Consider the following 187,500-nt stretch of genomic DNA (forward strand, 5'->3'; position numbering starts at 1 on the left):
GGTTTACCTACGGCTTTCTTCACAGGTAAATTCAAAATCCGCGCTGCTGCCGGATTGTATTGTGCAATAAGGCCATCAGGATTAACAGATAAAATACCATCATGCACAGATGTTAATATTGCATCAAGCTGCTCAGCTCGTTCTTTGGAGGGCATGGCAGATATCTCGTTAATTCTTTGAATGCCAGTAATACAAGATAATTCTGCAATGCACTCCTTGCATTGCTGCTCAGATACGCTTTGGCATTCCAAATAAATTTTATTTTTCTCAACTTCCATCGATACGATATTAATTCTGCGTTTTGCTAGGATAGCGGTAATATCATGAACAACTCCGATACGATCGATGTATAGTATTCGCAAATACATCTTTTACACGCTCCTCTTATCCATATCAGGATTTCTTCATCCAAATAAGGTCAACAAAATCAGCTGGCGTTAAAAAACCAACTGAATCTTGTTGACCTCATTGTACAACTTTGTATAGTATTTCTTCAAACTAAATTTATTTTCCTGCTGCGACCAATGATTCTAGAGAAAAATCATCCTAAATTCCTATCCTTTAAATCCCACTGGCTTTATTGGTGAATTTCCTAACATTTTCGCTAACACGTCTTTAAATTCTTCCTGCTGTTTCTTTTTCATTCCGTCCCTGGATTGCGGGTTGTCATGCTTTTGGAAATCAATTGGATAAACCCTTGATACCTTAGTAATCATTCAAACCGCCTCCTTATTTCTTCTATATTAAATATATCGAAATATAACAGGCTTTTCTTAATTGTTTTTGTTAATTATTTCCATTTTTTTATATTTAGCAGCCAGTTGCAATAAAAAAAGTAAAGATTAATATAAATAGTATTTCTTAGACATCGCCTTAAACTGATCCGTGTCTTTTTCCCATAAGCTATATAACTCATGTAAAGAATATGTACCTTTTCTAATACTGTCGTCCCCTGTAACCAAATCAATGGAGCTTTCATTTTTTCCATTACGCGTAAAAGAAAATTTATCACCGCTCATTTCTTGTATCGTATATAGCAAGCTCATAGCTGTTTTTACAGGCAGGAATGTTTTTTTATCAATTACATGCAGCTGAACGCCTGCACATGGCTCATTTTGATATAATCCAAAGGTTGGAGTAAAGAAAGCTGGACGAAAAATCACTCCAGGCAGCTGTAATGCTGTCATTTTTTCTGCCAGATCATATGCATCAAGCCACGGTGCGCCAACGAACTCAAAAGGTCTTGTTGTTCCCACACCTTCTGAAATATTAGTACCACCAAAAATACCCGTTCCAGGATAGACAAGGGCTGTATCGGGAGTAGGGATATTAGGTGATGTCATCACCCAGGGCAAATGGGTTTCTTCAAAATTCATGGTTCTTTGCCAGCCTGTCATTTCAATAACCACCAAGTCACAGCCGATACCAAACTCCGCATTAAATAGTCTAGCCAGCTCTCCTACCGTCATGCCATGCCTTGTTGGGATCGGATACATTCCAATAAAGGATTCAAATCCAGGCTTGATAAGATTCCCTTCAACCATAGTGCCGCCAATCGGATTGGGTCTATCCAGGATCACCATGGTTTTTCCCAATTCCTTGCAAGCCTGCATCGCATAAGCCATCGTATAAATATAGGTATAGGAACGAGCACCTACATCCTGTATATCAAAAGCCAATACATCAATATCAGCCAACATTTCGGGGGTAGGTTTTTTCGTTGCACCATATAAACTGTAAACGGGCAATCCTGTCTTTTCATCAACACTGGTATTCACAGAGTCTCCAGCTTTGGCAGCACCGCGGATGCCATGTTCTGGAGAAAATAAGGCGACTAAATTCGTTTTTTCATGCAGCACATCCACCGAACTCTGAAAAGAGCTATTCATCCCTGTAGAGTTGGTAATTAAACCAACTCGTTTTCCTGCAAAGATCTGTGAATAGGCATCAATCCTGTCAATACCTAATCGCACTGTCACAGATTGCTTGATTTGCGGATTCTTTTTTGGCGTTGCTTGCTTTTTTGTTTCACCAATGCTTATCAGATTTGCCATTCCTATAATAAGTACCATAAATAACAGCATTACCCTCGCGGTATTACGATTCATCCCTTTTACCTCCATTTCAAAGAAAGAGCCCGCGAGCTGCAGCTGCTCGAAGGCTATCTCATTTTACTTATGTGCTTGCGCCTGTAATTAATTCTCTTTTTGTATGTTTTTCTGCTACTGCAGCTGTTTCTTCAATACCCGTAATAATATGCTGCATTGACATTTCAATATTTCCTAAGATATCATTAATTTTTTTGGTTGCCTCTACACTATCTTCCGATAACTTGCGGACTTCAGTGGCAACGACTGCAAAGCCTCTGCCATGTTCACCCGCCCGAGCTGCCTCAATCGCTGCATTTAAACCAAGTAAATTCGTCTGCTGGGATACCTTATTAATAAAATCAATCACTTCGTGAGTATTATTAATATGACTTTTAGCTTCACTTACGGATTGTGATAATACAGCAACCTTCTCATTCAATTCTTCGCTCATTAAAACCTGAGATTTAATTAAATGATACAACATACTCGTAATAAAATCATCTACCACTTTGATATTCGGCGATTTATGTTCTTCAATTAATTGATTTACTTTCTGATTGCCGGTAATATTTAGCACTACATTAACTGTTGGCATTTTAAGACCGTCACGAACATCTGCAAAGGTACGAATTCCCAATCTTTGTGCCAGTTGTATTGCTACAGCATCTGATTTTACATCCACAACCCCGACAATTTCTATGTCCGGTACTTGACTCACCATTTCTATAATCCCAACGCCACCTCTACCGCCACCAACTAACAAAATATTAATCACATATTCGCCTCCCAATATTGCTACAAAGCCAAACATTCTCTTATGATATATTATACTATAAATCTCCATTATCCACATCAGCATATTTTCATTGTTTTTCTTCTTAAAATAGATAAACCAAAAAGGATTTTCCCCTTACTTCTTAGAATATTCATTAGTCTAAGAAGCATATGACTATAATTTAATATCGAAAGGAATGAAGTGATGACCTATCTCCTACTCCTTATTTTTTTACTCTCTTTACCCAATATTGTACAGGCTCAGCAACTGATTATGGAGGGGAAAACAACTGTCAAATACGAATCACGCCAATACAAACATCCCAATCTTGCCGATGTGGACTTTGTCGAACGGACGATACGTCTGACTGGAACAGCTCCCCTCTCTGCACAAACCTCACTTTTTCTGCGTTTAGGTCATCAGTCTTATAGCGGTGATGCGGTGGATTCAGCTAAAACAGCGATTGATCAATATGGCCTGCGATGGAAAAATGCCCGTACAACGGTTACAATCGGCAGCCAAGAGACTTATATAGGTGCATCTGGAGCTATATTCGATAATAGCTTGAACGTTGGTGAAGGAATGTTACATGGCATTGATATTCGTGATAAAAGAGGCCGCAATGCTTACCATCTATCTGGCGGCCGCCTCGATTCAGCTCTTTTTGACGATAATCAATCCCGCAGCTTTTTGGGAATGGAATGGGCTCGTTACTCCGGCAATATTCGATTATTAGTTAGCTACTTACGCATACCAGATCTACCTACACAAGCTGATGATTTTACAGGATTCAGCATCAGTTCACCCATAGGCAAAGCAGAATGGCTTACTGAGGTGATTCATTCTTCGGCTCCCACTGAAAATCAAGCTATTCTTCTGGGCATGAAATACTACCCGACTAAGCAGCAAACGATTAAATTAATTATTGGAAAATTACCTGATAACTCTGTTCCAAAAGGAAAATCCAGCCTAGGAGGTTACGATAATGGGATCCGCGGCTTCCAGCTATCTGCTATGCATGCGCTAACTCCGTCCAATCGAATAGCTGTGAAATATAGTCACGTAAAAACCATTACAGGCAATATCCCCATTCGAAAAACGGAAATAGAATATACGCAATTATTTTAAAAACCATCTGCCTAATAAAAAGGGCTACATTATAATGATTATACAAATTGCCGCCCCTTGAAGGAGCGGCAATTTGATTTGCTATTTGATCTTATCTATTTTCCCGTATTTTACGGAATTCTATTTCATGGCGTTCTCTTTCACCTTTCTGCCTTTGGTGCCATTGATTTTCTGTTTCATGAGGACGTCGCTTCATTTCTTGTTCATGTCGTTTCTTCTCAGCACGTTCCCGGTCTTGTCGATCCTTTTCACCACGTTCTGGTTGATTTGGTTTTTGTTCTTGCCGGTCATATTGCTGCTGCATGGGAATTGAATCCCGATGTTGAGGTGAAGCTTCTATTACTGATGCACCTATCCCTAGCTGCATGACGCCTAACATTGAGTAAATAGCTATTTTTTTAAATATACTTTTCAATTATATATGCCTCCTTCATTAGATTAACCTCATTATAATTTAGAGATATGACAAGGAAGTGACAATTAGTTTTTTCAATCACCTTTTATCGATTTAATAATTTCAATATAATAATAAAATCGCCCTAGCAAGAAGAGGTTCTCCTTACTAAGGCGGTTATTATGATCCCTATTTCCTCATCTCATACCCACACCACGTGTTCATCTTGCTCATATGTTCCTGCACATCATTGAGACATTCACCAAATCTCTGAAAATGCACCACTTCTCTTTGCCATAAGAATCGCAGTGTATCTTTTACACAAGGATCATCAGTTAAATCAATAAGATGCTCATAAGTGGTACGGGCTTTTTGCTCTGCTGCCATATTCTCAGCTAAATCGGTAATAGGATCGCCAAGACAAGCAATGTATTTTGCTGACCAAGGAACGCCATTAGCATCCGTCCAAAATAGTCCATGATTGTGCTGAGCATATTGGCCACCCCATCCGGCTGCTTCCATATCTTTAGGATCGGCGCCCTCAATTAATTTATATACTAGAGCAGCAATCATTTCCATATGAGCCAATTCCTCTGTACCTACGTCTGTCAGTAAAGCTTTTGCTTTATCCGTCGGCATTGAGTAGCGTTGGTTCAAATACCGTAGTGAGGCTGACAACTCACCGTCCGGTCCACCATACTGAGTAATAACCAGCTTGGCAAATGCCGGGTCAGGTCTACTAATTTTTACAGGACGTTCTAAACTTTTTTCATATATCCACATAAAGCGATTCCTCCATCTACATTTCCCATGGCCATGGCCCCATAGCCCATTGCCATGGTTCTTTAGAATATCCGCCAAATCCAAAATTAAAAAGAGGTCCAAATTCATCTTGATACGCTTTTTTACGTTTTTCCAGCATTTGAACGGCACAGTTGAAATCATTAATCGCATCTACATCACAAGGATGAGTATCTAAATATAAATTCAGTTCAACAGCAACAAATTGCATTTCTTGAATTTTCCTTAGCATACTCATTTGCTTTTCACAATTCACTGCTTTCACCTCCCAATGTTACCTTGGTATCGGATATACACCATATAAGCTCGGGAATAAGGTTCCCTTCCTTAACGCCTCTTGAGGACTAAAAGCTTCATCATAGCACTGCCATGGAACGTATGCATGAGCTAACATCATCTTTGCGCTTGTCTTTTGACAACTACATGTATCATTCGTATTCCACATATTCATACTATCCCTTTCCAGCTCTTCTTGTTCATCATTTTCTTCGACCCGTTCATCCTTTTCTTCAAGTTGTTCGTCCTTTTCTTCAACCTGTGCATTATCCACATTCCTTTTCACTGATCCATCCTCCCCTCATACTACTTATTACATTTTATGTAATTGTGTCACTGTATGTGACTTAAAATAAGGAAATATACTAGAACATAGTCGTTTTAAAGCATAAAACACAAAATCGCTTACTAAGACACAAAGAACACAGAGTGGGAAGAAGAACTACTTCTCCGCTCTGTGTCCTCTGGCGTTAAAACAGATTAGTTAATGGATGGCATAATCAGAAAGGCAAGTATGTATAATACGATACCTGCCCCGCGGTATAAGGCCAACAACGCCCAAGCTAATCGAATGAGACTGACATCAATGCCAGTATAGTCACTAACCCCGGCACATACACCAAAAAGCATGCCGCGAGCTGGATCAAGAGCCAGCTGCTTGTGTAATGAATTGATTCCATCTGCGTCACCTTGGAAAAACTGCCATGCTGTTAATCCACTGACTAGATAAACTCCTATACGAATAAGACCAAACATAGCATTCTCACCTCCCTAGTATGTTATCCCACATCCTCCATGAATTTATACTTTGTCAGACCATAGTGAATAGAGACGGCTGGGCAGCCGTCTCTATTCACTATGGATATTGTATTTTTTAGAATAGGATTATCAGATTCTGTACTATCAGAAAAAAACGCTGACGCGTTATATATTTTCACCCTTTAAACTTATAAATTTTGATATTACAAGTAAAACTTTATCAGATAAACAAACACATACAAAAGCATTTTCAGTAATATATTGCATAGTGATAGACAATATTTAATAGTTCGTAAGCTTGTGCCTTTTTAACATTCTCACATTACTTAACTCTGTTTAGATTTCTGGCTTGTCTTGCTAATTTTAAACGAGTGCTGCGGCTGGCATCTGGCTCTGGCGCAGTATCTTGAAGTACAGCATCATCAGCCTGACGCCCTACATTCAGAATCAGACCAATTGCCATTAGATTCACAATTAATGATGTGCCTCCGAAACTAATAAAAGGCAGCGGCACACCTACTACTGGAAATATACTTGAAACCATAGAGATGTTAATAATCGCTTGTCCTACGATTAAAAAAATGCTGCCCATCGTCAATAATTTACCTAATCCATCCGGAGCCTTTAAGGCAATGCGCACACCGTAATAAGCTAATAAGCCCATAAGGCATAATACCCCTAGAGCGCCGACAAATCCCATTTCCTGACATAATACAGCAAAAGCAAAATCGGTATGAGCTTCCGGCAAATAGTTGAACTTACTTGATCCCATACCAAGGCCTGTTCCCCAAAATCCGCCAGAACCAATTGCCAGCAGCCCTTGTACCGTCTGATAACCGATACCCAATTGGTAATCCCAAGGATTGATCCATGCGGCAATACGCTCTGCCCGATAGCTGGCTGCAAAGGTTGCATATATAAATAAGGCAATACCGCCGCCCACTAAAGTTAACAACTGCTGTTTTGGCAATCCAGCAATGATGTACAACATAAGGCTTATACCAACGATAATGACTGCTGTCCCCATATCTGGCTGCTTTAATACGATCATTCCTAATATTGCTGCAATATAAAAAGGTGTAGAAAGCAGCGAAATTCTGCGTTTACGGTCAATTAGCGGACCTAAGAATCCCGCAGTAATCATAAGGCCGGTCAGTTTTGCCAATTCGGAAGGCTGGAATTGAAAACCAATATTCAACCAACGCCGTGCACCATTTACTTCAATACCAATAAAATGTACCGCAATTAGTAAGCCGACCGTTAATAACACGAATGGGAAAAGAAAACGATTGAATCGATGATAATCGATTCTGCTGATAATCAGCATCGCCATAATTCCAATACTAAAGGAAATCAAATGCCTTTTTAAATAATAATAACCATCTCCCATTTGTTGCCCAGCCTCTACAAAACTAGCACTGAAAATATTTACTGTACCGATCATAAATAACAGCATGGAAATGCATATAACAGCTTCAGCGTTGCTCCGCCATAATTGAGATAACTTCATTTTGTTTCTCCTTCACTACCCAATATCCCTATTATACAAAATTAATCCCCCAGACCCAATAACCAAATTGAGATTTTAGAATATTATATAAGGAAATCGGCATTTATAAATTGGGATAACCGAGGTGATTACATGGAAATCCAACCCTATCAACTCGTTGTAATTGATGATACGACTCATGCTTTACTGCTCGTTGATGGTCAACAAGGAGAAATCATCGCTGAAATGTCCTATCCGCCAGAATACACCCCAACCGAGCTGCTGCTATCATCTGACCAGAGTAAAGTCTATATGCCCGTAGTAAAAACAAATGGCAAAGGCGCACTCTTCGTAGGAAATTTAGAACAAAAATCTGTCTACCGCTTACCGATAGAGCTGCCTCCTCCTACACAATTTACACTCGCGCCAAAAGGCAATTGTGCCTATATAGCAGATCCAAATGGCGGATTATATTCTCTGACCATACCGAGTATGTCTCTAACAGCCTGGGGAAATCCAGCAGAAGCTGCCTGTGTTGGTCTCGCTGCTGATCATGATGCGATCTACAGCGTCTGGGAGCATGACAATCAAGGTACGCTGGCAGTTTTTAGCCCTGCCGGACAATTACTCCAGGAATACTCCTTACCGGGAATTCCCACGAATGTAATTCTTCATGGAGATGAACATATTCTAGTACCTTTTACTAGTACAACATTTACCCTGGAAGGCATTATGATTTTCACAATCATAAAGGCAACGGAAACAACTCCTGCATCCATGACATCGCAAAGCTGCTTATACCCCAAGAATAAAACCTCATGTCCTTCCTATCCTTCCCACATTGCAGCTTGTCCTAATGAGCAAACTGCCTATGTTGTCAATGAAGAAAGTGCCTCTATTACAGTGATTGACCTTACCACAGCATCTATTTCCCGCCTCATTGAGCTGAATCGTTCTATATCCTGCCTACATATTGTACCTGGCAGTCAGTTAGCGATCGCTACCAGCCATATTTTTGCTGACCTTAGCATGATTGATTTAGCGAATGGCCGCCTGTTATCTGTTACAGATACAAAGCGTGAATTGTTGGGCTATATCGCGATTGTACCACATCTTCCTGCGGATCCCGCTACTATCCAGTTAACGAATAAAGACTTGGCATAACGCCAAGTCTTTATTTGTTAACTATAAGTATTTAATCCTTTTTCTTCCCTAATTGACGGGGCCACTTGCCACTCCACTTATATTTAGAATCACTATTCTTAGTATCAATCACCTGTGCTGTCGAAGAGGTATCTTCCCCTTCTTCAATCAGGATATCTTCTAGAACCAGTTTCTCTTCCACAGCTTTTCCTTTGCTCTCGAAATGACTATGCTTTTTTTCCCTATTTCCTTTTCCTTTACTACTAATTTTCTCTTGTGGTACTTCCTCTACTTTCGGCTCTCTTTCTTTTGGCTCTGGTAAAACTTCTTCTTCCCGCTCCGACTTCATCATACCTAGTATGGAACCTGTATCCAGATCTGCGATTGTGGATAATGTAGAAGGTTCATCGCAGTATTCCAAAGATGCTGCCGTTGTGTTCTTCATAATTCCTTTTTCCATCATTGTCAGAATCAAAAGGAAATGATCCGCTTCCCGTCTTACATGATCGGCTAATAAAGCTGGGATCAGACCGACTAACCGACAATCTCTGATCATCTCTTCAGCAGCACGTTTAAAATCCCTAATGCGCAAAACAGCAGCGCGAACATCTTGCAGGAAACGTTTGAAGGAAGCTACTTCCGGATAGCCCTGCAGCATACTAGAGAAATCCCGGCCTTGCAGATAAAGATCATCAAATTCTTGAGAAAAGCTATTGGCTGTTTGAATCAAATTGCGCTCTGATGGATCTAACAAATGACTAATAAATTTAGCATGGTCTGCCAAAATCCGCAGCCAAAATACATTTTCCTGGGCCTTTGCTCCCCCAGATAAAGCTACTTTCCCATTCTTAATTTTGTCTAACAGGCGCATAAAGTACTCGGCTTCGCGAGCCATATGATCAAGAAATAACGGAAAGTTATAGCCACCCAGCTTGCACTCTAACATGCGATGTAATAAATCACGCTTAAACGTATAAAACTCTTTCAATAATGCCTGGGTGTCAGTCACGAGCTCCATGAATTTCTTGTCATTTTGTAATCGCTCTGCCCGTACGCGCAAAGACTCAAACTCCTGGTAAAAAGCTTGGGCATCATCAATTAAATCTTCACACTCACAAGGCAGCCCCGACTTAATAAATAATGCATGCTCTTCCATAATCCGTATCCAAAATTTTACCTCTTCTAAGTTAAGTGGTTCCAAGGGCTCAGGAACCATATATGACATGAGTTGACGCGACGACATAGCAACACTCTCCCTTTTTGATCCCACTACACATTTATTACATTCTATGCCGAAACTTTAAATTCTGTCATAAAAAAATGGAACCTAGCACTTTTATTTTTATGGATGACTAAACCCTCTAAAGCTCCCATCATATTTCAGAGGGAGCTAAGAGAGGCTCAGTCGCACTTAGCTTTGAATTGCATCCAGGTTCAAGTATGCGATTGCAGCATTTTAGTATGGAGATTAATGCGAAGATTGACCGACTGTGCCTGCCAGAAACTTCCGGTGTAGGACAGCACTGTTTCTACATTGGCAAGGCCATCAGCATTGTAAGCGCCGGAGATGCGCTGTATACCTTTTAATTCATAAATGCCGTCATGGTTCGCATCAACTGCTTCCAGCCTGCCGAAAGGTGTCACCATGAGTTTTGTTTGTTTTTGAAGCTTTCCTTCTTCATTATAAAGACCCAAACGAAGATAATCGGCTGTACGATCATGAACATCTATCGTCACCCCTGAGCCAGCACCGCCATTGATCTCCACTTTAAATCCATCAAGGAATTGACCGGATATAGAACCTCCATTATTCTCTTGCTCGCCGAAAAGAATGGATGGTTTCTCGCCCAATGCAACAACCTGATTATAATACCAGCCGCCGCTGCCGCCGGACGCAGCAGTGACTAAGGCATCAACAGTCTTATCACCAGTAAAATCTCTTAATAATAATTCAGCCTGATAGCCACCCATTTTATCCAAAACTACGTCGGTCCGCTTTTGATCAGCCCCATTCTCGACAATCAGCTTCATGGAATCCACATAGGACGAAGAGTCCTCCTGCTTATGTCCAATCAGATATACCGTATCAGAGACTCCATCACCATTGACATCTCCTTCCTGCATATCCAAGACCTGATAGCCTTCTGGCAGCCATTGCCTCGCAATTACAGGGTCTACGCCGCGAGTGGAACCGATAATTTCTCCATTATAATTATAGACAGATTTTGCTGCATAATCGATTTGATTTGCTTCTGCCAGACCAGCCAAGGGAGCCACCATCAAGCCTAAAGCCAAAACCGCCGTAAGCTGATAGTTCTTATACATAACCAAAGTCCTCCTCTTAAATTCTACTTCTAACCTTATTAACGTCACAGCAGCAAAAAAGTAACTATATGTCTATTCGAAGTACATTCTAAGTTTATCCAGCCATAAACGTAACCGCCTAAAAACATATGGATGTCATATTCCTTTTTCTAAAGACACAGCAAGAAACCTTCTGAGATAGCATATCTTCGACTATTCCAGAAGGTTTCTTCATCTGCCATTCCTATACTGTTATGGGAATTTTACTTCACACCGATTAATCGGTGTGCCCATACCGCTAAATTTCTTTTCATATTCAGTCATAACATTACCTTGATAATCACTGTTATGCAAATCAAATGTTACATTCGTGACCTGCAGATTGCAAGCCTCGAATTGTTCCAAAGAAAATTCAAATAAAGGCCTGTTGTCTGTTTTAAAAAATATTTCACCACCGGCAGGCAAAAGAATCCGATACTTGTTTAAAAAATTTGCATGGGTTAACCGTCGCTTCGCATGTCTAACCTTAGGCCATGGATCGCAAAAATTAATATACAGCCGATCAACTTCCCCTGGAGCAAAAATATCCAATATGTGATTAATATCAAAAACCAGCAGACGAACATTGGTCAGCCCCTTTTCTCTCACTTTTTGGGCTGCATAATATAAGACATCCTGCTGCGCTTCAATGCCAATAAAATTAATCCTTGGATTTTGCTCAGCCAATTCACTAATAAACTGTCCCTTGCCTGTACCCAATTCAACGTAAAGAGGTGCTTTGCGACCAAAGACTTCATGCCACTGCCCCTTCCGATGCTCATGTGCATTTCGTTTTTCCAGGCTAGAACCTGGCTGCTCAGGCACACCAAAAGGTATCTCTTTTATAACTACAATATCACTATATTCTTCCAATGCCGCATCCACCCACGGCTTTCTTCTCAGTCGCATTCCATTCCCACCTGTACCTTTATTATTCTTTGTCTAAACCAAACTTTTTCAAATATCGATATAGCGTAACACGGCTGACATCCAGCATATTTGCTAAGCGGCTAATATTACCGCCCGCCACTTTCCAAGCCTCAACAAAAATATCCTTATCTTCTTTCCATGCCGTGCTGATACCCGTCTCACCTAATAAACTTATGTCTTTTAGAGCAATTGTATTGCCCTCTGTATTAAAGAAGGCTTGTTCCGCGACCCCCTGGAGCTGTTTAATATTCCCAGGCCATTCATAAGACATTAAGAGCTCTTTTGCTTCACTCTGCAACTCTTTCACTGGCATATTATGTTGTTCCGCTAATTCACAAATAATATGTTCAGCGAGCAGAGGAATATCTTCCCGCCTCGCCCGCAATGGAGGAATGCGAATCATGCTTTTTGAGATGATCTCGTGCAGGGGAGAGAAAAATGCGCCCTTCTCCGTGAGCCGCTTTAAATCACTATCACAAGCAGCAATAATCCGAATATCAAAACCACGCTCCACCTTTTCACCTAAACGGCATACCTTACACTTTTTTAGAGCATCCGCCAAACGAGCTGCCACATGCATGGGTATCTTTTCGATCTCATCTAAAAATAAAGTCCCGCCATTTGCCAATTCCAATTTTCCGGGACGGCTTTCATCCCGATATTCACCACTGCCAAATAATTCTTCTTCCAGCACCTCCGGCAATATATCACCGCACTTTAAAGAAATAAGAGGTCCAGCAGCCCTGCCGCTTGCCTGATGAATCGCATGAGCCATACGCTGTTTACCGGTACCCGATTCCCCCTGCAGCAACAGATGATTATTATTCCGGGCCACCCTGCCTGCTTTTTCCTGCATGGTAATAAAGACAGGAGTTTCTCCCACCATACTGGTCAGACTATACCTGGCCTTATATCCAACAGCATGAGCAACAAGAGTCCTTAAATCTTCAATTGGCAATGATACGGCCACTACGCTTGTTACCGCTTTATCCTGTTCTAAAGGCACTACTGTTGTTATATCTTCATATGTTTTTCGCTGGGTAATCCATGTGACTTCCTTGTTATAGGATGGTATCCCTTTGAACCCTTTATACAAGGGTGTATGTCGATAATTTAAAACCACATCATTTAAATTCGCCACATCATCCTTCGTCCCTACGGCATCAATACCCGCTAAGCGGCTTTTCCCCAATTTATTGCTATATACAACATCGCCGCCTGGTATAATATGATACACCGCAAAAGGCACAGAATCTAAAATAACATGACGAGCCTCCAGCTGTGCCAGCATTGTCAAATGCTGTTCCATAGCATATCGAATACTAAGCAGCAATGACACAACTGCGCTATGAGGCAGCTCTTCCTGCTCTACAGAAACAATGGTCACAATATATACAAGTTGTCCATCTATCATAATAGGAACAGAGCAGGCATCACCGTCTTGGCACTCTTTAATCCACATTTCCGGACCAAATAATAAAAAGGGAGATTTGTGCTCATGTACAATACTGATACTTGACGTTCCGATATCTTCCTCAGCAAGCCTGGCTCCCTCTAATTGACCAGGGCTCTTTTGGAAAAAAGGCAGGGCATAATTTTTCATTACATAACAATCTTGATCGAGTAACAGCAAGCTTAAGTTGTATACATTAAAATGTTCTCGTGTCTCGTTATATAATCCATTCAAATAGTCCATAGCAGGCTGATGCAAATGCTGCCGCCGAGCCAGCTCGTCCTTGGAGAGCTTCACTAATTTCGGCATGACTTGGGAAGTAATCCCCAGTTCTTTACTTTGTTCCCAGGACTCGGCCACCCATGGATGCACGTTAGGATCCACGACGCCTTCATCAATAAATTTTTTATAATAGTTCATTAGTTTCTCTTTACTGCGCCGCTCCCGTATCATACAAATCCTCCATATATTCATATTCTCTACTACCAGTATACAAATGATCCACCCTTGGAAGATCTTTCTATTAAAATTGTAAGAAAAGACAAGGCAATTTCTGTTCATTATTATCCATTCTTATCGATTTAGTGTTTACCTAGAAAAATAATATCACATATTGAATAAAATCCATAGTTCTCTTGTTTATTATTCTTTCCAATTTATGCATTTTGTCAATCATTTGCTTTTCGCAAAAAAATTGAGCAGGTAGGCGTATTCCTGCCTAACCCACTCAATAAAGACAACTGGCTCTATCAAGTACGATACTGATTGATATCTTGCCCAAAATGCTGGATTACAACCTTAAATTCACCAATTTTCTCCATCATATCTACAAGCTTGTCATTATAAATCTGAACTGACGCACTGACTTCCTGACTCGCTGCCGAATTCTCCTGGGAAATTGCTGCCAAGGACTCAATTTTACCATACACCTGTCCAAGTCCAGTCATCTCATACTCCAATTTCCCAATCATCTCTACAATATTCGTAGCGACATTCTGTACATTACCTACATGGCGGCTATTACTAGCTACTACCTCATTGAGCTGATGACTTTCCACTGCCAGTACATCATATTCTTCCTCAATCATCGATACCACACCACTAATAATCTCCATTAAAATCTTAAGATCACTGGTAATACTATCCGAATGATGATGAGACTGCTCTGCTAATTTGCGTACTTCTTCTGCTACAACGGCAAAACCTCTGCCCTGCTCACCGGCCCGCGCTGCTTCAATCGCAGCATTGAGGGCCAATAGGTTGGTCTGTCCTGCAATGGCTGCCACCATTCCTGTAATTTCCGTAATTTTAGCAGCTTGGGACTGCAGGTTATTAGCCGACTCTTTCACCTCAGCGAATTTCTCCAGACTATGCTGCAATTTAGATCCCGATGTCTCTACCTCTCGAAAACCTTGATTAATTTCCGATACGGCGGCTTCCAGTTGTATTTTGTTGTGATTCTGCTCTACGACAAAGGTTTTTAACGTCTCTAAATTACCACTTAAAATACCAACTGCCTCAGTAGTCTCAATCGCCTGATTGCCAGCAGCAGTTGCTACATCATACACCACACCGGAAATACCCCGTGAAGTATCCTTCATTTCATCAGCTAACACATTAAAGGTATCCGCATATTTATTCATTTCATCGCCAGTACCTTTGAATCCTACAAACTCACGCTTTAATCGTTTTTTATACAAAGACAGGCCTTGCATAATACCTTCGAACTCATCACCAGTATAAAGATTGGTTTCATGAAAATACTCGCGCTCCTGCATATTTTGGAGTTCTTCATGGATCGCAGCAAAAGGTGTTAACAAAAGGGAAGATACAATCCCTGCAATCCCCCCGCTAACCACTGCTGACCATAAGGGAACGGAAAAGCCAAGCAAAGCTAATATCCCATCTGCTGCTGCAGTCATGAGAGCAACCGCTACGCCGATCTTAACGGGCAATTTTTTGATAAAACCAAAAGATAGCAGCTGATTCATACGATATTTTTTATTATATGTAATAGGTTTGGAGAACCGAATTTTTAGTTTTACATGCTCAGAGGACTTTTCCAAGACTTCTGCCTTAATCTCTTCCTTAAAATGCTCTGCACCACCGAGAAGAAGACCATTGAGATAACCGAACATCCCTCGTTTGGACTTATAACTAAAAATTGCCTCATATTCTGAAATGGGTTCAATTAAAATCTCTGGCGGATTAGCACCAGGAATTCGTTGTACAACTACTACATGCACATCATACATGGATCTAAGAAAAGAATACAAGGTTTCCTGTTGAAAAAAAGCTGGATAAACAGCTAAGAAAGCTCTAACGTTATCTTTCCCAATGGTTAGCCAAATGTCATCCTCTGATTTGCCTAAGGAAGTCGCCAAAGAGGTTATAAACTTTTTGACCCCATTGTCCTCAACGTCTTCTGTTGGACCAACAATACGATCCTTCGCCCATCCTGCACTCTCCATTGCTTTGTTGACCAAGTCCTGCCCCCACGCATTACGGGCAGTACTGACCCAAGTCGCAACAACTGTTCCCTTCATTCCTATCACTCCAATTTAAATGTGTAACAATATTTTTTCTACATTGTATCGTGATGTTGTATATAGCATTTCGCCATATTTTTACAAAATCCTGCCAGTTTAAAATGATTATCCATACCAGCTAGGATAGAGGATTGCTATCTTTTAATAAATAGATGGTTAAACTGTGATATTCGTCACAGACTGTGACAAACATCCACTTATAATAAAAGTAAAACACCATTACCATCTAAGGAGGATCTTTCATGACAATACCATTAGCAAGCATACCCTTTCTCAACAAAAAAATTAAATTCCCCGTAACACCCCACATACCTGGCGGATTAACTACCGCTGCTCAACTTAGGCAAATTGCCGATATCGCTGATAAATATAATGGATCATTAAAGATCGTGGGAAATACGATTACAATTATAGGACTTAACCTTGCAGATGGAGAAAAAGCCATAGACGAACTTGGCTGCCAAGGTGAATCCTTCATTGCAAAACAAGTACGTGCCGTTGCTTTCTGTCCTGGAAAACCTGACTGTCCTAGAGCGCTGCAAGATAGTACAGGCTTAGGTCTTACCTTAGACAAAGAATTCTTCGGTCAAGAATTGCCCAGTAAACTGCGCATTGGTGTCAGCGGCTGCCCAAATTGCTGCATTGAACCATTTGTGAAAGATATTGGCATGTATGGCACAGCCAAAGGATATACGTTAGTAGTTGGCGGCAACTCAGGCTTTTCTGCGCAAATTGCAACCCCTGTCGCCGAAAAGGTACCTGCTGATGAGATTGCGTCTATCGTGAACAGCATATTGACTTACTTCCGCCAGCATGGAAAAAGCAAAGAACGCTTAGGACAGGCTATTGAAAGGCTCGGCTGGGATCACTTTTTACAAGAAACAATACCAGAGAATTATCGGAAATAATAAAAACATGAACCGCGAAGATGCGAAGAAATGCAAAGAACACGAAGAAGGGATATCCTCCAATCTTCGTGTTCTTCATTACCTTCGCGATGCATTATTCAAATTATATAATAAGAAAAAACACTGATGCTTCTTTAAAAATATATAAAACAATCGAACCACAAAGACGCAAAGGACACAAAGGGTTCTATTTCTAATTTATTTTGTGTACTCCTTTGTGTGCCGCATCAGCGGCATTGTGCCTTTGTGGTTCATAATTACTTATATTTTTTCACTTACAAAACTTTTAAATTCTTATATAACAAAAAAATCCCGCTTTCGCGAGAATACCTGTAGTACTATATAAAAATTCGGGGCAACGGAGTTCCCCCAAGATTATCTCAGCATCCACCCCAACACTAAGTAATCATTAACTCCGCTGCTTCATTATCTATTCTACCACAGTTTTCATAACTATAAAAGTGGGAATAGCCAATCTTTTAGAAAAACTTTATCTTTTTTAAGCATGAATCTTTATTTCCACCATATTATATACACATTCCAGATTATCAAATAAGTTTTTCACAATTCTTTTATCAATTTTATTGTGCTTCACCATAGTATACATAATCCTTTTCACTTCACTGGACGACAATAAACTGCGATACGAACGCTCTTCTGTTAACGCTGAAAAGATATCTGCTACCGCAACAATGCGTGACCCCATTTTAAGATGATCTTCTTGCACGCGAAAAGGGTAGCCCACACCGTCTAATGTCTCATGATGATAAGCCGCCCATTCAGCGATGACTTCAAATTCATCGATTTGTTCTAATATCCGATAGGTGTAATATGCATGCTGCTTAATGATTTCAAATTCTCCAGGAACTAAATTCTCTGATTTCTCCAATATTTTCTTGGGTACAGCTAACTTTCCTAAATCATGAAGTAAACCTGCAATTTGCATGGCCTTGCATTCATCTTTGCTATAGCCTTCCAGGGCTGCTAAATAAGACGAAACCATCGCTACATTTCGTGAATGGGCACCTGTAAAGGAACTCGTCTGATCAATGATCTTAGCAAAAATTTCTGCAATATCAAGTATATCATCCACATTAAAACGTATCTGACCATATTGATTCATATGATCAAAAAAGCGCTGAGCATAGGCTGCATCTGCCAGATCCAGCCAAAAACTTTCTTGCTGCGAGCAAGTCTGAAGAGCCGCTATTACCTCAGGATCAAAATAAATCCCGGTTAAACTTTCCAGTCTGGATAAAACACTATCTTTTTGGCCCAAAATATATTTATCATCATCAATCAATACATCCAAACGATCCGCTACGTTTATAATCCGGCTGATCAAAGGTATCTGGCTCCCTGATAATCCCGAGGGACTGGAGCCATCATAAAAATCATGATGATGGCGAATGGGTACCGCTAACATACCTAAGATTGGTGAATCTTTTAATAAACGATATCCAATTTCAGCATGATCATAAATGGTGTCCTCTACTTCAAAAGTACGCAGCTTCACTCGTTCATCCCAATTTGCTGCTGCCCCTAAATCATGAAGCAAGGCTGTATATACTAAAATCTGATGCTGCCAGTCCTTCATATTCATAGCCCTGCCAATCCGGCTGCTGATCATCGCCGTGCGCCAGTGATGATGGGATAATCCTCCGTTGGACAATTCTAAGGCTAAGGATAGGGCACGAAATAAATTAATGGGATGGATATTATATACCATCTCCATCCCTCCCTTTCTATGATGTTTTATCCTGGTGATCTATAATGAATGTAAAAACCATGTCACAGCCAATAAATCTGCAACACCACCAGGACTGACATTTTCTTGAATAAATTTTTGATCTAAAGCCTCACACCTATGCCGTCCATCACCAGCTTCCATACCGCCTGCCTCAATTATCATTTGCGCCTGTTCCCGAACCCATACTCTCATCTTATCAGGATGATGGCGGTGCATGACGGTCGTATCATCTACGCAAGTCATAAGCACCAACAACGTATGTACTAAAGCGTCATTGATTGACAGCCCTTTATCCAAGGCTTCCCGCAAAGCCGGCAAAGCCTTATATCGTACCGATGGCAAACCTTCTGCTAATTCTCCGCGAATACCAGTAATGCCATAGGTAACATATAAACGTTCTCCAGCAGTCAGCTCTTGCACACTCTTATGAATAGCCCCTGCCAATTCTTTTTCTACAATCCCCTTTACCATTTGTGAAGCATGTTCCAGTACAGTACTTTGCGTTACAGGTAATGAACGTCCATGAAGCCATCCAGCAATCCCGGTCATAATTCCGAGTAAAAATATTAATCCCTTTTGCGTGTTAACACCCCCAGTGGACGCCAGCATCGCTTGTTCCGCTTCCAAACCGATAATTCTTAGTACTGGCAGCAAAGCATCTACAGCTCCGTCATGAAGAATCCCGGCCTGAGCACAGCGATTCATATAACTGCCGAGAGAAGCTGAGCTTGCCATGAAACTGTAAAAATCCATATCCCGATGAGCACCACTATTGATTCGGTCCACCAAACCCGGCGAGGGGGTACATGTGACTTCATACAACATGGCCTCAACTGCCAATGCTCCGATTCTTTCAGCAGCGGGACTAATACACCTGGTTTCATAGGCTCTAAATTGCTGCAGCAGTTTTTCCACTACATGCAATAAATCCTGCATACTATGCCGTCCTTCTCGCCGGCACACTACAAATTCTCCGCCGCAAACAAAGCAGCTCCGCCCTTTCCCCTCATCCCGACGGGATAAGAGTATACCGGCTTGATCAAATACATCAATATCCAATAGACGCGAAAAAGCAAAGGCCTCCTCAATCTTCTCGGCTGCTTTCTTGACTAACCACCCCTCAGTGTCAATTGCAAGCAAGGCTTCCGGACCTGTTATTAGATTGATCTGTTCCTCACCTAGGATTTCAAATTGTTTTTTCACTTCCTGCGCGGCATAATCCCTGAGACGTCGTAAGACAGGAGTGTCTTTTACTGCCCCTGGCACATTTAAGGTTATACTGACGATTGTCTTCCGATACTTTTCTTTAAACACTTGCTGCCTATTATACCTAGCTTCTTTTGCTGCTAAGACATCTTCTAATGTAACGGGCTTAGTTTTCATTGTAACACTCCATTTTTTCCAGCTACTTCTTCTGCAAGGAAGAAAGGATTTCTACGACTTTATGAATTAAGGTTTTATTCAAATATTGACGATTTTTGCAGGTCAGAATATAATGACTCAATTGATTATCATGAACCAAAACGGGTACACTACTATTATGAGCCTTTACATGGACTGCTTCATTCGTGAATAGAACAATCCCCTCAACCCATACATTAATCCCTTGTTCCTTTAAAAATTTAGACAGTTTATACACTTGCCCTTTTACCTGTTTTACAGGGTTGACCATTTTCTTAGAATATTTTCCGCCGCCCCGCCCAACTTTATGCTGCGTCCATTCCGTATCTTGTGCATCTCCCACAATGTATCCGTTGTGATTTTTAACCTCTACTACATATACCCCTTTCATGCCTACTATAATCAAATCCGTTTCTTGACTATAATTCTGATACGAAATACTCACATTGGTAAAGACATGATAATCTTCAGGAAGGTGCAGTGCTTCTACTAAGCCTATCGTTTCCCCTTTTGCGCCAAAACGAAATATAACGCCGCGTCTAATATAATAACTGGATAAAACAATGGCAATGATCAGCGGTGCTAGATAATACCACTGATTTACCTGCAACTTATGCACAAAGATTAGATAAAAGGACATACACACAAGCACTAAAAGAATGATTCCTGCAAATAGACTTCGATTGGCCTTTCCGCTTAAATTATTTCTCCCCTTATGAAATTGAGCCATACCTTTTACTCCCTTATGTTCTCTAGACTTTATTTCGTGACTCAAGTCACCAGATACGTTCACCTCTGACTCTAGATGCCTTAACACTTCACCTCAAGTCAACTTTTTCTCGTCCGTACAATCTATACGTTTACTTATTCTGTTTAAACCTAAAAAAACCTCCACGTCATCGGAGGTTTTATTCTTTGGTATTCTTTTTAACAAAAACATAACGTCTATTATCTTATCATTGGATAGTATACATCACTGGAGGCTGCAACATGTATGAAGATACTGCATTAAAAACATATAAACGCAAAATTCATTGGCAAGTGCTGTTAGTATTTATCATTGTTCTCATCGTTGTCATAAATGTAGCTGGTCTATTCGCTGGTGCGGTTTTTTATAAAGAATTCTGCGTATTAAATACCCGCACCAGCTTAGAGAGATTCAATCCACTCAAATCCCGCCTGCAAAGAGGTCTTCAAACAAAGCATTGGTACTCCACCAATATTCAATCGCCTTTTGGCTACTACTTAAAAGGAACCTACTTACCTTATGCAGATCCTTCTAATAAGACGGTCATTATCGTACACGGTATTGCTTCCAACCGCTTAATGAGCTTATGGTATGTGAATATCTACCTGGATCAGGGCTACAATGTGTTAATCTATGACTCAAGAGCCCATGGCGAAAGCGGCGGAACCTCCACAACATGGGGATTCTATGAAAAATACGATCTTGAGGCATGGGTGAAATGGGTGGCCAGCGAGCATCCAAAGGGAGTCATTGGCGTACATGGAATCTCCATGGGAGCAGCGACAGCACTTATGCAAGCCGAGCTCAATGAATCCTCTAAACAAGTAGATTTTTATATTATCGACAGCGCTTATAGCAACTTAGAAGACTTGCTAACCAAACAAATTGGTGCTGCCGTAAATTCTCATAATCCCCTATGGATCAAAACCTTATTAAAATATTCCAGTGCAGTAGCCTATATCCAAAATCGTTTTTTTTATGAAGATGTATCTCCTATCCACGCGGTTGAAACCGTTACCACACCCATCTTGTATCTACATGGTGAGACAGATCCTCTTGTTCCTGTGAGTATGTCCCATCAGTTATATGCCGCTACCAAAGGTTATCGCCAAATCCATACCTTCCCTGACACAGGGCATGCCATGGCCATTTTTGACAGCAAAGCCGAATACCGGGATGTCATTACCCATTTTATTAAAACAGCGACAAAATAAGAAAGACGCTGCGCGTCCTTTAAATAAAACATAGAGAAAAAGCACGTTGAAACACGAAGACGCGAAGAGTGCGAAGAATTATGAAGTTTTTTATAACGATTCTTCTTTGTGTCCTTCGTGTCCGCGCTAGCGGTTTCGTATCTTCGCGATTACAATGTTTTATCTAAAAACTTATACTTTCTGATATAGTAAAAAAGAAGCCTCTACTAGCTGAGGCTTCTTTTTATTGTTTATCTAAGTGGTTTGCAATGCGTCTTAATGACTTTGATATATGGTATAGCAGATAGAAAAAGCCTCCCGCTGCAACAACATGGGCTATGCCAAAAGCAATGCCAATTGCAGGATTTCCATGCATCATATTTTCACCTCCAGTCTTACGATATTCTCATTATCACACAAACCTATGACAACAATATGACAATACTATCCCTTATAAGAAAATATTAACATGTTCTTATAAAATTCTTCGAAGCTTCATTATCCATTTATTAACATTTATAGAATTTAAAGTATATTGTTTGACTAACTGACAACTTAATGTTATTATAAGGTTGTTAGTATATTACATGGGGGGCGAATAAGGTGAAAATCGCATTAGTAGGATTGGGTAGAACAGGGAAAGTTGTGGCAGAATATCTTCTTTCGCAGAATGTGCTTAGCATGGTATTGTGTAGACCAAATAGTACTAATGCTAATAAGGATCTTGGGGAGATATTGGATCGTAATGATACAGGAATTATGATCGAAACCAGCGACCATTTAGAAAGAAAGCTATTTCAATATAAACCAGATATTCTTATTGATTTTTCACGCGCAAACTTTTTAACCGATAACATTCACATCTTAGAAAAATGCGGCGTAAGCGTAGTTACAGCAGTAACTGACTATGATTCTGCAGAAATAGAAAAAATAAAAAATGTAGCACAAAAAGGTAATATTGGTGTTGTCTTGGCACCGAATATTACATATGGCGTTAATGTATTAATGTTGATGACTGAAATAGCAGCGGAGTTAATGAACTCCTATGATTTTGAAATTTACGAAGAGCACCATAAGCAGAAAAAAGACAGTCCATCAGGAACTGCTAAGAAAATTGCTCTGAAAATACAAGAGGTTCTGGATCGTAATGATGAGATCCCCACTCATGCCGTTCGGGCAGGCGGTATTATTGGGAAGCATAAAGTTATCATCTGCGGAGAATATGACTCTATTGAAATCTCTCATCAATCCTACTCCAAAAAAGCCTTTGCCCAAGGCGCTTACAAAGTATCTCAATTTCTGATGGGAAAAACAGGCTTTTATGAAATGAGCGATGTTTTTGAACAAGAAAGAGAACAGAAAAGACAAATCATAGCCCTGCGCAAAATGATGGAAGATATGAATATTTTGAATTTAGCATAGAAAATCTGCTATACTATCGTAGTAGATTGATTCTATGGAGGTGATTGTATGGGAAAGGTATCCCCTAAAAGCAGCTATAAGAACATTAAAACCGCAGAGAAAAGTACAAAGTTTTTTATTGACAAACAGGCACCTAGAAAGCCAGTAAAAAAATAATACGATCACAGAACCTACCTTTAGGTCAGGTATTGCTCAAAAAACTCCTATAAAAATTCGTACACGAATTTTTATAGGAGTTTTTTGCAATCTTACCGGTATGCTAGTTCTTATCCATGATACAATTGATTACTTCTATATTATATATCGTAGAAATCTTACATATCATAAATAATGAGGATCAAACTAGTAATGACATATTCCATATCGGAAAAGAAGGGATTGACAGTAAAATACAACTATTTTATAATTCAGTTAACGAACGTTAACTTTGTGGAGTGATTGAGATGAATACACTGTTTTCCCACGACGGCAAAAAAAAAGATCTTATAAAATCAGCATTGGATTTATTTGCAGCTAAAGGATATGATGGTGTTTCCGTAAGAGATATTGCCAAAACAGCAGGAGTCTCTGAAGCTGCCTTGTATAAGCACTTTAAAGGCAAAGAAGATTTAGCTTTATATATTTTTAACGCCATTATCAAAAATTACTCTGAGCGTCTGCTTGTCTTAAAAGCTCAGCCTCTTAGTTCCATTGATAAGCTTTGTAAAATAGTGGAGTATACCTATGATCTATACGAGATGTATCCTGCTGAAATTCGTTTTGCTTTGTTATCCCAATATTATTTCTGGGATTCTTTAAGTAACGAAATTAAGCCTCATTTCATCATGAAATGTATCGTAGAAGAAGGAATCTCCGCTGGAGAGATTCACAGACAAGAAGTTTACTTGTGGATCGCAGTCTATTCAGGAGTCATGTTACAGCCCTTAGCTCAATATCCCTATTTTCATGAAAATCTGCCGGATATACAGACACTGAAAAAGAACGTCATTGAAATCGTGCGTAATTTGTTTTCAAGAGAGTAAAAAATGAGCCATGGCTATTCATAATATAAAGAATAAATGACAGGGAGCAAAAACAATGCTGAGATATTTATTGAGAATTCTACTTCGCTTACTCTTTAAAGCAAAAGTAATCGGCTTTAAGGAGATGCGCTTTGACGGTCCTACGATTGTACTACCCAATCATGTATCTTTTTTAGATGCAGTATTCTTATATGCTTATTTGCCCAGTACTATTTGCTACGTAATTAATACAGATATTGCAGAAAAGCTGCGCTTTTATCTCCAATTTATTAATCATATTAAAATTGATCCTTTAAACCCTTACTCTTTAAAGAAAATCCTGGCCGTATTAAAAGCAGGAAAGCCTTTAGTCATCTTTCCTGAAGGACGTATTACCCGTACAGGAAGTTTAATGAAGATCTATAGCGGCATCGGATTTATCGCCTTTCGGACCAATGCAGCAATTTATCCGGTGATCTTCTCAGGGTTAGAGTATTCCAAATTCTCACGAATTCAGGATAAAGTACGCTCAAAATGGTTCCCAGAAGTATTGATGTATGCTGACAAAGTCATTCATCTGGAATCCGGCGGGAGTAAAAGCATCCGACTGCAGAAACGGGAAATTGGTGACAAAATTCGTACAATTTTGGAAAATACCATGTTCAAAGCTAAAGAATATACGCAGATTGAAATCAATTTATTTAATGAATTATTGCTGGCAGGCAAGACTCACGGCATGAATAAGATGATGGCAGAGGATAGCAGCGGAAAGATTACCTATCGTAAAACGATTATCAGCAGCTATGTATTGGCAAGTGCATTTCGTACAGCTCTTGCATCAGACGAAAGAGTTGGAGTTTTATTACCCAATTCGATCGGTCATGTCGTTACACTGTTTGCCTTATGTTACGCAAATAAAACGCCTGCAATTCTAAACTTTAGCGCAGGTATACAAAACAATTTAGACTGTGGAGAAACAGCGGGAATCAAAACCATACTTACCTCTCGTACCTTTGTGGAAAAAGCTAATTTTCAATCCTATGTCAGTCAATTGGCTGCTAAATTTACTATCCTTTATCTCGAGGATTTGAAAAGTACCCTATCAGGTACTGATAAACTATCAGGCTTGTTCAGCTACTTTGTAAGAAAAAAAGCATCTCCCATTGGCAATAGAGAGATCATACTCTTTACCAGCGGCAGTGAAAGCAAGCCCAAAGGGGTTGTATTGGCCCATTCCAGTATCCGGGCTAACATTCATCAGATTTCTTGCGTAATTGATTATACCCACCGAGATAAAATGCTGAATGCGCTGCCCATGTTTCACTCTTTTGGCCTGACGGCAGGAACGCTGCTGCCCATTATGGAAGGAATGGAAGTATTCTTGTATCCCAGTCCCCTCCACTATAAAATTATTCCTGAAATTGCCTATGACCGAAATGTTACTATCTTATTAGGAACGCCGACTTTTCTGATGGGATATGGAAGATATGCTCATAACTATGACTTTTATAATGTACGATTTGTTTTGGCCGGCGGCGAAAAATTAAAAGATGATGTGCGCAATCTGTGGAATGAAAAGTTTGGCATACGTATTTTTGAAGGCTACGGAACCACAGAAATGTCCCCAGTGCTTAGTTTCAATACGCCTATGTTTAATCGCCGCGGAACTGTCGGTAAAATTCTTCCAGGCATTGAATGGCGATTGGAAGCCGTAGAAGGCATCGAAGAAGGTGGAAACCTCTTCGTAAAAGGACCGAATGCCATGAAAGGCTACCTATTGCATGGCAAAGGCTTTGTACCTTCAGAAGAATGGTATAATTGCGGCGATGTCGTTGCCATTGATAAGGAAGGTTTTATAACCATAAAATCACGCTTAAAACGCTTCGCGAAAATTTCCGGCGAAATGATTAGCTTGGATGCTGTTGAAAAAGTTGCCGAAAGCTGCTTTGCTACTGATAAAAATGCAGCAATCAATATTTCAGATACAAAAAAAGGTGAAAAGATCATTTTGTACACACTCCATAAAGATGCAACTAAACAGCTGCTGCGGGAATACATCAGTCAGAGCGGACAAAGCATGCTCGTTATGCCAACCGCATTGCGAGTCGTCGATACCTTACCCTTGCTGGGAAGCGGCAAGATTGACTATGTAGCCCTAAAAGAAATAGCCGCAAAGGAGCTGGAAAACGGTGCGTCTTAAGCTTTCGCCCCTCAACGCCTTATTCTTAGCTCAATTTATATCTGCCTTTGTTGATAACATGATCTTATTCATTGCCTTGGGAATTATCCATAGAGACGGCTATCCTGGCTATTATCTGCCTCTCGTACAAAGCACTTTTTTATTATCTTATATTGTTTTATCTCCCTGGGTTGGCAGGTTTGCGGATAAGAAAGCAAAATCTCAAGTATTAATGGTGGGCAATGTCATAAAGACATTGGGAATACTCCTTCTCCTTGCAAAATGCGATCCCGCATTGAGCTACGGCGTGGTAGGTATCGGTGCTGTCATTTATAGTCCCGCGAAATATGGTATCCTGCCCTTTCTGGCAAGAGGAGAGGATGCCCTCCTGCGGGCAAACTCCAGCTTAGAAAGCTATACTATAGTAGCCATTCTTACAGGCTCTGTTGCAGGGGGGTATTTATCCGATATCTCCATTGTGCTGTCATTGATAACCTGTATCGCGCTTTATCTACTATCCATTGGCGTAAATACACTCATACCAAAAGATCCCGGCAACAGAAGCATTCAATATCGTAACGCGATTACCGAATTTGCTGGCGATGCAATAGCCTTGTTTCGTGATAAACAAAGCCATTTTTCCCTGATTGGTACCGGCTCATTCTGGATGGCATCAGCGGTCTTACGGATGATTATCTTTGCATGGGTGCCCCTTATCCTTGGCATTCGCAGCGGGATAAATATTAGTATGATTATTGCCGTTACCGGCATTGGCATAGCCATAGGAGCAGTAATTACCCCTTATCTCGTTACCGTGAAAGAGTATCAGCGCACTGCATGGTATGGTTTGGGTATGGGACTTTGCATTCTAGCATTCTTATGGGTTACGACCTTACCCATCGCCATTATCTTTTTACTCTTAATCGGCTGTATGGGAGGCATCTTTATCGTTCCTATGAATGCGTGTCTGCAGCATGTCGGTCATCAAACCATAGGAGCAGGCAAGACTATCGCCATCCAAAATTTCGTGGAAAATAGTTTTATGTTTCTCGGGGTAGGGGCCTATACTCTTGCTTTAAAATTAGGCGTATCCATTCATACTTCACTGGCTGCTGCCGGCATCGTCTTACTGGCTTTTGTTGCCTACTTGATTGTACTAACCTATAAAAAAGCTGATGCTGACTAAAAAGATTCCCTCCGTATACTAGTACCTTATCAGCCCTAAATCAGTGAATACTGACGGTCTATTTTCCGCACCCCTTCGTTGTCGTCGGTCGGCATACTCCCGGTATGCTTCCCTCCTCCGCCTTGTGCTGCGAAAAATAGCCTCGCCATAATCCTACCGTTTTAAAGCTGACAAGGTACTAGATACGGAGGGAATCTTTTAATACTACATGAGAAAAACGACTATCACGCAATTAAAGAATTATTCTTGGGCATACTAAAATGTGCCAGCAGTCTAAAGCCCCCCTCTACTTCATTAAATTTGAAAAGCAGGAGATCTCTATGATAAAAGATAAATCAACCTTACTGAAAGTAAGCATACTGTTCTTAGCCATTCAACTTGTACTCATTTTTCAATTGAATAATCTAGGCCAATCCAGCTATGCGCGAAGCATTATGACAACTACATCGTTTTGGATGTTATATACCTTTCTAGAAGCTAGATACGGTTTTTATATGAATACCTATGTGAGAGGTATCGCCATTCTCTCCCTACTGTGCGATAGTTTTTTCGGCAGTTATTTAGATTTTTATCAAACGTCCTTCACTTTCGATAAACTCCTGCATATATTTGGCTCCTATTCCGTCTCCCTATTTGCCTATATCTTAGCAGTTCAATTACTTCGGCATCCCCTAAGCCGCCCATTTAAATTCATCTTTATTCTGTCCCTGGGACTTAGTCTTGGAGCTTTCTATGAGATTCTAGAATTTCTTACCGATACCATCTCACATCCAACTCCCGTTAGCCAGCCCAGTCTGCTGGACACGAACCTGGATTTGATCGGCGATTTAATCGGAGCAATGATCGCTGCCATCCATGGAACGTATCGGACTTTTATGAATCATAACTTTTAAAATTATCTAAATACTAGTCTATGCAGCCAATGTTTTTTTATAGTAACGGCTCTCTTGGGGCATAATTCGTGGCAGCAAAAACAACTTATACATTGATTGAGATCTAATATTGGCTTACCAGAACTCATATCAATGATCTTGGCAGGACATCCCCTAGCACACTCACCACAGGAAATGCAACGATTATAGTTAAATACGGGTTGTGCCCGCAATGCATTGATTAAGAACTCTTCAACAAATCGGGGAACCTTTCCGCTTACCAAGCTTTTACCTAAAGAGCCAGGCAATTTAAAAGGAGGTATGTGTATATCTTCTAACTGCAGCCCTCTAACTGACAGTTCTTTAAGCTCTCCGCTGAAAAGGCCTCTTTCCTTTGCAACTTTTACAGTCGGAACTTGCAAGGGCCGCATTCCCATGATATGAGCTCCTACTGTATCCAATGCATAAGGATTCTCAGACGCCAGAAGCAATCCAACCTGTCTTTTTTCCCCTGCAGAAGGCCCATCCCCTTCCATGCCTTCGATTGCGTCAATGATTGTAAAAACAGGTTTAATATACTCACATATATCAATGAGATGATGAGCAAAATTTTCCGCATTATTCATTTTAAAATGATATTCAGCTTTTGTTAGCCCGGGGATAACGCCAAATAAATTTTTTACCCCTCCAGTATAAAGCATCATTCCATGTGTCTTAAATTTGGCTGCCGATACAATGAAATCAACCTCTTCCGCAATTTTTATGATTTGCATTTGCTTCAATTTCTGTGCCTTTTCATTCAGAATAGCAACAGCTGACGTATCATAATTTAATTCACAGCCGGTATTTTCTGAGACTTTCGTCATCCCAGTAGCTTTATAAATGCTGATCAATCGTTTTACATTATAGGGGCCGCCCGGGCTATCCCCTATAATGACGCTGCACCCTAATCCTTGAAGATACCTGACGATCGCCTCGACAACTGCCGGATGAGTGGTCACCGCATCTACTGGAGCATTTTTCTTTAATAAGTTGACCTTAACCAAAACCCTGGCTCCGTTTTTTAGCCTGCCTTTAATTCCAGGAATTCCATCCAGGCAATCATAAACCGCCTTTTCTACTTCTTCCTGCTTGTAGCTTTTCGATTGGGCAATACTGACTATTTCCATTTTCCTCTCCAATCATAATGTATAAACATTTCTCACTAAATAATTTCAAATTCCTCTCAGTACTCTATCATCAATCCAACTTTTACATAATTTAGTTCACCTATTTTAAATTTAACTAGATTATACAGTTTTTTACAAATTAGATCAAATATTTATTCATGATTTATGTCCCATCCCCGTTGTCTATTTTGGTAAAAAGATTACCAATATCAATACTTCTATATCATACCATTTATTATATAGTGAAAATAATTCGTTTATATGATAAAATATCTATTATGTAAACTAGAAGATATTATAGAAAGGATTTGGGATTATGCGTCCAGTATGCAAAATTCTGATGCTCCTGGCGGTTCCTGTAAGGCTAATGAAAGCTATTTATTCCAGGAATATTAGTGTTTGTCAGCAACGAAACAGCATCGAGGTTAAATCGGATGAAGCCGTGAATACATTTCAAGTATCACAGGTTTATAACGATTCCATCGAACGATATGAAAGCTGTTAAAGAATGTCTTCTTATCCTTACTATTAAAATGACGCAAAATCTGCGACCAGTAGCTATAGATCATAGCCGTCGCATATTTTGCGTCATTTTAGTTCTCTTAGTCTAGAACCTTTTGAATACGTTAAAAAACAATTCCTATTACTGGAATCCTATATTATACCTTTTCCCAAGCTAGATTTAGAACTCTCTTAGCATTAGCGACCACAAGATCAGGATCTTCATCACCGAAAGGTTTTACTTCAAAGCTAACGATTGGTCGTTTTTCTTTGCTGATAAAACCAATATCCATCAGCACTCTTAGATATTCTACCAGCTCATCAACATCATTCTCACCGCCTGGAAAACCGAAACGAGGATGAGCATCGCCGTAAGCAGGCAATGATGAATCTTTTACCACACAATTACCCATATGAGCGTGGAAGATATACTCTTTAATTGGAATCAGGGATTCTTGAGCAGATTCATGAAGCAACGGTAAATGACTTAAATCTACCATCAAGCCAAAATTATCATATTCGGCTCTCATATCTTCAGCATATCTTTTAGCCAAAGCTACAGGTCCAATCAGTGATTTTTTATCAACATCATAGTCAAATACTTCTAGTACCACTGACATACTGCCCTTTTCTTTGGCATAACGGCATAATTCTTTTGTGGATGCAAGAAGAGCTTGGTAAGCTTCCTCTTTTTTCTCTTCTGTATAATTACCACTCAAGAAAGCAAAACCTTTTGCCCCCATTTCATAAGCTTCATCAATGCCTTCCTTAAGAGAAGCCAAGGCTGCTAAACGTCCAGCTTCATCAATATTATTAATATTAAGACCAGTGGTAAGAAGGCGCGGCTGACCACCATATGTGACAATCATATGAGAAGTTTCAATCATTTTTTTGACATTTTTCCTAACTTCTTTATCTTTCATCCAAGTAATTTCCGCAACCTCAAAGTAATCATCAATGGCAATTTTTTTAAAGGTTTCCTCAATAGGACCTTCCCCTTTTATTACAGCAGGATAAGCCATAAAGTGGATTAGACCGATTCTCATATATTGACGTATTGATTCATTCATGGATAAATACCTCCTTAATCCTATTATTTCTTAGCAATTACACGACGTACAGCTTCCACTATGGATGGAGTATCCAGTCCGTGTTTCGCCAGCAATTCATTATAATCACCTGACTCACCAAATACATCCTTAACGCCTACCAATTCCATAGGTACAGGTTTATTTTCTACTAGTACCTCTGCTACTGCTGAGCCAAGACCACCAATGACAGTAGCTTCTTCCACACTAACTACTGCGCCAGTTTTTGCCGCCGATTGAATCACTAGTTCGCTATCAATGGGCTTAATAGTGTGCATATCAATTACTTCAGCGACAATTCCCTCTGATAGCAGTATTTTTCTAGCTTCCATTGCCCGATGAACCATATAGCCGTTAGCAATAATGGTCACATTTTTCCCCTCTGCCAAGACATTGCCTTTACCAATAGAAAAAGGACAATGAGCTGCGTTATACACTGGGGGGACTTCTGCTCTGCTTAATCGTAAATATACGGGGCCAATATATTCCGCAACCGCCGTAACTGAGGCTCTAGCTGCATACTCATCCGCTGGCACAATTACCTTAAGATTAGGAAGAGAGCGCATGATGGCTACGTCTTCTATTGCCTGGTGGCTGCCACCATCGTAGGAATCTGAAAAACCGCCATACGCACCAACCACTTTAACGTTGAGCTTATTATAAGCAATAAGACTGCGAATAGGGTCTGTGGCTCTCACTGCCATTAAAAAGGCAAAGGTGTTGATAAAGGGTATTTTATCTGCCAAAGCAAAGCCTGCAGCCATTGCTGCCATATTGCCTTCGGCAATTCCCACGTTGAAAAACCGATCAGGAAAGGCTTGACCAAACAAGGCTGAACGGGTAGAACCAGATACATCCGCATCTAAAGTTACCACTTGAGGATTGATTTTTCCCAATTCTGCTAAAGCTTCGCCGTATGCTTCTCTCATTGCTTTCATTATATGCTACCTCCCAATTCTGCAATGGCTGTTTCATATTCTTGCTTGCCAATGGCTTTGCCATGCCATGTATTTTTGCCTTCCATGAAGGAAACCCCTTTACCTTTGATGGTTTTCGCAATAATCACTGATGGCATGCCGGCCTCTTGTTTTGCAGCAGTAAAAGCTTTATCTAAAGCTACTAAGTCATGACCATCACACTCAATAACATGCCAGTCAAAAGCTTCAAATTTCTTGCGTAGATTTCCTAACGGCATGACATCATCCACTGTACCATCGAGCTGAACACCATTATAATCAACAATGGCAATCAAGTTATTTAATTTATATTTAGCACCTGCCATGAACGCTTCCCAGTTTTGCCCTTCCTGCAGTTCACCATCGCCTAAGAGTACATAGGTATTATAGTCCTTTTTGTCCAATTTAGCCGCTGAGGCCAAACCAACACCAACAGAAAGACCTAATCCCAAGGAACCAGTTGATAAGTCAACTCCCGGTATCCGTTTCATATCAGGATGTCCCTGCAGCATACAACCTAGCTGGCGCAGACTGCCAAGTTCTTCTTCTGGAAAATACCCTTTACAAGCAAGCGTCGTATAAACAACCGGTGCACAATGTCCTTTGGAGGCAATGAACCGATCTCTGTCAGGACAACCTGGTGTAGTGCAATCCACCCGCATATGATTAAAATAAAGTGTTGTCATGATTTCAACAGCTGACAATGATCCACCAGGGTGACCTGTTTGCACCTTATACAATGTCTCAATAATATCAATACGCATTTTCTTAGTAATTTCTTCTAATTGACTGACTTTTTCCGCAGTTAATGCCATCTTTAATACCCCCCTATATGTATGTGAATTTATTCTTGGTTAGAAGTCAATAGCGTTCTATCAATCACCACCTTTATTAGCACCTTCATTACTTTGGCCATATTTTCATCAATGTACTGATATGCCTCATTGTAGTCCTTAATATCAAAATAAGTGGAGATCAGCGGATCTACTTTCATATCTCCCCTAGCAATAAAGCGAATGGTATCCTCATAATCTTCCGCCAGATAATTCATGACACCCACTAAATTAATTTCCCGCCGCTGTACCAGCCCCAATTCTACTGGCACTTTGTCATAATAATTTCCTGTTAATACAATGTTGGTTCCACGACGAGCTGCGTGCACCATTTGCTCTACCAGCACAGGAGCACCAGCGCAATCTAGAATCACATCCGCACCGTCGGAACCAAAATGTTCTGCAATAATGTCGGCTAAACTTCGGTCCCTGGAATTAACACAGATGTCAACTCCGCACTTTTTAGCAAGTTCCAGACGTTCTTGGCTAATATCAACAATGATTACTTTTTCTGCCCCTAAAGCTTTTGCTGCCTGAGCAACAAGATTCCCCACAGGACCCGCCCCTACGACTAGCGTTTTATTACCGACAGGTGCCGCACCTAGTTTAACGGAATGAACAGCAACCGCCGCCGGTTCTACCATGGCCCCCTGATCCAGAGTTATTCCCTGAGGAAGTTTATGAACTAAGGATGCTTTAATTAGGAAATACTCAGAGGCCATCCCGGTAGTACTGCCAAGTACACCAATCACTTTATAATCTAAGCAAAGATTATATCGGCCCTTCCGGCACATAATACACTCTTTGCAAAAAAGCTGCGGACGAATCGTAACTTTTTCACCAATCATCAATCCTGAAACCTCAGAACCTGCCTTGGCAATAACTCCGGAACCTTCATGTCCTTGCACAACCGGCAATGTAGCATATTTATGCTTACCGTGATATACATGAATATCGGAACCGCAAATCCCAATTCGGCTTACTTTTAGCAGCACCTCATCCTTGCCAGGTTCGGGAATGGGTATTTCATGGAATACTATGGTCTTTGGCTTTTCTAAGACCGCCTGTAACATGTTTTACTCTCCTTTACGAAACAATTAGTCAAGGATTATTGTTTCAATATAAACTTTTCCTTTTGTCATCTCTCCAAAATAAGGCTCCTTGAGTACTTCCCTAATCTTTTTCAGCCCCGCCAGCCGGCCATTTTTGCAGCAATGATAATTGCCTGCTCTGTTGCATCTGTTTTCGCTATCCCTTTGCCGGCAATATCAAACGCTGTCCCATGTTCCGGTGTAGTAATAGGGTAAGGCAGTCCGGCAGCAACAGTGACCCCGATATCAAAACCGATCAATTTCGTAGCAATTTGTCCTTGATCATGGTACATCGTAAGAACAGCATCATAATCTCCCTTAAATGCAGCGATAAAGATGGTATCTGCTGAAAAAGGTCCCAATGCCTCAATGCCCTCAGCACGCGCCGCTGCGATGGCCGGCTGAATAATAGTCACCTCTTCGCTGCCGCATAATCCACCTTCACCAGCATGAGGATTTAATGCCGCCACACCAATTCGTGGAAGTTCATATCCGGCAAGCCGCAACGTAGCATCCGCTAACTGAATTGCGCTCAATATATTTTCTTTATTCAAACTACATGCTACTTCACTGATCGGTATATGGCAGGTAACTCGAAATGTCCATAGCTTGTCCAGCACATTCATAATCCCGGCAGGCTTCTCCCATTTGAAAAATTCACGAAACAAGGCATGCTCATCTTCGTAATCATACCCTCCCAAAATGAACGCCTGCTTATTCAGCGGCGCGAACACCATGCCTTGAATCTCTCTCTTATCCAGCAAATGAAGAGCCGTCACCAACGTATCGCCAGTCACTTTTCCAGAAGGCACATTAATCTTTCCCATTTCCAAATAAGTCGGATCAAAGTTCTTTTGATCCAGAATGGAAATAGGTCCGTCCCAGTCAATTGCTGATACATTCTCAACAATAGCCACTGGAAACTTCACATTTGCAATTTTTTTCCCCAACTCCAAGACTCGCGCATCCCCGATAAGTACAGGGCGGCAATAAGGCCTCAATCGATCATTAGCAGCCAGCTTTGCAATAAGTTCAGGGCCAATTCCTGCAGCCTCTCCGAGTGTTATCCCTAATATGGGCTTCATCATGTATCCCCCTTGTTCTTTAACCTCTGACAAATATACATTGCAATAAACATGCCAAGGTTTTTTCTTGTTTTCAACAGCTTATTTGCCCCTGCATCCTGCCCTAAATTCCGCACATTATGCCTATTTTATATGAATGATAATTTCAACGATAGGAATATAAATTTCACTTTATTTCATATTTTTGCGAAGTATTTCATTTTCTTTCAATTATTAGAACTTCATCCATTTTCTTCAATCGTACATTTGCAACCCTATTCATCTTTTGAAATAAAAACATCCTAGGGGGAAAAAGCGTATATCTTCACTTTCCCCTAGGAATCTGATACTTATAAAAAATTTCATATTTTGGCGAAAGTTTCTTTTTGCCTCCGCCATAATGTCGTTCGACTAATCCCCAGTAACTGCGCCGCTTTATCAAGATCAAAATTTGTTTCTTGAAGAACTTTCTCAATCTTTTCGGCCTGTGCAGCTCGTTTTCGCTGACTAAATGTACCACTATTCCTGATGGATTGATTCGGGCATTTAATCGTATCTTCACTTGGCAATGACAATATGTCTCTCATATTTCTTTCATCTATACATTCACTATCTTGTATACGCAATACAATGAGCCGCTCTGCAATATTCTTCAATTCCCGCACATTTCCCGGCCACTCATATTGTTTTAGCAATTCACAAGCTGCTTGGGTTAACTTTTTCGTTGGTCTTTGAAAACGTTGAGCATAATCAGCCATAAAACAATTTAATAGTTTCAATATATCTTCTGGTCGATGACGTAACGGAGGGATTTCCAACTTTAAAACATTCAAACGATAGAATAAATCCGGCCGGAAGCCACCATCCTGCATTGCTTTCTTTAAATTTCGATTGGTTGCCGCCACTACCCTAACATCTACAGGTATTACCCGGTCGTCTCCAATTCTCATAACTTCACGTTCTTGAAGCACACGCAGTAGCCGAGCCTGAATATTAGGAGATATTTCACCAACCTCATCCAAAAAAATAGTACCTTGATGGGCCTGCTCAAATAAGCCCATCTTTCCTGTTCGAGACGCTCCCGTAAATGCACCATCCACATAGCCGAAAAGCTCGCTTTCCAACAAATTTTCTGGAAGGGCTGCACAATTCACAGCAACAAATGGTCCATATTGCCTCTTACTCGCATTATGTATGCTCTGGGCAAACACTTCTTTCCCCACGCCTGTATCTCCCAGAATGAGTACATTTGAATCAACTCCGCTAAACTCTTGAGCAAGATGGATCGTTTCTGTCATCAGAGAATTATCCGTAATAATATCTGAAAAACTCAACTTGGCAACCAAACCTTTTCGGTGCAGTTTTGTGCGGAATCTGCCCTCAAGTTCTTGTATGGCACTTAAAGGCCGGAATGTTGCCACAGCACCAACCATTTCTTCCTTTATAACAATGGGAACACAATTAATAGCAACTTGCTTACCTCCCACCTTTTTAAAGATCCCAAGTTCAGCCTTTCCACTCTTTAATACTCTTTCCATCTGAAATTGAGGCACTAATTTTTCAGCCATCTGACCTATATTAGAAATTTCAACACCTGTCATTTCAGCAGCTGACTGATTGATCACGCTGATCTTACCTGCCGCATCAACAGCAATAATTCCTTCTATAGAATACTCTAAAATCATTCGGAACTGTTCTGCCCGCTCTTGCTCCTGATGCCGGACAAGGGCAACTCGTATTGCCTCCCGCAGCGCTTGGTATATGCCTTCTTCACCAGAATTTATCATCATCGTATGAAGTCCAAATGATTCAGCGATAGAAGTGGCTGTGCCTCCGCCGATAACTGTCGTAACGCCACGCAGCCTAGCTTCAGAGATTTTGCGTTCCCCGTCCGCCTCATCTTCAATCAGAAGAATCTCTATTTCCATACCACTAATCTCTTTGATTGTATTCACATTACAGACCATATCAGGTGAACCGACAATGGCAATTTTCTGTACTCCAAACGCTTTGCGACAGTCTATTACAGCTCTTAAAATATCATACGCGGTAATCGGCAGCTCAATAACTGGTGTATCATGCAATAACCGCTTGGCAGCATAGCCAGTAAGACCTCTGGCAATAACGACATCAGCCTGAATCTTTCTCTGGGAAATTTGACGAACGCCTTTGGCAAAACAAACTTCTAACGTCCACTTACTATTGTTTTCTTTATTAAAAATTTCTTCTACCAATGCTGCATCCTGAAGCCTAGGAATAAAAAAGATGATTTTCCCCATACTGCACCACCCCTTATATTTATCATTGAAAGAAACTCCTACACCCCTATAAAATTCTCACAGCAGAGTAATTATCCTATATTTTCATATTATTGTTGAAATATTCGGCAAATTTCAACATTACACCTGCACATTTAATCTCGGTATGAGCAATCTCAAATGTCAGTCCCGAAAATAATGAAATTCTCAAGAGCAAATACTTAAAAGTGAATGCTAATGACATTCACTTTTAAGTATTTGCTCTTGTAATGAATAGGGCGTAAAGTCGCCTACTGGGCTTTAGCCTGTTTTTCTTCTTCAAGCTTATCCAAGCCTAGTTCTTCAACTATAGAAAGTTCCGGGTTAACCTTCAGCCAAAGCAGGGCACCAATGACCAAAATTGTACTAGCAACAAGAAACGGATATACCCACAAACCAGTAAATTGAAGAATCGCACCAAACACTAGGGGCGATAAAGCAGATCCAACATTGCCTATGGTATTCATCATCCCCGATACCGTCCCTGCGTACTCATGTCCTACATCCAGGCATACAGCCCAGTAAACACCTACTGCCATTTCTAAACCAAATAGTGAACAGGCCAGATAAAATACCGCCATATTCGCATTATCAGCCATTGCACCAGGTATCATAAAGGCCGCTGCTATTAACATACCCGACATAGCCACTACCCGACGAGCAAATTTACCATTTCCAGTTTTCTTCCAGATTTTATCGGACAGCCAACCTCCCAGAGTATCGCCAACCGTTCCCGCTAGCAACGGCAAACTAGCGAAAATACCCATTTTAATAATACTAAACCCCTTTGCTTCCACGAGAAAAGCAGGCAGCCAAGTCATAAAGATCCAGACAGTATAACAATAGGTAGGATAACTTAAGCTAAGAAACCACATATTCTTACTTTTCAAAAGAGTTCTAAATGGCAGTTTCGGAGGAGCCTTCTTAGCAGATTTTCCTCCATCAATAAGATCCATCTCAGCTTGATTAATAGAGCCCCATCTTTCTTTATATTCGCTAGGTTTGTCACGATACCAAAAATACCAAAATCCAGCCCATGCTAAACCAATAGCCGCAAAGATATAAAATACGGACTGCCAACCCCAAGCATTCATAATTATAGCAACAATTAGAGGGGTAATCGCACCGCCAAATCTTGCTGCACCATGAGTAAATCCTTGGGCAAAACCACGTTCGGTAGAAGGCATCCAATGAGCAAATGCTCTAGTTGCGGTAGGGAATGCCCCTGCTTCCCCTACACCAAACAATAGTCTTACTACTACCAGCGACGTGAAATTCCATACCATGGCTGTAGCCACCGTCATTAGCGACCAAAAACATACGATTGCCGCAAGAACCTTTCGAGCGCCCAGTTTGTCGCCAAGGAGTCCAATCGGAATCTGAAAGGATGCATACGTCCATGAAAATACGGATAATACAAGACCCCACTCAAGTTTATTGATGCCAAAATCTTTCATCATTAATGGTGCCGCAACCGAAATTGCCACACGATCAAGATATGTAATTAAATATACTAAACATACTACAAAAAGGACAATATATCTTACTTTCGTTGGTTTTTCTGACATTTTAAAATCTCCTCCTCCTACCATAGTAGCTCCATTCGGTCTTCTTGCAAACCGCCATCACAAACATTGCTGTAAGCTCTTTTAGGAACTAGTTGCTTATGCTATCAACAATGAATCCCTCCTTATCAACCTCAGTTGATTTCTGTCCCGCCCATAAATTTTGCAGCATTTTACACTGTAGGATTTCACTCCTTGTAATTTTTTTTCTTTACCGTCTCAAAAAAGATTAATTGCAATTCTTATGCCAGAATTGCAATTAATCTTTTATTTCCTCAGGGGGCTGACTCATAAACATAAGCACTGTGCAGTAAAAATATTTTTATATTTGGGGAAAATTTACTGCAAAGTTTCATTCATTCGTTTTTTTTAACCGCTCACTTTTCTGTTTGTCTCATTTCATTTCATTTTATTGCATTTCGTTCCATACCATTTTCGTCCATACGAATTAAGACTCGTACAGCTATTTGCAGCAACTACGTTTTGCTCATAGAAAAGGACAAGGAGTACCATCATCAGTACTCCTTGTCCTTTTCATTCCTGCACAATCTATCTGTCAATCAAAAGTATTTTCATTTCCGTAAAGAAGTCAACAGCCACACCAGCCATTACCTTATATCCAGCTGCATTTGGATGTATACCGTCAGAATGCAGCCCTTCTTTTATCCTGCCGCTGCCCTCATCTACCATTGCTCCATAAAAATCAATGATCCCAATAGTATTCGCCCCAGCATATTGACGTATTTGCTCTCGATACTGCCCAAGCAGGCTTTCTGCATCCACATCATTACAAGGAATGGGCAGACCAAAGATTGGAGTTATCGTATTATCTACCGCCAGTTCTGCCATAGTTTGAAGATTGTTTATCACTTCGTCAACAGCTATCCCAGCGTAAGCATCATTCGTACCGCCCATAATGATAACATGGGACAGCTTTTGACGTAAAACATCCTTATAAAAGCGCTCCAGCATGCCATCGGTGGTATCACCATTGATTCCTTTATTCATATGCTCTATGTTTAGCTGCTTTGCTGCCAGGTTAAACCAGGAACCTTCCGATGTATAGGGGAAACCATAGGTTATGGAGTCACCAATGGCAACTATTTTACTCTCTATATGTTCCATGTGATTTCATCCCATCCTATCTATGTTCGTTCATACTACTATATTTAACGAAACAAGATAATGTTCCTCTTTATCCGGCTAAGTAATTCACTATTTCTCACCACTCTGCCCAGTCTCTTAAAGATCTTTACAACAGTGTTGGCACAATACGATAAATAATATCATGGATTACATCATCATCATTACTTACAGCAACACAATCTGCAATCTTTTTTACATCTTCTTGGGCGTTAGCGGGCGCAACTCCACAATCAGCACGCCGCAGCATTTCAACATCATTTTCAAAATCGCCCACAGCAATTACTTTTTTAAAACGATATGCTTCCATATTCAGCAATTCACCAAGCATATTTCCTTTCGAAACATGCTTACCAACAATCTCTAAATAAGTAACAGCAGAAAAAAACTGATTCGTTTTATTTTCCAAATGAAATTCGGCTAATAAATTCCGACAAGCGAGTAAATGTTCATGGCTGTCACAAAGGATAATCTTAATCCATGATTGTTCCAAAATATCATCAATTTGGGCATAAACAAACTCCTGTTTCTCTCGTTTCATATGCTCATCAATATTGACAGGATCAGTAACCACATAGAGTTGCTCTTCAGTAAAAACTTCAATGCACATTTGTGGAAATGACAGTATACAACATCTTAGGAAATCGCTTACATCATTGCTTTTCATCTGCATTGTTTTTATAAAGCGCTGCTCCTGCCAGGAAAAAAGTGCCCCGCCATTATAAAGAATACATGGTGCATTGATAATAAGATCTGTCATGTAAGGTACTAAATTTTTTTGCGTGCGTCCTGTTGCTATAGAAAAGTGTCCGCCTTGCTCTACAAAATAGGCAATGGCTTTCTTGTTTTTTTCTGAAACCTTGTGTTCACTGTTGGCAAGGGTTCCATCCAAATCTGAAATAAGAATAAAATCCCGATATAGTTTCAAAATTTCAGCTCCTTCCACTATTTATGAATAATACAGCCACTATGCTTAACAAATTCTGTAGGAGTGGTTTTTGTATATTTCTTAAATACTGCGCAAAAATGCTTATAATCACTAAAGCCTGTCAAATTAGAAACTTCATATACCCGATGAGTCCCTTTTTTTAATAGACCGATCGCCTTTTGAATACGATAACGTGTCAATAATTCTAAAAAAGTCTGTGATGTTGCTTCTTTAAACTTACGACTTAAATAACTGGCACTTACATCTAATTCATCGGCAATCGAATCAATACTGATCTTCTCATGATAATGATCACGAATTTTATAAAGAGCCTGTGCAACATAACTGTTTTTAAGGGTATCTCCATTTAGATATACATCCCAATCTACAAGTTTACTAATATCCCGTTTCTTGGTAAGCGCAATAATATTAGAATAAGCTTTGGCTTCTTCCATACTGTCCTTGATTCTCTTGATTGTATTTTTCAGTTCATCTTCATCTACAGGTTTAAGCAAATAATCTGATACCTGCAGATGTACTGACTTACGCGCATAATCAAAATTGGCATAGCTTGTCAAAATGATACTTTTAAATGGCTTAATCTCCATACTTTTGGCCTTTTCCAACATTTCGATGCCATTCATGTGGGGCATAATGATGTCTGCAATGACCAGATCGATTTCATATTGCTCTAACATAGCAAGTCCTTCTTTACCATTCTCTGCTGCGCCCACCACCATACAATCCATGCTCAGCCAGTCAATTGTGTAAACAAGTCCTCGGCGTATAATTTCTTCATCCTCGACAATCAATACCTTGAGCATATGAGTTTACCTCCTTTTATTTCAGCCAAAAAAAGCGGTAACCGTCATTTATTGTTTTTTATGAATGGGCAAAACAATTTTTACGATCGTTCCTTCACAATAACTGCTGACAATTTCCAACCCATAAGAATCACCATACATCAACTGAATCCGCCGATTGACATTATATAGTCCTGAATGCTGCGAAACATTTGCAGGTGATATCAGCATCGCTCGAATCTCATTAAGAGACTGTTCATCAATTGCAGTACCATTATTAGTAATCGTAAGCACAAGTGTGTTCTCAATCATCTTTATTTCAATTTCCACCAGCATATGCTGGCAATCGTGAAAACCATATTTTATTGCATTTTCGATAATAGGTTGAATCAGCAATTTAGGAACGCTGCAATGATTTAGCTCTTCTGGTATATGGAGAATATAATTCAGCCGATTGCCAAATCGATATTTCTGAATATCAAGATAACTTTGAGTATATTCCATATCTTCCTGAATGGTTACCTCGCTGCTGCTGGTACTAATGCTGTAGCGCAATATATTCGACAAGGCAATAATCATTTTATTCGCGGCAGCAGGGTCTAACTTAATCATAAATTTGATATTTTCTAATGTATTAAATAAAAAATGAGGATTAAATTGTGACTCAAGCTGTTTAATTTCAGAAATAACCGTTGCTCGTGCCTTTTCATGATTGGTTTGCATAAGCTCTTTGAGACTGAAAAGCATTCGATTATAAGCCTCACCGATAATTTCAAATTCATTATTCGTATTGATAGAAAGCCGCATATCCAGATTCCCCTGTTTCACTGCCGAAAATGCTTCCACAAGCTGATCTATCATTTTTGTCTTTTCTTCCACTTGCTTTTTTACACTGATAACAATGGACAGGGATAATATAATTAATACCCCAATGAGAATCATCACTGCATTCACCAGCTGACTGACGATACCGCCGATAGAAGTAAACGCATACACCGTTAATTCTCCGTCTAGAATTGCTTTTTTGCTGCTATAATACTTTGTATCTGCAAAAGAAAAATATCCATTGGCGTGCTGAAATTCAGGTTTCATTTTGTTCATAGCAGCACCAAAAAAATCATCTGTACAAATTGGCATATAGTCATAACGATCCTTTACAACAATATGCACGTCAGGATTCGTCATCGCACTTAGAATTTGTGCGGCCGGCACAACAAAGAGAACATAGCCAGTGATCTTGCCTTCTTCCAGTATGGCTTTACCAATGATAAGATCCATCTGGGAGTCAAAACGGTGAATTGAATTCGCAAAAGTAAAGATTGGTTCCATTGGCTTTCTCTTGATCTGCCCTATAACGCCCCAATCTGCAGTCCTTGCCAACTCGGCAAATTCCGGATCTTGTATTTGATTTGAAACTAATCGATTCATCTGTGTATCAAAAATATAAAAATCCGTGTGTACACCTATCATACTGGTATATTGATATAATTTTTCATACATTTCTGCCTTTGCAGTTTTGTTATCACGCAGCACATTCATATCACAAAGACCGGCAATGTCATTGGCGTTATCTAAATAATTAGAAATCATTGTACTCATCATATCACAAATAGCATTCAATCGATTGTGATTGCGTTCCAGCACATTGGTATTCCAATACGCAAAAGCAAGTATAAATACGATAATCGAAATAATAAAAATCGGGATTAGTGCATAAATGGTAAAAGTTCGCCGTAATTCATCCTTCAAGTGGTTCACTTTTCTACTCATGTTTCACCCCGATCCTCTATATCAACTACGACCATACAAGTGTTTACATTTTCTATTATAAACTAATATCTCTGCTGCCGGAAACTTTAAAGAATAAAAGCAGCCCAATGACTGTAGTCAGCGTTAGAATGGTAGACAGTGCTGCTGCCGTACCATAACTTGCACGAATCACTTCTGTATAAATAGCCACGGACATTGTCTTCGTTCCGCCGGTATACAAGATGACTGATGAACTTAATTCATTAATACAGGTAATCCAACTTAAAATCGCCCCGGATAACACTCCTGGTATCATCATTACCGCAGTAATTTTGAAGAAAGTCTTTAATGGTGATGCACCAAGACTAATGGATGCTTCCTCCACACTTGGACTGATTTGATACAAAATGGCTGAGCTTGAACGCAAGGTATAAGGCAGGCGCCTAATGACCAAAGAAACAATGATAATCGTTGCCGTTCCTGATAAGATGAGGGGGGCCTCATTAAATGCCAGGAGCAAAGTGATGCCCAGTACCGATCCAGGAATAATATAAGGAAACATGGTAAGAGTATCGATAATATCAGTAAGCCAGCTCTTCCGTCGTGTCGTGATGTAAGCAACAAGCATACCGAAGAAAACAATCAGCGAAATGGCAACAAAGGAATACACATAGGTATTGGTAATTGCTAAAGCCAGATTGTCAAAAACGATACGATAACTATCCAGAGAAAAGCCCGATACAAATATTTGACCCTTTGTTTTTAGAAAAGAAGTGTATATCACTGTAACTTGCGGGATGATGGATACCAATACCAGACCATAAATAGCGATATGCATAACTATATTCTTTAATCCTGACAATCCTTTCGCCTGCATAGGCCTAAGGGAACTCATGGTAAAGGATTTCCTATTTACCACGTATTTTTGCAATAAGAAAATCGTTGTCGTAAGAATAACCATTAAGGTTGCCATGGCTGCGGCAAAATTGGCTTGCCCACCCACTTCATTAATAAACTCAGAATAAATCATAACTGGCATAACGTTAAAACCTTCCCCAATGAGCATGGGTGTGCCAAAATCAGCTAATGCATTCATAAAAACCATCAAAGCACCCGCAAGCATTGTAGGCATCACCAACGGCATAATCACCGTTGCTACCTTTTTTATGCCGCTGCAGCCGAGGCTTTCTGCCGCCTCAATCAGGGATGCATCAATCTTTTTCAGCGCCCCGGATACATACAAATAAATAAAGGGATACAGCTTTAATGTAAGCACTAAGAGTATGCCGCTAAAACCATAAATAGACGGCCATTCCATCTGGAATAAGTCAGAAAGAAACTGCGTTATTATACCGCTTCGCCCGCCTAACAATACCCAAGAGTAAGCACCGATAAAGGGGGGCGATAGCATGGAGATAATCACAAGTACCTCGACTGCCCCCTTGCCTTTTACCTTAAATGCCGTCATGAAATAGGCTAATGCCGTACCAATCATGATGGATAGAATGGTTACACAAGTAGTAACCCACATGCTATTGATCAACGATTGATAGTAGTATTTTCTACTAAAAAACTTTCTGAAATTTTCCAATGTAAAAACCCCTGTAGCCGGATCCAGGAAACTGCTGATAAACAATGAAAATAAGGGATACATCAAAAACAGTCCAAATACAGCAACAGATGCGATCGTAACGAATGTCCAGAAATCCCAGGTAAGCAGCTTCTTATTCATACTGCTTCACATCCCTGATTAAATTCATCCTTTGGTCCGCAGTAAAAATATTGATTTTTGCTTTGTTAGGCCGAAGAATCATTGTCTCACCAATTTCGAACACTTTTTCTGCATGGCCTAAGTCTTGCGAAAATTCAGTTGCAGATTGATTTTCCATCACCATACCAGGAGCAAAAGCAAGTGTATAATTTACATATTTACCAAGAAATACTCGGTTATGAATTGTGCATTGTATGCCATCTTCTTGTACTGAAAATTCTTCCGGTCTAACAGAAATAATAACCTCTTGCCCATCTGCTACTGTACTAAGATTATCCATTTCCAGCTGATAACCGTCCTGAAACAAAACAAAGGTCTTATGATCTTCGACTTTTACTTTGCCGGCAAATAGATTAGAATGGCCGATGAAAGTTGAAACAAATACATTATAAGGCCTTGTATAAATGGACTGGGGTTTTCCAATCTGCTCAATTACGCCAGTTTGCATAACTGCAATTCTATCGGAAATAGCCAAGGCTTCCTCCTGGTCATGAGTTACATAAACAGTGGTAATTCCTACTTGATTTTGTACTTCACGAATAGCACTGCGCATTTCTACGCGAAGTTTTGCGTCTAAATTGGAAAGGGGTTCATCCATAAGCAGTACATTGGGATGGATCACAATGGCTCTTGCTAAAGCAACCCGCTGCTGCTGCCCCCCAGACAGTCGTTCCGGCAAGCGATCTTGATATTCTTCGATCTTTACTGCTTTTAAAATAGCATCCACTTTGGTTTTAATCTCTGCCTTGTTGAATCGGCGCAGTTTTAGACCATATTCTATATTTTCCCGTACTGTTAAATGAGGAAATATGGCATAACTTTGAAATACCATACCAATATTACGTTTATGAGTCGGAATCTCATTGATCACCAAATCATCAAATTTGATTTCTCCTCCCTCAATACTATTAAATCCTGCAATCATTCTCAGTAACGTCGTTTTACCACAGCCTGAAGGTCCCAATAACGTAAAAAACTCACCATTTTTGATATGGGCTGATAAATTGGGGATAATCGTTACTTGATCGTATCTTTTGATTACATGGTCAATATGAATTGCAACACTCATAGATAAAACCTCCGTTTAAAACTTCGGACATTTTGATAGAATGACAGCCCACAACAAATAACTTGTGTGGGCTGTATAACAACCATGATCGGATCAATTAACGGCTCAACACCAAAATATCCACTTGACAATATTGTCAAGTGCGAGGAGGCGACAGCCGACGTGGCAATCTCTACTGCCGCCCAGCTTGCTCTTGGAGATTGCCGCGCTCCGCTCGCAATGACAGAACGTCAAGCGTACTTTCTGGTGAAGACCCTAATTAACGCTGGTAAATATGTCTTTAAATTTATCTAGCCATTGCCTTTGATTGGCTACAACCACTTTTTCATCATCATTGATAATGTTGATTTTTGACTTTTCAATCAAACCTTTTGGCGGTTCGACGTCATCACGGACAGAACGTCTGTGTAATTGTTGTACAATAATAGTCTGGGCATCTTTACTGGTGATAAAATCAATAAATTTCTTTGCATTTATCATATTTTTCGCATTTTTTATGACGTAAACACCATCTGGCTTAGAAATAACCCCTTCTTTCATATAAACCAATTTTACGGGAGCGCCGTCAGCAACGTATTTTGCACCGCCTTCTTCGAAAGTGCAGCCTACAGCGTATTCACCATCAGCCACTCCTTTGTAAACAGCTGAAGAACCACTAAGCAGCTTACCATCTAGATTCGCACAGAGTGCTTTTACATAATCCCAGCCTTTTTCCGGATCACCTTTTCCCATGGCGTAGAGCATGTTAATTAAATGTTCATAAGAAGAAGACGATTTTGATGGATCCGAAAAGGCAATTTTGCCTTTTAATTTTGGATTTAATAAGTCTTCATACCCTTCCATTTTGATATCGCCAATTAAATTTGTATTGACCATAATTACACTTGGAATATCGGTAAATCGAGTCAAAGAACCTTCTGTATTCTTAAATGCCTGCTGAATCTTATCTTCATTAGCTGAAGTGTAATTTTCAAATAAATTGGCCTTCGGCTTCATCGTACCAAGTGATCCGCCCCAGAAAATATCCCCCAGCGGATTTGCTTTTTCGGATTCCACCCGCTTTAGCAATTCACCACTGCCAGCCGCGACAACCTCTACTTTTATACCACTTTGTTTTTCAAATTCACTTACTAATGGATTGATAAACGTCAACGGATGGGGACAATAAATAACCAGTTTGTCTGTTTTTTCTGTCCCAGATTTTTCTGTCGTCGCTTTCGTATTTCCACCACCACAACCGACAAGGAGTAAAGAGGGAAAAAGTAAAATGAGCATCAAAGACATAAGCTTTTTCATTAATTTTCCTCCATTCAAGTGTTCTCTACCCAAATTATATATAAACCATTTCTGCTGAACAATCCCAGAAATATCTATAACTATCTGAATTAATGAACTTTTATCATTTTTTATTTCAATATTTCAATTATTCAAAATATTAATCTTAGAAGCGAAAAGACCTCCGATGTATGATTGACTCCTGAGCCCATTCGCAGTAATTTTCTATTTTATTTTCGATACACCATCTTGCAGGCACCAAACCTGATGTAATAGCTTAACACCCTGATCAATTTCATTGCTGCTCATACTACCAAATCCAAGCATGACTTGAAAGTTGGCAGCACTATGATGCAGATACGTACTGGAGAGAGGGAACAGTCTCACCTCTCTTTCCTGAGCGCGATGAATCAGTTCCTCTTCACTGAGGGAATTGCCGATCAGCTCTAAAATAATATGAAGTCCCGCCCCCTGTCCAATGATATGAGCTTGAGAGGCAAAATGCTGCTGGATCGATTGAATGATTGCATCATGCTTCTTTTTATATACATTTCGCATTTTGCGCAAGTGTCGTTCCCAATACCCTTGTTCCATAAACCTATGGAGTGTTCTCTGATCTAATAAAGAAACATTCGCAGCATAATCTCTAAACAATTCACGATAAACATCAAGTAATCGATAAGGCAATACCATATAACTGACCCGAAGAGCAGGCGATAATACCTTAGAAAACGTACCTACATAAACGATATTTCCTTGGGGATGCAATCCCTGCAGGGCAGGAATGGGTTTGCCCAGGTATCGCAGTTCACTGTCATAGTCGTCTTCAATAATGACCCCTCCGACAGTTTCTGCCCAATCAATTAATCGCAGTCTGTTTGCCACAGGCATAACATGCCCTAAAGGAAACTGATGGGAAGGTGTGACATACACAATGGTACTGTCGGTCTTTTGCAGATACCCTATATCAAGGCCTTCGGAATTGACTGGTATCGGGGTAAGAGAAAAGGAATGATTCCGAAAAACAGCTCTTGGAATAAAGTGTCCGGGGTCTTCCATGGCAAAAATAGAATGATTTTTTCTCAATATGGGTGCCAGAATCGAAAAACTGTCTTGAAGCCCCGAGCAAATGATGATTTGCTCGGGATCACAAGAAATCCCCCGTGAACGAGACAGATATCGCTGTATCTCATAGCGCAATGCAAAATCCCCCTGCTGATTGCTATAAAAAGCAAGCTGCCTCGACTCTTCCTTTAAACACTCCATATACAATTTGCGCCATAGATTGACAGGGAAACTTTCTGGCGAAAGACACGCAGGGTGAAAATCAAAGGAATATGTTTTTTTATCTTTAGAGACTTTTCTCACTGATGCGCCGATATTGCCCTGAGAGGCTGGAAAAACGTCTGGTTCTATAAAGGAAACATAGTATCCACTTCTCGGTTTGCTGTGTATATACCCTTCAGCACATAACTGCTGATAGGCATACTCTACCGTATTGCGGCTTACAGATAATTCAATAGACAAATTCTTAACTGATAGAAGCTTTGCAGCCGGGAGCAATTCCCCTGATAAGATTTGCTTTTTTATGTAGCTGTAGATTTTTTTGTGCAACGGCTGACGATCCTGACTGTCCAATATAAACACGGCTTCTCACCCTAATCCTTTATTTTCAAGGCTCTTAACTATCGCCATTATATCCAGGGTGATCTAGAGTGTCAAGGCGCTGGAGATCCTTCCTCAGAAAAAACTGACCCCATATTTTATTTGAGAATTGCCCCTATAATTGGGGGTAGTTTTATCTTATACTATGAATATTGAATCCAGGGCACAATAATGCGGATAACCTTATCCGCTGACAAACTTCTTACTTTAAACAGAAAGGATGTATTTTATGCTTAACGAAAAATTATTGGACGTACTTTCCCACCCCGCAGATGGAGCAATCTCAATTGTTACCAATGGCAACGATGGTCCTCATGTAGTGAATACCTGGAATAGCTATATAACGGTTACACCGGCTGACAAACTATTGGTTCCCGCTTCCGGCTTTGTTAAAACAGAGAGAAACCTTAGCACCCATAACGATGTGACTCTTTCTATCGCCAGCAGGGAAATCGAAGGTTACAGAGGAAAAGGAACTGGTTTCATTGTGAAAGGAACCACCCGTTTTATAAAATCCGGTGAGGATTTCGAGTTCATGAAAGAAAAATTTTCATGGATTCGTGCAGTATTAGAAATCACAGTAACTTCTGCAAAACAAATGCTTTAAAATCTCAAGCCACCGACATCATAAAAAGGTGCTTGCCATCATCAAGTAATACTGCGTTCACTAAAAAATCATCCTGCTATAGATTAGGCCTTAGTCAGCAATTGACTAAGGCCTAATACTATACGCTAGCTGTTGAATACTGCCTTTCTACTCACATTTTTAACTCCACACCGCTTTTTTTCTCGCGAATTAATAATTCTACTAGATTTACAAGCTGTGCACCAGCTTCTACCGGCGGGACACCTTTGCGGTGAATGTTGGAAATCACGGTTCTTTGTGATTCCGGCTTTAAGGTGCTGGATTCATAAGCCATATAGGAACTCATGCTTTCATCCGTTGCCAAACCTGGTCTTTCACCTACCAGCAAAATCGTCACTTTCGCCTGTATTGCTTCACTAATTTGATCCATGGTCGCAACCCTGCCGTATTTTACAAAGATAGGCGTACCGATTGTATACCCTTTGGCGGTTAGCCCATCCATTAGAATCGGATAAATATCTGCTAAATTGGCATTAATAGCACAGGCACTTAATCCATCAGTTGCTATGATTTGCACATCAGGACTCTCAATACAATTATCCTTAATTCCATCGAGAGTTTCCTGTGAGAATATTCTTCCTAAATCGGGTCTTTTGATATACTGCTCTTTATCTTCTACCAGAGTCTGTACTTTGAAAAATCCCAGCTGATCAACAATCGTTTCATCGACTTCCGACCAAACTGCATCCATTGCTACCCCATGATCCGCTCTAAATTTCAGTAAGGTCTCGGTTTTACACCGATCCCCTGCTCTGCCTAAACAAATTCTTGCATTGGTTGTCTTTTTTAGCCTGATACAACTTTCCGTATCCCGAGGATTATCGATGGTCACCCGTTCATAGTAATCGACCAGGGATATATCTTTTATCATTTCACTCATAATGCGCTCCACTCCTAAGCTGTAAAGATGGAAGGATCTCCAGCCTTTCTAGTTAATTTCCCATTTTCTAATATGCCAAGCTCTTCCATCCTTTGATTAAATTCCTTAATCGGTTTTTTACCCGTAATGTCTCGCAGGCTGGCAATATCGTGATAGCTGGTCGTTTGGTACATTAACATCACATCATCGCCTCCAGGAATACCCATGAAATAGGTGCAATCACATGCTGCAAGCAGCAAAGCTAAATTTTCTACATCGTTCTGGTCGGCTTTCATGTGGTTGGTATAGCACACATCCACTCCCATAGGCAAACCCGTTAATTTCCCCATAAAATGATCTTCCAAGCCTGCCCGAATCATTTGCCGGCCGTCATACAAATATTCCGGACCGATAAAACCAACTACTGTATTCACTAAAAAAGGATGATACCGTTTCGCCAGACCATAACATCTTGCTTCCATCGTCAACTGATCGGCGCCATGATGTCCTTCTGAAGACAGCTCTGAGCCTTGCCCGGTTTCAAAATACATAAAATTTGGACCTCGGGAACTCTTCTTTTCCCTCATGACTTCATAGGCTTCATCCATGAGTTTTACCGTTATACCAAAGGCTTCATTGGATTTTTGGGAGCCCGCCAGGCTTTGAAACATCAGATCCATCGGAACACCTTTCTGCAAAGCAGCCATTTGGCTCGTAACATGGGCTAATACACAATTTTGGGTAGGAATATCCCATTTCACCATAAAATCTTTAAAACTATGTAAAACAGCCGATATGCTGCTTATCGTATCCACTACAGGATTTAAACCAATAACCGCATCACCAATACCGTAACTAATCCCTTCCATAGTAGAAGCCATAATGCCGGCTAAACCGTCCGTAGGATGATTGGGCTGCAACCGTGAAGACAACGTACCCCCTTCACCAATTGTCGTATTGCAAGTAGCAAGGTTATGTATTTTCTTAGCAGTATATACTAAGTCCATATTACTCATTAACTTCGTAACGCCAGCAATCATCTCCGAAGTTAAGCCATCATGGATATTTTTGATCTCATCCTCACTTGATTTTAATAAAAATTCTCTAAAGGCTCCCACCGTCATTGATTTGATCATGCTGAAAGCGTTTGGATCAACGCCATCTTGAATGGCTCTTGTAACTTCGTCATCTTCATAAGGAACTACGGGATTATTTCGCAGATCCTCAAGGGTCATTTCCGATAAAACAACCTTTGCTGCTACTCTCTCTGCTGTATCCCGGGCTGCAATGCCTGCCAGAATATCACCTGATTTTTCCTCATTGGCTTTAGCAAGTACTTCCTTTATATCTTTAAACTCATAACTTTTCCCAAATAGCCTTGTCTTTAGTATCATTTTCTTCACCTGTTCTTTTTCATTTCTTCACTGCTTAAAAATTAACGTTTTTACAACCGTGGGCACTACATTGGCAATGGATTTGCCGATATCAATATAATCACCATTATCAACCTTAATTTGATCAATACAAATTACCCTCGTACCTGTATTCAGCATATTCATTACCGTTTGCCCCAATGCTTTGGCAAAATCATTTTCAACAATTACAATCACAGGATGGGAACCCACCGCATTGGCGGCAATGGCTTTTGCCATCTCTTTTATTTGCCCATAGGATGGTGACTTCGGGCCTTTGAACGCAAGGGCTACGGGAATATCGCCATATCGTTTGATTTTCTCACCAATTCCGTTGAACATATGATTGATATCCTCATTCTCTGCAAGCTTAATAATAGGAATATTTTTAAGAGGAAGCAGGTCCTCATCAAACAAAATCGTACTGCCGCTGATTTTTATAGAATGACTGCCTGCCCCTATGACAGTAGCCCGTATCTTCTCTCTAGCTTCTACAAGATGATATTGATCGTTTTCAAAGGCTTTTCGAATGGAGCATCCTAATAATGGACCAATATCTCCAAATAGCGTAACGTCTTTCATACTGCCGATTTCATAATCGCTGTAGATAAATTCAGCAACGCCACCGGAAAACATGATTTTTTCTGCTTTCATCCCCTTATGTCTGTGACCAATAAACAGCTTCGCAGCCTCTTCTTCTAAGCTTTCGCTGCTGCTTATTTGTACAAATATCTTGGCAAAAGCATCTGTAAGAGCTTTTATGTCTTTCAGCTTAGCCTTTGCCCCAACAACCAATTCCAGCTGCAAATAGTTAATAAGCTGGGTTATCTTTTCGGAAATATAGCAAATCACACCTTGCTGATCAATCTGTATCAGCCTTCCACCGATATCCAGGGCAAAAGAGTCAATCACTTCCCCTTCCCAAAAGATTGCACCGTTGGTGGTACCTCCGCCAATATCAAAATTAACGACTCTTGCGGTAAAATGATTTGATGCTTCCGCAGCTCCGGCCCCATAACCCGCCAAAATGGACTCTAAATCCGGTCCTGCCGTTGCAACAACAAAATCGCCAGCAAAGTCAGATAAAACACGGAGTACTTCTTCGGCATTGTTTTTGCGAGCAGTTTCACCCGTAATAATAATGGCTCCTGTCACGATTTCATCTTTTTGAATACCGGCCTTATCATATTCAGATTCAATGATTGCTTTTAATTCCGGTAGATGAATCTTGTCTCTTGCCAATAATGGGGTGAAATGAATCTCACTTTTATAAAGGATCTTCTTATCGGTAATTTTCATTTCAGGAATCAGAAAAGAAGTCGCTGTATTTTCTACCTTAATTCGGCTGAAGATAACCTGTGTCGTTGTTGTGCCAATATCAATGCCTACACTTAAAAATTCTCTTTCCATTCCAAATCTACCCACACCTTCTATTAGGGATACGTCTCTAATTGAAATTCTGGGACATGTCATGAAACCCATGCCCCAGCCTCACCTATTTATCTAACTCATCAAGAACACCAAACTCTTCCTCAAAGGGACGAATATTCTTATTTCCCCAAATATAATAATATACAATGGCTACCCCATAAACAGCTAACACCCATGGTACTACTTCACTAGAAGCATAGAACAAACTAACGAGACAAAAAATCGCAATCAGAAAACTAATCAGGGGCACTACTGGATAGGAAACCTTAAAAGGTCTTTTAAGATCTGGCTCTTTCACCCTTAAAACAAATAAACTTACTAAACTGATTAAATACATCGCAACGGAACCAAACACAGCAATGGTAATAACCACATTTGTAAGCCCTGTCAATGCGGCTCCCAAGCCTATAATGCCAGGAACGATAAGCGCCCATACCGGTGTATGATGTTTAGGATCAACATATGCTAAAAATTTTGGCAGGTACCCAGTGCGAGCCATGGCATAGGTCTGACGGGAATAGCCCACAATGATGCCATGCAGAGAAGCAATCAGACCAAATAATCCAATGAAGTTCATCAGCATGGCACTGAAGGATCCCTCTCCATAAACAGAACTTAACGCTAAAGGCAACGGAAAATCAACAGAATCAATTAACTTTACATCCGTAATCCCCGCCGTAAGGAATAACGTGAGAAATGCCATGATCATCAAAGTTGCCATACCACTTAGAAAGCCAATGGAAATGTCTTTTTGCGGATTGACCATTTCTTCTGCACTCATAGCACCGCCTTCAATGGCTAAGTAGAACCAAATAGCAAAAGGTACAGCCGCCATGACACCGCTAAAACCATTGGGCAAAAGAGGTTCCGCCATAACCCGGGACAATTCAAAATGAGGCAATGCCAAACCCCAATAGATCACCAGACCAATCAAAGCGACAATCGTTACAATCAGTTCAAAAGTAGCAGATACCTTCATTCCCCAATAATTGATAAAAATGAATAATAAGAAGGCGACTACAGTTGCCGTCATAATCTCAATGCCTGGAAACATGTTGTGAATATAGCCGCCTACTGCCAAAGCAATGGCAGGTGGAGCAAACACAAATTCAATCAAGCAGCTCACGCCATTCATATATCCCCAAAACTTTCCTAAAGCACGCCGGGCATAAGCAGAAGGTCCGCCAGCATGAGGAATCGCTGTCGCCAGCTCCGAATAGGATAAGATAAATGTCACATAAAAAATTGTCACCGGTATTAACGCCAAAGCAAGACCCATGACCCCGCCTACAGCAAAACCATAACTCCAACCAAAATAATTACCTGATATAACAAGCCCAACTGCCAATGCCCATAAATGAATTGGCTTTAACACGCGAGAAAGATTTGCGCGATCACCATCTTTCTTATGCTGAATAACCGGATTGACCGTTTCTACCCTACTGCTTTCCATACCTATTTCCTCCTCCGTAATGTGTCAGGTCAAAATAAAAGCCTAATACAACCTTCTTTTTTCTAAGAAGAATCATATTAGGCGGCATTGCCTGATATTAAGTTAATAAGACTACTACGATTAGTGAGAACCGTTAATCCACGAAGGCTATCCCCTCCTCACTGTAACAAAAAATAAGCGCTTAATAAAAATGTTAAATGAGTTTAACATTTTTATTAAGCGCTATTGCTACAATATTCCTTTTTGAAAAAATTCTTTGATCTTTGGTTTTATACTATTCGCCCTAATCAGAAATAGTCCTGCAAAAACAAAAAGTTTTTATTTTTTTATTTTTTCAATAATCCGTTGGGCGATTTGAGCAGGAGTTGTCTGGCGCTGCATGGATTCTTGCAATAAGCGTTTATGAGCCTCTCCAGCAGATATACCCAGACGATCTTGAATGATGGACCGCGCTTGGCTGATTAATTTTTGATTTTTTAAGTGTTCTTTTGTTTTATCCAATTCTTGATGCGTACTATACATGTCTTTCCAACGAGCATATGCGATCTGCACCGCAGCAATAAGATTCTTCTCTGAGACCGGTTTAACCACATAACCATATACATGTACGCTTTCTGCCCGTTGCAGCATCTGGGGCTGACTATGAGCCGTTACCATGACGACTGGTATATTGAGACTATGCATGCATTGTGCGACTTCCAAACCGCTTATTCCTGGCATCATAATATCCATAATTACTAAATCCGGTACATTCTCTTTGACTAACCGTACTGCCTGCTCCCCATTACCGCACTCGGCACACACTATGTGACCTGCCTTCTCCAGCATTTCTCTCATATCAGCCCGTATTAATACTTCATCCTCTACCAATAGAATTGATAAGGGTTTCATCCTGTTTCCTCCTTTTTATGCACTGGGAATGAAATGTTAGCAACTACGGATTGACCACAATTCTCGAATTGAAAGGTGCCTCCCAATTGTTCACAAATAAGCAGCTTCACGATGTATAAACCAAGCGTACCACCCTTGCTTATTGCAGCATAATCCCATAGCCCGCAGCCGCTGTCTCTCACCTCAACACTGATATTGGCTCCAGACTCTTTTACGATTATACTGATTTCACCATGAGAATCCGCTTTAATACCATGCACCAGACTATTTGCAACTAGTTCATTCAGCACTAATGCTACTGGCACCGCCTGGCTGGCATGAATCAGCACAGCCTGCCCCTGCACCATTGTTTTTACCTTTTGCTCTGGTAAAATATAACTTTGAACAACCTGCTCTAGGATATACTCTGCCAAGTCATGCAAATTGACAAGATCACGATATTGATAGGTAAAAATCTCATATACTTTGGCAATGGATAATATCCGATTAATAGTCGCGGTAAACTCCCGCCGCACAGCTTTCCATTTTGAGCGGCGCATTTGCAGGCGCAATAAGGAAATTACATTTTGCAGTGTGTTTTTAACCCGATGATTAATCTCCTGGATAATAATATTTTGCATACCCAGCTGACGTTCTTTTTGGCGTAACTCTGTCACATCCTGAAAAGATAGTACACAGCCGTTAAGCTCTCCCCCTGTTAACAGCGGATGGGCTTGAAAAAGATAGCTTGCATTATCAAACTCGTAATTCCTGGGATTCTTTAACCCCTCCACCATTGCTGGAAGAGACGCAAAGGACAACAATAGCATTAGATTGCCATCCATTGTATCCCCTTCATATAAGCTCTTCGAAATGCACATCGCCTGCTTATTGGCATATACGATCTTTCCCTTATCATTCAAGATGAAAACACCATTACCAAGCCACTCTTCCCAGCCATATCCCGTAACTCTCAAAGACATTAACGTATGGCTTAAGTGCTCTGCCGTTTGGCTCAATAATTGAACCTGCTGTTCCTGGCGAATTTCCTTGGAAATATCCTTTTCCATGATTAAAACACCAATCACTTGACCATTATCATTCGTTAGAGGAACTACAGTTTGAGCAATCGGTACCCCCTCTTGGCTCACACCACGGATGTTATAAAAACTTTGCCCCGTTGAAAAAGCCTGATATACAGCTGGCTCACACGCAGCATAGGCCAATTCACCTACTACGCTGTTACGATACAAAGATGGCGAATTCGGCGAGCTTGCCCATGCCAAAACAATTGCATCTTCTTGATTCACTGTCAAAGCATCAATAAAAATATCTGTACCCGTTAACGTAGCAATCACAGGCAGCTGATTTACCATATTCTCTAGAATTATAATATCGGGTATCATTAGATCCGTATGTGCTAAGCACAAATCCCGGATGGAATGCTCTGTTTCTGCCATAAAAAGACCTCCGGCTGAAATTGCAATAGCCAAATAATATAAAAAAGCCTATTATAATCATCAGTTCTTACCAATGATTATAATAGGCTCCATTGCCTTATTGCGTTGCTCACTTTGATTTTCTTTTTTTACTATCCTCTCACTTATTTACCATCCGATTATAAAATTCCTGCAAAGTCACAGACTTTGTTTATTTTTTATACGATCTAAATTACGTAAGGCTCTATAATGACCTTAATGGCTGCATTCTGAGAATATTCCAGCATTCTCAGCGTTCATTCTCTTCAAATGAAAAGAACGCCCTGAGGCACTGGGACCTCTCTCTTATATCATTAACTCCTCTAATATGCTGATGGTATAATGTCTCCTGGTTGTGTGATTGCGTACAACATTGTACTCTTTTGTTAATCAAATACGTTCATTGCAGTAAAGATAAAAGAAGCCAACTGCAGATACCATTCGGCTTATGGGGTTGGCACGCTTATTGCATTATATAGTATACATGTAGGTTCTAGCCCATTGGCCAACAAAAAAGGGAGGATTGGAAAAGGTTGGATCACTGGATCATTATCCAATTATGATTTTCCTGTTATAAATGAGAATAAAAAATGAAGGAGTGTTTCTTAATGAAAAACATAGTAAAAAATATAGCCGTATTGTCAATGGTAGGTATGCTGCAAGTAGGTTTTGGGGTATCAGTAATAGAGGCTTCATCCCTGCAGAATAATTCAGCATCTGTTTCACAACAATCCAATGACTCAAATCGGGGTCAAAACCGTCCTTGCCTGGATAGAAATGGTGATAGAGAGCAACAACGGTATGATCTGGAACAAGCTCGACAAGGTCGGGAACGTATAGAGAATGAAAGACATGAAATTGAAATGAAGCGACATCCAGATGAAGGCAGACGAGACTGGAAAGAACGTCAGAAAAAAGAAAATGAACGCCATGAAGAAAACATGAGGCGGATTGCCAACAATATTCCCTTCTTAGTTAGATAATAATATAGTAATCTACATAAGACCAGCCGTCGATCTTTAATAAGATCGACGGCTGGTTTGATTGGATCAAGATCTATGAAACGTTTTGCATTAGACTTGTTAGCGATCGTAAGATACATCAGCTCCATATTGACGTATATTTATCGCGAAACAGAGCAAGACTTAGAAATAAACGATCTTAGGGGGACTCCGATGAGTAATCAGACATTACTGTGGGCAAGTTTCGTAATTTCTTGGCTATCTGTCATTTTCCTAAAGAAAGAAGACCTTAAACGCTATATGCCTGTTGCATTATTAGGCGCACTACTATCAACCATTGTAATAGAGGCAGGAATTACTTTACATTGGTGGTCAACTAAGGAAACTGTCTTTCCATTTGTAAATATGCCGATATTTATTTATGGCTCATTCCTTGTTGGTATCCTTTGGATCTTTAAATTTAGTTATAAACGCTTTTGGCTGTTTCTTGCCACTAACGCATGCATTGATCTCATTCTCATCATCCCATTAGATAACTGGTTTGTCAGGCGGGGTATTTTAGAATTGTATAATATAACTACCCTCCAAATGTTTCTTATGTCTATTGGACATGCCACCCTTTTGTATTGCTATCAGATTTGGCAGGAAGGCGAAGCGAGCCCGTTCAAAAGGTTGAATATAAATCTATCATCTAATGTGCAGTCTGCTGCCAGCAAGCCTCTTAGAGATGATAAAGACGAAGATTAAATTCCACCAAACATATAAGGCACAACTATGGTGTCACGTTTATCATGCAAGCTTTTCACTATTTTCATTTTTTTTCAAATTCCCCTGTTTATTTCTAATGAGATGATATCCATATATTACCGCAAACGCTACTAAGAATATAATAGAGATTCGATACATAACAGCATAATTCGTATGGGTGGCAATCAGACCTAATACTACGGCGCCAACTGAATATCCCAAATCCAAAGAAGATAAAAATGTGCCGTTGGCAGCCCCTTTACGTTCCCCAGGTGACCGCGCAATCGCCCAGGCTTGCAGCGAAGGATGAGCCGCCCCATATCCTAACCCATAGAATAGCGAGGATGCAATCAACATATAAGTCGTAGTTGAATAAGACAACATCAAGAGGCCAGCAATCATAAGCGCTATTCCTGGCACAATTACGAAGGCATGTCCCTTTCGGTCAAATAATTTCCCGGCAAATGGGCGGCTGATTAAAATCATTAAAACATGTCCAACAAAATAGATTCCGACATTCTCAATACCGGTTTCCTGACCAAACAGCATAATGAAGCTCATAATTCCACCAAAGGTTATTGAATGCAAGAAACATAAAGAAGCAGGCAGCAATGCACTTTTCTCAAATAAATCACTCCACAGGATTCCTTTTTTAACACGTTTAGGTTTAAGATGTTTTTTTGCAGACTCCATTGATATACCTAGCGTTAATAACATTCCACCACCAACTAAAATGGTAGAGATCAGTAAAATAACTTCAAAATTATAACGCTTCATCGCCTCTATTCCAAGCACCGTTGCAAAAGATGTCCCTAAAATAATCGATAAAGCAAAATATCCTGTGCCTTCTCCCCGCTGCTTAGGAGATACAATATCCGACATAATCGTTGCCAGCACTGTTGATGTCATCCCCCAACCGATTCCTTGACAAAATCGTAACACCAGTATGATGCCAATTCCTGAAGCTACAAAATAAGAGCAGTTAAAGGCAATAAGGATGCACATGCCAATGATCAGCAGTGGTTTTCGTCCAAATGTATCTGCTGCTGTACCGCTAATAGAACGAACAATTAGAGCAGATATCGATATCACGGCAAAAGGCAGACTAGCTTCCAAATCATTTCCGCCGATTTGTTTAATATATAACGGAAAGGTTGGAATTAGCATTAAAATGCCTTGATAAATAAAGAAGTTTCCAAATAGGAGCAGCAGAAAGCTTCTAGACCATAGTGTTGTAGTACTATGACTTTCGACTTTTTTTATTTCCATAGTACGCCTCCATAACAATTGTGTTTTTCCTTGGTGAAACCTTTGGATTCACAGTGTATTTTTATTTTTCATATTGTTGTGCATTTTGAAAAATAGTCTTTAGCAGCATTGTTAATTCTTTCTGCTTTTCCTCTGATAGATTATTTAAAATGGCATTTCTATGATGCCCTACGATTTCTTTCCAAATAAAGCATTGATCCACTGCTTCCTGACTTAACGTAACCTTCTTTTCCCTTTTATCAGCGCCTGGTATCCTCATGATTAGTCCTTTTTGCTCTAATCGGACTAAACTTTTAGATACTGCAGGCGGTTCAATATTTAAGTAGCTTGCTAACGCTCCCTGGGTCATTGATCCCTTTTCCTTTAGCGTTGTAATAATCGACCATTCAGAGCCATAGATCCCGTGAGGCTCTAATTTTTTATTTAGACCCTTGGTAATAATACGAACCGTTTGAAAGAGTTGATGTAATAGTATTTCAGAGTTTTCCATCTGTTTCACCCTCCTTAACACAAAATAGTTAACTAGTTAACTATTTTTCAATTATATAGTTCTCCAATTCATTTGTCAATGAATCCAGGATGAAAGACTAGCGTTTTATTTATCCTTGCCACTGGTTTTAGTGACCAAAGTCATTTTACAAATCGGTTCTAACAATATCTAGGAGTTACATCTGGAAAGTACGCTAAAGGGCTGCAGAAATAATTGAAATATTATAAGAAAAGAAGCAGGAAAGGAGGGATACTTAGTCCTCACTTCCTGCTTCTTTATCCCTGTATTTTGCTTTTGAGTGCTTCATATGCTTTGCAGCTCACAGGAACCTTTACGCCGCATACCGCTGCAAGGCGACATATTTCTCCACCAAACATTTCAATTTCACTGGCAACGCCTGCTTGAATATCTCGCTTAAGAGAGCTAGTGCCTTCATCTTTCATTGCCCACATAATTTTCATACTGCGTTCAACGATGTCTTCCGGTTGAGAGATTCCAAGCGCTTTAGCAACCTTGGCTGTTTCCTCGGCTAAAGCTCGTACCATTTGAACTTTCTCAGAGTCAGCACGCAACTCCCCAGCATTGATTCCATAAAGTGCCGTCACGACAGAAAAAGCGCAATTAAAATTATACTTTGCCCAAATAGCAGCCTCAGCATTACGACTCACTGCACATTCTATACCACTTTGCTGCAAAATTTTTACCAATTGGTGAAGATTTGTTTCAGCTCTTGGGTCTAAGTTTCCACTTCCAACAATGATCTTATTATATTTGTCCTTTTGCTCAATGATTCCCGGAGCAACCGCTTCTGACGTCACGTAAATACAACCATCTAAAACAATACCCTTGCCGAGTAAAGCCTTAAGTTTACTACTGCTGCCCACACCATTAAGTAACGGTATAACCAACGTATTATCTCCAACCACAGGCATAACGGACTGATAAGCCGTTTCAATGGAATAGCCTTTTACACAAACAAATACTGCGTCAACAATGCCAATCTCAGATCCATCTTGCGTTACCATTCGAGGCTGTACAACAAAAGAACCATGTATATCACTATGCACCTGCAATCCTTTCGTACGTATCCTTTCCAGTGTTGCACCCCGTGCAATATAAGATACATCTTCTCCTGCTTTTGCCAACAGCCCGCCGATATATCCGCCGATTCCTCCTATGCCAATCACTGCTAATTTCACTTCCAACATCTCCTTTTAAAAATCATACTAGGAATTCCCACAAGCAACATTTTTAATCGGTGAAGCCGTGCAATTGATTATGATAATACTAATCAAAATCATGACCCCACCTATAATCTGGGCAGGAAAAATAGTTTCTGCTAAGAAAAAATGACCGCTAAGTACACCAATAATAGATATCAGGCTTAAATAAAGTGTTGTGATCGTAACATCAAGTTTACTTAATGCATAGATATATAAAAAATAGCCGAGAGCAGAGCAGCAAATCCCAAGGTATAAAATATTTCCCAGGGCATTCCATGAAAATAAATGCCATTGATGATATTCAAGCAAGGAAAGAGGAATTAAAAACAGGGTCCCAAATAAAGTTTGATAGGTAGTCAAAAATAAACCAGAGTACTTACCATTTAGTGATTTATTAAGCAGTGTATACAAGGACCAGGAAATCATAGCCCCAACAATACAGAGATTTCCAATAAAAGTCTGAGAAGAAAAGTCTAGTTGACCATTGGCTGTAATTGCCAAATACGCTCCAGCCATCGCACCGATAATTCCCATGGATTGGATCAGCGGCAATTTAGTCTTAAATACAAGCACATCCAATGCAATCGTAAGAATTGGAAGGATCGCCGTAATCAGGGCAGCGCTTGACGCTGTGGTGAGACTAATTCCCGTATTCTCAAGATAGAAATATAGAGTTATGCCGAAGAACCCTGCAATAGTCATTTTCCCCCAATCACAGCGTTGTAGCTTGGCAGCTGGTTCTTTCTTCTTTGTGATTGAGAATAAAATTGTGCTGGCAATCAAGAAACGTAACAAGGCCAATGTAATCGGAGGTACTTCGCTGACTGCGGTTTTGATACTGATAAATGACATCCCCCACAGGGTGACTGTGACAAGCATCGCCAGATTGGCAAGAACTTTATCAGCCATAAGAAATTTCATATTGTTTTTAATTTTTTCTAAGAATAATTGCATTGATTTGTTATTCCTCCAAAGCGTGAAATTACTTCTCCAAAAGAAGCTATATAGATGAGATAAATGATCATAATCACTCTTAAAGTCACTGATAGACTTATGTACTAGCATATTAAAACGAATTGCCCTTGTCAATAAAAGAGGTTGCTATTATCAACTATTTTCATACTGCATTTCCGATACGATAAAAAACTCCCACACTATTAAAACATAACACCATCGCGATTATAAAAATAAAAAAACCACCTACCCGGAAGATAGACGGTTCTTTTACTTATTGGATATTTGCACTTTGACTTTTTTGCCGCAATTAGGGCATTTCCCCCTGCCTTGAGGACTAAGAATAACGCTGCATCCGCATTGGGTATGAACCAACAAGTTCAACACCTCCTTATTTGGAGATTACTAAATAGCATCTGCTATTGGATTTATTATACTACACAATCATCAATAATGTTGTTAGCATCTTGTTAATTTTATAAACGACAAAACAGAGCGATATAGACATGGATGCTAGCGGTAGTGAATTTCTCAGCCGCTTCTATACCGATCTGCCGTTTTACATTTTAAAATAAATATGTGACAAAATTGTGACGAATTAGAGTAGGCTATTTAAATTAAAGATAGGATGACTAAACATAATGTTATTATGGTAACTTCAAAAAATTTAACAACAAATACTTAGTGACCTTACCAATTAAATAAAGCAAGATTTGGATCATTGGATAAATCATTATGCAAAACAAATTTACTTTTATCAGTTTTTTTGAAGGAAAAACAAAAACTCCGACGAATTTTTACAATAAAACCCTTTAATTACATTTTTATACTCAATATCCACTTTATAATAATTTTATCTTTTTGGAAAATCATCGGAAACTAGATTGCCCTATAACTTATGACAATAATACTCTTTCTTATCCTGCCTGTGATCTTATGTGTCCATCGCTCTGAAAAGCCTATCTTAAAATCAGGCAGAATTTTTTTGGCAATTGTCGACAAACTGCTACAATTTACTGGGAGGAATGATTTATGGGGACTTCAAATGAGCCAATGTATCATTTAGGAATTAACCTAGGACATGACCGTTCAGCAGCAATCGTAAGAAAAGGAAAAATCGAAGTAGCAATACAGCAAGAACGATTAGACAGGACAAAAAACAGTATAGGTTTTTTACACCAATCATTAGGAGATTGTAGAAACATTCAGATTCCCCATGAAGCAATTCAATATTGTCTGCGAAAATACGATATTAAAATAAATGATCTTTCCAGTATTACAGCAAATATGCCGGGAATAGATTATTCAAAAGATATCTTGCAAAGAATCTTTCCAAAAGAATTATCTGATAAAATCTTTATGATTCCAAGTCATCATTTATCTCATGCTTACACAGCATACTGGCCATCCGGCTTTGAAGAAGCAATTATTCTTGTTGTCGACGCTTCAGGCAGCACTGATAAAGAGGGGTTTACAGAATCATATAGCTTGTATATTGCAAAAGGAACCGAGATAAAATTATTGCATAGTGAAAAGGTAAAAGCATATTTGGCATCACTTTCCACTCTTGGTTCTATCTATGAATTTATTACAAAATTAGCTGGTTTTTCAACTACTATCGGAAAAAACTTGGCAATACCAGAAGCGGGAAAACTTATGGGATTAGCTCCCTATGGAACCTATTGCGATCAATGGCATGAGTGGCTGCATACTAAATCGGAAAGTTACAGTATTGATATTTCTGCCTATGACTTATTTCTGGAGGTGGAAGCACTAAAAAAATTACATGATGATGGTAAAGGAAAAGCTTACCTTAGACCATATATTGTAGATTTGGCATATAAAATTCAATCAGAATTGGAAAAGGCATTGTTACATATCGTTGAACTTGCAATTGAGCAAACAAACTGCAAAAAGCTTTGCTGCGCAGGAGGAGTGGCTTTAAATTCAGTTGTCAATTATAAACTTTTAACGAAACTTAATTTAGAAGACATCTTTATTTTCCCTGCAGCTGGAGACGCAGGTATCGCTGCAGGGAATGCACTTTGGGCATATCATAGCATTGAAAAGGGTAACCTTCGCCCCAAATTGGAGAAAGCAGATCTTGGTAGAGAGTATACTGAAAATGAACTCGAATCAGCTCTTCATAAGTTCGCAAATGAAATCATTATAGAAAAACTTTCTTATCAAGAAATGGTTGCAACTTGCGCATCGCAGATGTCCAAAGGAAATATCATTGCAAGGTTTGAAGGCGGATCAGAATTTGGCCCCAGAGCTTTAGGGCATCGATCCATCATTGCTGATCCAACTTTTAGAAAAATAAAAGACATCATGAATTATAGAGTGAAATTCAGAGAAGCCTTTAGGCCATTTGCACCAGTCATACCGTTGGAAGAAATATCTACAATATTTGAACAAGCTACAGCATGCCCATTCATGCTTTTAGTTTCTAATATCAAAAAAGAATACCACGATCAAATTCCTTCTGTTACTCACCATGATGGTACAGGAAGGGTTCAAACAGTTACATCGGAACACAACACTTTTTTTTATGATTTGTGTTACAACATGGTTAAAGAAAGAGAAGGCTGTCCTGTTATTTTAAATACAAGCTTCAATATAGCTGGTCAACCAATTATTGAAACTCCAGAAGAAGCAATCAGCACTTTTCTTTCAACCGATATTGATTTTCTTAGTCTTGAAGATTATTGGATAAGGAAAAGACACTCACCTGTATTAAGTTATGAAGAGCACTTGGCCCAATTGCAGGAACCTGAGTATCCTCATGGTTTGGCAGAAAAAAGAATCGATGTTACTGACTTAATGAGGAAGCTAGATGAAGCAATTTTTTATGGCAATACAAAGAACTCATTTTGGTCAGCAAATGAATTAAAAAAGATTTCTTCCCAAGGAGCAATATATAAAGAAACATCTGTTCTCTTTGCTAAGAATCCACTTGGCAATCACTTTTCAGCACAATTAGGTAAAGATCTGCTACTCTTATTGGATCCACTGGGAATGTCAGAAATAAGGGATTTAACTGATCTAATTCCTTCAACATATTATACATATGAAGAAATACGCCTAATAATACTTTGCTATAAAGGCACAGAAACTGAGCTTGAAGAATTGAGATTAGAGTTAAATTTACCTGAAAAGGCATTTTGGGGGAAATTAGAGTGGGCTTCCAAACAGCTCAAGAGATACAAATTGCCTTATAAGATACTTAGAAGAGAAAACGACAGTATCAATAGTAAGCCTGCAAATATTACTCTGGGACAGTTTACCGATGAATCCTTTCGTTTATACAATACGCTTAAACAATTTAATGATAACCTTACACTGCATGGCTATTTGGAAAGTAATATTTGTAAATTGCTTGATATTGAGACCCTTCAAAGTATCGAACCAACTTATATCCATTACTATAACAAGCATAAACTTGGCCACGGAAAGCTAGAAGACTTGCTCAGATTATTTTTGTTGCGCGATTCTTTAAGCAAAGAAAGAATTATAGAGATACTTGGAGAGTATTGTTTCCAGAATCTTTGCAACTTGGGGATCATTATTCCAAGGGGAAATTGGTTTGCCTCAAGAGTTGATATCTATTGTGTTAATGATTTTTTTATTGCTACCGACCATCGATACATGATTTATGAAGAAGACATGATTCAAGAGAATCCAGTGATGTATATTGGGATGGATAGTTTAGGTTTGGTACATACGGTACCGAAGTATCCATCAAAAAATACACTTGATTTATGTACAGGTTCCGGCATCCAGGCAATTACAGCCAGCTGCTATTCAAAGAAAGTTGTTGGGATAGACATCAATCCGCGTGCTATACGTTTTGCCAGATTTAATGCACAACTAAATGGAATATCAAATATAAAGTTTGTTGAGGGTAATCTTTACGCACCTATCGCTAATGAAAAGTTTGATACTATTTTAGCCAATCCACCTTTTGTTCCAAGCCCCGACAATAACTTAGATTTTAGAGATGGAGGCAAAAATGGCGAAAAGTTATTAAAAGTAATTATCAAAAATGCTGATTTACACCTGAGCAATGAAGGAAGGCTTTTTATTGTTTCTGATTTAGTGAATGTTCACCATTATGAGGAGAAATTGAACCAATGGTGGGGAAAAACAAAGGCAGATAAGTTAGTACTAACTACTGCTGATAGAAATGATATTTTATTTTCTATACCTCATTGCCATTACCCTTTTAAGCAGACAATTGAGCAATACAACAATGAATTGGATATGTGGATACAGAATTTTAATTACTCAAATATATCGTCAGTAAACTTTGGATACATTTTAATTAAAAAAGGCGGCAATAGCTTTTATTCAAAATCTATTTATAATCCTACTCAAGGGATTAATAAGAAGGTAACCGAATATTTTGAACAAATTAATATGCTGCACTCGGTAGAGTGGGAGAACTTATCTCTATACCTGTCCGATGACCTGCATGTAAAAGCGGACTATTCGTTTAGTACTGCTAATGATAAAACATTCTATTTATATTCAACAAATCAATTTTATAGTGAATATTTAATTGATAAAAATTTATATAATATTCTGGAAAGAATTGCTGAAGAAGAACCAACATTAGAAGAACTTGCTGATAAAAATTATGTTGTTGACCTAATCTATAAAGGCATAGTTAAAATTAAACTTAAAAAGCAGTACCCTAACTATTCTGATTGCTATGAATGCAAGGAAGTTGCTGCTACCTTAAGTCATTCTGTGAATTCAGAAACCCGCAAAGACATCCACATTAAGGAGTTTCAAACAAAAACAACACCAACATGTCTTACATCCTATATAAGACAATAGAATATCGTAATATCCACAGGATTGATAGAAAGCGAATGACCTTCTAGCAATCGGTGTATAATGGGTAAGTTTCTCCAATAATGTTAGAATGAGTTTTTTCAAGTATATTTCAAAAACAGCATGATCACTAAACTTTGTAACATATAGACACCGCTTAGAAAGCTACCTGCTTTATTTGGGAGGCATTTTAAAATTATAACCTTGCTTATCAAATGAAGCGCTTAATTTATATTTGTTTCAATTAACTGCTTCTAACAATGGCTCGCATTGTTGGGCAAGATTTTTTGTACTTTATATAATTTTGCATTAGTATAATATTTGGAGGTTTCTTATGTTACAACAACTTATAAAAAAATTAATCATGACTGAACAATTTAAACTTCATTCCCAATTTAAAATTATCACTATTGTAAATAAAGACCTAAAGTGTCTTTATGTAAGTGAAATGGGAGCAAAATATCTAGGTTTAAAACCAATTGATATGATAGGTAAAAATTGGAGGGATCTTAATAGTGACTTACCATCTAAAGATTTTGAGCGATTGGATGAGAAAATAAAAGAGGTATTTAATACGGGGAAAATTGTATTTGATACTTATATAAGTATTTCTAATATAGAGGGACAACAGCATTCCTTTGAATATTTTATAAATCCAATTTTTACACCTAGCGGAGACATTGAAGCAGTTATATGCGATATTACGGATATTACAGAAAGCCAATTATCAGAGATACCCATTTCTAATCAAATTACAGAAATCAGCGAGTTAGTTAAATTATGCCCAATAGCTATTTTCATAGTTGATAAAGAAGGAAGAATACTTACTGTAAATAAAAAATGTATAAAAGATTTTTCCTCTAGCCAAGCTGAGCTTATTGGTAAACAATATAGATTTGGCTATTCTGAGATTAAAAATGACGAATCCGAGATTGCCAAAGCGTTGATTGAAGTAGAAACCAGCCAAGAAAACTTATCTTCATCAGAAAGAAAGTATCAAATAAGTAAGCAAGCGAATTTTGAGGGAAAGAGCCAGGAAAAACAACAACAGCTCTTAAACCAATATTTAACCGAAAACAAAAAACTAAACCAGTTAATTGAGTTATGCCCTTTGGGAATTGTTTTATATGATAATAAAGGTAATGTTATCGCATTAAATAAAGCTCATCGTGAACGTATATCAAATTTCCAAAAAGAAGAGTTTCTAGGTAAGCCAGGACGATATCTGTTAGAAGCACTAGGATTAGATTGGGAAAATTCACCTTGTAATCAAGCATTAAAGGGAATAGAAACTTTAGATTATTATCTGAAGAACGCATATGGAAATTGTTATTTACTGAATGCAATTCCACTTCGTAATTACGAGAATATGATTATTGGTGCCATGACAATCATCCATGATATTACTGAATATGAAAAACTCAAGGAAGACATGACAAAACTTGACCGCTTAAATTTGGTAGGAGAAATGGCAGCTGGAGTAGCCCATGAAATCAGAAACCCTATGACAGTGATAAAAGGCTATCTGCAATTTCTTAGTAAAAATGTTTCAGCCAGTATGGTCGAACAGTTTTGTCTTATTTTATGTGAACTAGAACGAATCGAACAGATTATTACTGATTTCTTATCTTTGGCCAGAAATAAGCTCGTAGAGAATAAAAAACAAGACTTAAATGCTATCATAAAAGGAATTATTCCACTTATAGCAACAAACGCAATGGAGCGAGGTATTGAGCTGAAAGTAAATCTAACCGAAGGGCTACCTCATTTCTTACTAAATGAAAAAGAAATTAAGCAATTGTTTTTAAATCTTGTAAGGAACGGCATCGAAGCTATGGATCATCACGGAACGCTAATTATTGAGAGTATCCTTGAGGGTGATATGGTATCCTTATCTGTTGCAGATTGCGGTTGTGGAATCTGTAAAGAGAATCAGGAAAAAATATTTGATCCATTTTTCACTACAAAGGAAAGCGGTACTGGGTTGGGACTTGCTGTTTGTGCAGGAATCGTACGACGCCATAATGGGACTATAGAGGTACAATCGGAAGAAGGTAAGGGAACCCGATTCATAATTACTTTCAATACTTTAGACGCAAGATAAAGCAACTTTTTTATTAGATTAACAAACAGTAAACTTTTCTTTATATATCGTATAATAAACCCAAAATCCGTTCACTAGCAACAACGCCGCCGTAACGAAAAATACATAACGAATACCAAACGTGCCTGCCATTTGTCCACCTAGTACCGAGCCTAGAAATACACCCAAGAATTGCGCGGATTGATTATAGCCCAAAGCTCGACCTGTGATGAACTGTGGTGTACTTTGCGCAATAAGACTGTTAACGGAAGGTAATAAGCCTGCCGTAGCCAGCCCCAGCAAAAAGCGAAGTACTCCCAGCTCCCAAGGATGCTCTACAAAGGCCTGAGGAATGAACAATACCCCCGCTACAATCAATGCTGCTAATAACACCTTTTGGGGCCCAATCCGATCTGATATTTTTCCAAGCCGGGGAGCCGAGATTATACTTGCCAGACCGGAAGCAGCAAAAACCGCACCTGAAATGAGAGCAATATGATTCGTACCTGAAGATAATTGAGCAATGTAGACAGTAATAATCGGCTGTATGGACATGAGTGAAAGCTGCATAATCAAGGTAGTAATGAACAAACACACCGTTATCTTATGATTGGGAAGAAGCTCCCAAACCTCATGAAAGTTAAGGTTGCATTGCTTGTTTATAACAATCTTATTTTCCTTAATAAATAAGAAAGATGCAATAAAAGCAATAAAACACATACAGCCAATTGCGATAAAGGTTGCTCGAAATCCTATTATTTCTGCTAAATACCCGCCAAATAAAGGACCAAGTAAGGTACCTCCGACTTGCCCGCTAAAAAGGATGCCCATTGCCCATCCCACTTGTTCATTTGGTGTTTGCGTCGCAACTAATGTAATGACTGCCGATTGAAAACCGGAAAGGGCTCCTTGAAAAATCCGCAAACCCGTTAGCTGATACACATTGTCCACAAACCCCATACAAGTCACGATTATAGATAACCAGAGACTTGCTCTTAGGATCATAGATTTTCGTCCATACTTGTCTGCAAACTTACCCCAAATAGGAGCAAAAATTGCCAAGCTTATAAAGTTACTCCCGAAAACGATTCCCGACCATTTGGCAATCGCCGCTGCACCATGGACACCGAGATGTTCAATATAAAGGGGCAGCGACGGAGCCATCTGACTCATACCCGAAGAAACAATAAACACTGCAAACCAACAGACATATAAATTTTTCTTCCAAATCGCCATAAAGCACCTGCGTTATTCTGCATTCTATTTTAAAGACTACTTTTAGTGTACTCTTCTCTATTCAATTAAATTCCCAGGTTTCCTTCACAAAAAGATCACCATTGTGGATAACCCTGTTAATAAGGTGTGAATGTTTGTGGATAACTTAATTACAACCTTATAGACGGTTCCTAAATCTAACGATATTTTACCTGAGATTTTCTTTTTTAAAACCAATAACGAGCACCATGCTAACCATACACCAATAAACCATAAGTTCAGACCATTCTTCCAGCACCTGTGAATAAGGCTGTAATATCAGGATTAAGTTTCTTTCAAAAATAAGCTGTGAAGCTATGGCAGCCAGGATTAATAAAATTCCATCAACAGCCGATATACACAGTTTTTCTTTCATATTACCCCAGTTAAAATTACGCCATAGACCGGTCAGCGTGGTAATGATAATAAGAGTGAGAGCTGGATAGACGTATTGACCATACCACACTGCACGAACGGAAGGAAACATAGGTCCCTCTGGTCCAGTGCTGACTGGATCAAAAAATACCCGTCCCCAACTTAGTTCGCGCCCCACCATGAGCAGCCAGACAAGTATCGACCACAGCCACAGGTTCCGCATTTGTATATCATCCCAATTGCGGCGTGCCGCCAACCAGGATACAATTGCCCCGACAATCAGGATAACCACTTGCGTGTTTTCTATCGGACCATTTTCCCAGCCCCACCACCCTGGAAGAAAAAGACCAATGGGAATCAGCAACGCTGCCAATAGCACAGATACCCCAGTTGATGGGAACAATCGCCAAGTAAGTAGTTGTTTATTTGGGATTGACACTAGGCACCCTCTCCTCTGACAAAAAAATGAGATATACATTCTTAGGTAGTTGGGCTTTCATACTACTGCCATGAACAGACAGCTTTCTAAAGTAATCTTCATTCTACGTGTTACACCTTGGAAAATGATTTGTGACAATGACAATGATTTAGATTGTGATAATGATCCCTTGCCTCTATATGTTCTCTTCTTGAACCAAAAATGTACTCTTGCATAGAATAAATTTGAAGGAGATGAGCAACCAATGAAAAAGCATATTGCCGTAAATCTTACCACTTTTCGTGCTTCTTATTATGAAGATGATAGGTTAATCAAAGAATATTCCGTAGGTATTGGTAAAGCCGCTACACCTACCCCGCCAGGAAATTATCAGATTATCGAAAAGCTGATATTTGAAAAGATAGCAGATGTAGACCTTGGCTCCCGAAGATTGGTCCTATCGTCTGATAAAACATGTCTGCATGGCTCATGGAATGGTCCGGTAGAAGGTTATGTCTCTGGCGGCTGTGTTCGAATGTATAATCAGGATATTGAAGAGTTATTTGAAAAAGTCGAAATTGGCACATCCGTAATTATGATACCATAGTCATATCTAATATTGTTCATAATTTTTGAAATGATCATAATGAAATTGAGCATGCAAGATCATTGTCATCTCTGCATGCTCAAATTTATTACGATTATTTAGAGGAAAAATCAGAAATAAGATGTTTTCTATACTTTCCTGGAGACATGCCTATCGTTTTAGTAAAAATCAAATTAAAGTAATTGGGATTGTCATGTCCTATCATGGCGGCTATTTTTGCTACGGAGAAATTTGTATTAATTAATAAGTTCTGTGCTTCACCAATCTTTCGATTGATAATGTACTGCATCGGAGAATATCCTGTTTTTTTCTTAAATGAATGTATAAGATAATACTGGCTTATTCCTAAATCCTTAGATAAAGATTTGATACTTAATTTATTTAGAAAATTATCATCAATGTATTTTTTTATTCTTTCTCCTAGTTCAAATTCTTCTTCTGTCATTTCTTCTTTAGATAAGTCAACTAACCTAATTAATATTGTTATAAGGCTTAAAAGAAGATAGTTTCCAGTTTCTTCAACACCCTTTTTATTTGAAAAGATTTCTGAATACATAATTTCAAAGATCTTCTCAATCGTGCTGAAATAATCACCACTATGTATTATGGGTCTGACATCATTCCCAATCAGAAAATTCCTTTCTAATCCTCTTATCTTTAAATCGGTAAAACCACAAACATAGGTACTTATCGTAGCTTTCGGATTAGAACGCTCATCATGAAGCACGCCTTTATTATAAATAAGGATATCACCTTTTCGAGTTTCATACTTTCTGTTTCCGATTGTATAGGTTCCAGACCCCGCTTTGATCAGAACAACTTCCACCATATCATGATGCATATGCATGATTCTTGGAAACAGATTATCGTCCTGTTCAGCTTTACACACATGTAATAGTTTGGGAATATGATTATTTTCAAAAATTGATTTATAGTCGTTCTTCACAAAGCACTGAATCATAATCATCATCTCCTAAAAAGTGTATTCTTTTCAAATGAAGCTAAACAGACCAACTTCTCATGGAAACGCAAATAACTGTACTTTCAGCCGGAACTGGATATCCTGGTGGTTGATATGATTGTTATATTGCAAACGAATATACTGGTCAATAATTCCTATAAATTATACTAATCTTTTCAAATGAAATTGCCAAGAAAATTCTTCTTTATACTTTCTATAATTCTATTTTGAACGTAAGATGATTACAGAAAAAAGAAAATCAGTACTGGTATAAAAGTACTGATTTTCTTTTAATAGATCTTTTGAATTGGCTAGAATACTGACGTCTCCCCCGCCTTTTCCTGGAACATCTCTTCCAATTGTTCCAACGTTTTGTCCTTGGTTTCCGGCATGAATAATCGGATAAATAGTATTGCGCATATACCGAGACCAACAAAAACAAAGAACGTTGAGGATAAACCAAATTTACTTAACAGTATCGGGAAGCTAAATCCTACAGCAAAATTTCCTATCCATTGGAAACACACGGACAGCCCCATACCGGTGCCACGCATACGTAAAGGGAATATTTCTGAACACATGAGCCAAGTAATTGGCGAAACACAACTTTGCTGGAACGCTAAAAAAGTTACAGTCAAAGAGAGTACGAGATAAGGCAACAACGCTGAAGTACTCATCACATTAGAGATAATGGCAATCCCCAACATACATGATGTTGTCCCAACTAAACCAGCCGTCAACATCGAGCGCCTTCCTATTTTACCTACCATATACAATCCTAAACCAGCACCAAGGACAGAAATCAAGCCATTGCCAATATTGCCTATCAAAGCTGCCTGTGTGCTAAAACCAGATTGTACCAGTATTTGTGAACCATAAAACATGATTGAATTTACACCGGTTATCTGCTGCGTAATCGATAATCCTATACCAAGCATCAACAGGCGGCGTATCCACGGTTGCTTTAAGTCACTAAGCACAAATTTCTTGCAATGGCTCTCTTCGCTCAGTAAACCTTGAATTTCATTGAGTTCAGCTATAGCCTGTTCTTTTGTGGAACGGGTTTTTTGTAATACATTCATTGCTTCACTTATCCGGCCTCTGGCTACAAGCCAACGAGGACTTTCATCGGTTTTCAGCATACCAATAAACAAGGCCACAGCAGGCAGAGCTGAGACACTATGCCGAGAAAAAAGCGGCAAACAATCATCACGTTAGCACTTGGAGCTGCTGTACACCCCAGGGTAGCAAAGAAAAATAGTATAGACAGATATAATAGATTTTTCCGTCTGCCAAGACTATCAGCCAACCGTCCGCCAATAAGACACCCTAATGCAGCACCCAAGGCAATGGCCCCAACAACCGCACCTTCTAGTACCGGTGTCAAATTAAGCTGATCAGGCAATGCCATAAAAGGCAGGGCACCGTTAACAACACCAGTATCATAACCAAATAGTAAAGAGCCAAATGTAGCCACCAGACCTATTAATATAACATATTTTTTCGGATCAACTGACTCTTGCTTTACCGATCCATTCATCGCATTTTCTCCCTCTGTTCTAAATTTTTAGAATATTACGATTTTTCGTTTTTTAAAAACGCAAATTTTTCGAAATACGTACACGTATTAGCCGCTTTGTTATGGGAATTGTTTCAACTGCAATATTTATAATATGTTATTATACCAGGTACACTTTTTGTCTAAAATAATTCTTATTCATAATCTACCCAGACAGACCCATTGTCCGCGGATCTAACACAATTTTCGATCCATCTAACGCCCTCAAATCCAGCATTAATATCAGGGTACCAAAAATCCTTTAAGAATTCACGATCGTTTCTATTGGCAGCATCCATTGCCACAGCAAATCGCCAATACAAATTTGACCATGCTTCAAACAATCCCTCTGGATGTCCGCCCCCTATCCGGTCATCAGCAAGTGCATCATCATAAAGATAATCCATCCCCCTTTCTAATATCTGTGCTGGTTTGCCTTGAATCTCAAATCTTAATTGGTTTGGCTGTTCATCCCACCATTCAAGACTTGCTTTGGAGCCGATTACTCTAACCTTCTGCCCATGCATGGAACCACAATTCACTGCACTAGCCCATACTGTTCCAACCGCTCCATTCTCATAATTCATAATCACAAATGCGTTGTCTTCCAATGGCGCACGGCTTTTCACAAAGCTTTGTCTAGTACACATTAGATTCTTTATTTTCATATTTGGCATCATTACTTCAGATAAATAAAGTGGATGAGTTCCAACATCTCCCAAGACATAACTTGGACCTGCAAACTTAGGGTCTACTCTCCATTTTGTGGAAGGATTATCCTCCTCAACAGCGCTGGAATGAAATCCATGGGCGAACATCATATTCACAATACGAATTTCTCCTAATTCACCATTTTCAATCATCTTTTTCGCTTGATGAATAACCTGATGACCAGAATATCCGTAAGTTACCCCTACAATCAACTTATTCTTCTGGGCTAATTCCCTCATAATTGTTGCCTCTTCTACTGTAAAACACAGCGGTTTTTCACAGACAACATGAATTCCTGCCTCTAGTGCAGCTTTACAGATGCTAAAATGAGTTCCATTTGGTGTCGCAATCGATACTGCTTCAATACCATCCTCGCGTTTTTTTTCTTCCTCAAACATTGTTTTATAATCCGGGTAACATCTCTGTGCACTTACTCGTAAATTAATTCCAAACTCTCTGCCTCTATCAGCATCTATGTCAAAGGCACCTGCAACCAGCTGAAAACTATTATCTCGTAACGCTGCTGATCTATGAATATATCCAATTTGACTGCCACGACCGCCTCCAATCATAGCCCAACGAATTGGACTTTTTAAACGTTTTTCTCCATTAATCATTAAAAACAACTCCTCGCTAATTTAATAACCTACGCTTTTTAAATATTTATGACTTTGTGATACATCTTGTAAACTGGTTCCTGAATTTCTTGGATCTCTTTCTTGCTCTATCGTGATCCAGCCTTGATAATTGATTTCTTTTAAAAGTGCATTTATACCACTATAATTTATAATTCCTTTACCAATTGGGCACATAACACCTTTAGCACAAGCATCAAAGAAATCAATTTCCATCGCCATAACCTTATTATAAATATCCTTATCTATATCTTTGAAATGAATATAATCTAATCTTTCTGCATTGTCACGGATCCAGCTTACTGGATCCATCCCAGAATAATACAGATGTCCAGTATCTAAGCAAAGTCCAGCAACACCATAAGGAATATCTTCAAGAACTTGTTTAATTTCGTCTTCAAATTCTATATAGCCTCCTGCATGGGGATGTATGACAGGCCGAACTCCGTATTTTTCCCAGGCTATTTTCGAAATTTCTTTTATATTTTCGATCATTCCATTCCATCTATCTTTAGATAAACGAGGCGCTCTGTCATAATGCCCAGCTAACATGCTGCGCTCTTTATGTCCAAAATCCATAATAGTCAGGTACGGAGTTTGGAAATGTTGATTTTCAGCTTTAGAAGCTCGTGGTAACGCCCTAATCAATTTACATATATCTTCAGTCATTTTCAACAGATTATCCTTGTTTTCCGGACTAACTAAGTCATCAAATATAGTTCCAACAATTACGGTAAGATCATTTTTTTTAAGTTCTTCCTTTACTACACTAATGTCCAAAGGCAAATATCCATAAGGACCTAGTTCAATACCTTTATATCCTGCTTCCGCAGCTTCTTTTAATACGAGTCTCCAATTTGGAAGGTGGGGATTCTTGGGATCATCTACCCCCCAGCAACATGGACCAATTCCTATTTTTATACTCATCTAAATTCTCCTTACCATATTTTTTTGAAAAGCAATGCTAATCATGTTAACGATCACTATTTGCTATACCAGTTTATAATGCAATTTAGTTTCCAGTTGTATTATATTGAATTGTCTAAATAATCTCAATAAACTGAATTGCTTTTTATAATCCATTAATTCCGCCCTTTACATAGCCTATTTTTTTAACAATTTAGTAAAAGTATAATAAATTGCTTTTATATGTTTATTTTGATAATATCTTTATAAATACCATGGCGTTTTCACCGAAACATAAATAAAATTTAATAATTTTTATGTAACATCAATGTTAACTCATGATCATATATCAGTTATAGAAATTGCTGTTAGTTCAACAATTAATCACAACTCTAGATGATGAGCTAATCGAAAATATCATTGCTTTGCAACATTATTTTCTAAACGAATGACCTCTTTCGTAAATAATCTAGCAATAAAAAAACTATTGACAATATTCTTATAAAATGATAACTTACAATCAATAATTAACCAAAATATAATCATAATATAATTAAAATAATCAATTTTATATAAATGGTATATTATGATTTATAATTTTAAAATAAAAAGGAGAGGGTATTTTCTATGAAAATCGCGTTTGATGTTGATGTATTAGCAAAACAACTGAGTATTAATGACATGGTGCACCAAGTTGCAGATTGGGGATATAAATATATCGAGCAATCTCCACATCCACGTATCAACCCTTTTTACAAACATCCGAAATTCAGCTGTGAATGCCAAGCTGAATATCAAAAAGCCTTAAAAGAAACCGGTGTGGAAATCTCCTCATTTATTGTTGTTTATCGTTGGTCTGGTCCATTTGAAGAACAACGTCAAATGGCGGTTAGAAATTGGAAAAGAATGATTGAAATCGCTGTTGATATGGGCGTATCAGTTATCAATACTGAGCTTTCTGGCGATCCTCAGCAACCGGAAATTTGCGAAGGCATGTGGTACAAATCGATGGAAGAACTTCTTCCGATCATCGAAAGAGAAGGCATCCGCATTGAAATCCAATCCCATCCTTACGATTTCTGCGAAAACAACAACGAAACTGCCGATTTAGTAAAATCTCTCCGCAGTGATAACTTGAAATATCTTTATTGCGGCGCCCATACATTTTTCTATGATAATGGCAAGGGCGACGTAAGAAAAATGATGGAATACGCCGGTAACGACCTCTCCCACGTATTATTCGCTGATACAATGAACCACACCATTGACTGTCGTTATATCGTTAACCCTCCAGGTGTAAATGCAACGATTCATCAACATCTTGGCTTTGGCGAAGGTGAAGTCGATATCAGCGGTATGTTTGAACAACTTCGCAAAATGGACTTTGCCAACAGAACATTTAAAGTTGGCGGCGACTCTATTGCTTGTGTATCTTTATTTGGCTATCCTGAAAAAATAGCTGTTCAAGCTGTTGAATCCAGGGAAAGAATTGAACGGGAACTTCTACTGAAATAAATCACTTTATTTCAATCTCAAAGGTAATACAACAAAAAAACTGCCTCACTCAATTACGAGTAAGGCAGTTTTAATGTTGATAATCTTTGTTAGATTCCAGTACCAGATTTAATCTGACAGCAGCTTCTGATTGTTTCTATAATTTATTTTATGGATTTTTTTTCCTTTTTTGTTCTAAATTTCTATGACAACGCATATATTTTATAAGGGCAGAGTTTCGGCCTCTGCCCTTAAACCGAATATGGGAGGTGACTCTAATGCGTCTAGAGACGAAGCGTTTCATTTTTAACGTCTCAGACTGGCTACTACTAGTCTTGCTACGCATTATTGCCGAATTGTTCACCTAATCGCTCCCATTATTCTACCCGATCGCCCTTGTTAACGCAAGGGCGATCAATGATTTATCATACGCTTAATCGATTCAAATTAGAACCTTCGCAAAAAATAAAAAGTACCCACCCTGCCAAAGGTAAGACTAGCCTTCCTTAAGACTTATTTAGAACTTAAACCCTGCACCAACATAAGCAGCCGACTGACTGCCTGCCAGTTGATAAGCACCAATTTTACCAATACTGCCAGTGTAGCCAGCGGCAGGTTCAATCTTGCCTTTTATGAACATCCCACCGACTGTGATCACGTTGTGCCTTGTCAAATCAATCGTCGGTATCTCAGCTTTCATTGTGATTGTGCTGGTCTGTTTTAAATCGATCATATTTTTATCAAAGACAAATTGCTCATCATCCGTCTTAGCAAACTTGCCTACCTTGCCATTCACCATATAGATAAATTTTTGTTTGCCAATATCAAATTTACCGTCTAACTTTGCAGGAATAGCACCAGGTGTATCGTTAGCCACTGGTTCTACTAAGACTTCTTTAACTTCCCCTGGTAAATAGACCGTTTGCCCTGGCACATACTGCAGTTTTGTATCTGTAACCGTCTTGACTGTCTCCTTTATAGCAGGAGGCTTATTCTTTTCTACCGCCAAGGCTTGCCTATCACCTTCTGCTAAGACGTGCCCTATGGCTAATCCTGTAACGATGCCAGTAATTAAGGAGATAACAGCAACGATTACGAGAGTTTTAAGAGTGTATTTTCCTGCGCCAATTTCCTCACTCATTGCGCAGCCACCTGCCAATCCGTTACACCCCTAGCAATTGCTGCCGCAAACATACGCTTCCCCTCATGACTTGCTAAAATAGCCTCTTCATCCGGATTTGAGATAAAAGCCAACTCAACCAGCACTGCAGGTGCATGGGTATTATTGAGGACATACAATCCTGCTTCCTTATCCACATCGCCGTCTGACCAATCACCGCGGATCGGCAGCGTGGGAAATTCCCCTGCCATTTGCGCCATGATATACGTGGCCAAACTATCAGCTCTGGTTTGCCCTCGACTAGTCCAGATCTCCATGCCAGTGGCTGAAGGAGCTGAAAAGGAATTACAATGGATACTTACTACTGCATCTGCTCCCCAGGCATTGGCTCGATGGCAAATATCCGGCAAGCTGTCCGACTGATATACAATAACCTCACTGCCAGCCGACCTTAAATAAACACAGACCATGACACCCACATCGACAGCAACATCCGATTCGCGCAATCCAGATGGTCCAACTGCTCCTGGATCAGGATATCCCTCTGGTGCATGCCCAGGATTAATAAATATTTTAGCCATTAATGTTGTCCTCCCCATGTATATTTGGTGTATTTGCTGCCTTTTGCATCTTTCTTATTACCGCCACTTCTGTGTCAATTGCCCAGCCAATCAGTGCCTCAGGGATCATAAATTTTCTCCACCTTAAAATATCGCTTATTTGCTGGATTGCAAATCTTTGCTTATCCTTATTTTCCATGCTGTCGGCAAATCGATCCAGCTCAAAGATGATACTTCGAATCGATTCTTTTAGCCGTCCATCCCGAAGTTTCGCAAACAATACGAATAACCCCATAGCCAAAACATTAGCCGCCAGCAATATGCCAAAGGCTGCATAAATGATTTGTAAGTCACTTGTTGGTATCATCTAATGTACCCCCATTCCATCTAATCTTTTATGGGCTGATTTTGCCGATTCTTCCACAGCAACAAGCCTTTTATCCATTCCCTTTTGATCTTGATCTAACCGAAAAAGCATATCTTTCATTTCGGTAATTGCCTCTTTTAGTGCTGTTATTGCTGTTTGCAAAGGCTTAACGATTAAAAATTTTATTAATCCTGCTGTAAAACTAATGATTGTAATGAGCTGTACCGTATTGCTAAGATTTAATTCCAATGCCCCACCCCCAAAAATCAATTCTCATTTATCTACATTCCAGATTTAAAATAAATTAAACCCCTCTCTTTTTATCCGTACAATTACCGCCAGATTGAGGTAGGTATAAAAGCACTAAATTTAACTAAACAGAGACTGCATTACACTGCTAAATACAAGGTTCTCTTGATACGAGGTCAAAGTAAAAAGCCTTCCGACTAAACGCCGGAAGGCTTAACTACGTCTTTGGTATCTCCTATGACAAGATACTCATTAGGCTATTCTGTTATACCCCATATTCTTCTTACCTCTTCTGGAGTTGCGATTTCCCGCCCCATAGCCTTTGCAATATTAGCAATACGCTCTACCAAAGCAACATTAGTTGCCAATACACCTTTACTATAATATACGTTATCCTCAATTCCTACCCGCACATGTCCGCCCAGTGCCATTGCCATTACGGATAAATTGACATGTTGAGGACCAATGACGGAGACGCTCCAAACTGCATTATGCGGTAAACTTTCATACAGAAAAAAGAGGTTTTTAGGAGTTGCCGGCAAAGAACCTTTAACTCCTAATACAAAGTTGAATAACAAAGGTTCCTTAATCAGTCCCGCCTGCTCTAAACGAATAGAATTGCTAATCATCGCCGTATCAAACACTTCTATTTCCGGTTTAATATTTCTTTCCAGCATGGTTTTCGCCAGATATTCAACAAGCTTTGGCTCATTGGCATTAATACTCGTGGGAAAATTAGAGGATCCGGAAGATAGACTAGCAGAAAGTGGATTTAACACTAATGCTTCTGCCCTGGCCTCTCCTGATTTTCCGCCTCGTGCACCAGTGGATATTTGTTTTACAATAGGACATCCCGCCTCATCCAGTAACCGAACGGTTTGCGCAAAATATTGTAAATCACAAGTTGGGACTCCCTCCCCGTCTCTTGCATGTATGTGAGCTACAGAAGCACCCTTCTCATAACAAGCGACAAGATCGTTAGCAATTTCCTCTGGCGTCACAGGAACATGAGGCGTCATACTTTTCGTTGGCACATTACCAGTCGGTGCGATTGTGATAATTAGTTTTTCCATTCTGCTCACCTCTTATTTCATTGATCCAATATTTTTATCAAATTCAATAAATCCGGCTACCATGCCTTCGATCAATTCATCGGCCTGGTTCTTTGTGATAATCAGTGGTGGCGCGAGAAGGAACTGATCCCCATTTTCTCCATCCGCATTACCGTTACCCGGATATACAATCACCCCATGCTTTATTAATGTACTGGTAAGCTTTTCTGCCATTCCCATTTTAACTGGGAAAGGTTCTTTCGTTACTTTGTCTTTTACAATTTCCACACCAAGCATCAATCCCTTGCCCCGTACATCCCCCACATAAGAAAAGGGCAATAACTTTTCCTTTAATTGTGTCAGCAGATACTCCCCAACAATCCGAGAATTTTCTACTATCTTATCTTCTACCAATGTTTTCACTACGGCCAATGCAACCGCTGCTGATAAAGGATTTCCCCCATAGGTGTGACCATGAACAAATACGCCAGAGCCTTGTTTAAAGGTATTGTAAATTTCCTCTTTTGCAATGACAGCGCCTAATGGAGAATATCCGGCACTCATACCTTTAGCAGCACAAATCATATCCGGGACAACGCCCCAATCCTCAATACTAAACATCGATCCTGTCCGGCCAAAACCAGCCATTACTTCATCAGCTATAAATAAAATATCATAATGATCACAAATTTCTCGAATAATTTTAAAATAATCTTTATGAGGAACAATCGCACCACAGGCTGCGCCGCCTACTGATTCTGCAATAAAGGCGGCAACATGATCCGCTCCCTCCATTTTAAGGGTCCGTTCCAAATCAAGAGCACAATCCACGTTACAGGTGTCCTGGCTTTTACCAAAAGGACAGCGATAACAATATGCAGGCGCAATATGAGGAAAATTTAAAAGCAGCGGCGTATATTTCCCACGCCTTTTATCGCCTGTCATGGACAAGGAGCCAATGGTATTTCCATGGAAACTCTTCCAGCGGGAAATAATTCGATATTTTCCTGTTTTTCCATCTCGCTCCATATAGTACTGCCGTGCCATCTTTAGTGCTGATTCAGTTGCTTCTGAACCGCCAGATACCAAATACAGCTTACTCAAGGAACCTGGAGCCAAGCTTGCTATTAAATCTGCCAATTCTTGAATGGGAGTCGATGTCCAGCGTGATAAATGGCTAAAGGCTACCGATTTTGCTTGTTGCACCATCGCATCAATAATCCGGAGATGAGCGTGGCCTAAATTTGATACAGCCGCTCCTGAACAAGCATCAATATACTTGTTGCCTTCTTTATCATATAGATAAATCCCCTCACCATGATCGACCTCAAGATAGTTTTTATTTACATTACGATAAAATACATTACTCATTTACTTATCATCCCTTTTATTTATATTTATTTCTGTTTTACACCCGTTCCATGGTTATCAGAAAAATGCACTGGGGCAAGAGAATCTCATTAGAATGATCCCCTATCTTTTTTTAAAAAGCATATAGACTTATTTTTGACGACAGTATATCATATAATTATCAATAGGAAAAACGATTGTTTTATATGATCATGATCACTTTTTTATATGGTTAAGAGGAGATGAAGGGTATGGAATTACGCCAGTTACAGATATTTTACGTTGCCGCCCAAACACTTAACTTCACAAAAGCAGGTTTGAAGCTAGGTTACGCGCAATCCAACATTACCGGTCAAGTTCGTCAACTCGAAGAGGAACTAAAAGTGAAACTATTTGATCGGATAGGACGGAGAATTCAGCTAACAAGCGACGGTAAGAAACTTCTAAACCATGCCAAGTGTATATTAGATCTATATGAAAAAGCTAAAGATGATTTTGTACCTCAAGGCATTCGCGGCGTCCTAAACATTGGTGCCGCTGAAACCGTCTGCGTTTATCGTCTTCCTCAAATCTTAACTGAATACCGCAAACTCTATCCCCAGGTTGAAATACGAGTTCAAACGGAAAGCTGTGAACATTTTTTTGAATTAATCAAGGCCAACACTATTGATATCGCTCTGGTACTGACCGACAAAATAAAATCTGCGGAAATGGTGGTACAAACACTGCATGATGAGGCAATGACAGTTGTGGCAAGCCCGCTTCATCCTCTGGCACATAAGAAAAATATTAAACCTCATGATTTTACCGATGAATGTTTAATCATCACATTACCAGGCTGCGGCTATCGCCCTATGGTCCTCTCTTTGTTTAAAGAAAAGCATGTTAAACCTGGAGCACTTATGGAACTTTCCAGCATTGGTGCCATACGACAATGTACCATCTGCGGTTTAGGCGCTGCCATCTTACCCAAAATTGCTGTTCAAGATGATTTAGAACGAGGTAAACTTGTCGAGTTGGACTGGACCGGACCTAAGATTGACGTAAAAACTCAACTAATTTACCACCATGAAAAATGGCTGACGCCAGCAATGCGTGCTTTTTTAGAACTATGTGGCTCTATGAAGCAATAAATATATAAACCGGTTAGAGCAGTATAAAGATATTATTACTTCACGATACTGCACCCGGGATTAATCATTCATCAAGGTCAGCTGCATTCCATTGTTTCTATAGCAGAGCGGATGAAGAGAGCTCTTACGGCAAATCCGTACTCCAGAGCTCCTTACCATCCGTTTTGTGCTGAAAATAGGTTTACTTCTCCTCGTAACTTGTTCTAGTTACGTTAAGCCTGCATCTCGTTAAATTGTCTAGGAGCATCAGGGTTTCCAAAGAAACGGTTCAGAAGCAGAGCAACAAAGGTATTGCCAAATACATTAACAACCGTACGCCCCATATCCATGAGGCGATCCACGCCAGCTAGAATAGCGATCGCTTCGGCTGGCAGCCCTATGGTAGTCAATATAACGGCCATTACAACAAGTGATGCTGATGGAACGTTAGCTGTTCCTTTATTTGCAATCAAAGTAGTCAGCAGAATGGTCGCAAGCGCCCCCATGGAAAGATGCAGACCATAAGCATCGGCGATGAAACAAATTGCCAGTGACTGATATAAAGCAGATCCGTCAAGGTTAAAGGTGTACCCAAGAGGCAGGCAAAACGCGGGTATCTTCGTCGGTATACCCATTTTTTCAAGTGCTTTATACAGAACTGGCAGCGCCGGTTCGGAGGAGCAGGTAGCAAATCCCAGAAGTAAAGCATCGGCTATGGTTTTCACCATCTTTATCGGCTTGTATCCTAACATGGCAACTAAAGCCAAAAATATAAGTCCGAATACAAATAGACCAACATATAAGGTAAGGATTAACTTGGATAGCGCAATAATCATTGCCATGCCCTGTGATGCAAAAACCCAGGCCATAATACCTGCCACTGCCACCGGGGTCACACGTAAGATGCCGTTAACAATTTTTATCGTGGCTTCGAATAAGGTTTCCAATATATCGATAATTGGCTTAGCTTTTTCCTTCATCGTCCCAAGCGCCACTCCAAATGCAATACAGAACGTTAGAAAGGGCAGAATTTTTCCAGCGGCAGCAGTTGCCAATACGTTCTCAGGAATTAGGTCCAGAAAAAACTTCACCCAATCAATTGATTTTGCCAAGTCTTGGGGGATAACGCCAGTGGCGGTCATAGCAACTCCGAGCCCCGGATGAAAGACTTGGTTAAGCGCAATACCTAACAGTGAAGCCATACCTGTAGCAAAGTAAAACCATGCGAAAGTAACAGCTGCCATTTTCCCTAGCTGTTTCATGTCACTAGCCATATGATAAATGCCCATGACGACTGATGAAAACACCAAAGGAATGATAATCATCTTAATGGACTTGATAAATGCAGTGCCTACGGGTGCTAGAGTCTTGCCGAAATCAGGCCACAAACTTCCCACCACTACGCCTACGATAAGGCCGACTATCATTTGCTGCCACAAAGGAACTTTGGCCTCCAGCTTATCGAAAAAGCCCATCTCATTTTTCGCCTTAATCGCCTCTTGAAGTTGTATACTATCCATCTTCAAATTCCTCCCACAATTAAATTTTGCAACACCCAACTCGTTAGCACAATGAAGCGTAAATCACCTCCCAACAGCAGCATTCTGTCACTTTTGGTAAATAACTAATAAAAAAAAAGAAGACTCATTTCAATTGAATGAAAAGAGTCTTCTTTGACTGCTAAACATTTACGATTGCATTTACCTGTTCAGCAATCATAAGTATGATTTTTTCCTTGGTCACAGTATAGCATGTGCATATCATTATTAAAAATCACCATTCATGATTACGATCATCATTCATGATGATGAATCATCCAAAAAAGCCTTCCGACGAAATGCCGGAAGGCTTCTAATTTACTGAAGCGGGTAAAGGATTTGAACCCTCGAACTATTTTTGTCTTATAAATTTATGTCCACTCATTAGCAAATAATCGCCATCTTTTACGTGAGATATAGTAATTGATTCTGATCCTGTATTTACAGTCAGGACACCATCTTTAAAAATCCCAGGATGTTCTGTCGTTTTCTTTTCTCCATTTTTAACGACTTTATCGACTAAAGTAGGAGTACTTCGAATTACACTAAAACTCTCTCCATTCCGCTTAATTTCGATGGATTCTGCGGTCCTATCATTATTTACCCATTTGCCGACAAATTCATTTCCTGTGATATTCCCACATCCTGTTGCAAACGTTCCCATTAAAACTATTAAGAATAGAATTGCGGCTATACGTCTCATAATACCTCCTATATGTCTTGGCTATATATAAGCTATTCTGCAAGAAGGTACGATTACCCTTTATACTTGCCCTACCGCAACAACTATATAATACCTTAACAATTATTCTTTCTTGATTTAATACTCCAAACCGCCGTTCCACTGCATATTCACCGTAGCTGCTCGATCATCATATGTTAGATATTATACGTTAATTAGAGGTGCGTTTATGGAAAATGATTTATTACAGCAATCAATAATTGATCTCGGTCCAGACGTTGTCGATGCAATAGAGGTTTTTCTGTATAGAAACCTAAGTGCAATAATTTCTCCTGACCCATCTATAATATTAACTCCTGCTTTTCGAGCAGCACTTCAAACTGCTCTGAACGATGTAGGTATACGCCATAACATAGGTTTACCAGATGACCTTAAGGATGTTTTAGATATATTTATTACAAATAATGCTGGCAGTATAACCATCAGTACCACACCATAATTTTCATCAACTGCTATGGGTTGGCATTCTTATCTATCTGATTGGATCTTATTTTGGATATTCTATCAATTTCATAAAGGGTTACAATTAAATAAGTTATCGAAATAACTCATCCCGCCTTTACGCTCTAATAAATACCTATTATTTTAATATATGAATCATTTTTAATATCCTACCATCTCACAAAATCAATACTTGCATATACTGCTTGTAGAGGTGAAACGCTATGAGCTTTTGGAGTACAAACGCATTTGCACTAGCCATAATAGGAGCGGCAATCGGTCTTCTACTTATTGCAATTCTCGACGATAAAGATAAAGAGAATGTTTTGGGGAATTTCCTTGTTGGTATCGGCTGTATTTTATTAATTACTGCTTCTCAGCAGGAAGCTTTAGATAACCGTAATGAACCGGATATCACTGATGAAATTAACCAACTAAAGAAAAAACTGGCCGAACTAGAAAATAAGATTAATAACCATTATCCCGATTAAACTTTTCCGTAATCAGCATACATATAACTACCAAACATGTCCTCTATTGTTGCATACTGATGATTTGGATAACTCCTTGCCATCTTATCTGCAGTATCTTTCCGGTAGTTTAAGTCACAGCGTTTGAGTTATACTGGTGCAAATAGGTTAATCTGCATCTGTTTTAGTTCTGATGTGTATAAATCCTACTTATGGGGCATACTATTGTTAGCGACTTCCCTAGTCGCTAAATCTCTCCATATTCTTTTCTCTTAGCTCTCTTTCAGAGGGCTTTTTCTTTTGTGCTAAATATACTTTACATGTAATAAAAAACTAGGGGAAAACTAGTATTAGGAGGTGATTTTATGGATGAAAAAACGATAATAGATGGCTCCTATACGCGTTATAGAATGCCTACTGAAAAGGGTCTAGCAAAGGATCTAGAAAATGGAGACATTGAAAAAGAAGTGTCTCATAAAACAAGTCCTAAAAGCACTACGGAATCCTACGTATTCGAACATAATTCTGTAAAGTGATTCTCTAAAAGGTCAGCCAAGTGACTGGCCTTTTTAATTACTACCTCTCAACTTTAAGTTTTACTTACCACGTCCCGCTTAGTAAGCTTTTCTGCTTTCTGGCTACTCCGCTGCCGATTTTTTACTGGAGCAGTTGGAAGGGGTTCGAATCCTTGGACCAAGGATTGAGAAGGCGGGGATTAAATTAGAAATTTCAATATCCTGTCTTGCAATTATAAATTATTAGAGCCATAATTTAATGATGTAGTAAATTATTTTCACTCATAAAAAAACCAGACCGAAGTCTGGGGATAAAATAAAAAGCCGCTTAACCATCAAACATTTTAAATGTGAATAATGCAAATAAGAGCACCATTAACAGAAGAATCGGTATCGGAGTTCGGTCATCGGTACGGTGGATTTTAAATAAATCAGTAAAGGACATCGCAGCAATCCTCCCTTAAAATATTTCGTTTAAATTAAACATATCATGACTATATAGTCAATGTTTTTAAATTTTTGTAAATTTATCTGTACCGATAGTTTACAATCAGATTCTGAAAAAAACTAAAAAGAACACTGGTATAGCTCTAATAAAAAATACACAAAAGCCACACACCATGCCGAACTCGTTAGGAAGCAAAATATCATTGTGTGGATAAATAATCTTCCCTTGACGCTCCACGAATTGTAGGATAGCCCCCTCTTAGCTAGGAGCTTGTACAGCTACTTCTCTGACTGTTCAACTATAATGAGAAAAGCGCCGCTAGGGCGCTTTTTTATTATTTTCTACTATAATCTTACTGGTATCAGAATTAATACTGGTTTTTGCATTCAATGCGGCATAGGCAGTTGTAATGTTAGGGAAGACATTCCTTTTCGCAGCTTTAGCAATAGCATCATCTGATGATTTCTGTTCAGACATACTCGCACCTCCTAGTAAGAGTGTTTACTGCGTTTTTAAAAACTATTCAGTTATTATAGAATACGGACAAAGAGAAAAAGAAGAAAACACGGGGACAGGGACTATGTTTCATTGTTGAAAACAATATCCCTGTGCCCATGTTTCACGCATCTTGTAATAATGTGAATCGGTCCGCAAATATAGTACACTCTATTGTACATCTAACTTATAACAGCCAGCTATACTCCTGCCGTGTATCCAAAACTGCATCCACATACACAGTATTTTCTTTAATTTGATAAACTAAAAGGTACTTTTTTTCAAGCAAAAGTTTTCGATATTTCCCTTCAGAAATCATCGGGTCAGTCAACCACGGACGCCTTTCAGGAAATTGTTCTAACGATCTAGTCTATTGCTGAAAAGCATCAATAAGCCCCAACGCTGCTGTTTCACTAACCTGTGCCAGAAACCGGGTATGAGAACATAACATATGTGTGGCTTCATCAGAAATAACAACCGTATATCTTTTATTTTCGCTGCCCATCCAGAACCTCCTGGACAGCAGCTTTCATCATCGTAGATACTTCGTCTATGGAGTGACCAGACCTTCCTTTCAGCCTGCCTTCCTCAACAGCAAGCAAATTTTCTCGCAGTCGTAACATGCTTTCCCATCTTGCAAAAGCTTCAATATCCATAACCACAAGATCACCCTCACCATTCTTCGTCAGATAAACAGGCTCCCCCGAACGTTTACACAGCGCAGATATTTCATTGTAGTTCTTACGAATTGCCGTGGAGAACACGGGGACAGGGACTATGTTTCAATATTGAAAACAACATTCCTCTCCCCGTGTTTCTATTTAGCTTGTAGTTTATTAAATTTTTCCAATATTTCTCTTTCTTCCTCTGTTATTGGCTCATCAAGCACGATGTTGTGAGGTATTTTTTTCTTGTTGCCATCGATGCAGACAAAGGTTGAAAAACCCTCTGCAAGTTTAATCTCTGTATTGTTTCTAAGAGCCTTCGTATAAACTGTAAGACTTGTCTTTCCAGCTTTCACTCCTGTTGATACAAATCTAATCATATCTCCATTAAAAGAAGGTCGCAAGAATTTCATCGAATGAGTTTCAACTGCAACTAAATGATCCGTCTCACCATATTTGCCATATAAGTTGGAGGCCCCTAGAAAAGTTGCTTCAGTAAACCACTCAGCCATTCTGGCTGCAAATAAAGTATCGTGATGATTCATATCTTGACCTGTCACTAATCTTGATGTTTCGTAACTTTTCATATTTTTCCTCCTGTCTTATGTTCCACTCTACTGCTCGCTGTTTCTCAGCTAGCACCATACATTTATTATACCATAAACCTCCCTCTTCCCAGCAAGAAAAAATCCCGAGACGGAATGATCCATCTCAGGATTTTGAGAGAAATAGTGCAAAAAAGGGGAAACAGATTCTTTTCATGAATTAAGTCAAACTTAGTATTAACGTCATGGTTAAAAACTCTTCTTGTGACTCGTCCAGCATTTTAACCTTGGTTTCATCAGTGGAGATAATATCGATAATTTCCCATCCACAACAAACTCCAAAGTGTCTCAATTTCCCTGGCCATTCGTCTGAAGCAAAAGTATCACTCTTTATATATTCGAAATGGCGTGATTTATAAACACGGGGACTAAACAGGGGACAGGGACTGTGTTTCATTATTGAAAACAACATCCCTGTCCCCGTGTTTCCAATCCTAAATGTTTAATATTTAATACAAGCTAATAAAGCTACATTGCGGGGACGAGTTTCGGCGCCACCTGTCTGATAAGTATTTGCAACAACACCATTATATGGAGAGGGATTTGCCTCAATTGATTTACTCCATACTGTATCACCATCATTTAATACAACATCATTACCTGGTAAACTAGTAAATGTTTTTAAATTATGAGCATGGCTTTTTAATTCTTCAGATTGCATACTGCCAAGTTGTCGATCAACATCAATACCCCTACCACAATCGATGCCACGTATAAATTCTCCTCGTAAATCAGGTAAGCTAAATGTATTAGTTCCGTTACCGCTTCCAAATGTCGTTCCAATTGACACAAAAAGCCTACTATATTTTTCTCTTGATACTTCCGAGCCATCTGCAATTAACCAGCCTTCAGGAGCTAATTGCAATGCGAAATATTGAATTGCACCAGTTGGAAATACAAGGGGCATCTCTGGAATAACACTTACGTGAAACTTACCATTTGCCCCTAACATAGCCATCTTACCTGTATCTTCTTCACCATGAGACACTACAATAATTTCGTCTGTGATATTTATTGTTCTACCCATTAAAGCACAACCTTTCAACTTTTTGTAAAACCAATAGAATCAAGAAACTCTTATTATAATTGTGTGTTTCCTGTATATCGGCTTTCACTGATATACATTCTTATGGTAATGACATATAAACGGGGAAGATATAATTATTTAGGGCATAAGAAAAGCACCCCGAAGGATGCGTTACTTCAATCTTTTTTAACTTACTATCATTTTATCACAGCTAAAATCAAAAAATGTCTAGTTTTCCAATTCACTCGGATGTCATATATAATATTTCATGTTAATTCTTAATCGTAGGGTTGCAGTATGGGTGTGCTAATTGTGCGTTATCATATGCTCCGGTGCCCCGCCATTCTTACGTATTATGTGATCTAGCCATCATTATCTAGAAAAATTTCTTTGGGGTGTTCACACCCTAAAAAATTGGCAATCTTATATGCTTCAGTAACATCTACTCTATCTGCTTCCCCACTTTCTATTCGTCCATATCTTTGCCTATCAATCCCAGCTTCTTTCGCAACAGTTTTTTTAGAATAACCTAATTTTTCACGAGCAAGGATAAGTCCAATTCTTTTGGCCACCTCATCACCTCCTTATCTATTTTATAAACACATTATAATGTTTATTTTATAGACAATCAACTATTTTTCAAACAATATTCTATTTTCTAAACAAATTCCGCTATTATATAAACATAGATCAACAGAATTAACAAAGGAGGGCGTTTTTTGATAGCTAAAAATAATTTTTTTAAAGATCGTATTGCCGATTTATTTGAACTTGAAAAAGATCGCAATCCTAAGATTACTCAAGAAGAATTTGCTAAAAAATGTGGTGCCTCTAGAAGTCAGTTTACTGGGTGGCTCTCAGGTAATGGTTCTCCAAATCCTGATATGCTACGCCAAATAGCAATTGTATGGAATGTATCTGTTGATTGGCTTGTTGGTAAAACAGATATTAAGAGACCTATTGAGATAAATGCAGCACACCGAGCTGACGATCTTATATCTGACTTACCTCCTGAGGCTATAGAACGCATTGAAGAGTTTAAAGAATTAATGCGGATGAAATATGGTAAGAAACCTACTTAATATTCGGAAGGTGACACCGTGCCAGATACTATGCTACAATTTGCAGAAGACGAAGCAATTGCAGTTGATTCTTTAATTTTCTTGCACCAATACGAGGTATTTATTTTACAGAACAATGTTTACCTCCAATCATTGGATTGGACAACTCCTTACCTCATGACACGTCCCTGCTCCGCTGTATCTTAGCAGAAGAGTTAGGGCATCACTTTACAACCGTCTGGTATTATATCCCTCGAGAATTCTACAATTATAGTGACCGCTTACATATTAGCAAAATTGAGTACAAAGCCATGCGCTGGGCAGCAGAATACCTAGTGCCTGAAAACGATCTCCTAGATGTTATCGGCAGTGGTTTGTACGAACCTTGGGAGATAGCAGAGCACTTTACTATTACTGAAGAGTTTGCCACTTTTAGAATGCGACTTTTCGGAGCCAATAAAATATGACGACGTAGCAAAAGACACAGCACTATTCCACTTTTAACATGGACTTGCTGTGTCTTTTTATAAAAAGCTGGCAATATTTGATTACAAAGGGGAGTGTCAAGAATGTTTTTGGAACGTATTAAGGACATTACTACAAATGACGGGGCAACTTTTACTCTTTATGCACTTAAGGTTACAAAATCCAAATTACTCGCAACGAGAATAACAATGGAACCAGAAGATCTCTCCCTCTTTTCTAAAGAATGTTTAAAATATTTGGTTGAAAAGCAATATCATCAGAAAGATATAAAAGAATATCCCCATGGTATACCAAAAGATCACATTGAAACATTAACTGCCACATCAACACTTGTTTCAGCAAGATATCAAGAGTTACTAACAGCTGTATCTTCACCCGAAACAAACAATATTGATATTAGTAATTATAATGCTTATGTTATTGTAAGTACGATTGGCACTAAACGTACATTCTTTATAACCATGAAAAAACCCCTTAAGAACTATAAACATTCGACTTTTCTTGGCATGGAGACCTCTAGCAATAAGTTCCAAAAAATAAATAATAAATTGCTAAACCTTGTTTTCCATTTTGACTGCATTATTTCTGAAAATACATGTCATTTTATAACTCTAGCTGCTGAACCCGTATTTAATCTACACCAATTTCATGAAAGGCAAACTGCGGCTTGCAAAGAACTCTTATTAACCGGTGATGTTGTAGACACACCTGGTATGATGATTATAGAAAACTACCTTAAAAAACCTGGTAAATATCGTTCTCTTTGTAATTTTGATCAACAAAAAGTAGAGCTTTTTTCACAAGTCAATCCTACCAACAAAGCTGCATTTGAAGCTAAATATAGACTATCTTTTGTTGATAACAGTAATGGGACATGTAGTGTTGACATTTCAACAGAAGAAAAGTTAAGGGCTTTTATTGCAACTATAACATCTAAGCGAGCTATAGACTTTGACAATAATTTAGTAGAAACCCCAGTTCCATTTAAGGCTGTATAATTACTCGTCAATTTCATTATACCTTTCAGCAGCAAAAATACCTTCCTCTATTTTATAAATACGCATGCTATTCTCGCCAGTAAAATATAGTTGGTTACCATCTTTTACTATTATATCTGCATGTATAAGCTTATCATTTATTTTGATATCGCACTCCAAAATCTTATAAGCCAAAATATCAAATAATGGAGTATATAAAAACATTCTATTATTAGTAAATATTATTAAAAATAATACTATAAGAGTACATAATATATAGACACCGTCGCGGCCCGAGGAAATAAAAGAAATAAAAGGTAAAACATAATAACTTATTGCACCACTTACAAAAACATCCTTGCGTTTTATATTTAAAATAACAGCTTTCTCATTATCATTCCTATAAAAAGTCTTAATTTTACGAAAAAAATATAAACCAGAAGAAGTTGTTATTAAAAAAAAGAATATGGAAAACCCAAAAACGATATTATCATCCTTTTCATAATTTAAAAACAAATTAATTAATGCTATTGGCATGCAACCTGATAAGAAAGCCGTACTACTAAGAAAAGTGTACATATCTACCCCTCCTGCTAAAAGTATATCATAGTTAGAAAAGACTTCTAAAGATAAAATAATAGAGGGATGATCCTTTAAGTTGATTTGGTTATTATTTAATATACTCGACTGCTAACATTCATGGACAGACTGTGTCTTTATGTACGTAAACTAAATAAAAACTCACTGATCAGTGCAATTATTTATTAATGTTATCTCTAAAAAGTAGTAATGTCCTCAGTATTTTATATAATACTATCTTTAGGAGGCTACAAATTATGGAAATACCATGGATAATTGATGAACACACGCGAGTTAAACACGCCCTTTTAAAGCAATATATTGATGCATGGATGACAATATTATTTAGTGCGCAATCCAAACTGCGCAAACCAGAGAAATTAATATATATAGACGGATTTGCTGGTCCTGGAGTTTATTATGAAAATAAAATAAAAGATGAAACTTGTATAGGTTCTCCTTTAATTGTCGCAGAAGCCGCAAATAAATATATAGATTCTAAACCAGGACGAGAAGTTCATATCTATTGCACTGAAAATAACGATTCTTGTGCAGAACTTTTATATAATAATTTGATAAATCAAAATAAGCATAAACAAAACTGGGTTGTATATAATCAAGAATTTTCCATTAAGGCACATGAATTACTAGATGAGCTGGAAGCAAAAAAGCTTACTGAGCAACCAATATTCTTTTTTATAGATCCTTTTGGTTATAGTGGATATCCAATTTCTTTACTAAAAAGAATTCTACAATACCCGCGGGCTGAAGTTTTTATCAACTTTATGATTTATGATATTGCTAGATTTTATAAAGAAGAGCTATTTGAAAAAAAGATGGTTAATCTATTTGGAAACTTTCAATTTAAAAAAGATAATTTGTCAAAAAAACCCGAGGAAACTTATTCGTTTCTAAAGAATCTTTATTGTGAAAATCTAAAAAAAATAGCTAATGTTAATTTTATTATGCCATTTAGAATAAACACTCCTGGACAAGGTACTCGTCCAAGATACTATATGATACATGCTTCAAACAACTATAAAGCTCTATTTGAAATGAAAAATACAATGGCTCGAGTTAGTGAATCATCATATCGTTTTGAAGCTATTGGAATTGATTCCCGCCAGATTAGCCTATTCGATGATCCAGATAAAATAAATTTAATAGAACGAGTTAAAGAATTCTGTCAGGATAAACGTCAGGTTTCTTATGATGATCTAGAATATTGGGCATATGTTAATACCAATGGTATCTCCAGAACTATTAAAGAAGCATTGCTACAACTTGAAAAAGATAATTATATTAAGATACTGCGGCAATCAAGACAAAGATCAAATACAGTTACTACAGGAGCAACAATTTTAGCTAATGAACCTCCCCTATCTCTTTTTTAAAAGCTTAGAATGTAGTATAATAAAGTTAACAAACAAACGTTCGTAGACTGTGAGGTGATTTTTTATGGCTGGAAAATCTAAAATAGAATGGACTGAGGCAACATGGAATCCAGTAACTGGTTGTACTAAAATCAGTGCAGGATGTACTAATTGTTATGCAGAGCGCTTAGCCATGCGTCTTAAAGCCATGGGACAATTAAAATATCGTAATGGATTTAAAGTAACCTTACAAGAAAAAGCACTAGATTATCCGCTCTTGCTAAAGACACCGAAAATTATATTTGTTAATTCAATGAGCGATTTATTTCATGAAGATGTTCCATTTGAATATATAAAGAAAATTTTCGATATAATGAAGCAAGCATCTTGGCATCGGTTCCAAGTGCTTACAAAACGTTCAGAAAGATTAGCTGAACTATCATCTTTATTAGAATGGAGCCCAAATATTTGGTTGGGCGTGACTGTTGAAAATAATGATTGTATCTTTAGAATTGATCATTTGCGAGAAACAAATGCTCATATCAAATTTTTATCACTAGAACCGTTAATAGGTCCTCTTCCTGATATTAATTTAACAAATATTGATTGGGTAATCGTTGGTGGCGAATCAGGACCTGGATCTCGACCAATGAAAGAAGAGTGGGTTCACTCTATTAGAGACTCTTGTCAAAGAGGCCATATACCATTTTTCTTCAAACAGTGGGGTGGAGTTAATAAAAAGAAGGCCGGAAGAATACTCGATGGCAGGACGTGGGATGAAATACCGAATTATGCTCGATTAGATAAGCACGTACCTATACCTTTTTCATTAGAATTTAATTAAAGCGGCTAACGCCGTTTTTTTCTTTAGCTTCAAGCTTCTTATTAAAATAAATAACCCTTACATTAAGGAGGCATTTAAATGTTTTTCTTCTTTCCAGATAATCCAAATACAGGCGATGGTATAGAAACTCCCTCAAATGAGTTAAATGATATTATCTTATATCAGGGTGCCAATGGCAATGTGAGAGTAGAAATATATTTTCAAGATGAAACGTTCTGGCTGAATCAAAAGAAAATCTCCGAATTATTTGGTAAAGATATTCGTACTATTAGCGAACATCTTAATAATATTTATTCCGAAGAAGAATTGACTAAAGAAGCAACTATCCGGAAATTCCGGATAGTTCAAAAAGAAGGTAATAGAAACGTTACGCGAGATGTTGATTTCTATAATCTTGATGCTGTTATCGCCGTAGGCTATAGAGTAAACAGCCGTGAAGCTACTCAATTTCGAATTTGGACTACAAAAGTATTAAAAGAATTCATCGTTAAAGGATTCGTCTTAGATGATGAAAGATTAAAACAAGGAAAACGCTTCGGCAAAGACTACTTTGATGAACTTTTGGAACGCATTCGTGAAATTCGCGCTTCCGAAAGACGATTTTATGAAAAAATCACGGATATTTATGCGCAATGTAGCATTGATTATATTCCTAATTCAGAGATAACAATTCGATTCTACCAAACTGTACAAAATAAATTACATTGGGCAATTACCGGAAAGACAGCCGCTGAGATTATTGCAGATCGAGCAGATTCAAATAAAGAACATATGGGATTACAAACATGGAAGAATGCTCCGGATGGGAAGATACTACAATCAGATACCACAGTTGCTAAAAATTATTTACAGCAACCAGAAATTAAAGAGTTAGAACGGATTGTCAGTATGTATCTTGATTACGCTGAAAATCAAGCAGCAAGACAAATCCCTATGAAAATGCAAGACTGGATACAAAAACTAGATGCTTTTTTGCAGTTTAACGAATACGAAGTCTTACAAAACGCCGGGAAAATAACCCGTCAATTAGCTGATGAATCGGCAAAAATGGAGTATCAGAAATTTCGAGTCATCCAAGATCGCTCCTATTTGTCAGACTTTGATAAAGAAGTAAAAAAAATAACGCAAAAAAATAAAAAGAAATGATCCATCTGCTTGATAGCCTAAAAGGAGTGAAGCCACTTGGCTACCAACAAAAAATAAGCCTAAACGTCGTAATAAGCAAGGCAGTATATACTACGATGAAGCCACCAGAAAGTATAGAGCAGCTATTACGATGGAAGATGGCAAGCGTACCAGTAAACGTTTTGAAAAGGAATCTGAAGCAGAGGACTGGGTAGCTTTAAAACGTGCTGAAATGGGACTAGGTACATTCATTGCACCGTCGGGAGTAATCCATCCTTTCCAATACCGCGCTGAGTAATCGCACCGAATCATCTGCAGGGATCATATCTCCGATGTCCATGGGCAAGACCAGTTGATATATATTTCCGTCTGATGTATAATTTGATTGTAAATTTTCTGTTTGCACAAACTGATTTTACAACAAAAGACGACTTCCGGCTACTGCCGGTTGTCGTCTTTTGTTTTTTATTGGGCTCGCTTAACGCGACAGCCCCTTATTTTAAACCGATTCTAGCACTTGTTGCACCACCGTTGCACCATGTTGACCACTGTACAGGATTGCACCACACGCTAAAACACGCTATTTTACTGGAGCGGGTGAAGGGATTCGAACCCTCGACCCACGGCTTGGGAAGCCGGTACTCTACCACTGAGCTACACCCGCACACTATATAAAAAGATTGAGGTACTGCTAGAGCTTCTTTGCTCTGTTATGACTGCTTCGTATCCCAACGCTAATTATTATACCATATGCGTATAATAATAGCAATGAGTGGCGATAAATTCCTATTTACATCACATGCTGTGCATTTCTATTGATTTAGGTTAAACCTTAAACTTAACAATTTCCAATTGCAGTTTTTCAGCTAATTGTGATAATGCGTCACTGGCAATAGCAATTTCTTCAATGGATGCGGTTTGTTCCTCTGTGGAAGCAGATACTGTCTGCGTCTTGCTCGCAGTTTCATCGCTAACCCCGTCCAGTACTACCATGGATGATGCCACCTGCTTTGCTCCTTCTGCTATATCGTGAATTGCAGCGACGGTTCTTTGAATCTCATCGGTTACGTGGTTTATTAATGTAGCAATTTCAGCAAAAGTATCTCCTGTTGCATTCATATTTTCTGTTCCTTGCTTAACCGCCAATGTACCTTCATCCATCGCATGTACCGCTTTTTCAGTGTCTTGCTGAATTTCACTAATCAATTGTCTGATTTGCTCTGAGGCAGTTTCAGATTGCTCCGCTAATTTTCTTACCTCCTCTGCTACTACAGCGAAGCCTTTACCATGCTCACCGGCCCGTGCAGCTTCAATAGCAGCATTTAGTGCAAGCAGGTTGGTTTGGTTTGCAATATTGGCTATCGTACTTACAATTTGCCCGATTTCCTTAGACCTGTCCCCCAATTTGTCAACGAGGCCCGCTGAATTTATAACAGTTCTCTCAATATCATTCATCTGACCGATCGTAGCCTTGATAGATATCACACCATCTTTTGCTGCATTAGCCGTCTGCTCAGATCGTTCCGCCGCCAAATTGGTATTATGAACAGCCTGTTTCACACTCTGGGACATGTTCTCAACGATTTCTACTACATGATTAGTTGTACTATGCTGTTGATCCGCTGCAGCCGCTACTTCTGTAAGGACAGCTGCAATTTGATTCGCCACCTCCGAAGATTGGCTGGCACTTGCAGTCAGTTCTTCCGATGATGCTGATACTTGTTCTGTTGTTACTGCCACTTGGCGAATAAGCTGGGCTAAGTTTTGCGTCATATCATTTACGGTGTCTGCCAGCTCTCCTAGTTCATCCTTACTACTGACTTGAATTCTCTGGGTCAAATCCCCGCCGCTATTGGCAATCTCCCTTATTTTCTCTATGATATTCTGCAGAGGAGCTACGATTGTTTTTCGTGAGAATAAATATGCAAATACTAATGATATAAGCATGAGAAGTACATTGATCATAATAATGCCATTGATCTCACCGGCAATGGCTTTTTCCACATCGTCGATATAGACTCCCGTGCAAATAATCCAACCCCAAGGCTGAAACAATTTCACGTAACCTCGTTTCATAGAAGCCTCAGTTTCATTTGGCTTGGGAAACCAAAAGCTGCTGTAGTAGCCCGAGTCTTTGTGCTGCAATGCTCCTTCTATATAATTCTTAACCATATAATTGCCCTTTGCATCCTGGGTGTTGCTCCTATTTTCTCCTACGGTTTCAGGCTTAGTGGCATGCATCAGATTAATATACTGATCATTATCAATCCAGAAATAACCATCACTGCCGTAGCGCATTTTACCGATCACTTCTTTTGCTCGTTCTTGGGCATCTTGATCTGCCATTACACCTGACTTAGAAAGGGTGTAATAATATTCTGCGGTGGAATGCGCTATTTCTACATTATTTTTTATTTGAATATCCTTTTGCAAGTAAATGTTTTCTTTTGTTTTCGGAATGATATAAAAACAACTTATGAGAACAAATAATATGGTAGGTATGACGCTTAAAAACATTAATTTTTTGTTTAATTTCATGCTATGATTCCTCTCCCATCAACTTCTAAAATGTCTAGTTCATCAATCCACGAGGTAACTCTATTTTTTCCGGTTATCTTGCTTTGGTACATGGCACGATCTGCCTGCTGTAATAGTTCAAATACGGTATCACCATCTTCTGGAAAACACGATATGCCAGCGCTAAAGGTAATATGATTTTCACTGTTGCCTCTTCCTATAAAGGTACTATTTTCAACACTTTTTCGTATTTTATTAGCAAATGCTACGGCCTTTTTTTTATTGGTGTGTGGCGCTAATATTACAAATTCTTCTCCGCCAAACCGCCCTACAGAATCTGATTTTCTACAATTTTTCTTTAAGGTTTGCGCAAAATCACACAAAAGCTTATCACCTAAAAGATGCCCATGAGTATCATTAAACATTTTAAAATTATCAATATCAATAAAAATTACACTCATCGCGCTAGAATATCTTTTTGACAATGATAATGTTTTCTCGAGTACTGAGTTTAAAGCATTCTTATTATAAATTCGTGTCAAATAATCATACATCGCCTGTTGCTGTAGTGAATTAACTAATTTAACAATCTTTATGGCTTCACTAGCTTGTAAGCCAAACATATTCAGAAGGAATACTTCTTGCTCCGTAAAGGGCTCTACCTTTTTTCTCATAACAGTGATAGCTCCCGTGCTGCTTTCCTTCCCCTTTAATGGAACACATACTATGGAGTGTACCCCTTCCTTACTGGCAAGCCCGTTAGTATTCCATTCAGCCGCTTGAGAGATGTCGCTATGTATGTAAGGCTTACTTTCCGATACGACACAGCCAATTACCCCCTCCTCAAGACGAATCGGGGGTTCATTGATATAGCTTTTTGAAAGTCCATAGCTTTTCACAATTGTAAGGTGTCCGCTTGCAAGATTAAAATCTCTTATTACAACTGCATCAGCTCTTGTGATAGTAAGAGCTGTTTTGGCAATATACTCCCATATATCATCCACTCCATCGTAGCTCGTTAGGCGTTGTGAAATGAAAAATATTTTTTCCAGAATCTCCTCACTAGGTAAGGTAGAAAGCATCTCTTACACCCCTAAATCCCTATACTTCTTTGCTATTGCCCCGCCCGGCGAATGGGTATGGCTACAATGCAAAGAAAACGAAAATCCCTATAGCATCAAGTTTTCTTTACATCTGGAATATCATTAATAACTAGCTGTTCTTTATTAATAGCTTTAATGTCTTGGAGAATCTCAAAAATATCACAAATTAGTTCATCTAATTCCTTTCCAATACCACCAATTTCCAAATTCTCCTCTTCTTTCATAAAAAATCCCCCTCAATATAAAAAAACTGACAGGTACATCAAATAAACATGATGCAACCTGGCAGTCATAGAACAATTGTATCGTTAGACCCAAGGCTTTGCGTCCCTGACTTTCGGCAGGTTTGCTTATAATTCTAATGTATAGCTGTTCATGTCATTTTGCGATGTATGCAAGTTTTTCTGATGGAAATATTTGACGAAAAATTAGAATTACACTACTATTGGCTACTCTATAAGTATAGTCTAGTAGTAAGGGATATTCTATTATCTCCATAAGCTAAATTTCCAATAAAAAAATATCTTATCGTTATCCCTATAAGATATTTTAGTTATGCATTTAGTTTGCTTTAATCACTTGATTTACAAGATGCAATTTCAGCGCTACCCCAAGGGCGAGTCTTGTTTCAAAAGAATCAAGGGATACTCCTAATATTTTTTCAATACGCTGCTTGCGAAAAACAACTGTTTTGGGGTGTAGAAACATTTTTTCCGCAGTCTTTTTTAAATTGGAATGCTGCAAGATCTCCTCTAAGGTAGTTACAAGGTTGGTTCCCTTCTCTTCGTCATAACGAATAAGAGTACCTATTTGCTCTTTAACAAATTCCTTTGCACCTTCATTACCAATATTTTTAACTAAAAGCTGTAGAATTCCCAAGTCTTTATAATGAAAAATACCATCTTCCCTGCCTTGGCATTGTGCCGCCACCGTGGCACTCCATCCTTGCCAGTACGTCTTCCTAACACTATTTAGGCCTGTTTGTACATTACTGATTCCAATCACGAGTTTTAGTTGAGGGTTATATCGATAGATCTTCTCTAGTAAAGCATGAGCAAACCTCATACTGCTTTCCACTGCTAACTCAGCATTCCCCCCTTGATATAAAACGCCTATATCATTTCTGCAATTCCATACAATAGAGCCTTTCTCATTGCCCAGCACTTCAATAATATTATTCTGTTCTTTTTCCCTGCCAATAAAGTCCTTGCTAACTAATAAACAACAGATTAGGGGACGAGAAAAATCCAATCCTAACGTATGCATATAATCTTGTATTCGTTCATCTACGATGGTAGTTCCCATTACGATATCATTTAAAAAATCACTTCTGCGTCTAAGCTCATAGGCTAAATGAAGCATTTTCTCGGTTTTTCTTTGAACTGTAATATCATGTAAGGTACCTAAGGTACCGGAGATATTCCCATATTGATCCTTTGTAAGTCGAGCGTATACCTCAATCCAGCGAAATTCACCATTTTTAGTAGAATAACGAATTTCATACCGACTATATGACCGTTTCTCTTCGATGATGGATTGAAACTGTTTATAATGGAATTCCTGATCATCTGCATACACATAATTCAAAAAAAATTTTCCGATGCTTTCCTCTATCGAAAAACCCGTAATTTTTGTCCATATCGGACTTAAGAACGTCCAGCATCCTGCTTTATTGGTTTGAAATATGACTCCTTTTACATTATCAATAATTGCTTTATGCTTCTTCTCTAAATACAGCAGCTTGCTTTCTAGGTTATCAATATATTTTAGTAATTCTGTATTGCTCAATTTATATTGTTTTTCTGCTCCTTTATCAAAGGATTTATCTTTTAATTGATTTTCTTTTTCAAAAATAGAAGCATTCTGAGAGATTACCGTTTGATAAAAATAGGGGAATAGTACACTCTTTCCGATACCTAACTCACGTATGATTTTTTCATAGTTATGATGTAAAATAGCCGCTTCACGTTTGAATTCTTCAGTAAGAACCTTTTTTACATTTCCCAAAGATATGTCCCTCCCCATTATGATACTCTGTTCCCTTGAATTAGCAACCATTCCTGTCTCTACCAGCACTGCAAGTATTTTAACTGTATCTAGCCGATCTCCCTTCCTTGTCGTAAGATAAGAACCAGCCATCCTCAGATGCAGTTTTCCTACATCATTATGGATTAAATTACAAAATATCTCATATTTATAATAGTATACCATCCTGCCTTACTTTTCTATAGTTCCCTGATTAAGGTTTCTCTCTCTTTTGTTAATTTAAGGCTAGCAAAAGAACTCTGCCCCTAGAGGCAGAGTTCTTTAGTAATACCTGAATTTTCGTTATACCTTAAACTTCTTTACAATCTCCATCATTTCCGTCGCTAACTGAGCTAATTTAGCTGCATTCGTATCGATCTCATGCATACCAGCCGTCTGCTCTTCAGCCGAAGCTGCAACGACTTCAGAACTTGCCGAGGTGGCATGAGCCACTGTCGTAATATTTTCCACACTGGCTACGACGGTCTGGATACCCAGGGAAGTTTCATGCATGGAAGCGGCCACATGTTCAATTTCATTTTTTACCATATCCATTTTCTCTACAATTACATCAAAGCCTTTTTGCGCTGCAATGGTAGAGCTTTTTCCCTTGTCAACTTCCTGATTTGCTTTCTTTACAGTAGAAACGGCAAAGTTAATATCATTTCCCATATTATCAATAATCTTGGCAATCTCATCCGTTGCACTAGCACTTTGTTCCGCCAGCTTTCGTACTTCTTCAGCCACAACTGCAAAACCACGGCCAGCTTCCCCTGCCCGCGCCGCCTCAATGGCAGCATTTAATGCTAAAAGATTAGTTTGAGCAGCAATACTGTTAATTAAATCTACAATTCCCTTTATCTTTACCGATCCTTGGTCCAGATTTGTAGTAACTGTCGTAATCTGATTCATGGAGGAGGTAATCGATTCATTTTGCGTAACGGTTTGTGCCAGCAGCCCCATTGCGTTCGCGGCTTCTACTACTGCATTTTGAGCATTGTTATTGGCTTCCGCAGTACTAGCATTAATTTCTTCAGAGCTTGCTGAGATTTCTTCCATCGTAGCAGAAATATTACTAATATTATCTGCATTCTGAGAAGATCCAGCAGCAATGTTGGTTACACTTTCAGCTACAGTTTCTACTGCTCTTAATTGTTCACTCACAGAATCACTTAATTCGATACTCGTCGAGCTTAGTATCTGGCTGCTGTTGGTAAGCTGGGAAACGAAACCTTTAAGAGATTTTTTCATCTCAATGACGATATATCCCATATCACCAATTTCATCATTACGGGTAGGATAAACATCTTTTCCTGTAAGATTCAGATTTCCGACCTCAGCTAATTCGCTGTTGATATTTTTAAGGCGGCTCGCTAAGTTTCTGCTGTACCAGATACCCATGCAGACCACGATACAGGCTATAACAATACTATAAATAAGAGAATTCCTGCCAGTAGCTGTTGCATCCTGCAGTACTGCATCTGCTCTTTCATTTATGTATTTTTGTTGTCGTACATCTAACTTACGAAACTGTTCATCAATATCTTTTACTAAATTTCGTCCTTGGGTTGTGAGCTGCGTCAAATTCGGAGCATTTGCCTTTTTGGCAGCAATGACTTTATCACCTAATACTACATAATCATTTACTAATTTCGCCAGCAGGATTCCATCCTCTTTTGTTTCTGCCATCTTGGAAGTATCACTATATTCTTTGGCCAATTCACTGCTCTTCTTAATCTTCTCACGATATCCCTGTTCATAAACTGCGCCATCAGGATAAAAGAGGAAACCTCTCATATCAAGTAATGCTCCCGTAAATTCCAAGTGGCCTGATTTTACAAGGTTAGCGCTTACTACATTGTGTTTTACCAGTTCCTCGGTGGTCTGACCGCTTGATATAAGCTTATACACCGTAAAACCCAATACAGATACTAATAAAAATATAACGAGAATAAACATACAGGTAAGTTGTAACACGATCGGCAGCCTTTTCTTTTCCATTTCTCTTCCTCCATTTAGATAAAAGTTCGAAAACTCTCTCTATTCTCTTTTTTCTAAATTTATCTACAGTAATATATTCTATGTAAAATTACATAATCCTCCAAATATTACATGAATTGTTCATAACTTTTTATCTAATTTGTCGGATTCCATCAGAATAAACAAGAAAACCTCACGTTTTATCAACGTGAGGTTAATTTACAATTGGTGGGCGATGACAGGATCGAACTGCCGACATCCTGCTTGTAAGGCAGGCGCTCTCCCAGCTGAGCTAATCGCCCGAATTGGTGACCCGTGGGGGAATCGAACCCCCGTTATCGCCGTGAAAGGGCGGTGTCTTGACCGCTTGACCAACGGGCCATAAATGGTGGCTCACCCGCGGCTCGAACGCGGGACACCCTGATTAAAAGTCAGGTGCTCTACCAACTGAGCTAGTGAACCGGAAATGGTGCCTCAAGACAGAATCGAACTGTCGACACGAGGATTTTCAGTCCTCTGCTCTACCGACTGAGCTATCGAGGCATAATGGCGACCCAGATCGGATTTGAACCGACGACCTCCGCCGTGACAGGGCGGCATTCTAACCGCTAAACTACTGGGCCATGCTTTGTTGTAAGAGGTAATGGTGGTGGGCGATGACAGGATCGAACTGCCGACATCCTGCTTGTAAGGCAGGCGCTCTCCCAGCTGAGCTAATCGCCCGTGTTTGGTGACCCGTGGGGGAATCGAACCCCCGTTATCGCCGTGAAAGGGCGGTGTCTTGACCGCTTGACCAACGGGCCGTAAAATGGTGACCCACCCGCGGCTCGAACGCGGGACACCCTGATTAAAAGTCAGGTGCTCTACCAACTGAGCTAGTGGATCATCTCGCTCTCACAAGATATGATTATATAGGAATATTCGATTACTGTCAACTTCTTTTTATTGTTAATTTCATCTGCTGCGTCAAATAGATCCTATTTTCGACAAACTATTATTCGATTTTCTGTACTGCCTCAATCCGGCGTATTTCCCAAACAGAACTTTCTTTGTTTTTCAATAAAGTCTTCCACGGCATTATAGCCCGATTTATTGAGTCGGTAATTCATTGCTGCCACTTCAATAATATTAGATAAATTCCGTCCAGGACGGACAGGAATGGTTTTGCAAGGCAGTCCGACTCCTAAAATCTCATGGTGCTCTTCATCAAGACCCAGACGATCATAAGCCTTGGTTTGATCCCACTCTTCTAACTGAATGACAAGATGAATTTTTTGATTTGGTCTGACAGCACCAATACCAAACAATGCCTTAACATTTAAAATACCAAGCCCTCTAACTTCCATTACATGACGCAATACTTCTGGCGCCGTACCGGTCAGTACATTCTCTTCCGTACGGGTGACTTCTACGGCATCATCTGCCACCAGACGGTGTCCCCTTTTAATCAGATCCAGTGCAGTTTCACTCTTTCCGATGCCACTTTCTCCAATAATTAAAGTTCCTACACCATGCACGTCCACTAGAACTGCATGAAGAGTCGTACTTGGTGCAAGCTTATGCTCTAGATAATTAGTTAGCTGAGCAATGAAACGAGTCGTAGCTAAACGGGTACGAAAAACTGGCAATTGGCGGTGTGCCGCCAATTGCAGCCAACGTTCAGGAAGTATAATATTGCGAGTGATCACTAAACAGGGAAAATGCAGATTAATAAATGACAGCCACCGCTCATTTGCCAAATTTTCGCTTAAGGTCTCTAGAAATGCCGATTCTGCTGTGCCAATTACTTGAATGCGCTGCTCATCAAAATGCTGCAGATAACCTGCTAAAGCCAGCCCCGGTCGATTGATGTCAGACACTTCTACCGGAACGTTAAGATTACAATTTTTATCCACGACCGTAAGACAAAAAGAATCAACAATTTCTTTTAACAACAAGGCTGCCATCTATATCACCTACATGCTAAATTATTCCCTTGCTATTTATCCAAAAATCTCGTGCATTACAATGGTCTGATCACGACCAGGACCAACCGATACAATACCAAGCTTAATGTCTGCAACTTCACTTAAACGTTCTAAATAAAGACGTGCATTCAAAGGCAGATCAGCATAGTTACGAATGCCAGTGGTATCACTTTGCCAGCCTGGCAGTTCTTCATAGATAGGTTCTACTTCTGCTAGTGCTTTTAAACTGGCAGGAAACTCTTCCAATAACTTGCCTTTATATTTATAGCCAACACATAACTTTACTGCTTTTAACTCATCTAGAATGTCCAAGCGAGTGATTGCCATATAATCAATACCACTTAATCGGCCAGCATAACCTACTACACTGGCATCCAGCCAACCGCAACGGCGAGGGCGGCCGGTAACTGTACCATACTCATGACCTCTATCTCGGATGTGATCGCCAACTTCATCAAATAATTCTGTAGGGAACGGACCTTCTCCTACACGAGTCGTATAGGCTTTCACTACGCCAATTACTTTGTCAATTTTAGTAGGTCCAATACCTGCACCTACGCACACTCCGCCAGCAATGGGGTTGGATGAAGTAACATATGGATAGGTTCCATGATCCAAATCCAATAAGGTTGCTTGCGCGCCTTCAAATAATACTTTTTCTCCATTTTTTAATGCTTTGTTTAAAGCTGCCGATGTATCGCAAACATAAGCACGTAATTCATCTGCATAACCTAAATATTCTTTTCTTACGGTTTCATAATCAAAGCCTTCCAGACCGTAAACAGCTTTTAGCAAATGATTTTTAGCCTCGAGATTTCGCTTGAGTTTATCTGAGAACTCTTCCTCATCCAATAAGTCTACGATACGAATTCCACATCTAGAGTTTTTATCCATATAGCATGGACCAATGCCTCTTTTGGTCGTACCAATCTTATGATCACCACGATAGGTTTCTTCTGCTTCATCCAATAAACGATGATATGGCATAATAACATGAGCCCGGTTAGAAATTTTTAAACCTGAGGTATCAATTCCCTGACTCTGCATTCCCTTAATTTCCTTAAGTATGACGCCTGGATCAACTACCACACCATTACCAACAACGCAAGTCTTGCCTTTATATAAAATTCCTGATGGCAATAGCTGCAATTTAAATTGTTTCCCCTCTACTACCACAGTATGACCTGCGTTATTACCACCTTGGTATCGAGCAACAACATCTGCTTTTTCTGCCAAATAATCTACGATCTTTCCTTTTCCTTCATCGCCCCACTGAGTTCCCATTACTACTACTGCTGGCATAATATTCACCCTTCCCATCTTTTTAAAATACTTTTGCCAAAAGTTCTTTTCTCTCTTTTTAACTTCTGGTATCATTTTACTTTAGAATCTATTTCTACTTATAAACCAAACCTAATGTACCTAACCAGTTATCCACAAACTGTGGATAACTTTGTTAATAAGTTGTTTATAATTAGGCATGCTTATTTTATCCCTAGACTATAAAATTCACTCACCATCTTAGTACTCATTCAATTTAAATTTAAAGTCTAGATTTTTTCCCTCATATAGCATAGCACTTAGTACTAAAAGTGTCAATGTATTTTCGAATGTTTTTCATGTTTGTCCACCCATTGTTCGGATTTTCTTGCAAAACTTCTATTTATTTTTAATAGAAGTACTGATTTTTCCGCAAAACATCATAAAAATAGAGGAGATATCATCTACCTCCTCTATCCTGGCAATTTCGACAAATCACTAAACTTCGTAAATTGTTTGTGGAAGAATAGTTGAACGGTGTCAACTGGACCATTACGATGTTTGGCAATAATAACTTCCGTAATATTTTTCTGCTCACTATCAGGATTGTAATAGTCATCCCGATAGAGAAAAGCCACAATATCCGCATCCTGTTCTAATGATCCAGATTCTCGAAGATCGCTCAGCATCGGTTTCTTTACCTGTCTGGACTCTACACTACGACTAAGCTGAGACAAGGCGATAACAGGGACATTAATTTCCCTGGCCAAAGCCTTTAGAGAACGGGAAATTTCTGAAATCTCCTGCTGACGATTCTCGCTCCCTTTCCCCTTTCCACTGCCTTGCATAAGCTGCAGATAGTCAATAATAATTAAGCTCAAGTTATGCTCTATCTTTAAGCGTCTTGCTTTTGAGCGCATTTCCATTACGGTAATACCTGCTGTATCATCGATAAAAATAGGTGCTGCAGACAATCTGTCTGCCCCGCTGACGAGTTTCGTCCAATCTTTAGCTTCCAGCTCACCAATTCGCAATCGCTGAGAATCAATGGCGGATTCTGCACACAACATACGTTGAACCAATTGCTCTTTGGACATTTCCAGACTGAAGAATGCCACTGCCTTTTTCTCGGCAATTCCAATATGCTGGGCAATATTCAGTACAAACGCCGTTTTTCCCATACTCGGACGAGCTGCGATCAGAATCAAATCAGAGGGCTGCAGACCTGAAGTTAGCTTATCTAAGTCTTTAAATCCAGTGGAAAGACCGGTTATACTGCCTTTTGAAGCATATAGCTGTTCAATTTTATTAAATGCATCAAAGATAATACTCTTAATGGGAGTAAATTCTCCCCCCATTTTTCGGCTGGATACAGATAGTATCATTTTTTCAGCGCTATCTAAAATAGTAGCTACTTCTTCACTGCCTTCATATCCCATGCCGGCAATATTGGTAGCAGCGTTAATCAATTGACGCAGCAGTGCTTTTTCTTCTACGATTCTTGCATGATACAATACATTAGCAGCAGTCGGTACACTATTTGCCAGGGAGGTTACATAAGCAATCCCGCCCGCTGCTTCCAGCTTGTCTTCTTTGCGCAGAAACTCAATAACAGTAACCATATCCACTGCATCATTTTTATTAAAAAGTTCCAGCATAGCATTATAGATTAAGCGATGAGCTTCGCGATAACAATCTTCCGGCCGCAATAACTCAGCAACCTTAGAAATTGCCTCCCGCTCAATCAGCATGGCGCCAAGTACTGCCTGCTCAGCTTCCATATTTTGTGGTGGTATTCTATCTAACAATCAGCTTGCCTCCTCCCCATCTTGCTATGCACTTTTTTGCTCTGTATCAGACAATAGAATGGCTAGTGCTTCTTCTACGTTATCTACAGGACAGATTTCTAAGCCCAAATGCCCTTGGGGAATATCTTTTTCATTTTCTTTCGGAATAATCATAGTCGTAATACCGGCCTGCTTAGCACCATAGGCTTTCTCAAAGACACCACCGACAGCCTTCACTTTACCCTGAATGGAAATTTCACCTGTCACTGCAACATCCTGGCGAATGGGACGCTCGGTAATAGCAGAAATAATTGCCGCCAAAATGCCCGTCCCAGCGGAAGGACCATCAATGCGTCCGCCGCCAATAATGTTGATGTGAATGTCATAGTTGCCTAAATCTTCACCTGTTATCTTTCTGACTACAGCCGCAGCATTAAAGACCGAATCTTTCGCCATACTGCCCGCTGTATCATTAAAGCGCATACGTCCCTTACCCTTTTCTCCTGCTGCAAAGGATACAGCTTCAATTTCTAATACAGAACCAAGATAACCAGCCACACCCAGACCAAAGACTTTACCAACTTCACCAATATTAGCCGCCTTAAGATTTACAAAAGGAGTTAGACGGCTAACCTGTACTACTTTATATACATCCTCATGAGTAATGACGACCTTTTCCTGATCACTGGACCGATATAAAGCGATACCAAAGGCATCGGATAAGATATTAACAGCCTTACGGCCTTCAATGGTATATTCACTAATCAAAGCAGCTACATCAGATTCTAAAGCCACATCTAATTTGACTGCCGCATTATAAACAATTTCTTCTATATGCTTTGGCGTCAAAGGCTCGAAGTAAATTTCAGCACAGCGTGACCGTATCGCAGGATTAATTTCCGACGCATCTCTTGTGGTCGCACCAATCAGAATAAAATCGGCGGGCGCACCATCTTCAAAAAGCTTTCTAATGTACTTGGGAACATTCGGATCAGAAGGATCATAATAGGCGGATTCAAAAGATACTCGCTTGTCTTCTAATACCTTTAGCAGCTTATTTTGTAGCATTGCATCCATTTCACCAATTTCATCAATAAATAAAATACCACCATGAGCATCTGTAGCTAAGCCTGGCTTCGGTTCTGGCACACCCGTCTCAGCTAAATCTCGCCGCGCTCCTTGGTAAATAGGATCATGAACAGAACCCAAAAGAGGGTTGGTCATCCCTCGGGAATCCCACCGCAATGTGGTTCCGTCCACCTCGATAAAAGGAGCCTCTTGTGCAAATGGCGTAAATTTAAGCGCCTTTGCCGCTTCTAATACTAAGCGGGCAGCCGTTGTTTTACCAACCCCCGGCGGACCATAAAGAATCAGATGCTGAGGATAGGGTGATGCCAATTTAGAACGAAGGGCATCTACAGCTCTTTCTTGCCCTACAATTTCCCCTAATGTTTCTGGACGAGTGATCTCCATAGCTGACTTAGTCAGCTTTTTCTGCTCTAACACTTCCAGCATGGCATATTTTTTTAAGGTTTGAGGATTCTCAACATTGTTTTCTTCCTCTTTGAGAACCTGCATTTTAATTTCTCTTACATACTCTTGATGGCGTTCTTCCATCTTATCATTAATCTTCTTTTCTAACCGATCTTCCAGGGACCGACGAGCCATTAAACTAGCTATCTCTTCTTCAATCGCAACTAAAATTGCCGGTATCTCTTGCAATGTAGGTATTTTTTCCATGGTTGGATCTTCAAATACCAGCTTTTGCAGCGCTAATACTCGCTCACCTGTGTTTTCAGAATTCATTAAAGATAAAGCATCTAGTTTTACAGCTTTTAGCACCACTTTATCTGGACCAAAAATACCTGCATACATTTCATATAATGCTGTTGTTTGGTGCTTCAGCTGTTCATTGACCCTTGCCCTGCTAGGCAACGGCCGTCTAGGAATAAATTTGTTAAAAAAGTTTTTCATATAATAGTCCTTTCTATAATCCCCGTTAGAGGACAGCAAAAGCATACATAACCAATGCTCTTGCTATTTAGCAATAATGTGTACCTGTATCTTAGCACTAATCTCAGGGTGCAGTTTAATGGATACAGGGTATGTACCTAATGCTTTGATCGCATCTTTCAAATCAATTTTGCGTTTATCCATTTCGATTTTATGTTGAGCATAAAGAGCATCGGCAATATCTTTACTCGCAACAGAACCAAATAATTTGCCGCCTTCGCCCATTTTCACACCAATGGTTACTTCGACTTTGGACATTTGCGCTGCTAACAGATTGGCTTCATCCAGTGCTCTTTGCTGCTTGCGTTCTTCTGATGCCTTTTGCTGACTTGCCTGATTGACATTCGAAGCAGTTGCAGGTATCGCTAATTTCTGCGCTAATAAATAATTCCGAGCATAGCCTTCTGAAACCTCTATAATATCGCCTTTTTTGCCTAATTTTTTAACCTCTTGCTGTAGAATTACTTTCATTTTCTGCACTCTCCTCTATATATTTTGCGCTCAGTTCTATCACTTGGCGCTTTACTTCCTCCATAGTACCTTTTTTAACCTGAGCACCAGCTACTGTCTGGTGTCCGCCGCCGCCCAGCTCTTCCATAATAACTTGTACGTTGAAAGCTCCGTTGGATCGTGCGCTAACGCCGATGCCGCCATCTTCAAGAAAGAACAATACAAAGCTGATTTGTACTCCTTCTACTCCCAGCAGCATATCAGCAACTTGGGCTGCTACAATTTGAGCATTTTTTATATTATCGGGACAACCTGCTACAACTACACCGCCAGGTAACATGATTGCCTGATTCAAAATTTCAGCCCGTGACTTAACGGTCTCAAAGTCTAAACGGAACATTTGACGAACTAAAGCCGGATCAGCTCCTGAACGCCTTAAATAGGCTGCGGCATCAAAGGTACGCACTCCACTTTGTACCGAAAACTGCTTCGTATCAACAACAATGCCAGCATACAAGGCCGTGGCATCCATTTTATTAAACTCTAGGTAATCATCAAAGTACATCAGCAGTTCTGTAACCAATTCACAAGTAGAAGACGCTGATGGTTCAAGGTATACTAATAGCGGATTTGCAATGAATTTTTCAGAGCGGCGATGGTGATCAATGACAACCACCCGATCGACTTTACTTAATAATTCTGGTGCTGCAGATAATTCTGGATGATGAACATCCACTACAAAGAGTAAGGTTTGGGGCGTGATCAGCGGCATCGCCTGAGCTGATGTGATAAATAAATCTTGATATTCTTCATAATCGGCCAAGATTTCCTGCAGCTTACTTAATGAAACCCCTGGCTGGCTAACGACGATGTGCAATTCTTTTCCTAAATGGCGAGCCATAATACCCACGCCTATAGCAGCACCTAAGCTGTCAAAATCCTCATTGGTATGACCCATGACCAGAACCATATCCGCATCATCAATAATCTCCCGCAATGCCTGGGCTACAATCCGTGCCTTAACTCTTGTATTTTTTTCTACAGCCTTTGCTTTGCCTCCATAAAATTGCAGCTTGCCTCCTACATGAACAGCCACCTGATCGCCGCCTCGGCCTAATGCCAAATCCAGACCGGCTTGGGCCCGTTCTCCCAATATAGCTACAGAATCTTCATCAGCTGCAACTCCCATACTTAAGGTCACGGGAATTTTATTGCCAATATGAATGGCACGTACCCGATCAAGAATGTCAAACTTCTCCTGCAGGCATTTATTTAAGTTCTGCCGGTTAAGCACCGCAAGATACATGTCGTCTGCATATTTCTTTAATACAGCCTCATTCTCTGCCACCCATTCTGCGAGAAGCTTATTGACTTCTGCGACTACAGACGTTCGCTGACCTTCACTCAATCCTTGCAATACATCATCATAATTATCAATTTGGATGTAAGCCATAACCGGTACAGAATTTACACATTCAGCTCTTACTGTTTCACTGGCTGTAATATCACTAATATAAGCAATCGTTAACTCTTCATGATCCATTTTATGAATTACCGGCTCATGAATCACATCATAATATTTATCCTCTGTCGAAAATACTTCCCGACCGGATTTGCCCCATACCTTATCCAAAGGAAATTCGGGACAAATATCCATAATTGACTCTCCTAGTACGACCTCATCACCAAACCAGTCACTAAGAACATCATTATGCCAATACAATTTTCCCTCTTTGTCAATGATCATCATAACCAAAGGCAAACTTTTCAACGCGTAGGATGCTCCCTCTTCAATGCAGTTACTCATCGTATATAAGTAGCTGTCCAACGCCTTCTGCCGCTCTTTGTGGCGCTCGCGCCCATATAAATACAAAGAGCCTAACAAAATTGCACCTAATACTGCTACATAGGGATTATAAAAAACAATCACCACTAATAAAGCTGTGGCAACAGCAAGATAAATTCTTGTATCAAACCAAAAAGACGGACCTTGCGGCATAAACAACTCCTCCTTGAAGGCTAATCTCACACATCCATTCTTTACTCTTTGGATTGAGGCCCTCGCAAACGTCGATAATCCATAACCATATCAATTGCACCCGCAACTATCAAGATCTGCGCAAAAAAACCATTTGTCAATATCAAGAACAGTATAAGTCCTTTAATCATTTTTGACAAATTGTATTTATCGGCAAAGTAGTTAAATAACGCCAAACCTTGCACTAAAATAAGGGTACTCGTGATCACTTGAAGATTCATGCCAACCTGAGTCAACAAGCTGATTTCCCTGCTGTTACCCCAATAGATCATGACTAAGGCTAATGCAAAAAGGTACACAATGTGATATGGCAAGGACCATTCTTTAAATGCTGGAAAGTTAGGAACATTATGCCCCAGCTTTCTTAATACCGTTTTGGCAATCAGAAAATTTAGCCACGTATCAAGTACCGACGCCATAATAAAACCTGCCGGTAATATAATCTTCATTAATTCAATCATGGACTTCATAGACTCAGACATCTTAGCCAGTTCCTGCTCTGCCATACCAAAGTCCCGGTATACTTCAATGGCCTGGGCTACAGCATTATTCATTACATCAGTTTGCATAGTAAGAGGATTCACACCGAGTACCAATGCGCTGATCGTCAATAATGCAGCTTTAGAAACCAAAGAAGCAGCCGTTCCCCACAACATGGTTTTAACAGCACTAAAATTCATACGAAAGGCATAGCCTAACACAATACCAATTAAACCAAATCCAACAACCACACTAAGAGAATGCAGCGGATGCATTAACATGGCGATCATAACACCAGAAACAACTGTCGCCATAATGCTCCACTTATAGCCATGACGAACACCTAATAAAATAATGGGCACGGGCCACATTAAATTAACAAAAGGTCCAATCAGAGGAAGATAAGCACTAATCAAGGCAAATAGTATGGCAATCCCTGATAATATCCCACCCTCTACCATAGGCCTGAGCCGTGTCTGTCTCATTCATTCACCCCTTTTGGCGGAGATGACGCTGGTACTCACTAGAGTCACCAAACCATTTCTCCACTTCTCGTTCTTTTTTTATATCTTGCTCTACTTGCATTAAAACCGACTTATCTAATGATTCAAAGCTAATCCCCAGTCGTCTTCCTAAAATATAGCAAGAAACGACTACGGCAGCCAATCCTTCAGCAATCGCCTGTTCACTATTCTTTGCCATGGCTTGGTATAGTTGACCAATATGGGTAATCAACTCTGCCTTTAGCCACTCTATCAAACGCATTTTGCGTAAAATATCCGACTCATTCGAAAACAAAACAGCCACTCCCCCCCTTTTTACTATATCTGATATAGTATTCGCAAATCAATAGTCTGTTTCCTGCTTTATCATAAAGTATATCCCAGATAAGAAGTTACGATGATCCATTCTTAGCAGAATAAAATAAAAGAGAGGTTACGTAACCTCTCTTTTGTTTTATTCTGCTGTGAATGGCAACAATGCAACAATACGTGCACGTTTTATCGCCAAAGTAACACTACGTTGATGTTTTGCGCAGTTACCAGAAATACGGCGAGGCAATATTTTGCCGCGTTCCGTAGTGTAACGACGGATTTTACCAACTTCTTTATAATCGATCGTTTCTACTTTATCCACGCAGAAACTGCAAATCTTTTTCTTAGGTTTTCTTCCTCTTTCACGTTTCACTGATAATACCTCCCTTTAAAATGGAATCTCTTCTTCAGGGAAGACCTCTGTACCAAAGGAACTGACATCATATCCGGATGATTTTGCAGGACTAGCAGCAGTACTGCCACCGCTTACAGCTTGTTGCTTCGTATCCAAAAATTCAATATTTTGGGCTACGACATCAGCTGCACGCCGTTTTTGTCCATCTTTCTCATAATCACGAATTTGCAAACGTCCTTCAACTAGTACACGACGACCCTTGGTAAGATTGTTGCCACAAACTTCGGCCAGCTTATCCCATACTACTACAGGAATAAAATCAGCTCGCTTATTCTCACCATAACCGGTATCAACTGCTACACTGAAAGATGCTACTGCCTTACCAGTCTGTGTATATCGAACTTCCGGATCACGAGTCAAACGACCGACTATTATAACCTTATTCATGGTTTAATTCCCCCTGGTCTATTCGTCTACTTTAATAATCATAAATTTCAAAATATCTTCAGTAATCTTCATTATACGATCAAGCTCAAGAATCGTCGCTGGTACAGCTGTAAAAGTAGTCAGGCAGTAAAAACCTTCAGTAAAGTCTTTTACTATATAAGCCAAACGCTTTTTGCCCCAACGGTCAATTTTTTCTACTTGACCACCGTTGTTATTAATCAGATTTTCAAATTTGGTAATTACCGCATTTGTCGCTTCTTCTTCCAACGGTTTAACAATAAACATGACTTCGTACTTTCTCACGAAATCACCTCCTCCTGTGGACTAATGGCTCCCTTGTGGGAGCAGGGAAGGTTTGTAAACATTTATAAACATTTTCTCAAACCTCTCTAGGCTACCCTAGACTGACACATTATATCATTAATAGCAATACAAATGCAACTATAATATATTAAAAGAAATATTATACATTAAATCTAAAGTACGTAACATCCCCATCTTGCATAATATATTCTTTACCTTCCAACCGAACCAATCCCTTTTCACGAGCTGCATTGGAGCTGCCTGTCAGCACAAGATCATTATAGGAGACAATTTCTGCACGAATAAAGCCACGCTCAATATCAGAATGAATCTTGCCTCCGGCCTGAGGTGCTTTTGTACCTTTCTTTATTGTCCAAGCACGTACTTCCTGCTCACCAGCCGTTAAGAACGTCACTAAACCTAAAAGTTTATAGGATGCTTTAATGAGTTTATCCAATCCTGACTCTTTTAGACCAAGCTCTGCTAAAAACTCCTTAGCGTCCTCCGCTGGAAGTTCAGCAATTTCTGACTCAACCTTGGCCGATACTGCAATGACTTCTGCGCCTTCTTCTACTGCATATTTTTTCACAATTTTAACATACTCATTATCTTCCGCATTGGCTACTTCGTCTTCGCTAACATTAGCAATAAACAATACCGGTTTTAACGTCATCAAGTTTAGATCACCAATGAGTCCAGCTTCATCTTCTGTCATATCAACGCGCCGTGCAGGCAAGGCTTGCTCTAAAAGTTCTTTAATTTTTACCAGTACCGCCATTTCGTTTGGTGCTTTCTTATCACCAGTTTTGATTAGCTTCTGAACACGCTCCATACGCTTCTCTAATGTGTCTAAATCAGCTAGGCATAGTTCTGTATTAATGATCTCAATATCCCGCAAAGGGTTTAATGCTCCCTCAACGTGAGTGATATTTTCATCTTCAAAACAGCGTACCACTTGAGCGACCGCATCTACTTGGCGAATGTGAGCTAAAAACTTATTGCCTAAGCCTTCTCCTTTAGACGCACCTTTCACCAATCCAGCAATATCAACAAAACGCATTGCTGTCGGGATACAGCGTTTTGTTTTATACATTTCCACCAAATGGGGTAATCGCTCATCCGGAACATCTACGACACCCACATTTGGCTCTATTGTGCAAAAAGGATAATTAGCAGCTTCTGCACCTGCTTTTGTAATCGCATTAAACAATGTACTTTTACCTACATTCGGCAAACCAACAATACCCACTTCTAAATTTGTGCTCATTCATCTATTCCACCTTACTTACAATTTCTTTTTAGCATGTCTTATTGTAGATGATTCTTCCCCTATTTTCAAGCAGGCACTTTACTCTTCTCCATGTTCACGGCGATAAGCAATGGCATTCTTCAATCTTGCCGTACCTAATAACAACATAATAGAGCCTATGATAACACCCACTGTTAGATTGATTTTATTACCAAAATCGGTTCCCATTGCAATGAGTACAATCCCCGTCACCAAGGTCATGCCTCCTACAATAAACTGATACTTCACATTTATCCCTCCTCTTGCGTACCTTTGCGTGTTACGATTTCTTTTACACCTTTTTCAAACTTTACGCGTGGCACCAGGACAAAACGCCCGCAGCCTTGACATTTCAAACCAAAATCAATTCCTGTCCGTGTAATTTCCCACAGAGCGGCTCCACAAGGATGGTTCTTCTTCATTCTTACAATATCACCAATTTCATAACGTACCATCATCTAACACCTTCTTGCCTTTTACTAATATCTATCACGGGCTGGGGAATCTTCGCTTCATTAAATAACCGTTTTACTGTGTAACGAAGAGCATTTTCCACCTTTCCTTGCTGCAAAGGCACAGTCTTCGCTACGATACGTACCATTAGCATCTGAGCACCAAGGTCTACTACACCTAATACGTTCGGTCCCTCTAAGACCTCTTCCAGCTCTTTGCCTACCAAGACACAGGCCTCGTTTAATAATAGAAGCACCTTATCCAAATCAGCCTCATAAGCAACAGGTATATTGACTATAGCCTGCATATGGCCTCTTGTATAATTACTAATCCTAGATATTGCCCCATGGGGAATAATATGCAGCACACCATTGCCATCCCGCAATTTCGTTACCCGCAAACCAATGTCTTCCACAGTACCTGCCATATCACCACTGACAATGTAATCCCCGACAGCAAACTGATTTTCCAATACAATGAAAAAACCAGTCACAAAATCCCGGATCAAACTCTGAGAGCCAACACCAAGAGCCAATCCTATAATACCAGCTCCAGCGACAAGTGAAGTGGTATCAATATGGAATTCTTGCAGCACCATGAGGATTGTAATAAAATAAATAAAATATCGAATAATGCTTTGCAGCATTCCCCCTACTGTTCTAGCACGTCTTTCATCAAAAGAAAAGGTACTAATGCCAACTTTAGGGATAAACATTTTATTTACCATGAGGGAGAATAGATGCAATATAAGCGCTGACCCTAATAAAATAGCTAAAAGACGTACTATTTTATTAGCCGCTGCTAATAAAAATTCCGGCGTGAGCAACATGGTCATCATTCAGTTTCCTTTCACGATCATCATTTTACTTTTCATGATCATTTCCAGCTTTCTATAATTGCATATATATTATACGTGATTATGAAAAAATCCTTCTACTTAAGTCTTTCTTAAATAAAGAAGAGCAAATGCACTGCCTCCGGCATATAATGTTGCACCAACGCTAAAGTGAGGCGACTATCATGTCAGATACTAATCAAAATCCTCAACCTATTATTGACCTGATATTGGCTGATATAAACGCAGTTATTCCTAATCTTTCTTCTTTAGTAGCTTCGTATCGTCTGCTTGTAGGTGCCTCTGAAGAAATTCATCGTACACCAGAAATTTGTCCTGAAGTCTTCGAGCGGGCAGTAAGGCGTGCTGATAACACTGGAACATTGATCGATATCTTCCTTGAATTACTCTGCTGCAAAGTAGCTTTTAGCAGCGATTTTTTGAAGATTTCTTGTGCGCCAGTGGATTTATTCCGGTTATTAGCCAATAAGTCTCCTACAACAGATGTTCCTTTTCACACAGCCGAGCAGGTCGTTGAGATGGAGGCCTTACGGCGTCTCCTGGAGTGTTGCCATCATCGGGGCTCCTGCCTTCCAGACAAGGAAGTTCTCTGCCCCAGACCAGAAGGAGCTCCTGAGCCACCTGCTCCAGAACCGTCGTCAAACTCAGATATCGAAGAAGTTCAAGCTGTTGCCCTGCAGCAATTAATCAATACCTTTAGTGCACGAACCGATGAAGAAGCAGCCCCGGAAACTCCATCTGCTTCCTCAGCAAATCCTGCCCCTTCAGAAAGCAAAGAGGCCTCCGTCGATAGTGGCAGCTCGGAGAAATTTGACACTGAACGTGAAAGTCGTGTCCGTTGCAAGCATTTATATACGTTTCATAATAAAAAAAAGTAGTTCAAAGGAAATTGACAAAAAAAATAAGCAAGAATCCCAAATGATTCTTGCTTATTTTTCTATTCATCAAGAGGACATGCCCCTAGTTCTTTAAGATGATCACATGGCTCCAGATGGATGACCACATCGCAGGAACCTAGCTTTTGCTTTATTTCAGCTTCAATCTGATCACAGATATCGTGAGCCTCATTTAAATGCATATCTTTGTACAAAATGAGATGCATATCAATTAAACGCCAACTGCCGGAACGCCGGGTGCGGAGCTGATGAAAGGAAATGACCTCCTTATGACTTTGAATGATATCAATGATCATCTGTTCTTCATGTTCCGGCAAGCTAATATCCGTTAACTCATATAGACTCTTCTTTGTCATGCCATAACCAGCTTTAAACACAATGCCAGCTACAATGATTGCAATCACAGGATCAAGCCAGGCAAGACCAGTTACATGAATAATCACCAATCCTACCAACACTCCAACAGAAGTCCATATATCCGCCCGCAGATGCAAGCCATCTGCTTCTAAGGCATGAGAACCAGTCTGTTTCGCCACCTTAAATAGTCTTTCTGATACCCAGTAATTAATAGCAATTGAAATGATCATAATAGCAATACCATATTCTAAAAAACCTGGAACCACAGCGGAATTCATTTTACTCCCGGCTTCATATACAATCCATATTGCTGCCCCGATAATCAATATCGCTTCGATGGCGCCTGATAAATTTTCAAATTTGCCATGACCATAGGCATGATTGTCATCAGGAGGGGTATCCGCTTTGCGGACCGCATAAAAGGCAATCACAGATGCAAGTAGATCAAAGCCAGAGTGAGCAGCTTCTGAAATAATACTGACGGCCCCAGTATAAAATCCCACGATCAATTTCAATACAACCAAAACCGTATTAGAAATAACGGACAGCCTAGCAGTACGCTCCTTTAAATTACTATCCACATATCCAATCATACTACCTCCTACCTTTTGCTCAGCAGCTCTATTCTTTGTTATAACCTTCAATAGCCTACACTATTCATACGACCTATAAAAGGTACCAATTTCAGCTCATTTTAAGCAGGTGCTACAAGCCCATAAATGACCCATGTGCCTTATAATAAGATGACATAACAAAAAAGCCTGCAGGCCCTCTCTCTAAGGTCCCGCAGGCATTCATACATACCTGCTGCTTTCCGCCCGGCTGCGCCATAATGGCCGCCTGTTCCTAGCATTATATTCTATATAGTACCACATTGGGAAATTACTTGTAAATATCTTTAAGGATCGATTGCTAAAGAACATGACAGGCAGGCTTAACTCATGACTTAATATGTACCACGTGGCTAATGGGGTATCCTTTAGCAGCAAGGACCTTTTCTAATTCTTCCGTATCAATAATATCGGCCCGTATAATCATCTCAATTTTTCCATCGGGTAAGGCATAACTAACCATACTGGTAATATTGATATTCATTGCCAGAAATACCTCTGAAATTTCATGAAGCAATCCAATTTTATCAGTCACATCAAGGGTGAGACGAGTCTTCCCATCCACTAGACCCATAATATCAACAAAACTTTTAAAAATATCCGTTTCCGTAATGATGCCGGCGACTGTTCCTTGCTCATCTACTACTACCAAACCGCCAATGCGGTGGTTGTACATTAAAATTGCAGCTTCTTCCACTGTAGCCCCGGTATTAATGCTAATCACTTCTTTTTGCATGATATCCTTAATTTTCATCTTTGCCAATAAGTAATTAAGTTCAAAAATAGAAAGAGCAGTTGCTGGCGATGCCGATACCGCACGAAGATCTCTGTCTGTTACAATACCAACTAATTTTCCACCCTCAACCACTGGAAGACGGCGAAATTTATTATTACGCATAATCTCCGATGCATCAGCAATTGTTGTAGTCGAACTGATTGTAATTGGGTTAGCTGTCATCCTGCTTTCTACAAACATTTTCATCATCTCCGTTGATTTTTTATTAAAGAAAACGCACTAAAGATTCCATGTCAGAAATTATGAACAATACAATTTAGGAATTCACCTTTTGTCTTTCATAACACTGTCATTACTATCTTTAGTGCGTCTTATTGATTAACCACCCAAATAGGCTTTACGTATTTCTTCACTTGCAGCCAACTCTTTCGCATCGCCGGAAAGAGTGATACGTCCTGTTTCCAGTACATAAGCTCTATGGGCAATGGATAATGCCATATGAGCATTTTGTTCTACCAGCAAAACCGTAGTCCCGCTAGCATTAATTTCTTTAATAATAGAAAAAATTTCTTTTACCAGCAATGGTGCAAGACCCATAGATGGCTCATCCAAGAGCAATAGCCGTGGACGGCTCATTAAGGCACGCCCCATAGCCAACATCTGCTGCTCACCGCCTGACAACGTACCGGCTAATTGACTGCGCCGTTCCGACAAGCGAGGGAACTTTACAAAGACATTCTCCATATCTTCCTGAATCCCTTTTTTGTCATTACGGATATAAGCACCTAACTCTAGATTTTCTAGAACAGACATATTCGCAAAAACCCTTCGGCCTTCCGGTACTTGAGAAATGCCAAGCTTTACAATATCTTGAGCAACTACGCCAGCAATACTCTTTCCTTCAAAATTAATTTGACCTGCTTTCGGTTTTAACAATCCGGAAATCGTACGTAAAATAGTACTTTTACCAGCACCATTCGCACCAATCAAGGTAACAATTTCCCCTTCATTTACCTCTGCACTAATACCTTTTAAGGCATGTATCGCACCATAATATACATCAATATTCTCGATTTTTAACATTATTCAACCTCCTCTCCGAGGTAGGCCTCAATAACCCGTGGGTTATTCTTGATTTCCTCAGGTGTTCCTTGAGCGATTATACTGCCGTATTCTAATACATAAATACGTTCACACACATTCATAACCAATTGCATGTCATGTTCTATTAATAAAATAGTTAAATCAAATTCGTCTTTTATCCATTTTATCATTTGCATTAGTTGCTGAGTTTCCTGAGGATTCATGCCAGCCGCAGGTTCATCTAATAATAATAATTTAGGCTGAGCCGCTAGTGCTCTGGCAATTTCCAAACGCCGCTGCTCACCATAAGGTAAGTTTTTAGCAATTTCATCTTTTTTATCGCCTAATTTAAAAATTTCTAATAGCTTGATCGCTCTTTCTTCAATCTCTTTTTCTTCTTGATGGTATCTGCCCATACGCAAAACAGATTCTAATATTCCGTATTTCACATGAAAATGATACGCGATCTTAACATTATCTAACACGGATAGTTCAGAAAAGAGGCGAATATTTTGGAAGGTTCTGGCTACCCCTTTTTGAGTGATCTGAAAAGGTTTAAGTCCAAGAATGCTTTTATCATCAAAATCAATTTCACCAGTTGTCGGTTGATATACACCCGTCAGTAAGTTAAAGGCGGTTGTTTTTCCTGCTCCATTAGGACCAATCAATCCAATTAACTCGCCTTTGCCAAGCTCGATGGAAAAATCGGATACGGCCTTAAGTCCGCCAAATACTTTGGAAAGTTTAGTTGCCTTGAGTATTGCCACGCTTATTACCTCCCATCAAACGGCCAAAGATTTTAAGGCTGATTTCCTTATTGCCAAATAATCCTTGGGGCCGATACAACATTAATACAATCAGCATTAATGAATAAATAATCATACGCCACTCAGGATAGCTAGCTAAAGCTGCAGAAACAAAAGTCAATAATATAGCCGCAGTAATCGATCCACTAATACTACCTAAACCACCCAATACTACAATGGTCAAAATATCAAAAGACTTCATAAAAGTAAAGGATGCAGGGTGAGCGATATAAAAGTAATGAGAGAATAGGGTTCCTGCTACACCAGCAAAAGCAGCACCAATCGTGAAAGCCATTACTTTATATTTTGTAGTATCAATTCCCATTGCCTCAGCTGCAATTTGATTCTCTCGAATCGAAATACACGCTCGGCCATGGGTAGAGTTAATGAAATTTCTAATAAAGAATACCGTGAAAACAGTGGCAAAGAATACCCACGTAAAGTTACTAAAACGAGGTATACCCATAAAACCAGATGCGCCGCCTACATAAGGAATATTCAAAATGGTAATTCGGATGATTTCTCCTAAGCCTAAGGTGGCAATGGCAAGATAATCGCCATCTAAACGCAATGTTGGTAAACCAATTACAAATCCTAAGAAACCAGCAGCTGCTGCTCCACCTAAAATAGCAACAATAAAAGGCAATTGCAGTTTAACAGTGAGTACAGCGCCGAGATAAGCTCCCACCGCCATAAATCCTGCGTGACCGATAGAAAACTGACCTGTAAAACCATTAATAAGATTTAAGCTTACCGCCAGAATCACATTAATACAGATTAAAATTAAATTCAGCTCCCAAAACGGTCCAATAACATCTAACATAATCAAGCTTTGCACAACAGCATACAATGCTATACATGCCACTAACGACAGCAATTCCTTCTTATTTTTTCCCATATTATTTGCCACCTACACTTTCTCACGAACGTTTTTACCCAATAAGCCAGAAGGCTTAAACAGTAAAATAATAATTAAAATGGCAAACGCTGCAGCATCACGGAAAGTGGATGAAATAAAGCCACTCACCATAGCTTCAATAACGCCCATTATAATACCACCAAGCATCGCCCCTGGAATCACTCCAATGCCACCCAAAACAGCAGCTACGAATGCTTTAAGACCTGGCATAATGCCCATTAAAGGATCAATTGAATTATAATATACACCGACTAGCATGCCTGCTGCGGCCGCTAATGCAGAACCAATTGCAAAGGTCATGGAGATAACACGGTCAACATCAATACCCATTAATCGAGCCGCATCGGTATCAAAAGATACAGCACGCATCGCCTTACCGATTTTGGTACGTTGTACAACAAAAGTTAAAATAACCATTAACACTACGGATATTGCCAATATAATTACCTGCTGACTATTCACTACAATATTGCCAAAGGTATAGACTTGAGAATCGAATAGCGCTGGAAACGTTCTCGGTTGCGGTGTAACAAGAAGCATCCCGCCATATTCTAATAATAAAGATACACCAATTGCCGTAATCAATATCGCAATTCTAGGTGCCTTTCGCAGTGGGCGGTAGGCCAACCGCTCAATTGTCATTCCAACTATGGCAGCCACTACCATGGACACAATTAGCGCTGGGAAAAAAGAAAGTTTAAGCGTCGTTGTGGCAAAAAACGCTACATAAGCGCCTACCATATAAATATCACCATGCGCAAAATTAATCAACTTAATAATTCCATACACCATTGTATAACCTAAAGCAATGAGTGCATAAATGCTGCCAAGAGATATACCATTTATTAATTGCTGTAAAAATTGCTGAGTAATCGAGAAATCCATGATTTCGCCTCCTACATTTTTTTATTTCTAAGGGCTAAAGCGATGCCTTTTCCCTATATTTTTCACACGGGAGAAACAACTGCAATAAAGTCTAATAGAGTCTATTTCAAAATTCCCATATACCTTTATTGTCCCTGTGCGTTTTCACTAAACATACGTCTTTGTACGTCTCGCTCAAATGCTCGTAAGGACTAGCATCTGGATATTTTAAAACAGCCTCTCAACAGGTTCTATGTGCTTTTTAATCCCACTTTAGAATCCCTCGTAACCCTCTTAGAATTTAACGCCTATCTTTTCTCTGCGGATATTCTCTTATAATATATACGTAATTATAGATACATTGTCTTCTAGTGTCAATACTTTTATCTTTTGATTTGTTGGTTAATCTCTTCCAAAAATACAAACACTTATTTACAGCACACTTTTATATATTTTTTTATACTAAAAACGTACCACTTTATACTTATGCAATAATCATGCCATTTATGTTCTATGATCAATGCTTTGCGTCCTTTATTCCCCCGTAAGCGTTATTCCATAGGTTCTAACAAATAAGTTAATCTTTTTTCAAACGTTATTAACTTCCAAAAAGCCTCTAGTGTTCATCAGATTTATCCTTATGGGCGGTTTTTTTCGTCTGTAATTTGACATATTCGTCAATTCATTGACAGTGCCATTTCATACCTCTACTTTATATCTAAGCATTGATTTCTTTTCTTTTGCTTGCTAAAAAACCACAAAAGTACAATGCCACACCAGTAGCACTGTGCTTTTGTGGTTAATAAAACTAAGATTTATTCTCTTTCTTTCAGCAAGGGTAGCTCTGGGCTCCATCTTATGAATGTCAATATGCTGACGTTTATCGATCTTACATAAACATTAAGGGTTTATTTTTTCTTTAAACGTTTGCTTACCATCCTTCATTTCAATAATAACAGCACTTTTTACTGCATCATGAGTTTCATTCAACGTAATTAACCCAGATACAGCATTATAGTCTTTTGTCTTTGCCAACTCATCTTTGATCTTGACAGTATCAACACCGTTGGCACGCTTAATGGACTCAATGACCATCATCGTGGCATCATAAGCTAATGCAGCAAACGCATCTGGAGTTTCTTTATATTCTGCTTTATATGCATCAACAAAAGTTTTAATTGCTGGACTATTGTCATCTGGTGAGTAATGATTTGCAAAGAACGTATTATTCAGGGCTTGCGCTCCAGCGATTTCTGGAAGTTTGGCAGAATCCCAGCCATCACCACCGAGAAGCGGCATAGTTAAGCCAATTTCTCGAGCCTGTTTCGCAATCATACCAACTTCCTGATAATAACCTGGTACAAAGACAACATCCACATTCGCAGCTTTAATTTTGGTTAATGTAGCTTTAAAATCCGTATCTTTTGCCAGATACGCTTCTTCTACTGCAACTATACCACCATTTTTAATAAAGGTTTCTTTAAAAAACTGCCCTAAGCCTTTAGCATAGTCACTGGAGTTATCAATATAAATTGCCGCAGTCTTAGCTTGTAAGGTTTTCGTAGCAAAGTTTGCCATTACTGAACCTTGGAAAGGATCAATAAATGCTGCTCTGAATAAATAGTCCCGAACCTTATTAGTTGTAGGATCTACTGTCACTTTAGGATTGGATGCTGTTGGACTAATTGCTAAGACTTTATTATCGTTATTGACTTGGGCACCAGCAATCACGCTAGAAGAAGCAATTGGTGCAATAACGGCTACAACTTTATCCTGAGTAATTAATTTCTGCATAGCATTTGCAGCTTCTGCAGCTTCGCTCTTATTATCTGCAACTACTAAACTTAGCTGTTTACCTAGAACACCACCATTAGCGTTTACTTGTTTAATTGCTAAATTTGCCCCATTGCTTGCAGATTTACCAAAAGTCGCATTACCACCAGTCATTTCTAAGTTGGCACCAAGTTTGATTACATTACTATCTTGCTTGCCACTGCATCCTGCTGCCATTAAGCCCAGCATGGCAACAGCAATAAAGGTACTGATCCACTTACTTGTTTTTTTCATAAACACAGATTCTCCTTTTAAATAATATGTATTTTCTCCAATTTAAAAAAGTCCGTATCCACTGTTCGAAACGCGCCTTTGTCCTCCCCAGGCGAATATTCGTACTTGTCACATGCTGTATTATAGACATATTGTGCTTTTCTGTCAATACTTATGGAGAGGACTTTTAAGAGTTTGTCCTCGCATGGTAGACGTTAACGATTTTTTTTAATAAATTTTATTAGAATCCAACTATTTCCTTCGTTCTTGCGATAATAAATATCTTATAAATACAAAATAATCTCTTCATATTCCATTTTTAATCCATAAATATAAAAGAACTTGGCATCAGCCAAGTTCTTTTATATTTATGGATTAATTTTTTCTTTAAAAGTTTGTTTACCATCTTTCATTTCGATAACAACACCGCTCTTAACCGGATCATGATTTGCATCCAGAGTAATTACTCCTGTTACGACTTGCAGATCTTTGGTTTTTTCTAATGCATCTCTAATTTTATCAGGTTCCGTGCTGTTGGCCCGCTTAATCGCGTCAATAACCATCAAACCAGCATCATAACCTAATGCTGCTAAAGCATTTGGCTCTTGACCATATTCTTTTTTATAGGCTTCTACGAATTTTACAATACGAGGGTCTGTATCTTGTGAAGAGTAATGATTACTAAAGAACGTATTATTCATCGCCTCTGCCCCTGCAACTTCCACTACCTTAGGATCATCCCAGCCATCTGTACCAATAAGAGGTATGGTAATTCCTAACTCACGAGCTTGCTTTGCTATTTTACCTACTTCTTCATAATAGGCAGGGATAAAGATAGTATCTGCATTCATTACTTTTATCTTCGTTAACGTAGACTTAAAATCCTGGTCTTTTTGCAAGAAAGCTTCCTTGCCTACGACGACACCACCATTTTTAACAAACTGGGCCTCAAAAGATTCGGCCAGCCCCTTGGAATAATCCGAGCTATTATCAATGTAAATGACAGCTGTTTTTGCCTTTAATGATTTGCTGGCAAAGTTAGCCATTACAGTTCCTTGAAATGGATCTATGAAACAGCTGCGAAACGCATACGGTCTTACTTTACCATTATCCACAGTAATTTTCGAATTCGTACCCGTGGCTGTAATGACAGGAATTTTATTATCTTGTGATACCTGCAGGGTTGCCAATACATTAGAGCTGGCAACAGGTCCCATAACAAGAGGAACTTTGTCTTGGGTAATCAGTTTTGTGATTGCATTGGTAGCCTCAGAAGGTTCTGATTTATTATCGGCCAAGATTAACTTTATCTGCTTGCCAAGAACACCGCCTGATGCATTAGCTTCTTTAAAAGCTAGCTGAATACCATTTGTTGTCATCTTACCAAAGTTCGCAACTCCACCGGTTAACTCAAAATTTCCGCCAATTTTTATTTCTTTGGAATCATTCGCAGATGGAGTTGAACCACATCCTGCCAACATGAAACCGGACATGGCTACCGTAAGCAATAAACCAATGAATGAGAACCCTTTCTTTGCCATCATTATTCCTCCCATATTCTAACTTATAATAAGATCGGTACTGATAATTCCTACTATATATAACCCAAGGGCACCTACATGAAATACTTTTTAAAATTCTTTCAAAATAAGCTGTGCTTTTTTCCTGCCTCCTTATCAATTATGTTACACTTTACATTTTTATTAATACATCCTGTCAATAAGTACTCTACCAGAATATATTTGTGTATGTATGATATTATATTTATTCCTAACTTTACTGTCAATACTTTTTTAATAGGACTTATGTTTAGAAATAGTCTTTTTAAATAATAGTTTAAGCAAGTGTGTTTTTCACCCATAAACAAACAAAAATGGACTCGGCTTAAGCCGAGTCCATTTTTGTTTGTTTATGGATTAATTTTTTCTTTAAAGGTTTGCTTGCCATCTTTCATTTCAATAACTACACCACTCTTAATTGGATCATGATTTGCATCCAGTGTGATTTTACCTGTTACCACTTGCAAATCCTTGACCTTTTCCAAGGCTTCTCTTATTTTTTCAGGTTCTGCGCTATTGGCTCTTTTTATAGAATCAACAACCATTAATGCAGCGTCATACCCTAATGCCGCAAAAGCGTTGGGCTCCTGTCCATATTCTTTCTTATAGGCCTCTACAAATTTCACAATATTAGGATCCACATCTTGAGATGAATAATGATTACTAAAGAAGGTATTATTTAATGCCGCAGCACCAGCAACCTCTGCTATTTTAGGATCATCCCATCCATCAGTACCAATGAAAGGTACTGAAATTCCCATCTCACGAGCTTGTTTTGCAATTTTACCTACTTCTTCATAATAGGCAGGAATGAAAATGGTCTCAGGGTTTAATGCTTTTATTTTGGTCAAAGTGGATTTGAAATCTTGGTCTTTCTGCAAAAATGCTTCTTTTCCAATAACAGTGCCACCATTTTTTACAAATTGGGCTTCAAAGGATTCTGCCAGATTTTTGGAATAATCTGAGCTGTTATCAATGTAAATGACAGCCGTTTTTGCGTTTAATGTTTTCGTTGCAAAATTAGCCATCACAACACCTTGGAATGGATCAATAAAACAGCTGCGGAAAACATACGGTCTTACTTTGCCATTGTCCACAGTAATTTTAGCATTTGTTCCTGTTGGAGTGATGACAGGAATTTTATTATCTTGCGCTACCTGCAATGCTGCTATTGCATTGGAGCTAGTAATAGGTCCCATGATAAGGGAAACTTTATCTTGTGTGATTAATTTTGTCATTGCATTGGTCGCTTCAGATGCTTCTGACTTATTATCAGCTTGAATAACTTTAATCTGCTTACCCAGAACTCCCCCAGCAGCGTTGACTTCCTTAAATGCTAATTGGATTCCATTAAAAGCCGATTTACCATAATTGGCAACACTACCGGTCATTTCAATATTCGCACCTATTCTTATTTCCTTAGAGTCCGAAGCTGATGGAGTGGAACTACATCCTGCAACCATCAATCCCAACATAGCCACTGCCACTATTAAAGCAGTGAAAGATATTCCTTTTCTTGACATGATAATTCCTCCCATTCTTTAATGATTTGATAAGAGTCTTATACTTTTTGCTTTAACCGTACAAAACAAAAAATACTCTGCTCTCAGCTCCTCTTAGATAAAAAAACGCCTTTTAAATACTATAGCAGCTATCTTTTCTGATTTTTCATCCATTTCATTACACTTTTACATCTTTTTAATGGACATTTTTCAAAAAAGTACACAACTGCAACATATTTGTATCTGTAGGCTATTATATTTACTTCGTTCCCTACTGTCAAGGCTTTTGTTAGTTTTTTTTATTACTTCATAAACGTATGTCTCTTGATATTGTACATTCGCTTTTTCTGCAAAAAAGAAAAAATCCGCATGAAGTAAAGCACAGACTCGGCTTTTACCTTTTACGGATTTATTTCTTTTGGTAACACACCTATTTCATTATAGGAATGTAATTTCTTACATTTTCTGACGAAGATCATATACATCCGTTCTGCGGTGCTGCAATAATGGCAGCTCCCTTCGAACCTTATTTAGGATTTCAAGATCAATTTCTGCAATAAGCAGTTTTTCTTTGTCATCCGCCACAGATATGATTTGTCCCCATGGATCAACTACCATGGAGTGTCCATATACTTGATCCAAAGCTTCCGGAAAATTAGCCGGTGCTGCTCCTGCCACAAAAACTTGATTATCAACAGCCCTAGACCGCATTAATAGTTCCCAATGAGCAGGACCTGTTGTCATGCCAAAGACACCTGGAAAGATAAGAAGTTTGGCGCCAGCAAGGGCCATTAAACGCGATAACTCCGGAAAACGTATATCATAACAAATTCCAATTCCCAGAGTCAAGCCCGCCGCCTTTATTACCGTTATATCCTGTCCCGCTGATAAGATATTTGATTCTTTAAATACAGTACCACCTGCAATTTCAACATCAAATAAATGTATTTTTCGATGTCGCCCTAATAAGCGGCCTTCTTCATCAAAGATAAAACAGGTATTATAAATATTTCCGCGCTCATCTCTTTCAGGTATAGATCCACCTACTACTACCATCCGCTCTTGTGCTGCTGTTTGAGACAACATGGTAAAGGTATCTCCATCTGGATAGGATTCAGCATACCTTGAAAACAATTCTGCTTCATAAGGACAATTAAACATTTCAGGTAGTATAGCAACCTGGCATTTTTCTTTAGCTGCCCCTTTTAACATCCTTTCTGCATTACGAATGTTTAGCGCTTTATCTGGTGTAACAGTTAATTGACAAATTCCGATAGTAATGGAACTGGATTTCACGACTAATCCCTCCTTGATTATAAAAAAATAACAATTCCTACATCTCAGCAATGGGAATTACATTACTTTTAACAATGTGTTCAAATCAGAAGTACAGATTTCGCCATTAGGACATCCAATTAAATTTCTGCCGCTATCCTTAGCATTATATAAAGCATCGTCTGCAATCTTAAAGAGTTCTTCTGCTGTTTTAATTTTCTCATTGCCAATCCCATAGCCAATGCTAACAGTAACATGTAGTTCCGTTTCATCTCCAAAATGAAAGACATGCTGTTCTATGTTATTGGAAATCCTCAAAGCAGCAGCTTGTACTTCCTGTTCATTATTGCATTGCAGTATCACTGCAAATTCCTCCCCCCCATAACGAAAAACCATATCTCTCTCCCGCAGGCTATTTGTTAAGACAATTGCGATATCCCGCAGTACAGCGTCACCACATAAATGCCCATAAGAATCATTAAAAACTTTAAAATAATCTACATCAAGAAGTAGTATTGCTATGTTACTAGGCTGCATTTCATTTAGTCTTTGCCGAAAGGAGCGATAATTATATAACGTTGTTAATTCATCTTTTTCTGCCAAGCTGCTAACCATCTTATAAGAAGATTCCATCTGATTTAATAATTGATTGACCTTTTCGCTTTGGGAAAGAGCGCGTCCCTCTAGCTGAGATAAGTGCTGAACCAATACATTCATATTAATAATGAGCAGCGAATGCATATATATAGATAACTGATTTTCTACAATCCCTTCTGCCTGACTCAGGCTAACTGCAGCGTATATACAGGAAATAAGCATGGATCCAATTAACGAATATCTAGGATTATATTGCAGGGCGATCTGTACTGCATAGAAATAAAATAATATCATTGCCATAGAATCCGGTGTATGCCAATATAAGTATCCCAGTACAGCATTTGTAGCAATAAAAGAAAGGATCTCATAATAGATACCCCGTCTATCGATAGAAAAGGCAATTAAAATACCATATGTTACCATCATCATGCCATAGAGAGAAAGCTGCTCATTGGATTCATCCGGCGCTTTTGTAAGGACTAAAGCCAAACAAAAAGCCAATGTAATCACATTTGCAACAAATACAATCCGTACCTTCCTATACGTTTTTTCTTCAAACATGCCCAAACCCTCTTTTGTTTTATAACTCAATTTTATCTCTATTGCTGGGTTCTCCACTTTTTTCCAAATTCCTGCCTAAAAGTTCATCTTTCTAACATTTAAAAGCGCATTGCTGATCACCAATATGAATTGGGATCAGAAATGCGCTTTTATTTTATAAAATCATTCTATCCGATGCCTTAAGGATAACTGCGGTTAAGATATAAACGGAGCGAAGAATCTATTTGAGGTACTAGGCATGAATGGGCTGCTTATTCGCATGCATTGACCAAATACCGCAAGGGCAAATACCAGCACATATTCCGCAGCCGATACATTTATTGGCATTAGAAATATATTCAAAATTTCCATCTGATCCCAATGTGCGAGCAATAGCGTTTTCTGGGCAAGACCGCTCGCACATATGACAATCACGGCATGTGCCACAGCTGATACAACGTAAATGATCGTCATCTGCTTTGGGAACATCACAGGTATGACATTTTTTAAAATATGCCGTACTCAATCTATTTTTATCAATTTTAGTTTTTGTCTGCAATTGATAGGTAGTTCCCATCAGATAAGCATCTACCGCTGCTGCTGCCTGCTGCGCTGCACCAATGGCATCAACCATACGTCCCGGCTTTACAGCATCACCTGCCGTGTAGACGCCTTCTGCAATACGATAATCCCCGGCAACTTTCAAATGGCCTTTCTCAATGACAATTCCTTCTGGCAAGAACTCAAGTTCAGGCACTTCGCCAATTGCAATAATAATCGTATCACCTTTAATAAATTGATTATCTTGCGTAATAATGCCTTCAGCAGTAACCTCTTTTGTGACAACTGGCCACATTAAAGTCGCTCCTAAATCTTCTACATGGGCAATTTCTTTATCATCAGCTGCCGGTCTTTGCACATCAATACAGGTTACATGTTCAGCTCCCATTTGATAAGCGCCGACAGCTGCATCCATCCCAGAATTCCCACAACCAATTACAATTACATGTTTACCGACTTTAGGAGATTTTCCTTTATTAATTCCTTTGAGAAAATCAATTCCCTTGACAATGCGTTCATGCCCTGGCCAAGGAATCACTCTGCCTTTATGGCCGCCGGTAGCCACTACTACAGCATCATAAGCTGCTCTTATTTCAGAGAATTTTTCTCTATCCACAGGTGTATTATTTTTAAACACTACACCCATATCTTTAATGCGCTTTAATTCTGCAGCCAATGTTTGCTGGGGCAGTCGCGAACGAGGTATAACCTGTTCCAGCTTACCACCCATTTTTTCGTCGCTTTCAAACACCGTTATATCATAACCTTTACGGATTAACTGCCATGCCACAGTCAGACCTGCTGCACCACCGCCAATAACAGCTACGCTCTTTCCTTTAGGAACTGCTGCCTTATCCAGGGTAACATCTTTAGAGTAGGTACCAAGTTCACCAATTTGTACAGAAATATCCAGATTTTTACGAGTACAGTCTTCCATACAAACATTCGGACACACCGCACCGCAAACGGAGCCAGGAAACGGTGTATACTCCAAGACCAGTTTATATGCTTCTTCCACTTTTCCTTCCCGTAATAAATTATAGCGACGCTGGGATGGAATCGAAGCCGTACAATTAAATTCACATGGTGACGCATAATACGCATTTTCCCAAACTGGAACACGTTGTCGATATACACCTGTCGTAACTAAACCAATTACAGAAAAATCATCCCTTAAAACATCACTAAAGATACCATTTGGCACCCACTCTTCCGTACGAAAAGGAAGAATTTTAGTTTGGGAAGTTTTGCTGCGTTCTTCATATTTTAGTGGTATTACTTTATACCACTCGGACCAATTACTTAATTCAGCCCTTATTTCCGGCCGTGCAATGGATGTTAAGAAATCATCCATCTTACCATCCAAATAGGCAATATCCTCTTCTTCAAGAGGTCTAATTTTGACATCTTTCTCGGAAATCCCCGAAGCATTTCCCCGGAAATATAATGTTCCTCCAACCATGCCTACACAAGAACGGTCACCTAATACGGATTCAAATTTTTCACTGTCATAGCCACAAACTACAGCAATTCCGCCGGACATAAATTCAAAGGAAAAGCTGCCGCAATTTTTTAAAACCCAAAATTCAGGTGGTGCATATAATGGATCATGTTTCATCAAGGAGCCAGACCGGGTACCAGCCCGGCCACCAATAAAGATATTGCCCGATGCTGCACAATGAGCAGCCGTATCCCCTGCATCACCGCGAACAACAATCTTACCACCAGCATTCAGCCAGCCTACATCAGCAGAAGCAGACCCCTCTACAATAATCTGAGTACCTTCCAAACACATAGAACCTACGCGCTGTCCGGGATTTTTCACTAAAAAATTAAGGTCTTTTCCTTCCGGATGCCATAACGGTCCTCCAATATCATGCTGGCCGGAAGCTTCAATATGAAATTCCGTCTCCCCTGCTGCCACTGCCTCATTAATGATTTGCAGCAAATCCTGAGTGGACATCCGTTGACTTCCGTCAAGGCTTTTTAACTTAAACATATTGGTTTCCTCCTAACACACATACTGAATTGCCAATTTCTCAGCGATGGCTTGATCCGTTGTTACTAAAGCATCCGAGCGACCCACGGGCAAGGAGCTATTGCCAATTGGCGCCATTAATTTTCTTAATTCACTATCAAGGGCCAGCATATATTCTACGATATTTTGCGCCCCTTTATCAATATCTAAACGTTCAACAAGCCGAGGATCCTGAGTACAAATACCCGCAGGGCATTTGCCAGTATTACAAGCGTTGCATCTGCCATGTTCATTCCCTACGCAGCCTAACAGCTGAATTAATATTTTGCCGAGAAATACCCCATTAGCACCTAAACAAATGACTTTAAATGCATCGGCTGCTGCATTGCCAGTAAGTCCAATGCCGCCGCCAGCCCATAAAGGGATCTGTCCTTGTCGTCCTTGCTTTACTGCTGACAAATAGCACTCCCTTGTCTTGGAAACTACAGGGTGTCCTGTGTGATCAAGAGAAATTTCATTGGCAGCACCTGTACCGCCTTGAATGCCGTCGAGAAAAAATCCACCGCAGATTCGATAAGGATCACGCAGCAAATTATTATATACAGACACCGACGTTGCAGAAGCAGCGCACTTAATCGCTACCGGAACCCTAAACTTAAATGCTGCATTCATTGACAAAAACATTTTCTGTACAGATTCTTCAATGGAATACAAACCTTGGTGATTCGGAGGGGACATCAGATCTGCTTTGGGTACACCACGAATTGCTTGCACATGATCAGCAACTTTAGCTGCAGGCAAAAGTCCTCCATCACCAGGTTTTGCGCCTTGGCCTATTTTTATTAGCACTCCAGCTGGGTCTACTTTCATTTTCGGTATTGCTTTCACAATTCGATTCCAGCCAAAATGTCCTGATGCAATTTGTAATATCATGTATTTGAGCTGCTCTGATTCCAAAAGCTTTACAGGCATTCCGCCTTCACCAGATGACATGCGCACAGGCATATTATGCTTTTCATTCAGATAGGCTGTAGCCAATGCAACGGCTTCCCATGCTCTGGTAGATAAAGCCCCAATAGACATATCACTGAAAATAATAGGATAAATCCAATTTACGGGTGGCAGCTTAGCGGTCAGATTCAATGTGCCATTTACCGCACTCAAAGGTAGCTCGTGAGGCATGAGTACCCGTCCGAAAGGCGCTAAAATGTCAAAAGTATGACGCTCTGAATCTAAAGCCGGATCAGTCATCTGAGAAATACGCCCAACAATAATATTATCTAATGTGCGTCCACTATTTAAGCTGGTACGTCCCCCGCGTTTAATAGGAGAACCGCCTTTCCTGGCCAATAGACTAAAACGGGAATCAGGATTTCGAACTGGTTTAATAGCCTGATTGGGACATATCTTCTCACACATCCCACAACCTGTACAGGCGTTTTCAATGCTATTTCGTTGTTTTATCATAAGTACTGCGCTATGTTTTTGACTTGGCTCTGGACGATGACCAGTAGAGACAGTAATGGAACGACGTTCTACAGCAGGCATGATAGCCTGAAAGGTACAGGCTGCAACACAGCTGCCGCACATGGTGCAGCGATCAGGCTTACATTCGATTTTCCAAGGTAAATCGTTCACTGTGACATCCTGAGTCTTTATTGTTTCCATCTCTCTACCTCCAATGCGTCATTAATAATAACTACTTCACGTTCATTTGGATATACATCCTGTTCCTGATTACGATGCGGCAAAATGGCATTCAACCCACATACCTCAGAAGCAATGGCTACCATCGTCCCATCTCCGCCTACAACTACAGGCCGTAATTTTTTAGAATCGCAGCAGGTTATAATATTTCCATTAGGCAGCATACCAATTACGGTATTCGGTCCATTAATCTCTAACGAACCCAATGATTGTCTGATTGCCCGCAGTTCAGCACCATCGGAACGAAGACTAAGCTCATTAAATGGAAGAGGAGTAATCACATGCTTATAATACTTAATGGGCCATTTTAACTCTTGCAGCACATAGTGCAAGGTATAAAGAAAGTTCTGTGAATCGGACTCAAAACCAATATACCCCCGGTGCAATGATTTTTGGTATTCTTTATTTTTGGTATAAAAAGTGTTTTCTCCATTAGCACACAAGGTATATCCCTGCAAGAAAAATGGATGGGCCGCATAGCGCACAATATCGTAATTTGTGTTTTGCCGACACTGAACTACTACATTTTTCGCCATCAAATCACCATTGTTGTCCCATAATTTAAAATAGGTAGCAATGTCCCAGGGATCGCCAATTTCTTTTAAGGTCAAAACATCTGGCCAAAAAGAATATACATAACCTTGCTCTTGCTTTTCCAACAACTCACGCAATGCCAATCTAGTATCTAAAAGTAATTCGCCTTTTGCCTCTTCAGAAGCATCGCGATAATACTCAGGATAATCATAATTGCGAAAAATATAATACGGCATAGCCTTAATATCAAGCTTTACATTTTTCACCCCGCGAGGAATCCATTCCGCTAATTGACGAAAATCATTGGCTTCCATATAGTCTTCAACCAGCTTCGCTCCTTTTTGCGTACAGGCTAATGACAACAATGGCTTATCTTTATATTTTGAAAAAACTCCTGCCATATCCTGCATAACCATTGCAAATCCTGAATTATCATGTCCTTCTTGCTGCGGTAACATTAAATGCAGCGCTGCTGATGGATGGAAAAATTCCTTACTTTTAATGGCGCCAATTCTACACATATCTTCCCCCACTCCTTCATACCAAGCTAAATTCAAATTATATAAATATCCTTTGTAGACCAGGGCTGCACCCTCAATGACAGATCGTGAAAAAAGCAACTTATATCATTGCAACAGAAAAGACCCGGGAAACCACTGGATAGTGAAGTTGGTTCTTAGTAGAAAATACCTCTCTACCAGCAAACCTTACTTATCCAGGACTTTCCGCAGGGCCTTTTTTACCCACGGTGTTGTGCAATCTGCACCTGTACCGCTTGGACCAGACCGCTGTAAAGCGCGGAACCCTAGGTACACTCCTAAAAATCTTTTGTCTCATTGTAGGATACGCTTTTGTTTCACTTACTACATTATAAAAACGAAATGTTTCACTGTCAATATGTATAAAAAATAATACATTATACACTTTATATACATGAAAAATATTATTTTTTTCTGAAAACTCCCACATTTTCTACTGATAATCACTCTCTCCGATTTATGATGTTTGTATATTTATTCACATTTTTTCGCTCTAATTCACTATGTATTTCAAGATGCTGATTCCTTGTGCCTTTACATTACTGGTCTGTAACCCATTGACAAAAAGATAACGGTTCATTATGTATTGCATTGTTTTTCAGTATACAAAATAATATGATTCTTGAATCAGAGGCGCAAACGTTAGACCCATGTATAATTTAACAAATATTAACATATACTACTTCTATCTTATATTTGTTCATGAGAAACCTCATAATATAATTTTGCTAGATAGGAGCTATCAAATGTTAAAAAACCTTTTTAGTTTCCCTAAACTAAACTCCGAATTAAAATTGAACATTAATCAACCTACTGCAATGTATGATATTGCCAGCCATTTACGCAGTATTATGCAAGAAGCAGCTACAACAGATGTTTCTCTCGTCATCTTGTGTATTGGGACAGATCGTTCTACAGGTGATTCTCTTGGTCCCCTTACAGGCACCAAGCTGCGTTCTTTCAATCCTTATCCACACATTTACGGCACTCTGGATGAGCCCATTCATGCTTCTAACTTAAAAGATAGCATAAGTTCTATCCAGACAAAGATCACCAATCCTTATATTATTGCTGTGGATGCTTGTCTTGGCAGATTAGAAAACGTAGGCTGCGTCTCTCTTGGTAAAGGATCTCTAAAACCAGGTGCCGCCGTACATAAAGATCTTCCTTCCGTAGGCGATGCATATATTACGGGCATTGTAAATGTAAGCGGTTTTATGGAGCATCTTGTATTGCAAAGTACAAGATTAAACTTAGTTATGAAAATGTCTGATACCATCGCTCATGCCATCTCTTACGGTTTACGAACCTACGCAAAATAAACAACATTTTTAATATTAAAATCGTAAGAACGCTAGAGGTATAACCTCTAGCGTTCTTTTCTCTTAGACGATCTGCATTTAAATGACCATAACAAAAACTGAATCCAGATGTCATTTTGGATTCTAATTTTTTCAATTACACGCGCCCTAGTTCTTCAATAATTTCATTAAATGTTTTATCCGCAGCATTAATAACAGGTACATCAGTAAGTGAGTCTTGCATTGCATTTACATCGGTTCCACCTACGATAATAGCATCGACTCCGCTAAGATTACTTTCACTTAAATCTACTACCTCATATCCTTTTGTTTCTAACATATCCGCTAAAATAGACAACGTTTTTTCTACTGCAATAATACCTTGCATCGCATCCACCTCCGGCTATAGGGTTAACAAAAGATATGGGGATTATTCAACTTTTTAGCAATTATTCCATTTATTTTTATAACCCATTCTGGTTATACTTGTTTTTTACCATACGGCTTAAATTTCCTTAAAAATTCATCCATTTCATCAGAGGATAATAAGACAGGGTCTCCTACACACCTTGCTTTATAATAAATTTGGGCAACAAATTCAATTTCTTCTGCTGTGTCAAATGCATACTCAATGGTTTCGCCAATTGCCAGTAATCCATGATTAGCAAGTAATACCGCATATCGGTCCTGTATATATTCAAAAGCTGCCTGTGATAATTCCTCGCTGCCAAATAATTTGTAAGGTGCACACCGTACATCTTTTCCAGCATATCCAATTAAGTAATGAACCGGCTCAATCTTCCAATGAAGGGCCGCCAAAATACTACAGTAAATCGAATGCGCATGCAAAACTGCACCGACTTCATCCCTTTTCTGATAAAAAATGCGATGCATAGAATATTCACTGGAAGGATTGCGGTCCCCGTCTACTTTCGTACCGTTAAGATCTAAAACCACAACATCCTTCGGTGTAGTTTTAAAATAATCCAATCCGCTGGGACTAATTGCCATAAGTCCTTCTGCTTTATTAAAAATACTAATATTACCTCCAGTTCCTTTTGTCAAACCATGAGTAATAAGCTTTTGTCCATATTCCACAATAAGCTCTCGTTCCTTTTCTAAAATCATAATTTTTCCTCCCATAATAATTTACTATACTCTCGAAAAACATCCTATAGCATAATCAGGAAAAGGATGATCATGACTATAAGCGTAGGCTAAAAAGGTTGAAGTATTATTCTTTACCGGGCCAAAATGAGACTCTCTAAAGACTATGGATTAGCCCAATAGTCAAATCCTTATAAAAATGGAGCGCCACAAATTTATTTGTATGGCACTCCATTTTTCCTACTGCTTTTTTGCTATATTTTTCTTATTGGCAGGATCTTCGCCACCAGCACGCATTTCACACCCGCCTTTAAAAATTGCGCCTTCGCCAACACTCAATATCCCCGCTTTAATATCTCCATAAATCTGCGAACTTGGTAGTAACTCTAGTTTTTCGCTAATATCAATATTGCCATATACAATACCAGCAATGGTAGCATTCATACCTTTGCACTGAGCCGTTACTTTCGCATTTTCTCCTATAACAATGCTGCCTGTGGTATTAATATCACCCTCGAATTGCCCATCAATGCGTAATGCACCTTTACCAGTGATCGTTCCCTTCATTATTGTATCCTTACCAATAATGGTTTCAATCTCACCTGCATAGCTAGTTGCTTTTTTATTACTACCAAACATATTGCACGCTCCTGTAATAGTATCTACTCGTCTTTAAATCTTTAAATACCATCATTTATTTTAATTTAAGAAAGTAGTAGGATTAACAGCAGTACCATTGACCCTGACTTCATAATGACAATGAGGTCCTGTACTCGCTCCTGTATTACCAAGATAAGCAATCACTTCGCCTTTCTTTACTGTTTGACCAACACGTACTAACAATTTGGAGTTATGTCCATATACAGTTGAAATTCCATTTCCATGACTAATCTGTACCATGTTACCATACCCACCATACCATTCACTCTGCACGACTTCACCATCAGCAGTTGCAACAATGGGTGTGCCTACACTATTGGCAATATCAATCCCGGGATGAAAATCGCTTCCACCGCCGAAAGGAGAATTACGCCAACCGAAACGAGATGTAACGTCTCCGCCTGTCGGCCAAATAGAAGGGGTAACCGCTATTCTGGCTTGCTTGTCCAACAAAGCCTGCTTCAATTCATTCAGGCTTTGTTCTCTTACTGAAATGGCAGCCTGTAAATCTTGCACAGTATTCTTTATAGTACCGATATCAGGCTGTACCGGTCCCCCTTGTCCAGTATAAGTAGCTGAAGGTCGCACCAAACCAGCACGGGATGTAGCCGTTGTATCTTCATTATTAACAATACGTCTTATTTCTGCATCCAGAGAGTTTAATCTTTCCATATCTGATTTTAAACTGGCAGTTGTTTTGGCCAGCTCTTCAATTTCTTTACTTTGTACTCCATTATCTTGACGCAATGTCTCCAGCTCGGCTTTCTCGACATTAGCTGTATGAATTGCATATCGATAATTAATAAAACTTCCTATGGAAAAGACAATAAGCAAACATAAAAAAGAAACAGCATATTTTACTGCTACAATAGGTATTCTGATCCTACGTACTGCTTGTCCCTGATGGGGTACAATCATTAAAGTATACTCTCTTCGATCTGGCTTACTTTCTTTTTTAATCAAGAATCTTGGCTCCTTTTCTGGAAAATATTTCTATATATTTTAAACATATTTTATATTCGCCTTTTATCTAAGAAGTCCTGCTTATTTTTAATTTTTAATTTTGATAGCTTGCGCTACCGCTTGTTTTTCCTCATCTGTCAACAAATAAGAAGAAACTCCTGAAACGATTGGTTTGGAATATGTACGAAATTCATTACGTCCATAAATGCTGGAAATTACAAGACCATTATTATAAGAATCTAAAAGTGCAATGGCAAAACTTAGATCACTGCCTACATCTTCAAAAGCATTAAACCGAACAAGGGCTACCTTTTGTACACAATCTTTTGCTATTTTTTCTAATCGCTTGCAATCTTCAGATAGGGTATCCACTTTCCCCACAACATGCTTTACTTCTTCAATATGTGAAATTAGCAGTTTCTCTAAGTTTTCCCCATCTACCCCCTGCATCATTCTACGATATTTCTTATTCATTTTGCCAAGTCTTATATTAATACTTATAAAGACAAACAATGCTAATAAAATCATTACTGTCATACCTAATAATACATACTGTAAATTGTTCATAACCAGATTTGATACTTGTGTTGCATAATCCATTTCATCATACCTTTCAACTTACACTTAAATTTTTACACCGGTTATAAAGACGCAAGAATTGCAGCAACCGGAATTGCAGGCAGTAAATTAGCTACTTTGATTGTTTTTATTTCTAGCATTAGTAAACTAATACCCATGATAAGCAAACCACCCACTGCTGACATTTCAATAATCATCTTATCGGCTATCATACCGCTAAGGCTGCTTGCCAGTAAGGTAATCGAACCTTGGTATAGTAAAATAGATACACTCGATAAGGCCACACCTATCCCCAGCCCTGATGCAAAGACGGCTGAAGCGACAGCATCCAGCATCGACTTTGCATACAAAGTACTAGCATCTCCCGTTAGCCCTTCTTGTATTGAGCCAACAATTGCCATTGCTCCTATACAAAATACTAAACTTCCTGTAATAAAACCTTCACCAACACTGCCATGTTTACTACCTGCCTTTAATGTTAACCATTCACCAAAATTCGACAACCATTTATCAATGTTCAAAAACTCACCAAGCAAACCGCCAATTACTACACTCAATATGACGATCAATATATTTTGTGTCTTTAAAGCCATTTGTAAACCAATTAGACCAACAGCTAAAGCTAATCCGTGCATTAGTGTATGTTGATAGCGCTGAGAAAGCCGCTGCTTTAATGCTAAACCAATAATTGCCCCACCAAGTACAGCTGCTGCATTAACTAAGGTACCCTTCATCTTCTTCTTCCCCCTCCCTTCCCGCATCTTTACTGAAATCTTGACTTGCATGGACAAAACACTACGCGCCCTTTAAAAAACCGATAAAGCGAATGGAACTACAAAGACGCAAAGGACACAAAGGGGTTTTATTTATTTTTTTGTGCACTCCTTTGTGTGCCGCGTTAGCGGTATTGTGCCTTTGTGGTTCAATGTTTTACTCCAAAAAAGCGATCTTTACATTTCTTCGCGACCTTCATGGTTAACTACTTTTTCTGCTTATACTTTCCAGGTTATTGATAGAGAGCGAAGGACGCAAAAGATACGCAAGGTAAAAATCCCTAAGCGTTCCCTTTGCGCCATTTGATTGTTCATTTTGCTATTGCTTTAATACGAATTGCATTTCATTTTATCATATTATTTAATTTAATTCACTCAAAATTCTTTGTATATGAGGGAATGGCTCTAACGCTTGTTCTAAAATTCCATTTATATAAGCAATCAAAATTCCATAATTCACTACCGGTACCGCTTTAGTTGAGACTTCAGAAAGGCGATGAAGCATTTCCTTACGGTTTAACATACAAGCGCCACAATGTATAATTAAGCTATATTTACTTAAATCTTCTGGGAAATGACTGCCTGCAGCCCATTCAAATTTTAACTCTCCGCCTACTTTTTCTTGCAGCCACCGAGGGATTTTAACGGTTCCAATGTCATCCGCCTGTTGATGATGGGTACAAGCTTCTGCAATCAAAACGGTATCCCCTGATTTTAACTTCTCAATGTTTTTAACACCAGACACTAACGTTTCCAAATCGCCTTTATGTCTTGCAAATAATATAGAGAAAGATGTTAACATAACACCAGGTGGTGTCTCTGCCGAAACTCTCTCAAAAGCTTGTGAATCTGTAACTATTAATCTAGGTAGTTTGCGTAAATTTTCAATTGCCTGTTTTAGTTCTGTTTCTTTCACCACGATTGTCACACCATCATGGTCAAGAATATCACGGATAGTTTGAACTTGGGGTAAAATGAGTCGCCCTTTCGGCGCTGCTGAATCAATGGGAGTCACTAGAATTATTGTATCCTTGGCTTGGATGAGGTCCCCAATCACAGGCGGTCCCTGCCAACCTGGCGGAGCATAGGTAATAATTAATTTTTTCAATTCTTCAATACCCTGATTATTCTTTACACTAGTAGGCAGCAAGGGAATACTAAACTCCTTACTCCACTTCATTACTAATTCCGCTGCTATCGTAATTTTATCAGTTTTGTTTATGACTCCAACAATAGGTATTTTCTTTACCTTAATACCTTCTATTAAAGCTTTTTCATACTGGGTTATGCCGCTTTCAGCTTCCAATACAATTATCACTAAATCCGCTTTATTTAATACGCTCATGGTGCGTTCTACTCGTAATGTACCAAGGCATCCGCTATCATCAATACCTGCAGTATCAATAATCATAACCGGACCAATTGGTAGAATCTCCATCGCTTTATATACGGGATCTGTTGTTGTCCCTGGAACATCTGATACTAAAGCAACTTTTTGGTTTGTCAGTGCATTGATTAAACTAGATTTGCCTGCATTACGCCTTCCTAAAATTGCAATGTGCAAACGTGATGCTTTTGGTGTTTCCTGCATGTTAATTCTCCTTTATTCGCAATATATTACTAATTCATATTGCATATCTTTATGTTTTACAAAAAGTGTCAAATTATGTTTCACGTGAAACATAATTTGACACTTTTTATTTTTATACTGCGAAGGTTCCTCGAGACTTACTAGGAGCCGGTGATTCATCACCACTTAAAACTTCAAGAATGCGTTCTAAATCTTCAGATGAAGAAAATTCGATTTCAATTTTGCTCTTGAATTTTCCTTCTTTAATTTTCACTTGTGTACCTAATATCATCTTAAGTCGATCTTCAGCTTCTGTCACAAAAAAATTTTTCTCTTCTACATTCTTCGGTTGTTGTTTTGCTGGTTTCTTTTTATCCGCTATTCGTTTGACTAATTCTTCTGCATCCCTTGCTGACAAATCATTTTCAATAATGATTTCCGCTGCTTCTAATTGAAGTTCGAGGGTTTCTAAGGCTAACAGGGGTCTGGACTGTCCCATGGATAATGTTCCACGTGAAACATAATCTTGTACCTTGGGATGTAAATTCAATAAACGCACCATATTCGCGATCACAGAACGACTGCGACCAATTTTTTTTGCAACTTCTTCTTGGGTTAAACGAAACTCATCCATTAAACGACGATAGGCAAGAGCTTCTTCAATGGCATTTAAATCTTCTCTTTGTATATTTTCAATTAAAGAGATTTCCGTCATTTCCCTATCTGTATAATCTTTAATAATAACAGGGATCTCTTTCAGACCTGCTTGCTGAGAAGCACGCAGTCGTCGCTCACCAGCTACTAATTCATAAATATTATTACTTTTTCGTACTACAAGGGGTTGCAATACGCCATATTGACTAATAGAAGATACTAATTCGAGCAATGCAGTTTCATCAAAGACCCGGCGTGGCTGAAATTTATTGGGAATAATTTCTGAAATGGATACATTCTTTATAAGAGACTCTGCATCCACTCCTTTTGAACTAGAAAACAAGGCATCCAATCCCCGGCCTAATCCTCTCTGAGAATTATTATTCATCATCAATCACCTCTTTAGCTAAATCTGTATACACTTCTGCCCCTTTAGATTTAGGATCATATCGAGTGATAGGCTGTCCATGGCTAGGTGCTTCACTAAGACGAACATTCCGGGGAATAATCGTTTGGTATACCTTATGTCGAAAATGATTTTTCACTTCATCTACGACTTGAATAGACAAGTTTGTCCTGGCGTCAAACATTGTCAGAACTACCCCTTCCAAAGACAATGCCGGATTTAGATTCTTCTGAACAAGGGTAATTGTATTCATCAGCTGGGATAACCCTTCCAATGCATAAAACTCACATTGAATTGGTACTAAGACGGAATTAGCGGCGGTTAATGAATTAATAGTCAATAACCCTAAAGAAGGAGGGCAGTCAATAATAACATAATCATAACTGTACTTCACTTTATCCAAAACCCTTTTTAGCTTCGTTTCTCGAGACATAATAGATACCAACTCGATTTCCGCTCCTGCCAGCTGAATCGTAGCGGGTAACAGCATTAGATTTTCAATTTTGGTTTGTAAAATAACGCCTTCAATCGGTACATCATTAACTAGCACATCATAAACAGACTGTTTCATCTTGGTTTTATCAAAACCAAAACCACTCGTAGAATTACCTTGTGGATCAAGATCCACTAATAATACTTTTTTCCCTAAATCAGCCAAACATGCACTTAAATTAACAGAAGTTGTTGTCTTTCCAACACCCCCTTTTTGGTTGGCAATTGCAATTACCTTCACCAAGTAGTTCACCCCATATTCTCATTCATTTTTTAAGAAAGACTAAGGCACATGCCAGGTCTTTAGAATCCAGGACAAGCCTTAGTCTTCTACTTACAAACTGTCCTCTCGATTCTAATTTCTATAAGCTAATTCATTCCACACTCTAGAGACTATCTCCTGCCAAAAATGGCAGATACCCTCCGTAAATATACCATTATTTAACCAATTTAATAATTATTTAAAAAACATTGACAATCATTCGATTTTATATTATCATGAATTCCAATTTAATAAATACTCTTATCTAGAGTGGTCGAGGGACTGGCCCTATGACACCCAGCAACCGGCAGCAATGCAAATGGTGCTAAATCCAGCAGAATTCACGTTCTGAAAGATAAGAGGAAAGAACGGATGATAAAACAGCCTCTTTCCTCAAAGGAAAGAGGCTGTTTTATTCATAGATTTTTATTCAAACTAATAAATTATAAATAATGTGAGGTTATTCATGAAACTTTCTGATCGATTTAATAAAGGAAAAACCCTTGTCTCTTTTGAAATTTTTCCGCCAAAACAAACCGTCACCTTAGAATCTATTTTTAAAACAACAGAGGGCTTACAAACCCTCAATCCTGATTTTACTAGTATTACCTATGGAGCCGGAGGCAGTGCTTCAGACCGCACCATTGAAACGGCAGATAAAATTAAAAATACGTATGGCGTCGAGGCCTTAGCTCATTTAACTTGCATCAACTCCCACAAAGATGATATTGATCTAATGTTAAATCAACTGCAAGCTCATAATATTGAAAATATATTAGCTATGCGAGGCGATTATCCAATAAATAAAAACAATGATAAAGGAAGAGAAAATACTTATCAATATGCAAAAGATTTAATCGCCCATATTAAATCCAATCATGATTTTTGCATTGCTGCCGCCGCTTATCCAGAAGGACACCCAGAATGTCCTGATTTGAATACAGATCTTCTTCACCTAAAAGAAAAGGTAAATAGCGGTACAGATTTTCTAATTACACAAATGTTTTTTGATAATGCCATTTTTTATGATTTTCTTGACCGAATTAAACAAGTGAATATCACAATCCCTGTCAGTGCCGGGATCATGCCATTGCTAAATAGCAAACAAGTAGGCAGGATTAAAGGATTGTGCGGTGCTTCTATTCCTAAACCCCTACAAAACATCATTGAAAAATATGAACATTCATCTTTAGATTTTGAAAAAGCAGGGATTGAATATGCTTGCAGCCAAATTACAGATTTGGTAGCAAATCAGGTAGATGGTATACATCTATATACAATGAACAAACTAGAACAATCCAAAACCATTATTCAACAAACAAATTTGCGTTAAATATTGCTTATACTTAAAATGTCTTGATACGGTTAAAGGAGGGATACTGTGCCAATTTACAATCCAACAATCCAAACGCTAGATATGAGTGAATTAAAACGTTATTCAGGTCTTACGAAATGTACTGAATTCCCCCAGCGCTTACTTGATCAAGCTTGTACAGAAGCACAGATCATCTCCCAACCAAAAGCAAGCTGGCAGATCTATGATTATGATGCCAGTACTTCTACAATTATGAGCCCTGAACCTTTATCACTTCCTCCAACCGTTATTAGTAAACACTTGGCGAACTCTTTAAAGGTTGCCGTTATTGCAGTTACCATAGGACCTGATTTAGAGAAGCTCGTAAGTGAATACTTCAGCAAAAACGAATATACCTTAGGCTTGTTATTAGATGCAGCAGGCACAACGGCTGTAGAACTGGCTGCCGATCAAGCTTGTGAGCTTATTAAGCAGGACGAAAATAAGCAAGGGTATACCACTCTATTCCGCTTTAGCCCAGGCTATGGACAATGGGATATTAGGGTTCAACCTCAAATCTTAACGTTAGCACATGGGGATGAAATTAATATAACAGCCACTTCGGCATGTATGCTTCTCCCCCGTAAATCCATTACAGCTGTGATTGGGTTAACACCAACTGTATCAAACCTCCCCCATAAAGAAACAATCGAAGGTTCTAAATGTGATCAATGCCAGCAAATAAATTGTCTATCTAGAAAGGATTGAAATTATGATTTATATTTTTGACGGTGCCATGGGAACGATGTTACAAAATGCAGGATTACCGCCGGGATATTGTCCCGAATTATGGAATCAAGAGCAGCCAGCCGTGATTACGGCTATACATAAAAGTTATATCGATAGCGGATCCGATATTATTGAAACAAATACCTTTGGAGCAAATCGGATAAAATTAACCCATTATGGCTTAGAAGAAAAGGTTGCTTTGCTTAATACTGCCGCTGTTCAGGCAGCCCGGGCTGCCTGTGGTCCTGATACTAAGATAGCAGGTTCTGTAGGTCCTACAGGTAAATTAATTGTTCCTTTAGGAGATTTATCCTTCGATGATGCGTACAACGTTTTTTTTGAGCAAATTTCTGCCTTAGATCAAGCTGGCGTAGATATGATTCTAATTGAAACGATTATTGATATTCAAGAAATGCGTGCAGCTTTACTTGCAGCAAAAGCTGCTTCTAAAAAACCTGTTATTTGTCAAATGTCCTTTGGTGCTGATGAAAGAACTGTAACTGGTACTGATCCCATAACGGCAACGATCATTTTAGAAGCAATGGGTGCTGATATCATTGGTGTAAATTGTTCCTTAGGTCCTGCACAATTACTGCCAATTGTAGAAAAAATAGCACAGACTACAAATTGTCCAATCAGTGTTCAAGCCAATGCAGGAATGCCCAGCCTAATCAATAAACAAACTGTTTTTCCCATGCAGCCTGAGGAAATGGGACTTTGGGCTAAAAAATTAGTTGCTGCAGGTGCCCGTTATGTTGGCGGCTGCTGCGGCACTACCCCCCAGCACATTAAATCTATATACCAAGCCGTAAAACATCTCGCCCTATCCGATTTACCCACGGTTCAATCAGCGAAAAAGTCTACCGCCTTAACCAGCCGCAGTAAAACCATTTACCTGGGCGCTGGTCATCCCACTGTCATTATTGGTGAACGGATTAATCCTACAGGCCGCAAACAATTAGCAGCCGATATTGCCGCGGGACAATTTATTTCCGTAAAAAAAGAAGCCTTGTCTCAAGTCCGTGCAGGTGCACACCTTCTAGATGTAAATATGGGGGTTCCAGGAATTGACCAGGCCAAGGCCATGCAGTATGCAATTCAAGAGTTATCAATGCTGGTAGATGTTCCTTTGGTAATTGATACAACCGATGTAAATGCGTTAGAAGCAGGCTTGAAGGCGTATCCTGGCAGGGCGTTGATTAACTCAGTAAGTGCAGAACCAGAACGCTTAAAGTCTTTTTTACCTCTGGCCAAAAAATATGGAGCTGCTATCCTTTGTTTACCGATTAGTCCAGCTGGAGTCCCTAAAACCGCACAAGATCGGTTAGTAGTAATACAAGAAATTATTCATAAAGCATTTGAAACGGGTCTCAAACCCGGGGATTTTGTACTAGATGCTCTCATCCTAACAGCCGCGGCAGATGCCAGGGCTGGTCTTGAAGCTCTTGCCACATTGAAATTGTATCGCCAGCATCTTGGTTACCCAACTACAATGGGTCTTAGTAATATTTCTTTTGGACTGCCCAGGCGAGATATTATTAATGCAACCTTTTGTGCAATGGCATTAGATGCCGGACTTGATGCGCCCATTCTAAATCCGTATGATCCTCTCATGCAGCAAACCTTAGCAGCTTCCGCTTTGCTTTTAGGAGATGATCCCAGCGGCAGATCCTACAGCGTAAATTATGCCCCTACTAGTCAATCCGAAGAAAGAGCTGCCCCTCTTACACCTAAAAACATTATTGAACAAATCCATCTTGCTATTGTATCTGGAGAAAAAGAAGCGGTTGTTCCTTTAGTAGAGCAGGCATTAAGAGAAGGACATAAATCCATTGATATTAGTGAGCAAGCATTAACAACGGCCATGAATAAAGTTGGTATCGCTTTTGGCAATGGACAATGTTTTCTCCCCCAAGTATTATTAGCTGCCGAAAGCATGCGCGCCGCCTTCCTTACAATAAAAAAAGAACTGCCGGCTCATGCAACAACAAGTTTAGGTACTATCATCTTAGCTACTGTCAAAGGTGATATTCATGACTTAGGAAAAAATATTGTAGCTGCCTTATTAGAAAATAACGGTTTTACCGTAATTGACTTAGGAAAAGATATTTCTCCTGAAAAGATTGTGGAAAAAGCGCTAGAGCATAAAGCTGATATTGTGGGTCTATGCGCCCTTATGACGACTACAATGCCGCAAATTGACCACACCATTGCAGCGTTAAAAGCTGCAGGATGTTCTGCTCAAACCATCGTCGGCGGAGCTGTGCTAACGCAGGAATATGCAAATCAAGCAAATGCAGATTCTTATGCAGCTAATGGTGTCGATGCTGTAACAATTGCCAAAGGTTTTATGGCTGATAAAGCACATTAACACATATGGCTATCCCATGATCGGTAAATTAACTTGTATGAAAGCATTTTTTTGCTAATTTCATATAAGTTAATTTTTTTATCACAAATGCAGGATTTATGACAAATTATATGGAATTTTATATAAAAATGTCAATTTTTATTTACGCTTTTATATACATTATTAAATGATAGGTGGTAAAAAGGAATGGATAAAGAGGGAATAATGAGTGAAGCAGCGATTGACGAACTACTAGCTGTTGCTAATAAAGAATTATTCGCTCCAGAGTCAGCTTCTGCTAACAGCGAAATTGACCAGCTATCAGCCAGTGAAGAAAATGTGTCTCAAGGAATACCTCCCACACAAAAAATATCTTTTTTAACACAGCTCTTGCAAGAGTCTCAAATAAAAAGAAAATTAGCTGCTGTTCTTTTGCTATTATGTGTCTGCATCCTGACAGGAGGATATGTCGGCTATCAAAAGGCACTGCAAACAATAGAGGCACCTCTTCCTCTCGATAAAATAATCCAGCAGGGAATTACTTTCGAAGGGAAAAATCTCATTACTTATGCAGGGCGTGGTGATAAACCAATTGTCCTCGCTTTTCTTGATGCAGGTATGGACATTAATACAACGCGAAACACTGATGGATGGACAGCTTTAACAGCGGCCTCTTTTTATAAAAAGCCCGAGATGGTTAAGCTGCTGCTGGAAAAGCAGGCACTTGTTGACATACAAGACAGATCTGGCAGGACTCCCTTATTATATGCTGCTGCGATGGGAACGGAGGAAATTACCACTCTGTTACTAGAGGCAGGAGCGAACCCTAATACCCAAGACAAAAACGGACGAACTGCACTTATGGAGGCCTACTCCAAACAAGAAGCAAAAATCGCCGAAATCCTTAAAAGTGCTGGTGCCGATCCTACACTTTCTACTATAGTGCGAAAAGAAGATATACCAGATGCTCCAGCATCTCAAGCTAAAAAAGTACCTCAAATCGCCTCTTCCACGATTCCCGATGAGGTTCGAATGACAGTCGGCAAAGCTGGCCTGATACCAATTGGTATGCCCTTGGAAGAGGTAAAGAAATTATATCCGGCTCTTACTATGAATGAAATGTATATTGATGGCAGCAAAAAAATCCTTGCAAATATCTTTTTAGAAAACAACAGTGATCCCTCCTTAGTATTAGAACTTTCAAGAGGAAAATCCCAATTAGTATCAATTATAAACATCTATGATTCCAGATTCACAACTGATAAAAGCATTACCCTTCACTCTACAGTCGGCGATATCCGAAATCAATATTCGGTAAGCGAGATTCGAGTCATTGACCATTCCTTGTATCTTCTCGTTAAAAGTACGAAAATGCTGTTCGAACTGGATATCAACGATCCTATGATACCAATTAGCTGGACGGAAAGTGGCAGCCCTGATTCCATACCTTCTGATACTAAAATAAAACGAGTTATAATGTATTAAAAAAGCTAACAATAAATTGTTAGCTTTTTTAATACATTATAACTTTATATCCCATACTGACTTTATTTTTTCTTCGGAATGCGTAAATTAATATGAATAAATTCCTCATCTTGCTCTTGTTTTACTTTAATTTTAAGACCTGTTTTTTTCATTTCCCCTACTACATTGTTAATGGTATTAATAAAAATACGTACATCGCGAATCACTTTTACAACGTTGCGCTTGGGAGTATTTTTAGCCTCTACTTGTTTGGCGATATCTTCTAAGAACTCTTCAATCAGCTCTTCTGTCTCTCGCACATTTAACTTCTTTTCACTGATCATTTCCAATACTTCTAATTGCAATCTAGAATCATCTAACTTCAGTAAAGAACGGGCATGACGTTCCGTTAACTTTTCCCGTGCGATTACCCCACGAACCTCAGGTATCAGTTTTAATAATCGCAATTTATTCGCAATGGTAGATTGATTCTTACCCATACGTTTAGCAAGTTCCTCTTGGGTGAAAGCAAAACTTGTAATTAATTGCTGAAAGCCTTCTGCCTCTTCTAAGAAATGTAAATCTTCTCTCTGTAAATTCTCAATCATAGCTAATTCAGCCATTTCTTTATCAGTAAACTCTTTTATAATTACAGGTACCTGACTTAAGCCTGCTAACTTTGAAGCGCGCAGACGACGTTCTCCCGCCACTAATTCAAAACCATCAGGAATAAGACGCACAATTAAAGGTTGTATAATGCCATACTCTTCAATGGATGATGCCAATTCTTGTAAAGATTCTTGACTAAATATTTTCCTTGGCTGAAATGGGTTGGGAACAATTTCAGTAATTTGTACATGCTGTACATTGCCTTCATTCATCCCGTTTTCCATCGTGCTTAAGCTGATGTCATCCTGCCCATTATCTATATCCCTTGTATTATTGGCTTGCTCTTTAGCAATTTCCGGACGTTCTGAAGTCAGGCCTAATAATCTGGCTAAATTTTTCATCTGTACACCGCCTTACCTAAAATAAGCCTTGTCAATAAGGTAATATTCGGCATTTCCACACAAGTTCCTTTTAACATGACTGTATTATAATGGATTTTTTTCTGCAATGCCTGGACGCCTAGGATACGCTGGTAATGTTTTTTTTATTTTTCGAATATATACAACTGCCCTTATATCATCAAGACCTGGCAGCTTAATATTATCAATTTTATCGATTTCGCCGCCAAGCACCCTGAGAGCGCTTGTAGACTCTTTTATTTCTTGACTGTACTGTGACCCCTTAAGGGCAATAAAAAACCCTCCTACGGCCACAAATGGCAGGCATAATTCAGAGAGGATACTCAATCTTGCTACTGCCCGGGACACGGCCATATCATATACCTCACGAAATTGTTTATTTCTTCCACCATCTTCTGCTCGACTGTGGATAAATTCAATATCCGGTATTTCTAATTTTTCGGCTACTTCTTTTAAAAATAAAATTCTTTTATTTAGAGAATCAAATAACGTCAGTTTTAAATCAGGACGATAAATCTTAAGAGGCAATCCGGGAAAACCAGCTCCAGTACCTACATCAATTATTTTTGCTCCATTTTTAAAAATAACCTTATCATAACAAGATAAGGAATCAATCATGTGTTTGACAGCCACTTCATTCGGATCGGTAATCGCTGTCAAATTGATTTTTTGATTCCATTCTATCAATAATTCAAAATACTGGGAAAACCGGGTTAACTGTTCCTCAGTTAAAGATAAAGAATATTCCGTCGCAGCCTTTAGTAACACCTCACGAAAGATCAATTGCTTCATCCCTCCTACGCTTTTGTTCCATATAAATCATTAATATCGAAATATCGGCAGGAGAAACACCGGAAATACGTCCAGCTTGTCCTATGGATAACGGGCGAATTTCATTCAATTTTTCTCTAGCTTCCACAGCTAAGCCGCTTAGCTGCATATAATCAATATCCTTAGGCAATAATTTTTCATCTAATCTGGCCGCCCGCTCTACTTGTTCAAGTTGTTTGCTAATATAACCTTCATATTTAGCAGAAATTTCTACTTGCTGCTGTACCGCCGAATCCAAGAGAGGTACATCAAAATGCTCAGAAATCATGTTATAGTTAATTTCCGTTCTCCGCAGTAAATCATACAGCATAATACCAGTACGCAATTCAACTGTTCCCATAGCCTGCATCTTTGCCTGTATTTCAGGCGTGGGGGTAATCATTACACTGCGCAGCAGTTTTAAACTTTCTTCAATGGAATCACGTTTACAAACAAATTTAGCATATCGTTCATCACTGACTAAACCAATTTTGCGTCCAATTTCCGTTAGACGCAAGTCCGCATTGTCCTGACGCAAAATAAGGCGGAATTCAGCTCGAGAGGTCATAATGCGATAAGGCTCATTGGTTCCTTTTGTAACTAAATCATCAATCAGCACTCCAATATATCCATCAGAACGAGACAAAATCAGCGGTTCCTGACCTTTAACCAATAGGGCGGCATTAATGCCAGCTACTAAGCCCTGAGCTGCAGCTTCTTCATAACCTGATGTGCCATTTATCTGACCTGCTGAGAACAATCCTTGAACCGTTTTAAATTCTAAAGTTGGCTTAAGCTGGGTAGAATCAATACAATCGTAATCAATCGCATAACCCGGACGCATAATTTTTACATTCTCCATGCCAGCAATGGTTCGCAGGAATTCATATTGTACATCAATTGGCAGGCTTGTAGACATGCCTTGCACATACATTTCATTAGTATGATGTCCTTCTGGTTCTATAAATAATTGGTGTGCATTTTTATCGGCAAATCTTACAATTTTTGATTCGATAGATGGACAATATCGCGGTCCAACCCCCTCTACAATTCCCGTATACATAGGGGCACGATGTAGATTATTTCGTATGATTTCATGAGTCTTTTCATTGGTATATGTCAGCCAGCAGGGCAGTTGCTTTCTAGTCGTAATTTCACTTAAAAAAGAAAAATTATGAACCTCTTCATCACCTGGCTGCTCAATCATCTTAGAAAAGTCCAAAGAACGTTTATCTACCCTTGCCGGGGTACCTGTCTTAAATCGCATGATACGAATATTTAATTCTTTTAAGGAAGATGTTAAATTTTCAGCAGCTCGCTGACCATTGGGACCGCCTTTATATGCGAGTTCTCCTATGATAATTTTTCCGCCTAAATAAGTCCCTGTTGCTAGTATTATACTTTTCGTATAATACATTTCTCCAGTTTCCACTTCAATTCCATATACCTTCTGATCCTTCGCCAGAATTCTTTCGACCAACACCTGTTTCACATCTAAATTAGGCTGATTTTCAACTGTCTCTTTCATTGTGATATGGTATAAATCTTTATCAGCCTGAGCTCTTAATGCATGTACAGCTGGTCCTTTTCCTGTATTTAGCATTCTCATTTGAAGACTGGTTTTATCTGCATTAATCCCCATTTGCCCGCCTAATGCATCTAATTCTCTCACTAAATGTCCCTTAGCCGGACCACCAACGGAAGGATTACATGGCATAAAAGCAATATTATCTAAATTAATTGTCGTTAACAGCGTTTGACAGCCCATGCGGGCAGCCGCTAATGCTGCTTCGCATCCAGAATGACCAGACCCAATCACAATTACATCATACTCGCCTGCAATAAACACAATTTGCCACTCCCCTATTTACCAATACAAAATTGAGTGAAAATCTGATCAATAATATCTTCCCCCACTGTATCTCCTGTAATCTCCCCTAGCTTGTCCCAACTTTCTTTTAAATCAATCACAATACAATCCGATGGCATTCCTTCATCAATTGTCGCAATTGTCGCTTCTAAATGATACTTAGCTTGCTCTAATAAATTAGCTTGACGCAAATTGGTAAGAAACGCTCCCTCTTTTTGAGTAATTTCCCCACCGTACACCATATCCACAATCATCTGCTCCAGTTCTGCTAAGCCAGTACCTTCCATTACCGATATCTTTAATACTTTTGTATCTGCTATGTAGGTATATACTTCATCCAAATTTAAAAGGGCCGGCAAATCTGTTTTATTAACTAAGACAATTGCCTGTTTACCGGAAAGCATCGTTAGTACTTCTCTATCTTCTGCTGATAATGGCAGAGAAGCATCTAATAATAACAAAATTAAGTCCGCTGTCACAACAAATTCTTTCGCTTTTTCCACGCCCATTTGCTCAATAATATCAGAGGTTTCTCTAATCCCGGCAGTATCTACAATTTTTAAAGGAACACCCGATAGGTTCACGAATTCTTCAATCACATCACGGGTTGTTCCTGGAATATCTGTTACAATCGCTCTTTTTTCTTTCAATAAAGCATTTAACAAACTGGATTTACCCACATTGGGTTTACCAAGAATTACAGTTTCTAATCCTTCCCGCAATATCCTTCCCGTCTCTTTTGTAAGCAATAAATGATTTATATCCGCCAATAACAGCACTACTGCTGCTCTAACATCCTGAGCGGCTAACACCTCAATATCTTCTTCTGGAAAATCAATGGTCGCTTCTAAATTGGCAATCATTCGTAAGATTTCATATCTCATTTTGCGTATCTGATCTGATAAGGCACCCGATAAATGTCCCACAGCCATACGAAGAGAAGCATCTGTTTTCGCTCTAATGATATCCATAACGGCTTCCGCCTGAGATAAATCCAGTCTGCCATTTAGAAATGCCCGCTTTGTAAATTCACCAGGTTCGGATAATCGTGCACCATACTGCAGTGTAAGTGCCAGAATCTTCTTCATTGGTACAGGACCGCCATGGCAGTGAATTTCAACAACATCTTCTCGCGTATAGGATTTAGGGCCATGCATAACAAGTAATAAAACCTCGTCAATAACCAGGCCATTATCCGGATCTATAATATGTCCATATGCCACTTGCTGTGATGCGATCTGTCCTGCATTCTTCCCATTTATTCCACGAAAAAATGTTTCCGCTATCTTTATCGTCAAGGAGCCACTCATACGTATAATGCCAATAGCTCCTTCACCTGGAGCAGTAGCGATTGTACTAATCGTATCCTCTGCAAACACTTTTATTCCTCCTTATTTTGTATCCGTATACTCTCGTAAAAAACAATCATAATATAGCCGTAAACAGGCAAAGGATGAGATTTTTCCAAAGAATACTATACACTTACTATTTTTACCCATTTCCTTGGGAATATTTATCTATGGTGAATAATTAATTTACATGGCTATTCTCTAGTAGTAAAACCCAGTAATAATTAATTATTACTGGGTTTTACAATATGTAAACTATCTATCTTTTTAAAGCAATCACAATTTTGCGATAGGGTTCTTCCCCTTCACTGTAAGTAATAATTCGCTGATCATCTTGAAGAGCCATATGAATAATTTTTCGTTCGTTAGGACTCATCGGTTCCAACACTACTTTTTCTCCACGACGCTTTACAGAATCAGCCAAACGAGCAGCCAAACGATTTAACGTATCTGTGCGACGCTGACGATAATCTTCCACATCAAGAATAATACGCACCTTACCATCAATATCACGATTTGCTGTCAAATTAGTTAAATACTGCAGCGCGTCTAAGGTCTGACCATGTTTACCAATCAGTATGCCTAAATCATTGCCTCGAATATTAAAACCAATAGAATCTTCTTTTCCTACTCTTTCAATCTGTACCTCTAATTTCATTAAATCAAAAACAGTTTTCAAAAATTCATGAGCCACTTGTACCGGATCAATTGGCTTAATCGTCACTCTCACTTTAGCAGGCTTACTGCCAATAAAGCCAAATAAACCTTTACTGGGCGCTTCTAACACTTCATACTCGATGCGGTCTTCTCCAACTTGAAGTTCATTTAAAGCCAGTCGTACCGCTTCTTCAACGGTTTTACCTGTCATATCCACAGAAGTCATCGTGTTAATCAGCCTCCTTATTTTTGAGCTTCACCACGGTACATCCACCACTGTTGAACAATTTGGAATGCATTACTCATTACCCAGTACAATACAAGTCCGGCAGGAAAAGTAATACTAATATAGCCTATAAATAATGGCATAAAAGTCATCATCATTTTTGCCTGTTGATTCATATCAGTGCTTGTCTGTTTTTGTTGAATATAAGTAGTAGCTGCTGATAGTACAGGTAAAATATACAAAGGATCAGGATGAGACAAATTAGCAATCCATAAAAAGCTAGGTATTTGCGCATATTGATAATCGCGAATGGCAAAGAAAATTCCCATAAGTATAGGCATCTGAACCAATAAAGGTAAACAGCCTGATAATGGATTGACCCCTGACTCTTTATATAAAAGTGCCATTTCCTTATTTAATTTCTCAGGGTTTCCTTTGTATTTTTCTTGTAATTCTTTCATTTTAGGCTGTAAATCCTGCATAGCCTTCATACCTTTAACTTGTTTTACAGTTAAAGGGTATAATAGCAACTTTATGATTAAAGTTACCAAAATAATAGCTATACCATAATTAGGTATACCAATGCTAGCTGTCATATCATAGAAAAAAGTTAATATATGCTGCAATAATGCAATAGCCGAATCAAACAGAGCCAATATCTCACGTCCTCAATACTAATTTGTGACAACATCAATTGTAATCTTGAATCGAATCTTATATATCAAACAGGATCATATCCGCCAGGATGAAAGGGATGACAGCGCAAAATACGCCGCACAGCCATAATACCCCCACGGAAAATCCCATATTTCTCAATTGCCTGTAATGCATACTCTGAACAAGTCGGCACAAAACGGCAAGTAGGCGGTTTGAGCGGTGAAATAAATAAACGATAACCTTTAATCATCATTATAACTATTTTTTTCATGATCAACTACCTACTTAGCCAAAATTTTTGCCTTTTCACACAAATGAATAAACGCTTTACGAACAGCTGTAGAATTTGAGCTTACTGCAGCTTGTCTGCCAACTAATAGCAAATCAATTCCATTAATTAACTTATGCTGGTTTAAACGATAGGAGTCCCGCAAAAGACGTTTTACACGATTGCGTACTACCGCACCACCCAACCTTTTACCCGCAGCAAATCCTACTCGACGAACAACACTATTAGTAGACAGCACATAAAGTACTATCATTCGATTAGCATATGATTTGCCGGCTTTATATACAGCTTGGAAATTTTTATTTTTGTGTAGAATCCCTTGCTTAGATAACTTATATATCACAGTTTATCATCCCGCCATATGGAAAATAGGCCTGTTCTGGCGCCCTACTACGCAGATAACTTCTTTCTGCTTCTAGCACGTCTTCTTTTAAGGACTAATTGACCACCTCTGGTTTTCATACGCTCACGGAAACCATGGGTTCTTTTTTTCCATAAGTTATTTGGTTGATAAGTACGTTTCATTTATTTACACCTCCTTGCTAAAATACCAAAAATATCACGTTAAAATGCCTATATTTTAACACTAAAGATTATAGACTAGCCAAGCCCTCAGTGTCAAGAAATATACTTGTTGATAGTTTCTGAGTATTGTGGATAATTTTGTAGATAAAAGGTCCTATTTGATAAAAATCTGTTGATAACTTATATAGTTTTTGATAATATAAAACATGACAAGATATCCACATATTCTTTCTAATCTTATTTTTATCTACATAAAGTAAAAGTTATTCACAAAAACATAGCTTTATGCACACTTTTATCCACACCATTTAATAACTCTATTATACTTGATGAATACAAGACTGCGAAATACTTTTTATTTTGCTGTTGTATTTTTTTTTCGTTAAAACCCTTCTTTTTCAAAATAAGTTATTCACATCTGTTAATAAGTATGTGGATAACTTATTAGACTGTTAATTAAATTTGTTGATAGAGTGATTATAATTCCAATAATCCTTTAACTTGTAGTCTTTATTTTATGTTTGATAAAACATTTTCACTATTATTGTTTTATCTTTTTATATGACTAACCGCATTTTAATTTTTATATTATTTGTATAGCACAGAAAGGATTGAATGTATGGACGATACCCTACAAGCAACAATCGTATGGGAACAGGTATTAAAAAAATTAGAACAAGAATTATCAAAGCTAATGATTGATACTTGGCTAAAACCCACCATCCCCCTAAAACTAACCGATACCACATTAGAAATTGGAACTCCTAAACAAATCATTAAAGAATGGCTTGAATCCCGCTATCTTCCTATCATTTCCTCTACAGTCCAATATATTACGAATAAACCCTTAACAATAATTTTTATTAATTTAGATATAGATGATGAAACAGCTGCTCCTCCTGCACCCCAAGAAATAACTCCGGTAATTACCCCATCCCAGCTGCTATTAGAACCGGAAATTGACAAAAAACCTGACTTTGTGCAAACGAGTATGTCTACAGCCAAACAACCTCATATCTATAAACCATCTTCTGAATCCGACCAAAATTTTTCCTTAAATCAAAATCCAGCAGAAGAATCAATGGCAATCTTAAATCCTAAATATATTTTTGAAACTTTTGTTATTGGTAATTCTAACCGTTTAGCCCATGCTGCATCCTTAGCCGTTGCCGAAGCACCAGCCAATGCATATAATCCTTTTTTTGTATATGGTGGTGTTGGACTAGGAAAAACCCATCTTATGCACGCCATTGGTCACCGTATTTTGAAAAATCATCCACATTTGAAATTGCTTTATATCTCTAGTGAAAAATTCACCAATGAGTTGATTAATTCCATTAGAGATGGTAATCCTGAAAGTTTTCGTCAAAAATATCGTAATATTGACGTCCTCTTAGTTGACGATATTCAATTTTTAGCAAAAAAAGAACATACTCAGGAAGAATTTTTCCATACTTTTAATACATTACATGAAGCAAATAAACAGATTATCATGTCAAGCGATCGACCGCCCCGCGAGATTCAAACTTTAGAAGACCGACTGCGATCCCGTTTTGAAATGGGTCTGATTACTGACATTCAACCTCCAGATTTAGAAACACGAATTGCTATTTTACGTAAAAAAGCAATTATGGAACATTTAAATGTATCCAATGACGTTATGGTATATATCGCAAGCCGTATTGATAATAATATTCGGGAACTAGAAGGAGCATTAATTAGAGTAATGGCTTATGCTTCCCTAACAAACCAGAATATTGATATCGATCTGGCAACAGAAGCATTAAAAGATATTTTCCCTCATGGCAAGCCTAAGCAAATTACGGTAGAGCTGATTCAAGAAACCATTGCTTCTTACTTCAAATTAAAAATTGATGAATTACTGGCTAAAAAACGGACCCGCAATGTTGCATACCCCAGACAGATTGCCATGTATTTATCCAGAGAACTAACAGAGACTTCACTTCCGAGACTTGGAGAAATGTTCGGCGGACGCGATCACACAACAGTGATTCATGCTTATGACAAAATCAGTCGTGAACGTAACGCAGATATTAAATTAAGCAACACAATTAAGGAGTTAATTAAACGAATTGAGAATACTTAATATCTTTATTTGCTTATATGTCACAAAAAGCGCCATTTTACTCACACTATTCACTCTTTCTTTGGCGATAGGTGTATAACTCTGTTAGTAACAGCAGGATTAGCCTGTACATTATTTGTTGATAATTTATGAACAGTAAAAAGCTGTGGATTTGTGGATAACCCCTATAGTACTTACTGACACGTTATTAACAAGCGTTTTTTATTGTGCATAAGGCAATTTTAGAGTTATTAACATATCTACACCCCCTACTACTATTACGACTATTTTATTAATATATATATTATTTAGTATTAATATACCGAATGGAGGACTAAAAATGAAAATCTCCTGCACAAAGGAGCAATTAAACCACGCTGTACAAACAGTACAAAAAGCTCTTGCCACTAAAACTCCAATGCCTATTTTGACAGGTATCTATTTGTCTGCCTTTGATGAAAAATTAGAACTACAAGCAACAAATTATGAAATTGGCATTAGCTGCATCATTGAAGCTACAATTGAAGAACCAGGTACAGTAGTAATCTCTGGACGGTATTTTCAAGAGTTGGTTCGTAAATTACCAGGAGAAATGATCGAAATTTCTTCAAGTCTGGAAGACAGAACCATTCAAATAACCTCGAATCAAGCTCAATTTAATTTATTAAGCTTGCCAGCAGAAGAATTTCCTGTATTAAAAAAGCCAACGAGCGATACTGTGATAAATGTTAAAGATAATATATTAAGAGAACTGATCAAGAAGACTGTTTTTGCCTGCTCTACTGATGAATCCCGTCCCATTTTTACTGGCGGTTTACTTGAAATTAATCAGCATGAGGTAAATATGGTAGCTACCAATACCCATCGCTTAGCAATAAAAAAAGACCATCTTGGTCATAATACAGATAGCATTAAAATGATTATTCCTGCTAAGATATTGAATGAATTAGCACGCATCATGATTTCTGATGTTCCTATGGATGTAACAATTTATTGTCAAAAGAATCAAGTATCCTTTGCCTTTGACAATATCTATATTATTTCTCGCCTGATTGAAGGACAATTTCCCGACTATAATAAAGTAATTCCCCCTAGTTTTGCTACTACCATCACAATTGATACTCACGCATTTATGGATGCAGTAGAACGTGTCTCCTTATTAGCAAGAGATGGCGATTATAATATTATTAAATTGGCTTTTAAAAATGATTGTGTTATTATTACATCTAACAACCCTGATATCGGTAAAGCATGTGAAACAGTAACAACAATCGTTCAGGGTAATGAAGTTGAAATTGCTTTTAATGCAAAGTATGTTACGGATATTTTAAAAAATATTAGCAGTGAGCAACTCGTATTCTCTTTGAATACGCCTCTTAGTCCTGCAAGTATAAAACCGATTGATGATGAAACTTACAACTATATCATTACGCCTGTGAGGACAAACTAAATGGAAGAAATAGGGATAAATACAGCTACCATTCAGCTGGATCAATTTTTAAAATGGGCAGGGATTATTGAATCTGGTGGACAAGTTAAATTATTGATTGAAGACGGTCTTGTCTTTATTAATGGTGCCCAAATTCATGAACGACGCAAAAAGATACTACCTGGTGATATAATTGAAATTACAGATATTGGAAAATGGAAAGTAACGACTGAATAAAAGGTGTTACCATGAAAGTTAATAAAATAATTCTGAGAAACATTCGAAATTATGTAAATCTTTCCTTAGATTTTACCCAAGGGATTAATATATTTATTGGGCAAAATGCACAAGGAAAGACCAATATCCTAGAATCTATTTATTATGGCGCAATGGGACGCTCTCATCGTACGAATGTAGATGCTGAGCTGATTCGCTGGCAGCAGGAAGATGGCAGTATTACAATTGAATTTTCCCGCATGAATATTGAAAATAGCTTGGTCATGAAGCTGAGCAACAGTCAAAAAAAAGAAATCATATCAAATCATTATGCAATAAAACCTCGGGAACTCATTGGTTTACTGAATGTTGTATTATTTTCTCCTGAAGATTTAATGTTAATAAAAGGGATGCCTGCTATGCGTAGGCGTTTTTTAGATATAGAGATTTCACAAGCAAATCCAAGCTATTATCAGCAGCTATTAAAATATAATCGCATCGTATCCCAACGAAATAATTTGTTAAAAAAAATCAGAGAAAATAAAGATAAACCTGATATGTTAGATGCTTGGGATGAACAGTTAGCTGTTGCAGCTAGTAAAATCGTTACAAAAAGACAAGAGGCAGTTAAGAAATTAGCTATGCTTGCGAATTTAATGCATCGGAAAATAACTGCAAGTAAAGAGAATTTGACTCTTGTGTATCATAAGCATGAAATTACCGAAACGGGAGCTGAAAATCTGATAAAAGAATATAAGGCTAAATTTGTGCAGCAGCGACAAAACGATATTTGGCGTGGCAGCACAAGTATCGGACCTCATAAAGATGATCTAATTCTCACAGTGAATGGTATAAATTTAAGAACATTTGGCTCCCAAGGTCAACAACGTACAGGAGTTTTGTCATTAAAATTAGCAGAGTTGGAATTTATTAAATCAGAAACTGGAGAATATCCCATTTTGTTACTGGATGATGTGATGAGTGAATTGGATGCAACACGCCGAGAACATTTATTAGTTTTTATCAAAGATCGTGTCCAAACCATCATTACGGCCACGGAAGAAAAATATTTTCCAGATTGGGAATTTGGAAAATATTTTCATGTAGAAAATGGTACTATAGTGGAGTGATTGCTATGCAAAAAATGAAAGATATAGTATCGAATACGATCAGAAATTTAGGCTTGCAGAAGCCATACAACGACCAATCTGTTATTGTACATTGGTCAGAAATCGTCGGTGATGATATTGCTGCCAATGCATACGCTCGTTCTGTTCAGCAAGGAACGCTAATGGTTAGTGTGAATAGTTCTGTATGGTCTCATCATTTATCCATGATGAAAGAAAGCATTATTGATAAAATAAATCAATTTATTGGCTATAAACTTATTTTTGATATTCGTTTTCAAGCAGGATATTTTAGTAATTCCCAGAATGAAGAAGATACTGCTATAAATGCAATACCTAATATAAAATATCAATTAAGTAAGGTTAAATTAGATGAATATGATGTACAAACTATGCAGGAAACCAGTAATCATATAAGTGATAAATACTTAAAGCAAAAAATATTGCGCATTATGCGTAAGGATTTTGCTTTAAAAAAAATAAAAAAACAGCATAACTGGCACCAGTGTGCCAGTTGTACTGTTTTATGTCCGCCGGAAGAAACCTATTGTACTGCTTGCACACTTAATAAAAAGCAAAAATTACTGTATACTATTATAAATACTCTAAAAGAAATACCATGGATACGTTATGCTGAATTATATGAACATATTACTTGTACAGAAGAGGAATTTCAGCAAGCTAAATATACATTAACTGCATTCATTAGCCGGGATATCCAAGAAGGAGATAATGATAAATTTAAAATAATGAGTTTTATAATGCTAACTACAGGAGCTAAGATTGAAGCTGTAAATGATGCAATTATCAATAAAACCTTAGAAAAATTCAGGAGGAAAAAGTAATGTTTTTACACCTGGGAGCCGATATGGTCGTTCCTTTGCGTGATGTTATTTCTATTACTGATCTAAAATCAAAACGATCAGGTATTAATAAAGAATTTATTAAGAAAATGCGCGATGAGAAAAAGGTTTTTGATGTTTCAGAAAATGATCCCAAGAGTTTTATTATTACTACGAATAAAGTATATCTATCTGCTATTTCATCTTTAACATTAAAGAAAAGGGCAATTGATTTTCATATCTATGAAAATATTTAAGATTGTTTATATAAATTTGTTTTATAACACTCTATGAGTTGATTTTAAGTTGGAGGTTAGCAATGAGTAATGAGGAAGAAGTTTTAGGAAATGGTAATTATGGAGCGGAACAAATACAAGTATTAGAGGGTTTGGAAGCTGTCCGTAAACGTCCAGGAATGTATATTGGCAGTACTTCAGCCAGAGGATTGCATCATCTGGTTTATGAAGTGGTTGATAATAGTATTGATGAAGCGTTAGCTGGATATTGTGATAAAGTAGATGTAACAATTTGCCAAGATAATAGTATTATTGTGTCGGATAATGGTCGTGGTATTCCTGTAGGTATGCATGAAACTGGCAAACCAGCGGTAGAGGTAGTGTTAACAGTACTGCATGCAGGGGGTAAATTTGGCGGCGGTGGCTATAAAGTTTCCGGCGGACTTCATGGAGTAGGCATATCGGTAGTAAATGCTCTTAGTACATATTTAGATATAGAAGTGAAAGTGGATGGAAAAATTCATCAAATTGGCTTTGAACGCGGTTATACTGCTAAGCCTTTAACGATTGTTGGGGATACAGAAGAAACAGGGACCACAGTTAAATTTAAACCTGATGCTGAAATCTTTGAAGATTTAGTGTATAGTTACGATACCTTAAAGCAGCGTTTAAGGGAATTAGCCTTTTTGAACAAAGGAATTACTATTAATTTAACCGATGAACGTACGGAAACCCATGAAGTTTTTTTCTATGAAGGCGGTATCTGTTCTTTTGTGGATCATTTAAATAAAAATAAGACAGTATTGCATACGAATCCTATTTTTGTAGTGGGAAAACGAGATACTAATGTTGTGGAGATTGCCCTGCAATATAATGAAAGTTATGTAGAAAATATTTTTAGTTTTGTTAATAATATTAATACTCAAGAAGGTGGTACTCACCTTAGCGGCTTTAAGATTGCATTAACAAGAACAGTTAATGATTATGCCCGTAAATTAAATATATTAAAAGATAATGATGAAAATCTAAGTGGTGAAGATGTTCGGGAAGGTCTAACTGCAGTTATTAGTTTAAAAATTGAGGAGCCGCAATTTGAAGGACAAACCAAAACAAAGCTAGGTAATAGTGATGTTAGAGGGATTGTAGATAGTATTGTTTCTGACAAATTAAGTGAGTTCTTCGAAGAGAATCCAGCGGTTACTAAAAAGATTATTGAGAAATCTGTTATGTCAGCTCGGGCTAGAGATGCAGCCCGTAAGGCCAGAGAATTGACTCGCAGAAAAAATGCATTGGAGATCAGCTCTTTACCTGGGAAATTGGCAGATTGCTCAATGAAAGATCCCATGCAGACAGAAATCTATCTAGTTGAAGGCGATTCAGCAGGTGGTTCAGCCAAACAAGGACGGGATCGCCGATTCCAAGCTATATTGCCTTTGCGTGGTAAAATATTAAATGTTGAGAAAGCTCGTTTGGATAAGATACTCAATAGTGACGAAATTAGAGTTATGATTACTGCCTTTGGTAACGGCATTGCAGAAGATTTTGATTTAGAGAAAAGCCGCTATGGCAAAATTATTATCATGACAGATGCTGATGTTGATGGTGCTCATATCCGTACCTTGTTATTGACGTTTTTTTATCGTTATATGAAGCCTCTCATTGAAGCAGGTCGTATTTATATCGCTCAACCGCCTTTATATTTAGTGAAAAAGGGACGTGAGAGCTGGTATTTATACAGTGATGATGAAATGAGTAAATTATTAGCTCGTATTGGCAAAGACAATATTAATGTACAGCGTTATAAAGGTCTTGGTGAAATGAATCCTGATCAATTATGGGAAACTACCATGAACCCTGAAGGAAGAACTCTGCTGCAAGTCGAGTTAGGGGATGCTATGGCTGCTGATGAGATGTTTACCATTCTCATGGGTGATAAGGTAGAGCCTAGGCGTAAGTTCATTGAAGATCATGCCCATGATGTACGAAATTTGGATACATGATAGGTAAGTAAAAATAAGGAAGGCCGATTATCTGTAATTAGATAATCAGCCTTCCTACTTTTAAAGTAATTGTTCTTGGGTTACGTTGTAAGGAGGAGTCTTATGCGCATTGTAGTGATTGATGGACAAGGCGGCGGTATGGGAAAAGTTATTATTGAAAAAATAAGAAAAGAATTTAAAGAGGAAATTGATATTTTGGCGTTAGGTACAAATGCACTGGCAACTTCAGCTATGCTGAAAGCAGGAGCAAATGAAGGTGCTACCGGAGAAAATGCAATTGTACATAATTGTAAGGATATTGATTGTATAATAGGATCATTGAGTATTATTATGGCAAATTCAATGCTTGGAGAACTTACGCCGAAAATGGCAGAAGTGATAACGACTAGTAAGGCGCGAAAGATATTAATACCCTTATATCGCGGGAATATTGATATTATTGGATTAAAAACAGAGCCGCTGCCTCATTTAGTAGATGGTGTACTGCTTGAAATTAAAAAGCATTTAGGAGGGGATAAAACATGTGCGAAGCTAACGTTTATGTAATGAATAAAAATGTGGAAGAATTACTCTTAGAAAGAGTCGATACCATTATTCCTAAGGATAGGGAAATCTATCTTGAAAATATTTTTGGTGAACGTAAAACCATAGAAGCCCGTATTAAAGAATTACACTTAGTGGATCATAAAATTATCCTAGAGCGCTTTGAAAAAGGATAATAAAAAAAGTGCTGAAACGCGAAGATGCGAAGAAATGCAAAAGACACGAAGTATTGTGGACATTTTATTCTTCCTATTCTTCGTGTCTTCGCGGTTCAAAAATTTTTTATCCTATCTATTTTTTCCCTATGGTTCCATTCTGTTTTAAATTATAATATGCATAAGCGGCTAGAATTTTTAGATCTAGCCGCTTATGCATATTATAATTTATACTTTTTTAGTACAAGGATAAGAGGATAACCGATGGCAAAGACAATAATTGCTTCACTAAATCCAATGGATAATATTGTAAACCAGAAGGGCATAGCATATAATATAGAAAGATAGCCGCCAACAATAAATGCATTGACGATAATTGGGGATACATATGCCCAGATCGTACTTCTAAATCGATAGGTAAGCCAAGCTGCAATGAGTGTGGCCAGACTACCGCCAAATATATCCCAAACACCCAGCCCACCAAAGATATTAGCAATTAAAGTGCCGATAAATAAACCGTAGATCGCTTCAGGATAAAGAATGGGCAGTACAGTTAGCGCTTCACTAAGCCGAAATTGTAAAGGGCCATAAGAAATGGGTGCTAGTGCATATGTAATGCTTATATATAAAGCGGCAATCATAGTAGCACGTAGAATAAAATGGGTATTCATAAAGACCTCCATTGATAATAGATTGAATTTTAATTATAGTATATGGAGTTAAAATAAACCAGAAAAGTTTCGTTAAAGACAAATATAGAATAAAAACAAACATATGTTCCTAAAAAAATTGTGGATTTCCATATAGGAATGGTATAATACAACGAGAATAAATAAAAAAAGAATTAGGTGGTAAACTTTGTCTAAACGTCATACAAGCGATATAGAAAATAATAATCAAAGTATTGTTAATCCGAGGCTCCGGTCTGAGGTATTGGGTATCTTTCTTTTGGCAGCAGGGATTATTTCAATTATTAGTTTACTGGATTTTAATACTGGTTCCATTGGGTTATATCTATCTAAGTTTTTAAAATACTCTTTTGGATTAGGAGCCTTTGTTATTCCTTTATTAATGATCATCATTGGTGGCTTTTATATCAAGAAGGATCAAGGTATTGTGTATAGTATCCGTTTTTGGGGACTAGCGCTGCTCTATATATCGTTGTTAGCATTAACCCATCATTTTTTAATTTTGGAAAACAGAGAAATACTTCCAGAAAGTTTAGCCAGTGGAGGCGGCTTGATTGGTGGTATGATATTATTTATACTGCGTAAATTTTTTGGATTTTATGGTGCTTTTATTATATTAATTGCTTCATGTTTATGTGGTATTTTAATTGCTACAACTTGGTCATTATATCAAACCTACCTAGCGGCTAAAGAAAGAACGCAGCAGGGATTGACTACCGCATATGAACAAATTGAAAAAGTCGGCAGCTTTTATAATCAGGAGAAGGATAGACAATTTTTAAGAAAAAATAATAAAGACGAACAAGAAGAGCAGTATGAAGAGATAGCAGCGATTACTGGAAGACCTTTAATTGACAGTTTATTAGAACAGGCTGCTCATCAAGAAGCAGAAGAAGCAGAAGAAGCCAGCTACAAGGCAAGAAGAGAAGAGCCTGTCCAGAAGGTACGAGAGAATGTTGTTGAAATAAAACATAAACAAAATAATAAGGGGAAAATAGAGGATAATCATTCGATTCTAGAACCAGAGAGTACCTTTGTTGCAGGGTATGTATTGCCGCCACTATCAATATTACAAAAATCTACGAATCAAGGGGATAGTAAACGAGCCAAAGAAGTAGCCAATAATGCTAAAATTCTTGAGAGCACTCTGGAAAGTTTTAATGTCAAAGCGAAAATGATCCATATTAGCCAAGGACCTACTGTAACCCGCTATGAATTAGAACCTGCTCCTGGTGTAAAAGTAAGTAAGATTGTTAATTTAGCCGATGATATTGCTTTGAGCCTTGCTGCATCGGGAGTGCGTATTGAAGCGCCAATTCCAGGTAAGGCAGCCATTGGTATTGAAGTCCCTAATAAAGTTCTAGCAAGTGTTCCTTTGCGGGATGTGTTAGAAAGTAATGAATTTTTGAAAGCAACCTCAAAATTAGTTGTGGCTTTAGGCAAGGATATCGCAGGGCAAACTGTGACAGCTGATTTGGGGAAAATGCCTCATTTATTAGTGGCTGGTTCAACAGGCTCTGGCAAGAGTGTATGTATCAACACATTGTTAACCAGTATATTATTTAAAGCAACTCCTCAGGAAGTACGCCTGATTTTAATTGATCCTAAAGTGGTTGAATTGACGAATTATAATGGTCTGCCTCATTTATTAACACCTGTAGTGACGGATGCACAAAAAGCTGCATCTGCCTTGCGCTGGGCAGTGCAAGAAATGGAGCGGCGTTATGAAATGTTTGCTGCTGCGGGAGTGCGGGACATCGGCAGATATAATGACTTAATTGATAGTTTCCCGGTTGGCGAGGGTTCTAGTGGTGAAAAAATCCCTTATATTTTGATTATTATTGATGAATTGGCAGATTTGATGATGGTCTCGCCAGTTGATGTAGAGGATGCGATTATCCGCTTAGCGCAAAAAGCTCGGGCAGCTGGTATTCACATGGTATTAGCAACACAGAGACCCTCTGTAGATGTAATTACGGGATTAATCAAAGCGAATGTACCATCTAGAATTGCTTTTGCTGTATCATCCCAAATTGATTCCCGAACCATATTGGATATGGCAGGAGCAGAAAAGCTGCTAGGCAAAGGGGACATGCTGTTTTATCCTATCGGCATGTCTAAGCCTCTTAGAGTACAAGGTGCGTTTATTGCTGATAGTGAAGTGGAAGAACTTACAGAATATATCAAAAAGCAGATAGAGCCTCCGGAATATATGGAAGGAATTACTGCTTGTGAAAATTTAAAGAAAGAAGAAACTGGTTCCAATCTTTTTGAAGATGAGTTATTTGAAGAAGCTGTGCGCATTATTATGGAGCTGAATCAGGCATCAGCATCTATGCTGCAAAGGAAATTCAGGATTGGCTATACAAGAGCGTCTCGCTTAATTGATACCATGGAAGAAATGAAAATTATTGGTCCGAATATGGGAAGCAAACCTCGGGATATCACCATGACTTATGATCAGGTATGTGAACGTTATTTTAATGATGCGGCTCAATCTAGTAATACAGATTCAGAATAGATGAGGTGGTAGGTTTGCCAGGTCAATATAAGCAGATCACTAAAAAAGTAGGTCTTCCTCCCGGTACTCTTTTGCATATCGGTTCAACTCGAAGCGAAAAAGTAAAAATAAGAATGTTGTGTTATAGTAGTGAGCATTGGAATGAGAAAGAATTTGATAAAGTTGATGAATTATTAGAGAATGAGAGTATCACAGATAAGTGTTGGATACATATCAGCGGTATTCATGTTGTGAGCATGATTGAAAAAATCGGAGCTGCATTTCAGATACATTCTTTAGTATTAGAAGATATCGTTAATACTAACCAACGTCCTAAAATAGAAGACAATAAGGAATACTTGTATATTATTGTCAAAATGATTCATTGCTATGATAATAAGAATATCGACTTTGAGCAAGTTAGCTTGATTGTAGGCAGTAATTATATACTGTCTTTTCAAGAAAATGATAATGATACATTTGCAAAGATTCGAGAACGAATGAAAGGCACTACGGGTAAAATAAGAAGTAAAGGTGTAGACTACCTTGCTTATGCTTTACTGGATTGTATTGTAGATAATTACTATGTTGCTCTTGAATATTTAGGAGATAAAATTGAAGTATTAGAAAATAAGATTATTGTACATCCTCAGCCTAAGGTTATAAAAGAAATACATACCTTAAAAAATGAGATGTTATTTGTACGAAAAGCCGTCTGGCCTCTGCGAGAAATTATAAATGCTTTGTCTCGGGGAGATTCTGTCTTATTCACAAAAGACACTCTTATTTATATTAGAGATGTATATGACCACATGATACAAGTAATTGATAGTATTGAAATGTATCGGGATATGGTTACGGGGATGCTTGACCTTTATCTTTCCAATGTAAGTTTTAAAACGAATGAAGTCATGAAAGTTTTAACAATTATCGCTACCATTTTTATTCCCCTCACTTTTATTGTAGGTTTATATGGGATGAATTTTAAATATATGCCAGAGCTGGAATGGAAATGGGGCTACCCGGTGATTTTATTATTTATGGCCTTTATTAGCGGATGTATGATCGTATATTTTCGCAGAAAGAAATGGATGTAAATCTTTTATAACTCAAAAAAATCGTACCTTATCACAAGGTACGATTTTCGTTTATAAAATTTATATATAGGTTTGCCCTATATTAAGGCAAATCCAATTTAATACCGAAATACTGACTGGTTAATTTTAGCCAGGAGCGGCTGGCAAAGGATAGATAGCGATCTTTTTTCCAGATCATTCCCAGATGCCAAGGTACCATGGGTTCTGCTAAGGATACGGTTTTGATTTTAGCAGGGTCAAGTTCCTTGCAAATCGTTCGCGGTAATATGGCAATCCCTAAATTAATCGCAACCATTTCAGAGATAAAGTCCCATTGGGAGCTTTCACAGATGATTTTAGGATCAAAGCCACTTTGAATACAGCGATTTACGATACGACCATGAAGAGTAAAATCTTCCCGCAATAGGATAAAGGATTCATTTTTTAATTCAGTAAGCTCTACATTGGATCGATTTGCTAATTCGTGATCAGGATGAACGATAAGCATCAGAGGCTCTTTGACGAAAGGAAACATTTCAAAGTTATTCTCATTAACAGGTAATGCCACCATACCAATATCCAGGCTGCCATCTTCTACTCCATCTTCTACTTTTTTGGAACCTACTTCAATTAGACTCAGAGAGATTTGGGGATATAACCTCGTATAATCAGCAATGATCTTGGGGAAAAACCTGGCACCTACCATTGGAGGCAATCCGATTACAAGAGTACCCTTTTTTAAGTTAATTACATCGGCTAATTCTGATGTCAGGTTTTGAAAAGAAGTTACAATTTGTTGGGATTGGTGGAGAACAGCTCTGCCTGCATCCGTTAACTCGATTTGTTTTGCGGAGCGATAAAATAAGGTTGTTCCTAATTCATCTTCCAAAATTTTAATCATCTTACTAATTGACGGCTGTGTTATGTGTAATGAACGAGCTGCTTTGGTAAAACTACGGTGCCTGGCTACTTCGATAAAATAAGTTAAATGGCGTACATCCATCTTTCGATCTCCTTTTTATTATAAGATGTGCAGAAAATTATATAGTAGGGTACTATAGTTTTTAAGAATAGGTTATATTATAATTATAATATAAAATAACAGTAAATGCTTGTAATAAAACGCAAAGAATTTAAAAAATTTAAAGTATTTCGTGATTTACAGATTAAATATAATATAAAAGTGTATAATACTATGGTATAATAATAAAGAAAAAAATGATCAAAGTGAGGGAATTTTTTTGAAAAAGGCAATTATCGAATTGGATAAAGGTAAAATTACAATAGAATTATTTGAGAAAGATGCACCAAAAACAGTAGCTAATTTTGAAAAATTAATTACAGAAGGTTTTTATAATGGTATTTCGTTTCATCGTGTAATCAAAGGTTTTGTGGCTCAAGGTGGCTGTCCAAATGGTACAGGTACGGGTGGTCCTGGTTATACAATTCCTTGTGAAACCAAAGATAATCCTCGTATTCATGAACGTGGCTCTTTGTCCATGGCTCATCGTGGACCTAATACAGGAGGCAGTCAATTTTTCATTGTGTATGAACCGCAGCCTCATTTAGATGGTGTACATACTGTGTTTGGTAAAGTAATCGAAGGTATGGATGTTGTTGATTTAATCACTGAAGGTGATGTTATGAATAAGGTTACAGTGATTGAAGAATAGGAGCTAATGTTCTATCGGATAGCGGATATGGTTTTTAAGGTGGGGGAACATCAAATGATGTAATCTCACTTTTTATTTTTGGGGAGGTAATGTTTTGGAGAATATTAGTGTAGATATGATTTTATTTTTAATGGGAGCTGGATTTATCGCTGCATTTATTGATTCTGTAGTCGGTGGAGGAGGATTAATATCTTTACCGGCTTTACTGCTTACAGGATTGCCGCCAACCATCGCATTGGGCACTAATAAAATGGCAAGTGTAATGGGAAGTTTTACGAGTACAATTTCATTTATGCGATCAGGCAAGATCAACCTTGAAATTATTAAATATTTATTTCCTCTTTCTTTTATTGGATCGGCATTGGGTGTTATTGCCGTTCAGCAAATACCATCTCAATTTTTAAAACCATTGGTAGTTGTTATGCTAGTAGTGGTTACTATTTATACTTTTACCAAAAAAGAATGGGGAGATGTATCAACCTATGACGGTATGAGTAAAAGGACAGCATACTTGAGTGGCATAGTTGCTTTTTCCATTGGTTTTTATGATGGCTTCTTCGGACCAGGAGCAGGTTCTTTTTTTATTTTTGCTTTTTTAATGATTGGATTTGATTTTGTAATGGCAGCTGGTAATTCGAAAGCTTTAAATTTTGCTAGTAATATTGCAGCTGTGTTTACTTTTGTTTATTTTGACTCTATTAATTATTACTATGCTATACCTATGGGGTTCGCCATGATTCTTGGTGCATTGGCAGGTTCTAGATTAGCCATAAAAAAAGGCGCTGCTTATGTGCGCCCACTGTTTTTATTTATGTCAGTTGTCTTAATTAGTAAGCAGTTATGGGATGTCTTGCGTTAAAGATGATTGGCATTTGGGGTTAGATATTTGACTACATCCTTATTTTTAATGGGAAATAAAATATAAAAAGTAGTGCCATGGGGACCGGTTATTGGCTGTATGGTGGCATTATGTCGATTGGCAATGCTATAACAAACTGCCAATCCTAGTCCAGTACCTTTTTCTTTCGTGGTGAAAAACGGCGTACCAATTTTTTTCATAATGTCCTTTGGTATACCGTGGCCTTCGTCTTGTATGGCTAAGGCCACGGTATTATCATAGGTAAAGGTTTGGATTGAGATTGTACCGCCTGATTCCGTTGCATCTAATCCGTTGTTAACTAGGTTAAGTATCAATTGACGAATTTCTTTTTCATCCAGCTGCAAATTCGGAATTATAGCTAAATCGTGGTGAATTGTTTTATTGTCAACAATGGCATTGGCTTGCATTAAAGGCATAAGAGCTGTGATGATGCTATTTAAATTGGTCTCTTTTAAGTGAACTGACTTATCTTTCGCTAAAGATAAAAATTCAGAAATAATAGAGTTTGCTCGATCAAGCTCATCAATCATAATATTAAAGAAAACATTATTTTTTTTATTTTCTTTTTTTAAGGACATCATTTGGAGAAATCCCCGTACTGTGGTCATGGGATTTCGTACTTCATGGCCGATACTAGCTGCCATTTCCCCTACTAAATTCAACCGATCGAGACGAGCCATTTCGGTTGTTAAATTTGTATAAGTCGTAATGTCTCGCGACGTACATAAAGCACGTTCCACCGAACCGTCAATTCCGAATTCTGGTACGATACGGGCATGAAAATATCGAATGCCGTTTAGACCTGGATATTCATATTCAAACACATTGGATTTTTTAGTTACAAAAACTTGTTGGACATTTATTATCCAAAGATTTAGAGTATTTGGATCGCAGTTGATAAGTTCATGCAAAGTCTTATTGATATATTCTTTGGCAGGTATTCCTGTTAGCTGAGTGATAGAAGAATTAATAAAAGTAATACGCATGGATTTATCAATTCGGGAAATAATATCAGGTGTATTTTCAATTAGTGCTTGAAATTCTTGGTGTTGACGATATAGTTTTGCTTCTAGTTTTTTATGATCTGTAATATTCATCAAGGTATACAGGGCAGACTTAATGGTGCCTTCCTGATTGTATTCCGGTATGATCCTACATTGATAATAATAATGTTCTCCCTGCTGATTAATGAAGTCAGACTCAAATAAGGCTTCCCTGCCAGTAGTAAAAGCATAGGAGAAAGAAGCTTCCCATAGTATGCAAAAGTTATGAGGCATGCCAGCTTCACGAAAAGTTTTACCAATAAATTCTTGGGGAGACAGCCCAGTATCCTGAAAGATAACAGGATTGATATAAATATGTTGGCTTTTCGTATTGACACGAGCGACAATAAGGGGCAAATTCTCGATTATTGTCTTACACTCTTCCTGATTTTGTCGTATGATTCGCTGGTATTGAAGATGAAGAAGCTGAGGATTTTCCCGAGAATTGACTTCAGTGTACAGGTCTGGCATTTCTGTTATGAAATTTTCCTTTGCAGTTACATTAGTGCCCATACATTATTATCCTTTCTACAATCAAATGGAAATATTTAACTTATTTAGTTATTCTATAAAATTTGTAAATTCCCTTTTGAGATCATAATGAAATATAAAAAAATTTAATATAATCGAATAAGACCTAGTAGAATTAAGATTAATCCTGGCAAATAGGGAACTTTTTTTTTGAATTGTTCTGAAAGAAAATGTTTCGAGGCGTAGATCCCAAATGTAATAACAAGGATTTGGATTAAGCCCATGGTAATAGGGGTATAAAATGGTAAGGGATTTACTAAGGCAGCAGCAAAAATCGCTATCATATTGTCAATACCGAGAGCTAATCCAAGAAGTATGGCTTCTGTTGAGCTAATGAATTGAGAATGATCAACATCTGCCTTTTCTGGTTTTGCCATGATATTAATTACAAGACGACCAACGGAAAAGGTTAGATTTGGAGAAGGGACTCCTGAGTTTATAGGTTCTGATTGAACTTTTGCAGCAAAATATTCTTGAAATAAACTGAATAATCCCATGAAGGTGAGTAATAATGCACCTATAAGTATTGCTATTTTAGTATTTAACATTGTTCCTAATATATGAGCACTTCCCATGGCTAAACTAACACATAATGTTGTTGTTAATCCTACAATGAATAAAGAAATCTTAGATATAATAATATTTTTTAATCCGTAGGAAATACCAGCAATAAAGCCATCAATACTTACAGCAAATCCTAAGAGTAACACATAGCACAACGTCATTTATATAGCCTCCTATAGGTAGAGTGGTCAGAGAAGGTATCTCCAAATAATATATGGCGAAGGTTAATCTTTGGTGACGATGAAGCTTTTGTATTGTTATTCAAAGGATTAGAAGGATTTTTTAAAAAAATAGGGAAATTATATGGTATAATAAGAAGTTGAAGCAAGTGATTGACATACTACTCATAAAATATTGTGAGTAGTATGGTTTTGCATTGGTATGAAAAAGGACAAGTCTGGGAACTATCGCAATTTAAAATTGTGTTTTTGAGGTGAGAATGTGGATTTTGGTTTAGGTAAAGTATTGCCTGTAAGTATTGAACAGGAAATGAAAGGTTCTTATATTGATTATGCCATGAGTGTTATCACCATGCGGGCATTGCCCGATGTACGTGATGGACTGAAGCCTGTACATCGTCGTATTCTCTATGCTATGCATGAAGCAGGGATGGCATCGAATAAGCCTTATAAGAAATCAGCACGTATTGTCGGTGAAGTACTTGGTAAGTATCACCCTCATGGTGATAGTTCTGTATATCAGGCTATCGTACGTTTAGCTCAAGATTTTTCTACCCGTTATTTAATGGTAGATGGTCATGGTAATTTTGGTTCTGTTGACGGAGACTCGGCAGCGGCTATGCGTTATACCGAGGTTAGAATGTCTCGTATTGCAGAGGCAATGGTAGCTGATATTGAAAAAGATACAGTAGATTTTACCCCTAACTATGATGAATCGATGCAAGAGCCAGCCGTGCTCCCAGCTAAGGTTCCTAACCTTTTGGTAAATGGTTCGTCAGGTATTGCAGTAGGTATGGCTACTAATATTCCTCCTCATAATTTAAGAGAAGTTATTGATGCTTTGATTATGATGATTGATAATGCAGAGGTCACCATTCCTGAATTGATGACGGCTGTTAAAGGGCCAGATTTTCCTACTAGAGGTTTGATATTAGGTAAAGAAGGCATTTATTCTGCTTATACCACTGGCCGCGGTGTAGTCAAAATGCGTGCACAGGCTCGTGTGGATAAAATGGCCAATGGCAAGCCTAGGATTATTGTTACGGAAATACCTTATCAGGTTAATAAAGCCACTCTGATTGAAAAAATTGCGGATTTGGTTAGAGACAAAGTCATCGATGGTATTACGGATCTTAGAGATGAGAGTGACCGTAATGGTATGCGTATTGTAATTGAGCTAAGACGTGATATCAATGCGGATGTTATTTTGAATCAATTGTATAAACATACGCAGCTGCAAGATACTTTTGGTATTATTATGCTGGCCTTAGTTGAAGGTCGGCCAAGAGTACTGAACCTGCGAGAAATGTTGTATTATTATCTGGAACATCAAAAAATAGTGATTGTTCGCCGTACTACATATGAGTTAGCAAAAGCAAAAGCCAGGGCTCATATTTTGGAAGGATTGAAAATTGCTCTTGACCACATTGATGCGGTTATAACAGCAATTAGACAATCTAAAACTGTCGATGTTGCCCGCGCAGCCTTAATCGAAGGTTTTGATTTGAGCGACAAACAAGCCCAGGCCATTTTAGATTTGCGTCTGCAGCGCTTAACTGGTCTGGAACGAGAAAAAATTGAAAATGAATATAAAGATCTATTAGAAACTATTGAATGGCTGGAGTCTGTTTTGGCTGATGATCAAAAAGTGCTGAATATTATTAAAGAAGAATTAATGGATGTTCGAAAACGTTTTGGTGATGATCGCCGCACAATTATCACAGATGATTTATCTAAATTGGCAATAGAGGATTTAATTGCTGAGGAAGATATTGTACTTACGTTGACTCGTTCTAGCTATGTAAAACGTCTTCCGGTTGATACCTATCGGAATCAAAAACGAGGCGGACGTGGTGTCGCTGGTATGGGAACGAAAGAAGAAGATTTTGTAGAACATTTATTTGTGACGACAACACATCATAATATTTTGTTCTTCACTAATCGAGGGCGGGTATATCGACTGAAAGGTTATGAAATACCTGAAGCAAGCCGTACCTCCAAAGGTACATCCATTATCAATCTATTGCCGTTAGAAGGGCAAGAAAGAATCACCGCTGTGATTCCAATTAAAGCCTTTACGAATACGCGCTATTTATTTATGGCGACTGCAAAAGGTATTGTTAAGAAAACCGAATTAATGGATTTTGATACTGCAAGAAAAACAGGTTTGATAGCGATAACGTTAGATGAAGATGATGATTTGATTGGTGTTAAGCTGACAAATGGTGAGCAGTATGTTCTTATGGGAACCCAGGATGGACTTGCTATTTACTTCCCTGAAACCGATGTTCGCGATATGGGACGTACCGCCCGAGGTGTGAGAGGTATTCGTCTCCATGAAGGTGATAGTGTAGTTGGTATGGATACCTTAAAACAAGAAGGCGAAGTATTGACTGTAACTGCTGAAGGTTATGGAAAACGTACCCCAGTCGATAGTTATCGAAATCAAAAACGTGGTGGCAAAGGTGTCATTAACACAAAAGTAACGGAAAAAACAGGTCAGGTTGTAGGCATTAAGGTAGTGCGTCCTGGTCAGGAATTGATGTTAATCAGCAGTGAAGGTATTGTTATACGCATTGATATTGACACCATATCTGTAATTAGCCGAAATACTCAAGGTGTTAAATTGATGAAAACCGGTGAAAATGATAAAGTTGTGGCTCTAGCTGCTGTGGAAAAGAAGGCAGATATTGATTAATCGTTAAAATTGAAATTAAGCATAAAAAAAACGACAGACTAGTTATATTAAACTAGCCTGTCGTTTTTAATTTATCACTAATCTTTTACTTTGGCATTCCAAACACAAGCCGCCAGTATCATTGATATTACAGCCGACGCTACCCAAAAATCAGCAGCAAGAGTAAAATCATAGATTTTTTTGCCGTTTACAATGGTCATATGTGAATTAATCAAATAGCCGCTGATCGCTTCCTGTGCTGCGGCTCCGCCGTAGCTTAAGAGACCGATCATTCCCATTGCCGCACCTGTGGCACGTTTAGGACAAATATCAACAGCCATAAGACCACCGAGATAGCAAACTAAAGCTCCCATTGTAAAGCCATATACCGCCATGCTGCTCAAATCAATCCATCTGTTAGCAGGCGCCCACACAAAGGCTGCAATTGCCGCAGCATATAAAGCACCATAAATTAAGCAAGGTAAATTGCGTTTGTGATTAAAAAACTTATCTGATACAAGACCACAAGTCAGAGCACCAAAAATTCCAGCAAACTGCATAATGGACAAGACACCGCTAGCGCCCATTGTTGTATAGCCTTTTGCTTCCGTCAGATAAATGATACCCCAGCTTTCGATCGCATACCGTGCGATATAGCAGAAGCAGCTAGAAAGACCAAGTATCCAAACTGCAGGACGTTTCACTACTTCCCATTGCAGACTGCCGACAGATTTATCTTTTTCAACAATTGCCGCATGATCATTTTTAAAGTCTGCAACATTTGGTAAACCACGAGTCTCAGGTCGGTCAGACATAAAGAAATAAATAAAAATAGAACCGACGGCACAAACAATACCTGGCATAATAAAACCTGCCCGCCAGCTATAAGCTCCTACGAGAGCTGCAGTTGCCATGTAAGTGAAGGCTGCGCCAAGATTATGACTGGTAAACCAAATACCATAATAAGTGCCGCGTTCCTTATTACTAAACCATTGATTTAAAGCAACAATGCAAGGACCTGCACCAAAGGACTGGAACCACCCATTAATTCCCCATAAAACAACTAACGGCAAGTATTCATTACAAAATCCCATAATTACGGTAATAATAGATGAGAGAAAAAGTCCCAATGCAAAGAAACGTTTAATATTCATTCTGTCAGCTAAGAAGCTGTTGGTAAATTTACCAATACCATAGGTGATAAAAAATACGGAGCCCATAATACCAAGCTGCTGAGCATTTAATACTCCTGCTGCCATTAATGGTTTCTTAATTACGGAGAAGTTAAGTCGTAAAACGTAGAATAATGCATACCCCAAGGTAATTGATGTAAAAACCTGCCAGCGTAGCTTATTGAAAGCCGCCGCGATTTGACTCTGATCGCCGCTCATCAAAGGCCGATCTTTCCCTGTTGTGAAAAACTTAATGATTCCTTCGAACATTTTGCATCCCTTCTTTCTTTAATTTAACTACATTCTAGATTGATTATTTTTCCATATCACGCTCCCCTTATCTATAATATAGGAAATAATCTCATCTAAATTATCACACTATAATGACAATTCTGGTATCCGTAAAACATCTGATTCTGAAGTAGGAAAAACATAAAAATTGCTGTAAGAATTTATCTTACAGCAACATAAGAGAGAAAAAATACGATTAGTTAGGCAAGAAGATTCTTAATCCCAAGGAGAGCAGCAGCAAAAAAAAGCGAGTAGGGTTTTCCCCTACTCGCTTTTTGCTGGTAATAAATCATATTTGAGTGCATAGTCCACTAATTGACTTTTCTTAGTTAATCCTAGCTTCTCCATCATACGTGTTTTGTAGGTGTCCACTGTTTTAACACTAAGACAGAGCATTTTGCCTGTTTGACTCATTGAATATCCTCTAACCATATATTTTAAAACTTCTCGCTCACGAGGACTTAATAGAGTATAAGGATTATCTGCATTTTCTTTAGGCGTATTTGTTAAAAGACTATTTAATAGTAACTGAGAGTTATGAGGATTTAAATAGCGCTGTCCCATATGGACCGCCTTTACCGCAATAAATAATTCGGTATCAACAGCATGTTTTTCTACATAGCCTAGAGCGCCAGAACGCATGGCTTCCTTTATGTATTGTTCATCTTCATACATGGTGAGCACTAAAATTTTGATCGAATATCCCCGGCTCTTAATTTCCTTTATACATTCAAGTCCGCCCATATTCGGCATAGATAAATCAATAATCAGCACATCTGCAGCTATTTTTTCTAGAAGGGTGAGGACCTTTTCACCGTCAGAGGCTTCACCGATTACAATAAAATCAGATTCATTATTAAGCAATAGCTTTAAGCCGGCTCTTAAGACAGCATGATCATCGGCTAAAATGATTTTAATTTTAGATTTCATTCTTCATCACTCCAAACATGTTATAGGTATGATTACCGTAATTGTTGTACCTTGTCCACTAAGGGAATGGAAGGTAAAGTTACCTCCTAATAGTTCAACTCGCTCTTTCATACCATATATCCCTAAACGGTTTTTTTGACGAGCTGCTTCTATGGCTCCTGAACGAATGCCAAGGCCATTATCATCAATACGCAATATGATAGAACCTGTATCTTGTTCAAGGGTGATATTCACGCTTGTAGCATAGGCATGTTTAGATATATTCGTTAAGCTTTCTTGCAGAATACGATATAAGGTCAAAGCAATTTGATTATTGATAATTAACTTTTCATCCGGTGGAAAGAAAGATACTCTAAGACCCTGTTGGTTGCTGAAATTGGTTATATACTTATCCATTGCTGCTACGATTCCTAAATCATCTAATACTGGTGGACGAAGTTCAACTGCCATTTTTCGTAAGCCGCCTAATACATTAATCGCTACATTCCGAGCATCAAGCAGTAATACACGCTGGTTTTCGTCAGTCAATTTTGATAACAGCACTTTCATATAGGCAAGTAAGGAAGCCATGGATTGGCTGGTTTCATCATGGAGTTCACGAGAAATCCGTTTCCGCTCGTCTTCTTGAATCGTAAAAAGTTTATTTAATAATACAGTACGTATCTCTTCTTTGGCGCGTAATTCTTTTAGCAGGCGGTTATTTTCAAAATCCTTTTCTTTTAAACTTTCAATCATTTCATTGAATACTCCGGCTAAGCGGCCAACTTCATCTTCTGTTTTGATTTCAGTTTGGACATAAAAATTACCTTGTTGAATTTGCTGGGCGGCTTTGGTTAAATTACGCATGGGATGAATAATAAGATAGGCTAAATATGTAGAGCCCATAGCAGCTAATAAGCAAACCAGGAGTGTAGTAATGAAAAATTCATATAATTTAAGAGAGAGTAATTGCTGTGTACTTTTTTCGGACATACCTACTCGAACGTAACCAATGGCTCCATTTTCCACAGGAACGATCACTTCTCGTATCGGACCCTCATTGCTGCTAAACTTCATTGTCTGATATCCATCTTCGTTCCTAGGATAAAGAGAAAGCTTGATTGGTAATCCCTTGGGTAAATTGCCAGCAAAAGTATGAGCTAAAATTCTGCCAGCAGAATCTGTAATTAGAATATAGCGAACATCTTCTGTATTGTTCTTAGTTTGGTTAATACGGTCAAATAAAGCATAATTATCATCTAATAAAATGTCGTTACTACTAAGAGCTGCAACATAGGCAGCCATTTCAGCACCACGTTTTTCAATTTGCTGGTCAAGCAGCTTTGCCGTGGTATCCATCATAATAAAACCAATAATAATACTTAATAAGAGCAGCATACTAATAATTATGCCGTTGATTTTATAATAAATACTTAATTGTCGCAGCCATTTCATAAGAATGTATTTGTCCTATCATATAATTTACGCAAAGGTTCATAAAGTTCAGGTGTGGGAAAAACAAATTTATCTATGACTAAATGCTGCATGGCAGCCAGTGTATCAGGATCTTCATGCATAGTAAGGAAAATGTGGCGTAATTGCTCCTTTTGCTGTATATTCATGCGTTTACTAATCACAACAGGGCCTGTTGGTACAGAAGGCATGGAAGCAATGATACGCACTTTTGCTGCAAGTTCAGGAGTTTTAAGTTTTGCATATTCATAAATTTGACTATCAAAGCTAGCCCCATCCGTAACCTTTGTGGCTACTGCCCAAATCGATTTATCATGACTATAGGTATAAAAATATCGTTTAAAAAATTTTTCAGGATCAGTGTTTCTCTGTCTCAAATATTCTTCCATAACCATATGACCAGAATAGCTAAGAGGATCAGTAAAGGCAAAGACTTTATCTTGCAGGTCGCTAATTGTGTAAATATTGCTGTCTCTATGTACAATAATTTCTGGCGTATATAAAGAATGCCCTTCATGTTCTGCCATAACAAATAGTTCAATCTCATTCATACCCCGGTAAGAACTATAGGCTCCAGTGGATAAAAAGGCAATATCAACATCACCATTTGCCAGAAGCATATTCACCTCTGCATAGGTTTTGCGCTGTACGAGAATGGTTTGGCGTCCTGTTTTCTTAGAAACATAGTCAGCGATTTGTCGGTAATATGTGATTGTCTCATGAGGAGAAAAAACAGAGGCTAGAGCAATAAGAAGAGGACGTTCATCGGGATTACTGTTATTCTGTAAGGAGACAAATTCTGATGGTTGGCTAAAATCAATAAAGGGAGTTGTATTACTTTTACAACTATTGGTGAATAGTATTAAAAACATAAGAATACTGAAAGTTAAGAATTTTAGCTTCACTATTATTATCACCTTTTTATTATTTTGATTTATACAATGCATTACTTCGATATCGACTATTTGTCTGTCAGAGGTGGAATATCTAGAGTAATTGTCAATATTATAGCATAGATCATTTTATTAGAGGGAGTAAAGAAAGAGAATTTTAATTAAAGAGTTTTGAACGTGGTGATTACTCTTACGCAGAATACAATCACTAGATAAAGAATCGAAAATCGTCTTATATTATGAAAGATAATATTCATTATAATTACTAGTTGACGATAATAAATGATTATGATATACTTCTAAAGTAGCTCGCGAGGGCAGCAAGATAAAAAAAGAGATAAGAAAAAATAAGTTGACATACTAAAACAAAGATGTTATACTAAAGCTCCGCTGTAAGGGCG

175 protein-coding genes, 9 tRNA genes and 3 riboswitches are annotated in these 187,500 nt (G+C 38.7%); of the genes, 48 read left to right on the forward strand and 136 right to left on the reverse strand.

Features of this window, described 5'->3' with window-relative positions:
- The 4 genes from FR7_RS00005 to FR7_RS24530 form a co-directional block, all read right to left on the reverse strand.
- On the reverse strand, nucleotides 1-368 hold a 368-nt coding region (locus tag FR7_RS00005; RefSeq protein ID WP_139181553.1), incomplete at its 3' end, for a PAS domain-containing protein.
- A gap of 186 nt (nucleotides 369-554) precedes the next feature.
- The gene (locus tag FR7_RS23725; RefSeq protein WP_007935847.1) at nucleotides 555-716 is read right to left on the reverse strand and encodes a hypothetical protein; all 162 of its coding nucleotides are present in this window, start codon (nucleotides 714-716) and stop codon (nucleotides 555-557) included.
- Nucleotides 717-842: 126 nt separating this feature from the next.
- Nucleotides 843-2,108, reverse strand: coding sequence for an exo-beta-N-acetylmuramidase NamZ family protein (locus FR7_RS00010; RefSeq protein WP_007935848.1), 1,266 nt, complete (start codon nucleotides 2,106-2,108; stop codon nucleotides 843-845).
- A gap of 67 nt (nucleotides 2,109-2,175) precedes the next feature.
- Entirely contained in the window at nucleotides 2,176-2,865 is a 690-nt protein-coding gene (locus FR7_RS24530) for a methyl-accepting chemotaxis protein (protein ID WP_007935850.1), read from the reverse strand.
- A 204-nt stretch (nucleotides 2,866-3,069) separates the two neighbouring features.
- Here FR7_RS24530 and FR7_RS00020 point away from each other — a divergent pair, with 204 nt between their 5' ends.
- Nucleotides 3,070-3,993 carry a hypothetical protein gene (locus tag FR7_RS00020; RefSeq protein WP_007935852.1) on the forward strand — a complete coding sequence of 308 codons (924 nt, stop codon included), beginning with the start codon at nucleotides 3,070-3,072 and terminating at the stop codon, nucleotides 3,991-3,993.
- A gap of 91 nt (nucleotides 3,994-4,084) precedes the next feature.
- Here FR7_RS00020 and FR7_RS00025 read toward each other — a convergent pair whose 3' ends face one another.
- The 6 genes from FR7_RS00025 to FR7_RS00050 form a co-directional block, all read right to left on the reverse strand.
- Nucleotides 4,085-4,408 carry a hypothetical protein gene (locus FR7_RS00025; protein ID WP_007935854.1) on the reverse strand — a complete coding sequence of 108 codons (324 nt, stop codon included), beginning with the start codon at nucleotides 4,406-4,408 and terminating at the stop codon, nucleotides 4,085-4,087.
- A 168-nt stretch (nucleotides 4,409-4,576) separates the two neighbouring features.
- Nucleotides 4,577-5,170 (reverse strand): manganese catalase family protein, encoded by a 594-nt coding sequence (locus tag FR7_RS00030; protein ID WP_007935856.1) that lies wholly within the window; start codon nucleotides 5,168-5,170, stop codon nucleotides 4,577-4,579.
- A gap of 16 nt (nucleotides 5,171-5,186) precedes the next feature.
- Entirely contained in the window at nucleotides 5,187-5,444 is a 258-nt protein-coding gene (locus FR7_RS00035; RefSeq protein ID WP_007935861.1) for a spore coat protein CotJB, read from the reverse strand.
- Nucleotides 5,445-5,462: 18 nt separating this feature from the next.
- Nucleotides 5,463-5,750, reverse strand: a complete 288-nt coding sequence (locus tag FR7_RS00040) for a spore coat associated protein CotJA (RefSeq protein WP_007935864.1) — start codon at nucleotides 5,748-5,750, stop codon at nucleotides 5,463-5,465.
- A 194-nt stretch (nucleotides 5,751-5,944) separates the two neighbouring features.
- The gene (locus FR7_RS00045) at nucleotides 5,945-6,220 is read right to left on the reverse strand and encodes a PspC domain-containing protein (RefSeq protein WP_007935870.1); all 276 of its coding nucleotides are present in this window, start codon (nucleotides 6,218-6,220) and stop codon (nucleotides 5,945-5,947) included.
- A 325-nt stretch (nucleotides 6,221-6,545) separates the two neighbouring features.
- A complete protein-coding gene (locus FR7_RS00050) occupies nucleotides 6,546-7,733 on the reverse strand; it encodes an FtsW/RodA/SpoVE family cell cycle protein (RefSeq protein ID WP_007951133.1) in 1,188 nt (395 codons plus the stop codon).
- Nucleotides 7,734-7,865: 132 nt separating this feature from the next.
- On the opposite strand from FR7_RS00050, the gene FR7_RS00055 reads away from it, so the two are divergent.
- Nucleotides 7,866-8,876 carry a hypothetical protein gene (locus FR7_RS00055; protein ID WP_007935872.1) on the forward strand — a complete coding sequence of 337 codons (1,011 nt, stop codon included), beginning with the start codon at nucleotides 7,866-7,868 and terminating at the stop codon, nucleotides 8,874-8,876.
- A gap of 31 nt (nucleotides 8,877-8,907) precedes the next feature.
- On the opposite strand, the gene FR7_RS00060 is transcribed toward FR7_RS00055, so the two are convergent.
- From FR7_RS00060 to FR7_RS00080, 5 genes are all read right to left on the reverse strand, one after another.
- Nucleotides 8,908-10,098 (reverse strand): DUF2935 domain-containing protein, encoded by a 1,191-nt coding sequence (locus FR7_RS00060; RefSeq protein ID WP_007935873.1) that lies wholly within the window; start codon nucleotides 10,096-10,098, stop codon nucleotides 8,908-8,910.
- Between the two features lie 191 nt (nucleotides 10,099-10,289).
- Nucleotides 10,290-11,180 (reverse strand): hypothetical protein, encoded by an 891-nt coding sequence (locus tag FR7_RS00065; protein WP_007935874.1) that lies wholly within the window; start codon nucleotides 11,178-11,180, stop codon nucleotides 10,290-10,292.
- Between the two features lie 231 nt (nucleotides 11,181-11,411).
- A complete protein-coding gene (trmB, locus tag FR7_RS00070) occupies nucleotides 11,412-12,107 on the reverse strand; it encodes a tRNA (guanosine(46)-N7)-methyltransferase TrmB (RefSeq protein ID WP_007935875.1) in 696 nt (231 codons plus the stop codon).
- 22 nt (nucleotides 12,108-12,129) lie between these two features.
- Nucleotides 12,130-14,034: a sigma 54-interacting transcriptional regulator gene (locus FR7_RS00075; protein ID WP_007951134.1), complete on the reverse strand. Its 1,905-nt coding sequence runs from the start codon at nucleotides 14,032-14,034 to the stop codon at nucleotides 12,130-12,132.
- Between the two features lie 296 nt (nucleotides 14,035-14,330).
- Nucleotides 14,331-16,127: a heme NO-binding domain-containing protein gene (locus FR7_RS00080; protein WP_007935877.1), complete on the reverse strand. Its 1,797-nt coding sequence runs from the start codon at nucleotides 16,125-16,127 to the stop codon at nucleotides 14,331-14,333.
- Nucleotides 16,128-16,372: 245 nt separating this feature from the next.
- Here FR7_RS00080 and FR7_RS00085 point away from each other — a divergent pair, with 245 nt between their 5' ends.
- Nucleotides 16,373-17,038 (forward strand): nitrite/sulfite reductase domain-containing protein, encoded by a 666-nt coding sequence (locus FR7_RS00085; RefSeq protein ID WP_007935878.1) that lies wholly within the window; start codon nucleotides 16,373-16,375, stop codon nucleotides 17,036-17,038.
- 499 nt (nucleotides 17,039-17,537) lie between these two features.
- On the opposite strand, the gene FR7_RS00090 is transcribed toward FR7_RS00085, so the two are convergent.
- From FR7_RS00090 to FR7_RS00100, 3 genes are read right to left on the reverse strand one after another with little or no spacing between them, the layout of a single operon-like run.
- Complete coding sequence (locus FR7_RS00090) at nucleotides 17,538-18,767, reverse strand: HD domain-containing phosphohydrolase (protein WP_007935880.1); 1,230 nt, start codon at nucleotides 18,765-18,767, stop codon at nucleotides 17,538-17,540.
- A gap of 39 nt (nucleotides 18,768-18,806) precedes the next feature.
- Complete coding sequence (citG, locus tag FR7_RS00095) at nucleotides 18,807-20,171, reverse strand: triphosphoribosyl-dephospho-CoA synthase CitG (RefSeq protein WP_007935881.1); 1,365 nt, start codon at nucleotides 20,169-20,171, stop codon at nucleotides 18,807-18,809.
- A 22-nt stretch (nucleotides 20,172-20,193) separates the two neighbouring features.
- Nucleotides 20,194-20,919 (reverse strand): nuclease-related domain-containing protein, encoded by a 726-nt coding sequence (locus FR7_RS00100; protein ID WP_017531168.1) that lies wholly within the window; start codon nucleotides 20,917-20,919, stop codon nucleotides 20,194-20,196.
- 260 nt (nucleotides 20,920-21,179) lie between these two features.
- Between FR7_RS00100 and FR7_RS00105 the strand changes: the two genes are divergently transcribed.
- Nucleotides 21,180-22,151: an alpha/beta hydrolase gene (locus tag FR7_RS00105; protein ID WP_007935883.1), complete on the forward strand. Its 972-nt coding sequence runs from the start codon at nucleotides 21,180-21,182 to the stop codon at nucleotides 22,149-22,151.
- Nucleotides 22,152-22,374: 223 nt separating this feature from the next.
- On the opposite strand, the gene FR7_RS24395 is transcribed toward FR7_RS00105, so the two are convergent.
- Nucleotides 22,375-22,509, reverse strand: coding sequence for a hypothetical protein (locus FR7_RS24395; protein WP_007935884.1), 135 nt, complete (start codon nucleotides 22,507-22,509; stop codon nucleotides 22,375-22,377).
- A 224-nt stretch (nucleotides 22,510-22,733) separates the two neighbouring features.
- Here FR7_RS24395 and dapB point away from each other — a divergent pair, with 224 nt between their 5' ends.
- The 5 genes from dapB to FR7_RS00130 all read left to right on the forward strand — a co-directional run bounded on the left by dapB (nucleotide 22,734) and on the right by FR7_RS00130 (nucleotide 28,811).
- A complete protein-coding gene (gene dapB, locus FR7_RS00110; RefSeq protein ID WP_007935885.1) occupies nucleotides 22,734-23,552 on the forward strand; it encodes a 4-hydroxy-tetrahydrodipicolinate reductase in 819 nt (272 codons plus the stop codon).
- Between the two features lie 443 nt (nucleotides 23,553-23,995).
- Nucleotides 23,996-24,574 (forward strand): TetR/AcrR family transcriptional regulator, encoded by a 579-nt coding sequence (locus FR7_RS00115; RefSeq protein ID WP_007935888.1) that lies wholly within the window; start codon nucleotides 23,996-23,998, stop codon nucleotides 24,572-24,574.
- 55 nt (nucleotides 24,575-24,629) lie between these two features.
- Nucleotides 24,630-26,753 carry an AMP-binding protein gene (locus FR7_RS00120; RefSeq protein WP_007935889.1) on the forward strand — a complete coding sequence of 708 codons (2,124 nt, stop codon included), beginning with the start codon at nucleotides 24,630-24,632 and terminating at the stop codon, nucleotides 26,751-26,753.
- A complete protein-coding gene (lplT, locus tag FR7_RS00125; RefSeq protein ID WP_007935890.1) occupies nucleotides 26,743-27,918 on the forward strand; it encodes a lysophospholipid transporter LplT in 1,176 nt (391 codons plus the stop codon). The genes FR7_RS00120 and lplT overlap by 11 nt, the downstream gene beginning before the upstream one ends.
- Before the next feature lie 320 nt (nucleotides 27,919-28,238).
- Nucleotides 28,239-28,811 carry a DUF2238 domain-containing protein gene (locus FR7_RS00130; RefSeq protein ID WP_007935891.1) on the forward strand — a complete coding sequence of 191 codons (573 nt, stop codon included), beginning with the start codon at nucleotides 28,239-28,241 and terminating at the stop codon, nucleotides 28,809-28,811.
- Nucleotides 28,812-28,813: 2 nt separating this feature from the next.
- Here the strand turns inward: FR7_RS00130 and FR7_RS00135 are convergent, their stop codons facing one another.
- Entirely contained in the window at nucleotides 28,814-29,959 is a 1,146-nt protein-coding gene (locus FR7_RS00135) for a DUF362 domain-containing protein (RefSeq protein ID WP_007951146.1), read from the reverse strand.
- Nucleotides 29,960-30,275: 316 nt separating this feature from the next.
- On the opposite strand from FR7_RS00135, the gene FR7_RS23035 reads away from it, so the two are divergent.
- Complete coding sequence (locus FR7_RS23035) at nucleotides 30,276-30,464, forward strand: hypothetical protein (protein ID WP_007935893.1); 189 nt, start codon at nucleotides 30,276-30,278, stop codon at nucleotides 30,462-30,464.
- 154 nt (nucleotides 30,465-30,618) lie between these two features.
- On the opposite strand, the gene FR7_RS00140 is transcribed toward FR7_RS23035, so the two are convergent.
- The 15 genes from FR7_RS00140 to pdxR form a co-directional block, all read right to left on the reverse strand.
- Entirely contained in the window at nucleotides 30,619-31,530 is a 912-nt protein-coding gene (locus FR7_RS00140; protein WP_007935895.1) for a sugar phosphate isomerase/epimerase family protein, read from the reverse strand.
- A 23-nt stretch (nucleotides 31,531-31,553) separates the two neighbouring features.
- Nucleotides 31,554-32,486 carry a transketolase family protein gene (locus FR7_RS00145; protein ID WP_007951147.1) on the reverse strand — a complete coding sequence of 311 codons (933 nt, stop codon included), beginning with the start codon at nucleotides 32,484-32,486 and terminating at the stop codon, nucleotides 31,554-31,556.
- Nucleotides 32,486-33,319, reverse strand: a complete 834-nt coding sequence (locus FR7_RS00150) for a transketolase (protein ID WP_007935898.1) — start codon at nucleotides 33,317-33,319, stop codon at nucleotides 32,486-32,488. The genes FR7_RS00145 and FR7_RS00150 overlap by 1 nt, the downstream gene beginning before the upstream one ends.
- A gap of 29 nt (nucleotides 33,320-33,348) precedes the next feature.
- Entirely contained in the window at nucleotides 33,349-34,410 is a 1,062-nt protein-coding gene (locus FR7_RS00155; RefSeq protein ID WP_007935899.1) for a zinc-dependent alcohol dehydrogenase, read from the reverse strand.
- Between the two features lie 110 nt (nucleotides 34,411-34,520).
- A complete protein-coding gene (locus FR7_RS00160; protein WP_007935900.1) occupies nucleotides 34,521-35,513 on the reverse strand; it encodes a PdxA family dehydrogenase in 993 nt (330 codons plus the stop codon).
- Nucleotides 35,514-35,854: 341 nt separating this feature from the next.
- A complete protein-coding gene (locus tag FR7_RS00165; protein ID WP_007935901.1) occupies nucleotides 35,855-37,771 on the reverse strand; it encodes a sigma-54-dependent Fis family transcriptional regulator in 1,917 nt (638 codons plus the stop codon).
- A gap of 269 nt (nucleotides 37,772-38,040) precedes the next feature.
- On the reverse strand, nucleotides 38,041-39,381 hold the full coding sequence (locus FR7_RS00170) for an MFS transporter (protein WP_007951161.1): 1,341 nt from the start codon (nucleotides 39,379-39,381) through the stop codon (nucleotides 38,041-38,043).
- 522 nt (nucleotides 39,382-39,903) lie between these two features.
- Nucleotides 39,904-40,479: a GDSL-type esterase/lipase family protein gene (locus FR7_RS00175; protein ID WP_007935910.1), complete on the reverse strand. Its 576-nt coding sequence runs from the start codon at nucleotides 40,477-40,479 to the stop codon at nucleotides 39,904-39,906.
- Between the two features lie 127 nt (nucleotides 40,480-40,606).
- On the reverse strand, nucleotides 40,607-41,425 hold the full coding sequence (locus FR7_RS00180; protein WP_007935912.1) for a Cof-type HAD-IIB family hydrolase: 819 nt from the start codon (nucleotides 41,423-41,425) through the stop codon (nucleotides 40,607-40,609).
- A 17-nt stretch (nucleotides 41,426-41,442) separates the two neighbouring features.
- On the reverse strand, nucleotides 41,443-42,249 hold the full coding sequence (locus tag FR7_RS00185) for a response regulator transcription factor (RefSeq protein ID WP_007935914.1): 807 nt from the start codon (nucleotides 42,247-42,249) through the stop codon (nucleotides 41,443-41,445).
- Between the two features lie 48 nt (nucleotides 42,250-42,297).
- Nucleotides 42,298-43,998 (reverse strand): sensor histidine kinase, encoded by a 1,701-nt coding sequence (locus tag FR7_RS00190; RefSeq protein WP_007935915.1) that lies wholly within the window; start codon nucleotides 43,996-43,998, stop codon nucleotides 42,298-42,300.
- 55 nt (nucleotides 43,999-44,053) lie between these two features.
- Nucleotides 44,054-45,709, reverse strand: a complete 1,656-nt coding sequence (locus FR7_RS00195; RefSeq protein ID WP_007935916.1) for an ABC transporter permease — start codon at nucleotides 45,707-45,709, stop codon at nucleotides 44,054-44,056.
- Complete coding sequence (locus FR7_RS00200) at nucleotides 45,702-46,817, reverse strand: ABC transporter ATP-binding protein (RefSeq protein WP_007951165.1); 1,116 nt, start codon at nucleotides 46,815-46,817, stop codon at nucleotides 45,702-45,704. The genes FR7_RS00195 and FR7_RS00200 overlap by 8 nt, the downstream gene beginning before the upstream one ends.
- Nucleotides 46,818-47,072: 255 nt before the next feature.
- Nucleotides 47,073-48,113 carry an ABC transporter substrate-binding protein gene (locus FR7_RS00205; RefSeq protein WP_007935918.1) on the reverse strand — a complete coding sequence of 347 codons (1,041 nt, stop codon included), beginning with the start codon at nucleotides 48,111-48,113 and terminating at the stop codon, nucleotides 47,073-47,075.
- 204 nt (nucleotides 48,114-48,317) lie between these two features.
- On the reverse strand, nucleotides 48,318-49,739 hold the full coding sequence (gene pdxR, locus FR7_RS00210; protein WP_007935920.1) for a MocR-like pyridoxine biosynthesis transcription factor PdxR: 1,422 nt from the start codon (nucleotides 49,737-49,739) through the stop codon (nucleotides 48,318-48,320).
- A 247-nt stretch (nucleotides 49,740-49,986) separates the two neighbouring features.
- Between pdxR and FR7_RS00215 the strand changes: the two genes are divergently transcribed.
- Nucleotides 49,987-50,364, forward strand: coding sequence for a pyridoxamine 5'-phosphate oxidase family protein (locus tag FR7_RS00215; protein WP_007935921.1), 378 nt, complete (start codon nucleotides 49,987-49,989; stop codon nucleotides 50,362-50,364).
- Nucleotides 50,365-50,515: 151 nt separating this feature from the next.
- Here the strand turns inward: FR7_RS00215 and eutC are convergent, their stop codons facing one another.
- The 6 genes from eutC to FR7_RS00245 form a co-directional block, all read right to left on the reverse strand.
- Nucleotides 50,516-51,283, reverse strand: coding sequence for an ethanolamine ammonia-lyase subunit EutC (eutC, locus tag FR7_RS00220; protein ID WP_007935922.1), 768 nt, complete (start codon nucleotides 51,281-51,283; stop codon nucleotides 50,516-50,518).
- A 14-nt stretch (nucleotides 51,284-51,297) separates the two neighbouring features.
- Entirely contained in the window at nucleotides 51,298-52,656 is a 1,359-nt protein-coding gene (locus FR7_RS00225) for an ethanolamine ammonia-lyase subunit EutB (RefSeq protein ID WP_007935923.1), read from the reverse strand.
- Nucleotides 52,657-52,683: 27 nt separating this feature from the next.
- Nucleotides 52,684-54,084 (reverse strand): ethanolamine ammonia-lyase reactivating factor EutA, encoded by a 1,401-nt coding sequence (locus tag FR7_RS00230; RefSeq protein ID WP_237714875.1) that lies wholly within the window; start codon nucleotides 54,082-54,084, stop codon nucleotides 52,684-52,686.
- Between the two features lie 85 nt (nucleotides 54,085-54,169).
- A complete protein-coding gene (gene eat / locus FR7_RS00235) occupies nucleotides 54,170-55,558 on the reverse strand; it encodes an ethanolamine permease (protein WP_007935925.1) in 1,389 nt (462 codons plus the stop codon).
- Nucleotides 55,559-55,876: 318 nt separating this feature from the next.
- Nucleotides 55,877-56,449 carry an ANTAR domain-containing response regulator gene (locus FR7_RS00240; RefSeq protein ID WP_007935926.1) on the reverse strand — a complete coding sequence of 191 codons (573 nt, stop codon included), beginning with the start codon at nucleotides 56,447-56,449 and terminating at the stop codon, nucleotides 55,877-55,879.
- Entirely contained in the window at nucleotides 56,446-57,888 is a 1,443-nt protein-coding gene (locus tag FR7_RS00245; RefSeq protein ID WP_007935927.1) for a sensor histidine kinase, read from the reverse strand. The genes FR7_RS00240 and FR7_RS00245 overlap by 4 nt, the downstream gene beginning before the upstream one ends.
- A 626-nt stretch (nucleotides 57,889-58,514) precedes the next feature.
- Between FR7_RS00245 and FR7_RS00250 the strand changes: the two genes are divergently transcribed.
- Both FR7_RS00250 and FR7_RS00255 read left to right on the forward strand, forming a co-directional pair.
- Nucleotides 58,515-58,889, forward strand: coding sequence for a hypothetical protein (locus tag FR7_RS00250; protein WP_007935930.1), 375 nt, complete (start codon nucleotides 58,515-58,517; stop codon nucleotides 58,887-58,889).
- Between the two features lie 75 nt (nucleotides 58,890-58,964).
- Nucleotides 58,965-59,615: a hypothetical protein gene (locus FR7_RS00255; RefSeq protein ID WP_007935932.1), complete on the forward strand. Its 651-nt coding sequence runs from the start codon at nucleotides 58,965-58,967 to the stop codon at nucleotides 59,613-59,615.
- Between the two features lie 42 nt (nucleotides 59,616-59,657).
- Here the strand turns inward: FR7_RS00255 and FR7_RS00260 are convergent, their stop codons facing one another.
- From FR7_RS00260 to FR7_RS00275, 4 genes are all read right to left on the reverse strand, one after another.
- A complete protein-coding gene (locus FR7_RS00260; protein WP_007935933.1) occupies nucleotides 59,658-60,884 on the reverse strand; it encodes an MFS transporter in 1,227 nt (408 codons plus the stop codon).
- 61 nt (nucleotides 60,885-60,945) lie between these two features.
- On the reverse strand, nucleotides 60,946-61,374 hold the full coding sequence (locus FR7_RS00265; RefSeq protein WP_007935937.1) for a MarR family winged helix-turn-helix transcriptional regulator: 429 nt from the start codon (nucleotides 61,372-61,374) through the stop codon (nucleotides 60,946-60,948).
- A gap of 275 nt (nucleotides 61,375-61,649) precedes the next feature.
- Nucleotides 61,650-62,573: a ketopantoate reductase family protein gene (locus FR7_RS00270; protein WP_007935939.1), complete on the reverse strand. Its 924-nt coding sequence runs from the start codon at nucleotides 62,571-62,573 to the stop codon at nucleotides 61,650-61,652.
- Between the two features lie 27 nt (nucleotides 62,574-62,600).
- Nucleotides 62,601-63,551, reverse strand: a complete 951-nt coding sequence (locus FR7_RS00275; protein ID WP_007935940.1) for a DMT family transporter — start codon at nucleotides 63,549-63,551, stop codon at nucleotides 62,601-62,603.
- Nucleotides 63,552-64,583: 1,032 nt separating this feature from the next.
- Here FR7_RS00275 and FR7_RS00280 point away from each other — a divergent pair.
- Both FR7_RS00280 and FR7_RS00285 read left to right on the forward strand, forming a co-directional pair.
- Nucleotides 64,584-68,393, forward strand: a complete 3,810-nt coding sequence (locus FR7_RS00280; protein WP_007935942.1) for a carbamoyltransferase C-terminal domain-containing protein — start codon at nucleotides 64,584-64,586, stop codon at nucleotides 68,391-68,393.
- A gap of 331 nt (nucleotides 68,394-68,724) precedes the next feature.
- Nucleotides 68,725-70,494 carry an ATP-binding protein gene (locus tag FR7_RS00285; protein ID WP_007935944.1) on the forward strand — a complete coding sequence of 590 codons (1,770 nt, stop codon included), beginning with the start codon at nucleotides 68,725-68,727 and terminating at the stop codon, nucleotides 70,492-70,494.
- Nucleotides 70,495-70,512: 18 nt separating this feature from the next.
- Here the strand turns inward: FR7_RS00285 and FR7_RS00290 are convergent, their stop codons facing one another.
- Both FR7_RS00290 and FR7_RS00295 read right to left on the reverse strand, forming a co-directional pair.
- Nucleotides 70,513-71,709 (reverse strand): multidrug efflux MFS transporter, encoded by a 1,197-nt coding sequence (locus FR7_RS00290; RefSeq protein WP_007935946.1) that lies wholly within the window; start codon nucleotides 71,707-71,709, stop codon nucleotides 70,513-70,515.
- Between the two features lie 187 nt (nucleotides 71,710-71,896).
- The gene (locus FR7_RS00295; protein WP_007935948.1) at nucleotides 71,897-72,541 is read right to left on the reverse strand and encodes a hypothetical protein; all 645 of its coding nucleotides are present in this window, start codon (nucleotides 72,539-72,541) and stop codon (nucleotides 71,897-71,899) included.
- Nucleotides 72,542-72,785: 244 nt separating this feature from the next.
- Here FR7_RS00295 and FR7_RS00300 point away from each other — a divergent pair, with 244 nt between their 5' ends.
- Entirely contained in the window at nucleotides 72,786-73,127 is a 342-nt protein-coding gene (locus tag FR7_RS00300; protein WP_007935950.1) for a L,D-transpeptidase, read from the forward strand.
- 94 nt (nucleotides 73,128-73,221) lie between these two features.
- Here FR7_RS00300 and FR7_RS00305 read toward each other — a convergent pair whose 3' ends face one another.
- From FR7_RS00305 to FR7_RS00325, 5 genes are all read right to left on the reverse strand, one after another.
- The gene (locus FR7_RS00305) at nucleotides 73,222-74,073 is read right to left on the reverse strand and encodes an AraC family transcriptional regulator (RefSeq protein WP_237769475.1); all 852 of its coding nucleotides are present in this window, start codon (nucleotides 74,071-74,073) and stop codon (nucleotides 73,222-73,224) included.
- Nucleotides 74,074-74,399: 326 nt separating this feature from the next.
- Nucleotides 74,400-75,230 (reverse strand): MFS transporter, encoded by an 831-nt coding sequence (locus FR7_RS00310; RefSeq protein WP_237769476.1) that lies wholly within the window; start codon nucleotides 75,228-75,230, stop codon nucleotides 74,400-74,402.
- Nucleotides 75,224-75,628, reverse strand: coding sequence for an MFS transporter (locus tag FR7_RS00315; protein WP_007935953.1), 405 nt, complete (start codon nucleotides 75,626-75,628; stop codon nucleotides 75,224-75,226). The genes FR7_RS00310 and FR7_RS00315 overlap by 7 nt, the downstream gene beginning before the upstream one ends.
- Nucleotides 75,629-75,801: 173 nt before the next feature.
- Nucleotides 75,802-76,974: a Gfo/Idh/MocA family protein gene (locus FR7_RS00320; RefSeq protein WP_007935954.1), complete on the reverse strand. Its 1,173-nt coding sequence runs from the start codon at nucleotides 76,972-76,974 to the stop codon at nucleotides 75,802-75,804.
- Between the two features lie 21 nt (nucleotides 76,975-76,995).
- The gene (locus tag FR7_RS00325; RefSeq protein ID WP_007935955.1) at nucleotides 76,996-77,919 is read right to left on the reverse strand and encodes a sugar phosphate isomerase/epimerase family protein; all 924 of its coding nucleotides are present in this window, start codon (nucleotides 77,917-77,919) and stop codon (nucleotides 76,996-76,998) included.
- 606 nt (nucleotides 77,920-78,525) lie between these two features.
- Between FR7_RS00325 and FR7_RS00330 the strand changes: the two genes are divergently transcribed.
- Nucleotides 78,526-79,413: a sugar phosphate isomerase/epimerase family protein gene (locus tag FR7_RS00330; protein ID WP_007935956.1), complete on the forward strand. Its 888-nt coding sequence runs from the start codon at nucleotides 78,526-78,528 to the stop codon at nucleotides 79,411-79,413.
- 496 nt (nucleotides 79,414-79,909) lie between these two features.
- Here the strand turns inward: FR7_RS00330 and FR7_RS00335 are convergent, their stop codons facing one another.
- The 6 genes from FR7_RS00335 to FR7_RS00360 all read right to left on the reverse strand — a co-directional run bounded on the left by FR7_RS00335 (nucleotide 79,910) and on the right by FR7_RS00360 (nucleotide 84,111).
- On the reverse strand, nucleotides 79,910-80,533 hold the full coding sequence (locus tag FR7_RS00335; RefSeq protein ID WP_007935957.1) for a hypothetical protein: 624 nt from the start codon (nucleotides 80,531-80,533) through the stop codon (nucleotides 79,910-79,912).
- Nucleotides 80,530-81,093 carry an N-acetylmuramoyl-L-alanine amidase family protein gene (locus FR7_RS00340; protein ID WP_007935958.1) on the reverse strand — a complete coding sequence of 188 codons (564 nt, stop codon included), beginning with the start codon at nucleotides 81,091-81,093 and terminating at the stop codon, nucleotides 80,530-80,532. The genes FR7_RS00335 and FR7_RS00340 overlap by 4 nt, the downstream gene beginning before the upstream one ends.
- Nucleotides 81,086-81,439: a hypothetical protein gene (locus FR7_RS00345; RefSeq protein ID WP_007935959.1), complete on the reverse strand. Its 354-nt coding sequence runs from the start codon at nucleotides 81,437-81,439 to the stop codon at nucleotides 81,086-81,088. The genes FR7_RS00340 and FR7_RS00345 overlap by 8 nt, the downstream gene beginning before the upstream one ends.
- Entirely contained in the window at nucleotides 81,440-81,688 is a 249-nt protein-coding gene (locus FR7_RS00350; protein WP_007935960.1) for a hypothetical protein, read from the reverse strand.
- 257 nt (nucleotides 81,689-81,945) lie between these two features.
- Nucleotides 81,946-82,761, reverse strand: a complete 816-nt coding sequence (locus FR7_RS00355; RefSeq protein ID WP_007935961.1) for a beta-keto acid cleavage family enzyme — start codon at nucleotides 82,759-82,761, stop codon at nucleotides 81,946-81,948.
- A 12-nt stretch (nucleotides 82,762-82,773) separates the two neighbouring features.
- Nucleotides 82,774-84,111, reverse strand: a complete 1,338-nt coding sequence (locus FR7_RS00360) for an aspartate aminotransferase family protein (protein ID WP_007935963.1) — start codon at nucleotides 84,109-84,111, stop codon at nucleotides 82,774-82,776.
- Between the two features lie 230 nt (nucleotides 84,112-84,341).
- Between FR7_RS00360 and FR7_RS00365 the strand changes: the two genes are divergently transcribed.
- On the forward strand, nucleotides 84,342-85,223 hold the full coding sequence (locus tag FR7_RS00365) for a LysR family transcriptional regulator (RefSeq protein WP_007935964.1): 882 nt from the start codon (nucleotides 84,342-84,344) through the stop codon (nucleotides 85,221-85,223).
- Nucleotides 85,224-85,435: 212 nt separating this feature from the next.
- On the opposite strand, the gene FR7_RS00370 is transcribed toward FR7_RS00365, so the two are convergent.
- Together FR7_RS00370 and FR7_RS00375 are read right to left on the reverse strand one after the other, a co-directional pair.
- Complete coding sequence (locus FR7_RS00370; RefSeq protein ID WP_007935966.1) at nucleotides 85,436-86,722, reverse strand: dicarboxylate/amino acid:cation symporter; 1,287 nt, start codon at nucleotides 86,720-86,722, stop codon at nucleotides 85,436-85,438.
- A 370-nt stretch (nucleotides 86,723-87,092) separates the two neighbouring features.
- Nucleotides 87,093-87,443, reverse strand: coding sequence for a hypothetical protein (locus FR7_RS00375; RefSeq protein ID WP_007935968.1), 351 nt, complete (start codon nucleotides 87,441-87,443; stop codon nucleotides 87,093-87,095).
- Nucleotides 87,444-87,651: 208 nt separating this feature from the next.
- Between FR7_RS00375 and FR7_RS00380 the strand changes: the two genes are divergently transcribed.
- The 3 genes from FR7_RS00380 (at nucleotide 87,652) to FR7_RS23730 (ending at nucleotide 88,929) form a co-directional block, all read left to right on the forward strand.
- Nucleotides 87,652-87,921, forward strand: a complete 270-nt coding sequence (locus tag FR7_RS00380; RefSeq protein ID WP_007935971.1) for a hypothetical protein — start codon at nucleotides 87,652-87,654, stop codon at nucleotides 87,919-87,921.
- Between the two features lie 226 nt (nucleotides 87,922-88,147).
- Complete coding sequence (locus FR7_RS00385) at nucleotides 88,148-88,414, forward strand: hypothetical protein (protein WP_007935973.1); 267 nt, start codon at nucleotides 88,148-88,150, stop codon at nucleotides 88,412-88,414.
- Nucleotides 88,415-88,758: 344 nt separating this feature from the next.
- Entirely contained in the window at nucleotides 88,759-88,929 is a 171-nt protein-coding gene (locus FR7_RS23730) for a hypothetical protein (RefSeq protein ID WP_007935976.1), read from the forward strand.
- A 745-nt stretch (nucleotides 88,930-89,674) separates the two neighbouring features.
- On the opposite strand, the gene FR7_RS23735 is transcribed toward FR7_RS23730, so the two are convergent.
- The 6 genes from FR7_RS23735 to FR7_RS00410 form a co-directional block, all read right to left on the reverse strand.
- Nucleotides 89,675-89,833, reverse strand: a complete 159-nt coding sequence (locus FR7_RS23735; protein ID WP_007935979.1) for a hypothetical protein — start codon at nucleotides 89,831-89,833, stop codon at nucleotides 89,675-89,677.
- A gap of 388 nt (nucleotides 89,834-90,221) precedes the next feature.
- Nucleotides 90,222-90,356 (reverse strand): hypothetical protein, encoded by a 135-nt coding sequence (locus FR7_RS00390; RefSeq protein WP_007935981.1) that lies wholly within the window; start codon nucleotides 90,354-90,356, stop codon nucleotides 90,222-90,224.
- The gene (locus FR7_RS00395; protein WP_007935983.1) at nucleotides 90,340-90,615 is read right to left on the reverse strand and encodes a type II toxin-antitoxin system prevent-host-death family antitoxin; all 276 of its coding nucleotides are present in this window, start codon (nucleotides 90,613-90,615) and stop codon (nucleotides 90,340-90,342) included. The genes FR7_RS00390 and FR7_RS00395 overlap by 17 nt, the downstream gene beginning before the upstream one ends.
- Nucleotides 90,616-90,668: 53 nt before the next feature.
- Nucleotides 90,669-91,103 (reverse strand): acyl-CoA thioesterase, encoded by a 435-nt coding sequence (locus tag FR7_RS00400; protein ID WP_007935984.1) that lies wholly within the window; start codon nucleotides 91,101-91,103, stop codon nucleotides 90,669-90,671.
- A gap of 460 nt (nucleotides 91,104-91,563) precedes the next feature.
- Nucleotides 91,564-92,148 (reverse strand): tail fiber protein, encoded by a 585-nt coding sequence (locus FR7_RS00405; RefSeq protein ID WP_007935986.1) that lies wholly within the window; start codon nucleotides 92,146-92,148, stop codon nucleotides 91,564-91,566.
- Nucleotides 92,149-92,510: 362 nt separating this feature from the next.
- Complete coding sequence (locus FR7_RS00410; protein ID WP_007935987.1) at nucleotides 92,511-92,720, reverse strand: helix-turn-helix transcriptional regulator; 210 nt, start codon at nucleotides 92,718-92,720, stop codon at nucleotides 92,511-92,513.
- Between the two features lie 147 nt (nucleotides 92,721-92,867).
- Between FR7_RS00410 and FR7_RS00415 the strand changes: the two genes are divergently transcribed.
- The 3 genes from FR7_RS00415 to FR7_RS00420 all read left to right on the forward strand — a co-directional run bounded on the left by FR7_RS00415 (nucleotide 92,868) and on the right by FR7_RS00420 (nucleotide 94,693).
- Entirely contained in the window at nucleotides 92,868-93,230 is a 363-nt protein-coding gene (locus tag FR7_RS00415; protein ID WP_007935989.1) for a helix-turn-helix domain-containing protein, read from the forward strand.
- Nucleotides 93,231-93,328: 98 nt separating this feature from the next.
- Nucleotides 93,329-93,676: an ImmA/IrrE family metallo-endopeptidase gene (locus tag FR7_RS23045; RefSeq protein ID WP_255348788.1), complete on the forward strand. Its 348-nt coding sequence runs from the start codon at nucleotides 93,329-93,331 to the stop codon at nucleotides 93,674-93,676.
- Nucleotides 93,677-93,778: 102 nt separating this feature from the next.
- Nucleotides 93,779-94,693: a hypothetical protein gene (locus FR7_RS00420; RefSeq protein WP_007936004.1), complete on the forward strand. Its 915-nt coding sequence runs from the start codon at nucleotides 93,779-93,781 to the stop codon at nucleotides 94,691-94,693.
- Here FR7_RS00420 and FR7_RS00425 read toward each other — a convergent pair whose 3' ends face one another.
- Nucleotides 94,694-95,251 carry a hypothetical protein gene (locus tag FR7_RS00425; RefSeq protein WP_007936006.1) on the reverse strand — a complete coding sequence of 186 codons (558 nt, stop codon included), beginning with the start codon at nucleotides 95,249-95,251 and terminating at the stop codon, nucleotides 94,694-94,696.
- Nucleotides 95,252-95,508: 257 nt separating this feature from the next.
- On the opposite strand from FR7_RS00425, the gene tcmP reads away from it, so the two are divergent.
- The 4 genes from tcmP (at nucleotide 95,509) to FR7_RS23740 (ending at nucleotide 98,891) form a co-directional block, all read left to right on the forward strand.
- Nucleotides 95,509-96,645: a three-Cys-motif partner protein TcmP gene (tcmP, locus tag FR7_RS00430; protein WP_007936008.1), complete on the forward strand. Its 1,137-nt coding sequence runs from the start codon at nucleotides 95,509-95,511 to the stop codon at nucleotides 96,643-96,645.
- A gap of 64 nt (nucleotides 96,646-96,709) precedes the next feature.
- On the forward strand, nucleotides 96,710-97,468 hold the full coding sequence (locus FR7_RS00435; protein WP_007936010.1) for a DUF5131 family protein: 759 nt from the start codon (nucleotides 96,710-96,712) through the stop codon (nucleotides 97,466-97,468).
- A gap of 78 nt (nucleotides 97,469-97,546) precedes the next feature.
- Nucleotides 97,547-98,614 (forward strand): virulence RhuM family protein, encoded by a 1,068-nt coding sequence (locus FR7_RS00440; RefSeq protein ID WP_007936012.1) that lies wholly within the window; start codon nucleotides 97,547-97,549, stop codon nucleotides 98,612-98,614.
- Nucleotides 98,615-98,744: 130 nt separating this feature from the next.
- The gene (locus FR7_RS23740; protein WP_007936014.1) at nucleotides 98,745-98,891 is read left to right on the forward strand and encodes a hypothetical protein; all 147 of its coding nucleotides are present in this window, start codon (nucleotides 98,745-98,747) and stop codon (nucleotides 98,889-98,891) included.
- A gap of 291 nt (nucleotides 98,892-99,182) precedes the next feature.
- Here the strand turns inward: FR7_RS23740 and FR7_RS00445 are convergent.
- From FR7_RS00445 to FR7_RS00580, 29 genes are all read right to left on the reverse strand, one after another.
- A tRNA-Gly gene (locus tag FR7_RS00445) sits at nucleotides 99,183-99,257 on the reverse strand.
- Between the two features lie 161 nt (nucleotides 99,258-99,418).
- Nucleotides 99,419-101,131: a methyl-accepting chemotaxis protein gene (locus FR7_RS00450; RefSeq protein ID WP_007936017.1), complete on the reverse strand. Its 1,713-nt coding sequence runs from the start codon at nucleotides 101,129-101,131 to the stop codon at nucleotides 99,419-99,421.
- Nucleotides 101,128-102,192 (reverse strand): sensor domain-containing diguanylate cyclase, encoded by a 1,065-nt coding sequence (locus FR7_RS00455; RefSeq protein ID WP_007936019.1) that lies wholly within the window; start codon nucleotides 102,190-102,192, stop codon nucleotides 101,128-101,130. Before FR7_RS00455 ends, FR7_RS00450 begins: the two co-directional genes overlap by 4 nt.
- A 95-nt stretch (nucleotides 102,193-102,287) precedes the next feature.
- On the reverse strand, nucleotides 102,288-102,437 hold the full coding sequence (locus FR7_RS23745; RefSeq protein ID WP_007936021.1) for a hypothetical protein: 150 nt from the start codon (nucleotides 102,435-102,437) through the stop codon (nucleotides 102,288-102,290).
- A 49-nt stretch (nucleotides 102,438-102,486) separates the two neighbouring features.
- A riboswitch (cyclic di-GMP riboswitch) is annotated at nucleotides 102,487-102,574 on the reverse strand.
- A 200-nt stretch (nucleotides 102,575-102,774) separates the two neighbouring features.
- The gene (locus FR7_RS00460; protein ID WP_237714877.1) at nucleotides 102,775-104,220 is read right to left on the reverse strand and encodes a PAS domain S-box protein; all 1,446 of its coding nucleotides are present in this window, start codon (nucleotides 104,218-104,220) and stop codon (nucleotides 102,775-102,777) included.
- A gap of 321 nt (nucleotides 104,221-104,541) precedes the next feature.
- Complete coding sequence (locus tag FR7_RS00465) at nucleotides 104,542-106,239, reverse strand: methyl-accepting chemotaxis protein (RefSeq protein ID WP_007936025.1); 1,698 nt, start codon at nucleotides 106,237-106,239, stop codon at nucleotides 104,542-104,544.
- A 205-nt stretch (nucleotides 106,240-106,444) separates the two neighbouring features.
- Nucleotides 106,445-106,520, reverse strand: a tRNA-Val gene (locus FR7_RS00470).
- Between the two features lie 4 nt (nucleotides 106,521-106,524).
- Nucleotides 106,525-106,599, reverse strand: a tRNA-Glu gene (locus FR7_RS00475).
- Nucleotides 106,600-106,604: 5 nt separating this feature from the next.
- Nucleotides 106,605-106,680 (reverse strand) — tRNA-Lys (locus tag FR7_RS00480).
- 5 nt (nucleotides 106,681-106,685) lie between these two features.
- Nucleotides 106,686-106,761: transfer RNA gene (locus tag FR7_RS00485), tRNA-Phe, on the reverse strand.
- 4 nt (nucleotides 106,762-106,765) lie between these two features.
- A tRNA-Asp gene (locus tag FR7_RS00490) sits at nucleotides 106,766-106,841 on the reverse strand.
- A gap of 24 nt (nucleotides 106,842-106,865) precedes the next feature.
- Nucleotides 106,866-106,941 (reverse strand) — tRNA-Val (locus FR7_RS00495).
- A gap of 5 nt (nucleotides 106,942-106,946) precedes the next feature.
- Nucleotides 106,947-107,021, reverse strand: a tRNA-Glu gene (locus tag FR7_RS00500).
- A gap of 6 nt (nucleotides 107,022-107,027) precedes the next feature.
- A tRNA-Lys gene (locus FR7_RS00505) sits at nucleotides 107,028-107,103 on the reverse strand.
- Nucleotides 107,104-107,234: 131 nt separating this feature from the next.
- The gene (hprK, locus tag FR7_RS00510; protein WP_007936027.1) at nucleotides 107,235-108,164 is read right to left on the reverse strand and encodes an HPr(Ser) kinase/phosphatase; all 930 of its coding nucleotides are present in this window, start codon (nucleotides 108,162-108,164) and stop codon (nucleotides 107,235-107,237) included.
- Between the two features lie 36 nt (nucleotides 108,165-108,200).
- Nucleotides 108,201-109,487, reverse strand: coding sequence for an adenylosuccinate synthase (locus FR7_RS00515; RefSeq protein ID WP_007936029.1), 1,287 nt, complete (start codon nucleotides 109,485-109,487; stop codon nucleotides 108,201-108,203).
- A gap of 431 nt (nucleotides 109,488-109,918) precedes the next feature.
- A complete protein-coding gene (dnaB, locus tag FR7_RS00520; RefSeq protein WP_007936031.1) occupies nucleotides 109,919-111,253 on the reverse strand; it encodes a replicative DNA helicase in 1,335 nt (444 codons plus the stop codon).
- A gap of 24 nt (nucleotides 111,254-111,277) precedes the next feature.
- Nucleotides 111,278-113,206 carry a Lon family ATP-dependent protease gene (gene lonC, locus FR7_RS00525; protein WP_007936032.1) on the reverse strand — a complete coding sequence of 643 codons (1,929 nt, stop codon included), beginning with the start codon at nucleotides 113,204-113,206 and terminating at the stop codon, nucleotides 111,278-111,280.
- A 63-nt stretch (nucleotides 113,207-113,269) separates the two neighbouring features.
- The gene (gene rplI / locus FR7_RS00530) at nucleotides 113,270-113,716 is read right to left on the reverse strand and encodes a 50S ribosomal protein L9 (RefSeq protein ID WP_007951207.1); all 447 of its coding nucleotides are present in this window, start codon (nucleotides 113,714-113,716) and stop codon (nucleotides 113,270-113,272) included.
- A complete protein-coding gene (locus FR7_RS00535; protein ID WP_007936035.1) occupies nucleotides 113,688-115,694 on the reverse strand; it encodes a DHH family phosphoesterase in 2,007 nt (668 codons plus the stop codon). The genes rplI and FR7_RS00535 overlap by 29 nt, the downstream gene beginning before the upstream one ends.
- A gap of 41 nt (nucleotides 115,695-115,735) precedes the next feature.
- Entirely contained in the window at nucleotides 115,736-116,698 is a 963-nt protein-coding gene (locus tag FR7_RS00540) for a YybS family protein (protein ID WP_007936036.1), read from the reverse strand.
- Nucleotides 116,699-116,702: 4 nt separating this feature from the next.
- A complete protein-coding gene (locus FR7_RS00545) occupies nucleotides 116,703-117,020 on the reverse strand; it encodes a MazG-like family protein (RefSeq protein WP_017531314.1) in 318 nt (105 codons plus the stop codon).
- A gap of 150 nt (nucleotides 117,021-117,170) precedes the next feature.
- A complete protein-coding gene (rpsR, locus tag FR7_RS00550; protein WP_007936039.1) occupies nucleotides 117,171-117,401 on the reverse strand; it encodes a 30S ribosomal protein S18 in 231 nt (76 codons plus the stop codon).
- Between the two features lie 15 nt (nucleotides 117,402-117,416).
- Nucleotides 117,417-117,830: a single-stranded DNA-binding protein gene (locus FR7_RS00555; RefSeq protein ID WP_007936041.1), complete on the reverse strand. Its 414-nt coding sequence runs from the start codon at nucleotides 117,828-117,830 to the stop codon at nucleotides 117,417-117,419.
- A gap of 18 nt (nucleotides 117,831-117,848) precedes the next feature.
- Nucleotides 117,849-118,133, reverse strand: coding sequence for a 30S ribosomal protein S6 (gene rpsF / locus FR7_RS00560; protein WP_007936043.1), 285 nt, complete (start codon nucleotides 118,131-118,133; stop codon nucleotides 117,849-117,851).
- A 160-nt stretch (nucleotides 118,134-118,293) separates the two neighbouring features.
- The gene (gene ychF, locus FR7_RS00565) at nucleotides 118,294-119,400 is read right to left on the reverse strand and encodes a redox-regulated ATPase YchF (protein ID WP_007936045.1); all 1,107 of its coding nucleotides are present in this window, start codon (nucleotides 119,398-119,400) and stop codon (nucleotides 118,294-118,296) included.
- 81 nt (nucleotides 119,401-119,481) lie between these two features.
- Nucleotides 119,482-119,670, reverse strand: coding sequence for a hypothetical protein (locus FR7_RS00570; protein WP_007936047.1), 189 nt, complete (start codon nucleotides 119,668-119,670; stop codon nucleotides 119,482-119,484).
- Between the two features lie 2 nt (nucleotides 119,671-119,672).
- Nucleotides 119,673-119,879: a DUF951 domain-containing protein gene (locus FR7_RS00575; RefSeq protein WP_007936048.1), complete on the reverse strand. Its 207-nt coding sequence runs from the start codon at nucleotides 119,877-119,879 to the stop codon at nucleotides 119,673-119,675.
- On the reverse strand, nucleotides 119,876-120,712 hold the full coding sequence (locus FR7_RS00580; RefSeq protein ID WP_007936053.1) for a mechanosensitive ion channel family protein: 837 nt from the start codon (nucleotides 120,710-120,712) through the stop codon (nucleotides 119,876-119,878). Before FR7_RS00580 ends, FR7_RS00575 begins: the two co-directional genes overlap by 4 nt.
- A gap of 182 nt (nucleotides 120,713-120,894) precedes the next feature.
- On the opposite strand from FR7_RS00580, the gene FR7_RS00585 reads away from it, so the two are divergent.
- Entirely contained in the window at nucleotides 120,895-121,608 is a 714-nt protein-coding gene (locus FR7_RS00585; protein WP_007936054.1) for a hypothetical protein, read from the forward strand.
- Between the two features lie 59 nt (nucleotides 121,609-121,667).
- Here the strand turns inward: FR7_RS00585 and FR7_RS00590 are convergent, their stop codons facing one another.
- The 14 genes from FR7_RS00590 to FR7_RS00655 form a co-directional block, all read right to left on the reverse strand.
- Nucleotides 121,668-122,576 (reverse strand): cation diffusion facilitator family transporter, encoded by a 909-nt coding sequence (locus FR7_RS00590; protein ID WP_007936056.1) that lies wholly within the window; start codon nucleotides 122,574-122,576, stop codon nucleotides 121,668-121,670.
- Nucleotides 122,577-122,760: 184 nt separating this feature from the next.
- Nucleotides 122,761-122,841: riboswitch (NiCo riboswitch) on the reverse strand.
- Between the two features lie 81 nt (nucleotides 122,842-122,922).
- The gene (locus FR7_RS00595; protein ID WP_007936060.1) at nucleotides 122,923-123,570 is read right to left on the reverse strand and encodes a CBS domain-containing protein; all 648 of its coding nucleotides are present in this window, start codon (nucleotides 123,568-123,570) and stop codon (nucleotides 122,923-122,925) included.
- 138 nt (nucleotides 123,571-123,708) lie between these two features.
- On the reverse strand, nucleotides 123,709-124,413 hold the full coding sequence (locus tag FR7_RS00600; protein WP_007936062.1) for an ABC transporter ATP-binding protein: 705 nt from the start codon (nucleotides 124,411-124,413) through the stop codon (nucleotides 123,709-123,711).
- Complete coding sequence (locus FR7_RS00605; RefSeq protein WP_007936067.1) at nucleotides 124,413-125,180, reverse strand: ABC transporter ATP-binding protein; 768 nt, start codon at nucleotides 125,178-125,180, stop codon at nucleotides 124,413-124,415. Before FR7_RS00605 ends, FR7_RS00600 begins: the two co-directional genes overlap by 1 nt.
- The gene (locus FR7_RS00610; RefSeq protein WP_007936069.1) at nucleotides 125,158-126,117 is read right to left on the reverse strand and encodes a branched-chain amino acid ABC transporter permease; all 960 of its coding nucleotides are present in this window, start codon (nucleotides 126,115-126,117) and stop codon (nucleotides 125,158-125,160) included. Before FR7_RS00610 ends, FR7_RS00605 begins: the two co-directional genes overlap by 23 nt.
- Before the next feature lie 12 nt (nucleotides 126,118-126,129).
- Nucleotides 126,130-127,023 carry a branched-chain amino acid ABC transporter permease gene (locus FR7_RS00615; protein ID WP_007936071.1) on the reverse strand — a complete coding sequence of 298 codons (894 nt, stop codon included), beginning with the start codon at nucleotides 127,021-127,023 and terminating at the stop codon, nucleotides 126,130-126,132.
- An 879-nt stretch (nucleotides 127,024-127,902) separates the two neighbouring features.
- On the reverse strand, nucleotides 127,903-129,069 hold the full coding sequence (locus FR7_RS00620; RefSeq protein ID WP_007936075.1) for an ABC transporter substrate-binding protein: 1,167 nt from the start codon (nucleotides 129,067-129,069) through the stop codon (nucleotides 127,903-127,905).
- Nucleotides 129,070-129,416: 347 nt separating this feature from the next.
- Nucleotides 129,417-130,589 (reverse strand): ABC transporter substrate-binding protein, encoded by a 1,173-nt coding sequence (locus tag FR7_RS00625; protein WP_007936077.1) that lies wholly within the window; start codon nucleotides 130,587-130,589, stop codon nucleotides 129,417-129,419.
- Between the two features lie 368 nt (nucleotides 130,590-130,957).
- Complete coding sequence (locus tag FR7_RS00630) at nucleotides 130,958-132,130, reverse strand: ABC transporter substrate-binding protein (RefSeq protein WP_007936079.1); 1,173 nt, start codon at nucleotides 132,128-132,130, stop codon at nucleotides 130,958-130,960.
- A 435-nt stretch (nucleotides 132,131-132,565) separates the two neighbouring features.
- Entirely contained in the window at nucleotides 132,566-133,405 is an 840-nt protein-coding gene (locus FR7_RS00635) for a carbon-nitrogen hydrolase family protein (RefSeq protein ID WP_007936081.1), read from the reverse strand.
- Between the two features lie 57 nt (nucleotides 133,406-133,462).
- On the reverse strand, nucleotides 133,463-134,542 hold the full coding sequence (locus FR7_RS00640; protein ID WP_007936083.1) for a GGDEF domain-containing protein: 1,080 nt from the start codon (nucleotides 134,540-134,542) through the stop codon (nucleotides 133,463-133,465).
- A gap of 232 nt (nucleotides 134,543-134,774) precedes the next feature.
- Nucleotides 134,775-137,081, reverse strand: coding sequence for an FAD-dependent oxidoreductase (locus tag FR7_RS00645; RefSeq protein WP_007936085.1), 2,307 nt, complete (start codon nucleotides 137,079-137,081; stop codon nucleotides 134,775-134,777).
- Nucleotides 137,082-137,093: 12 nt separating this feature from the next.
- On the reverse strand, nucleotides 137,094-138,728 hold the full coding sequence (locus FR7_RS00650) for a glutamate synthase-related protein (protein WP_007936087.1): 1,635 nt from the start codon (nucleotides 138,726-138,728) through the stop codon (nucleotides 137,094-137,096).
- Nucleotides 138,716-139,822, reverse strand: a complete 1,107-nt coding sequence (locus tag FR7_RS00655; RefSeq protein WP_007936089.1) for a class II glutamine amidotransferase domain-containing protein — start codon at nucleotides 139,820-139,822, stop codon at nucleotides 138,716-138,718. Before FR7_RS00655 ends, FR7_RS00650 begins: the two co-directional genes overlap by 13 nt.
- A 764-nt stretch (nucleotides 139,823-140,586) precedes the next feature.
- On the opposite strand from FR7_RS00655, the gene yyaC reads away from it, so the two are divergent.
- Nucleotides 140,587-141,162, forward strand: coding sequence for a spore protease YyaC (gene yyaC, locus FR7_RS00660; RefSeq protein WP_007936091.1), 576 nt, complete (start codon nucleotides 140,587-140,589; stop codon nucleotides 141,160-141,162).
- A 136-nt stretch (nucleotides 141,163-141,298) separates the two neighbouring features.
- Here the strand turns inward: yyaC and FR7_RS00665 are convergent, their stop codons facing one another.
- The 9 genes from FR7_RS00665 to FR7_RS00705 form a co-directional block, all read right to left on the reverse strand.
- Complete coding sequence (locus FR7_RS00665; RefSeq protein ID WP_007936092.1) at nucleotides 141,299-141,529, reverse strand: YkuS family protein; 231 nt, start codon at nucleotides 141,527-141,529, stop codon at nucleotides 141,299-141,301.
- A 92-nt stretch (nucleotides 141,530-141,621) separates the two neighbouring features.
- Entirely contained in the window at nucleotides 141,622-142,269 is a 648-nt protein-coding gene (locus FR7_RS00670; RefSeq protein ID WP_007936093.1) for an L-fuculose-phosphate aldolase, read from the reverse strand.
- Between the two features lie 219 nt (nucleotides 142,270-142,488).
- Entirely contained in the window at nucleotides 142,489-142,887 is a 399-nt protein-coding gene (locus FR7_RS00675) for a bactofilin family protein (RefSeq protein ID WP_007936095.1), read from the reverse strand.
- Between the two features lie 60 nt (nucleotides 142,888-142,947).
- Nucleotides 142,948-143,871 carry a M23 family metallopeptidase gene (locus FR7_RS00680; protein WP_007936096.1) on the reverse strand — a complete coding sequence of 308 codons (924 nt, stop codon included), beginning with the start codon at nucleotides 143,869-143,871 and terminating at the stop codon, nucleotides 142,948-142,950.
- An 87-nt stretch (nucleotides 143,872-143,958) separates the two neighbouring features.
- Nucleotides 143,959-144,471 carry a DUF4446 family protein gene (locus FR7_RS00685; RefSeq protein WP_007936098.1) on the reverse strand — a complete coding sequence of 171 codons (513 nt, stop codon included), beginning with the start codon at nucleotides 144,469-144,471 and terminating at the stop codon, nucleotides 143,959-143,961.
- A 41-nt stretch (nucleotides 144,472-144,512) separates the two neighbouring features.
- Complete coding sequence (locus FR7_RS00690; RefSeq protein WP_007936099.1) at nucleotides 144,513-145,184, reverse strand: DUF554 domain-containing protein; 672 nt, start codon at nucleotides 145,182-145,184, stop codon at nucleotides 144,513-144,515.
- Between the two features lie 400 nt (nucleotides 145,185-145,584).
- Nucleotides 145,585-146,814, reverse strand: coding sequence for a [FeFe] hydrogenase H-cluster maturation GTPase HydF (gene hydF / locus FR7_RS00695; protein ID WP_007936100.1), 1,230 nt, complete (start codon nucleotides 146,812-146,814; stop codon nucleotides 145,585-145,587).
- A 112-nt stretch (nucleotides 146,815-146,926) separates the two neighbouring features.
- Nucleotides 146,927-147,838, reverse strand: a complete 912-nt coding sequence (locus FR7_RS00700; RefSeq protein ID WP_007936101.1) for a ParB/RepB/Spo0J family partition protein — start codon at nucleotides 147,836-147,838, stop codon at nucleotides 146,927-146,929.
- Complete coding sequence (locus FR7_RS00705; RefSeq protein WP_007936102.1) at nucleotides 147,828-148,598, reverse strand: ParA family protein; 771 nt, start codon at nucleotides 148,596-148,598, stop codon at nucleotides 147,828-147,830. The genes FR7_RS00700 and FR7_RS00705 overlap by 11 nt, the downstream gene beginning before the upstream one ends.
- A gap of 267 nt (nucleotides 148,599-148,865) precedes the next feature.
- Nucleotides 148,866-148,969: riboswitch (SAM riboswitch) on the forward strand.
- A gap of 104 nt (nucleotides 148,970-149,073) precedes the next feature.
- Here FR7_RS00705 and metF point away from each other — a divergent pair.
- The 4 genes from metF (at nucleotide 149,074) to FR7_RS00725 (ending at nucleotide 154,525) form a co-directional block, all read left to right on the forward strand.
- The gene (gene metF / locus FR7_RS00710; RefSeq protein ID WP_007936103.1) at nucleotides 149,074-149,940 is read left to right on the forward strand and encodes a methylenetetrahydrofolate reductase [NAD(P)H]; all 867 of its coding nucleotides are present in this window, start codon (nucleotides 149,074-149,076) and stop codon (nucleotides 149,938-149,940) included.
- Nucleotides 149,941-149,988: 48 nt separating this feature from the next.
- The gene (locus FR7_RS00715; RefSeq protein WP_007936110.1) at nucleotides 149,989-150,669 is read left to right on the forward strand and encodes a hypothetical protein; all 681 of its coding nucleotides are present in this window, start codon (nucleotides 149,989-149,991) and stop codon (nucleotides 150,667-150,669) included.
- A 4-nt stretch (nucleotides 150,670-150,673) separates the two neighbouring features.
- Nucleotides 150,674-153,061: a homocysteine S-methyltransferase family protein gene (locus tag FR7_RS00720; RefSeq protein ID WP_007936113.1), complete on the forward strand. Its 2,388-nt coding sequence runs from the start codon at nucleotides 150,674-150,676 to the stop codon at nucleotides 153,059-153,061.
- Between the two features lie 186 nt (nucleotides 153,062-153,247).
- Nucleotides 153,248-154,525, forward strand: a complete 1,278-nt coding sequence (locus FR7_RS00725) for an ankyrin repeat domain-containing protein (protein ID WP_007936115.1) — start codon at nucleotides 153,248-153,250, stop codon at nucleotides 154,523-154,525.
- Nucleotides 154,526-154,587: 62 nt separating this feature from the next.
- Here the strand turns inward: FR7_RS00725 and noc are convergent, their stop codons facing one another.
- The 9 genes from noc to rpmH form a co-directional block, all read right to left on the reverse strand.
- The gene (gene noc, locus FR7_RS00730) at nucleotides 154,588-155,514 is read right to left on the reverse strand and encodes a nucleoid occlusion protein (protein ID WP_007936117.1); all 927 of its coding nucleotides are present in this window, start codon (nucleotides 155,512-155,514) and stop codon (nucleotides 154,588-154,590) included.
- Between the two features lie 84 nt (nucleotides 155,515-155,598).
- Nucleotides 155,599-156,315, reverse strand: a complete 717-nt coding sequence (rsmG, locus tag FR7_RS00735) for a 16S rRNA (guanine(527)-N(7))-methyltransferase RsmG (protein ID WP_007936118.1) — start codon at nucleotides 156,313-156,315, stop codon at nucleotides 155,599-155,601.
- Nucleotides 156,302-158,191, reverse strand: a complete 1,890-nt coding sequence (mnmG, locus tag FR7_RS00740) for a tRNA uridine-5-carboxymethylaminomethyl(34) synthesis enzyme MnmG (RefSeq protein ID WP_007936119.1) — start codon at nucleotides 158,189-158,191, stop codon at nucleotides 156,302-156,304. The genes rsmG and mnmG overlap by 14 nt, the downstream gene beginning before the upstream one ends.
- Nucleotides 158,192-158,205: 14 nt before the next feature.
- Nucleotides 158,206-159,591, reverse strand: coding sequence for a tRNA uridine-5-carboxymethylaminomethyl(34) synthesis GTPase MnmE (gene mnmE / locus FR7_RS00745; protein WP_007936120.1), 1,386 nt, complete (start codon nucleotides 159,589-159,591; stop codon nucleotides 158,206-158,208).
- A 229-nt stretch (nucleotides 159,592-159,820) separates the two neighbouring features.
- A complete protein-coding gene (gene jag / locus FR7_RS00750) occupies nucleotides 159,821-160,444 on the reverse strand; it encodes an RNA-binding cell elongation regulator Jag/EloR (protein WP_007936122.1) in 624 nt (207 codons plus the stop codon).
- A 17-nt stretch (nucleotides 160,445-160,461) separates the two neighbouring features.
- The gene (locus tag FR7_RS00755) at nucleotides 160,462-161,100 is read right to left on the reverse strand and encodes a YidC/Oxa1 family membrane protein insertase (RefSeq protein WP_007936124.1); all 639 of its coding nucleotides are present in this window, start codon (nucleotides 161,098-161,100) and stop codon (nucleotides 160,462-160,464) included.
- A gap of 65 nt (nucleotides 161,101-161,165) precedes the next feature.
- Entirely contained in the window at nucleotides 161,166-161,372 is a 207-nt protein-coding gene (gene yidD / locus FR7_RS00760) for a membrane protein insertion efficiency factor YidD (protein ID WP_007936126.1), read from the reverse strand.
- A 10-nt stretch (nucleotides 161,373-161,382) separates the two neighbouring features.
- Nucleotides 161,383-161,733: a ribonuclease P protein component gene (rnpA, locus tag FR7_RS00765; RefSeq protein WP_007936127.1), complete on the reverse strand. Its 351-nt coding sequence runs from the start codon at nucleotides 161,731-161,733 to the stop codon at nucleotides 161,383-161,385.
- A gap of 47 nt (nucleotides 161,734-161,780) precedes the next feature.
- On the reverse strand, nucleotides 161,781-161,915 hold the full coding sequence (rpmH, locus tag FR7_RS00770; protein ID WP_007936133.1) for a 50S ribosomal protein L34: 135 nt from the start codon (nucleotides 161,913-161,915) through the stop codon (nucleotides 161,781-161,783).
- 619 nt (nucleotides 161,916-162,534) lie between these two features.
- On the opposite strand from rpmH, the gene dnaA reads away from it, so the two are divergent.
- From dnaA to FR7_RS00815, 9 genes are all read left to right on the forward strand, one after another.
- Entirely contained in the window at nucleotides 162,535-164,022 is a 1,488-nt protein-coding gene (dnaA, locus tag FR7_RS00775) for a chromosomal replication initiator protein DnaA (RefSeq protein WP_007936134.1), read from the forward strand.
- Between the two features lie 319 nt (nucleotides 164,023-164,341).
- Nucleotides 164,342-165,451: a DNA polymerase III subunit beta gene (dnaN, locus tag FR7_RS00780; protein WP_007936135.1), complete on the forward strand. Its 1,110-nt coding sequence runs from the start codon at nucleotides 164,342-164,344 to the stop codon at nucleotides 165,449-165,451.
- The gene (locus FR7_RS00785; RefSeq protein ID WP_007936136.1) at nucleotides 165,452-165,667 is read left to right on the forward strand and encodes an RNA-binding S4 domain-containing protein; all 216 of its coding nucleotides are present in this window, start codon (nucleotides 165,452-165,454) and stop codon (nucleotides 165,665-165,667) included.
- 11 nt (nucleotides 165,668-165,678) lie between these two features.
- Nucleotides 165,679-166,776 (forward strand): DNA replication/repair protein RecF, encoded by a 1,098-nt coding sequence (gene recF / locus FR7_RS00790; protein WP_007936137.1) that lies wholly within the window; start codon nucleotides 165,679-165,681, stop codon nucleotides 166,774-166,776.
- 5 nt (nucleotides 166,777-166,781) lie between these two features.
- Nucleotides 166,782-167,618, forward strand: coding sequence for a DciA family protein (locus FR7_RS00795; protein WP_007936138.1), 837 nt, complete (start codon nucleotides 166,782-166,784; stop codon nucleotides 167,616-167,618).
- Nucleotides 167,618-167,872, forward strand: coding sequence for an extracellular matrix regulator RemB (gene remB / locus FR7_RS00800; RefSeq protein WP_007936139.1), 255 nt, complete (start codon nucleotides 167,618-167,620; stop codon nucleotides 167,870-167,872). The genes FR7_RS00795 and remB overlap by 1 nt, the downstream gene beginning before the upstream one ends.
- A gap of 62 nt (nucleotides 167,873-167,934) precedes the next feature.
- Nucleotides 167,935-169,851, forward strand: coding sequence for a DNA topoisomerase (ATP-hydrolyzing) subunit B (gene gyrB, locus FR7_RS00805; protein WP_007936140.1), 1,917 nt, complete (start codon nucleotides 167,935-167,937; stop codon nucleotides 169,849-169,851).
- A 102-nt stretch (nucleotides 169,852-169,953) separates the two neighbouring features.
- Entirely contained in the window at nucleotides 169,954-170,397 is a 444-nt protein-coding gene (locus tag FR7_RS00810) for a DUF3842 family protein (protein WP_007936141.1), read from the forward strand.
- Entirely contained in the window at nucleotides 170,397-170,570 is a 174-nt protein-coding gene (locus FR7_RS00815; RefSeq protein WP_237769477.1) for a CooT family nickel-binding protein, read from the forward strand. Before FR7_RS00810 ends, FR7_RS00815 begins: the two co-directional genes overlap by 1 nt.
- Nucleotides 170,571-170,770: 200 nt before the next feature.
- On the opposite strand, the gene FR7_RS00820 is transcribed toward FR7_RS00815, so the two are convergent.
- Nucleotides 170,771-171,220 carry a QueT transporter family protein gene (locus FR7_RS00820; RefSeq protein ID WP_007936144.1) on the reverse strand — a complete coding sequence of 150 codons (450 nt, stop codon included), beginning with the start codon at nucleotides 171,218-171,220 and terminating at the stop codon, nucleotides 170,771-170,773.
- A gap of 187 nt (nucleotides 171,221-171,407) precedes the next feature.
- Between FR7_RS00820 and FR7_RS00825 the strand changes: the two genes are divergently transcribed.
- Together FR7_RS00825 and corA are read left to right on the forward strand one after the other, a co-directional pair.
- A complete protein-coding gene (locus FR7_RS00825) occupies nucleotides 171,408-173,759 on the forward strand; it encodes an FtsK/SpoIIIE family DNA translocase (RefSeq protein WP_007936145.1) in 2,352 nt (783 codons plus the stop codon).
- A 5-nt stretch (nucleotides 173,760-173,764) separates the two neighbouring features.
- Complete coding sequence (corA, locus tag FR7_RS00830; RefSeq protein WP_237714878.1) at nucleotides 173,765-174,835, forward strand: magnesium/cobalt transporter CorA; 1,071 nt, start codon at nucleotides 173,765-173,767, stop codon at nucleotides 174,833-174,835.
- Nucleotides 174,836-174,917: 82 nt separating this feature from the next.
- Here the strand turns inward: corA and cidR are convergent, their stop codons facing one another.
- Nucleotides 174,918-175,817 (reverse strand): cidABC operon transcriptional activator CidR, encoded by a 900-nt coding sequence (cidR, locus tag FR7_RS00835; RefSeq protein ID WP_007936147.1) that lies wholly within the window; start codon nucleotides 175,815-175,817, stop codon nucleotides 174,918-174,920.
- 238 nt (nucleotides 175,818-176,055) lie between these two features.
- On the opposite strand from cidR, the gene FR7_RS00840 reads away from it, so the two are divergent.
- Together FR7_RS00840 and FR7_RS00845 are read left to right on the forward strand one after the other, a co-directional pair.
- Nucleotides 176,056-176,487 (forward strand): peptidylprolyl isomerase, encoded by a 432-nt coding sequence (locus FR7_RS00840; RefSeq protein WP_007936148.1) that lies wholly within the window; start codon nucleotides 176,056-176,058, stop codon nucleotides 176,485-176,487.
- Nucleotides 176,488-176,581: 94 nt separating this feature from the next.
- Complete coding sequence (locus tag FR7_RS00845; RefSeq protein ID WP_007936149.1) at nucleotides 176,582-177,346, forward strand: sulfite exporter TauE/SafE family protein; 765 nt, start codon at nucleotides 176,582-176,584, stop codon at nucleotides 177,344-177,346.
- Here FR7_RS00845 and FR7_RS00850 read toward each other — a convergent pair.
- Together FR7_RS00850 and FR7_RS00855 are read right to left on the reverse strand one after the other, a co-directional pair.
- On the reverse strand, nucleotides 177,343-178,923 hold the full coding sequence (locus FR7_RS00850) for a PAS domain-containing sensor histidine kinase (RefSeq protein ID WP_007936151.1): 1,581 nt from the start codon (nucleotides 178,921-178,923) through the stop codon (nucleotides 177,343-177,345). The genes FR7_RS00845 and FR7_RS00850 overlap by 4 nt on opposite strands.
- Before the next feature lie 104 nt (nucleotides 178,924-179,027).
- Nucleotides 179,028-179,666 (reverse strand): manganese efflux pump, encoded by a 639-nt coding sequence (locus tag FR7_RS00855; protein WP_007936153.1) that lies wholly within the window; start codon nucleotides 179,664-179,666, stop codon nucleotides 179,028-179,030.
- A 280-nt stretch (nucleotides 179,667-179,946) separates the two neighbouring features.
- Here FR7_RS00855 and gyrA point away from each other — a divergent pair, with 280 nt between their 5' ends.
- Entirely contained in the window at nucleotides 179,947-182,382 is a 2,436-nt protein-coding gene (gyrA, locus tag FR7_RS00860; RefSeq protein WP_007936155.1) for a DNA gyrase subunit A, read from the forward strand.
- Between the two features lie 77 nt (nucleotides 182,383-182,459).
- Here gyrA and FR7_RS00865 read toward each other — a convergent pair whose 3' ends face one another.
- The 4 genes from FR7_RS00865 to FR7_RS00880 all read right to left on the reverse strand — a co-directional run bounded on the left by FR7_RS00865 (nucleotide 182,460) and on the right by FR7_RS00880 (nucleotide 187,111).
- Nucleotides 182,460-183,803, reverse strand: a complete 1,344-nt coding sequence (locus FR7_RS00865) for an MFS transporter (RefSeq protein WP_007936156.1) — start codon at nucleotides 183,801-183,803, stop codon at nucleotides 182,460-182,462.
- 285 nt (nucleotides 183,804-184,088) lie between these two features.
- Nucleotides 184,089-184,754 (reverse strand): response regulator transcription factor, encoded by a 666-nt coding sequence (locus FR7_RS00870; protein WP_007936158.1) that lies wholly within the window; start codon nucleotides 184,752-184,754, stop codon nucleotides 184,089-184,091.
- A 6-nt stretch (nucleotides 184,755-184,760) separates the two neighbouring features.
- Nucleotides 184,761-186,188, reverse strand: coding sequence for a sensor histidine kinase (locus FR7_RS00875; RefSeq protein ID WP_007936160.1), 1,428 nt, complete (start codon nucleotides 186,186-186,188; stop codon nucleotides 184,761-184,763).
- Nucleotides 186,185-187,111, reverse strand: coding sequence for a substrate-binding domain-containing protein (locus FR7_RS00880; protein WP_007936163.1), 927 nt, complete (start codon nucleotides 187,109-187,111; stop codon nucleotides 186,185-186,187). Before FR7_RS00880 ends, FR7_RS00875 begins: the two co-directional genes overlap by 4 nt.
- Nucleotides 187,112-187,500 lie beyond the last annotated feature (389 nt).

Origin of the sequence: Pelosinus fermentans DSM 17108, assembly GCF_000271485.2 — a bacterium.
GTDB lineage: Bacteria > Bacillota > Negativicutes > DSM-13327 > DSM-13327 > Pelosinus > Pelosinus fermentans.

Excerpts from the sequence above, each read along its gene's own strand:
- FR7_RS23725 (WP_007935847.1), bottom strand. The coding sequence starts at position 716 with ATGATTACTAAGGTATCAAGGGTTTATCCAATTGATTTCCAAAAGCAT.
- FR7_RS00010 (WP_007935848.1), bottom strand. The coding sequence starts at position 2,108 with ATGAATCGTAATACCGCGAGGGTAATGCTGTTATTTATGGTACTTATT.
- FR7_RS00020 (WP_007935852.1), top strand. The coding sequence starts at position 3,070 with ATGACCTATCTCCTACTCCTTATTTTTTTACTCTCTTTACCCAATATT.
- FR7_RS00030 (WP_007935856.1), bottom strand. The coding sequence starts at position 5,170 with ATGTGGATATATGAAAAAAGTTTAGAACGTCCTGTAAAAATTAGTAGA.
- FR7_RS00045 (WP_007935870.1), bottom strand. The coding sequence starts at position 6,220 with ATGTTTGGTCTTATTCGTATAGGAGTTTATCTAGTCAGTGGATTAACA.
- FR7_RS00050 (WP_007951133.1), bottom strand. The coding sequence starts at position 7,733 with ATGAAGTTATCTCAATTATGGCGGAGCAACGCTGAAGCTGTTATATGC.
- FR7_RS00055 (WP_007935872.1), top strand. The coding sequence starts at position 7,866 with ATGGAAATCCAACCCTATCAACTCGTTGTAATTGATGATACGACTCAT.
- FR7_RS00060 (WP_007935873.1), bottom strand. The coding sequence starts at position 10,098 with ATGTCGTCGCGTCAACTCATGTCATATATGGTTCCTGAGCCCTTGGAA.
- FR7_RS00065 (WP_007935874.1), bottom strand. The coding sequence starts at position 11,180 with ATGTATAAGAACTATCAGCTTACGGCGGTTTTGGCTTTAGGCTTGATG.
- trmB (WP_007935875.1), bottom strand. The coding sequence starts at position 12,107 with ATGCGACTGAGAAGAAAGCCGTGGGTGGATGCGGCATTGGAAGAATAT.
- FR7_RS00075 (WP_007951134.1), bottom strand. The coding sequence starts at position 14,034 with ATGATACGGGAGCGGCGCAGTAAAGAGAAACTAATGAACTATTATAAA.
- FR7_RS00080 (WP_007935877.1), bottom strand. The coding sequence starts at position 16,127 with ATGAAGGGAACAGTTGTTGCGACTTGGGTCAGTACTGCCCGTAATGCG.
- FR7_RS00085 (WP_007935878.1), top strand. The coding sequence starts at position 16,373 with ATGACAATACCATTAGCAAGCATACCCTTTCTCAACAAAAAAATTAAA.
- FR7_RS00090 (WP_007935880.1), bottom strand. The coding sequence starts at position 18,767 with ATGGTATATAATATCCATCCCATTAATTTATTTCGTGCCCTATCCTTA.
- citG (WP_007935881.1), bottom strand. The coding sequence starts at position 20,171 with ATGAAAACTAAGCCCGTTACATTAGAAGATGTCTTAGCAGCAAAAGAA.
- FR7_RS00100 (WP_017531168.1), bottom strand. The coding sequence starts at position 20,919 with ATGGCTCAATTTCATAAGGGGAGAAATAATTTAAGCGGAAAGGCCAAT.
- FR7_RS00105 (WP_007935883.1), top strand. The coding sequence starts at position 21,180 with ATGTATGAAGATACTGCATTAAAAACATATAAACGCAAAATTCATTGG.
- FR7_RS24395 (WP_007935884.1), bottom strand. The coding sequence starts at position 22,509 with ATGATGCATGGAAATCCTGCAATTGGCATTGCTTTTGGCATAGCCCAT.
- FR7_RS00115 (WP_007935888.1), top strand. The coding sequence starts at position 23,996 with ATGAATACACTGTTTTCCCACGACGGCAAAAAAAAAGATCTTATAAAA.
- FR7_RS00120 (WP_007935889.1), top strand. The coding sequence starts at position 24,630 with ATGCTGAGATATTTATTGAGAATTCTACTTCGCTTACTCTTTAAAGCA.
- FR7_RS00130 (WP_007935891.1), top strand. The coding sequence starts at position 28,239 with ATGATAAAAGATAAATCAACCTTACTGAAAGTAAGCATACTGTTCTTA.
- FR7_RS00135 (WP_007951146.1), bottom strand. The coding sequence starts at position 29,959 with ATGGAAATAGTCAGTATTGCCCAATCGAAAAGCTACAAGCAGGAAGAA.
- FR7_RS23035 (WP_007935893.1), top strand. The coding sequence starts at position 30,276 with ATGCGTCCAGTATGCAAAATTCTGATGCTCCTGGCGGTTCCTGTAAGG.
- FR7_RS00140 (WP_007935895.1), bottom strand. The coding sequence starts at position 31,530 with ATGAATGAATCAATACGTCAATATATGAGAATCGGTCTAATCCACTTT.
- FR7_RS00145 (WP_007951147.1), bottom strand. The coding sequence starts at position 32,486 with ATGAAAGCAATGAGAGAAGCATACGGCGAAGCTTTAGCAGAATTGGGA.
- FR7_RS00150 (WP_007935898.1), bottom strand. The coding sequence starts at position 33,319 with ATGGCATTAACTGCGGAAAAAGTCAGTCAATTAGAAGAAATTACTAAG.
- FR7_RS00155 (WP_007935899.1), bottom strand. The coding sequence starts at position 34,410 with ATGTTACAGGCGGTCTTAGAAAAGCCAAAGACCATAGTATTCCATGAA.
- FR7_RS00160 (WP_007935900.1), bottom strand. The coding sequence starts at position 35,513 with ATGAAGCCCATATTAGGGATAACACTCGGAGAGGCTGCAGGAATTGGC.
- FR7_RS00165 (WP_007935901.1), bottom strand. The coding sequence starts at position 37,771 with ATGGGGAAAATCATCTTTTTTATTCCTAGGCTTCAGGATGCAGCATTG.
- FR7_RS00170 (WP_007951161.1), bottom strand. The coding sequence starts at position 39,381 with ATGGTAGGAGGAGGAGATTTTAAAATGTCAGAAAAACCAACGAAAGTA.
- FR7_RS00175 (WP_007935910.1), bottom strand. The coding sequence starts at position 40,479 with ATGGAACATATAGAGAGTAAAATAGTTGCCATTGGTGACTCCATAACC.
- FR7_RS00185 (WP_007935914.1), bottom strand. The coding sequence starts at position 42,249 with ATGCTCAAGGTATTGATTGTCGAGGATGAAGAAATTATACGCCGAGGA.
- FR7_RS00190 (WP_007935915.1), bottom strand. The coding sequence starts at position 43,998 with ATGAGTAGAAAAGTGAACCACTTGAAGGATGAATTACGGCGAACTTTT.
- FR7_RS00195 (WP_007935916.1), bottom strand. The coding sequence starts at position 45,709 with ATGAATAAGAAGCTGCTTACCTGGGATTTCTGGACATTCGTTACGATC.
- FR7_RS00200 (WP_007951165.1), bottom strand. The coding sequence starts at position 46,817 with ATGAGTGTTGCAATTCATATTGACCATGTAATCAAAAGATACGATCAA.
- FR7_RS00205 (WP_007935918.1), bottom strand. The coding sequence starts at position 48,113 with ATGAAAAAGCTTATGTCTTTGATGCTCATTTTACTTTTTCCCTCTTTA.
- FR7_RS00215 (WP_007935921.1), top strand. The coding sequence starts at position 49,987 with ATGCTTAACGAAAAATTATTGGACGTACTTTCCCACCCCGCAGATGGA.
- eutC (WP_007935922.1), bottom strand. The coding sequence starts at position 51,283 with ATGAGTGAAATGATAAAAGATATATCCCTGGTCGATTACTATGAACGG.
- FR7_RS00225 (WP_007935923.1), bottom strand. The coding sequence starts at position 52,656 with ATGATACTAAAGACAAGGCTATTTGGGAAAAGTTATGAGTTTAAAGAT.
- FR7_RS00230 (WP_237714875.1), bottom strand. The coding sequence starts at position 54,084 with ATGGAAAGAGAATTTTTAAGTGTAGGCATTGATATTGGCACAACAACG.
- eat (WP_007935925.1), bottom strand. The coding sequence starts at position 55,558 with ATGGAAAGCAGTAGGGTAGAAACGGTCAATCCGGTTATTCAGCATAAG.
- FR7_RS00240 (WP_007935926.1), bottom strand. The coding sequence starts at position 56,449 with ATGAAACCCTTATCAATTCTATTGGTAGAGGATGAAGTATTAATACGG.
- FR7_RS00245 (WP_007935927.1), bottom strand. The coding sequence starts at position 57,888 with ATGGCAGAAACAGAGCATTCCATCCGGGATTTGTGCTTAGCACATACG.
- FR7_RS00250 (WP_007935930.1), top strand. The coding sequence starts at position 58,515 with ATGAAAAACATAGTAAAAAATATAGCCGTATTGTCAATGGTAGGTATG.
- FR7_RS00255 (WP_007935932.1), top strand. The coding sequence starts at position 58,965 with ATGAAACGTTTTGCATTAGACTTGTTAGCGATCGTAAGATACATCAGC.
- FR7_RS00260 (WP_007935933.1), bottom strand. The coding sequence starts at position 60,884 with ATGGAAATAAAAAAAGTCGAAAGTCATAGTACTACAACACTATGGTCT.
- FR7_RS00265 (WP_007935937.1), bottom strand. The coding sequence starts at position 61,374 with ATGGAAAACTCTGAAATACTATTACATCAACTCTTTCAAACGGTTCGT.
- FR7_RS00275 (WP_007935940.1), bottom strand. The coding sequence starts at position 63,551 with ATGCAATTATTCTTAGAAAAAATTAAAAACAATATGAAATTTCTTATG.
- FR7_RS00280 (WP_007935942.1), top strand. The coding sequence starts at position 64,584 with ATGGGGACTTCAAATGAGCCAATGTATCATTTAGGAATTAACCTAGGA.
- FR7_RS00285 (WP_007935944.1), top strand. The coding sequence starts at position 68,725 with ATGTTACAACAACTTATAAAAAAATTAATCATGACTGAACAATTTAAA.
- FR7_RS00290 (WP_007935946.1), bottom strand. The coding sequence starts at position 71,709 with ATGGCGATTTGGAAGAAAAATTTATATGTCTGTTGGTTTGCAGTGTTT.
- FR7_RS00300 (WP_007935950.1), top strand. The coding sequence starts at position 72,786 with ATGAAAAAGCATATTGCCGTAAATCTTACCACTTTTCGTGCTTCTTAT.
- FR7_RS00310 (WP_237769476.1), bottom strand. The coding sequence starts at position 75,230 with ATGCTGAAAACCGATGAAAGTCCTCGTTGGCTTGTAGCCAGAGGCCGG.
- FR7_RS00315 (WP_007935953.1), bottom strand. The coding sequence starts at position 75,628 with ATGAATGGATCGGTAAAGCAAGAGTCAGTTGATCCGAAAAAATATGTT.
- FR7_RS00320 (WP_007935954.1), bottom strand. The coding sequence starts at position 76,974 with ATGATTAATGGAGAAAAACGTTTAAAAAGTCCAATTCGTTGGGCTATG.
- FR7_RS00325 (WP_007935955.1), bottom strand. The coding sequence starts at position 77,919 with ATGAGTATAAAAATAGGAATTGGTCCATGTTGCTGGGGGGTAGATGAT.
- FR7_RS00330 (WP_007935956.1), top strand. The coding sequence starts at position 78,526 with ATGAAAATCGCGTTTGATGTTGATGTATTAGCAAAACAACTGAGTATT.
- FR7_RS00335 (WP_007935957.1), bottom strand. The coding sequence starts at position 80,533 with ATGAGTGAGGAAATTGGCGCAGGAAAATACACTCTTAAAACTCTCGTA.
- FR7_RS00340 (WP_007935958.1), bottom strand. The coding sequence starts at position 81,093 with ATGGCTAAAATATTTATTAATCCTGGGCATGCACCAGAGGGATATCCT.
- FR7_RS00345 (WP_007935959.1), bottom strand. The coding sequence starts at position 81,439 with ATGATACCAACAAGTGACTTACAAATCATTTATGCAGCCTTTGGCATA.
- FR7_RS00355 (WP_007935961.1), bottom strand. The coding sequence starts at position 82,761 with ATGGAAAAACTAATTATCACAATCGCACCGACTGGTAATGTGCCAACG.
- FR7_RS00360 (WP_007935963.1), bottom strand. The coding sequence starts at position 84,111 with ATGAGTAATGTATTTTATCGTAATGTAAATAAAAACTATCTTGAGGTC.
- FR7_RS00365 (WP_007935964.1), top strand. The coding sequence starts at position 84,342 with ATGGAATTACGCCAGTTACAGATATTTTACGTTGCCGCCCAAACACTT.
- FR7_RS00370 (WP_007935966.1), bottom strand. The coding sequence starts at position 86,722 with ATGGATAGTATACAACTTCAAGAGGCGATTAAGGCGAAAAATGAGATG.
- FR7_RS00375 (WP_007935968.1), bottom strand. The coding sequence starts at position 87,443 with ATGAGACGTATAGCCGCAATTCTATTCTTAATAGTTTTAATGGGAACG.
- FR7_RS00380 (WP_007935971.1), top strand. The coding sequence starts at position 87,652 with ATGGAAAATGATTTATTACAGCAATCAATAATTGATCTCGGTCCAGAC.
- FR7_RS00385 (WP_007935973.1), top strand. The coding sequence starts at position 88,148 with ATGAGCTTTTGGAGTACAAACGCATTTGCACTAGCCATAATAGGAGCG.
- FR7_RS23730 (WP_007935976.1), top strand. The coding sequence starts at position 88,759 with ATGGATGAAAAAACGATAATAGATGGCTCCTATACGCGTTATAGAATG.
- FR7_RS23735 (WP_007935979.1), bottom strand. The coding sequence starts at position 89,833 with ATGTCTGAACAGAAATCATCAGATGATGCTATTGCTAAAGCTGCGAAA.
- FR7_RS00390 (WP_007935981.1), bottom strand. The coding sequence starts at position 90,356 with ATGGGCAGCGAAAATAAAAGATATACGGTTGTTATTTCTGATGAAGCC.
- FR7_RS00400 (WP_007935984.1), bottom strand. The coding sequence starts at position 91,103 with ATGAAAAGTTACGAAACATCAAGATTAGTGACAGGTCAAGATATGAAT.
- FR7_RS00405 (WP_007935986.1), bottom strand. The coding sequence starts at position 92,148 with ATGGGTAGAACAATAAATATCACAGACGAAATTATTGTAGTGTCTCAT.
- FR7_RS00420 (WP_007936004.1), top strand. The coding sequence starts at position 93,779 with ATGTTTTTGGAACGTATTAAGGACATTACTACAAATGACGGGGCAACT.
- FR7_RS00425 (WP_007936006.1), bottom strand. The coding sequence starts at position 95,251 with ATGTACACTTTTCTTAGTAGTACGGCTTTCTTATCAGGTTGCATGCCA.
- tcmP (WP_007936008.1), top strand. The coding sequence starts at position 95,509 with ATGGAAATACCATGGATAATTGATGAACACACGCGAGTTAAACACGCC.
- FR7_RS00435 (WP_007936010.1), top strand. The coding sequence starts at position 96,710 with ATGGCTGGAAAATCTAAAATAGAATGGACTGAGGCAACATGGAATCCA.
- FR7_RS00440 (WP_007936012.1), top strand. The coding sequence starts at position 97,547 with ATGTTTTTCTTCTTTCCAGATAATCCAAATACAGGCGATGGTATAGAA.
- FR7_RS23740 (WP_007936014.1), top strand. The coding sequence starts at position 98,745 with ATGGAAGATGGCAAGCGTACCAGTAAACGTTTTGAAAAGGAATCTGAA.
- FR7_RS00450 (WP_007936017.1), bottom strand. The coding sequence starts at position 101,131 with ATGAAATTAAACAAAAAATTAATGTTTTTAAGCGTCATACCTACCATA.
- FR7_RS00455 (WP_007936019.1), bottom strand. The coding sequence starts at position 102,192 with ATGCTTTCTACCTTACCTAGTGAGGAGATTCTGGAAAAAATATTTTTC.
- FR7_RS23745 (WP_007936021.1), bottom strand. The coding sequence starts at position 102,437 with ATGAAAGAAGAGGAGAATTTGGAAATTGGTGGTATTGGAAAGGAATTA.
- FR7_RS00465 (WP_007936025.1), bottom strand. The coding sequence starts at position 106,239 with ATGGAAAAGAAAAGGCTGCCGATCGTGTTACAACTTACCTGTATGTTT.
- hprK (WP_007936027.1), bottom strand. The coding sequence starts at position 108,164 with ATGGCAGCCTTGTTGTTAAAAGAAATTGTTGATTCTTTTTGTCTTACG.
- FR7_RS00515 (WP_007936029.1), bottom strand. The coding sequence starts at position 109,487 with ATGCCAGCAGTAGTAGTAATGGGAACTCAGTGGGGCGATGAAGGAAAA.
- lonC (WP_007936032.1), bottom strand. The coding sequence starts at position 113,206 with ATGAAAAACTTTTTTAACAAATTTATTCCTAGACGGCCGTTGCCTAGC.
- rplI (WP_007951207.1), bottom strand. The coding sequence starts at position 113,716 with ATGAAAGTAATTCTACAGCAAGAGGTTAAAAAATTAGGCAAAAAAGGC.
- FR7_RS00535 (WP_007936035.1), bottom strand. The coding sequence starts at position 115,694 with ATGCCGCAAGGTCCGTCTTTTTGGTTTGATACAAGAATTTATCTTGCT.
- FR7_RS00540 (WP_007936036.1), bottom strand. The coding sequence starts at position 116,698 with ATGAGACAGACACGGCTCAGGCCTATGGTAGAGGGTGGGATATTATCA.
- FR7_RS00555 (WP_007936041.1), bottom strand. The coding sequence starts at position 117,830 with ATGAATAAGGTTATAATAGTCGGTCGTTTGACTCGTGATCCGGAAGTT.
- ychF (WP_007936045.1), bottom strand. The coding sequence starts at position 119,400 with ATGAGCACAAATTTAGAAGTGGGTATTGTTGGTTTGCCGAATGTAGGT.
- FR7_RS00575 (WP_007936048.1), bottom strand. The coding sequence starts at position 119,879 with ATGATGGTACGTTATGAAATTGGTGATATTGTAAGAATGAAGAAGAAC.
- FR7_RS00580 (WP_007936053.1), bottom strand. The coding sequence starts at position 120,712 with ATGATGACCATGTTGCTCACGCCGGAATTTTTATTAGCAGCGGCTAAT.
- FR7_RS00585 (WP_007936054.1), top strand. The coding sequence starts at position 120,895 with ATGTCAGATACTAATCAAAATCCTCAACCTATTATTGACCTGATATTG.
- FR7_RS00590 (WP_007936056.1), bottom strand. The coding sequence starts at position 122,576 with ATGATTGGATATGTGGATAGTAATTTAAAGGAGCGTACTGCTAGGCTG.
- FR7_RS00595 (WP_007936060.1), bottom strand. The coding sequence starts at position 123,570 with ATGTTTGTAGAAAGCAGGATGACAGCTAACCCAATTACAATCAGTTCG.
- FR7_RS00600 (WP_007936062.1), bottom strand. The coding sequence starts at position 124,413 with ATGTTAAAAATCGAGAATATTGATGTATATTATGGTGCGATACATGCC.
- FR7_RS00610 (WP_007936069.1), bottom strand. The coding sequence starts at position 126,117 with ATGGGAAAAAATAAGAAGGAATTGCTGTCGTTAGTGGCATGTATAGCA.
- FR7_RS00615 (WP_007936071.1), bottom strand. The coding sequence starts at position 127,023 with ATGGATTTCTCGATTACTCAGCAATTTTTACAGCAATTAATAAATGGT.
- FR7_RS00620 (WP_007936075.1), bottom strand. The coding sequence starts at position 129,069 with ATGAAAAAAACAAGTAAGTGGATCAGTACCTTTATTGCTGTTGCCATG.
- FR7_RS00625 (WP_007936077.1), bottom strand. The coding sequence starts at position 130,589 with ATGGCAAAGAAAGGGTTCTCATTCATTGGTTTATTGCTTACGGTAGCC.
- FR7_RS00630 (WP_007936079.1), bottom strand. The coding sequence starts at position 132,130 with ATGTCAAGAAAAGGAATATCTTTCACTGCTTTAATAGTGGCAGTGGCT.
- FR7_RS00640 (WP_007936083.1), bottom strand. The coding sequence starts at position 134,542 with ATGTTTGAAGAAAAAACGTATAGGAAGGTACGGATTGTATTTGTTGCA.
- FR7_RS00645 (WP_007936085.1), bottom strand. The coding sequence starts at position 137,081 with ATGTTTAAGTTAAAAAGCCTTGACGGAAGTCAACGGATGTCCACTCAG.
- FR7_RS00650 (WP_007936087.1), bottom strand. The coding sequence starts at position 138,728 with ATGGAAACAATAAAGACTCAGGATGTCACAGTGAACGATTTACCTTGG.
- FR7_RS00655 (WP_007936089.1), bottom strand. The coding sequence starts at position 139,822 with ATGTGTAGAATTGGCGCCATTAAAAGTAAGGAATTTTTCCATCCATCA.
- yyaC (WP_007936091.1), top strand. The coding sequence starts at position 140,587 with ATGTTAAAAAACCTTTTTAGTTTCCCTAAACTAAACTCCGAATTAAAA.
- FR7_RS00665 (WP_007936092.1), bottom strand. The coding sequence starts at position 141,529 with ATGCAAGGTATTATTGCAGTAGAAAAAACGTTGTCTATTTTAGCGGAT.
- FR7_RS00670 (WP_007936093.1), bottom strand. The coding sequence starts at position 142,269 with ATGATTTTAGAAAAGGAACGAGAGCTTATTGTGGAATATGGACAAAAG.
- FR7_RS00675 (WP_007936095.1), bottom strand. The coding sequence starts at position 142,887 with ATGTTTGGTAGTAATAAAAAAGCAACTAGCTATGCAGGTGAGATTGAA.
- FR7_RS00685 (WP_007936098.1), bottom strand. The coding sequence starts at position 144,471 with ATGGATTATGCAACACAAGTATCAAATCTGGTTATGAACAATTTACAG.
- FR7_RS00690 (WP_007936099.1), bottom strand. The coding sequence starts at position 145,184 with ATGAAGGGTACCTTAGTTAATGCAGCAGCTGTACTTGGTGGGGCAATT.
- hydF (WP_007936100.1), bottom strand. The coding sequence starts at position 146,814 with ATGCAGGAAACACCAAAAGCATCACGTTTGCACATTGCAATTTTAGGA.
- FR7_RS00700 (WP_007936101.1), bottom strand. The coding sequence starts at position 147,838 with ATGATGAATAATAATTCTCAGAGAGGATTAGGCCGGGGATTGGATGCC.
- metF (WP_007936103.1), top strand. The coding sequence starts at position 149,074 with ATGAAACTTTCTGATCGATTTAATAAAGGAAAAACCCTTGTCTCTTTT.
- FR7_RS00720 (WP_007936113.1), top strand. The coding sequence starts at position 150,674 with ATGATTTATATTTTTGACGGTGCCATGGGAACGATGTTACAAAATGCA.
- FR7_RS00725 (WP_007936115.1), top strand. The coding sequence starts at position 153,248 with ATGGATAAAGAGGGAATAATGAGTGAAGCAGCGATTGACGAACTACTA.
- noc (WP_007936117.1), bottom strand. The coding sequence starts at position 155,514 with ATGAAAAATTTAGCCAGATTATTAGGCCTGACTTCAGAACGTCCGGAA.
- jag (WP_007936122.1), bottom strand. The coding sequence starts at position 160,444 with ATGACTTCTGTGGATATGACAGGTAAAACCGTTGAAGAAGCGGTACGA.
- yidD (WP_007936126.1), bottom strand. The coding sequence starts at position 161,372 with ATGAAAAAAATAGTTATAATGATGATTAAAGGTTATCGTTTATTTATT.
- rpmH (WP_007936133.1), bottom strand. The coding sequence starts at position 161,915 with ATGAAACGTACTTATCAACCAAATAACTTATGGAAAAAAAGAACCCAT.
- dnaA (WP_007936134.1), top strand. The coding sequence starts at position 162,535 with ATGGACGATACCCTACAAGCAACAATCGTATGGGAACAGGTATTAAAA.
- dnaN (WP_007936135.1), top strand. The coding sequence starts at position 164,342 with ATGAAAATCTCCTGCACAAAGGAGCAATTAAACCACGCTGTACAAACA.
- FR7_RS00785 (WP_007936136.1), top strand. The coding sequence starts at position 165,452 with ATGGAAGAAATAGGGATAAATACAGCTACCATTCAGCTGGATCAATTT.
- recF (WP_007936137.1), top strand. The coding sequence starts at position 165,679 with ATGAAAGTTAATAAAATAATTCTGAGAAACATTCGAAATTATGTAAAT.
- FR7_RS00795 (WP_007936138.1), top strand. The coding sequence starts at position 166,782 with ATGCAAAAAATGAAAGATATAGTATCGAATACGATCAGAAATTTAGGC.
- remB (WP_007936139.1), top strand. The coding sequence starts at position 167,618 with ATGTTTTTACACCTGGGAGCCGATATGGTCGTTCCTTTGCGTGATGTT.
- gyrB (WP_007936140.1), top strand. The coding sequence starts at position 167,935 with ATGAGTAATGAGGAAGAAGTTTTAGGAAATGGTAATTATGGAGCGGAA.
- FR7_RS00810 (WP_007936141.1), top strand. The coding sequence starts at position 169,954 with ATGCGCATTGTAGTGATTGATGGACAAGGCGGCGGTATGGGAAAAGTT.
- FR7_RS00815 (WP_237769477.1), top strand. The coding sequence starts at position 170,397 with ATGAATAAAAATGTGGAAGAATTACTCTTAGAAAGAGTCGATACCATT.
- FR7_RS00820 (WP_007936144.1), bottom strand. The coding sequence starts at position 171,220 with ATGAATACCCATTTTATTCTACGTGCTACTATGATTGCCGCTTTATAT.
- cidR (WP_007936147.1), bottom strand. The coding sequence starts at position 175,817 with ATGGATGTACGCCATTTAACTTATTTTATCGAAGTAGCCAGGCACCGT.
- FR7_RS00850 (WP_007936151.1), bottom strand. The coding sequence starts at position 178,923 with ATGGGCACTAATGTAACTGCAAAGGAAAATTTCATAACAGAAATGCCA.
- FR7_RS00855 (WP_007936153.1), bottom strand. The coding sequence starts at position 179,666 with ATGACGTTGTGCTATGTGTTACTCTTAGGATTTGCTGTAAGTATTGAT.
- FR7_RS00865 (WP_007936156.1), bottom strand. The coding sequence starts at position 183,803 with ATGTTCGAAGGAATCATTAAGTTTTTCACAACAGGGAAAGATCGGCCT.
- FR7_RS00870 (WP_007936158.1), bottom strand. The coding sequence starts at position 184,754 with ATGAAATCTAAAATTAAAATCATTTTAGCCGATGATCATGCTGTCTTA.
- FR7_RS00875 (WP_007936160.1), bottom strand. The coding sequence starts at position 186,188 with ATGAAATGGCTGCGACAATTAAGTATTTATTATAAAATCAACGGCATA.